The sequence below is a fragment of the Streptococcus sp. A69 genome, assembly GCF_058556195.1.
Window position 1 is genome coordinate 519,044 of record NZ_JBZUJU010000002.1, and the last position, 197,976, is coordinate 717,019.

Sequence of the window (197,976 nt, forward strand, 5' to 3'; positions counted from 1 at the left end):
AGAAGCCTTCCAAGCTAAGAAACAAGTAGCTCTCAAGAAAATCGAACGTGATTTTGCAGATGAAACCATTCGTGGCAACTTTGAGAAATTTGCTAAGGATGCTCGTAAGTTAGCAGCAGAATTTAGTCCAGAAGAATTGGCTATGTATATCTTGAGTCTGACAGTCCAAGATCCAGACAGTCTTCCTGAAGTGGAGATTGCGCGTGAAAAACCACTGCCGTTCAAACCGTCAGGAAATGGACGTTCTGGAGGTAATCGTGGACGCGACAATCGTCGAGGAGATAACCGTCGTGGTGGTCGCCGTGATGACTTCAAGAAAGGCAACCGCGGGAACGATCGTTTTGATAAAGACAGACGTTACCGTAATAAAGACAATAAGAAACCTCACAACACTTCAAGTGAAAAGAAAACAGGCTTTGTTATTCGTAACAAAGGAGACAAATAGGAAAAAGCGATTCATATTGTGAATCGCTTTTATATATAAGGAGACCAAGGGTAAAAGAAGATGGTGATAGTAAAGGATAGGTGAAACGGAAAGGGATTTACCATATCATCTTCTTATAATGTTATAGTAACAAAAAATAATTCAGCTGTCAACACAAAAGATCTTATTTTTCTAAAATATTTTTGCTGTTCAAAATTGCAATTAAATAAGCAATTTTCAGATAATAATTGAAAATTCACGCTCTTTATGTTATAATGGTAGCGATTAAATGCGAGGTAAAAAATGGCACACTTATTAGAAAAAACAAGAAAAATTACTTCTATTTTGAAACGCTCAGAGGAGCAACTTCAAGATGAACTTCCTTATAATGCGATTACACGCCAGTTGGCAGATATTATTGATTGTAACGCTTGTATTGTGAATAGCAAGGGGCGCCTTTTAGGCTACTTCATGCGTTATAAAACGAATACAGATCGTGTAGAGCAGTTTTTTCAAACTAAGATTTTTCCAGATGATTATATTCAAGGTGCAAACATGATCTATGATACGGAAGCCAACCTTCCTGTTGAACATGATTTGACAATTTTCCCTGTAGAGAGCCGTGCGGATTTTCCAGATGGTTTGACGACCATTGCTCCGATTCATGTATCAGGGATTCGCCTAGGTTCGTTGATCATTTGGCGCAATGATAAGAAATTTGAAGATGAAGATTTGATTCTTGTTGAGATTGCGAGCACGGTGGTAGGGATTCAACTCTTGAACTTCCAACGTGAAGAGGATGAGAAAAATATTCGCCGTCGTACTGCTGTTACCATGGCGGTTAATACCCTTTCCTATTCAGAACTTCGTGCCGTATCAGCTATTTTAGCTGAATTGGATGGAAATGAAGGACAGTTGACTGCATCTGTTATTGCAGACCGTATTGGCATTACGCGTTCTGTGATTGTCAATGCGCTTCGTAAACTGGAGTCAGCAGGAATTATTGAGAGCCGTTCACTCGGAATGAAGGGGACTTATCTCAAAGTTCTAATTGGTGATATTTTTGAGGAAGTGAAAAAGAGGGACTACTAATGGCAAAGGCTTTAATCTCAATTGACTATACAGAGGATTTCGTAGCAGACCATGGAAAGCTGACTGCAGGGGCACCTGCTCAAGCCATATCAGAGGCAATTGATCGAGTAACCAGATTGGCTTTTGATCGTGGAGATTATGTCTTTTTCACCATTGATGCTCATGAAGAGAAGGATACATTCCACCCAGAAAGCAAGCTCTTTCCGCCACACAACATCATCGGGACTAGTGGCCGTAACCTCTATGGCCCCCTAGCTGGCTTTTATGCTGAGCATGAGGCGGATAGTCGCGTCTTTTGGATAGACAAGCGTCACTATTCAGCATTTTCAGGTACGGACCTAGATATCCGCTTGCGGGAACGTCGTGTAGATACAGTCATCCTAACTGGAGTCCTGACTGATATTTGTGTTCTTCATACGGCTATTGATGCCTATAATTTAGGTTATCAAATCGAGATTGTCAAGCCTGCGGTTGCCTCTATTTGGTCAGAAAATCATCAGTTTGCTCTTGGTCATTTTAAGAACACTTTGGGAGCCAAGTTGCTGGATGAAAATCTGGCTGAAATCCAAGAATAATTCCCTTGGAAAAATGAAAAAAATCTGAAAAAAGTGTTGACAAAGATTTTGAAAGTTGATATACTAGTAAAGTAATCGACGCGGGGATGGCGGAATTGGCAGACGCGCAGGACTAAGGATCCTGTGACCGCTTTAGGTCGTGAGGGTTCAAGTCCCTCTCTCCGCATAGGATAAGAGTTAGCTTTGGCTGGCTCTTTTTGTTTTTACAAAGAAGACTAGAGGCTACGTTTCCTATATCGAAAAATATTGGCATCAAGAACAGTCATTGTATCAGAACATTTAAACTGAATTTTCCATTTCATCCTATCAAGAATTTCTTCAAACACAAGTCAGAAAATGAAGAACTTAGGAGATCGAAAAATACTAATCAGAAAGATGTGACTATCATTTTTAAAATGAAGTAGATTTTTGATTGGTACTATTTATCCTTACATAAGAAGGAAAGTTAGCGTTTGCTAGCTTTTTGGTTTTTTCAAAAAATAAATCAAAAAAATTTTCGATTTCATAAACATTTCATATTTGGATTTTATAATAGTCTTACAAATATGGAGGTGACAAATGAATCCAATCCAAAGAGCTTGGGCTTATGTCAGCAGAAAACGACTGAGAAGTTTTATTTTATTTCTGATTTTATTTGTCCTTTTAGCAGGAATTTCAGCCTGTTTGACTCTGATGAAGTCCAACAAAACAGTAGAAAGCAATCTTTACAAATCACTCAATACATCTTTTTCTATCAAAAAGATAGAAAATGGACAGACCTTCAAATTGTCTGACCTAGCATCCGTGAGCAAGATTAAGGGACTGGAAAATGTCTCTCCTGAACTCGAGACGGTCGCAAAACTGAAAGACAAGGAAGCGGTGAGTGGTGAGCAGAGCGTAGAACGTGATGATTTGTCAGCCGCGGACAAGAACTTGGTTAGCTTAACGGCTCTTGAAGATTCATCCAAGGATGTCACCTTTACCAGTTCGGCTTTCAATCTAAAAGAAGGGCGACACCTTCAAAAAGGGGACTCCAAGAAAATCCTTATCCACGAAGAGTTGGCCAAGAAGAACGGTCTTTCGCTTCATGACAAGATTCGCTTGGATGCTGGTCAGTCAGAATCTGGAAAAGGACAGACAGTTGAGTTTGAAATTGTCGGTATCTTTTCTGGTAAGAAACAAGAAAAATTCACAGGCTTGTCTTCTGACTTCAGTGAAAACCAAGTCTTTACAGACTACGAAAGTAGCCAAACCCTTTTGGGAAATGGTGAACCACAAGTCAGTGCAGCCCGCTTCTATGTAGAAAATCCTAAGGAAATGGACGGACTCATGAAGCAGGTGGAAACCTTGGCTTTGGAAAGTCAAGGTTTCCAAGTTGAGAAGGAAAACAAGGCCTTTGAACAAATCAAAGACTCAGTGGCAACCTTCCAAACCTTCCTCACCATCTTCCTTTATGGGATGTTGATAGCTGGAGCAGGAGCTTTGATTTTGGTCTTGTCTCTCTGGTTGAGAGAAAGGGTCTACGAAGTGGGGATTCTTCTGGCACTTGGAAAAGGCAAGAGCTCGATCTTCCTCCAGTTCTGTTTAGAGGTAGTTTTGGTATCACTTGGAGCTTTGCTTCCAGCATTTGTTGCAGGAAATGCCGTTACATCCTATCTGCTCCAAACTGTCCTAGCCAGTGGAGATCAGGCAAGCTTACAGGACACGCTGGCCAAAGCAAGCGGTCTATTAACTAGTCTCCTATCCTTTGCAGAATCCTATGTCTTTCTGCTCTTGATTGGTTGCTTGTCTGTAGCCCTTTGTTTCCTATTCTTATTTAGAAAATCGCCTAAGGAAATTTTATCATCTATTAGTTAATACTCTTCGAAAATCAAATTTAATCCGTGTTAGCTTTATCTGCAACCTCAAAGCTGTGCTTTGAGCAACCTGCGGCTAGCTTCCTAGTTTAATCTTTGATTTTCATTGAGTATAAGAAGGAGAAATCATGACTTTATTACAATTGCAAGATGTTACCTACCGTTATAAGAACACTGCTGAAGCAGTTTTATATCAGATCAAGTATAATTTTGAACCCGGAAAATTTTATAGTATCATTGGTGAGTCAGGAGCAGGAAAATCCACTCTCTTGTCCCTACTGGCTGGTCTAGATAGCCCTGTTGAAGGTTCTATCCTTTTCCAAGGAGAGGACATTCGGAACAAGGGGTATTCATACCATCGCATGCACCATATTTCCCTGGTCTTTCAAAATTATAACTTGATAGATTATCTTTCTCCGCTGGAAAATATCCGCTTGGTCAACAAAAAAGCAAGCAAGGATACGCTTCTTGAGCTTGGTTTGGATGAGAGTCAGATCAAGCGGAATGTTCTCCAGTTATCAGGTGGTCAACAGCAACGTGTAGCCATCGCTCGCAGTTTAGTCTCAGAAGCTCCGGTTATTCTAGCTGATGAGCCAACAGGAAATCTGGACCCTAAAACTGCCGGAGATATTATCGAACTGCTCAAATCACTTGCCGAGAAAACAGGTAAATGTGTGATCGTCGTCACCCACAGTAAAGAAGTGGCACAAGCGTCAGATATTACACTTGAATTGAAGAATAAGAAACTAACTGAAACTCGCAATACTACAAAATAAGATGAGCTTGTTTTGATAGAATTATTAAATCAAATCTAGAAAGGGAACCTATGTTACACAACGCATTTGCCTATGTTACAAGGAAGTTTTTCAAATCGATTGTTATCTTCCTGATTATTCTCCTCATGGCGAGCTTGAGTTTGGTCGGATTGTCGATCAAGGGAGCTACAGCCAAGGCTTCTCAGGAGACCTTTAAAAATATCACCAATAGCTTCTCCATGCAAATCAATCGTCGCGTCAACCAAGGAACGCCACGTGGTGCTGGGAATATCAAGGGTGAGGATATCAAAAAAATCACCGAAAATAAGGCCATCGAGTCTTATGTTAAACGCATCAACGCTATCGGAGATTTGACTGGATACGACCTCATCGAAACGCCAGAAACCAAGAAAAATCTCACTGCAGACCGTGCCAAACGGTTTGGCAGCAGTTTGATGATTACAGGTGTCAATGACTCCTCTAAAGAAGACAAGTTTGTCTCTGGCTCATATAAGCTGGTTGAAGGTGAGCACCTAACCAACGACGACAAAGACAAGATCCTCATGCACAAGGACTTGGCAGCCAAACACGGATGGAAAGTCGGAGATAAGGTCAAACTAGACTCCAATGTTTACGATGCAGACAATGAAAAAGGTGCCAAGGAAACAGTTGAAGTGACAATCAAGGGACTCTTTGGTGGTCACAATAAGTCAGCAGTAACCTACTCACAAGAACTCTATGAAAATACAGCTATCACAGACATTCACACTGCTGCAAAACTTTATGGATACACAGAAGATACAGCTATTTATGGGGACGCAACCTTCTTTGTAACAGCAGACAAGAACTTGGATGACGTCATGAAAGAGTTGAATGGTATCAGTGGTATCAACTGGAAGAGCTACACACTTGTGAAGAGCTCCTCTAACTACCCAGCTCTTGAGCAATCCATCTCTGGTATGTACAAGATGGCCAACCTCCTCTTCTGGGGTAGCTTGAGCTTCTCAGTCCTTCTCCTTGCACTCTTGCTCAGCCTTTGGATCAACGCCCGTCGCAAGGAAGTGGGAATCCTCCTCTCTATCGGTCTCAAGCAGGCAAGTATCTTGGGGCAATTCATCACCGAATCGATCCTGATCGCTATCCCTGCTCTCGTTTCGGCTTACTTCCTAGCCAACTACACAGCTCGAGCAATCGGAAATACTGTTCTTGCCAATGTCACTTCAGGTGTTGCCAAGCAAGCCAGCAAGGCTGCTCAAACCTCTAACCTTGGTGGTGGTGCAGAAGTAGACGGCTTTAGCAAGACCTTGTCGAGCCTAGACATTTCCATTCAGACATCAGACTTTATCATCGTCTTTGTCCTTGCTTTGGTTCTAGTGGTTCTCGTTATGGCGCTTGCTTCAAGCAATCTCCTTAGAAAACAACCAAAAGAGCTCTTGCTCGATAGTGAATAAAAAACTTGCTACCTATTCTCTCCTAAATGGGGTATAATATAGGTAGCATTTTTATCTATTTCATCTTGATAATACTCTTCGAAAATCAAATTCAAACCACGTCAGCTTCACCTTGCCGTACTCAAGTACAGCCTGCGGCTAGCTTCCTAGTTTGCTCTTTGATTTTCATTGAGTATAAGGCCTCTTCCTATCAGGATGAAACAGAGAAGATTTACAAAAAATTTAAAGGAATGTGAAACGTTTTTTCTATGAAAATTTTAATTGTAGAAGATGAGGAGATGATTCGTGAGGGAATCAGTGACTATTTGACAGATTGTGGTTATGAAACCATTGAAGCAGCAGATGGACAAGAAGCTCTGGAAAAATTTTCCAGCTATGAAGTTGCTCTAGTACTGCTGGATATCCAGATGCCCAAGCTTAATGGCCTCGAAGTCCTAGCTGAGATTCGTAAAAGCAGTCAAGTTCCTGTCCTGATGCTGACCGCCTTTCAGGATGAAGAATACAAGATGAGCGCCTTTGCCTCTCTGGCAGACGGCTATCTGGAAAAGCCCTTTTCTCTCTCTCTTTTAAAAGTGAGGGTAGATGCAATTTTCAAGCGCTACTACGATACGGGACGAGTCTTCTCTTATAAGGATACCAAGGTAGACTTTGAGAGTTATAGTGCAAGCCTCGCAGGTCAAGAAGTGGCTATCAATGCCAAAGAGTTGGAAATTCTGGACTATCTGGTAAAAAATGAAGGCCGGGCCTTGACTCGTTCTCAGATAATTGATGCGGTTTGGAAGGTGACAGATGAGGTTCCCTTTGACCGTGTCATTGATGTCTATATCAAGGAACTGCGGAAAAAGCTAGACTTGGATTGTATCCTCACTGTGCGCAATGTTGGTTATAAATTGGAGCAAAAATGAAACGAACAGGTCTATTTACAAAGATATTTATCTATACCTTCTCAATTTTTAGTGTTCTGGTTATTTGTCTTCATTTAGCCATTTATTTTCTCTTTCCGTCAACTTATCTGAGTCATCGTCAAGAAACCATTGGCCAGAAAGCGACAGCCATTGCCCAGTCCCTTGACGGAAAAGATAGGAAAAGTATCGAGCAAGTGTTAGATTTGTATTCCCAGACCAGTGATATCAAAGGGTCCGTTAAGGGTGAGATGACTGAGGACAAGTTAGAGGTTAAGGACAATTTTCCACTAGATACAGCTCGCCAGACAACTTCACTCTTCATTGAGGAACGCGAGGTAAAAACGCAAGATGGTAGCACTATGACTCTTCAGTTTCTAGCTTCCATGGATTTGCAAAAGGAAGCAGAGCAGATCAGTCTCCAGTTTCTTCCCTATACTTTGTTGGCATCCTTTCTAATTTCCCTCTTGGTGGCCTACATCTATGCTCGGACCATTGTTGCCCCGATTTTGGAAATCAAGCGGGTGACCCGTCGGATGATGGACCTGGATGCTGAAGTACGGTTGCGTGTGGATTCTAAGGATGAGATTGGTGATCTCAAGGAACAAATCAATAGCCTTTACCAGCATCTTTTGACTGTCATTGCGGACTTGCATGACAAGAATGAAGCTATTCTCCAGCTGGAGAAGATGAAGGTTGAGTTCCTACGAGGGGCTTCTCATGAATTGAAAACACCTCTGGCTAGCTTGAAAATTCTGATTGAAAATATGAAAGAAAATGTCGGTCGTTATAAGGATAGAGACCACTATCTGGGAGTTGCCTTGGGAATTGTAGACGACCTCAGTCACCACGTTCTCCAGATACTTTCTCTCTCTTCTGTGCAGGAAATTCGAGAGGAGAAAGAAGAGGTTGACCTCCTTCAGATGACGCAAAGTCTGGTTAAGGATTATGCTTTGCTCGCCAAGGAGAGAGAACTTCAGGTAGACATTAGTCTAACCCATCAGCAGGCTTACATAAACCCATCTGTCATGAAACTAATCCTATCGAATCTCATCAGCAATGCTATCAAGCACTCCACTACAGGCGGCTTGGTCCGCATTGGCGAGAGGGAAGGGGAGCTCTTTATCGAGAATAGCTGTAGTCCTGAAGAACAAGAACAATTGGCCCAGTCTTTTTCTGGAAATGCTAGTCGCAAGGCCAAAGGTTCGGGGATGGGACTCTTTGTGGTCAAAAGTTTATTAGAACATGAGAAATTGCCTTATCGTTTTGTAAGGCAGGATGATCGCTTGACTTTCTTTATACGCTTTCCTAGAGTTAGCCAAGATTAAAAAGAAAAGGCTTACATCAATCGAATTAGAAGAAATTCAATCTAAAGTATGGGAAAAACTAGCTTTTTTTATCAAAAAGTGATAAAATGAACAATGTAAATGGGTTGACCCATAAAAATATACAGGAGGCCTGATAAAATGGCAATCGTTTCAGCAGAAAAATTTGTCCAAGCAGCTCGTGACAACGGTTATGCAGTTGGTGGATTTAACACAAACAACCTTGAGTGGACTCAAGCTATCTTGCGTGCAGCAGAAGCTAAAAAAGCTCCAGTTTTGATCCAAACTTCTATGGGTGCTGCGAAATACATGGGTGGTTACAAAGTATGTAAACTTCTCATCGAAAACCTTGTAGAATCAATGGGAATTACTGTACCAGTTGCTATTCACCTTGACCATGGTCATTATGAAGATGCACTTGAATGTATCCGAGTTGGTTATACTTCAGTTATGTTTGACGGTTCACACCTTCCAGTTGAAGAAAACCTTGAAAAAGCTCGTAAAGTTGTAGAATTTGCTCATGCAAACGGCGTATCAGTAGAAGCTGAAGTTGGTACTATCGGTGGTGAAGAAGACGGAATCATTGGTGATGGCGAATTGGCTCCAATTGAAGATGCTAAAGCAATGGTTGCAACTGGTATTGACTTCTTGGCAGCTGGTATTGGTAACATCCACGGTCCTTACCCAGCAAACTGGAAAGGTCTTCACCTTGATCACTTGCAAAAATTGACAGAAGCAGTTCCAGGCTTCCCAATCGTATTGCATGGTGGTTCAGGTATTCCTGATGACCAAATCCAAGCAGCTATCAAACTTGGTGTTGCGAAAGTTAACGTTAACACTGAATGCCAAATCGCATTTGCTAACGCAACTCGTAAATTTGTTGCTGAATACGAAGCAAACGAAGCAGAATACGATAAGAAGAAACTCTTTGACCCACGTAAATTCTTGAAACCAGGTTTCGAAGCAATTACAGAAGCTGTTGAAGAACGTATCGACGTATTCGGTTCAGAAGGTAAAGCTTAATTTAGCTGAACAATACAGATAGAACCTGCCATTGGGCAGGTTTTTTGTGTTTTAAAGAAATTATCAAACAAGAATTTTTGATTCAAAAGTATTACATTAAGAGAGAAGTCTCTAATTTCATAATCTACAAGCAAACGCTTGCATTCCGTTTTTTATTGAACTATAATAGGTTGGTATAAAGTCTTTTGTAATAATAAAATGTAGAAGATTTAGAAGGTAAGGATTTAGAATATTTGTAGTCAAAAATACGATGTTTCTATTCCTTACGATAGGGAGAGAAATATGGCAATGATAGAAGTGGAACATCTCCAGAAAAATTTTGTGAAGACTGTTAAAGAACCGGGATTGAAGGGGGCTTTGCGCTCCTTTATTCATCCTGAAAAGCAGACCTTTGAAGCGGTCAAGGATTTGACTTTCGAAGTACCAAAGGGCCAAATTTTAGGCTTTATTGGAGCTAATGGTGCTGGGAAGTCGACAACTATTAAGATGCTGACAGGGATTTTAAAACCGACATCTGGTTTTTGTCGGATTAACGGCAAGATTCCGCAAGATAATCGCCAAGATTATGTTAAGGATATCGGGGTTGTCTTTGGACAACGTACCCAGCTATGGTGGGATTTGGCTCTGCAAGAGACCTATACGGTCTTGAAAGAGATTTACGATGTGCCAGATTCGCTTTTTCAGAAGCGCATGGATTTTTTGAATGAAGTCTTGGACTTGAAGGAATTTATCAAGGACCCCGTGCGAACTCTTTCACTGGGACAACGGATGCGGGCGGACATTGCGGCTTCCTTGCTTCACAATCCCAAGGTTCTCTTTTTAGATGAGCCGACTATTGGTCTGGATGTTTCTGTCAAGGATAACATTCGTCGAGCCATTACCCAGATTAATCAGGAGGAAGAAACAACCATCCTCTTGACCACTCATGACTTGAGTGATATTGAGCAACTTTGTGATCGGATTTTCATGATTGACAAGGGGCAGGAGATTTTTGATGGAACGGTGAGTCAACTCAAGGAAACCTTTGGCAAGATGAAGACTCTTTCCTTTGAATTGGTGCCAGGGCAAAGTCATCTCCTTTCTCACTATGAAGGCTTTCCTGATATGACTATTGATAGACAAGGGAATAGCCTTAATATTGAATTTGATAGTTCCTGCTACCAGTCAGCTGATATTATCAAGCAAACCCTGTCTGATTTTGAAATCCGCGATTTGAAGATGGTGGATACGGATATCGAGGATATTATCCGTCGCTTCTATCGAAAGGAGCTCTAAGATGGTCAAATTGTGGAGACGTTATAAACCCTTTATCAATGCAGGGGTTCAGGAGTTGATTACCTATCGAGTCAACTTTCTCCTTTATCGGATTGGCGATGTCATGGGTGCTTTTGTGGCCTTTTATCTCTGGAAGGCGGTCTTTGATTCCTCGCAAGATTCTTTGATTCAAGGCTTCAGCATGGCGGATATCACCCTCTACATCATCATGAGTTTTGTGACCCATATTTTGACTAGGTCGGATTCTTCCTTTATGATTGGTGATGAGGTCAAGGATGGTTCCATTATCATGCGTTTGTTGAGACCAGTGCATTTTGCAGCTTCGTACCTCTTTACGGAACTTGGATCCAAGTGGTTGATTTTTATCTCTGTTGGACTGCCATTTTTAAGTGTTATTGTATTGATGAAAATCTTATCTGGGCAAGGGGTTGTAGAAGTGCTAGGATTAACCATCCTTTATCTCTTTAGCTTAACCCTAGCCTACCTGATCAACTTTTTCTTTAATATCTGCTTTGGGTTTTCAGCTTTTGTTTTTAAAAATTTATGGGGCTCTAATCTGCTTAAGAATTCTCTGATTGACTTTATGTCTGGGAGTTTGATTCCTTTAGCTTTCTTTCCAAAGATTGTTTCAGATATTCTGTCCTTCTTGCCTTTTTCATCCTTGATTTATACTCCAGTTATGATTATTGTTGGCAAATACGATGCCAGTCAAATTCTTCAGGCGCTCTTGCTACAGTTCTTCTGGCTTATAGTGATGGTAGGCTTGTCTCAGTTGATCTGGAAACGAGTCCAGTCATTCATCACTATTCAGGGAGGTTAGTATGAAAAAATATCAACGCATGCATCTGATTTTTATCAGACAATACATCAAGCAAATCATGGAGTACAAGGTCGATTTTGTGGTTGGTGTTTTAGGTGTCTTCTTGACCCAAGGCTTGAACCTCTTGTTTCTTAATGTACTCTTTCAACATATCCCCTCGTTAGAGGGTTGGAGCTTTCAAGAGATAGCCTTTATCTACGGTTTTTCCTTGATTCCCAAGGGATTGGATCATCTCTTTTTTGACAATCTCTGGGCGCTAGGCCAACGACTAGTCCGAAAAGGGGAGTTTGACAAGTATCTGACCCGTCCTATTAATCCGCTCTTCCACATCCTCGTTGAGACCTTTCAAATTGATGCCTTGGGCGAGCTCTTGGTCGGTGGCATTTTACTGGGAACAACAGTGACTAGCATTGCTTGGACTCTTCCCAAATTCTTGCTTTTCCTAGTCTGTATTCCTTTTGCGACCTTGATTTATACTTCCTTGAAAATCGCGACAGCCAGTATCGCTTTTTGGACCAAGCAGTCAGGTGCTATGATTTACATTTTTTATATGTTTAATGACTTTGCTAAGTATCCGATTACCATTTACAATTCGCTTCTTCGTTGGTTGATTAGCTTTATCATCCCTTTCGCCTTTACAGCTTACTATCCTGCTAGCTATTTCTTACAGGACAAGGATGGACTCTTTAATATCGGTGGTTTGATGCTGATTTCCCTTGTTTTCTTTGCTATTTCTTTGAAACTCTGGGACAAGGGCTTAGATGCCTACGAAAGTGCGGGTTCGTAAAAGGAAGAATCTCAAAGCCTTGTCTCAGGATATGCTTTTTCTAATGGAGATGAAAATTTCTTGACATCTATTCTCAAAGTGCTATACTAAAAGGGTAATCGCCGATTTAGCTCAGTTGGTAGAGCAACGCACTCGTAACGCGTAGGTCACAGGTTCGATCCCTGCAATCGGCAGAATGAAGAAGTCCATTAGGGCTTCTTTTTTTGTAAATATAGGAAAGGTGGAACGTTTGAGATAGGTTCTATTTAACGTCTGAAACTCCTGCTTATAAATAAAAACTAAAATTTATATTTTGTGGTATAATATATTTTAATAAGCACTTGTTTTCGTTCCGTTTTAGAGGACTATAGGCTGTTAATCATTCTAGAATTTTTTGCATAGGTTTTCTAAAAATTATAAAAATCCGTGGATAATAACGAATGAAGTCTCGCAAGCTTGGCTGAATATAAATCAAAAAGGAGAAAATTATGAATAAGAAAGAACGAGAAAAACAATTTGAAGAGGTCAATGGACGTAAGCGGTCTGAATCAAAGTCGGCTCCGAATAAAAATATAAAAATCTATATTGGCCTAGCACTCGCTGCTTCAGTCACTCTCATCTTGGTAAGTATTTTCTCGCATTCTTTGATTGGAAAGAAAGAGTCAAATCAAGCATCGTCTGCCGTTTCAACTACAGAGTCAACAAGTCAATCGTCTACAAACCAAGGAAAAATAGATGAGACTGATAAGGATAAACAAGAGGAAATTCAAAAACTCAAGAATCAACTGACTGCTTTAGATACCAAAATTACGGAAGCAGAAGCACTTGTTAGCAAGTTGAAGAAAGAAACTACCGTTCCAAAACTAGATATTGAAGCAATCAAGAACAATGATCTATCTAGTTTAGAAGGTACTTGGCGTAGTCAATCTGGTAATGAATACATTATTAATGATTCTGGAGAAGTACGTGCGACTTGGTTTACAAATGATCAAAAGTACGAATCTGTAGTTGGATTAAAGGTATCAAAAGGTCAAGATAGTCGTAACCCTGAGACAGCTTCTCTCAGTGCGTGGGTGAAAGATTCTGTTGCTGGAGGATTTGTAGTAGTAGCTGTGCCAAGCGGAGTTGTTATGCAACCTGGGGATGATGGAAAGATTACGGATAAAAGTAATCATGCTGAGGAAAGACTTTTTTCTGGACAACAATATGAAGCGATGTTAATGAAACCAGAAGATGTTTATTATCGTGTGAAACCAGATGCTAGTAAACTTAATGAAGAGGAGAAGAATTTAGCTCAACTACAGGCTGAGCGTGAAGCAATCAAATCTTCTCTAGAATCTAAGGAAAAGAAAAACTAGATTGTATTCGTTCAAAAATACTGTTACAATCGGCAGAATCAAGAAGCCTTAATTAGGCTTCTTTTTTTGTTGTCGGTAATATTCAACCACTTAGACTGAGATAGAGACCAGATAGGCAAAAGAGCTTGTTCTGGGGGAAACCCTCTGCTATAATGATTTTTGTAAGGGGCGTGAAGGGTTGGTGCCAGACAACTCAAATTCCTAAAAAAAGAAAATGGAGACAAAAAATGAAAAAATTATTGGGACTTGTATTTTTAGTAGCAGCAGCGCTAGTATTGTATTTCGGCTCTGTTGGATGGGCAAGTTTGGATGTCAACCTCTGGTCACTCATTCCGGTAGGATTGTTCCTCTATTTTACGCTAGAAAACTTTTTGAAAAAAGACTACAAGTCTAGTCTGATGTGCTTGATCATTGCCTTTGTCATTGTAAATGCTATTTTTGATCTCTTACCAATTTCAAGTGGTTTGGTAATTGCTGCCGGTGTGCTAGCATGTGTAGGACTTGGCTACCTCTTTCCTGATAAGGATAAACAAGAAGACAAATAAAAAGTCTCGAGATTTCTCGAGACTTTTTATTATTTACCAGCGTAATATTTTTGGATCCCTTTCACAATACCTGCGACCAGTTTATCTTGGTAGTGGCTATCTCTGATTTGTTGGTTTTCGGTGAAATTATCCATATAACCAAGCTCTAGGAGGACAGCTGGTTTGGCTGTTTCGCGTAGGACAGCAAAGCTGCTCTCCAACAGACCAGCATCCTTAGCTCCTGTTTCTGCTAGAAGAGAGGAGTGGATGGCAGCGGCGAGGCGTTTGCTTTCACTCATACGATCAGGGTGATTGTGCCAGTATTGATTAATCTTACTTGGATAATCAGGTTCATCTCTATAGGAGTAGGTTTGAATACCGCTCGCTTTTGAGTAGGTATTACCAGTAGCGTTGAAGTGAATACTGATAAAAATATCAGAGTTGGTCTTATTAACCATACGAGAACGTTCGGTAACAAAATCAACGTCAATATCACTATCACGAGAGGTGAGGACCTTGTAGCCCAGTTCTTCTAACTTAGCACGAAGTTTACGGTAAATCTGCATATTGAGATCTTTTTCAGCGACATTGTAGTAAAAAGCACCGGAATCTCGACCACCATGCCCAGGATCTAGGAAGATGGTATTGCTATATTGGCCTTTTGTAAATCCGCCTTCAGTTGAAACTTCAGAAATCCATTGGCCGTATTTTTGGAACAAGTGCTCCTTGCCGTCTATCTTGTAAGTTCCTGAAACATAATGTCCACTATCGTCCAGATAGTAACGAGCCTTGTAATAGTCGTCGTAAATCCACTCATTCTTGGCCATATAACCGCCAGACTTGAGGTAGTATGCCCCAATCCACTCTTGATTTGCATAACGGCCATCCGCTTTTAGATAGAACCAGCTATTGTAGGATTTATCAAAAATCCACTCTTTTTCCGCCATGGCCCCGCTGGCCTTGAGGTAGTAGCTTTCTTTCCATTTATTGGAAAGCATGACTCCATTTTGTTCAAAAGCATACCAAGAACCATTGATTTTCTCCCATTTGTCTTGGCTATATTTCCCATATTCATTAGCGTAATACCAATTTTCATTGATTTTCACCCAAGAGTTTTCTGCCATGGCCCCGCTACTGTCAAGCAGGTAGGCACCAATGGTTGTCTGGCTGAGCATCACGCCGTTTTTATCAAAGTAGTACCAAGAACCGTTGATTTTCTCCCACTTGTCTTGCGAGATTCTGCTAGATGGTGTGACATAGTACCAATTTTGGTCAACCTTCACCCAGCCATTGTTAGCCATAGCCCCACTTTTAGTAAGGAGATAACCATCAACGATTGTCTGACTGAGCATGACTCCATCTTTGTCGAAGTAGTACCAAACTCCTCCGATTTTTTCCCATTTTTGCTGGATGATTTTTCCAGACTCACTGGTGTAGTACCATTTCCCTTCAAGAACCACCCAACTATTTTCTACCATGACCCCGTCTTTATTGAGAACATAGCCGTCAAAGATAGTATCGCTGAGTCGATTTCCCTCTTGGTCAAAATAGAACCACTTATCTTGAATTTTTTTCCATCTTAGGACAGGCTGATTATTTTCATAGAAACGCCACTGCTTGTTTTCTTCCTGCCATCCTTCTTTTTTAGGGGCTTCTTCTTTTGTCTTGTCTTTTGGAAGTGATGCAACCTCCTTTTCAGTTTTAGTTGAAAGATCTTTCTTATCTTCCTTAGAGTTGCTTTGTTCGGTGGTAGCAGGAGGATTAGCGTTGCTTTCCTCTGCGTAGATAGGTGCTTGGGTCAATCCTGCCATTGAAAGGACAACAGCACTTGCCAATATAAACTTTTTCAACGATATTCTCCAATCATTATTTTCTAAGAAATATTATAAAATATGTCTGATGGTTTATCAACTATCAAACTGAACTTCTTCTACTAAGTATTCGATAAAGCGTTCACCCATCTTAGACAGGCTGGTTTTTTCATGCTGGATATAGACTAGTTCAATCGGGTCGTCAATGTCCAGTGGAATGGAAACGATATTGTCTCCGTTGAGGTTGCTGTTCAAAATCCCTGTTGCAATGGTGTAACCATCCAAACCAATCAAAAGGTTAAAGAGGGTGGCACGGTCACTGACTACGATGGATTTCTTGTGGTGCTCTTGTGAAAGAATCTCCTCTGAAAAGTAGAAGGAGTTGTGCGTCCCCTGGTCATAACTCAGATAAGGGAAGTCTTCCAAATCAACCAGTTTGACCTTGTCTTTTTTAGCTAGAGGGTTGGTCTTGCTAACAAAGATATGGGGTTGAGCGGTAAAGAGGTGGTGCGCTAGCAGGTGATTGTCATCTAGCATTTTCGTTAAAACATCACGGTTGTAGCTGTTTAAAAAGAGGACACCGACCTCACTACGGAAGTTCTTGACGTCGTCGATAATCTCCCAGGTCCGAGTTTCACGTAGGAAGAGCTCGTATTTTTCCATATCACTTTTCTTGAGCAGAGAGACAAAGGCATTAACTACAAAGGCATAGTGCTGAGAGGAAACGCTGAAAAGTTCGCGGTGGGCGACAGGATTTTTATAACGTTCCTCCAGAAGTTGGGTTTGCTCAACGACCTGACGAGCATAGGAGAGAAACTCCATCCCGTCACGGGTTAAGGTAATGCCCTTGGGATTGCGGATAAAGATTTCAATGCCCATTTCATTTTCCAAGTCTCGAACGGCATTTGAAAGACTGGGTTGGGTGATAAAGAGTTGCTTGGCTGCTTCATTCATAGAGCCAGTTTCGACAATTTTGATAATATAGTGTAGTTGTTGAATTCTCATGTTTTTATTGTACCACACTTGCGGAAGAATGGGCAATGAAGACGAAGAAAATAGGGGGGAAAGAGCCGGTCCAGTATTGAAAAAAAGTCTAGAATCTGCTAAAATGGAAGCTATGAAAACATTCTATGATGTGCAGCAATTTCTCAAACAGTTTGGCATTATTGTTTACATGGGGAAGCGCTTGTATGATATTGAACTGATGAAGCTCGAACTCTCTCGGATCTATGATGCAGGTCTCATGGACAAGCTAGATTACTTAGAAGCGGAAGCTGTTCTCCGCAGGGAGCACAAGATAGAATTAGACTATATTGAGAAAAATGGAGAAATGAACTAATGGTTACTTGGATTTTGTGGGCACTTATACTGGCAATGGTGGCATGGATGGGCTATAACTACCTTCGTATTCGTCGTGCGGCTAAGATTGTGGACAATGCAGAATTTGAAGCCTTGATTCGGAAAGGGCAATTGATTGATGTCCGTGAACCAGCAGAATTTCACAGAAAACATATCCTCGGAGCTCGCAATATTCCTTCAAATCAGTTGAAGTCAAGCCTTGCAGCCCTTCGCAAGGATAAACCTGTCCTTCTCTACGAAAACCAACGTGGACAACGAGTGACCAATGCAGCACTTTATCTGAAAAAACAAGGTTTTTCTGAGATTTATATCCTTTCTTATGGATTGGATTCTTGGAAAGGGAAAGTGAAAACGAGCTAACATTCTATTAAAAACTGTCGAATGATAGATAAAGCTAGCATTTTAAGGTATCATCATTTATATTAAATTTAAGGAGATTTTATAATATGAATTCACAACAAAAGAAAAAACCTTCACTTATTTTAGGTATCTTATCTATCGTCCTTGGTTTGCTATCTCCGATAGTGGGTCTGATTTTGGGGATCATAGGATTGGTCTTGGCTTTTTCGTACCAAAAAGAATCTGGACTAGACTATAAAACAGAAAAGATTCTCAATATCGTAGGACTTGTAGTTTCTGTCCTTAACTGGATTGCAGCCATCGCATTAGTTTTTAGATAAGTAAAAACAAAAAAAGCTTTAAATTTAAAGCTTTTTTCTTTTATCCACTTTTCTCTAAGTAGTTTTTAATGATTTCCAATTCCTCTGGATTCAAGGGACGGAATTGCCCTTCTACTAGTTCTAGGTCTAATGTAAAATCACCGAATTGGACGCGTTTTAGGGCAGTCACCTTGACACCAACTGATAGAAACATCTTCTTGACTTGATGAAATTTGCCCTCAGAGATGGTGATGGAGGCACGGCTCTCTGTTGGGCTTGCGGACAGAATGTCTAGTTTTGCAGGTTTACAAGTAGTCCCATCTAAAAAGACAATCCCATCTTTGAATTTTTGGATATGTTCTGGTGTGAGCAGTCCGTTGACCACCACTTGATAGGATTTATCGACATGGTACTGGGGATGAAGGAGCTGAAAACCAAGAGGTCCATTGTCTGTCAGAAGGAGCAGTCCCGTCGTGTCACGGTCTAATCTGCCGACAGCATAGAGCTGGTCAGACTGGATGTCAGGTGGAAGGAGGTCCATGACGGTTGGTAGGTCCTTATCCTGACTGGCTGTCACCACTCTACCTGGTTTATGAAGCATGAGGTAGGTGTGCTTGTATCCTTGAATCTGCCGTCCTTGAAAAACTAGTTTCTGCAATCCAGTATCGACATTTTGAGCGAGGGAGTTGGCTGGACAATCATCTACTAGGATTTCTTTTTTCAGGAGTGCCTGTTTCATAGCCTTGCGACTGATCATTTCTTGGGCTAATAATCTATCTAAACGCATACCAGCTTATCTTATCATAAGTCTCTGACTTTGAAAAGAGTTGCCTTGACTAGAAAAGTAGAGTGAAAACATTTACACTTAGCTGAACTGTGATTTTTGAATGAGACTGTGGTATAATTGTTCAGTTAGAAATAAAAATTTAAAATATTAGAGGAAATCATGACAAAATTAAGAGAAGATATCCGTAACATTGCGATTATCGCCCACGTTGACCACGGTAAAACAACCCTCGTTGACGAATTATTGAAACAATCTGAAACTCTTGATGCACGTACTGAATTGGCAGAGCGTGCTATGGACTCAAACGATATCGAAAAAGAGCGTGGAATTACCATCCTTGCTAAGAATACAGCCGTTGCTTACAATGGAACTCGTATCAATATCATGGACACACCAGGACACGCGGACTTCGGTGGAGAAGTTGAGCGTATCATGAAAATGGTTGACGGTGTTGTCTTGGTCGTAGATGCCTACGAAGGAACCATGCCACAGACTCGTTTCGTATTGAAAAAAGCCTTGGAACAAGACCTTGTTCCAATCGTGGTTGTCAACAAAATCGACAAACCTTCAGCTCGTCCAGCAGAAGTAGTGGACGAAGTCTTGGAACTCTTCATCGAGCTTGGTGCAGATGATGACCAGCTTGATTTCCCAGTTGTTTATGCTTCAGCGATTAACGGAACATCTTCCTTGTCAGATGATCCAGCTGATCAAGAAAAAACAATGGCGCCAATCTTTGACACCATTATCGATCATATCCCAGCTCCAGTAGACAACTCAGATGAGCCTTTGCAGTTCCAAGTGTCACTTTTGGACTACAATGACTTCGTAGGTCGTATCGGTATCGGTCGTGTCTTCCGTGGTAGTGTGAAAGTTGGAGACCAAGTTACCCTTTCTAAACTAGATGGTACAACGAAGAACTTCCGTGTCACAAAACTCTTTGGTTTCTTTGGTTTGGAACGTCGTGAAATCCAAGAAGCCAAAGCGGGTGATTTGATTGCCGTATCCGGTATGGAAGATATCTTTGTTGGTGAAACTATTACTCCGACAGACGCCATTGAACCTCTTCCAATCCTACACATCGATGAGCCAACCCTTCAAATGACCTTCTTGGTCAACAACTCACCATTTGCAGGTCGTGAAGGAAAATGGGTGACTTCTCGTAAGGTGGAAGAACGCTTGCAGGCAGAATTGCAAACAGACGTTTCCCTTCGTGTTGATCCAACGGATTCACCAGATAAATGGACTGTTTCAGGTCGTGGAGAATTGCACTTGTCAATCTTGATCGAAACCATGCGTCGTGAGGGTTATGAGCTTCAAGTATCTCGCCCAGAAGTTATCGTAAAAGAGATTGACGGTGTTAAATGTGAACCATTTGAACGTGTTCAAATCGATACTCCAGAAGAATACCAAGGATCTGTTATTCAAAGCCTTTCTGAACGTAAGGGTGAAATGTTGGATATGATTTCAACTGGTAATGGTCAAACTCGTTTGGTCTTCCTTGTTCCAGCGCGTGGTTTGATTGGATACTCAACTGAGTTCTTGTCAATGACTCGTGGTTACGGTATCATGAACCATACCTTCGACCAATACTTGCCATTGATCCCAGGGGAAATTGGGGGACGTCACCGTGGTGCCCTTGTTTCCATCGATGCTGGTAAGGCTACAACTTACTCAATCATGTCTATCGAAGAACGTGGTACAATCTTTGTCAACCCAGGTACTGAGGTTTACGAAGGAATGATTATCGGTGAAAACTCTCGTGAAAACGACTTGACAGTTAACATCACCAAGGCTAAACAAATGACCAACGTCCGTTCAGCTACTAAGGACCAAACAGCGGTTATCAAGACACCTCGTATCTTAACCCTTGAAGAGTCTCTTGAGTTCTTGAATGACGATGAGTACATGGAAGTAACACCTGAGTCTATCCGTTTGCGTAAGCAAATCCTCAACAAGGCAGAGCGTGAGAAAGCCAACAAAAAGAAAAAATCAGCTGAGTAACAGCTAGGAAAGAGATAAAGATGGTCTATTTAATCATAGGGATACTCTTATTACTACTCTATGTATTTGCGACACCCCAAAGTATCAAAGGAACAGTCAACATCGTTATCTTGGTCTTTGTAGTTGTTGCACTCTTGATTTTGCTGATGTTGTCCATCTTGCAAATCTTCCAATTACCGACAGAATTCTTTGTCACAATCGCCATGCTTGCCCTTGCCTACTTTAGCTTGAGAGATATTACACTCATGCCTGTAAAAAAGGGTAAAAGAAGATAAATAGAAAGAGAGCTGCGGCTCTCTTTTTCGATTTAAAATAAGATTTTTAAGACTTTCCTTAGGTGATTACGGACGGTAGCGACTTTCTTCGAAATTCCATACCTAAACTTTGAGCCTATAGTCTCAAAGTTTCCGAATGCCTGAAATCTATTGTTTTCAGGCATTTTTATCACAACGGAAAGTCTAAGATTCCGTTTCTTGCAAAAAGGAATAAACCTAAAAATATTTTGTTCAAGTGAGTTTTTTTCCACATTTTAAGAGCTCTATATTGTTATAGAAGTTTAAAAAGTTAGTCCAAAAAAATATAATTATATTTTGCTAAAATCTATTGACAATTTATCATAATGGTGATAAATTTGCGATAATAGAAACCGATTTCATACTCTGAAATCTTACCTCCTGAAATCAATTTTCACCACAAGGAGTCTACTATGAAGAAACTATTCATATTATTATCAACTTTTTTTCTCAGCTTCTTCCTTGCTTGGATTATTGTCCTACGTGCGCCACAATATTTATATGCAAGCTATGATTCCGTTTCTTTGCTTCGTGTCAAAAAAGATACTCAGGAACCGACGCGTGAGGTATTTGAACAGGAATTGGAGAAGTTTGTAAACTCAGAACAGAGTTTAATAGCTAGAAGAATCGTAGAGCCGAGTAAGGATGGGACGACTCACTTTACTTATGCAACTTATGGTAAGGGAACATTACCAAAAGAATTCCAAGAAGCTAGCCAAGAAAGTCGTGAACGTAGTGATCCACTAAATAGTTATCTCATTTTATCAGGCTCCTTGACGAAAGAAAAGCTAGCCGATAAATTAGGAGATTTGGGTTATAAAGCAATTCCTGACCGAAAGACACCGCCCTATACTCTTGCTTTTAGAATGTTACTAATTCCCCTTATTTTAATTAGTTTAGCGATATTTGGCTTATCTTTCTTTGCTCTGGTGATTATTACTCGGATTAAGGAAATGAGAGCAGCAGGTATAAAACTCTTTTCTGGTCAGACTCTCTTATCCATCATGGGGCATTCTTTATCTACTGATATCAAATGGCTCCTTCTATCAGCCCTCCTTTCCTTCCTAGGTGGGGGAGTCGTTCTTTTTAGTCAAGGTTTGTTTTATCCTATCTTGTTAGCTACCTATGGTTTTGGGATTAGTTTCTATCTGTTGTTTTTATTGGCGATTTCAATTTTACTAATGCTTCTTTATCTAATGAGTTTGAGTTACAAAGCATTAGTTCCTGTTATTAAGGGAAGATTACCCCTTAAACGCTTGATGACTTTAACCCTATTGTGTCAGTTAGTAGCTGTTTTTACAGTAGGCTACGCTGTTAAGACAGGTTTGACGTCTTACCAACGATTGAAAGAACTTGAAATTTCAAAACAAGCATGGAAGGATAGAGCAGACTATTACCAGATTTCTTTTGGCTTAGGTGATAGAGTAAAAGATACAGAAAATCAGAGCAAGTGGTATGCCTTTGCCAAGGAAGCAATCGAAGAAGAACAGGCTCTATTTGTAAAAGATAATCTCATTCATTTTGCAAATCCTCAAGGAAAAAATGAAAAAGGGGAAACACTGGATACCTATAGTCCAGATGCTAATGTTCTCTATGTCAGTCCAAGTTATTTGGACAAGGAAAATGTGTCTGTCAATAATGAGACTAGACAGAAACTAGCTCATCTTCAAAAAGGGGAATTTGGACTCTTATTACCAGAATCTCTTCGTTCACAGGAAGCAGAACTTAAGAAAGTTTTTGAAGAAAGTTTGAACTACTACGGAAAATCAAGCGAGGACCAAGACGCTCCTTTAGAGTATGAAATGAGAGCGATTGTTAGCTATCTTCCAACAGGAGAAAAGCGGTTTGTTTATAATAACGGTGAAAGTCCAGTATCCGTCCAGTACTTAACCGATCCGATTTTAGTTGTGTTCACTCCTACATCTACAGGTGATAGTTTCATTTCAAAATCTGTTTGGTCTATTAATGCTGGAAATCGACTCTTTATCAAAGGATATGAGAGTGGACTAGCTCTCTTGAAGGAAGCTGGAATTTATGAGCAAGTATCCTATCTTAAAGAAGGAAGAAGTGTTTATCTAACTCGTTATAATGAAGTGCAAACTGAAACAGCAACTTTAATCTTAGGAGCTATTGTGGGGATAGCCAGTTCCTTGTTACTCTTTTATTCTGTCAATCTTCTATATTTCGAGCAATTCCGTCGAGATATCTTGATTAAACGAATTTCAGGTTTACGATTTTTTGAAACGCATGCTCAGTATATGGTTAGTCAATTTGCCAGTTTTGTATTTGGTGCTAGTCTCTTTATTTTACGCAGCAGAGACTGGGTAATTGGCTTGCTCACTTTATTAGTCTTTCTAGTTAGTGCAGTTCTGACGCTTTACCGTCAAGCGCAGAAAGAATCTCGTGTTTCTATGACAATTATGAAAGGAAAATAGGATGATTGAACTAAAGAATATATCTAAAAAATTTGGAAGCCGTCAGCTATTTTCAGATACTAATCTTCATTTTGAAGGTGGGAAAATTTATGCCTTAATCGGTACAAGTGGCTGTGGTAAGACAACACTCTTGAATATGATTGGACGATTAGAGCCATATGACAAAGGGCAAATCATCTATGATGGCACCTCTCTTAAAGACATTAAGCCCTCTGTTTTCTTTAGAGATTACTTGGGATATTTATTTCAAGATTTTGGCTTAATTGAAAGCCAAACGGTTAAAGAGAATCTCAATCTGGGTTTAGTTGGTAAAAAGTTGAAAGAAAAAGAGAAAATCTCTTTGATGAAACAAGCTCTAAACCGTGTAAACCTATCCTATTTGGACTTAAAGCAACCTATATTTGAGTTATCAGGAGGAGAAGCACAACGTGTTGCACTAGCGAAGATAATTTTAAAGGATCCACCTTTGATTCTCGCAGATGAACCAACCGCTTCCTTAGACCCCAAAAACTCTGAGGAATTACTTTCTATCCTAGAATCTTTAAAAAATCCGAATCGAACTATTATTATTGCGACCCACAATCCTCTGATTTGGGAACAAGTGGACCAAGTTATTCGAGTTACCGATTTATCACATAGATGATAAAAGAATATTAAGTTAGAAGAAAGAGCCACAAATACACTTTGTGGCTTTTTTATTTCCATAAAAATGGTAAAATAGTAGAAGTAGAAATGGAGTTTGAGACATGAAAGTAATCGATCAATTTAAAAATAAGAAAGTACTTGTTTTAGGTTTGGCTAAGTCTGGTGAGTCTGCGGCCCGTTTGTTGGACAAGCTAGGAGCTATTGTGACAGTAAATGACGGCAAGCCTTTTGAGGAAAATCCTGCTGCTCAAAGCTTGCTGGAAGAGGGAATCAAGGTTGTCACTGGTGGGCATCCTTTGGAACTCTTGGATGAAGATTTCGCTCTGATGGTGAAAAATCCAGGTATCCCGTATAGCAATCCCATGATTGAAAAGGCATTGGCAAAGGGGATTCCAGTCCTGACTGAGGTGGAATTGGCTTATTTAATCTCAGAAGCGCCAATTATCGGTATCACTGGTTCAAATGGGAAAACAACCACAACGACGATGATTGGGGAAGTTTTAACTGCTGCCGGCCAACATGGTCTTTTGTCAGGAAATATCGGCTATCCTGCTAGTCAAGTGGCTCAAACAGCGACAGACAAGGACACGCTCGTCATGGAACTTTCTTCTTTCCAACTGATGGGTGTCCAAGAATTCCATCCTGAGATTGCGGTTATTACCAACCTCATGCCAACTCATATCGACTATCATGGTTCTTTTGAGGAGTATGTGGCAGCTAAGTGGAATATCCAGAACAAGATGACAGCAGCTGATTTCCTTGTCTTGAACTTTAACCAAGACTTGGCAAAAGAATTGGCTACCAAAACACAAGCTACTGTTGTACCATTTTCAACACAGGAAAAGGTTGATGGAGCTTATTTGGAAGATGGTCAACTCTACTTCCGTGGAGAAGTGGTCATGGCAGCTAGTGAAATCGGTGTTCCAGGTAGCCACAATGTAGAAAATGCACTTGCGACTATTGCTGTAGCCAAGCTCCGTGGTGTGGATAACCAAACCATCAAGGAAACTCTTTCAGCCTTTGGTGGTGTCAAACACCGTCTCCAATTTGTGGATGAAATTCAGGGTGTCAAATTCTATAACGATAGCAAATCAACCAATATCTTAGCGACTCAAAAAGCCTTGTCAGGATTTGACAACAGTAAGGTTATCTTAATTGCAGGTGGTTTGGACCGTGGAAATGAGTTTGACGAATTGGTGCCAGATATCACAGGCCTCAAGCAGATGGTTATCCTCGGTCAATCTGCAGAACGTGTCAAACGGGCAGCGGATAAGGCTGGTGTGGCTTATGTAGATGCGACAGATATTGCTGATGCGACCCACAAGGCCTATGAGCTAGCGACTCAAGGAGATGTGGTTCTTCTCAGCCCTGCCAATGCTAGCTGGGATATGTATGCTAACTTTGAAGTACGTGGCGACCTCTTTATCGACACAGTAGCGGAGTTAAAGGAATAATATGAAAAAAATTGTCTTTACAGGTGGGGGGACGGTTGGACATGTCACCCTCAATCTTTTGTTAATGCCTAAGTTCATCGAAGACGGCTGGGAAGTTCATTATATCGGTGATAAACACGGAATCGAACACCAAGAAATCCTCAAGTCAGGTTTGAATGTGACCTTCCATTCTATTGCAACTGGGAAGTTGCGTCGCTATTTCTCTTGGCAAAATATGCTGGATGTCTTCAAAGTTGGTTGGGGAATTGTCCAATCCCTCTTTATCATGTTACGACTGCGTCCACAGGCTCTTTTTTCTAAGGGAGGATTTGTCTCAGTACCGCCGGTTATCGCTGCGCGTGTGTCAGGAGTACCTGTCTTTATTCACGAATCAGACCTATCTATGGGCTTGGCCAATAAAATTGCCTATAAATTTGCGACCAAGATGTATTCAACATTTGAGCAGGCTGCTGGTCTCGAAAAAGTCGAGCATGTGGGAGCAGTGACCAAGGTTTCGGACCAAAAAACTCCTGAACCAGATGAATTGGTGGATATCCAAACCCACTTTGATCTTAAATTGCCAACCGTATTATTTGTCGGAGGTTCTGCAGGAGCTCGTGTATTTAACCAATTGGTGACAGACCATAAAAAAGAGTTGACAGAGCGCTACAATATTATCAATTTAACTGGAGATTCAAATCTCAATGAGTTGAGTCAAAATCTCTTTCGTGTTGATTATGTGACCGATCTCTATCAACCCTTGATGGAGATGGCAGATGTGGTAGTGACGCGTGGTGGTGCCAATACGATTTTTGAACTCTTGGCCATGGCGAAACTCCATCTCATTGTTCCTCTTGGACGTGAGGCGAGCCGAGGAGATCAGATTGAAAATGCTGCCTATTTTGTTAAAAAGGGCTATGCAGCAGAACTCCAAGAGACAGAATTGACCTTGGAAAGCTTGGAGGAGAAAGTCAGTCACCTGCTTAGTCACAAGGATCAGTACCAAGCCAACATGAAGGCATCAACTGAATTGAAATCTCTTGCGGATTTTTACGATCTACTAAGAAAAGACCTATCATAAGGAATATCAATGTCAAAGGATAAGAAAAAAGAATCAAACCAGAAGCAAGAATTGTCTGAATGGCAGAAACGAAACCAGGAATACCTAAAGAAGAAGGCTGAGGAAGAAGCTGCCCTAGCTGAGGAGAAGGAAAAGGAAAAACAGGCTCGAATGGGGAAAAACTCTAAGTCGTTAGAGGAAAGTAAGAAGTCATCAAGTGATTCCGACCAGAACGAAACTGTTCCAGACGAAGAATCATCCGAAAAAGAAGAAAAATCTCAAAAGGATGATTCTAAAGTCAAAGAAGAAAAAGAGAAGAAAAAAGAAAAAACAGAGAAACCAGCCAAACCTAAAATTGCGCCTGTTCATATTTGGCGAGCTGTGAGTATCTTGGTACCGAGTGTCCTAGTCCTCCTTTTTTCAGTCTATCTGTTGACTCCACTTTCGACCATCAAAAATATCGAGGTTAAGGGAAATAGTAACACGCAGGCGGATGACATCAAACAGGCTTCTGGAATTCAAGATAGTGACTATACTTTAGCTCTATTGTTGGATAAAGAAACATACGCTGAGCGAATCAAGTCTAACCATTGGATAGAATCAGCGAAGATTGACTATCAATTTCCGACTAACTTTACGATTGAGGTTAAGGAGTTTGATATTGTCGGTTATTATGTGTCTGGTGAAGAGTATTATCCAATTCTTTCTAGTGGTGCGGTTGAGTCAACTCCTGTAAATCGCTTAAACTTGCCTGAGACTTATCTGACAGTTACCTTTAATGACGAGCAGCAGGTGAAGGATCTGATTTCGGGTCTTTCTAGCATCAGTGAGGATATCAAGAGTAAAATCCAGAAGATCGAACTAGCTCCAAGTAAGGCAACTGCCGATCTTCTAAAAATCACCATGCTGGATACAGATGAAATATTGGTTCCCCTGTCAGAATTGAGCAAGAAATTGCCTTATTACAGCAAAATCAAGCCACAGTTAGCAGAACCGAGTGTGGTCGATATGGAGGCTGGAGCATACAGCTATACCATAGCGGATAAGCTGATAGAAGAAGCAGAAGAAAAAGCCAAGCAAGAGGCAAAGGAAGCTGAGAAGAAAAAACAGGAAGAAGAAAAGAAAAAACAAGAAGAACAGGGAAATCAAAACCAAACGAGCCAGCAATCACAGAGTCGTTAGACTAACTTTTCCTCTTGATTTTGAATGGTATAGAAGTCCAGTTTCGAGTTTTTGCTTGACAAGTCCTAGTATAAATAATAGAATAGAAAAAAACCTTTAAAGCAGTCCAGAGAGGCAGCTAAGGTTAGACGGTGAAAGGGTGGACTCTACCCATTTTTCGTGGAACCTTGCTGTTGGCAGGTTCCTTTTTTCGTGGTTTATTTTTGACCATACTCTCTTGCTCGTAAAGGTAAAAGGAGAAAGGTATGCGTGAACATCGTCCAGTTATTGCTCTTGATTTTCCTAGTTTTGAGGCGGTCAAGGAATTTTTATCTCTTTTCCCAGCAGAAGAAAGTCTTTATCTAAAAGTGGGGATGGAGCTTTATTATGCGGAAGGTCCTGAAGTTGTCCGTTATTTGAAGTCATTGGGGCATAGTGTCTTTCTGGATCTCAAGCTACATGACATTCCCAATACAGTCAAATCGGCTATGAAGGTCTTATCTCAGCTTGGTGTAGACATGACCAATGTTCATGCTGCTGGTGGTGTGGAGATGATGAAGGCAGCGCGTGAAGGTCTTGGGACACAAGCCAAATTGATCGCTGTGACCCAGCTTACATCAACGTCGGAAAGCCAGATGCAGGATTTTCAAAATATTCAAACCAGTCTGCAAGAGTCTGTGATTCACTATGCCAAGAAGACAGCTGAAGCAGGCTTGGATGGTGTCGTTTGCTCGGCCCAGGAAGTGCAACTCATCAAGCAGGCCACCAATCCAGATTTTATCTGTCTGACACCTGGTATTCGTCCAGCTGGAGCTGCGGTAGGAGACCAAAAACGTGTCATGACACCTGCTGACGCCTATCAAATCGGTAGTGACTATATCGTAGTGGGACGTCCCATTACCCAAGCTGAAGATCCTGTTGCAGCTTATCATGCTATCAAGGATGAATGGAACCAGAACCAAGACAGAAATTAAAGAAATAGATTACAAAAACAAAAGGAGAATACTATGACACTTGCTAAAGATATCGCTAGCCACCTCTTGAAAATCCAAGCCGTTTACCTCAAACCAGAGGAGCCTTTCACTTGGGCATCTGGTATCAAATCGCCGATTTATACTGACAACCGTGTGACGCTTGCCTATCCAGAAACTCGTACCCTAATTGAAAATGGTTTTGTGGAAGCTATTAAAGCAGAATTTCCAGAAGTAGAAGTGATTGCAGGAACTGCGACAGCAGGAATTCCTCACGGAGCTATTATCGCTGACAAGATGAACTTGCCTTTTGCCTACATCCGCAGCAAACCAAAAGATCACGGAGCTGGTAATCAAATCGAAGGCCGTGTAGCTCAAGGGCAAAAGATGGTTGTTGTTGAAGACCTCATTTCAACGGGTGGGTCTGTTCTTGAAGCCGTAGCAGCTGCTAAACGTGAAGGAGCCGATGTTCTTGGTGTCGTAGCGATTTTCAGCTATCAATTGCCAAAAGCAGATAAGAATTTTGCGGATGCTGGTGTCAAACTTGTGACGCTTTCTAACTACAGTGAACTGATCCACCTAGCCCAAGAAGAAGGTTACATCACACCAGAAGGACTCGCTCTCCTAAAACGCTTTAAAGAAGACCAAGAAAATTGGCAAAACGTTTAAAACATAGAAAATCAGGTAGTCACTAGGATTATCTGATTTCTTTTTGTTATGTTTATTAGATGTTAGTCTACTTTTCCACCTTCAACAACTAGATCATCTGCCTTAGCAGCGTCACCGTAGGTTGGGTGAAGTGTTTTTTCATAAGCTTTGTGGAAGAAGTTTTCTTTACCAAGTTTTTCAATTTCTTGGTTGATGTAGTCGAGTAGTTCTTGGTTACCTTTTTGGACTGCTGGCGCAATAGTATCTGGATCTCCGAGGGAAGAAATTCCGACTTCATATCCTTTGTTTTCAAGTACCCAAGCTAGGACTTCCGTATTGTCAGTAGAGAAGGTATCTCCACGTCCGTCAAGAAGGGCTTGGTAGGCATCGCTATATTGGTCGTATTTTTGGAGTTTTACTTCTGGGTGATTTTTCTCAAAATAAGTTTCAGCAGTCGTTCCCTTTGTAACAATCAAGGTTTTGCCTTCTAATTCTTTAACGTCTTTGATGACTTTATCTTTTGGTGACACGACACCGAGGGAAACTTTCATGTAAGGAAGGGCAAAATCAACTTGCTTCTTTCGTTCGTCAGTAACTGTGAAGTTGGCAAGGGTGATATCCACCTTGTTTGAAATCAAGTATTCAGCGCGGTTGGCAGCATCAACAGAGACGTATTTAACCTTTACTCCCAAGTCTTGAGCTAATTGGTTACCCAATTCGATATCGTATCCTTGGTAGGAACCGTCGTTGTCAACATAACCAAATGGTTTTTTGTCACCAAATACCGCGATTCGAAGCTCACCGCTTTTTTTGATTTCGTCGATAGTGCGGGCCTTGGCGGTTTTTTTTCCTGATGAAGCATCAGAGCTTTCACTTGAGCTACAAGCTGTGATAAAGATAAGCGCAAAGGCTAGGGCAAAAACAGTTAGAATTGGTTTGAGTAGTTTCATAAAAATCTCCTTTATAGATATGAGCCGAACTGGCTAAAGTCAAAGACGTTTAAAAATTCCTGTGCTCGTTTGGTTTGTGGATTAGTGAAGAATTCCTGAGCCGTTCCTTCTTCAGCGATTTTCCCTTGGTCGAGGAAGATTATCCGATCTGCAATAGCTTGGGCAAACTGCATTTCGTGGGTTACCAGAATCATGGTGCGCCCTTCTTGAGCTAAGTCATTAATGAGTTCCAGAACTTCACGCACCATTTCTGGATCCAGTGAAGCCGTCACTTCGTCAAAGAGGATAATTTCTGGATGCATGAGCAGGGCACGGACAATCGCAACTCGTTGTTTCTGTCCACCAGATAATTGGCGAGCAAAACTGTCTTTTTTATCGAGCAAACCCACACGTTCCAGTAGTCGCAAAGCTTCCTCCGTTACTTCCTTCTTGTCTCTTCCCTGAGCCTTGATAGGACCAAGGACGAGGTTTTGTAGAACATCCAAATGGGGAAAGAGTTCATAACTTTGAAAGACCATGCCAATCTTTTGGCGAACTAGGTGAAAATCTTTTTTATTTGCAACGATAGACTGACCATCCAGCAGGATATCTCCACCTTGAATACTTTCTAAGCCATTAAGGCAACGAAGGAGGGTACTTTTCCCACAACCAGATGGACCCAGAATAACCACAACTTCCCCTTTTTTGATATCTAGAGAAAGTCCTTGGAGGATGGGATTGTCTCCAAAGGATTTTTTGAGTTCCTTGATTTCTAAGATAGTTTCAGACATTTAATTCCTCCAATGTTTTTCTAGGTGAGTGGATAGTTTGGAAATAGGAAAACAGACTGCGAAATACAGGACCAGAATGGTTCCATAAATCCAAAAGGAAGCGGTTGGGATGGTCAGGCGATTGCTATCGATGATTTGTTGTCCAACCTTGGTCACTTCAACAACCCCAATCAAGACAACCAAGGAAGTGGTTTTGATCATCCGAGTAACAAGATTGATGGCTTGTGGCAGCAATCTTCTCAAAACCTGTGGAATGATGATATGATAGTAAAGTTGAACATTGGTCAAGCCGAGCGCCTGTCCACTTTCAAACTGATGCTTAGGAAGGGAAGTGATAGCTCCACGGACCAAGTCCCCCATTTCAGCTGTTCCCCAGAGGGTGAAAACAATAATAGCTGAAGTCTCACCTGAGATATTGATATTAAAGTTTCGAGCCAAGCCAAAGTAAACGATGAAGAGCAACACCAGCTGGGGCATGATACGGATGAATTCCAGATACAATCGTGTCAAGAAGCGTACGACTCTAGAATGGGAGGTCATGACAATTCCCATGACTGTTCCGAACATCATGGATAAGAGGACAGACAGGATGGATATCCCAATCGTGACACCCAATCCCTGTAAGATTCTCAGGAGATTATTTCCCTGAAAGAGTACTTGAATTCCCGAATCCTGCATGGCGGAGCCTCCTTTCTATCCAGCTAAAGACCAGTGAGATGGGGAGAAGCATCATCAGATAAGCAACTACCAACATAGCTAGCGCAATGTCTGTCTCATAGTAGAGCCCAATCAAGTCCTTGGCGACGTACATGAGGTCGGCCAAAGCCACTGCTGAGAAAACAGAGGTTTCCTTGATGAGGAAAATGACATTGGCACTAAAAGACGGTAGGGCCACCGCTGTTGCTTGCGGCAGAACCACGTAGCGAAAAACTTGAAACGGTGTAAGCCCAATGGCTAAACCAATCTCATGCTGAGTTTGACTGACTGCTTCCAGTCCGCTTCTGAAAGATTCAGCCATATAGGAGCCTCCTAAAAAAACCAGTCCTAAAGTGGCACAGACTTCTGAAGATAGGACAATCCCAATTCGGGGAAGACCGAAGTAGAGAAAGAAGAGTTGAATCAAAAGGGGCGTATTACGCGATAATTCAATGTAGGCTGTCGCTACTTGCGCAAAAACAGGAATTCGATAATGTCGGATGATACTAACGATTAAACCGAGCAGAAAGGATCCCAAAATTCCCCAAACTGCAATATGCAAGGTTAGAAGGAATGCCTTTTGATATAGTGGTAGATATTGTTCAACAATGGACCAATCCAAAAATAAAACCTCCCATCTAGAAATAATACAGTTATTGTAGCACTTAAAATCTCCTTTGGATAATATCTATTTTTTATTGCCGTTATAGGGATTTTTTATCATAGCCATAATCTTTCTGAAATTTCCAAACAAAATATTTGAAAAGTGTTGAAAAAAGCGTTAAGATATTTCTGTAATATACAAAGTAAACGCTTACTTATCAAGGAGGACATTTTATGTCATACAAAACAAGCAATGCAGAAGGACCTGTAGATTTCATCAATACCTATGATTTGGAGCCAATGGCGCAACAAGTTATTCCTAAAGCAGCATTTGGCTATATCGCTAGTGGGGCGGAAGATACTTTCACTTTGCGGGAGAATATCCGCGCCTTTAACCACAAGCTCATCGTTCCTCATACGCTTTGTGATGTTGAAAATCCAAGTACAGAGATTGAATTTGCAGGTGAAAAATTATCTTCACCAATTATTATGGCGCCTGTTGCGGCTCATAAATTAGCAAATGAACAGGGTGAAGTGGCGACTGCGCGTGGTGTGCATGAGTTCGGTTCCCTCTATACAACCAGCTCTTACTCTACTGTAGACCTCCCAGAAATTACGGAAGCCCTTCAAGGGACACCTCACTGGTTCCAATTTTACTTTAGTAAGGATGACGGGATCAACCGCCACATCATGGACCGTGTGAAGGCTGAAGGCTACAAAGCGATTGTCTTGACGGCGGACGCTACTGTAGGGGGCAATCGTGAGGTCGACAAGCGTAATGGATTCGTCTTCCCAGTTGGCATGCCCATTGTTGAAGAATACCTTCCAGAAGGAGCTGGTAAATCAATGGACTTTGTTTACAAATCAGCTAAACAACGACTATCTCCACGAGATGTAGAATTTATCGCTGAATACTCAGGATTACCAGTTTACGTTAAAGGACCACAATGCCGCGAGGACGTTGAACGTTCGCTTGCTGCAGGAGCTTCTGGTATTTGGGTAACCAACCACGGTGGTCGCCAAATCGACGGGGGACCAGCTGCCTTTGACTCACTTCAAGAAGTAGCAGAAGCAGTTGATAAACGTGTACCAATTGTCTTTGACTCTGGTGTTCGTCGCGGTCAGCACGTCTTTAAAGCCTTGGCATCAGGTGCGGATCTAGTAGCTATTGGCCGCCCTGTCATCTATGGTTTGGCTCTCGGTGGTAGTGTTGGTGTACGTCAAGTCTTTGAACACTTGAATACGGAATTGAAGACAGTCATGCAGTTGTCTGGAACTCAGACTATTGAAGATGTTAAACACTTCAAACTCCGTCATAACCCATACAACCCAACCTTCCCAGTTGACCCACGTGACTTAAAATTGTATTGATAAAGTAGAAAGCCTCCACCTTATGTGGAGGTTTTTGATGTTTTGGAATGTGTTTAACATTTCTAGTGCTATAAAAAAATCAATTTTTATAATTGACAAATGTAGATTTTTGAGATATACTGATAATTGTAATTGACAAATGTAGATTTGGGAGGTGTGATTATGCAGATTTCAGATGCAGAATGGCAGGTCATGAAGATTATTTGGATGCAAGGAGAGCAGACCAGTAGGGATTTGATCATGGTTCTGGCGGAGCGGTTCGACTGGTCCAAGTCAACCATTCAAACTCTTTTGGCTCGCTTAGTAGAGAAAGAGTGCCTGACTAGGAAAAAAGAGGGCAAGTCCTTTGTCTATTCGGCGCTTTTAACTCTAGACCAAAGCCGAGACTTGCTTGTCCAAGATATCAAGGACAAGGTTTGTTCTCGTAGGATTAAGAACTTGTTGGCTGATTTGATTGCTGAATGTGATTTTACTCAGGCTGACTTGGAAGACTTAGAAGCTGTGATTTCTGAGAAGAAATCAAGCGCTGTAACAGAAGTAAAATGTAATTGTATGTAAAGGAGACGTCATGTTAAATAGTATTGTAACCATTATTTGTATTGCCCTTATCGCGTTTATCTTGATTTGGTTTTTCAAAAAGCCTGAAAAATCTGGACAAAAGGCTCAGCAAAAAAAGGGCTACCAAGAGATTCGAGTGGAAGTCAAAGGGGGATATACGCCTGAGTTGATTATTCTTAAGAAATCAGTGCCAGCCCGTATTGTCTTTGACCGTAAGGACCCTTCACCCTGCCTAGATCAGATTGTTTTCCCAGATTTTGGAGTGCATGCGGACTTGCCTATGGGTGAAGAGTATGTAGTGGAAATCACACCTGAACAGGCTGGAGAGTTTGGCTTTGCATGTGGCATGAATATGATGCACGGCAAGATGATTGTAGAGTAGGAGGAAATGATGACTGAAATTGTGAAAGCAAGCCTGGAAAATGGCATTCAAAAAATCCGTATCACAGCTGAAAAAGGCTATCACCCAGCCCATATCCAGCTCCAAAAAGGGATTCCCGCTGAAATTACCTTTCATCGTGCCACCCCTTCAAACTGTTACAAGGAAATTCTTTTTGAAGAAGAAGGCATCTTGGAACCAATCGGAGTAGACGAGGAAAAGGTCATTCGTTTTACACCTCAAGAGTTGGGGAAACATGAATTCTCATGTGGAATGAAGATGCAAAAGGGAAGTTATACCGTAGTTGAGAAGACTCGAAAATCTTTATCACTTTTACAGCGTTTTTGGATTACCAGTATCTTTACTGTGCCTCTTGTGATTCTCATGATTGGGATGTTGACAGGCAGCATTAGTCACCAAGTCATGCATTGGGGAACCTTTCTAGCCACAACGCCTATTATGTTAGTAGCAGGTGGTCCTTATATCCAAAGCGCTTGGGCCAGCTTTAAAAAACACAATGCCAATATGGATACCTTGGTTGCTTTGGGAACTCTAGTGGCTTATCTCTATAGTCTAGTTGCCCTCTTTGCTGGTCTCCCTGTCTACTTTGAAAGTGCTGGATTTATCCTCTTCTTCGTTCTTTTGGGGGCAGTTTTTGAAGAGAAAATGAGGAAAAATACTTCCCAAGCTGTGGAGAAACTACTGGATTTGCAGGCTAAAACAGCGGAAGTCTTGCGTGATGATAGCTATGTTCAAGTTCCCTTGGACCAAGTCAAGGTAGGCGACCTGGTTCGAGTGCGTCCAGGTGAAAAGATTGCAGTTGATGGTGCCGTAGTGGAAGGTGTGTCCAGCATAGATGAATCCATGGTGACAGGTGAGAGCCTGCCAGTGGACAAGACAGTTGGAGATACTGTCATTGGCTCAACTATCAATAATAGCGGAACGCTTATTTTTAGGGCAGAAAAGGTTGGCTCAGAGACTGTTTTGGCACAGATTGTAGACTTTGTAAAGAAAGCTCAGACTAGCCGCGCACCGATTCAGGACTTGACGGATAAGATTTCAGGGATTTTTGTCCCAGCAGTTGTCATTTTAGGAATCGTGACCTTTTGGGTTTGGTTCGTTTTGCTCAGGGATAGTGTAGTCGTGCTTGGAGCTAGCTTTGTGTCTTCTCTTCTCTATGGAGTTGCGGTTTTGATTATTGCCTGCCCTTGTGCCTTGGGTCTTGCAACACCGACAGCTCTTATGGTAGGGACAGGACGCAGTGCCAAAATGGGGGTTCTTCTCAAAAATGGAACAGTCTTACAGGAAATTCAGAAAGTCCAAACTATTGTGTTTGATAAGACAGGGACTTTGACGGAAGGAAAACCAGTGGTCACTGATATCATTGGCGATGAGACAGAAGTGCTCGGCTTAGCTGCCTCCTTGGAAGAAGCTTCTCAACACCCACTGGCTGAGGCTGTTGTCAAGAGAGCAAGTGAAGCTGGACTTGAGTTTCAAACTGTCGAAAATTTCCAAGCCTTGCACGGAAAAGGTGTTTCAGGGCAAATAGCTGGGAAACAAGTCTTACTTGGAAATGCTAAAATGCTAGATAGTATGGATATTTCCAGCGCTTATCAGGAAAAACTAGAAGAACTAGAAAAAGAAGCTAAGACAGTTGTTTTCTTGGCTGTTGATAATGAAATCAAAGGCTTGCTTGCTTTGCAAGATATTCCCAAGGAAAATGCTAAGCTAGCCATCAGTCAGTTGAAAAAACGTGGTCTTAAAACAGTCATGCTGACAGGAGATAATGCTGGTGTGGCGCGTGCTATTGCAGATCAAATCGGAATCGAAGAGGTCATTGCAGGCGTCCTACCAGAAGAAAAAGCCCATGAAATCCATAAACTACAAGCAGCTGGGAAAGTAGCCTTTGTTGGTGATGGCATCAATGATGCTCCTGCCCTCAGTGTAGCAGATGTGGGGATTGCTATGGGAGCTGGAACGGATATCGCCATCGAGTCAGCAGATTTAGTGTTGACAACTAATAACCTCCTAGGAGTGGTTCGTGCCTTTGACATGAGTAAGAAAACCTTTAACCGTATTCTGCTCAATCTTTTCTGGGCCTTTATCTACAATGTCGTCGGAATTCCGATTGCAGCAGGAATCTTTTCTGGTGTTGGATTGGCCCTCAATCCAGAACTGGCAGGTCTAGCCATGGCCTTTAGTTCTGTATCTGTTCTGACCAGTTCACTCTTACTAAACTTTAGTAAAATAGACTAAAAGCGAGCTTGCTCGCTTTTTATTATAAAACAGTCACATAAAACGTTTTCAAACTGTACTGTAATAGAGAATAAAAATTTCTGAGCACATTCTTAGGAGACCCAAAACAAATGTGGTAAAGTAGTAGAGTAAAAATTTGCTGAAACGTTTCCAAATAATATATGAAAACGGATGAATCAAGTTTTAAAAATATTTGAAGGAGAGTTATCATTATGACTCAAGGGAAAATTACTGCATCTGCAGCAATGCTTAATGTATTGAAAACATGGGGCGTAGATACAATCTACGGTATCCCATCAGGAACACTCAGCTCATTGATGGATGCTTTGGCTGAAGACAAAGATATCCGCTTCTTGCAAGTTCGCCACGAAGAAACAGGTGCTCTTGCAGCGGTAATGCAAGCTAAATTCGGCGGCTCAATCGGGGTTGCTGTTGGTTCAGGTGGTCCAGGTGCGACTCACTTGATTAACGGTGTTTACGATGCAGCTATGGATAACACTCCATTCCTTGCTATCCTTGGATCACGTCCAGTTAACGAACTCAACATGGATGCCTTCCAAGAATTGAACCAAAACCCAATGTACAACGGTATCGCTGTCTACAACAAACGTGTAGCTTACGCTGAGCAATTGCCAAAAGTAATTGACGAAGCTTGCCGTGCTGCAGTTTCTAAAAAAGGTCCAGCTGTTGTTGAAATCCCAGTAAACTTCGGTTTCCAAGAAATCGACGAAAACTCATACTACGGATCAGGTTCTTACGAACGTCGCTTCATCGCTCCTGCTTTGAACGAAGTTGAAATTGACAAAGCAGTTGAGATCTTGAACAATGCGGAACGTCCAGTTATCTACGCTGGTTTCGGTGGAGTTGGTGCTGGTGATGTCATCACTGAATTGTCACGTAAGATCAAAGCACCAATCATCACAACTGGTAAAAACTTCGAAGCCTTTGAATGGGACTACGAAGGTTTGACAGGTTCTGCTTACCGTGTTGGTTGGAAACCAGCCAACGAAGTGGTCTTTGAAGCAGACACCGTTCTTTTCCTTGGTTCAAACTTCCCATTTGCTGAAGTTTACGAAGCCTTCAAGAACACTGAAAAATTCATCCAAGTTGATATTGACCCTTACAAACTTGGTAAACGTCATGCCCTTGATGCTTCTATCCTTGGTGATGCAGGTCAAGCAGCGAAAGCAATCCTTGACAAAGTAAACCCAGTAGAATCTACTCCATGGTGGCGTGCAAACGTTAAGAACAACCAAAACTGGCGTGATTACATGAACAAACTCGAAGGTAAAACTGAGGGTGAATTGCAATTGTACCAAGTTTACAATGCTATCAATAAACATGCTGATCAAGACGCTATCTACTCAATCGACGTAGGTGACACTACTCAAACATCTACTCGTCACCTTCACATGACACCTAAGAACATGTGGCGTACATCTCCACTCTTTGCGACAATGGGTATTGCCCTTCCTGGTGGTATCGCTGCTAAAAAAGACAATCCAGATCGCCAAGTATGGAACATCATGGGTGACGGTGCATTCAACATGTGCTACCCAGACGTGATCACAAACGTTCAATACGACCTTCCAGTTATCAACGTTATCTTCTCAAATGGTAAATATGCCTTCATCAAGGACAAATACGAAGACACAAATAAACACTTGTTTGGTTGTGACTTCACAAACGCTGACTACGCAAAAATTGCTGAAGCACAAGGTGCTGTTGGATTTACAGTTGATCGTATCGAAGACATCGACGCAGTTGTTGCAGAAGCTGTGAAACTCAACAAAGAAGGTAAAACTGTTGTTATCGATGCTCGCATCACGCAACACCGTCCACTTCCAGTAGAAGTACTTGAATTGGATCCAAAACTTCACTCAGAAGAAGCAATCAAAGCCTTCAAGGAAAAATACGAAGCAGAAGAACTCGTACCATTCCGCCTCTTCTTGGAAGAAGAAGGATTGCAATCACGCGCAATCAAATAATTTCTCTCATCGAAAATCAAAGGTAAACTTTGTAGATTTTATTCTTTGATTTTCTTAGAGCAGAACTTGAAAAGATCGGAGCAATCCGGTCTTTTTCTGGAGGATAGTAAATGAATTTAAATCAATTAGATATCATCGTTTCAAATGTTCCTCAAGTCTGTGCCGACTTGGAGCGTATTTTGGATAAAAAAGCCGATTATGTTGACGACAGTTTTGCACAGTTCACGATTGGCAGTCACTGCCTCATGTTGTCTCAAAATCATTTGATTCCTTTGGAAAACTTTCAGTCAGGAATCATTCTTCATATCGAGGTTGAGGATGTAGATCAGAACTACCAACGGTTGAAAGAGCTTGGTATCCAGGTTTTAAACGGTCCAGTTGTAACCGATTGGGGAACCGAAAGCCTGTTAGTTGGAGGCCCTTCCGGACTAGTGCTTGATTTTTATCGTATGAAATAAGGGCATAGTAGAGTTTGAACGCCAACAAAAGTTATAGCATATGAGGGGATTTCTTCACTATTTTTATAAAATCTTCTCCCTAATTTATAAGATATGAAAAAGAGTTCTAATGGAACTCTTTTTTTGCTATAATGAAAGGAGAAAACAGACAGGAGATCGACATGTCAGAACCATTATTTTTAAAATCAGTTATGCAAGAAAAAATCTGGGGTGGAACCAAGCTACGTGATGAGTTTGGTTACGACATTCCAAGTGAAAAAATCGGAGAATACTGGGCTATCTCAGCTCATCCAAATGGAGTTTCTAAGGTAGCCAATGGTCGCTACGAGGGAACAGACCTAGCAACTTTGTATGCGGAACACCGTGAGTTGTTTGGCAACCGTCCAGAACCTGTGTTTCCACTCTTGACCAAAATCCTCGATGCCAATGACTGGCTTAGTGTTCAAGTTCACCCAGACGATGCCTATGGACTAGAGCATGAAGGTGAACTTGGAAAAACAGAATGCTGGTATATCATCGCTGCAGATGAAGGATCAGAGATTATCTATGGTCATAATGCTAAGTCAAAGGAAGAACTTCGCCAGCAAATCGAAGCTAAAAACTGGGATGGTCTATTAACAAAAGTCCCTGTCAAGGCTGGAGATTTCTTCTATGTACCAAGCGGAACCATGCACGCTATCGGAGCAGGTATCTTGATTCTTGAAACCCAGCAGTCTAGCGATACCACCTATCGTGTCTATGACTTTGACCGTAAGGATGACAAGGGTAACTTGCGTGAACTTCACCTTGAAAAATCTATCGATGTTTTAAACATTGGAGAGCCTGCCAATAGCCGTCCTGTAACTATCAAAGCTGATGATTTGCGTTCAACTCTTCTGGTGTCTAATGACTTCTTCGCAGTTTACAAGTGGGAAATCACTGGAAAAGTTGACTTTGAAAAGACAGCTGACTACAGCTTGTTGAGTGTCTTAGCCGGTCAAGGTCACCTCACTGTTGATGGAAAAAACTATCCGATTCAAAAAGGGAGCCACTTTATCCTACCAAGTGATGTTGAAACTTGGACCTTGGAAGGGCAAGGTTTGGAATTGATTGTTAGCCATCCATAAAAAGAAAGGGCCTGAGTTTACTACTCAAGTCCTTTTTGATTACATAAATTGGGCGATAAAAACCACAATGATGATAATAGGAATGATGAAACGAAGGAGGAAAAGCCAGACTTGGAAAAGTCCTTGTTTCCATGCTCTTTCATCAAGATGCAGTTCCTCCATGGCAAGGGCCTTTTTAAAGATATAGCCAGTAAAAAGAGACAGACAGAGAGCCCCAAAGGGCATGAGGAGGTTGGAAACCAAGAAGTCCATAGCATCAAAGAAGGTCTTTCCAAAAATGTGAACATCTGCCATAACACCGTAAGATAGGGCTGAAGGAATGCCAAAAACAAAGGTCAAGATTCCTAAAATGGCACTCCACTTAGCACGTTTGCTGTTGTCCTGGTTGGTGATATTGCCCACATTGATTTCCAGCATCACGACAGAAGAAGTAACCGTCGCAAAGAGGAAGAGCAAGAGGAAAAGAATGTAGAAAATAGTTCCAAAAGGCATCTTGTCAAAGAGTTGGGGCAAGACGATAAAGAGCAAGCTTGGTCCCCCTTCAGACTGAATATTGAAGGCTGACATGGCTGGGAAAATGGCTAGTCCCGCCATGATGGATACCGATATGTTCATGGCTACGATGGAAATCCCTGACTGGACCAGATTGGTTTTCTTGTCCAAGTAGGACGCATAGGTCAGCATGGCTGTCACCCCTAGTGAGAGGGCAAAGAAAGATTGACCCAGAGCATAGAGGAGACCAGCGCTGGTTAGTTTTGAAAAGTCTGGTTTGAGGAAGTAAAGAACGCCTTCCATGGCATTTGGTAAGCTGAGCGAGCGCCCAATGATCACGACAAAGATGATAAAGAGCAGGGGCATCATGACTTTCGAGGCTCTTTCAATCCCTTTTTGAACCCCACGTGATACAATAAAGATATTCAACAAGATAAAGGCAGCTTGTGCGCCAAGGGCAATGGCTGGATTTGAAATGATTGAAGTAAATAACTGAGCATAATCACCCGTTCCACCAAGTTGGAACAATTTCCTAAACTCAATACCCAGATAAACCAGAATCCAACCTCCAATGACACTGTAAAAGGAGAGAAGGATAAAGAGGGCAAAGGCACCAATCCAACCGATAAAGTTATACTTGTTATTGTTGCCAAGTTTTCCAAAGGTTTTGATAGCGGAAACGCCAGCACTACGACCTAGGGCAAACTCAGCCAGCAGGAGCGGGAAACCGATTAAAATAGTGGAAATGAGAAAGACCAGTAAAAAGCCTCCCCCGCCATTAGCAGCAGTCATGTAGGGAAACTTCCAAACGGATCCAAGTCCGATAGCTGAGCCAGCAGATGCTAGGATAAAGCCAAGTTTCGAGCCCCATTGCGATTTTTCTGACATAGTTAAACTCCAATCTCCTTTTTTAAATAAGAAAAGGCTACTTGAGTTGTCAAATAGCCTTCTCTCAATGGCTCTTTATGAGCCTTTTGTTTGATTGATAGACTTGACTATCCTATCATGTTTTCTGATGTCTGTCAAGAAAACCATTTTCAAGTTTTCACACCTTTCTCAAAAAGTTAAAAATTTTTCGCAAAAACACTTGACTCTGACCTAAGGGGAGGGGTTATACTATGCTTGTAAGGAGGAAATCATGTACCATATAAAAGAAGCTGCGCAGCTTTCAGGTGTCTCTGTTAAGACTCTGCATCACTACGATAAGATAGGGCTCTTGGTTCCCTTAAAGTTGGAAAACGGCTATCGAACCTATAGTAAAGAGGATTTGGAACGCCTTCAGGTTATTCTGTATTATAAATATCTAGGTTTTTCTTTAGAAAAAATAGCAGAGCTGTTAAAGGAAGAAAGGGCAGATTTATTGCCCCATTTGACTAAGCAGTTGGAGTATTTGACTCGAGAAAGGCAACACCTGGATACCTTGATTTCCACCTTGAAAAAAACCATTCAAGATCAAAAAGGAGAAAGAAAAATGACTATTGAAGAAAAATTCACTGGATTTAGCTATCAAGACAATCAAAAATACCACCAAGAAGCGGTAGAAAAATATGGTCAAGAAGTCATGGATCAAGCCTTCGAACGCCAAAAAGGTCGTGAAGATGAGTCTACGGCCGCCTTTAACCAAGTTTTTCAATCCTTGGCACAAAACCTTCAAGCTGGTTTACCTGCAACAGCAATTGAAAACCAAGAGCAAGCTGTCAAGCTCTTGCAAGCCATTCGTACTTATGGATTTGACTGCTCTATTGAAGTCTTCGGACATATCGGTAAAGGCTACGTCTGCAACCCAGAGTTCAAGGAAAATATTGACAAGTTTGGATCTGGTACAGCCCAGTACACATCAGATGTCATTGCAGCTTACGTTCGAACAAATGCAGAATAAATAGGCTAGGAATTTCCGAGCCTATTTTTTACTTCAAATCATAAAGCCAGTCTTCGCCGTCTTTGTAGTAGAAGAATTCACTCAGATCCTCTTCTACAAATACACGAAGCATATCAGACATATCATTAGTAGCAAGTTTTAGATGAGATAGATTGTCAAAATCCTCCCACCAAACCTTCCCTTCGTCTGAAGACTGGAGTTCACCAGTAAAGAGTTCTGTCTTGTAAAAAAGGACAACATAACGGTAATCCTCATCATCATACCAATCTTTGATACCACAGAGTTGGGGTTTGGAAATGGTCAGACCCGTTTCTTCTCTCACTTCACGAATGACAGCATCAACAAAGGATTCGCCGCGTTCAACATGCCCGCCAGGAAAAGTAATGCCAGGCCAGTCAGGACTAACTCGGTCTTGGACCAGAACCTTGTTTCCGTATTTAATCATGCACATGTTGACAAATTCGACTGACTCTCTTCTGTTCATTTTCTTTCACTTATTTTGTTAGTAATTTTTCTACTACATTCAGTTTTCGCATGGTCAGATCAACGCCAAATAGCTTTTCAAGATAGTTGGTATTGAGCTTTTTTCGTTTTGCAGTTCTAGGGAGATAGAGGTAAAGACAATGGTTACCGATACAAATTTCTTCTTCACCGTGATCAATTTTTAATTTTTCTAAAGGGAGACTTTGAATAGATTCTTGATAAAAAATCACGTGTATACGGTCATAAAGATAGTGTTCTCCAAACGGGTTTTCTTGGACAATTTTTGTAAAATCACTTTTATTCTTGATTATCATTTTTAAGTCAGCACCAATTTTATTCTTTATTAGAGCATGAACCTGTTCTCGTATTTCTTCTAGGGTTAAGTCACTTTCAAGAATGATATTTCCACTTTGAATATAGGTTCGGACGTGTTGAAACCCAGTTTCTGTCAAAATATCTACCAAATAAGACATTTTCGGGATAGCATTTTTTCCATTAGGAGTAACGCCTCTTAGTAAAATAATATGTTCCAAAGGGCTTCCTTTCTTATTTGGTACTTATTGGATTTGAGCCTGCCACCCAGCCGGTGCAGAGGGCAGAAGTGATGTTAAAGCCACCCGTGTGGGCATTGATATCCAGTACCTCGCCTGCAAAGTGGAGACCAGGTACCAGCTTACTTTCCAGAGTTTTGGGATTGATTTCCTTGAGACTGACACCGCCTTTGGTGACAAAGGACTTGGCAAGAGACATTTTTCCAGTCACAGGGATTTTGAGAGCCTTGATGGACTGGAGAAGTTGTTCGCGTTCCTTTTCAGTCAGTTGTTTGACTTTTTCAGGATAGCCTTGCACCAAAAATTCTGCCAAGCGTTCCGGAAGCAAGGTTTTTAAAGCATTTTTCAAGGATTTTTCCCGATTCTCTTCTAGAAATGCAGCCAAGTCCTTCTCAGAAAGTTGAGGCAAAACATCGAGTGAGAGAACCTCTCCGCCCTTGACAAAGCTAGACATACGTAGGGCAGCAGGGCCGGACAAACCAAAGTGGGTAAAGAGTAGATCATGAGTGATGACATGCTTGCCATAGCTTAAGGTCACATCATCCAGCGAAATTCCCTGCAAGGCCTTATGTGGAAGATCTGTCAATAAAGGACTTTCAGCTGCCTCAAGCTCTGTAATGGTGTGCTTAAAATGACGGGCAATCTCGTGACCAAAACCAGTCGAACCAGTCGAAGGATAAGATTTGCCACCTGTTGTAACAATCAGCTTATCACAAGTGAAGCTTTGGTCTGCGGACTTAAGGACAAAATGGTCGTCTATCTTTTTAACCGAAACAATCTCTGTTTGAGTAGCAATTTGCCCACCAAGTTCAATGATTTTCTTCTCCAAGGCTTCGATAATGGTCCGAGATTTGTCAGTAGCAGGAAAGACACGGCCGTGGTCCTCAACCTTTAGTTTAACACCGTTTTCCGTGAAAAAGTTGATGATATCCTGGTTATCAAACTGGGAAAAGACACTGTATAGAAAGCGTCCATTTCCAGGGATGCCAGCTAGTAGGTCATCTAGACTTCCATTGTTAGTTACATTGCAACGACCACCACCTGTACCAGCTAATTTTTTTCCGAGTTTCCGATTTTTTTCGATGAGAAGGGTTTTCTGACCATAAAAGCTACTGGAAATCGTAGCCATCATACCAGCAGGCCCTCCACCGATGACAATAGTATCAAAATGTTTCATAGATTTATTGTACCACAAAAAACAAGAGATGCTTGGCATCTCTTGTTGCTAATAATCTTAGTTGATTTCATATCCCATCAACAAACCGCCATCTTCTGCATAAAAACTGCAAAGACCAGAGGTTGGGAGAATTTTGATATTGGCTTGTGGGAAGGTTTGGATCAAGCGTTCTGACAATTGTTGACAGAATTTTTCATTGCTGCGATGCGCCATGACGATACGGCCACCAGCGTAGCCAGCTTTGATGAGTTCTTCATAGGCTGCTTGAAGGGATTTTTTGGATCCACGAGCTTTTTGGAGCAGTTCTAAGGTTCCAGTTTCACTTGCTTCCCCGACCATACGGATGTTGAGAAGACCAACAACTGTACCGATAAGTTTGCTCAAACGGCCATTTTTAACCAAGTTATCGACCTTAGCAAGGACAAAGAGCAACTTTGTTTTTTCTTGGTAGGCTGTGATAGCTTCAACAATCTCCTCATAAGAAAGTCCTTGATCAATCAATTCATTGATTTTTTCGACAATCAAGTCAACTTCCCCACCCGCAGATAAACTATCAATAACATGAATCTGAGTGTCAGGATGTTCTTCAAGGTAGATATTTTTAGCGAGCTGTGCACTATTATGGCTACCAGAAAGAGTACCAGTAATGGTAACGACAAAGATATGCTTGGCATCTTCAAATGCACGCAAGTAATCATCCGGACTAGGACAGGCAGATTTTGAAGCCTCAGAAGTTGCATACATGGTTCGCATCATGTGGTCAATGTTGAGATTGGCATCATCTATAAAGACCTGATCAGATACTTGAATGGTCAAAGGAACACTAACAAATTCAGTATCAATAGCAGGAGTTGCCAGTTGACGATAATCACAACCAGAGTCAGCTACAATCTTCCACGTCATAGAAATTCTCCATCTTTGTCACTTATACATTGACAAAGGTTCTGTCTTTTTTTACAATTATATCATGAAAGCCCTTGAAACAAAAGTACCACCTCTCTGTTGTCACAAGTAGAAAGAAATTGTTATGTCTGAACGTAAAATATCCGAAAAATCTCTTGAAAATCTCAGAAAATCAAATCAAGAATCCAATTTCTTGACCAGAGAAGCGATTGAGACTGCTCTTTTGCAACTTCTAGAGAAAAAGGACTTGGCAAAGATTAGTATTTCAGAGTTGGTCAAGAGGGCAGGTGTCTCTCGCGCCGCCTTCTATCGTAACTATGACTCTAAAGAAGAGATTTTGGAAAGTGTCTTTAAACGCAGTGTCCATAATATCATGGAACAGCTCAGCCACTACGATGTTAAAACGGACCTTTATTTGGTTTGGGTTCACCTTTTCCGCGCAGCCAAGAAAGAAGCCAAGGTTATCCAACTTGCTCTGGACTATCATTTGGAAAAGATTTTTGTCCAAGCCATGCAGGAATTTCTAGAAAAATACCACGGAAAGTCAAAAGGCGTTAGCAGCTACCTTCATTCCTTTTGGAGCTCTGCCATCGTATCGGTTCTGCTTAAATGGATTAAGGATGGCATGAAGGTTCCAGCTGAAAAGATTGCGGATTTACGCTTGCCATTTTTCAAAAAATAGAGAACAAGGAGAAGACTTATGACAGAAAAAAGACTGGCTTGGGACGAGTACTTTGCAGCCCAGGCTTTACTGATTGCCAATCGTTCGACCTGTAAACGTGCCAAAGTGGGAGCTGTCCTAGTTAAGGACAATAAAGTCATTTCAACAGGCTACAATGGTTCCGTATCAGGAACGGAGCACTGTATTGACCACGAATGTCTGGTCATAGAAGGTCACTGTGTCCGAACCCTTCACGCCGAGGTCAATGCCATCTTGCAAGGGGCCGAACGAGGGGTTCCAAAGGGATTTACAGCTTATGTGACCCACTTCCCTTGTCTCAACTGTACAAAACAACTCTTACAAGTCGGTTGCAAACGCGTGGTTTATATCAACCAGTACCGAATGGATGACTATGCCCAGTACCTTTATCATGAAAAAGGCACTGAATTAACCCATTTACCATTAGAGACTGTTCAGACAGCTCTTCAAGAGGCAGATTTGATTTAAAAATTAATAAAAATAAATGGTTTAGACAGCTTTTTAAACCGTTTTTTGATATAATAAGAAGAATAAATTGAAAGAAGGAATTCAGAAAATGGGAAAAATTGAAGTCATTAATCATCCACTCATTCAACACAAATTGTCAATCTTGCGTCGTACAGACACTTCTACAAAAGCTTTTCGTGAGCTAGTAGATGAGATTGCAATGTTGATGGGATATGAAGTACTTCGTGATCTTCCACTTGAAGACGTGGAAATCGAAACACCTATCACAAAGACCGTTCAAAAACAATTGGCTGGTAAAAAATTGGCGATTGTCCCAATCTTGCGTGCAGGTATCGGGATGGTAGATGGTCTCTTGAATCTGGTTCCAGCAGCAAAAGTTGGACACATCGGTATGTACCGTGATGAAGAAACCCTTCAACCAGTTGAATACTTGGTGAAATTGCCTGAAGATATTGACCAACGTCAAATCTTTGTCGTTGACCCAATGCTTGCAACAGGTGGCTCAGCAATCTTGGCTGTAGATTCGCTTAAAAAACGTGGCGCATCCAATATCAAGTTTGTCTGCCTAGTATCTGCTCCAGAAGGAGTGAAAGCCCTTCAAGAAGCACACCCAGATGTAGAAATTTTTACTGCGGCCTTGGATGAACGCTTGAACGAACACGGTTATATCGTTCCAGGTCTTGGAGATGCTGGAGACCGCTTGTTCGGTACCAAATAAAATCCCAAAGTAAATATTGAAACTAGAAGTTCGTTTTTGACTTGAAAGGAGGTTGAGTTTTTGTTTCTGTTTAGAGAATAGAGCAAAAATTTGACCTTTTTTGACCAAAAAGATATAATAGTTCTGTATTGAGTCGTATGACTAAGAAAATTTAACATTAAAAGGAGAAATGAATGATTCCTGTAGTTATTGAACAAACAAGCCGTGGAGAACGTTCCTATGATATTTACTCACGTTTACTAAAAGATCGTATCATCATGTTGACTGGACCAGTTGAAGACAACATGGCCAACTCCGTTATCGCCCAATTGCTCTTCTTGGATGCCCAAGACAGTACAAAAGATATTTACCTTTATGTAAATACTCCGGGTGGTTCTGTTTCAGCTGGTTTGGCAATCGTTGATACCATGAACTTTATCAGGGCAGATGTCCAAACCATCGTGATGGGGATGGCGGCCTCAATGGGGACTATCATTGCATCAAGTGGAGCAAAAGGCAAACGTTTCATGCTTCCAAATGCAGAGTACATGATTCACCAACCAATGGGTGGTACAGGTGGTGGTACCCAACAAACCGATATGGCAATCGCTGCAGAGCACTTGCTTAAAACTCGTAAGACTTTGGAGCAAATTCTTGCAGATAACTCTGGTAAAACAGTTGAGCAAATTCATGTAGACGCAGAACGTGATTACTGGATGAGCGCCCAAGAAACACTTGAGTATGGTTTTATTGATGAAATCATGGTCAACAATTCTTTGAGCTAACCAAGCTAAAAAGCAAACTCGACGGGGTTTGCTTTTTTTGATATAATAGGAGAAGATTTCTTAGAAAGAGGATTTATCATGTTTGAAAAGGTCAATCGATCAGGATTAATCATCTATCTTTACTATAATCGGGATGCAAAGAAACTTCAGGAATACGGTGACATCTGTTACCATTCTAAGAAGCATCGTTACTTGCAGCTCTATGTTCCAACTGAGGAGTTAGATGACTTAGTAGAGAGATTAGGTAAGGAAAGATTTATCAAGAAAATTAGGCGGTGTCACATTCAAGAGTTAGAAACTCCCTTTGTTGGGAATCTCTATCGAAATGAAGAAAACGTTATCATTTAAAAAAAGTGAATAAAAAGGTTGACAATTTTCTGATAATTCGGTATATTCTTAACATACTATTTTTGAAACAACTATAAGGAGATTAAAAATGAAGAAAAAATTTGCCCTATCTTTTGTGGCTCTTGCTAGCATAGCTCTTCTCGCTGCCTGTGGAGAGGTCAAGTCAGGAGCATCAAATACAACTGGTAACCCAGTAGACGAAAAGACTATCAAAATCGGATTTAACTTTGAAGAAACAGGTGCCGTAGCAGCCTACGGAACATCTGAACAAAAAGGGGCCCAACTTGCCGTTGATGAAATCAATGCAGCAGGTGGTATCGATGGAAAACAAATCGAAGTTGTAGACAAAGACAACAAGTCAGAAACTGCCGAAGCAGCTTCTGTTACAACGAACCTTGTAACCCAATCAAAAGTGGCAGCCATTGTGGGACCTGCGACATCTGGTGCAACTGCTGCAGCTGTAGCTAACGCTACCAAAGCAGGAGTGCCATTGATCTCACCAAGTGCTACTCAAGATGGATTGACTAAAGGTCAAGATTACCTATTTATCGGAACATTCCAAGATAGCTTCCAAGGGAAGATTATTTCAAACTATGTGACAAACAAATTGAATGCTAAGAAGGTTGTTCTTTATACTGACAATGCTAGTGACTATGCTAAAGGTATTGCTAAGTCTTTCCGTGAAACCTACAAGGGTGAGATTGTAGCAGATGAAACGTTTGTAGCAGGTGATACAGACTTCCAAGCAGCCCTTACTAAAATGAAAGGGAAAGAGTTTGACGCTATCGTTGTCCCAGGCTACTACACAGAAGCAGGTAAAATCGTAAATCAAGCCCGTGGTATGGGAATTGATAAACCAATCGTTGGTGGTGATGGATTTAACGGTGAAGAATTTGTTCAACAAGCGACAGCTGAAAAAGCATCAAACATTTACTTCATCTCAGGATTCTCAACTACAGTTGATGTTTCTGAAAAAGCTAAAGCTTTCCTTGAAGCATACCGTGCTAAATATAATGAAGAACCTTCAACCTTCTCAGCCTTGGCTTATGACTCAGTTTACCTAGTAGCCAATGCTGCAAAAGGTGCTAAAAACTCAGGTGAAATCAAGGATAACCTTGCTAAAACAAAAGATTTTGATGGTGTAACTGGTCAAACGAGCTTTGATGCTGACCACAATACAGTGAAAACTGCTTACATGATGACCATGAACAATGGTAAAGTAGAAGCAGCAGAAGTTGTAAAACCATAACATTAGAATAGTAGTTGAAATAGGGAATGAGCCTTTGACTCACTCCCTGTTTCGGTGTTTATGAACTTGTGAAAATGATGAAATTTTCTAAAAAATAACGATAGAAAAGAGTGAATGCTATGCTCCAACAACTTGTGAATGGTTTAATCCTGGGTAGTGTTTATGCACTTTTGGCCTTGGGTTATACCATGGTTTATGGAATTATCAAACTCATCAACTTCGCCCACGGTGATATTTATATGATAGGTGCCTTTATTGGTTACTTTTTGATTAATTCCTTCCAAATGGATTTCTTTTTAGCTTTGATTATTTCAATGGCAGGAACCGCACTACTTGGTGTTGTGATTGAATTTCTTGCTTACCGTCCTTTGCGACACTCTACACGTATTGCCGTATTGATTACTGCCATCGGGGTGTCTTTCCTACTGGAATACGGAATGGTTTATCTAGTAGGTGCCAATACTCGTGCCTTCCCTCAAGCAATTGAAACAGTCCGCTTTGACTTGGGACCAATTAGCTTGACAAATGTTCAATTGATGATTTTAGCAGTTTCTGTACTGTTGATGGTTTTATTGCAATTAATCGTCCAAAAAACAAAAATGGGGAAAGCCATGCGTGCGGTATCAGTTGATAGTGATGCAGCTCAATTGATGGGAATTAATGTAAATCGTACAATCAGCTTTACTTTTGCTTTGGGTTCAGCCCTTGCTGGTGCGGCAGGTGTCCTCATTGCCCTTTACTACAACTCTCTTGAACCTTTGATGGGCGTGACTCCAGGTCTAAAATCATTCGTTGCAGCCGTACTTGGTGGTATCGGGATTATTCCTGGTGCAGCTCTAGGGGGATTTGTGATTGGCTTGTTGGAAACTTTTGCTACTGCCTTTGGTATGTCTGATTTCCGTGATGCTATAGTTTATGGGATCTTGCTTTTGATTCTGATTATTCGTCCTGCAGGTATCCTTGGTAAGAATGTGAAAGAGAAGGTGTAAACAATGAAGACAAATCTTAAAGTAAATATTCTCTGGTTATTCCTTCTGTTAGCGGGTTATGGATTGATTAGCGTACTGGTTTCTGTTGGTGTTCTCAATCTATTCCATGTTCAAATTTTAGAACAAATTGGGATTAATATTATCCTTGCAGTAGGTTTGAACTTAATCGTTGGTTTTTCAGGACAATTTTCACTCGGTCATGCAGGTTTTATGGCGATTGGGGCTTATGCAGCAGCGATTATTGGTTCAAAATCACCAACCTATGGTGCCTTCTTTGGAGCAATGGTCTTGGGTGCCTTGATTTCTGGTGCAGTTGCTTTGCTTGTTGGGATTCCAACTCTACGCTTGAAGGGGGACTATCTGGCTGTTGCAACACTAGGTGTTTCAGAAATCATCCGTATCTTTATCATTAATGGTGGCAGTTTGACCAATGGTGCCGCTGGTATCTTGGGTATTCCAAACTTTACCAACTGGCAAATGGTTTATCTATTTGTGGTGATCACAACTATTGCAACTCTCAACTTCTTACGTAGTCCAATCGGACGCTCTACTCTATCTGTTCGTGAGGATGAGATTGCTGCAGAGTCTGTTGGGGTAAACACTACAAAGATCAAGATTATCGCTTTTGTCTTTGGTGCCATTACAGCAAGTATTGCTGGTTCACTTCAGGCTGGTTTTATCGGATCTGTTGTTCCAAAAGATTACACCTTTATTAATTCCATCAATGTGTTGATTATCGTTGTATTTGGTGGACTTGGATCGATTACTGGTACTATCGTTTCAGCGATTGTTTTAGGAATTTTAAATATGCTCCTTCAAGATGTAGCTAGCGTACGTATGATTATCTACGCTTTGGCTCTTGTATTGGTCATGATTTTCAGACCAGGTGGACTTCTTGGGACATGGGAATTGAGTCTATCACGTTTCTTTAAAAAATCGAAGAAGGAGGGACAAAACTAATGGCACTACTTGAAGTTAAACAATTAACCAAACATTTTGGCGGTCTAACAGCTGTTGGAGATGTCACTCTTGAATTGAACGAGGGAGAATTGGTTGGTCTGATTGGACCAAACGGGGCAGGTAAAACAACCCTTTTCAATCTCTTGACCGGTGTTTATGAACCAAGCGAAGGTACTGTGACACTAGATGGTCACCTCCTAAATGGGAAAACTCCCTACAAGATTGCTTCACTTGGTCTCAGTCGTACCTTCCAAAATATTCGTTTGTTCAAGGACTTGACAGTTTTGGAAAATGTTTTAATTGCATTTAGCAATCATCATAAACAACATGTCCTTGCGAGCTTTCTACGCCTACCAGCTTTTTATAAGAACGAGGAAGAATTAAAAGGCAAAGCTTTGGACTTGCTGAGGATCTTTGATTTGGATAGTGATGCAGATACTCTTGCTAAGAATCTAGCCTATGGTCAACAACGTCGATTAGAAATTGTTCGTGCTCTGGCAACCGAACCTAAAATCCTCTTTTTGGATGAACCGGCAGCTGGGATGAATCCTCAAGAAACAGCTGAATTGACAGAATTGATCCGTCGTATCAAAGATGAATTTAAAATTACCATCATGCTTATCGAACATGACATGAATTTGGTTATGGAAGTCACTGAGCGTGTCTATGTTCTTGAATATGGTCGCTTGATTGCTCAGGGAACTCCTGACGAAATTAAGACGAATAAACGTGTTATCGAAGCTTATCTAGGAGGTGAAGCCTAATGCCTATGTTAAAAGTTGAAAACCTCTCTGTACATTACGGTATGATCCAAGCAGTTCGTGATGTGAGTTTCGAGGTTAATGAAGGAGAAGTTGTTTCCCTTATCGGCGCCAATGGTGCTGGTAAAACAACCATTCTTCGTACCCTTTCAGGTTTGGTTCGCCCAAGTGCTGGTAAAATTCAGTTTTTAGGAAAAGAAATTCAAAAGTTACCAGCGCAAAAAATTGTGGCAGGTGGCCTTTCACAAGTCCCTGAAGGACGCCATGTTTTTCCAGGTTTGACTGTTATGGAAAACTTAGAAATGGGAGCCTTTTTAAAGAAAGATCGTGAAGAAAATCAAGCCAACTTGAAAAAAGTCTTTTCACGTTTCCCTCGTCTGGAAGAACGTAAAAATCAAGATGCGGCAACTCTTTCAGGCGGTGAACAGCAGATGTTGGCTATGGGACGCGCGCTCATGTCTACACCTAAGCTCCTTCTCTTGGATGAACCGTCAATGGGACTTGCCCCAATCTTTATCCAAGAAATTTTTGATATCATTCAAGATATTCAGAAGCAAGGAACAACCGTCCTTTTGATTGAACAGAACGCTAACAAGGCCCTCGCTATCTCTGATCGTGGTTATGTACTTGAAACAGGAAAGATTGTCCTATCAGGAACAGGAAAAGAACTCGCCTCATCAGAAGAAGTCAGAAAAGCATACCTAGGTGGCTAAAACAATCCAGTGGATTGTTTTAGTCGGCAGATAAGGACTGCGCAAGCAATTCTCCTCTAGTCTGGGAGACTAGTTTAGGTTGCAGATGGAGATTACGAAGTAATCATCAATATAGTCCGGGGGACCTTTTTAGTCGGCATATAAGGATTGTAAAGAGATCTTCTAAGTGATGAAATAAAACCGAATGAGGATTGCTAATCCCTCATTCAGAGAGCTCGAAACCAGAGCTCTTTTTTGTAAAGAGATTAGATTTTTTAGTGTTTTGAAAAAAGCTGAAAGCGTTTGATTGATTGTGTAAGAAAGTGTATAATGAAAGTAGAAATAGAGAAGGAGAAGTCTCATGGCAGTTAAAGATTTCATGACCCGTAAGGTAGTTTATATCAGTCCAGATACGACTGTAGCACACGCAGCAGATTTGATGCGCGAGCAAGGTTTGCACCGTTTACCTGTTATCGAAAACGATCAATTAGTCGGATTGGTAACAGAAGGAACCATTGCGGAAGCCAGCCCATCTAAAGCAACCAGTCTCTCTATCTATGAGATGAATTATCTTCTGAATAAAACCAAAGTAAAAGATGTAATGATTCGAGATGTCGTGACTGTTTCTGGCTATGCTAGTCTAGAAGATGCAACCTATCTGATGCTGAAAAATAAAATTGGGATATTACCAGTCGTAGACAATCATCAGGTCTACGGCGTAATTACAGACCGCGATGTTTTTCAGGCTTTCTTGGAAATCGCCGGATACGGAGAAGAGGGTATTCGTGTTCGTTTCATTACAGAAAATGAAGTCGGAGTACTGGGAAAAATTGTAGCTCTAATCGTAGAAGAAAATCTAAATATCTCGCACACAGTTAATATTCCGCGTAAGGATGGCAAGGTCGTCATTGAAGTTCAAATTGATGGAAAAATCGATTTGACTTCATTAAAGGATAAGTTTGAAAAAGAAGGAATTCAAGTGGAGGAGATCACTCATACCTCTGCCAAAGTCCTTTAAATCAGAGGCTTTAGGGCCTCTTTTTTTCTGCCACAAAAAGCGGTGAAAAGCAAAATATGGAAAGAAATGAGAGATTATGGTATAATAAAACGATATGAAAAGGAGTATCTATGGACATTTCAGAAATTCGTCAAAAAATTGACGCAAATCGTGAAAAATTAGCTTCTTTCAGGGGGTCTCTTTGACCTCGAAGGCTTAGAGGAAGAGATTGCCATCTTGGAAAACAAGATGACAGAACCTGATTTTTGGAACGATAATATCGCGGCCCAAAAAACGTCGCAAGAATTAAATGAATTAAAAAATACCTACAATACCTTCCGTAAAATGGAAGAGTTGCAGGATGAAGTTGAGATTTTATTGGACTTCTTAGCAGAAGACGAGTCAGTCCATGATGAACTGGTCGAGCAGCTAACCGAGTTGGATAAGATGATGGCCAACTACGAGATGACCCTTCTCTTGTCAGAACCTTATGACCATAATAATGCCATCTTGGAAATTCATCCAGGATCTGGTGGTACTGAGGCTCAGGACTGGGGTGATATGTTGCTTCGCATGTACACTCGTTATGGAAATGCCAAAGGCTTTAAAGTAGAAGTTTTGGATTACCAGGCAGGTGATGAAGCAGGTATCAAGTCTGTGACCTTGTTTTTTGAAGGACCGAATGCTTATGGCCTACTTAAATCAGAAATGGGTGTTCACCGTTTGGTTCGTATTTCACCATTTGACTCTGCCAAACGTCGCCATACTTCATTTACATCCGTAGAGGTTATGCCTGAACTGGATGATACTATCGAAGTGGAGATTCGTGAAGATGATATCAAAATGGATACCTTCCGTTCAGGTGGTGCTGGTGGACAAAACGTCAATAAAGTTTCAACAGGTGTGCGTTTGACACACATTCCTACAGGAACTGTCGTCCAATCAACGGTCGATCGTACCCAGTATGGAAATAGAGATCGTGCCATGAAGATGTTGCAGGCTAAACTCTATCAGATGGAGCAAGAAAAGAAAGCTGCGGAAGTTGATTCCCTCAAAGGTGAGAAAAAAGAAATTACATGGGGAAGTCAGATTCGTTCTTATGTCTTCACACCTTATACTATGGTAAAAGATCACCGTACAAGCTTTGAAGTTTCCCAAGTAGATAAGGTTATGGATGGAGACCTTGATGGTTTCATCGATGCCTATCTCAAGTGGCGAATTAGCTAAGAAAGAAAGGAACTCATATGTCAATCATTGAAATGAGAGATGTTGTCAAAAAGTATGACAATGGAACGACTGCCCTGCGTGGTGTCTCTGTTACCATTGAACCAGGAGAGTTTGCCTATATCGTAGGACCTTCTGGGGCAGGTAAGTCAACCTTTATTCGAGCTTTATACCGAGAAGTAAAGATCGAAAAAGGAAGCCTATCAGTTGCAGGCTTTAATCTAGTTAAAATCAAGAAGAAAGATATCCCGCTTCTACGTCGTAGTGTCGGGGTTGTCTTTCAAGATTACAAACTCTTGCCTAAGAAAACGGTTTATGAGAATATTGCCTACGCAATGGAAGTTATCGGAGAGAATCGCCGTAACATCAAAAAACGTGTTATGGAAGTATTGGACCTAGTAGGTTTAAAACACAAGGTTCGTTCTTTCCCGAATGAACTCTCAGGTGGAGAACAGCAACGGATTGCGATTGCCCGTGCGATTGTAAACAATCCTAAAGTATTGATTGCTGATGAACCAACAGGAAACTTGGACCCAGATAATTCGTGGGAAATTATGAATCTGTTGGAACGCATCAATCTTCAAGGTACAACTGTTTTGATGGCGACCCACAACAGCCAAATCGTAAATACCTTGCGCCACCGTGTCATTGCCATTGAAAACGGCCGTGTCGTTCGTGACGAAGCTAAAGGAGAATATGGATACGATGATTAGTAGATTTTTTCGCCATTTATTTGAATCATTAAAAAGTTTAAAACGAAATGGCTGGATGACAGTAGCAGCAGTGAGTTCGGTTATGATTACCTTAACACTCGTTGCCCTGTTTGCATCTGTAATTTTTAATACAGCAAAACTGGCTACCGATATTGAAAACAACGTTCGTGTTATGGTCTACATTCGTAAGGATGTAGCAGATAACAGTGAAACGATTGAAAAAGAAGGTCAGACAGTTACCAATAATGACTACCACAAGGTCTATGATGCTTTGAAGGCGATGCCTGCTGTAAAAAGTGTTACCTTCTCAAGTAAAGAAGAACAATACGAGAAACTGACGGAAACAATGGGTGACGATTGGAAGGTCTTTGAAGGGGATGCAAATCCTCTCTATGATGCCTATATCGTCGATACAAATTCTCCAAGTGATGTTAAAACAGTAGCTGAAGAAGCGAAGAAAATTGAGGGAGTATCAGAGGTTCAAGATGGTGGAGCCAACACTCAACGGCTTTTTGAACTAGCTTCCTTTATCCGTGTTTGGGGATTGGTTATTGCAGGGCTCTTGATTTTTATTGCAGTCTTCCTCATTTCCAATACCATCCGTATCACCATTATTTCACGTAGTCGTGAGATTCAGATCATGCGTCTTGTTGGAGCAAGAAATGGTTATATCCGTGGCCCATTCTTGCTAGAAGGTGCTTTTATTGGCTTGCTTGGCGCAGCGATTCCTTCAGTTCTTGTATTCTTTGTTTACAATATCGTTTATCAATCGGTCAATAAATCCTTGGTAGGTCAAAACTTATCAATGATTACGCCAGATGTGTTTGTCCCTTTAATGACAGTTCTACTATTTGTAATCGGAATTTTCATTGGTTCAATTGGTTCAGGAATTTCGATGCGTCGATTCTTGAAAATTTAATTGGATATAAATGCAAATTGCAGAACAAATCAGAAAAATGATACATTTTTAAAAGAGAAGTTTTTGTAAACTTCTCTTTTTTCTTCTAAAAATTAAAAAAAGTAGACAATTTTTTTATAAAAGCCTTTACAAAAAAAAATAAAGTGGTATAATTGAATTATAAATAAGTGCAAACGTTTTCGTAAAACGTTTGCCTAAAAAATATAAAGGAGATTTGAATGATGAAAGATACATTCAAAAATGTCTTGTCTTTCGAATTTTGGCAAAAATTCGGTAAGGCATTGATGGTGGTTATCGCTGTTATGCCAGCGGCTGGATTGATGATTTCAATCGGTAAGTCGCTTGCATTGATTGACCCAAATCTTGCCCCACTTGTTATTACAGGTGGAATTCTTGAGCAAATCGGTTGGGGAGTTATCGGTAACCTTCATATTTTGTTTGCTCTTGCTATCGGTGGTAGCTGGGCTAAAGAACGTGCAGGCGGTGCTTTTGCAGCAGGACTTGCCTTTATCTTAATCAACCGTATCACTGGTACTATCTTTGGAGTTACAAGTGATATGCTGAAAAACCCTGAGGCTATGGTCACTACTCTCTTTGGAGGCTCAATCAAAGTTTCTGATTACTTCATCAGTGTTCTTGAAGCACCAGCATTGAACATGGGTGTTTTTGTAGGGATTATCTCTGGTTTTGTAGGGGCAACTGCCTTTAACAAATACTACAACTACCGTAAACTTCCTGATGCGCTTTCATTCTTCAATGGGAAACGCTTCGTACCATTCGTTGTCATCCTTCGTTCAGCTATTGCAGCAATTATACTTGCAGCTTTCTGGCCAGTTGTTCAAACAGGTATCAACAACTTTGGTATCTGGATTGCCAATTCACAAGAAACAGCACCTGTTCTTGCACCATTCTTGTATGGTACTTTGGAACGTTTGCTCTTGCCATTTGGTCTTCACCACATGTTGACTATCCCAATGAACTATACAGCTCTTGGTGGTACTTATGACATTTTAACTGGTGCAGCTAAAGGTACTCAAGTATTCGGTCAAGACCCACTATGGCTTGCATGGGTAACAGACCTTGTAAACCTTAAAGGTACTGATGCTAGTCAATACCAACACTTGTTAGATACTGTTCACCCAGCTCGTTTCAAAGTTGGACAAATGATTGGTTCATTTGGTATCTTGATGGGTGTCATCGTTGCTATCTACCGCAATGTTGATGCTGACAAGAAACACCAATACAAGGGTATGATGATTGCGACAGCCCTTGCAACATTCTTGACAGGGGTTACTGAACCTATCGAGTATATGTTTATGTTTATCGCAACACCTCTTTACCTAGTGTATGCTCTTGTTCAAGGTGCTGCCTTTGCTATGGCGGATATTGTTCACCTTCGTATGCACTCATTCGGTTCAATTGAATTCTTGACTCGTACTCCGCTAGCTATCAACGCTGGTCTTGGTATGGATATCATTAACTTTATCTGGGTAACTGTCCTCTTTGCAGTCATCATGTACTTCATTGCAAACTTCATGATTAAGAAATTCAACTATGCAACTCCAGGACGTAACGGAAACTATGAAACTGCTGAAGGAGCATCAGAAGATGCAGCTCCAGGAGAAACAAAAGTTGCAGCAGCTTCTCAAGCTGTAAATATCATTAACCTTCTTGGTGGTCGTGCAAACATCGTAGATGTAGATGCATGTATGACTCGTCTTCGTGTAACTGTTAAGGATGCAGATCGTGTTGGTACTGAGGAACAATGGAAAGCTGAAGGAGCTATGGGTCTTGTCATGAAAGGGCAAGGTGTCCAAGCTATCTACGGACCAAAAGCTGACGTATTGAAATCTGATATCCAAGATATCCTTGACTCAGGTGAAGTAATTCCTGAAACTCTTCCAAGCCAAATGACAGAAGCTCAAAAGAATACTGTACACTTTAAAGGTGTAACTGAGGAAGTTTACTCAGTAGCTGATGGTCAAGTTATTGCCTTGGAACAAGTGAAAGATCCAGTCTTTGCTCAAAAAATGATGGGTGATGGTTTTGCAGTAGAACCAGCAAATGGAAACATTGTATCTCCAGTTACAGGTACTGTATCAAGTATCTTCCCAACAAAACATGCACTTGGACTTGTGACTGAATCAGGTCTTGAAGTACTTGTTCATATTGGTTTGGATACTGTAAGTCTTGAAGGAAAACCATTTACTGTTCACGTTTCTGAAGGACAAAAAGTGGCTGCTGGTGACCTTCTTGTGACAGCTGACTTGGATGCTATCCGTGCAGCAGGTCGTGAAACATCAACAGTGGTTGTCTTTACAAATGGTGATGCTATCAAATCAGTTAAATTAGAACAAACAGGTTCTCTTGCGGCTAAAACAGCAGTTGCTAAAGTAGAATTGTAATATACTCGAGGTTGGAAGCTGTTTTCCAACCTCTTGTTTTAGGAGAAAAGCATGAAATTTTTAACACTCAATACTCATAGTTGGATGGAAAAAGAAGCAGAGGAAAAATTCCAGCTCTTGCTCCAAGATATTCTTGACAAAGATTATGATTTGATTTGTTTTCAAGAAATCAATCAAGAAATGACTTCGCCGGAGGTAGAGGTTAACAATCACTATCAAGCTTTGCCATCAGCAGAACCCATTCATCAGGATCACTATGTCCGACTCCTAGTCGAAAAATTGGCTGAGAAAGGGAAAAACTACTACTGGACTTGGGCTTATAATCATATTGGCTATGACCGCTACCATGAAGGTGTAGCTATCTTATCCAAAACACCTATTAAGGCGCGTGAGATTTTAGTATCAGATGTAGATGATCCAACAGATTACCACACTCGTCGAGTTGCTTTAGCAGAAACAGTAGTTGAAGGCAAGGAACTTGCTCTTGCAAGTGTCCATCTCTCTTGGTGGGATAAAGGTTTCCAAGAAGAATGGGCACGATTTGAGGCTGTACTAAAAGAGTTGAACAAACCTTTGATTTTAGCAGGTGATTTTAATAATCCAGCTGGTCAGGAAGGCTATCAAGCGATTTTAGCTAGCCCATTAGGATTACAAGACGCGTTTGAAGTTGCGAAAGAAAGAAGTGGTAGCTATACCGTTCCACCAGAAATTGATGGCTGGAAAGGCAATACCGAATCACTACGAATCGACTATGTCTTTACGACAAAAGACTTAGAAGTGGAAAGTTTGCATGTAGTTTTTGATGGCCAAAATGGTCCACAAGTCAGTGACCACTATGGTTTGAATGCTATTTTAAACTGGAAATAAAAATGAAAGGAAGTAATTCCTTTCATTTTTTGATTCTCGAACTGTACTACTGAAAATGTTTAAAATATGGTATAATGGTTAGATGAATAGAATCGAGGATAATATGTCATTTACGAAATTTCAGTTTAAAAACTATATAGAAAAGGCATTGGAGGAGTTGAAGTTTACGACTCCTACCGAAGTTCAGGAAAAGTTGATTCCTATTGTCTTGGCAGGTCGTGACTTGGTAGGGGAATCAAAAACAGGTTCAGGAAAGACTCACACTTTCCTCCTACCGATTTTCCAGCAACTGGATGAAACAAGTGATAATGTGCAAGCAGTGATTACTGCTCCAAGTCGTGAGTTAGCTACTCAGATCTACCAAGCGGCTCGTCAGATTGCAGCCCACTCAGATGTCGAAGTCCGTGTGGTTAATTATGTGGGTGGTACGGATAAGGCGCGTCAGATTGATAAGCTCGCGAGCAATCAGCCCCACATTGTCATCGGGACTCCAGGTCGTATCTATGACTTGGTCAAATCTGGTGATTTGGCTATTCACAAGGCCAAGACCTTTGTAGTTGATGAAGCCGATATGACCTTGGATATGGGATTCTTAGAGACAGTTGATAAGATCGCAGGAAGCCTTCCTAAGGACTTGCAATTCATGGTCTTCTCAGCAACTATTCCACAGAAGTTACAACCATTCTTGAAAAAATATTTGTCAAATCCTGTCATGGAGAAAATCAAGACAAAAACAGTCATCTCTGATACCATTGATAATTGGTTGATTTCGACCAAGGGCCGCGACAAGAATGCTCAAATTTACCAGCTGACTCAGTTGATGCAGCCTTATTTGGCAATGATTTTTGTTAACACAAAAACGCGTGCTGATGAATTGCATGCCTATTTGACTGCTCAAGGATTGAAGGTAGCTAAGATTCATGGAGATATTGCTCCTCGTGAACGCAAGCGAATCATGAACCAGGTGAAAAATCTGGATTTTGAGTATATTGTTGCAACGGACTTGGCAGCGCGTGGAATTGACATTGAAGGGGTCAGCCATGTTATCAATGATGCCATTCCGCAAGACTTGTCTTTCTTTGTTCACCGTGTTGGACGAACTGGGCGCAACGGACTGCCTGGTACAGCGATTACCCTTTACCAGCCTAGTGATGACTCGGATATCCGTGAGTTGGAGAAATTAGGGATTAAGTTTACTCCTAAGATGGTCAAAGACGGAGAGTTTCAAGATACCTATGACCGTGATCGTCGTGCTAATCGTGAAAAGAAGCAGGATAAGCTTGATATTGAAATGATTGGCTTGGTTAAAAAGAAAAAGAAAAAAGTCAAACCTGGCTATAAGAAGAAGATTCAATGGGCGGTGGATGAAAAACGTCGCAAAACAAAGCGTGCTGAAAATCGTGCACGTGGCCGTGCCGAGCGTAAAGCTAAACGCCAGACATTTTAAGGACAAAATTGGAGCTGCATGGCTCCTTTTTCTAACTTCGTTTTATGAATTTTCAAAAATACTGCAAAAAAAAGTAAAAAGTGGTATAATGATAAGGTTATATAGTCCCGATAAGGTGGTAGAAAGATCTATTTTCTTTCGAGTCGCAACCCGTAGAGGATAGGATTTTCTATCAGTACTTTGTAACTCTATAACAATATTTTTTAAGGGGGGACATTTTTATGTCAGAACGTAAATTATTCACGTCTGAATCTGTATCTGAGGGGCATCCGGATAAGATTGCAGACCAAATTTCAGATGCGATTTTGGATGCTATTTTAGCTAAAGATCCAGATGCGCACGTTGCTGCTGAGACAGCTGTCTACACTGGTTCCGTCCATGTTTTTGGTGAAATTTCTACAAATGCTTATGTGGATATCAACCGTGTGGTTCGTGATACCATTGCAGAGATTGGTTATACGAATGCAGAATATGGTTTTTCTGCGGAGACGGTGGGAGTTCATCCGTCACTTGTTGAGCAGTCACCAGATATCGCCCAAGGTGTTAATGAAGCCTTGGAGGTTCGTGGGAATGCAGATCAAGATCCGCTTGACTTGATTGGTGCTGGGGACCAAGGTCTTATGTTTGGATTTGCGGTGGATGAGACAGAAGAACTCATGCCATTACCAATCTCACTTAGCCACAAGTTGGTTCGTCGTTTGGCAGAACTTCGTAAGTCTGGTGAAATCAGCTATCTCCGTCCAGATGCTAAATCACAAGTTACAGTTGAGTATGATGAAAATGACCGTCCGGTACGTGTGGACACAGTCGTTATTTCAACTCAGCACGACCCAGAAGCTACTAATGAACAAATCCACAAAGATGTGATTGACAAGGTCATCAAAGAAGTTATTCCATCCTCTTACTTGGATGAGCAAACAAAATTCTTTATCAATCCGACTGGCCGCTTTGTAATTGGTGGACCTCAAGGAGACTCAGGTTTGACTGGTCGTAAGATTATCGTGGATACCTATGGTGGCTATTCTCGTCATGGTGGCGGTGCCTTCTCTGGTAAGGATGCGACGAAGGTGGACCGTTCAGCCTCTTATGCGGCTCGCTACATTGCCAAGAATATCGTTGCAGCAGGCCTTGCTAAGAAGGCAGAAGTGCAATTGGCCTATGCTATCGGGGTGGCGCAACCTGTTTCTGTTCGTATCGATACTTTTGGTACAGGAACAGTAGCTGAAAGCAAACTTGAAAAAGCAACGCGTCAAATCTTTGATCTTCGCCCTGCAGGAATTATCCGAATGTTGGATCTTAAACGTCCAATTTATCGTCAAACAGCGGCCTATGGACACATGGGACGTACAGATATCGATCTTCCATGGGAACGTTTGGATAAGGTAGATGCTTTGAAAGAGGCTGTGAAATCATAACCACCCGTTAGGTGCGAGACGGACTAATAGTCACATAATAAAAAAGATTGGTAGTTGTGTATTACCAATCTTTTTTATAAGTGAAAACCAGCTTTTAAGCTGGTTTTCTTATTTTATAGGGATTGAAATCTCAATCAATTTATCCGAATAGAGGGTTTTGATATTGGCTTCATCGATACTTCCTTTGTCAATTTTACGTTTCAAGAAGAAGTCTTGGATGGTTTCAATTTCGGGTTCACGAATAGCACGGTGTTTGTTGGAAATGAGGATTTCATAGTGAAGCGGGGCTTGTGTGAAAACCACATCTGTATTTCCGGCCGAATAGACCTCGACAAGAGTTGCATCAGTACTTTCTAATTGGCTTTTAACAAGTTGCGAGTGTGAATTAGTCGTGTTGATAAGCTTCATAACAGTTCCTCCGATTTTCTAACTCTATTATAGCACTTTTTGGATAAAATCGTGTATTTTAGCCAATTCCATGCTGGATTTTCCAAGCTTCTATTCCCCATTTATGGCTACCACGTTTGAGTTTTTCAATTGCTTCATCAATAGGAAACCAAGCAATATGATTAAAATCTTCCAATGGCTTCTGTACTTCTTGGAAAGAAATAGCTTCATAGAGATAAGCTGGGTTATAGTAGTAGGTATCACGGTGTCGAGAGTAGAAATACTCATCAGCTTGCCCATAATAGGTCCCGATCTCAGCTGTAAAGCCAAGTTCTTCGATTAGTTCTCTCTTCAGTGCTTCTTGATGAGCTTCGCCTGCTTCAATCTCTCCACCTGGCAAGAACCAAGCACCATTGGGAGCTTGGACTAAGACAATTTGTTTTTTTTCTTCATCCGGAATAACTGCGTACACACCATAGCGGGGCTGGTAAGTCACATTCTCCTTTTTTTCACCAAAAGTTGGGTTTGCCATTGAATTTTCCTCATTCTTTAGTATCTTTATTATTATCATAATGGACGAGGGACTAGCTGTCAAGGTTTTGCATTTATTTTAGTAAAAAAGGTGCAGAAAATGATAGACTTTCTGCACTTGTTAGGTCGTTTTATTCTTCTTTTTCAGAAGTAACCTCTTCTGTTTTTTCAGTTTTTTTGGCAGATTTGATTTGAATCTTACCATTGCTTGTCATGACTGCCTTGAGGTCTTTTTCGCTTGGATTTTCAAGGTAGTAGTCTGTAATAGCATCCTCGATATGGTCTTGAATGGTACGACGGAGTGGGCGTGCTCCCATTTTGGGATCATAACCTAGGTCAACCAACTTTTCCTTGACCTTGTCTGTCACATCGAGGTGGATGTTGTTGCTAGAGAGGCGTTTGTTGACATCCGCTAGCATGAGTTCGACGATTTGGAGAAGGTTGTCCTTGCTGAGAGGTTTAAATTCGATGATGCCGTCAAAACGGTTCATAAACTCAGGACTAAAGAAGTTGCCGAGTTCACCGAGAACAGAGTTGGTTCGACCTTCACGAGCAGCTCCAAAACCAACACTGGCTTCGGCCTTACCGGTACCGGCATTTGAGGTCATGATAATGATAGCATCCTTAAAGCTAACTGTTCGTCCTTGTCCGTCTGTCAAACGGCCATCGTCTAAGACTTGAAGGAACATGTGCATCACATCTGGATGGGCTTTTTCGACTTCATCGAGAAGGATGAGTGAGTAAGGATTACGACGAACTTTTTCCGTTAACTGACCCGCTTCATCGTAGCCAACATAACCTGGAGGGGCTCCGACCAATTTAGCCACACTGTGTTTTTCCATGTATTCACTCATATCAAAGCGAATCATGCTGTCAGCAGAACCAAAGAGTTCAATGGCTAGTTGTTTGGACAGTTCTGTCTTACCGACACCAGTTGGTCCGACAAAGAGGAAACTTCCGATTGGGCGGTTAGGAGTTCCAAGACCAACACGATTACGACGGATGGCTTTGGCAATCTTATCGACAGCTTCATCTTGACCAATGACATGAGCTTTGAGGTCGTCTGCTAGATGGATAAGCTGAGACTGTTCTTTTTCTTTGAGTTCTCCGACAGGAATATTGGTTTTCTGCTCAATGATATGCTCAATGGTTTTCTCGCTAATGATAGGAGTATCCTGGTCAGTCACCTTGTTTTTCTGCATTTCCTTGTACTTGGCAATCTGATCGCGGAAATAGGCAGCCTTTTCAAAGTCTTCCTCTCGAGTAGCTTGAGCCTTGAGATTCTCAGCTTCAATTAAACGCTGATCAATCACTTTAGGATCAACAAAGTTCAGCGTCAGATTCATCTTAGAACCAGCTTCATCTAGCAGGTCAATAGCCTTGTCTGGCAAGAAGCGGTCTTGGATATAGCGATTGGAAAGATTTGCAGCAGCTTCGATAGCAGCGTCTGTGTACTTGACGTGATGGTAGTCTTCGTATTTCTTTTGAACCCCTTTGAGGATGATAATGGTTTCTTCGACAGTTGGTTCATCAACTTTGACAGGCTGCATACGGCGTTCCAAAGCAGCATCTTTTTCAATGATACGGTATTCATTGAGAGTAGTAGCGCCGACCAGTTGCAATTCACCACGGGCAAGGGCTGGTTTGAGGATATTTCCTGCATCCATATTGCCATCGCCAGCAGATCCTGCACCAACAATTTCATGGATTTCGTCGATAAAGAGAATGATGTCCTCGCGTTTGCGTATCTCTTCCATGAGCTTTTGCATACGCTCTTCAAATTGACCTCGAATCCCTGTTCCTTGAACTAGACTAACCACATCCAGACGGATGACCTGCTTGCCTTGGAGTTTATGGGGAACATCACCATCGACAATCTTCTGAGCTAAACCTTCGACAACGGCAGTTTTACCAACACCTGGTTCTCCGATAAGGACAGGATTGTTCTTGGTTCGACGGTTGAGGATTTCGATAACGCGGATAATCTCCTCATCTCGACCTATAACAGGGTCAATATCTCCCCGACGAGCTATTTCAGTCACGTTGATACCATATTCCTCTAGGAGCCCTCTTTCTTGGCTAGGAGGAGGTGTTTGAACAGGTCCGCGGTTTTGAGGTCCGTATCCCCCATTACCTCCGTATCCCCCACCGGATTGAGTTGGAGGGACGTTATTTGAAGAAGCCCTGAAATTGTTCAAATCATTGAAAAAGTCTCCAAAAGGATCAAAGTCACGATTGTTTAAGTCAGTCATTCCTTTAAAGAGGGTATTATTTGGATCTGTTTTGATAATTTTATAGCAATTTTGACAGAGATCAATTTGTTTTTGCTGTCCATTGATATTGGTATACAGATGAATTGTTGAGTCGTTAATTTTACAGTTTTGACAGAGCATACATCTACCTCATTTCATTCGTATTCTTGACCTAAGAAAAAGGTCAAGAATAGTCAAAGTTTTATACTCTCATTATAGCATGATTAAGGTGTAAAGCAAGTAAAAAGATTGGGAAGTGGTCATTTTTAAAAGAAGGATTTATGGAGGATTAAGCGACTTGAAGGTAAGAAAAAAAATCCCATTTGTGGTGACAAAAAGGATTCTCATTCATCAAGCAGGGGTCTCTCTGCTGTTTGTATATTAGTAAAGGAGTTCGTAGATCTCCATTGCAATCAAATCAATGCTATCAAAGGTATAGGTTTCACGAGCTTCTACATCGCGAAGAGTGAAGAGTGATCCGTTTTCTTCGTCGTGGCTGTATGCAACTTCTGCGACAACAACACCTTCACGTTCAAAATTACGTTTTAGATTTCCACCATCTTTTGTCATTGCTTCTAGGCGGTTAATGATTCTAACCAAATGTGATTCCATTTTGATTCTCCTCCATTTCTTATCGTTTCTATTTTACCATAAACAAGAGGTAGTTGACTAGAAAAAAACTGTGATTTCTCTCTATTTCTCCATTCTATCAAGTTAATTGTTAAAATTGGTGAAAAAGGATTGCATTTTAATTCAATTCATGTTATAATCATACAATCTAATACATAGAAAGTTGACTGAATATGAATTTTTCTTTTTTACCAAAGTATTTACCGTATTTTAACTATGGTGCTCTGATTACCGTATTGATTTCCATCCTTGTTGTCTGCTTAGGTACCATTATAGGTGTGTTGCTGGCCTTTGCTCAGCGATCACGCTTTAAACCGCTCGTTTGGTTTGCAAATGTGTATGTTTGGATTTTCCGTGGTACTCCGATGATGGTTCAGATTATGATTGCCTTTGCTCTTATGCATATCAATGCTCCGACTATTCAGGTTGGGATTTTGGGTGTTGATTTGTCTCGTTTGATTCCAGGGATTTTGATTATCTCTATGAACAGTGGAGCTTACGTTTCAGAAACTGTTCGTGCGGGAATCAATGCGGTTCCGAAAGGACAGTTAGAGGCCGCATATTCTCTAGGTATTCGTCCCAAAAATGCCATGCGCTATGTCATTTTGCCACAGGCTATCAAAAATATTCTTCCAGCTCTGGGAAATGAATTTATCACCATTATCAAGGATAGTTCCCTCTTGTCAGCGATTGGGGTAATGGAGTTGTGGAATGGTGCAACGACAGTAGCAACAACAACTTATTTACCATTGACTCCCCTTTTATTTGCAGCCTTTTACTATTTGATTATGACCTCTGTTTTGACAGTGGCGTTGAAAGCATTCGAAAAACATATTGGACAAGGAGACAAGAAATAATGACAGAAACCTTGATTAAAATTGAAGAACTACATAAATCTTTTGGGAAAAATGAAGTTTTAAAAGGCATCAATCTTGAGATTAAACGTGGAGAAGTTGTGGTCATTATTGGTCCGTCAGGGAGCGGGAAATCAACCCTCCTTCGTTCGATGAATCTACTTGAAGAAGCAAGTAAAGGTAAGGTTATCTTTGAAGGAGTTGATATCACTGATAAGAAAAATGACCTTTTTGCCATGCGTGAAAAGATGGGCATGGTATTCCAACAATTCAACCTCTTTCCCAATATGACAGTGATGGAAAATATCACTTTGTCACCAATTAAAACCAAAGGTGAAAGCAAGGAAGTTGCGGAGAAAAGAGCACAGGAACTGTTAGAAAAAGTTGGCTTGCCAGATAAGGCAACGGCTTATCCTCAGAGTTTATCAGGTGGTCAGCAACAACGGATTGCCATTGCACGTGGACTTGCTATGGAACCAGATGTTTTGCTCTTTGATGAGCCGACTTCAGCCCTAGACCCTGAGATGGTTGGAGAGGTTCTAGCTGTTATGCAAGACCTTGCCAAGTCAGGGATGACTATGGTGATTGTGACTCATGAAATGGGTTTTGCGCGTGAGGTAGCAGACCGTGTTATCTTTATGGCGAATGGAGTTGTTGTCGAAGATGGAACGCCTGAGGAGATTTTCAATCAAACAAAAGAACAACGGACCAAGGAATTTTTGAGTAAGGTTTTGTAAAACCTCATTTTTAGAAGAAAGGGGGTAGGCATCATGGCTTCCAGTAAAGAATATTTAGATTTTATTCTCGAACAGCTATCAGAGCTAGAGGAGATGAGTTATCGTCCAATGATGGGAGAGTATATCCTTTATTATCGTGGGAAGATTATTGGGGGAATCTATGATAATCGTTTGTTACTGAAGCCTGTGAAGGTGATTTTTGATCAACTAGGACAGACTAGGCTTGAACGTCCTTATGAAGGAGCTAAGGAGATGATTTTACTAGAAGAACTTGAAGATAAGTCATTTCTAGCGAGACTAATCAAGGAGATGTATGAAGTCTTACCGGCTCCAAAAGTTAAAAAGAAAGCATGACAGATTTACCCAGTATAAATAGGCATAAAAGCTCGACAAGGGCTTTTTCTTATAGTTTCAGACTATAAGGTCCATTAGGCAAGAAGTGTTAGAATGGCGAGTTATTTTTTGATATAATAGAGGATATTTGATAGAAAAGAGAAGAGATATGGCTCAGATTATCGATGGGAAGGCTCTTGCAGCTAAGTTACAAGGACAGTTAGCTGAAAAGACGGCCAAACTAAAAGAAGAAACAGGTCTAGTTCCAGGATTGGTAGTGATTTTGGTGGGGGACAATCCAGCCAGCCAAGTCTACGTTCGCAATAAGGAACGGTCAGCTCTAGCTGCTGGCTTCCGTAGTGAAGTAGTGCGAGTTCCGGAGACCATTACCCAAGCGGAATTGTTAGACTTGATTGCCAAATACAATCAAGATCCAGCTTGGCATGGGATTTTGGTTCAATTACCTTTGCCAAAACATATCGATGAAGAGGCAGTTTTATTAGCCATTGACCCCGAAAAAGACGTGGATGGTTTTCATCCGCTAAACATGGGTCGCCTCTGGTCTGGTCATCCAGTTATGATTCCTTCGACACCTGCAGGAATTATGGAGATGTTTCATGAATATGGGATTGAGCTAGAAGGTAAAAATGCGGTTGTCATCGGTCGTTCAAATATCGTTGGGAAACCAATGGCTCAGCTTCTTTTAGCCAAGAATGCGACTGTGACTTTGACTCACTCACGCACCCATCATCTTGCCAAGGTGGCTGCTAAGGCAGATATTCTTGTCGTTGCAATCGGTCGCGCTAAGTTTGTGACTGCTGACTTTGTCAAACCGGGAGCGGTTGTCATTGACGTTGGGATGAACCGAGATGAAAATGGCAAGCTTTGTGGAGATGTTGATTATGATGCGGTTGCACCACTTGCTAGTCACATCACACCTGTACCTGGTGGAGTTGGACCTATGACTATTACCATGCTAATGGAGCAAACCTATCAGGCAGCGCTTCGAACACTAAACAAGGACTAGGAAAATGAAATTCGTATTTGACCTGGATGGAACGCTATCTTTTGACTACATGACCATTGATGAGGAGATTCAGCAGGTTCTTTTAAAGGCTGAAGATTATGGGCATGAGCTTGTGTTTGCCTCAGCTCGCTCTTATCGGGATTGCTTGGGTTTATTAGGCCCTGAACTCAGTCAGCGCTTGGTCATAGGATTGAATGGTGGCGTAGCCTATCATCTGGGGCAGGCTATCTTCGAAAGGAATCTCGATGCTAGAGTTTATCATGCGCTAGTGGATTATTGCCAGACCTACAATCTCCCTTTCTTTGTAGATGATTGTTTTGACTATAGTGGTCAGATTGTAGAGAAGATTCCATTTATTTCCAGTGTGGATCCCCTAAAGGTGGCTCGTCATCAGAAACTCGAGGACTTGGGTACTCCGATTAAGGTAGTCGTTTATATGGGTGACCATGAGGATTTGCTTGATGACCTGCTTGGTCAGTTAGAAAGACTGGGGCAGGCTCATCTGTCCTATCATACCCATGAAAAGTGCCTTTATGTTAATCCCTTGGACACTCATAAGGCGACAACTGTTGAAAAGTTATGTGGGGAGAACTTCATTGCTTTTGGAAATGACCAAAACGATATTGAACTGTTTAAAACGTCTCTCTATTCAGTTCAGATAGGCGATTTTGCTGGCCTTAGTCCATATACAGATGAAACGTTAGAGCTAAAAGGAGAACCTTCTCCAGCAGTGGCAGCTAAAATCTTACAGACTTTTGCGGAATTTAAGGGAAAATAGTGTAGAAGGAGGTTCGAGCCTCCTTTTGTAGTATAATGAAGTGAGAGGGAAAAAACGATGAAAGTGATTGATCAAGCTTTATTAGAAAAAGTCATTATTGAACGTTCTCGTCACAGTCATAAGGGAGATTACGGTCGTCTGCTCTTGCTGGGAGGAACTTATCCTTATGGGGGTGCTATTATCATGTCAGCCATTGCAGCTGTTAAAAGTGGGGCAGGTTTGGTGACTGTTGGCACGGATAAGGAGAACATTCCGGCTCTGCACAGTCATTTACCTGAGGCCATGGCATTTTCTCTTCAAGACCAGCAATTGTTAAAAGAGCAGTTGGAAAAGGCAGAAGTTGTTTTGTTAGGTCCGGGTTTGCGAGAGGATGCATTTGGAGAAGAACTCGTAAAACGGGTCTTTGACAGCCTTAGAAAAGACCAGATTTTGATTGCAGATGGCGGTGCTTTGGGCATCTTAGCAAAAGGCCAGTTACCATTCCCTTCCAGTCAGCTCATCCTAACTCCCCACCAAAGGGAATGGGAAAGACTGTCTGGTATAGTTCTTGACCATCAAAATATAGAGACGACTGCTAGGGCTCTTTCTGCTTTTCCTAAAGGAACGATTTTAGTTGAGAAAGGTTCGGCAACTCGTATCTGGCAAGTCGGTCAGCCTGAATATTATCAATTAGAAGTCGGAGGCCCTTATCAAGCAACTGGTGGGATGGGAGATACTCTGGCTGGGATGATTGCAGGATTTACAGGTCAGTTTCACCAAGCCAGTCTCTATGAGAGAGTGGTGGTAGCGGCTCACCTTCATTCAGCTATCGCTCAAGAACTAGCTCAAGAAAATTACCTTGCCTTGCCTACCGAAATTAGTAAAGCTCTTCCGAAAACAATGAAAAAAATATCTCAAAAAGGTAGCTAATACCTTGGTTATCTTTTTATGTTGATGTAGGTTTGTTGATAAGGTTTTCAAATACCTCAGAACCAGCGACCAACTGCTGAACTTGCGTGAAATTCTCACTTTTAAGGTCTTGATTTTTTATTAAACTCACAAATGAAGCGAGATTGTTATCAAAGTTGAGGGGTGTCAAATCATGCTTTTTTTGATATAATTTTTAATGATGAATGCAAGAAATGATCGGTATGTGGTCGTTGATTTAGAGGCGACCAGCACCGGAAGCAAGGCAAAAATTATTCAAGTAGGCATTGTGGTGATTGAGAATGGCGAAATTGCCGATCAGTATGCAACTGATGTCAATCCCCATGAACCCTTGGATTCTCATATCAAAGAATTAACAGGTCTGACCGATCAGCGTTTGGCTGCGGCACCAGAATTTTCTCAGGTGGCTGGAAAAATTTTTGAATTGGTTAAGGACGGTGTTTTTGTTGCGCACAATGTACAATTTGATGCCAACCTCCTTGCAGAATTCCTCTTTTTTGAAGGATATGAATTGCGCACCCCGCGGGTGGATACTGTTGAGTTAGCCCAAGTTCTATATCCTCAATTTGAAAAGTATAACTTAGGTATTCTTTGTCAAGAGTTGGGCATTGAACTGGAACAAGCCCACACTGCTCTGTCTGATGCTCAGGCAACAGCAGAACTCTTGCTTTACATGCGTCAGAAACTCTTCGAGTTACCTAAAGGGCTCTTAGAAAGCTTGTTAGACCTTTCAGATAACCTTCTCTATGAAAGTTATCTGGTGATTGAGGAGGTTTACCAGCAGCAATCTCTCTTGTCCTCTCCGGAATTGATAGAACTACATGGGCTTTTCCTGAGAAAGGAAAGCAAAGCCTTAGTCCCACGAAAGTTATCCAAAGATTTTGCTAAAAATATTTCTTTATTGGGGCTGGAGGAGCGTCCGCAACAGTTGGAATTTGCGGAGAAGATTGAGGACTTATTGGAAGAACACCAGACTTCTTTTATCCAAGCTCAAACGGGATTGGGTAAGACATACGGCTATCTCCTCCCAGCTTTGAACTCGGAGAGTGAAGCTGGAATCCTAGTGAGCGTTCCGACCAAAATTCTTCAAAATCAGATCATGCAAGAAGAAGGTCAGCGCTTAAAAGAGGTCTTCCATCTGGAGATTCATAGTCTCAAGGGTCCTCAGAATTATTTAAAACTGGATGCCTTTCATCAAATTCTCCATCGACCGGAGTCCAATCGCCTTTTTACACGCTTTAAAATGCAACTGCTCATCTGGCTTACGGAGACATCGACTGGTGACTTGGACGAAATCGGGCAACTTTATCGCTATCAGCATTTTCTGCCTGAACTAGTCCACGATGGCAAGCTTTCAAAGAAAAGCCTATTTGCTACAGAGGATTTTTGGAAACGAGGGCAGGGAAAGGCCAAGACCAGTCGTGTTCTTCTGACTAATCATGCTTATCTGGTCACTCGTTTGGAAGACAATCCCGAGTTTGTCAACAACCGTTTGCTGATCTTGGATGAAGCTCAAAAAATGCTGTTAGCTCTTGAAAATCTAGCTCAGCAGGCTTATCGCCTTGAGGATCTTGTAACTCAAATTGAAAAGTCCTTGGAGACAGAGGGAAATTTGATTCAGAAGCGCTTGCTTGAGAGTATTAGCTTTGAATGTCGTTACTTGATAGAGCACTACCAGTCAGGTCTTAAGAATGGGAAGTGGTTGGATTCTCTCGAACATTTGCGCCAACATTTTTCAGAGTTAGCTCTTCCAGAGTACAGAGAGATTGCAAACTTTTTCACGTCGGACCGTGAATTTTGGCTTGCTACAGCAGAGAAATCGAGCAAGGATGTCTTGATTTGTTCAAGCAAAAAAGGCCGCTTTATACTAGCAGATTTATTGCCAGAGGATTGCAGGCTCCTAGGAGTATCGGCCACTCTTGAAATCAGCAATCGGGTTTCCTTAGCAGATTTACTGGGATTTCCGGATGCTCCACTTGTTAGGCTTGATGTAGTAAAGCAGGAGCAACAAGAAGTCTTTCTAGTCGATGACTTTCCTCTTGTGACAGAAGTTTCGCCTGCTGACTATGCTAGTGAAGTGGCTTCTGTTATTCGAAGGTTACAAGCCTTTCAAGAACCCATATTGGTCTTGTTTACCTCAAAAGAAATGTTGCTGGCAGTTTCAGACCTGCTCGACCAACCACATCTAGCTCAGTATAAAAATGGGGAACCAAGCCAACTGAAAAAACGTTTTGAAAAAGGTGAACGCCAGATCTTGCTTGGAACAGGTAGTTTCTGGGAAGGAGTCGATTTTTCAACCCATCCATATGTGATTCAAGTGATTCCGAGATTACCTTTCCAAAATCCCCAAGAGCCTTTAACCAAAAAATTAAACCAAGAACTGCGTCAAGAAGGGAAGAATCCTTTCTATGATTATCAGTTACCGATGGCTATCATTCGGTTAAAGCAAGCCCTTGGGCGTACTGTTAGACGGCCCGACCAAGGTTCGGTTGCTGTGCTTTTAGACAGCCGTGTCGTCAGCAAGCGCTATGGCAAACAAATCGCCCAAACCTTGTCAAAAGAAAGGGCTGTTCAGGTTCTTTCTAGAGAACGGCTAGAGCCTGCTGTAGCTGATTTTCTCCAATCTCGTCGCAATAGAATGAAAGAAAAATCCAAGAAAGAGAAAAGGTAAAAAATATGAAACGTTCCTTCGACTCACGAGTCGACTATAGCCTCCTCCTACCAGTGTTTTGTTTACTGGTGATTGGAGTAGTGGCTATCTATATAGCAGTTAGTCATGACTATCCAAATAATGTACTTCCAATACTAGGCCAGCAAATTGCCTGGATTTCCTTGGGCCTTGTCATTGGTTTTGTGGTCATGTTCTTCAATACCGAGTTTTTATGGAAGGTGACTCCCTATCTTTATGGTCTAGGGCTAGCTTTGATGGTCCTACCTCTTGTTTTCTACAATCCGAGTTTGGTAGCTTCTACAGGTGCCAAAAACTGGGTATCAATTGGTGGAACGACACTCTTTCAGCCATCGGAGTTCATGAAGATTTCCTATATCTTGATGTTGGCTCGAGTCATCGTACAATTCACTCAAAAACACAAGGAATGGCGACGAACTATTCCCTTGGATTTCCTATTGATTGGTTGGATGATTGCCTTTACCATCCCAGTCTTGATCCTCTTAGCCCTACAAAGTGACTTAGGGACTGCCTTGGTCTTTGTAGCTATTTTTGCAGGCATGGTTCTCCTTTCAGGTGTTTCGTGGAAGATTATCATTCCTGTTTTTGCGACAGGAGTGACTGCAGTTGCAGGCTTCATGGCCATCTTTATAAGCAAGGATGGACGTGCCTTCTTGCATCAGATTGGGATGCCAACCTACCAGATCAACCGTATTTTGGCTTGGCTCAATCCCTTTGACTTTGCGCAAACAACGACTTACCAACAGGCGCAGGGACAAATTGCGATTGGAAGTGGTGGCTTGTTTGGACAAGGTTTCAATGTGTCCAATCTCCTCATTCCAGTACGTGAAAGTGATATGATTTTTACCGTAATTGCTGAAGACTTTGGCTTCATTGGTTCGGTCTTTGTCGTTGCCCTGTACTTGCTTCTTATTTACCGGATGTTGAAGATTACGCTCAGGTCAAATAACCAGTTCTACACCTACATTTCGACTGGATTTATCATGATGTTGCTCTTCCATATCTTTGAAAATATCGGTGCCGTGACAGGTTTACTTCCTTTGACAGGGATTCCTCTGCCTTTCATTTCTCAAGGGGGCTCCGCAATTATTAGTAACCTCATCGGTGTAGGTCTCCTCTTATCTATGAGTTACCAGACCAACCTAGCGGAGGAGAAAAGTGGAAAAGTTCCATTCAAACGAAAGAAAGTCGTCCTAAAACAAATCAAATAAGGAGGCCACTATGGCAACAGTAGCAGTTATCTTAGCCCAGGGTTTTGAAGAAATTGAAGCCTTGACAGTAGTTGATGTCTTGCGTCGAGCAAACATTTCATGCGATATGGTAGGATTTGAAGAGCAGGTGACAGGATCACATGGCATTCAGGTAAAAGCCGACCGTATCTTTGATGGCGATTTGTCCGACTATGACTTGGTAGTTCTTCCAGGTGGTATGCCAGGCTCAGCTCACCTACGGGATAATCAAGCTCTCATTTCACAGATTAAAGCCTTTGACCAAGCAGGAAAGAAAGTTGCAGCTATCTGTGCAGCTCCAATCGCCCTCCATCAAGCAGGTGTGCTGAAAGACAAGCACTTTACCTGTTATGACGGTGTTCAGGAAAACATCAGTGACGGAATTTACCGAAAGGAAACAGTAGTTGTGGATGGCAATCTAACAACTAGCCGAGGACCGTCAACTGCCCTTTCCTTTGCCTATGAGTTGGTAGAGCAGTTGGGAGGAGATGCAGAAAGTTTACGAGTCGGTATGCTCTATCAAGATGTCTTTGGAAATTAACAGTAAGACGAGAGTTCGGCTCTCGTTTTTGCTTGGAAAAATCTAGGAAATCATCGCTTTTTTCGTAAAAAAATGGTATAATGAACGGTATGAAATATCGTGACTATATATGGGATTTAGGTGGTACCCTATTGGATAATTATGAGACTTCTACAGCGGCCTTTGTAGAGACCTTAGCCCAATACGGAATAGAGCAAGAACACGACCGTGTTTACGAAGCATTGAAGGTTTCGACGGCTTTTGCCATTGAGAAGTTTGCCCCAGCCATCGAGAATTTTTTAGAAAACTACAAAGAGAATGAAGCGCGTGAGCTAGAGTACCCAGTTTTGTTTGAGGGAATTCCAGAGTTACTAAAAGACATCTCTGACAAGGGTGGCCGTCATTTCTTAGTCTCTCATCGAAATGACCAAGTGCTAGAACTTCTTGCAAAGACTCAGATAGCTGACTATTTCACAGAAGTCGTGACTGCCAGTTCCGGTTTCAAACGGAAACCAGATCCAGAGTCTATGATTTATTTACGTGATAAATATCATATCTCATCCGGTTTGGTCATTGGAGACAGAAATATTGATGTAGAAGCAGGTAAAGCTGCCGGCTTAGATGCCTATCTTTTTAAAAACGTTGCGACACTGAGACAAGCAATAGACATGTAAGAAAAGGGAAAAAATGACAGAAGAAATCAAAAATCAACAGGCACAGGATTATGATGCCAGTCAAATTCAAGTTTTGGAGGGGCTGGAAGCTGTTCGTATGCGTCCAGGTATGTATATTGGATCGACCTCAAAAGAAGGCCTTCACCATCTAGTATGGGAAATCGTTGATAATTCAATTGATGAAGCCTTAGCAGGATTTGCCAGTCATATCCAAGTCCTTATTGAGCCAGATAATTCCATCACCGTTGTGGATGATGGACGTGGAATTCCTGTTGATATTCAAGAAAAGACAGGACGTCCTGCTGTTGAGACCGTCTTTACTGTTCTTCACGCTGGAGGAAAATTCGGCGGTGGCGGGTACAAGGTATCAGGTGGATTGCACGGTGTGGGTTCATCAGTAGTAAATGCCCTTTCAACTCAACTAGATGTTCGGGTTCATAAAAACGGAAAAATTTATTATCAAGAATACCACCGTGGGAATGTCGTTGCTGATCTTGAAGTGGTTGGAGATACGGATAGAACCGGAACAACAGTTCACTTCACGCCGGACCCAGAGATTTTTACAGAAACAACGACCTTTGACTTTGACAAATTAAATAAACGTATTCAAGAACTAGCCTTTTTGAACCGAGGTCTTCGAATCTCCATCACAGATAAGCGTGAAGGTCTCGAACAGACTAAACATTACCACTATGAGGGCGGGATTGCTAGCTATGTTGAATATATCAACGAGAACAAGGATGTGATCTTTGATACACCAATCTACACAGACGGTGAGATGGATGATATCACAGTTGAGGTAGCCATGCAGTACACAACCGGTTACCACGAAAACGTCATGAGTTTCGCCAATAACATTCATACCCATGAAGGCGGAACGCATGAGCAAGGTTTCCGTACAGCGCTGACACGTGTTATCAATGATTATGCCCGCAAAAATAAATTGCTAAAAGACAATGAAGACAACCTAACAGGGGAAGATGTCCGTGAAGGCTTGACTGCAGTTATTTCTGTTAAGCATCCAAATCCGCAGTTTGAAGGACAAACCAAGACCAAACTGGGCAATAGTGAAGTGGTCAAGATCACTAATCGCCTCTTCAGCGATGCCTTCTCTGATTTTCTCATGGAAAATCCACAGATTGCTAAGCGCATCGTGGAAAAAGGGATTTTGGCTGCCAAGGCTCGTGTAGCTGCCAAGCGTGCGCGTGAAGTCACTCGTAAAAAATCTGGTTTGGAAATTTCCAATCTTCCTGGAAAACTAGCAGACTGTTCTTCAAACAACCCTGCTGAAACCGAACTCTTCATCGTCGAAGGAGACTCAGCTGGTGGATCAGCTAAATCTGGTCGTAACCGTGAATTCCAAGCTATCTTGCCAATTCGTGGTAAGATCTTGAACGTTGAAAAAGCCAGCATGGATAAAATTCTTGCTAACGAAGAAATTCGGAGTCTCTTCACAGCCATGGGGACAGGCTTTGGGGCAGAATTTGATGTCACTAAGGCTCGTTACCAAAAACTCGTTTTGATGACCGATGCCGATGTTGATGGTGCCCACATTCGAACCCTCTTACTGACTCTGATTTACCGCTACATGAAGCCAATCCTAGAAGCTGGTTATGTTTATATTGCCCAACCACCGATTTATGGGGTTAAAGTCGGAAGTGAGATTAAAGAATACATTCAGCCGGGTACAGATCAAGAAATTAAACTCCAAGAAGCCTTAGCACGTCACAGTGAAGGGCGTTCAAAACCAACCATCCAACGTTATAAGGGGTTGGGAGAAATGGATGACCACCAATTGTGGGAAACAACCATGGATCCAGAACATCGCTTGATGGCACGTGTTTCAGTAGATGATGCTGCTGAAGCAGATAGAATCTTTGATATGTTAATGGGCGATCGGGTAGAGCCTCGTCGCGAATTTATCGAAGAAAACGCTGTTTACAGTACACTTGACGTCTAAAAAATGTGGGAAATAGTTCCCTTGGTTTAAAAAATATGATATAATCATTACGATTGTTTCTAGTATAAAAGGAGTTTGATATGTCTAATGGACAACTAATTTATCTAATGGTTGCGATTGCGGTCATTTTGATTTTAGCTTATGTAACAGCCATTTTTCTACGTAAGCGTAATGTAAGCAGATTAACGGCGCTTGAAGAAAGAAAAGAAGAACTCTACAACCTTCCTGTAAATGATGAGGTTGAAGCCGTTAAAAATATGCACTTGATTGGTCAAAGTCAGGTGACCTTTCGTGAATGGAATCAAAAATGGGTTGATTTATCTCTGAACTCATTTGCAGACATCGAAAATCACCTCTTTGAAGCTGAAAACTATAATAATTCTTTCCGTTTCTTTAAAGCAGCTCACAAGATTGATCAAATTGAAAGCCAGATTAGTTTGATTGAAGAGGATATTGCAGCTATTCGCAATGCCCTTTCTGAACTTGAAAAGCAAGAATCTAAGAATAGTGGTCGTGTCCTACATGCTTTGGACTTGTTTGAAACCCTTCAACATACCGTTGCAGAAGACTCAGAGAAATATGGAAAAGCTCTTCCTGAGATTGAGAAACAATTGGAAAACATCCAATCGGAATTCTCTCAATTCGTTACCCTTAACTCATCAGGTGACCCAGTTGAAGCTGCAGCAATCTTAGATGATACTGAAAATCATATTCTTGCTCTAACGCATATTGTTGATCGGATTCCAGCTCTTGTTGAAACCTTGACAAAGGAATTACCAGATCAATTAGCAGATTTGGAAGAAGGCTATCGCAAGTTGTTGGATGCCAACTACCACTTTACTGAAACAGATATTGAGTCACGTTTCCAACTTTTGCATGAATCTTTGAAGAATAATCAAGAAAACATTCGTCAGTTGGAGTTGGACAATGCAGAGTATGAAAATAATCGCATTCAAGAAGAAATCAACGCACTTTATGATATTTTCACTCGTGAAATTGAGGCTCAAAAAGTCGTTGAGAATCTCCTCTCAACACTTCCAACCTATCTCAACCACTTGAAAGAAAATAACCAGGTGCTTGTTCAGGATCTTGAACGCCTGAATAAAACTTACCTTCTTCCAGAAAGTGATGGAAATCATGTTCGCCGACTTCAAGAAGAATTAGCTGCACTTGATACCGCTATTTTAGAAGTAACAGAGGACCAAAGAGAATCTGCTCAAGCCTATTCTGTTCTTGAAGAACAGTTGGAAATGCTTCAAAGCAATCTCAAAGATATTGAAGATGAGCAAATTTCTGTGAGCGAACGACTTGCGCAAATTGAAAAAGATGACCTCAATGCTCGCCAAAAAGCAAATGTCTATGTGAATCGTTTGCACACTATCAAACGTTACATGGAGAAGCGAAACTTACCAGGAATCCCTCAAAGTTTCTTGAAACTCTTCTTTACTGCAAGTCATAACACTGAAGATTTGATGGCGGAGCTAGAACAACCGCAGGTTAATATTGAATCTGTTAAGCGAATTCTTGAAATTGCAACGAATGATATGGTAGTACTTGAGACAGAAACATATGACATTGTTCAGTATGCAACTTTGACAGAGCAACTTCTTCAATACTCAAATCGCTACCGTTCATTTGATGAACGCATCCAAGAGGCTTTCAACGAAGCACTTGAAATTTTTGAGAAAGAGTTTGACTATCGGGCATCATTTGAGAAGATTTCTCAAGCCTTGGAAGTTGCAGAACCAGGAGTTACAAATCGTTTTGTGACTTCATATGAAAAAACACGTGAAGCAATTCGCTTCTAAACGAGAAGCTTAGATATTGAATTATATCCCGAAAGTTAGATAGGAAATACTAACTTTCGGTTTTTTTGAGCATTGTAATGACTGGATTGAGGAAATTCACTCTAAGTGAGTAAGGCTGGCAATACCAACACGATTCTTATCATCGGTTCCTAGAGAATAAGGACATTCAAGCATCCATGTTACGAATGGGAAACAGTCCAGGTAATGGAATGATGGAGTCCTTCTTTGGCATCTTGAAATCGGAGATGTTTTATGGTTATGAGGAGTCGTTTCAGTCGCTTAAGCAATTGGAACAAGCCATTGTAGACTATATTGATTATTACAACAACAAACGAATTAAGGTAAAACTAAAAGGACTCAGTCCTGTGCAATACAGAACTAAATCCTTTCAATAATTATTTGTCTAACTTTTTGGGGTCAGTACACCTCTGGTCTTTTTAGGTAAAGGAGTAAAAGAAAAACCCGGTAATTAAATACAGGGTTAGTGATCATTTTATCATCATCAATTCGACAATCATAGCTATGTAGATAATTAGGGTAAGGAGAAAACTTGCTCTCCAGAAGAATTTGATAAATCTAGGGTAGTAAAAACTTCTTTTTTTGAGGAGGAAAAAGACAACTAGGAGGATTGCTAGGAGTGAAAGTGCTAGGCCAAGTCGCGGTAGAAAGTTGTGGGTAAAGGCTTTAGCAGTGATAAGGTAGTACTCGAATACCAAAAGTGGAAAAGCTAAATCCGCGAAATTAATTCTTAGTTTTTTCAGTCCGAAAAGCTTGGTGACAATAAAGCAAACTACCAAGGTTAAAATCAATAATAAAATAGACGCTATTTTCATTAAAATCATACCCATATTGTATCATAAAAAATCACTAAAGGAAACGAGAAACAGAGGATTTTATGGCAAAGTCAGGCTTTTGAGATTGTGGGTATTTTTTGTTATAATGAAAGTTATGAAATCTTATAATACCTTGAATGATTATTATCGAAAACTCTTTGGAGAAAAGACTTTTAAAGTTCCTATTGATGCGGGGTTTGACTGTCCCAATCGGGATGGAACTGTGGCTCATGGGGGCTGTACCTTTTGTACAGTTTCGGGTTCTGGAGATGCCATTGTAGCACCAGATGCTCCTATCCGTGAGCAATTTTATAAGGAAATCGACTTTATGCACCGCAAGTGGCCGGATGTTAAAAAGTATCTGGTTTATTTTCAAAACTTTACCAATACCCATGAAAAGGTGGAAGTGATTCGGGAGCGTTATGAACAAGCAATCAACGAACCAGGTGTAGTGGGAATCAATATCGGAACACGCCCAGATTGTTTGCCAGACGAAACCATCCTTTACCTAGCTGAGCTAGCAAAACGCATGCATGTGACGGTGGAATTGGGCTTACAGACTACATATGAAAGAACCTCTAACTTGATTAACCGTGCCCATTCCTATGAATTGTATGTAGAAACGGTCAAACGATTGAGGAAATATCCTAAGATTGAGATTGTTTCCCATTTGATCAATGGTTTGCCCGATGAGACTCATGAGATGATGGTCGAAAATGTCCGCCGCTGTGTCACAGATAATGATATTCAAGGAATTAAACTGCACTTGCTCCATCTCATGACCAATACGCGTATGCAGCGAGATTACCACGAAGGACGCTTGCAACTGATGAGTCAGGACGAATATGTCAAGGTCATTTGTGACCAATTGGAAATCATTCCCAAGCATATCGTCATCCACCGAATCACGGGAGATGCGCCTAGAGATATGTTGATTGGTCCCATGTGGAGCCTCAATAAATGGGAAGTGCTAAATGCTATTGAAACTGAAATGAGACGACGGGGCAGTGTTCAAGGATGCAAGGCTGTAAAACAGGAGTTTAAAAATGAAAAGACCACTTGAGATGGCACATGAATTTTTGGCTGAAGTCGTGACAAAAGAAGATATTGTTGTGGATGCGACCATGGGTAATGGTCACGACACGCTTTTTTTAGCCAAACTAGCAAAGCAAGTCTATGCCTTTGATATACAGAAACAAGCTTTGGATAAAACCCAAGACCGTTTAAATGAGGCAGGTTTAGAGAATGTCCAGTTGATTTTGCAAGGGCATGAGACGCTCGATCAGTTTGTGACAGAAGCTAAGGCAGGAATTTTTAATCTGGGTTACCTGCCATCTGCTGATAAGTCTGTTATTACCCGACCTCAGACTACCATTGAGGCACTTGAAAAGCTTTGTCATTTGCTTGTCAAGGGTGGACGGATTGCCATTATGATTTATTATGGTCATGAGGGAGGAGATATTGAAAAGGATGCTGTTTTGGACTTTGTGAGTCAGTTGAACCAACAAGAGTACACAGTTGTGATTTATCGAACCCTCAACCAAGTTAACAACCCCCCGTTTGTAGTTATGATTGAAAAATTAGAAAGATACAGGCATGGATAAACAATACCTACGTGAGAAATTAGAGGCTATGCGCCAAAATTTTGTTGAGTCAACGCAACATGAGCGAGCAGTTGGAGTGCTCGACAAAGAGCATATGAGTAAGAAAATGCTCAAAATCAAGAAAAAGTTAGTGGCTCTTGAAATGGAACGGTGCCAGAAAAAAATTGAGCACAAAGACTGTTCCAAGATTGATCAAAAAATCCAAGAACAGAAGGAGATATTTGAATCTTGCTGTAAAAAAGACTAAGGAGGAATTGCGTGGAATTACTCATTTACCTGATTCTATTTTTATTTGTCTTAATTGTTTCCAGTACGACTAATAAACTCTTGCCTTTTTTGCCTCTTCCCCTAGTACAAATCCTTTTGGGAATTGTGATTGGTCTCTTTTTGCCAAATACCGACTTTCATCTCAATACCGAGTTATTTTTAGCACTGGTTATCGGGCCCTTGCTTTTCAGAGAATCTGAAGAAGCAGATGTTACGGCTATTTTAAAACACTGGCGCATCATTGTTTACTTAATCTTTCCAGTGATTTTCATCTCGACCCTGAGTTTGGGTGGCTTGGCCCATCTTCTTTGGCTCAGCCTTCCCTTGGCGGCTTGCTTGGCTGTTGGGGCAGCCCTTGGTCCGACTGATTTGGTAGCCTTTGCTTCTCTTTCTGAGCGTTTTAGTTTCCCTAAACGGGTTTCCAATATCCTAAAAGGGGAAGGACTTTTAAATGATGCTTCTGGTTTGGTAGCCTTTCGAGTAGCTCTGGCTGCCTGGACAACAGGTGCTTTTTCTCTTAGCCAGGCTGGGACTTCTTTAGCCCTGTCTATCATAGGTGGTTTTGCGGTCGGCTTTGTGACGGCAATGATCAATCGTTTCCTGCATACATTTTTACTGAGTATGCGAGCGACAGATATAGCGAGTGAACTTTTGCTTGAACTGAGTTTGCCTCTTATGACCTTCTTTATCGCCGAAGAAATCCATGTTTCAGGGATTATCGCAGTTGTAGTTGCAGGGATTTTGAAGGCCAGTCGTTTCAAGAAAATCACACTCCTCGAAGCCCAAGTTGATACCGTTACTGATACTGTTTGGCATACCGTGACCTTTATGCTCAATGGATCTGTCTTTGTCATCTTGGGGATGGAATTGGAAATGATAGCAGAACCTATCCTGACTAATCCCCTTTATAACCCCCTACTCTTACTAGTATCTGTTGTTTTACTGACATTCTTACTTTTTGCCATCCGCTTTGTCATGATTGTTGTTTTTTACTTTGTGAGGACGCGTCGACTTAAGAAAAAGATAAATAAGTATATGAAGGATATGCTGCTTTTGACCTTCTCTGGTGTCAAAGGGACAGTATCTATCGCGACCATTCTCCTCATACCAAGTCATTTGGAGCAGGAATATCCTTTGTTACTCTTCCTTGTAGCAGGCGTTACACTGCTGAGCTTTTTAACGGGTTTACTAGTCCTCCCTCATTTATCTGAGGAACAAGAGGAAAGCAAGGATCATTTGATGCATATTGCGATTTTGAATGATGTAGCTGCAGAATTAGAAAAAGAGCTAGACCATCACAAGAACAAACTTCCTCTTTATGCAGCTATTGATAATTATCATGGTCGGATTGAAAACCTCATCCTTAGTCTGGAAAATAAGAGAGTCCAAGAGGACTGGGAATCTCTCAAACTCCTTATCTTGAGTATTGAGAGTGACGGTTTGGAGCAAGCCGACGAAGAAAATAGAATCAGTGAGCGTGGCTATCGAGTTTACCAACGTTACCTAAAAAACATGGAGCAGAGTATCAATCGGAATTTCGCTTCTAGAGTGACTTATTACTTCCTAGTTTCCTTACGGATAATGCGCTTTCTACTTCATGAAATATTTACCTTTGGCAAAACTTTCCGTAGTTGGATGAATGAAGAATCTCGTAAACTATTAGCAGTTGACTATGATCAGATTTCAGAGTTGTATTTGGAAAATACAGAGCTGATTATCGAGAGTTTGGAAAACCTCAAAGGGGTTTACAAGAGTTCACTGATTAGTTTTATGCAAGAGTCTCGTCTACGCGAGACGGCCATTATCGGAAGTGGTGCCTTTGTTGAGCGGGTTATCAATCGCATCAAGCCAAACAATATCGATGAAATGCTACGAGGCTACTATCTCGAACGTAAGGCAATCTTTGAATACGAAGAAGCTAAACTGATAACAGCCAAGTATGCCAAAAAACTACGTCAAAATGTGAATAATTTGGAAAATTATTCTCTGAAAGAGGCTGCAAATACCTTGCCTTATGATATGCTAGATTTAATCAGAAGAAATTAGATGATGAAGAAAATGACGGAGGATGGGATATGAAAAAGTGGTGGAAGGAGCTATTGGATAAGCCATTATTGAAAGCTTTTTTGCATTATTATCAAGCATCGGATAGTGAGTTGACCAGTGTTGCGGTTGCCTACTATTGGTTGATTTCAATCTTTCCTTTGCTAATGATAATGGTCAATATTTTGCCTTATTTTCAGATTCCGGTCTCAAATTTCTTACTTACGATCAAGGAATTCTTGCCTGATACAGTGTATGATGTGGTCGCCAAGATTGTCCGAGAAGTTCTGACACAACCATCAACTGGTTTGCTGAGTTTTGCCGTTTTATCTGCACTCTGGACCTTTTCAAAATCAATGGATTTCCTTCAAAAAGCCTTTAACAAAGCCTATGGAGTGACCAAGAGTCGAGGGATTATCTCCCATCAGTTGATGAGTTTGCTTGTTAGCCTTGGCTTGCAGATTCTTTTTGCCCTAGCCTTGTTTTTGAGTATGTTTGGTCGCATGTTGCTCAACCTCCTCAAAACTTACTGGCAATCAGACAGCCCGCTATTTTCCTACTTGCAAGATTTTACAGGCCCTCTAGTCTATGCTTTGATCTTTGCCATTCTGGTTATGATTTATTACTTCCTTCCAAAAGTAAAAACACCACGAATCCGCTACGTTTTACCAGGAAGTGTCTTTGTCTTGCTAACTCTTATCGGTTTATTGAATATCTTTTCTGTTTATTTTAATAACTATGTCAATCACCTAGTCGATGTCCGATTTTTCAGTTCCATCATCGTGGTAGTCATGATGTTCTGGTTTATTCTTATTGCAAAGATTTTGATTATCGGAGCGGTTATCAATGCCAGTGTTCAGAGTTTGAAAGATCCAAAGTTTAGTATGGAATGATTAGAAAAATCCCTATTAGGTTTCCTAATAGGGATTTTTCTAATAGATAAACATGGCATCGCCGAAACTGAAGAAACGATAGCGTTCTTGAATAGCGTGCTGGTAGGCATCTAAGACTAATTCACGGCCGGCAAAGGCAGAAACCAACATGACGAGAGTTGATTTGGGTAGGTGGAAGTTGGTTGAGAAAGCATCCACGACCTTCCATTGGTATCCAGGTTTGATAAAGATATTGGTCCAGCCAGAATCAGCCTGAATTTGCCCATCAAACTTGGAACCGATGGTTTCCAACGTACGGATAGAAGTGGTACCGACAGCAATGACGCGACCTCCCTTTTCCTTGACAGAGCTAAGAGTGGCTGCTGCTTCCTCAGAGAGCTGGTAGAATTCTGAGTGCATTTCGTGTTCGTCTAGATTATCCACAGAAACAGGTCTAAAGGTTCCGAGTCCGACATGGAGGGTCAGATAAACCAGATGGACCCCCTTAGCTTGGATTTCTGCTAGCAGTTCTTTGGTGAAGTGCAGTCCAGCAGTTGGTGCTGCAGCAGAGCCACTTTCCTTGGCGTAGACGGTTTGATAACGTTCACGGTCATCCAGTTTTTCATGGATGTAGGGTGGTAGTGGCATTTCACCTAGACTTTCCAAGACTTCTAGGAAAATTCCTTGGTATTCGAAGCGGACAATGCGGCCTCCGTGGGTCAATTCTTCTGTAACGACAGCGCTGAGGCGACCATCGCCAAAGTTGACACGAGTGCCAACCTTGAGGCGTTTGGCAGGTTTAGCCAGAACTTCCCACTCATCACCACTAGTATTTTTGAGCAGGAGAAGTTCCACATGGCCTCCTGTCTCTTCCTTTTGGCCATAGAGGCGGGCAGGGAGAACGCGAGTGTCGTTCATGACAAGGGCATCACCAGGTTCCAACATATCAATAATAGAGTGGAAGTGTTTATCCTGCATTTCTCCCGTTTCCCGGTTTACGATGAGAAGCTTGGAGGCATCTCGTTTTTCAAGTGGCGTTTGGGCAATCAATTCCTCAGGCAAGTGGAAATCAAAATCAGCTGTATTCATTTTTTTCATCATTCTTTCTAAGTTCTAATCTTATCCATTATAACACGTTTCAAGTTTGGGCGCTCTTTTTTTAGAAATTAAATCGTTTTCACTTGACAAAAATTGGTCTATACCATATAATAAATATAGATTAAAACGGAGGATGAAAAGATGAAAGTTATTAAAGTTGAAAATCAAGTCGAAGGTGGAAAAGTAGCTTTTGAGATTTTGAAGGAAAAATTGGCCAATGGCGCTCAAACATTAGGACTTGCGACAGGGAGCAGTCCACTTGAGTTTTACAAGGAAATCGTTGAGAGTGACCTTGATTTTTCAAATCTAACTAGTGTAAACCTTGATGAGTATGTAGGACTTGACGGAGACAATCCTCAGTCTTATCGTCATTTTATGCAAGAACACTTATTCAACCAAAAACCATTTAAAGAAAGTTTCTTGCCTCGTGGGGTTAAGAACAATGCTGAAGCAGAAGTAGAACGCTACAACCAAATTTTGGCTGACCATCCAGTTGACCTCCAAATCTTGGGAATCGGTCGCAATGGACATATCGGCTTTAACGAGCCAGGAACTCCATTTGATAGCCAAACGCATCTAGTCGAACTTGATCAGTCTACCATCGAAGCCAATGCTCGCTTCTTTGACAAGATTGAAGACGTTCCGACTCAAGCCATCTCAATGGGGATTAAAAACATCTTGGATGCCAAGTCAATTATTCTCTTTGCTTACAGTGAGTCGAAAGCAGAAGCCATTGCTGGCACAGTATCAGGCCCAGTGACTGAGAACCTCCCAGCAAGTAGCCTACAAAACCACCCTGATGTGACTATTATTGCGGATGCTGAAGCGCTCAGCTTGCTTGAAAAGTAAAATGACAAGAACCACTTGCTCTTTGGAGTGAGTGGCTTTTTACTTCAAATGTTCACTATCCTGCTAAAGTGGTATAATATAGCTATACGGGGAGGCTCGAACTTTGATTTATATAATCGGTTTTATTTGTTTTTTACTTTTAATGTTTCTGTTTAGTCGCTTAATTCAGCAATCAAAGAATCCTTCGGGCTTTCTAGGAAAACGAATGATGAAATTGTGGAATCGAACCTATCTCCCTATGTTTGTATGGGCAATTCGTCATCTGGATAGGACATTTTACCCTGTAATCTTAGATGTAGGAGTTGGGAATGGTCGTTCAACCATCCTGCTGAAAGAAACTTTTCCGCAAAGTACCATCACTGGAATCGATATTTCAGATACTGCAATAGCTCAAGCCAAACAGATAGAGATGACTAATCTAAATTTTGAACGAAGAGATGTTAGGGAGACAGGTTTTTCTGATGAAAGTGTTGATTTAATCACAGCTTTTCAAACTCATTTTCATTGGCAGGATTTAGAGGCTTCTTTTATGGAACTTCGAAGAATACTCAAATCAGACGGGATGCTCTTACTGGCTTGTGAATATAACAAGTTGTCTTACTTTTTACCAGAGGTTCAAAGCGAAGAAGCATTTAGACGATTCTTGTTATCGGTAGGGTTTGAGCTCGTAACTAGTCAAAGAAAGGGATCATGGATTCTTTATAAAATTGTTAAAAATTAATGGAGGTACATCATGAAACAATTATTTTTATGTTCATACTTTGCTGGAGTCAAAAAGCTTTTTAGCGATTATGCAAAGGAAAAGAATCTAGAAAACAAGGTTTTATTTATTCCTACCGCTGGGAACAAAGAGGATTATACTGCCTATATCGATGAGGCTCAGCAAACATTCAGGGATTTAGGATTTGAGATAGAGGTTCTAGATATTGCTTCTTGTGATCGAGAAACTGCACAGGCAAAGATTTTCCAAAGCAAGATTCTTTATATCTCAGGTGGAAATACCTTTTATTTGTTGCAAGAATTAAAGAAAAAACAACTCCAATCTCTTATCAAAGAGCAAATAAGAGATGGGCTGGTCTATGTGGGAGAATCAGCAGGGGCTATCATTACAGCCAAGGATATTGACTACAATAAACTTATGGACGATAAGACGGTAGCGACAGAGTTATCTGATACAACGGGATTGGATGAAGTGGATTTTTACATCCTTCCACATTATGGTGAGGAACCTTTTACTGATAGTAGCAAAAATACCTTTGAAATGTATAAAAAGCAGCTTGAATTGCTACCGCTTCATAACCACCAAGCAATTATCGTTAACGATGAGCAAATAGATATCTTGACAATAGAATAAAAGTGTGGTTGGAAGAACATTGATATTTTACCACTAAAACGATTAGCGGTTGATAATTCACTTAGTGGGAATCTGCCATGGATAGATTAATTTTATGAATTCAAGAAGGGAAAAGTTATGAAAATAAAAACGTTAGATAAAATAGGTGGGATTGTTTTCTTGTTTCTAACGATTGCTACCATTGTCGTTTTTTTATCAGATACGAGCTTCTTTGAGTGGGCGTTTACTAGACACCAGAATACTCTGAGTTGGTATATTCGCCCTCTCTTTATTATTCCAATTGTAATGGGAGCTTATAAAAAATCCTATAGCCTGATTTTCTTTTCTATATTTTGCCTATTTACTAGCATGTTTTGGTTCCCAAAGCCGGAAATAGTTGATGTAAAAGTAATTGAGTTTTTGAATTTTGAGAAGACTTATTTTACGAGCGGATGGAGTATTGAAAAAGTTATCATTCTGGCGACGATTCTAGCATTTTTTACGGCGATTATATCCTTAACATGGAGTAGACGTTGGTATGGATTATTAGCAACAGTAGTGATCGGAGCGTTTCTGAAGGTTGCCCATAGTCTTTTATTTAGTGGAGGAAGTGGTATATCGATTGTAAAACCAGCTGTTTTGGGCTTGATTCTCTGCATCTTAGTGATTTATTTCATCTTCAAAAGAAGAAAGTAAAAATAATAGAAGTTTATGGTTGCTTTTCTCTTGACAATTATTCACTTTGTGTGTAAAATGGAATAGATCTTGAACTTGAAGGGAGTGAAAAAAATGTCTAAAACAGTAGTACGTAAGAATGAATCTCTTGACGATGCACTTCGTCGTTTCAAACGTGCGGTTACTAAAGCTGGTACTCTTCAAGAAACACGCAAACGTGAATTCTATGAAAAACCTTCTGTAAAACGTAAACGTAAATCAGAAGCAGCTCGTAAACGTAAAAAATTCTAATTTGAAATGAAAGGCTAGACTTGTCTAGCCTTTTTTTTTCCAAATAAATACTGTAAATCCTGCAAAAAAAGGAAACTTCCTACCACAATTTGATATAATAGTAGGGAGAACTCGATTGAAGGAGGAAATTATGTCGGTTTTAGTAAAAGAAGTCATTGAAAAGCTCAGATTAGACATTGTTTATGGTGAAGGCGATTTACTTGAAAAAGAAATCAATACTGCGGACATTTCTCGACCAGGTCTTGAAATGACAGGCTATTTTGATTACTATACTCCGGAGCGACTTCAGCTGTTGGGAATGAAGGAATGGTCTTATTTAGTCTCCATGTCTTCTCACAACCGTTATAAGGTGTTGACCAAGATGTTTCAACCAGAAACACCAGTGGTTATTGTTGCGCGTGGTTTAGTAGTTCCAGAAGAAATGTTGAAAGCTGCCAGGGAATGTAAGATTGCGATTTTAACCAGTCGAACAGCTACTAGTCGCCTGTCAGGAGAATTATCTAGCTATTTGGATTCTCGTTTGGCAGAACGGACCAGTGTTCATGGTGTCTTGATGGATATTTATGGCATGGGTGTCTTGATCCAAGGGGATAGCGGTATCGGTAAGAGTGAAACTGGTCTGGAACTTGTGAAACGTGGACACCGTTTGGTGGCAGATGATCGTGTAGATATTTTTGCAAAAGACGAAATGACCCTTTGGGGAGAGCCAGCTGAAATTTTGAGGCATTTACTTGAGATTCGTGGAGTGGGGATTATTGATGTGATGAGTCTCTACGGAGCAAGTGCAGTTAAGGATTCTTCACAAGTTCAACTAGCAGTTTATTTGGAAAATTATGATACGCATAAGACCTTCGATCGCTTAGGAAATAATGCTGAAGAAATCGAGATTTCTGGTGTAGCCATTCCACGTATCCGCATCCCAGTAAAAACAGGACGCAATATTTCTGTTGTCATTGAGGCGGCTGCCATGAACTACCGTGCTAAGGAAATGGGCTTTGATGCGACACGTTTATTTGAAGAACGCTTGACAAGTCTGATCGCTCAAAATGAGGTGAAAAATGATTAATCCAGTCGCATTTGAAATCGGTCCTTTTTCTATTCGTTGGTATGCTTTGTGTATTGTGGCTGGTTTGGTTTTGGCAGTCTACCTTGCCATGAAGGAAGCTCCTAAAAAGAAAATCCTGTCAGATGATATTTTGGATTTCATTCTGATTGCTTTTCCAGTTGCGATTTTAGGTGCTAGACTATACTACGTACTCTTTCGCTTAGATTATTACCTGCAAAATCCAGGTGAAATCATTGCCATCTGGAATGGTGGTTTGGCCATTTATGGAGGTTTGATAGCGGGCGCTATTGTCCTTTATATCTTTGCAGATAGAAAGCTGATTAATACTTGGGATTTCTTAGATATTGCAGCACCGAGCGTCATGGTTGCCCAGAGTTTAGGACGCTGGGGGAACTTCTTTAACCAAGAAGCCTACGGTGCAGCAGTAGATAGTCTGGATTATTTGCCAGGCTTTATCCGTGACCAGATGTACATTGATGGCAGCTACCGTCAGCCGACCTTCTTATATGAGTCGGTTTGGAATCTGATCGGATTTGCTTTGATTCTGATTTTTAGACGAAAATTAAAGGGAATCAGACGTGGTCATATTACGGCATTCTACTTGATTTGGTATGGCTTTGGTCGTATGATTATCGAAGGCATGCGGACGGATAGTCTCATGTTCTTTGGTCTGCGAGTTTCCCAGTGGTTATCAGTTGTTCTTATCGGACTCGGTATTTTTATCATACTTTATCAAAATCGAAAGAAAGCCCCTTTCTATCATACTGAGGAGGAAAAATAAATGTTAGAAGTTGCATATATACTTGTTGCGATTGCTTTGATTGTCTGTTTAGTCTATTTGACAATCACGATTCAAAAAGCAGGTCGTATGATTGATGAGACAGAGAAGACCATCAAAACATTGAGCTCAGATGTGGACGTTACCTTGCATCAGACTAATGAATTGTTGGCTAAGGTTAATGTGTTAGCAGACGATATTAACGACAAAGTTGCGACTATTGATCCACTCTTTACGGCGGTGGCGGACTTGTCTGAGTCAGTATCTGACCTCAACCAACATGCACGTGTCTTAGGCAAAAAAGCTTCATCTGCTGGTTCAAAGACCATTAAAACAGGTGCAGGCTTGTCCGCTCTTCGTGTCGCAAGTAAATTTTTCAAAAAATAAAAAAGGAGAAATCTTATGGGAAAACTATCCTCTATCCTTTTAGGTACGGTTTCAGGCGCGGCTCTTGCTTTGTTTTTGACAAGTGACAAGGGTAAGCAAGTTTGTAGTCAAGCTCAGGATTTTCTAGATGATTTGAGAGAAGATCCAGAATATGCTAGAGAGCAGGTTTGTGAAAAACTAACAGAAGTGAAGGAACAGGCAACTGACTTTGTGCTGAAAACAAAGGAACAAGTAGAATTTGGTGAAATTACTTTTGATAGTGTCCTTGACCAAGCTAAAAACTGTGCTCGACAAGCGACAGAAGCGTCAAAGGAAACCTTTAACAATCTCAAGGAGCAATGGCAAGAACAGTCAGCAACTCCAGACGTCGCTGAAAGCCAAGAAGAAATTATCATTGATATTACTGAAATATAATGCATCACCATCTCTGGTTTTTGGAGATGGTGATTTTTATCTGCAAGCCTGTCTTTGTGGTATAATAAGTACTATGCAGAAAAAACCAACGTCCGCCTATGTGCATATTCCCTTTTGCACACAGATTTGTTATTATTGTGACTTTTCAAAGGTCTTTATCAAGAATCAACCAGTAGATAGTTACCTGGAGCATTTGCTAGAGGAGTTTCGTTTTTATGATATCCAAAAGTTACGAACTCTCTACATTGGAGGTGGGACGCCAACGGCTTTGTCCGCTTCGCAATTAGAGGTGCTTCTGGATGGTTTGACTAAAAATCTAGACTTGTCTGTCTTGGAAGAGTTGACCATTGAAGCCAATCCAGGCGACTTGGACGCGGATAAGATTGCGGTTTTGAAACAGTCGCCAGTCAATCGTGTTTCCTTGGGTGTGCAGACTTTTGATGACAAAATGCTGAAAAAGATTGGGCGTAGTCATTTGGAGAAGGATATTTATGAAAATATCGACCGCCTGAAACTGGCTGGTTTTGACAATATCTCCATCGATCTAATCTATGCTCTTCCAGGTCAAACTATGGTTCAGGTCAAGGACAATGTAGCTAAGGCTATCTCGCTTGATATTCCTCATATGAGTCTTTATAGCTTGATTTTGGAGAATCATACGGTCTTTATGAACCGCATGCGACGTGGGAAATTGCCCCTGCCTAAGGAAGAGTTAGAAGCTGAGATGTTTGAGTACATCATCGCAGAGCTGGAGCGAGCTGGTTTTGAGCATTATGAGATTTCCAATTTCTCAAAGCCTGGTTTTGAAAGTCGCCACAATCTCATGTACTGGGACAATGCTGAATATTATGGTATCGGTGCGGGTGCGTCAGGTTATGTGGATGGAGTTCGTTATAAAAACCACGGTCCTATCCGCCACTATCTCAATGCGGTAGAGGCAGGAAATGCTCGCATTACAGAAGAACACCTGAATCAAAGGGAGCAGATGGAAGAAGAAATGTTCCTGGGACTCCGCAAGAAATCCGGGGTTTCCATGACACGATTTGAGGAAAAATTCGGACGGTCCTTTGATGGACTTTATGGCGAAATCATCAGAGACTTGGTTCAACAAGGTCTTATGCAGATCGACGGTGATCGTGTCCGAATGACAAAGAGGGGTCTCTTCTTGGGAGACACTGTAGCAGAACGATTTATTTTGGAGTAGAACAATGGGCTTAACTTATCAAATGAAAATGAAAATTCCTTTTGATATGGCGGACATGAACGGTCATATCAAACTTCCAGATGTGATTTTGCTGTCCTTGCAAGTATCAGGTATGCAGTCAATTGAGCTGGGAGTTAGCGACAGAGATATGTTAGAACGTTACAATCTGGTCTGGATTATTACAGACTATGCGATTGACGTGGTGCGCTTGCCTTGCTTTGCTGAAGAGATTACGATTGAAACAGAAGCATTGACTTACAATCGTCTTTTTTGCTACCGCCGTTTCACTATCTATGATGAAGCAGGTCAAGAAATCATTCGCATGGTAGCAACCTTTGTTCTTATGGACAGAGATAGTCGTAAAGTTCATGCTGTTGAACCGGAGATTGTTGCTCCTTATCAGTCTGAGTTTGATAAAAAACTCATCCGTGGGCCAAAGTATGCAAATCTAGAAGATCCGATCAGCAAAGACTACCATGTTCGTTTTTACGACTTGGATATGAATGGTCATGTCAATAATAGCAAATACCTGGATTGGATTTTTGAGGTCATGGGAGCAGACTTTTTGACCAAGTATATTCCAAAGAAAATCAATCTCAAATATGTAAAAGAAGTGCGACCAGGTGGCATGATTGCTTCAACTTATGAACTCAAGGGACTAGAAAGCAAGCATGAGATTATCAGTGATAGCGAGATTAATGCCCAAGCTATGATTACTTGGCAAGAAATTGAAGCGAATTAGAAAGGACGATATGACTTATAAAGGTTATTTAATTGATTTAGACGGGACTATCTACAAGGGGAAAGACCGGATTCCGGAAGGTGAGGCTTTTGTGCATGAGTTGCAAAAGCGAGAAATTCCCTATCTCTTTGTAACCAATAATACAACTCGTACTCCTGAGAGCGTTCAAGAGATGTTGGCTCAGAATTTTAATATCGACACGCCTCTATCAACTGTCTACACGGCAACTCTGGCAACCATCGACTATATGAACGACTTGGGACTGGAAAAGACAGTCTATGTCATCGGAGAAGCGGGGCTCAAGGATGCCATCAAGGCAGCCGGTTATGTCGAAGACAAGGAAAATCCAGCCTATGTGGTAGTTGGACTGGACTGGCAAGTCGACTATGAAAAATTTGCGACGGCGACTCTAGCCATTCAAAAGGGGGCTCACTTTATCGGAACCAACCCTGACCTCAATATCCCGACGGAACGTGGTCTTTTGCCTGGTGCTGGTTCACTAATTACCCTTCTTGAAGTAGCAACACGAGTGAAACCGGTTTATATCGGGAAACCAAATGCTATCATCATGGACAAGGCAGTTCAGCACTTGGGCTTGAATCGAGAAGACTTGCTCATGGTCGGGGACAACTATCTGACGGACATTCGAGCAGGGATTGACAATGGCATTCCAACGCTCTTGGTGACGACAGGTTTCACCAAAGCAGAAGAAGTGGCGGACTTGCCAATCGCCCCGACTCATGTGCTTTCTAGCCTAGCGGAGTGGGATTTTGATGAAAACTAAACTAACCTTTTGGGGAAGTATGCTCTTTCTCCTCTCCCTTTCTATCCTACTGACTATTTATCTGGCATGGGTTTTCTATCCTTGGGAAATTGAGTGGCTGAACTTAGCGAATCGAGTTTATCTAAAGCCCGAAACCATTCAGTACAATTTTCATATCTTGATGAATTACCTGACCAATCCCTTTAGTCAGGTCTTAGAGATGCCGGATTTTCGTTCATCAGCGGCTGGTTTACATCACTTTGCGGTGGTGAAGAATCTCTTCCACTTAGTTCAGCTAGTTGCCCTAGTGTCACTTCCAAGTTTCTATTTCTTTGTTAAAAAGATTGTGAAAAAAGGCTTTTTGCCCCTATATCGTAAAAGTATCTTGATTCTAGTGCTATTGCCTCTGGTCATTGGGCTTGTAGGAGTGTTGATTGGCTTTGAGCAATTCTTTACGCTTTTTCATCAGATTCTCTTTGTAGGAGATGATACTTGGCTTTTTGATCCAGCAAAGGACCCAGTTATTTGGATTTTGCCAGAGATTTTCTTCCTCCATGCCTTTTTGCTTTTTTTTGCTTTGTATGAAGGAATATACGGTTTCCTTTTTGTCAAAGCTTCAAGGAAATAGTAGAGAACATTTCGTATTTTTAATAAAAAATGGGAGAATATGCCTTGCTCCCCATTTATTGATAGGTTATCCTAGAGATAAGCTTGTAAAGCCTTCAAATTCTATCAAAAGCCGCCTATTTTCTGTGAAAAAATAGGCTTTTTTTCCCAAAATAGCTAGCCAATCGCTTTATTTTTTTGTATAATAGAAACAGCAAAGTTTAGATAAAGAAGAGAAAAGCATGATTACACTATTTTTATCACCGAGCTGTACATCATGTCGTAAGGCAAAGGCCTGGTTAGAGACGCATAAGGTGCCCTTTCAAGAGCATAATATTATGACCAGTCCTTTAACAAGAAAAGAATTGCAACACATTCTTTCCTTGACCGAAAATGGTACTGATGACATCATTTCAACTCGTTCAAAAATTTTTCAAAAATTGGATATTGATGTAGAGAGTATTTCGGTATCGGAGTTGCTTCAGTTGATTGAGCAATATCCTAGTCTTTTGCGTCGCCCAATTATTATAGATACCAAACGCATGCAGATCGGTTTTAATGAAGATGAGATTCGTGCTTTTCTCCCTCGTAGTTATCGTAAACAAGAATTGAAAGAAGCAACATTGAGAGCTGGTATTGGATAGATGAACAAACAGTATAGTTACCCACTAGATTTGTCGTGGAGCACTGAAGAACTTGCTTCAGTGCTTTCTTTTTTTAATGATGTTGAAGCTGCTTATGAAGATAAGGTAGAAGCAAAAAAACTGCTAGATTCCTACAAGGAATTTAAGACCGTTGTTCCTAGCAAAAGCGAAGAAAAGCGCTTAGGTCGCGAATTTGAGACGGTTAGCGGTTATTCCTTCTATCATGCGGTTCAATTAGCAAAAGAAAAAAGAGAAGGGAAGATTTCTCTTGGAAACTAAATTTGAATTTGCCAAACAGATTGTGCAAGAAGCTGCTAACTATATTTTGGCTCACATGAAAGAAGATTTGCAGGTCGAGCGAAAGTCTTCACCTACTGACTTGGTGACGCGTTTGGATAAGGAAGTTCAGGATCTTTTGGTTGGTAGAATTTTAGCATCTTATCCAGAAGACTTGATTTGTGCGGAAGAGGGCTGTTTGCGTGCTGGAGTCGGTCAAGGTTCCGTTTGGGTGATTGATCCCATTGACGGTACCAATAACTTTGTCGCTCAGAAGGAAGATTTTGCCGTGATGTTGGCCTACTTTGAGAATGGGGTTGGGAAATTCGGTATCATTTATGATGTCATGAAAGGGGATTGTTACCATGGTGGTGGTGCCTTTCCTGTCTATCGGAATAAGGAACTCTTGACTAGTTTTAAAAAGAAACCTCTTCAAGAATTTTTAGTGGCTGGTAACTCAGGCATGTTTGAAAGCAATGAGTGGGGCTTAGCTGATTTAGGACGGGCAGCGTTAGGAGTCCGTGTCTATGGTAGTGCGGCCATTAGTTTAGCCAAGGTTTTATCAGGTCGCCTTCTGACCTATATCTCCTACTTGCAACCTTGGGATTACGCTGCTGCAAGTATCCTAGGGGAAAGTCTGGGCTATCGTCTTCTTACAGTTTCTGGTGACCCTGCTGATTTTAAAACGTATCAGCCTGTCATGATGGTGCCAATCGAGATGCAAGAAGAGATTCAGTCCTACATTTATGAAAGGAAAGAAAATTAAATGCAATTTCCAGAAGGATTTGTTGAAAAATATGAAGCGATACTAGAAGATGAGGCAAGAGATTTTCTTGCCTCTTTTAAACAGGAAGCAGTATCGGCTTTTCGGGTTAATCCCTTAAAAGAAAGTCAGCTATCATTTGCAGATGCCATTCCCCATACACCTTGGGGGTATTATGGTAAGGTCTCTGGAAAGTCTCCAGAGCACGTGACCGGTTTCGTTTATTCGCAAGAACCTGCAGCCCAAATGGTGGCCCAGGTAGCTCAACCAAGTCCTGGCATGAAGGTCTTGGACTTGGCGGCAGCGCCAGGTGGGAAATCTACTCAATTGGCAGCTTATCTGGCTAATCAGGGTGTCCTTGTTTCCAATGAAATTTCAAGCAAGCGGGCTAAGATTTTAGTGGAAAATATGGAGCGATTTGGAGCTACAAATGTAGTCGTGACCAATGAGTCTGCGGACCGCCTAGCCAAGGTCTTTAAAGGCTACTTTGATGTGATTGTCCTTGATGCCCCTTGCTCGGGTGAAGGGATGTTCCGTAAACAACCAGATGCCATGGACTATTGGAACCTCGATTATCCGAGCCAATGTGCCAATCTCCAAAGAGAGATTTTAGAAGATGCAGTCACCATGCTTGCTGAAGGTGGTCGTTTGATCTATTCGACCTGTACTTGGTCACCTGAGGAAAATGAAGAGATCGTTCACTGGTTACTAGATACTTATGATTTTGAACTGCTTCCAGTCGAGCATGTGAACGGTATGGTAGCAGGAATTGGACTTCCTGAAACGGCGCGAATGTACCCTCACCATTTTAAGGGAGAAGGTCAGTTTGTTGCCAATTTGCAGTTTAAGGGAGAAAATCCAGCACCTAAATTCAAAGCCAGCAAGAGCAATCTCAGTCGTGAACAACTGGATTTGTGGCATGATTTTGCCCAAAAACACTTGCAGGTCAATCTAACTGGTATCTTACAGACTTTTGGAGATCAGCTCTATCTCTTGCCAGAGATGCTACCTGATCTAGGGAAGCTCAAAATTGCCCGAAATGGCCTCCATCTGGGGACGTTTAAGAAGAAACGCTTCGAACCAAGCTTTGCTCTGGGATTAGCCTTGAAACCAAGTCAAGTAAAACAAAGGGTCGAAATCAATGATGAGGATTTTGTAAAATATGTGGCTGGTGAGACTGTTCAATTGTCTGAATCTCGACCAAATGGCTGGTACCAAGTTGTGGTTCAAGGAAACGGACTAGGCTTTGCCAAGGTAACGGGAAATGTTTTGAAAAATTATTATCCAAAAGGGCTCAGATTCAGGTGAAAAAGCTAGTCAAAGAGCCTACTCTATGTTATAGTGGAATTATGAGTTTTTTCTGATAGTCTTTTATTATTACTTATATTATACGATGGAATTGTCCGCCCCTAAGAATGTCTAAAAAATAAAGCGGGACAATCATTGATGATAATTGGCTGATCAGGACAAACGGAAGAAATCAGAGCATTCATCATTATGTTCAAGGAGAAAAATAGTGAAAAAAAGAAAAAAGCTCGTTCTATCTCTCGCGATATTTTTACTTGTAGGTTCTCTAGCGGGATGTGCAAGCTGGATTGATCGTGGAGAAACCATGACAGCCGTCGGTTCAACTGCTCTTCAGCCTCTTGTCGAAGCGGCAGCAGATGAATTCGGTTCTAGAAACATCGGAAAAACAGTTAATGTTCAAGGTGGAGGATCGGGTACAGGACTTTCCCAAGTCCAGTCTGGAGCAGTTGACATCGGGAACTCTGACGTCTTTGCAGAGGAAAAAGAAGGAATCGATGCTTCAGCACTAGTAGACCACAAGGTTGCAGTGGCTGGTCTTGCAGTGATTGTAAACAAGGAAGTGGATGTTGAAAATCTCACAACCGAGCAACTTCGCAAAATCTTTACAGGTGAAGTGACCAACTGGAAAGAAGTTGGGGGCAAAGACCTGGCCATTTCAATCATCAACCGAGCAGCAAGTTCTGGTTCACGAGCGACGTTTGATACGGTGGTTATGAATGGCCAAGCAGCAATGCAGAGCCAAGAGCAGGATTCTAACGGGATGGTCAAGTCCATTGTATCCCAAACACCTGGAGCCATTTCTTACCTGGCTTTTGCCTATGTAGATGACTCCGTGAAAAGCATGAAACTGAATGGGTATGAGCCTACGTCTGAAAATGTAACGACCAACAACTGGCCTTTGTGGTCTTATGAACATATGTACACACTTGGTCAGCCAAATGAGTTAGCTGCTGAATTCCTGAATTTCGTTCTCTCAGATGAAGCCCAAAATGGGATTGTTAAGGGCATGGGCTATATCTCCATCAATGAAATGAAAGTCCAAAAGGATGCTTCAGGTATCGTTACAGCAGTAGAAGGAGGTCAATAATGAATCAAGAAGAATTATCTAAAAAATTACTCTCTCCTTCAAAGAACTCTCGGCTTGAGAAGTTTGGTAAAGGATTGACCTTCACTTGCCTTTCTTTGATTGTTATCATTGTGGCAATGATTTTGATTTTTGTAGCCCAAAAAGGCTTATCGACCTTCTTTGTCAATGGGGTCAACATCTTTGATTTCCTTTTTGGACAAACTTGGAATCCTTCTGGGAAACAATTTGGTGCCCTTCCGATGATTTTGGGTTCCTTTATTGTGACGATTTTATCAGCCCTCATCGCAACACCCTTTGCTATTGGTGCGGCAGTCTTTATGACCGAAGTCTCACCAAAGGGTGCAAAAATCTTGCAACCAGCCATTGAACTCCTCGTTGGTATTCCTTCAGTCGTCTATGGATTTATCGGTTTACAAGTTGTGGTGCCTTTTGTTCGTAGCGTCTTTGGTGGAACTGGTTTTGGGATCTTGTCAGGGATTTTCGTTCTCTTTGTCATGATCCTACCAACTGTAACCTTTATGACAACAGACAGCTTGCGTGCTGTTCCTCGTCATTACCGTGAAGCCAGTTTGGCTATGGGAGCCACTCGTTGGCAAACCATCTGGCGTGTGACCTTGAAAGCAGCACGTTCAGGTATTTTTACTGCAGTGGTCTTTGGGATGGCGCGTGCCTTCGGTGAAGCCCTTGCTATTCAGATGGTGGTCGGAAACTCAGCAGTTATCCCAACCTCGCTAACAACGCCAGCTGCGACTTTGACATCTGTATTGACTATGGGTATCGGAAATACCGTCATGGGAACGGTTGATAATAACGTTCTCTGGTCACTGGCCTTAGTCTTGCTCTTGATGAGTTTGGCCTTTAACAGTGTGATTAAATTGATTACGAAAGAAAGAGGAAAGAAAAACTATGCACGCTAAGAAATTAGATAAACTTGCAACAGCTGTCCTCTATACCATCGCAGGTATCATCGTGGCCATCTTGGCATCCTTGATTCTCTATATCTTGGTGAGAGGGTTACCGCATATCTCTTGGTCCTTCTTGACAGGGAAATCTTCCTCTTATCAAGCAGGTGGGGGTATCGGGATTCAGCTCTACAATTCCTTCTTCCTTTTGGTCATTACCTTGATCATTTCTGTTCCGCTATCTATGGGTGCTGGTGTTTTCCTCGCTGAGTATGCCAAAAAAGGACCTGTGACTAATTTTATTCGTACCTGTATTGAGATTTTGTCTTCTCTACCATCAGTCGTTGTGGGTCTCTTTGGTTACTTGATCTTTGTAGTCCAGTTTGAGTATGGATTTTCAATCATTTCAGGTGCCTTGGCCTTGACAGTCTTTAACCTTCCTCAGATGACTCGAAATGTTGAGGACAGTTTAAAACACGTTCACCATACACAACGTGAGGCTGGTCTGGCCCTTGGAATTTCTCGTTGGGAGACTGTGGTCCATGTCGTCATTCCAGAAGCCCTTCCAGGTATCGTAACGGGTGTTGTCTTGGCATCTGGCCGTATCTTTGGTGAGGCCGCCGCTCTTATCTATACAGCAGGACAATCCGCTCCAGCCCTTGACTGGTCTAACTGGAATATCCTCAGTGTTACTAGCCCTATCTCAATCTTCCGACAAGCAGAAACCTTGGCGGTCCACATTTGGAAAGTCAACAGTGAAGGAACCATTCCTGATGCTACCATTGTATCTGCTGGTTCTGCCGCCGTGCTCCTCATCTTTATCTTGATTTTTAACTTTGGAGCACGCAAACTCGGAAGCTACCTACACAAGAAATTAACCGCTGCCTAAAGGAGAAGCCATGTCAAAATATAACTGGGATGAAAAGCATATCATCACTTTCCCTGAAGAAAAAGTGGCCCTCTCTACTAAGGATTTACATGTTTACTACGGTAAAAATGAATCCATCAAGGGCATCGATATGCAATTTGAAAAAAATAAAATCACGGCCTTGATTGGTCCTTCTGGATCAGGAAAATCTACCTATCTTCGCAGTCTCAATCGGATGAATGATACCATTGATATTGCCAAGGTCACAGGTCAAATCCTCTACCGAGGGATTGACGTCAACCGTCCAGAAATCAATGTCTATGAGATGCGCAAGCATATCGGAATGGTCTTCCAACGTCCAAATCCATTTGCTAAGTCTATTTACCGCAACATCACTTTTGCTCATGAACGTGCAGGAGTTAAGGATAAGAAAGTCCTTGATGAAATTGTAGAAACTTCTCTACGACAGGCTGCCCTATGGGATCAGGTCAAAGACGACCTCCACAAATCAGCCTTGATGCTCTCTGGTGGTCAGCAACAACGTCTCTGTATCGCTCGCGCCATCTCTGTCAAGCCAGATATCCTCTTGATGGATGAACCGGCGTCAGCCTTGGATCCGATTGCGACAGCCCAACTGGAAGAAACCATGTTGGAATTGAAGAAGGACTTTACCATCATCATCGTTACCCACAGTATGCAACAGGCTGCGCGTGCAAGTGACTACACTGGATTTTTCTACTTGGGTGATTTGATTGAGTATGATAAGACATCCAATATTTTCCAAAATGCTAAGTTACAGTCAACCAATGACTATGTAACGGGACACTTTGGTTAGAAAGGAAACGGTATGTCAGAAGCGATTTTACAGGTGTCAGACCTGTCCGTTTATTACAATAAAAAGAAGGCCTTGAATAGTGTTTCCCTTTCTTTCCAACCTAAGGAAATAACAGCCTTGATTGGTCCTTCTGGATCAGGAAAGTCCACCCTGCTCAAAGCCATCAACCGCATGGGCGATCTAAATCCTGAGGTGACAACAACTGGATCAGTAGTCTATAATGGTCACAATATCTACAGTCCCCGCACCGATACGGTTGAATTGCGTAAGGAAATCGGTATGGTCTTTCAACAGCCCAATCCCTTCCCTATGTCTATCTACGAAAATGTTGTCTATGGCCTACGTATCAATGGGGTTAAGGATAAACATGTTTTGGATGAAGCATTAGAAAAGGCCTTGCAACGTGCTTCTATCTGGGATGAAGTAAAGGATCGTTTGCATGATTCGGCCATTGGTCTCTCAGGTGGACAACAACAACGTGTTTGTGTTGCTCGTGTCTTAGCAACCAGTCCGAAAATCATCCTCTTAGATGAACCAACTTCAGCTTTGGATCCTATTTCTGCAGGTAAGATTGAGGAAACCTTGTATGGTCTGAAAGATAAATACACCATGCTCTTGGTAACGCGTTCGATGCAACAAGCCTCACGTATCTCTGATAAAACAGGATTTTTCCTAGATGGGGATTTGATCGAGTTTAACGATACGAAGAAGATGTTCCTAGACCCACAAAACAAGGAAACAGAAGATTATATTACAGGAAAATTTGGATAAGGAGTTGAATGATGTTACGATCTCAATTTGAAGAAGATTTGGAGAAATTGCACAACCAGTTCTATGCTATGGGACAAGAAGTGCTCTCACAAATCAATCGTACAGTGCGTGCCTTTGTTACACATGACCGTGATTTGGCAAAAGAAGTTATTGAGGAAGATGCAGAAGTAAATGGATATGAAGTGAAACTAGAAAAGAAATCATTTGAAATGATTGCCCTTCAACAACCTGTTTCTCAAGACCTCCGTACTGTATTGACCGTTCTCAAGGCAGTATCGGACCTGGAACGTATGGGAGACCATGCGGTGTCAATCGCAAAAGCAACTATTCGTATGAAGGGGGAACAACGCATCCCTGCCGTTGAAGAGGAAATCAAAAAAATGGGGCGCGATGTGAAAAACTTCGTTGAATCTGCTCTCGAACTTTACCTGAATGGTTCTGTGGATCAAGCCTATGAAGTAGCGGCTTTGGACGAAAAAATCAACCATTACTTTGATAGTATTCGTGATCTTACTACAGAGGAGATTAGGAAACATCCTGAAGCCATCGTTACAGGCCGTGATTACTTCCAGGTAATTTCCTTCTTGGAACGTATCGGAGACTACGCTAAAAATATCTGTGAATGGGTTGTTTACTTTGAAACAGGGAAGATTGTCGAACTATAAGAAACGGTTTAAATATACAGAATAAAAGGCTGATTGTGATAAATCAGTCTTCTTTTTATGAAAAGAATTGTTTTGCAGTCAAAATCTCTAAAAGGGTTGACAACTATTTTTAAAAGAGTTATAATTATTCAGAAATAATAGAAAGGCCGTTTATTTATGAAATTTAAGAAATGGATATTAGTTGTGTGTAGCATGCTGACCAGCATGGTTTTGGTAGCTTGCCAGTCAGGAACGGATAATTCCCAGTCAGCTGTGGACGCTATTAAACAAAAAGGAAAGCTAGTCGTTGCGACCAGCCCAGACTATGCACCTTTTGAATTCCAATCCTTGGTAGATGGTAAAAACCAAGTGGTTGGGGCAGATATTGATATGGCTCAAGCGATTGCGGATGAGCTTGGGGTTAAACTTGAAATCTCTAGCATGAGTTTTGACAATGTTTTGACCAGCCTTCAAACTGGAAAGGCTGACTTAGCCATTGCAGGAATTAGTGCCACAGATGAGAGAAAGGAAGTCTTTGACTTTTCAATCCCTTACTATGAAAACAAGATGAGTTTCTTGGTTAGAAAAGCCGATTTAGACAAGTACAAGGATCTTTCAAGCCTTGCAAGTGCGAATATCGCAGCTCAAAAGGGAACTGTGCCAGAAACCATGGTCAAGGAACAATTGCCAAATGCCCAGTTGACATCCTTGACCAATATGGGGGAAGCAGTTAATGAATTGCAGGCTGGAAAAGTAGATGCTGTTCATATGGATGAACCAGTTGCTCTTAGCTACGCAGGTAAAAACTCAGATCTTGCCGTTGCAACTGTTAATTTGACGATGAAAGATGGCGAAGCCAATGCCGTAGCTATCAAGAAGAATCAATCAGACTTGAAAGCAGTAGTAGATAAGGTTATCCAAAAACTGAAAGATGACGGAACCTATCAAAACTATCTAGAAAAAGCAGCGAAACTAACAGAAGTTGAACAATAAGAAAAAGCAGAGTTGGACTTTAATCCAATTCTGCTTTTAGGTATTCTAACAGCTCTTCTAGATTCTCGAGAGAGACTTTGGCAAACTGATAAGGACAGGCATCCAAATAAGCCTTCTCAAAAAAGTCTAGTTTGAGTGAGCTGTGTTTTAAACTGGTGATTTTAGGATAGTCTCTCAAATCAAGCAAAAGACCATCATGTAGAGGATAGTGGGGCAAGGGACAGGTGTTTTCTTCAAGCACTTTCTTTATCTGAGTCTGATAGTTCTCTTGAAGGGTCAGTCTGGCCAGTCGATTTTTTTCAAATAGCTGGCTATCGATGTAAAGAGAGAGAGCCTTTTGCATGATGAGATTGCTGTCATAGTCTAGGATATTTTTGTAGGAAACAAAGGCCTTTTTTAGGGCATTTGGGAGAATGAGAGCGGTGATACGAAGGGCTGGAAAGAGGCTGGTTGAGAAGGACTTGATATAAATGACCCGATCCTCAGTGTCCAGATAGTGGAAGGTCTGCCCTTTTTTAGGGTCTAAATCTCCTAGATAGTCATCCTCTACGATGTAAACACCATACTGGTTTGCTAGATCTAGAATAGCCCTTTTTTCCTGATCAGAATAGGAATGGCCAAGAGGATAGTGGAAGCGAGGAATAGTGTAGAAAAACTTGATTTTCCCAGATTTGAACTGTTCTTCCAGTTCTTCAAGGTCAATGCCATCAATACGGCGTTCAATGGTCTGGTAGGCTAATCCCTGAGCGACCAAGAGGCGGTTCATTCGGTGGTAAGTCGGCTGTTCGACCAAAATCTCAGCTCCCTCGCTCGGAAAGTTAATCTGAGAAAGGATAAAGAGAGCTTGCTGGGTACCAGATGTTAGAACCAGTTGGTCGGGTTTGCAGTAGAGAGACTGGTCAAAGAGGAGTTGATGGACAGATTGTCTGAGTTCCTCAAGTCCTTCTTGGTTATCATAGTAGTTGAAGAGGTAGTTTTCTCGACCTATCAGGGTTTCATTGACACAGAGTCGGAAGTCGTCATAGGCACTGGCGTGTTCGTCAGTGACTTCGATTTCCAAGTCTTGGTGCTGTCCTTGTTCCAGAACATAGTAGCCACTTTGGGGTTTGGCATAGAGGTATTGTTCATGGCGTAATTCCAATAGGGCTCGTTGGATAGTATCCTTGCTACAGTGGAAGTCTTGGCTCAGTTGACGGATAGAGGGAAGTCGGCTACCTGTTGGGAATTTTCCTGATTCGATTCCTTTTTTTAGAAAGGAAACAACTGCTTGGTATTTACTTTCTTTCTTCATTCCAGACCTCCTTTGATTTTGTTACATTGTACCTTTTTTTTGCCTCCTTTGCAATGGGAAAAGCATTTCTCCCTTTCACATCTAAGAGCAAATGTGGTATACTTAGAAAGTATAATGATTCATTGAAAAGAAGATAAGAAAGAGAATGGATAGAAAAGTGCAGGAACCAGTAAAATTATTTCAATACAATACTCTAGGTGCCCTAATGGCAGGTCTCTATGGCGGAACCATGACAGTGGGAGAATTGCTGGAACATGGTGACCTCGGCTTGGGAACTTTGGATTCGATTGATGGGGAGTTGATTGTCCTTGATGGCAAGGCATATCAAGCCAAGGGATCTGGTCAAACGCCTGAAATCGTTGAAGTTGCAGCAGATGCTCTTATTCCCTATGCAGCAGTGGTCCCCCATCAGGCAGAAGTGATTTTTCGTCAGCGTTTTGAGATGACAGATAAGGAATTGGAAAAGCGAATTGAGTCCTACTATGATGGGGAAAATCTTTTTCGTTCCATCAAGATTCATGGCGAATTTTCACAAATGCACGTACGGATGATTCCCAAATCCACACCTGATACCAAGTTTGCTGATGTCGCGACTCACCAACCTGAATATAGCCGTGAAAATGTATCGGGAACCATTGTTGGATTTTGGACACCGGAGATTTTCCATGGGGTGAGTGTTGCAGGCTACCATTTGCATTTTATCTCAGATGACTTGACCTTTGGTGGGCATGTGATGGACTTTGTTATCAAAGAAGGAATGATCGAGGTTGGGGCAGTCGACCAGTTGGACCAACGTTTTCCAGTCCAAGATCGCCAGTATTTATTTGCGAAATTTAACGTTGACGAGATGAAGAAAGATATTGATAAGTCAGAATAGGAGAAAAAGATGACAGTACATATTATCCTTACCATGGTTGCTTTGGTTCTCATTCTAGTAAGTGGAACTTGGTATGCCAAAAAACGGTTTAAAATCTCTCTTGCAGTGATGGGCTTAGGGGCAATCGCATTTTTTGTTTCTTCTCAAGTGTTAGAGAAGATGGTTCACCTTCTGGTACTTCATCCGCAAAAAGACGGAACCATTTTACTCGCGCAGGAGCATCCTTTCTTATACGTCCTTTATGGGATCGCTATGGCAGCCCTCTTTGAAGAGACGGCCCGTTTTATCTTTTTTAAATGGTTGGAGAAAAAGAGAAAGTTGGAAGATAGAGATGCTTTGGCTTATGGTTTAGGACATGGAGGTTTGGAGATGCTCTACCTCGGAATGGGAAGTTTGATTAGCCTTTTGATCCTCTTTTCACTCCTACAATCTTCAAACTCTGATGCGGCGAATCTTCTTACAAAGAGTACATTAGAAACAGTTCAGTCTCTATCAGCATGGCAGGTCTATCTACTAGGAGTTGAGCGTGTCCTTGCTCTGGTTCTCCAAATTAGCCTTACTGTCTGGGTCTATCAAAGTGTCCGTCAAAAGAAATGGATCTATCTCGTTGCTGCCTATGGTTTGCATGCTTTGTTTGACTTAGCTCCAGCTCTATCTCAAGTGGGATGGATTACAAATCCACTTCTAGTTGAGTTCATTCTTCTCGCAGAACTTATAGCTCTTGTCTGGCTAACAAAATCTACATTTTGGAAAAAATCATAAAAAGAGGGATGACCTCTTTTTTTATGTGAAGATTGGATACAGAAATTTCCAGTCGTCAAAAATCTTTAAAAATGGTATAATGAAATGACTTTACAAAAGGATGAGAGATATGACATTAGTAACTAAAATACAAGAACAATTAGAAGGAATTGATATTCGTTTTAAGGAACCATTGAAGCTCTATACCTACACTAAGGTAGGGGGACGAGCGGATTATCTGGTTTTGCCACGGAATCGCTATGAGATGGCGCGTGTCGTTCAATTTGCCAATCAAGAGAATATTCCTTGGATGGTGCTAGGGAATGCCAGCAATATCATCGTTCGTGAAGGTGGAATCCGTGGTTTTGTCATCTTATGCGATAAGCTAAATAACGTTTCAGTTGATGGTTACACTATTGAAGCAGAAGCGGGTGCTAATTTGATTGAGACAACACGCATTGCTCTCCGTCATAGTTTGACTGGTTTTGAGTTTGCTTGTGGCATTCCCGGAAGCGTCGGCGGTGCGGTCTTTATGAATGCGGGTGCCTATGGAGGAGAGATTGCCCATATCTTGCAGTCTTGTCAAATTTTGACCAAGGAAGGGGAAATCGAGACCTTATCTGCCAAGGAATTGGCTTTTGGTTACCGCCATTCAGCTGTTCAAGATTCTGGAGCTGTTGTTTTGTCAGCTAAATTTGCCCTATCTCCAGGAAATCACCAGGTTATCAAGCAGGAAATGGATCGCTTGACTCACCTTCGTGAACTCAAACAACCTCTAGAGTACCCATCTTGCGGTTCAGTCTTTAAGCGTCCAGTGGGGCATTTTGCAGGTCAATTAATTTCAGAGGCTGGTTTGAAAGGCTATCGTATCGGTGGTGTTGAAGTATCTGAAAAGCACGCTGGTTTCATGGTCAATGTTGCTGACGGTACAGCTAAAGACTACGAGGACTTGATCCAATCTGTTATTGAAAAAGTCAAGGAACACTCAGGTGTCACCCTTGAGAGGGAAGTCCGAATCTTGGGTGAGAAAGAGTAAAATTTAGGCAGAAAAGCTGCTACTATGTCAATGGAAAGGGGGTGAAAGCCTATCGTTAGCGAAGATGCATGCAGGTGGTTTTACTCCCTGCAAGAGGTAGTATCGGCTTGACAGAGCCCTGATCTGTTAATTTATGAAAAAGAAGGAATTTATGACAATTGAAAAAACCAATTATTGAATTCAAAAACGTCTCTAAAGTTTTTGAAGACAGCAACACCAAGGTTCTCAAAGACATTAACTTTGAGTTGGAAGAGGGAAAGTTCTATACCCTACTAGGCGCATCTGGTTCAGGAAAATCAACCATCTTGAACATCATTGCAGGTTTACTGGATGCGACGACAGGAGATATTTTGCTGGATGGGGTACGGATCAATGATATCCCGACCAACAAGCGAGACGTCCATACGGTTTTCCAATCCTATGCCTTGTTTCCACATATGAATGTGTTTGAAAATGTTGCCTTTCCCCTCCGCTTGCGTAAGATCGACAAGAAAGAAATCGAACAACGCGTAGCGGAAGTTCTCAAGATGGTTCAGTTGGAAGGTTATGAGAAACGTTCTATCCGTAAACTTTCTGGAGGACAACGTCAGCGTGTGGCCATTGCCCGTGCCATTATCAACCAACCCCGTGTGGTCTTGCTGGATGAGCCCTTGTCAGCGCTGGACTTGAAATTGCGAACAGACATGCAGTACGAACTGCGTGAACTGCAACAACGATTGGGAATTACCTTTGTCTTTGTCACTCACGATCAGGAAGAAGCCCTTGCTATGAGTGACTGGATTTTCGTTATGAACGATGGCGAGATTGTTCAGTCTGGAACACCAGTGGACATCTACGATGAGCCAATCAACCACTTTGTTGCCACCTTTATCGGTGAGTCAAATATCTTGCCTGGTACTATGATTGAGGACTACTTGGTTGAGTTTAACGGCAAACGCTTTGAAGCGGTCGATGGGGGGATGAAGCCAAATGAGCCAGTTGAGGTTGTCATTCGTCCAGAGGACTTGCGCATTACCCTTCCTGAAGAAGGCAAGCTCCAAGTCAAGGTTGATACCCAGCTCTTCCGTGGGGTTCACTATGAGATCATCGCCTATGACGAACTCGGAAATGAATGGATGATCCACTCGACTCGTAAGGCCATTGTGGGTGAGGAAATCGGTCTGGACTTTGAACCAGAAGATATCCACATCATGCGTCTCAACGAAACCGAAGAAGAATTCGATGCTCGTATCGAGGAGTACGTAGAAATCGAAGAGCAAGAAGCAGGTCTGATTAACGCGATCGAGGAGGAAAGAGATGAAGAAAACAACCTCTAAACTCTTTGTAGTGCCCTACATGCTTTGGATTGCCCTCTTTGTTCTCGCACCCTTGGTCTTGATTTTTGGACAATCCTTTTTCAACATTGAAGGGCAGTTTAGTTTAGAAAACTACAAATCCTACTTTGCGTCACAAAACTTGACCTATCTTAAAATGAGCTTCAACTCAGTGCTCTATGCAGGGATTGTGACCATGGTAACGCTACTCATCAGTTATCCAACAGCCCTCTTTTTGACCCGTCTCAAGCACCGTCAACTCTGGCTCATGCTGATTATCTTGCCAACCTGGATCAATCTGCTCCTTAAGGCCTATGCCTTTATCGGGATTTTTGGTCAAAATGGCTCTATTAACCAATTTTTGGAATTTATCGGAATCGGTTCGCAGCAATTGCTCTTTACTGATTTCTCCTTTATCTTTGTCGCAAGCTACATCGAGCTTCCCTTTATGATTTTGCCGATTTTCAATGTCTTGGATGATATGGATAACAATCTCATCAATGCCAGCTACGACCTCGGTGCGACCAAGTGGGAAACCTTCCGCCATGTCATCTTCCCTCTATCGATGAATGGAGTGAGAAGTGGGGTCCAATCAGTCTTTATCCCAAGTTTGAGTCTCTTCATGCTGACACGTTTGATTGGTGGGAACCGTGTTATCACGCTGGGAACGGCTATTGAGCAGAACTTCCTGACCAATGACAACTACGGTATGGGTTCTACCATTGGTGTGATCCTCATCCTGACCATGTTCATCACCATGTGGGTGACCAAGGAAAGGAGAGAACGATGAAAAAATTTGCCAATCTCTACCTAGCCTTTGTCTTTATCATCCTTTATTTGCCAATTTTTTACTTGATTGGCTATGCCTTTAATGCTGGCGATGATATGAACAGCTTTACTGGTTTTAGCTTGAGCCATTTTAAAACCATGTTTGGTGATGGCCGTCTCATGTTGATCCTCATCCAAACCTTTTTCTTGGCCTTTCTATCTGCCTTGATTGCGACCATTATCGGGACTTTCGGTGCTATTTACATCTACCAGTCACGAAAGAAATACCAAGAAGCCTTTTTATCACTCAATAATATCCTCATGGTTGCGCCTGACGTTATGATTGGTGCCAGCTTCTTGATTCTCTTTACCCAGCTTAAGTTTTCACTTGGCTTTTTGACGGTTCTATCTAGTCACGTGGCTTTTTCCATCCCTATCGTAGTCTTGATGGTCTTGCCTTGTCTCAAGGAGATGAATGATGACATGATCCATGCGGCTTATGACCTTGGTGCCAGTCAGTTTCAGATGTTTAAGGAAATCATGCTTCCTTACCTGACTCCGTCTATCATTGCAGGTTATTTCATGGCCTTCACCTATTCGCTAGATGACTTTGCCGTAACCTTCTTTGTGACAGGGAATGGCTTTTCAACCCTCTCAGTCGAGATTTATTCTCGTGCTCGTAAGGGAATTTCGCTAGAAATCAATGCCCTGTCTGCCCTTGTCTTTCTCTTTAGTATTATCCTAGTTGTAGGTTATTACTTTATCTCACGTGAGAAGGAGGAGCAAGCATGAAAAAACTCTATTCATTTTTAGCAGGAATTGCAGCAATTATCCTTGTCTTGTGGGGGATTGCGACGCATCTAGATAGTAAAATCAACAGTCGAGATAGTCAAAAATTGGTTATCTACAACTGGGGGGACTACATCGATCCCGAACTCTTGGAGCAATTTACAGAAGAAACTGGAATCCAAGTCCAGTACGAGACCTTTGACTCCAACGAAGCCATGTATACCAAGATTAAGCAGGGTGGAACGACCTACGACATTGCCATCCCAAGTGAGTACATGATCAACAAGATGAAGGACGAAGACCTTTTGGTTCCGCTTGATTATTCAAAAATTGAAGGAATCGAAAATATCGGACCTGAGTTCCTCAACCAGTCTTTTGACCCGGGCAACAAATTCTCCATCCCGTACTTCTGGGGAACCTTGGGAATTGTTTACAATGAAACCATGATAGATGAGGCGCCCGAGCATTGGGATGACCTCTGGAAACCAGAATACAAGGATTCCATCATGCTCTTTGATGGGGCGCGTGAGGTGCTGGGACTCGGGCTTAACTCACTTGGTTACAGCCTCAACTCCAAGGATCCTCAGCAGTTGGAAGAGACAGTAGATAAACTCTACAAACTGACTCCAAATATCAAGGCCATCGTGGCTGACGAGATGAAGGGCTATATGATCCAGAACAATGCGGCCATTGGTGTGACCTTCTCTGGGGAAGCTAGCCAGATGTTGGAGAAAAATCCTAACCTTAAGTATGTCGTTCCGACTGAGGCCAGCAATCTCTGGTTTGATAACATGGTCATTCCAAAAACCGTGAAAAACCAAGATGCCGCCTATGCCTTTATCAACTTTATGCTAAAACCCGAAAATGCTCTTAAAAATGCAGAATATGTCGGCTATGCAACACCAAATAACACAGCCAAGGAATTGCTCCCAGAGGAGACCAAAGAAGACAAGTCCTTCTATCCAGACGCTGATACCATGAAAAACCTAGAAGTTTATGAGAAGTTTGACCATAAATGGACAGGCAAATATAGCGACCTCTTCCTACAGTTTAAAATGTACCGGAAGTAGAAGATATGCTTTCTTGTCAGCTTTCCCAGTTGACGCAGAACCCAAAAAACGATATAATAAGAAAGTTGAGAATTGGTTTTCTCTCCATCTTAGTCCAGAGAATTGGCGGTGCTGCGAGCCATCTAAGCTAGGAAATCATGCTACTCAATCAGACAATTGCATAAGAATAAGAGAATGACAAGTTCATTGAATGAAGGTGGTACCGCGGTTTTTCGCCCTTCGTGATGTGAGCTTGTCTTTTGATTTTTGGAGGTGTTTATGAAGACATTTCTCGTGAAACAAAAGTTTCGTCTTGGAGGCGAACGCTTTGATATTAAGGATGATAGAGGGGTAGTGAACTATCAGGTGGAGGGATCTTTCTTCCAAATTCCTAAGACCTTTACCATCTATGACGCCTATGGTGAGCAAGTCAGTGAGATTAGTAAAGAATTTTTCACCTTACTTCCTCGCTTTAATATCCAGTTACGAAACGGTTCCAATTTCGTTATTCGTAAGAAGTTGACCTTCTTTCGAGATAAGTATGAGTTTGATCATCTAGGACTTCGCATCGAGGGCAATATCTGGGATTTGAATTTCAAATTGCTGGATGATCGTGACCAAGTGATTGCCGAGATTCGGAAAGAGATTTTCCATTTAACCTCGACTTACACCGTAACCGTCTATGAAAACTCTTATGCAGACCTGGTCATTTCCCTCTGTGTCGCGATTGACTATGTGGAGATGCTGGAAAGCCAATCAAATTAAACAAGTAAATAAGGAGATATTATGAAACAACTATCTAGTGCTCAAGTTCGCCAAATGTGGCTAGATTTCTGGGCAAGCAAAGGCCACTCTGTAGAACCATCAGTCAGCTTGGTTCCTGTAAACGACCCAACTCTTTTGTGGATCAACTCTGGGGTAGCAACCCTTAAGAAATATTTTGACGGGACTATCAAACCTGAAAATCCACGTATCACCAATGCGCAAAAAGCTATCCGTACCAACGACATCGAAAATGTCGGAAAAACGGCTCGCCACCATACAATGTTTGAAATGTTGGGGAACTTCTCTATTGGGGATTACTTCCGTGATGAAGCTATCACCTGGGCTTATGAACTCTTGACAAGCTCAGAATGGTTTGATTTTCCAGCTGAAAAACTCTACATGACCTATTACCCTGATGACAAAGATTCATACAATCGTTGGATTGCTGTTGGTGTAGATCCAAGTCACTTGATCCCAATCGAGGACAACTTCTGGGAAATTGGTGCTGGACCTTCTGGACCAGATACAGAGATCTTCTTTGACCGTGGAGAAGAATTTGACCCAGAAAACATCGGTCTTCGTCTCCTTGCAGAAGATATCGAAAACGACCGTTACATCGAAATCTGGAACATCGTTTTGTCACAATTTAACGCTGATCCAGCTGTACCTCGTAGTGAGTACAAGGAATTGCCACACAAGAATATTGATACGGGCGCTGGTTTGGAGCGTTTGGTGGCAGTTATCCAAGGGGCTAAGACCAACTTTGAAACTGACCTCTTCATGCCGATTATCCGTGAAGTTGAGAAATTATCTGGTAAGGTTTATGACCAAGACGGCGACAACATGAGCTTCAAGGTCATCGCTGACCACATTCGTTCTCTTTCATTTGCCATTGGTGATGGTGCCCTTCCAGGAAATGAAGGTCGTGGTTATGTTCTTCGTCGTTTGCTCCGTCGTGCTTCTATGCACGGTCAAAAATTGGGTATCAACGAGCCTTTCCTATACAAACTCGTTCCAACTGTTGGAAAAATCATGGAAAGCTACTACCCAGAAGTGCTTGAAAAACGTGACTTTATCGAAAAAATCATCAAGAGCGAAGAAGAGTCATTTGCTCGTACCCTTCACTCAGGTCAACACTTTGCAGAAACCATTGTAGCTGACTTGAAAGCGAAAGGACAAAGCGTTATCGCTGGTTCAGATGTCTTCAAACTCTACGACACATATGGATTCCCAGTTGAATTGACAGAAGAAATCGCTGAAGAAGCTGGTATGACTGTAGACCGTGAAGGTTTTGAAGCAGCCATGAAAGAGCAGCAAGAACGTGCGCGTGCGTCAGCTGTCAAAGGCGGCTCAATGGGAATGCAAAATGAAACCCTCCAAAACATTACAGTGGAAAGTGTCTTCAACTACAATGCTAGTCAATTGCCTTCTAAGTTGGTGGCTATCGTAGCGTACAATGCAGAAGTTGAAGCTGTTTCAGAAGGAACTGCCTCTCTCATCTTTGCAGAGACTCCATTCTACGCTGAAATGGGTGGACAAGTAGCTGACCACGGTCAAATCTTGGATGCTGTAGGGAACCTTGTGGCTACAGTGATAGATGTTCAAAAAGCGCCAAACGGACAAGCTCTTCACACGGTTGAAGTTCTTGCACCGCTTGCTTTGAACCAAGAATACACCTTGGCCATCGATACCAATCGTCGTCACCGTGTCATGAAAAACCATACAGCAACTCACTTGCTCCATGCAGCCCTTCACAATATCCTTGGAAACCATGCGACACAAGCAGGATCCCTTAACGAAGTCGAATTTCTTCGCTTTGACTTCACACACTTCCAAGCAGTAACTCCTGAAGAATTGCGTGCCATTGAACAACAGGTCAATGAGAAAATCTGGGAAGCAATTGCAGTAGAAACTGTTGAGACAGATATTGACACTGCTAAAGAAATGGGTGCTATGGCCCTCTTTGGTGAGAAATACGGTAAAGAAGTTCGTGTTGTGACTATCGGTGATTACTCTGTTGAGCTTTGTGGTGGTACCCACGTTGGCAATACTTCTGAAATTGGCCTCTTCAAGATTGTCAAAGAAGAAGGTATCGGATCAGGAACTCGCCGTATCTTGGCAGTGACTGGTAAGGAAGCCTTTGAAGCCTACCGCGAACAAGAAGATGCTCTGAAAGCCGTCGCAGCAACTTTGAAAGCACCTCAACTCAAGGAGGTTCCTCACAAGGTTGAAGGTCTTCAAGAACAACTCCGTCAATTGCAAAAAGAAAATGCAGAGTTGAAAGAAAAAGCAGCAGCTGCGGCTGCAGGTGATGTCTTCAAGAATGTTCAAGAAGCAAACGGCCACCGTTACATTGCAAGCCAAGTTTCTGTATCAGATGCAGGTGCCCTTCGTACCTTTGCGGACAAATGGAAACAAAAAGACTACTCTGATGTGCTTGTCCTAGTTGCCGCTATCGGTGACAAAGTCAATGTTCTTGTAGCTAGCAAGACAAAAGATGTGCATGCAGGAAACCTTGTCAAAGAATTGGCTCCAATCGTTGATGGACGTGGTGGTGGTAAACCAGACATGGCCATGGCAGGAGGAAGCGACCAAGCCAAGATCCAAGAACTCTTGGATGCAGTAGCTGGTAAATTATAAGACAATAAAGATCTATCCATTTGGGTAGGTCTTTTTGTGCATACAAAAAAGCCAAATCCGACTGGATTTGACTTGTAACTGATAGGTTTATTTTGCTGTCCAGACACTGACTGACCCCGCTGCTACTGGAAATTCTCCATAACCGTCAGCATTGATTGTAACTTGTGCTGAATGATTTTCAAGGAGATCAATAAAGGTTTGGTCAGCCCATTCTTGCCCGACAAACATTGACTTGCTGTTTTCTTGGTCATTTGAAATCAAGACCGCGATTGGGGATTGATCTTCAGCACCTGAACGAACCCAACCGATACAGTTGGCATCATCAAAGTAGTCTGTTTGCTCTCCATAGGCTAAATCTTTTCGGATGGCTAGGAGACGATCAAGAACTTCTCTGAAATCTTCTTGGGCATATTGCCCTGAAATGCCGTAATAATCTCCGTAAAAGACACATGGAAGACCATCTTGGCGTAATAGAATAAGGGCATAGGCTGCTGGCTTGAACCATTCTTCAACAGTAGACTCAAGGGCTTGACCTCGTTGGGTATCATGGTTGTCGACAAAGGTCACAGCCTTATCGGGCTTTAGTTCAACCAAGCTATCTGTGAAAATGCCACGAAGGTCGTAGCTTGCTCCAGCCTGACTAGCTTCAAAGAGATTCTGGTGGAGACGAACATCGACAAGGTCAAAGAGTTCTTCTGTTTTTTCAAGGTAGTCTAGATTAGCCTCCTTGTCTGGGTTCCAAAATTCCCCAAAAACATAGAAATCTTGACCGTATTTTTCCTTCATATCACGGATGAAATTGCGCATAAAGAAAGAGTCAATGTGTTTGACGGCATCCAAGCGGAAACCAGCAATACCAGTCGTTTCCATGAACCAGTCAGCCCAGTCATAGATATTTTTGATCACTTCAGGATGCTTAAAGTCTAGGTCGGCATACATGAGGTAGTCGTAGTTGCCGTTTTCATTATCGACCAATTCCTCGTTTGCCCAGCCCTTGTTGTCCCCTTGGATCAGGTAAATGCCAGATTTACGGCGTTTGGCATCGTAGTCTGTACCTGTGAAGTGGTACCAGTGCCAGTGGAAGTCATTATAGGTATTTTGACGACCATCGAAAGTAAAGTGAGTCCAACCATTGATGGTGAAGGGCTCGCTTAGTTGAACGGTACGGTCCTCAGGGTCCACTTCAATAACCTGAAAGGATTCCATGTGATCGGCTGCAGCCTTGTGATTGAGCACCACATCGGCCATAGGTCGAATTCCCTGAGCCTTTAGGGCTTGAATGGCTTGAAGATAGTCTTCTTTAACCCCATACTTGGTACGGACAGTCCCTTTTTGGTGAAATTCACCTAGGTCAAATAGGTCATATACCCCGTAACCCACATCTTTTTCATTTGTAGCCTTGAAGGCTGGTGGCATCCATACGTGGCTAATTCCCAAATGGGCTAGGTGCTCTGCATCATTTGTCAGTCGCGTCCAGTGTTGGCCGTCGTGAGGCAGATACCACTCAAAGTATTGCATAAGTGTTTGATTTTGCATGATTTTTCCTCTTACTTGTCAATCTTGTGTTTTATTCTACCATAAAGTCCAGAACTAGGCAAACGTTTGCGCAAAGTTTCTATACTCATTTCTAGAAATGTCTATTTTTAAAGACACTATTTCCTTCCCATTGCTAGAGAAATAATGTTTAGGAGAAAAAATAAATTGAGTAAACTTATTTTTACAAAAATGGCACTTAGTAAACTAAAGTAAAAATGGATAAGCGGTTTCTTTTTTGAGAATTGTCATAAAATTTGCTATAATAGTAGCTATGAATAGAATTAGGGTCAGCAGACGTGTTGAAAAAAAGCTAGCTAAGGGTCTAGTTCTTTTGGAAGCAAGTGATTTAACAGATATTGATCTGACGGATCAGGCAGTAGAAGTTCTTAGTCAAGACGGGAAGTTTTTAGGGAGTGCCTATCTTTCTCAGCAGAACAAGGGCATTGGCTGGTTGGTCAGCAAGGAAAAGGTTGGTTTCAACCAATCCTTCTTTGAAACTCTGTTTCGTAAGGCCAAGGAAGCTAGAAAGCCTTATTATCAAGATGACTTGACCACTGCCTTTCGCCTTTTTAACCAAGAGGGGGATGGTTTTGGTGGTCTGACTGTTGATCTCTACGGAGCTTATGCTGTCTTTTCGTGGTACAACTCCTTTGTTTACCAGATTCGGAAGTTGATAGTAAAGGCTTTTAAGGAAGTTTTTCCTGAGGTCTTGGGAGCGTACGAAAAGATTCGTTTTAAAGGTCTAGATTACGAGTCTGCCCATGTTTATGGTGAGGAAGCGCCAGACTATTTTACTGTTCTTGAGAATGGCGTGCTCTATCAAGTCTTTATGAATGATGGCTTGATGACAGGTATTTTCCTGGACCAACATGAGGTTCGTGGGAGTTTGGTGGATGGTCTAGCCATGGGTAAATCCTTGCTCAATATGTTTTCCTATACGGCTGCCTTTTCAGTTGCTGCAGCTATGGGAGGCGCGAGTGAGACAACTTCTGTCGACTTGGCCAAACGGTCTAGAGAGCTATCAGAGGCTCATTTTCAGGCAAATGGATTCAGTACGGACAATCATCGTTTTATCGTCATGGATGTCTTTGAGTACTTCAAGTATGCCAAGCGAAAAGGCTTGACCTATGATGTGATTGTTCTTGATCCGCCGAGCTTTGCCCGCAATAAAAAACAAACATTCTCTGTAGCTAAGGACTATCACAAGTTGATTTCCCAGAGTCTAGAGATTTTAAATCCTGGAGGCATTATCATTGCCAGTACCAATGCTGCCAATGTTTCCCGCCAGAAATTTACAGAACAAATTGATAAAGGTTTTGCAGGAAGAAGGTATCAGGTCTTGAACCAATATGGCCTTCCAGCAGACTTTGCCTATAATAAAAAAGATGAAAGCAGTAATTACCTCAAGGTGATTAGTATGAAGGTTAGTAAATGAAATTAGTCGTCTCAGTAATGCCAAGAAGTTTAGAAGAAGCGCAAGAACTGGATGCCACTAGGTATGAAGATGCTGATATCATTGAGTGGCGTGCGGACTTTCTTACAAAGGACACTATTTTACAGGTAGCACCCGCTATCTTTGAGAAATTTGCAGGACGCGAACTTATCTTTACCCTTCGGACTCGCGCTGAGGGAGGAGAAATCGAACTTTCCTCAGAAGAGTATGTTCAAATCATCAAGGAAGTGGCGCAACTCTATCAACCAGACTATATTGATTTTGAGTACTACAGCTACAAGGATGTTTTTGAGGAAATGTTAGATTTTCCAAATCTCGTATTGAGCTATCATAATTTCCAGGAGACACCTGAAAACATGATGGAAATCCTGTCTGAGTTGACCAGTCTCTCTCCAAAAGTGGTCAAGGTATCTGTCATGGCCCACACGGAGCAAGATGTTTTAGACTTGATGAACTACACACGAGGATTTAAAACACTCAATCCTGAGCAAGAGTACGTAACCATTTCCATGGGGAAAATGGGCAAGGTATCACGCATTACTTCAGATGTGACGGGTTCGAGTTGGTCATTTGCTAGTCTGGATGAAGCGAGTGCACCAGGTCAGATTTCTCTATCAAACATGAAGAAAATTAGGGAGATTTTGGATGAAGGTTGATGGCTATACACGTTTAGCTGCAGTTGTTGCAAATCCCATTAAACACTCTATTTCACCCTTTATCCACAATAGGGCCTTTGAGGCGACAGCTACCAATGGTGTCTATGTAGCTTGGGAGATTGAAGCGGGTGACTTGGCAGAAACAGTAGCCAATATTCGCCGTTACCAGATGTTTGGGATCAACCTGTCTATGCCTTACAAGGAACAAGTGATTCCTTATCTGGATGAGTTGAGTGATGAAGCTCGTTTGATTGGGGCGGTCAATACAGTTGTCAATCATGACGGAACGTTAATTGGATATAATACAGATGGCAAGGGATTCTTTAAGAGCTTGCCTTCTTTTACAATCTCGGATAAGAAAATGACCATTCTGGGAGCAGGTGGTGCAGCTAAGTCCATTTTGGCACAGGCTATTTTGGATGGCGTTAGTCAGATTTCAGTCTTTGTTCGTTCAGTTTCCATGGAAAAAACAAGACCTTACCTAGATAAGTTACAGGAGCAGACTGGCTTTAAAGTGAGCTTGTATGCTTTAGAAGATCTTTCTGACCTGCAAGAAAAGATTGCCAAGTCGGACCTGCTCGTCAATGCGACCAGTGTAGGGATGGATGGCCAGTCGTCGCCAGTTCCAGAAAGTATCAATTTGCCAGAGGCTCTCTTGGTCGCAGACATCATTTACCAACCTTTTGAGACACCATTTTTGAAATGGGCTAGAAGTCAGGGCAATCCAGCCGTCAATGGCCTGGGGATGTTACTCTATCAAGCTGCAGAAGCTTTTCAACTGTGGACAGGCAAGGAAATGCCGACAGAAGAAATTTGGCAGTCCTTAACAGAAAAATACCAATAATGAAAAGGAGACCCTACTATGAAAATCAGAATCGATATTCCGCATCATCCCTATGATATTCAGATTGAAAAAGGTTGTCTATCGCAAGCAGGTCAATGGTTGCGAGAACTCTGGCAACCTCAAAAAGTGGTTATCGTAACAGATAACCATGTAGCTTCTCTCTATGCAGAGAAGGTTAAACTCAGCCTAGAAGATGCTGGTTTTCAGGTAGCTGTTTTTGACTTTTTAGAAGGCGAAGAACGAAAGAATTTAACAACTGTTCAGAAGGTTTATGAATTTCTAGTTAAGCAGGGTTTGACTCGTAGCGATGGGATTGTGGCTCTTGGTGGTGGTGTCGTTGGGGACCTAGCTGGTTTTGTGGCCTCTACCTATATGCGGGGCATTCACTTTGTTCAGATTCCGACTAGTTTGACTGCCCAGGTTGATTCTTCTATCGGTGGTAAGACAGGTGTCAATACTCCTTTTGCTAAAAATATGGTGGGAACTTTTGCCCAACCAGATGGGGTTCTGATTGACCCTCTTGTCCTTGAAACTCTTGGGAAAAGAGAGCTGATTGAAGGGATGGGTGAGGTTATCAAGTACGGCTTGATTGAGGATCCAGAACTGTGGGCTCTCTTGACGGAGCTGGATGGTTCTGTAGAGAGCATTCTGGAGCATGCAGAGACCTTGATTGAACATTCTTGTCAGGTGAAGCGCAAGATGGTGGTCGAAGATGAGTTGGATAACGGTGTTCGGCTTTACCTCAACTTTGGGCACACTATTGGTCATGCCATTGAAGCGACGGCTGGTTATGGAAAAGTCATGCATGGCGAGGCTGTGGCCATGGGAATGGTGCAGATTTCAAAGGTTGCTGAGGAAAAAGGCCTTATGCCAGCTGGCATAACTCAGTCCATTACAGATATGTGTCAGAAATTTGGCTTGCCTGTTGACTATGAAAACTGGGATGTTGACAAGCTTTATCAGGCTTTGACTCATGATAAAAAAGCGCGTGGCAATACTTTGAAATTGGTCTTGGTGCCAGAGCTTGGTTCGGCAACCATTCATCCAGTTTCTCTGGAAGAGATGAAAGACTACTTGGTAAAATAAGGAGAGCCTATGAGATATTTAACTGCGGGAGAATCACACGGACCCCGTCTGACGGCTATTATTGAAGGAATTCCAGCGGGACTTCCTTTGACAGCTGAGGATATTAATGGGGACCTTAAACGCCGTCAGGGTGGCTACGGTCGTGGTGGACGTATGAAAATTGAGAGTGACCAGGTTGTCTTTACTTCAGGTGTTCGCCACGGGAAGACGACAGGGGCTCCTATTACCATGGATGTCATCAATAAGGACCACCAAAAATGGCTGGATATCATGTCTGCAGAGGACATTGAAGACCGCCTTAAAAGCAAGCGGAAAATCACTCATCCTCGTCCAGGTCATGCCGATTTGGTTGGGGGTATCAAGTACCGTTTTGACGATTTGCGAAATTCTTTAGAACGTTCATCAGCTCGTGAAACAACCATGCGAGTAGCAGTTGGAGCAGTAGCCAAACGACTTTTGGCTGAGCTAGATATGGAGATTGCCAACCATGTCGTGGTCTTTGGTGGCAAGGAAATCGATGTACCTGAAAATCTGACAGTTGCGGAGATTAAAGAACGAGCTGCCCGGTCTGAAGTTTCTATTGTCAACCAAGAGCGGGAACAAGAAATCAAGGACTATATTGACCAAATCAAACGTGACGGTGATACCATTGGTGGAGTTGTGGAGACAGTCGTCGGAGGCGTACCAGTCGGTCTCGGTTCCTATGTCCAATGGGACAGAAAATTGGATGCGCGATTGGCTCAGGCAGTTGTCTCTATCAATGCATTTAAAGGGGTGGAGTTTGGTCTTGGCTTTGAAGCTGGTTACCGCAAAGGAAGCCAAGTTATGGACGAAATTCTCTGGTCTAAAGAAGATGGCTATACTCGTCGTACCAATAATCTGGGTGGTTTTGAAGGTGGTATGACCAACGGGCAACCAATTGTTGTTCGTGGAGTTATGAAACCCATTCCTACTCTTTATAAACCTCTTATGAGTGTGGATATCGAGACGCATGAACCCTATAAGGCAACCGTGGAGAGAAGTGATCCGACCGCCCTTCCAGCAGCAGGTGTGGTCATGGAAGCTGTTGTGGCAACGGTTCTGGCACAAGAAATCCTTGAAAAATTCTCCTCAGATAATCTTGAAGAATTAAAAGAGGCAGTTTCCAAGCACCGAGACTATACAAAGAACTATTAAGGAGTCCTTATGGCAAAAACCATCTATATCGCAGGTCTCGGTTTGATTGGTGCTTCGATGGCACTCGGTATCAAGCGCGATCATCCTGATTATGAAATTTTAGGTTATAATCGCAGTCAGGCTTCGAGAGACATTGCCTTGGAGCGGGGGATGATAGACCGTGCGACGGATGATTTTGCTAGTTTCGCTCCTCTAGCAGATGTTATCATTCTGACCTTGCCAATCAAACAGACCATTGCTTTTATTAAGGAACTGGCAAACTTAGACTTGAAGGAAGGCGTCATTATCTCGGATGCAGGCTCAACCAAGTCAGCCATTGTGGAAGCAGCGGAGCAGTATTTAGCTGGCAAGCCTGTTCGCTTTGTCGGGGCCCATCCCATGGCTGGTAGCCACAAGACAGGGGCTGCCTCTGCGGATGTTAATCTCTTTGAAAATGCCTACTATATTTTCACACCTTCGAGCCTGACAAGTCCTGACACACTTGAGGAAATGAAGAATCTGCTTTCAGGCCTTCATGCTCGTTTTATCGAGATTGATGCCAAGGAGCATGATCGGGTGACTTCTCAGATTAGCCATTTTCCTCATATTCTGGCTTCCAGCCTTATGGAGCAGACGGCAGTTTATGCTCAAGAACATGAGATGGCAAGGCGCTTTGCGGCGGGTGGTTTTCGAGATATGACCCGCATTGCGGAAAGCGAGCCAGGTATGTGGACTTCTATTCTATTGTCCAATCGTGAAACTATTCTGGATCGAATTGCGGATTTCAAGGAGCGCCTAGATGAGGTTGGACAAGCCATCAGCAAGGGAGATGAAGAGCAAATCTGGAACTTTTTCAACCAAGCGCGTGCGCAACGTCAGGCCATGGAAATCCATAAGCGTGGTGGTGTGGACAGTTCTTATGACCTCTATGTCGATGTTCCCGATGAAGAAGATGTTATCTTGCGGATTTTGGAATTACTTCGTGGGACTTCTTTGGTTAATATCCACATCAACGAAGAAAACCGTGAAGATGTTCACGGGATTCTACAAATTTCCTTTAAAAATGCTCAGGATCTGGAACGAGCTGAACGCTTAATTACAGAAAATACAGACTATACAGTCGTCATCAAATAAGGAGAAAATCATGTCAAATATTTACGATAGTGCAAATGAACTTAGTCGCGGGTTACGCGAATTGCCAGAATACAAGACTGTTAAAGCAGCCAAAGATGCCATCCAAGCTGATGAACAAGCTAGCAAGATTTTTGCAGACTACCTCGCTTTCCAACAAGAAATCCAAGTCATGGCGCAAACGGGACAAATGCCAGACGCCTCTTTCCAAGAAAAGATGCAGTCTTTCAGCAAACAAATCCAAGAGAACGCTCTTTTGTCAGATTTCTTTGCCAAACAGCAACAATTGTCCATTTACCTTTCGGACATTGAAAAAATTGTCTTTGAACCTGTTTCAGAATTATTGAAATAGTATTTTATCTGTATAAAAGCCAGAAATTTCAGGAATTTCTGGCTTTTTTGTGATAAAATAAGAAAAAGTATTGCAAGTATGAGGTCAACTATGAAACTAAAAACAAACATTCGCCACTTACATGGCAGTATCCGGGTTCCAGGTGACAAGTCTATCAGCCATCGTTCGATTATTTTTGGAAGTTTGGCTGAGGGCGAGACTAAGGTTTATGATATTCTGCGTGGAGAGGATGTGCTTTCAACCATGCAGGTTTTTCGTGATCTTGGTGTTGAAATTGAGGATAAAGATGGGGTTATCACCATTCAAGGTGTTGGCATGGATGGCTTAAAAGCGCCGCAAAACGCCTTGGATATGGGGAATTCTGGCACCTCGATTCGCCTGATTTCAGGTGTCCTTGCTGGTGCAGATTTTGAAGTTGAAATGTTCGGAGATGATAGTCTTTCCAAACGTCCTATGGATCGCGTGACGATTCCACTGAAAAAAATGGGCGTTAGCATTTCAGGGCAAACAGAGCGAGACCTCCCCCCTCTTCGCCTAAAAGGGACGAAAAATTTAAAACCGATTCACTATGAGTTGCCAATCGCCTCTGCGCAAGTCAAGTCTGCCTTGATATTTGCAGCCTTACAGGCTCAGGGGGAGTCCGTTATTATCGAGAAAGAATGTACTCGTAACCACACCGAAGATATGCTACGGCAATTTGGTGGCCATTTAAGTGTGGATGGCAAGGAAATCACAGTTCAAGGACCACAAAAACTGACCGGACAAAAGGTAGTTGTTCCAGGAGATATTTCCAGTGCAGCCTTTTGGTTGGTCGCAGGTTTGATTGTTCCAAACTCTCGTGTGGTGCTGCAGAATGTAGGCATCAATGAGACGCGTACTGGTATTATTGATGTCATTCGTGCCATGGGAGGAAAACTAGAAATAACTGAAATTGATCCAGTTGCTAAATCAGCAACCTTGACTGTCGAGTCTTCAGACCTAAAAAGAACAGAGATTGGTGGAGCCTTGATTCCACGTTTGATTGATGAATTGCCGATTATTGCCCTTCTCGCGACGCAAGCGCAAGGTGTAACGGTCATTAAGGATGCTGAAGAACTCAAGGTAAAGGAAACAGACCGCATTCAGGTGGTGGCAGATGCCTTAAATAGCATGGGAGCGGCTATCACTCCTACAGCAGACGGGATGATTATCAAAGGGAAATCAAGACTTCATGGCGCTAGAGTCAATACGTTTGGTGACCACCGAATTGGAATGATGACAGCCATCGCAGCCCTCTTGGTTGCTGATGGAGAAGTGGAACTTGACCGTGCTGAAGCCATCAATACCAGCTATCCTAGTTTCTTTGATGATTTGGAGAGCTTGATTCATGGCTAAGGTATTACTCGGATTTATGGGGGCAGGCAAGTCGACAATCGCTAGAGGATTGGACCCAGACTACATCGATATGGATGCCTTAATCGAGGAACGCTTGGGCATGTCCATTGCGAATTTCTTCGCTGAAAAAGGAGAAGTGGCCTTTCGTCAAGTAGAGTCAGAAGTCCTAGCTGACTTACTAAAAACGGACCGAGTTGTGTCAACTGGCGGAGGGGTTGTCATTTCTCGAAGAAATCGTGACTTGCTCAAAACCAATCCTGATAACATCTACCTAAAAGCAGATTTTGAAACCCTCTACCAACGTATCGCAGCTGATAAGGACAATCAGCGCCCACTGTTTCTAAATAATAGTAAGGAAGAACTGGCAGTTATTTTCCAAGAAAGACAAGCTTGGTATGAGGAAATAGCCAGTCAAGTTCTGGATGTGACCAAGCTAAGCCCAGAGGAAATTATAGAGGAACTGAGATGAAAATTGCCTATCTAGGTCCCAAGGGATCTTTTTCGCATCATGTTGTGCAGACAGCCTTTCCCAAAGAGGAATTGCAGGCTTTTGCCAATATCACAGATGTTATCAAGGCCTATGAACAGGGCTTGGTGGACTATTCTGTAGTGCCAGTTGAAAATTCTATTGAGGGTAGTGTCCATGAAAGTTTGGACTATCTTTTTCATCAGGCTCGCATCCAAGCAGTTGCAGAAATTGTTCAACCCATTCACCAGCAGTTGATGGTGGTTCCAGGTCAGTCAAAAATTGAGAAAATCTTTTCCCATCCTCAGGCTCTGGCTCAAGGAAAGAAATTCATCGATGTGCACTATCCAGAGGCCAAAATTGAGGTAACAGCCAGTACCGCCTATGCAGCTCGCTTTATTTCAGAGCATCCAGACCAGCCATACGCAGCCATTGCTCCTAGAAGTTCAGCTGAAGAATATGGCTTGGAATTGATTGCAGAGGATATTCAGGAAATGGAAGCCAATTTCACACGTTTTTGGGTGTTAGGGGTAGAGATACCGAAGATTCCTTTGAACTCACAAGCTGAAAAAATGAGTTTGGCCTTGACCTTACCGGACAACCTTCCCGGTGCTCTTTACAAGGCACTTTCGACCTTTGCTTGGAGAGGGATTGACTTAACAAAGATTGAAAGTCGTCCCCTTAAAACAGCCTTGGGAGAATACTTTTTCATTATCGATGTAGACTATAGTGATAAAGAACTGGTTCATTTTGCCAGACAAGAACTAGAGGCCATTGGGATCCAGCACAAGATACTGGGAACCTACCCGATTTTTACCATAACTGATATAGAAAAGGAGAGTCAATGAGCAAAGAAAATCCTTTAAGTCATCACGAGCAGTTACGTTATGACTATCTCTTCAAAAATATTCATTACCTCAACGACCGTGAACGGAGGGAGTTTGACTATCTCCAGCAAAAAATGACAGGTCCCAAATCTGAAGTTCACCATTTCTACCAAGAAGAAAAAGAAGAAACTTGGGGTAGAGATATTGATCTTCCGACTTATGGCAGTAGAAGCCGATCTAAGAGACGTGAAAAGGTAGCTCCTCTGCCTAAAGTCAAAAAGAAAAAAAGAAGAATTCGCTTCAAACGAATACTGACTTGGTTCTTGCTATTGATAACTTGCCTTGCTGCAGGGATGATTTTCATGTTTCTTCGAGGTTTTCATTCGGCAGCCAATCCAAGCAATAAACCAGCTGATGCCAAGGCAGCCCAAGTAGAAGTCTTTAACGGTCAGGATACCAAAGATGGCGTGAATATCCTAATCATGGGGACAGATGGCCGAATTGGTCAAAATAGTGCGGAGACCCGTACAGACACAATCATGGTTCTCAATGTCAGTGGTTCGGATAAGAAGATTAAGCTAGTCAGCTTTATGCGTGATAACTTAGTTTATATCGATGGGTATAGTAAGATTGTAAATGGCCAGAAACAGACGGATAACAAACTAAATGTTGCCTATGAACTTGGGGAACAAGAAGGTCAAAAAGGGGCAGAAATGGTCCGCAAGGTTCTAAAAGACAACTTTGATTTGGACATCAAGTACTATGCCCTAGTTGACTTCCAGGCCTTTGCAACAGCTATTGACACTCTTTTCCCTGATGGAGTAACAATTGATGCTCAATTTTCAACATTGAATGGTCAACCTCTGACAGAAGCTACAGTCGGAGACGACCTTCATGCAACAGAGACAGAGTCACCAACCCAAACCATTAAAGTTGGAAAACAGCAGATGAATGGATCCACCTTGCTGAACTACGCTCGCTTCCGTGATGATGATGAAGGGGACTATGGTCGTACCAAGAGACAACAACAAGTCATGTCAGCCGTTCTTGAGCAGATCAAAGATCCAACCAAGCTCTTTACAGGATCAGAGGCACTTGGAAAAGTCTTTGGAATGACTTCAACCAATCTACCGTATAGCTTTTTGTTGACCAATGGATTATCTGTCCTAGAAGGTGCTCAAAATGGAATTGAAAGACTCACAGTACCAGAACTTGGTGACTGGGTAGATGCTTATGATGTTTATGGAGGGCAAGGACTTCTTGTCGATCAAAATAAATACCAAACCAAACTCGCTCAAATGGGAATGAGATAAAAGGCGATAAATGAAAATCAAAGTTTGATTCACTAGTGAAATGGTGGTCTGAGCTTTGGTTTTTCTTACTATCTGATAGATTTTTAAGACTTTTTTATGGTATAATAAAATGATATAACTCGTTATTGGATAGAAGAGGAGAGATATGAGTGATTTGAAAGCGATTCAGGCTCGTAGTCTGGAAATGGCTGAATACTTCGTCGCATTTTGTAAAGAACATGATTTGTTATGCTATCTCTGTGGTGGAGGAGCCATTGGCGCCCTTCGTCATAAGGGCTTCATTCCTTGGGATGATGACTTAGATTTTTTCATGCCCCGCAAGGACTATGAAAAATTGGCAGAACTGTGGCCCCGTTATGCAGATGAGCGCTATTTCTTGTCAAAGAGCAAGAAGGATTTTGTAGACCGTAACCTTTTTATCACCATTCGTGACAAGGAAACCACTTGTATCAAGCCTTATCAGAAGGATTTGGATTTGCCACACGGTTTGGCTTTGGATGTTTTACCTTTGGATTATTATCCTAAAAATTCGGCTGAGCGTAAGAAACAGGTTCGTTGGGCTTTGATTTATTCACTCTTTTGCGCCCAAACTATCCCAGAAAAGCATGGTGCTATCATGAAATGGGGAAGTCGCATCTTACTCGGCCTAACTCCAAAATCTCTACGTTATCGCATTTGGAAAAAAGCTGAAAAAGAAATGACCAAGTATGGTCTGGCTGAGAGCGATGGAATCACGGAATTATGCTCAGGTCCCGGCTACATGAGAAACAAATACCCGATCGCATCTTTTGAAGATAATCTTTTCTTGCCATTTGAAGGAACAGAGATGCCCATTCCAGTCGGTTATGATGCCTATCTCAGAACTGCTTTTGGGGACTATATGACACCACCACCAGCGGACAAGCAAGTACCGCATCATGATGCTGTCATAGCTGATATGGATAAGCCTTATACAGAATACAAGGGAGAATATGGAGCATGATGGGAGAAAAAATAAGCGTTATCGTTCCGGTCTACAATGTAGAAGCCTATCTGGAGCGATGTGTGGAGTCGATTCTTCAACAGACTTATGCCCATTTTGAGTTAATCTTAATCAACGATGGTTCTACTGATTCCAGTGGACAGATCTGTGATCGCTTAGCATCTCAGTATGAGAATATCAAGGTTTATCATATCGAAAATGCTGGTGTTTCAAATGCTAGAAATATGGGAATTCAGCTAGCGACGGGTTCTTGGGTTACCTTTATTGATAGCGATGATTTCGTTACCCAGGATTACCTAGCTACTTTAGCAAGTGCAGTTGAAGGGTTGAATGTAGGCTTTGTAATTGCTCCTCTGCACCATATCAAAAACGGCATTGTAACTGATATACCTCCACATTCTGGAAAAACAGAACTCTGGTCAACAGAAGAAACCATGAAGGAACTATTGATGACTACCAGAACGTCATTTTTTCCAGTCGCAAAACTGTTTAAGAGAAACCTGCTTGCGGATGAAAAGTTTAATACAAATTATCATCTAGCTGAAGATGCCCTATTTTTAACTGAATTGCTACTAAAGACAAGATGCAGTAGCGTATTTATTGACAAACCTGTTTATTATTATGATCATCGTGAGGGAAGTGCAACAACATCTGTTAATCAGCATGTGTTTGATACGATAGAAGTTTATCAGCAAATAATCGCTCAAGTTTCGCAAGCCTTTCCTAATTTAAAATACGAATTAATAAACAGAGAATGTTGGTCGTACATCACAGTTTACGATAAAATTATCTTTACTTCACGTGAAGAGTATCAAAAGGAGAAAGCCGAGCTGAGGACTTGGATTGTTCAGCATCGACGCGAAATATGGAAGGATGCTTATTTCACTACTTTTCGCAAGGTAGCGATCCTTTCACTTGTCATTTCTCCATGGCTATATAAGAAAATTGTTGGATTAAAAAACTAATATCATGAGAAGGAGTTGAAAATGAATTTTTCAAAAATGGATGAATACTTTGAAAAATCAAAACTATGGATTGCGTATCTATTTGTTTTCATTTCGATTTTAAGTATGAGTTCACTGGTTTATAAGATAGCAAATCCCCTCTATAAGGGATTGTCAGCGATTGTAGTGCTTTATATTTGCTATACTTTATTGTTTAAGTGGAAAGAAATCACAGTAGATCGTAAATTTCTATCCTTATTTGGACTATTAGCTGGAAGCCATCTGCTATCTGCTATTTTCAATCGCTCGGGACATTTGATTGGAAATGTGATTGAAATTCTCTTCATGGTGACCTATGTTTTACTATTTACCATGTTGCAATCAGGGCAACTTAAAAAATTATTTGACTGGATTGCCTATACGGTTCAAATTGTATCTTTTTCTTCAGCAATTTTTGCGTTTGGTTTATTGGTAAGTAGAGTCCTTATCCTATTTAAGATTGGCGAACAATCTTATTACTATGGTGTCATGAATGGACGTCTGTGGGGAATTGTTAATCCTAATGCTAGTGCGATATTTTCATACATTAGCATTATTTTGGCTATGTATTTGATCCATAAAGGAAGTAAGTATTCTGTTTATCTTAAACTGAACAATGTGATTCAATTAGTTTACTTCGCTACGATGCAAAGTCGAGGAGCCTTACTTTCTTTACTTCTCATGATTGGACTCTATAGTTTCTTTGCTACTAGAGGAAGTATCGTTAAACGATTCCTCACTTTTATAGTTGTTGGTTTGCTGATTACTGCAACTAATATTGGATTAAGCTATGTAACTTCAATCTATATTTCATCTGAAACTACGACTGTCTTAGATTTAAACAAAGGACAATCCTATGCTGAAACAGATTCGTCTGTCGCTAAGAAGAATGGTGAGCTCCATCTGATTGAAACAACACCAAGTGGTAGAACCTATATCTGGAAAAATGCCATCAAGATGGGAAGTACGAAACCAATTTTTGGTTATGGTGTACGAAATGTTCCAGATTACTATACAGAATATTTCAGTAAATTTGAGATTCAAAACTCCCTTATCGGTGGGAATTTCCATAACATTTTTGTGACCATATTTGTCAGTTCGGGAGTTCTAGGCTTAGCATTCTTCTTTCTTATATTGGGATATGTAATCAAGCGCTTTTTAACTTATTTGATTGTTTCCAAGAAAAATACTGATAAATTGATCATGATCCTTTTCTTCGGTATCTTGCTTGGTCAATTATTTGAAAGTCAGATTATGTATTCAACCAACTTTATTAATATCATCTTCTGGCTAGCGATTGGCTATGGACTTGTAGTCTGCAAACAGGATGAAGGAATTCGGTATCAAGAAGTAACAGATGTCAGTGAAATTCAACAGATGGAACTTGGAATCATGGAGTATATTCATGAAGTTTGTCAGAAAATTGGGGTTAAGTATTTCTTAGCATATGGAAGTCTAATTGGTGCTGTTCGCCATCAAGGATTTATCCCTTGGGATGATGACATGGATATCTGCATGTTACGAGAAGATTATGAAAAGTTACAAGACTACCTTATCGCTAACCCTGATGAACGTTACGAGGTCATGTCTTATAAAAATAATCTCAACTATGTCTATCCCTTCATGAAAGTGCAGGATAACCATACCTACTTGTTGGAAGAAGATGTTCGCATCGATTCAAATATGGGGATATATGTAGATATTTTCCCTGTAGATGGCTACGAGGATGACGTAGAATTTAAAAACAAGATGACGAAACTGATAAAGAAACGTCAATTGAGTTGCTACACCTTTAAAGGCATTACTAATACGAAAAGTGTACTGAATTCACTGCTACGCTATGTGTCAGTTATTATTTTCTATTTCACCAATACGAACAAATACGTTGCCCAGATTGAAGAGCTTGCAAAATCCCGTAAAGTCTCAGATTATGAGCAAGTGGATTATCTTATCTACAAAGATATGAACAAACCAGTGTGGAGACGTGAATGGCTGGAACAAGCTACTACTGGAACATTTGAAGGTAAGGAATTTACCATTCCGAAAAATTATCATGAAATTTTGACCTCAGACTACGGAGACTATATGCAATTGCCACCGGTTGAACAAAGAGTATCTCATCATGATTTTAAATTGTGGAAGATTATTAAAAGGTCTAAATGACGAGATTGAAATTAAGAAACGTTTAAAAATATAGTCAAATTTAGGAGAATAAAACCTATGTCTGAAAGAACTTTAACTCTTGAAGAAATCAAACAAGTAGAATTGGATATTTTAAAGTATCTACATGAGCTTTGTGAACAACATCAAATCAAATACTTTATTGATTTTGGAACCTTACTAGGAGCTGTACGCCATAAAGGATTCATCCCTTGGGATGATGATACAGATATTTCCTTAGCGCGTGATGAATTTGAAAAACTGTATAAGGTTTTACAAAATGAAAATCATCCCTACTATAAATTGATTTCATTCAGAGAAACAAAGGGATATCCATACAGTTATATGAGAGTCTATGATGTAAGGACACGTCGAGATGCTAACCTCGTAGACCCAACGGTCGTATTGGGAACTTGCGTTGACATTTTTCCATATGATGGTGTCGTAACACAGGAAAGTGACCGTAAGAAAATGAAACTCTACAAATATTTCGTTCGCCTTTCTTCTTTGAATTTTAAAGGGATCAAGTCTGAGAATGGTGGACTTAAAAACCTCCCTCGTTATATGGGATCAGCTATTTTCCGCTTAACTTCTCCACAGCTATGGAATCAAAAATTAGAGAGTCTTGCTTTGAAGTATAGTGTAGATCAAGCAACAGATCTTACTTGTACTATCTATGACCCTTATTATCCAAATGGTATAAAAAAAGAATGGCTCTATGATTTGATTGATATGCCTTATGAAAACATTGTGGTCAAGGTTCCTAAAAAATACCATGAAATACTTGTCTACGAATTTGGAGAAAACTATATGACTCCACCCCCTATTGAGCAGCAAGTCCCAGGAGGGGATAAAAACTACTGGATTGATTAGATTAGTAAAAGTTGCTTATTGTTAAGATAAAGGAGTTTTCAAGATGAAAAATAAATGGTTATTAAAATCAGTTAGATATAGTGTTCTCGCATTCTTTCTATTACTGATTCAGTTATCGCAAGGAGTAGATGCAGATACTATCTCTGCAGGTTCGGGCAATCGTATCCATTTCATAAATACTAAAGCAAAATCTGGAAGTGATGCCATCCTTCTGGAAAGTAATGGTCATTATGCTTTGATTGATATGGGAGAAGACTATGATTTCCCTGATGGGAGTGACCCACGCTATCCAAGCCGCTGGGGAATTTCCATGAGAAATAATCAAGTATTGGAAGATCGCTTGATTCGCCACCTGGATCAAATAGGTGTAAAAAAATTAGATTTTATTCTAGGAACTCATGTCCATAGTGACCATATTGGTGGAGCGGATGAAATACTCAATCGATATCAAGTCGGTAAGTTTTATTTGAAAAAATATTCAGATGATCGGATCACCTCACACTGGGGACTTTGGGATAATCTTTTTAATTATGATAATGCTTTGAGAGCAGCTCAAAGACGCGGAGTTACTCTTATTCAGAATATTTCAGATGAGGATAGCCATCTAAAATTAGGTGATATGGATATCCAACTCTATAACTATAAGAATGAATATGATGCTGATGGGAATCTGAAAAGAGTTCGAGATGATAACTCCAACTCCATTGTTTCAGTGGTGACTGTGGCAGGAAAGAGAATCTATCTTGGTGGAGATTTGGATAATGCTGAGGGAGCAGAAGATAAGTTAGGTCCAGTTATCGGCAAGGTTGATATGATGAAATGGAACCACCATTATGATGCGACAATTTCAAATACGATTAATTTCCTTGAAAACTTATCACCAAAAATGGTTATTCAGACAACTGGTGGAGATATTAATGTTGCTTCAACCAGAGAATACCTTCAGAAGAAAAATATTCAGGTTCTGCATGCCGCTAGCCAAACTCAAGACGCTACCGTTTTTGATATTAGCGATAAAGGATTTGCTAATGTTTCAAATACCTTCCCTGATATCCCTGTAGTTGACGAAAAATGGTATCAAGAAGATGGTTATTGGAAATATCGTTTGACTGACGGAGAAATGGCTATCGGCTGGAGAGAGATTGGCGGAGCCACTTACTTCTTTAACGGAAAAGGACAAATGCAAGCAGGTCGCTGGCTTCATCTTAACGACGACTGGGGAGAAAATGCCAAAGGGAATGATTACTATCTGAACCAAAATGGTAAAATGCAAACTGGTGGTTGGTTCAAACTAGATGACTCTTGGTATTATATCCAATCAAATGGTGCTAGACGATTTAGCGAGCTCTCTGAAATTGGAGGGAAAAAGTATCTCTTTGCGGCAGATGGGAAGATGCTAACAGGACATCAAGTCTATAATGGCAAGAAGATGTTCTTTAGCGAAAGTGGTGCACTCCAAGCAGCAGGTAAGCCTTCAACTTGGCAAAAGATTGATTCAGATTGGTATTTCTATGATGAGGATGGGCTAAAGACTGTCGGTAAAAAGAATATTAATGGAAGCACGTACTACTTTAATCAAGAAGGTGTCATGCAAACAGGCTGGGCCTTTGTTGATGGTCACTGGAACTATTTTGCAAGTTCTGGAGCTATGAAAACCGGCTGGGTCAAGGATCAGGAAACATGGTATTATTTGGATAAAGATGGCATCATGTTAACTGGAAGCCAAGATATTAATGGTGTCCGTTACTATTTGAATGCCAGTGGTGCCATGCAAACAGGCTGGGCTTTTGTTGATGGTCACTGGAACTATTTTGCAAGTTCTGGAGCTATGAAAACTGGTTGGGTCAAGGATCAGGAAACATGGTATTATTTGGATAAAGATGGCATCATGTTAACTGGAAGCCAAGATATCAATGGTGTCCGTTACTATTTGAATGCCAGTGGTGCCATGCAAACAGGCTGGGCCTTTGTTGATGGTCACTGGAACTATTTTGCAAGTTCTGGAGTTATGAAAACTGGTTGGTTGAAAGATGGTGAAGCTTGGTACTATCTTGAAGGAAAAGAAGGCATTATGCTGGTCGGCCTTCATCAAGTAGATGGTAAGCAATATTACTTTAGCAAATCTGGTGCCATGCAAACTGGCTGGAAATGGTCTGATAATCATTACCGTTACTTTGAATCAAATGGAGCCATGAAAATTGGTTGGATAAAAGACAAAGGCGTTTGGTATTATCTAAATCCTGAAGATGGTATCATGTTGGTTGGTCTTCATAAAGTAAATGGTGATCATTATTACTTTGATGAATCAGGAGCTATGCAAACGGGTTGGAAACAGCTTGATGGTAATTGGTACTATTTCCAAGCTGATGGTTCTTTATTGAAGAACGCAACAACACCTGATGGTTATAAAGTAAACGAAGAAGGTATCTGGAAACAGGCTGTTGCTGCTGTAAATAGCGAGGCAGTTAAGCCAGAACAGAAACAAGAATCTAATTCCTCTATTGTTGAACAACCTAAACAAGATTCAAACCTAGAAGCCAACGCTTCTGAAAAGAAGGAAAAAGAATAAAGAAGAAATCCCCTACTGCCAACTAATTTATCAGTAGGGGATTTTTAATTTCGTTTTAATTTAGCAAGTACAAGGTTCAGTGCATAGTGGAGTGTTTTGTCTTTGGCGATAAAGAGGGTCAAGAGATAATAGATACCACAAGTTGCTACGGTGGAAAGAACCATGAGAATCATATTGAAGTTTACTGTGTAGGAATTGATTTGGAAAATCATTTTGAAAATATAGAAGATTGGGATAAAACCAAGGGATATGAGGCTATAACGTGTTAAGGTTATAAAAATTTCTTTTAAACTAATCAGTTGATGTTTCTTGATAAAATGAATTTCAAGTAAAACTACGATAGTTTCTGCGATAATGGTCGTAGCGATGTAATACTCAGGTGCAAAAATATTATTGAAATACAAGATGCTATTTAATAGTATATTGGCGCCACCACCGAGGAAGTAAAAGGCAGTTAAGCGATTTTCATGGTCGTTGATAAAGATAATCTGTTTACCAAGAATCAATTCAATAGCCCAGATGATGGTACGAAAAGCGAAGACGCTAGTTACGATACCCGCTTCAAGATATTTTTCAGAAGAATAAATAACAGTTGCGTACCGTCCCAATATCATAATCCCGATACTAGTTGGAACCATAAGGAAATAGAATAAGGATGCCGCTTGATTCACGAGATAATTATAGGACTTGTAATCCTTTTTACCGAGATAGTAGCCAAGGCGCGGAATACTGACGTTGATAGCTCCACTCAAGACACTGGCAATCAACATGACGATACTATAGGCAATTGTATAATAAGAAATGTAGTTTTCATCTGGTCCCTTGGTGATAAACATTCTATCTAGCAAGGTATAAAGCATATTAGCGTTTGCTAAGAGAAGCATAGTAAAGAGTGGTTTAGAAGCTTTAGCTAATTCGACGAAACCAATCTTAACAAAAGAAACTTCTCTCTTAATCCAAAGAAAACTGAGCAGGTAGTTGAGGATAGTGGTCGCTGTCATAACGATAGCATAAGGAACGATATCATCTGCCGTTTTAACAAAGGCGAAGATAGCGACCAGCATGGTAATTCGAATAATTAATGTTTTATAGAGGATGAAGGCATAATTTTCATAAGCCTCGTTCATCCATTCGATATTGAGAAATTGGAAGAGTGCTTGGGCCCCTAGGATATAGTAGAGGACTTTCAGATTCTCAATGCTGGTGTCAAAGAAGATAATGAGGAAGTAGATACCAGTGGTCAGGAGAGAGGTAAAAACAGAGATATAAAACAACTTAGAAAAGACGTAGTTGATTTTATTCTTGTCATCCTTGACCTTACTGATAGCTCGAATCCCGTAGTTGTATATTCCAAAGGCAGCTAGTGGAATAACAAAGCTAGCCCAGGTATTGGCCGTATTGAAATAACCGTAGTTGGATTTGCTGAGAATCCGCGTCAGATAAGGATTGGTTATCAGTGGAAAAACGATATTGAGAATATTGACCAGCAAGCTGGCCAAGGCATTTACTTTTATATTTTTCATTGAACTTTCTTTCTTAAATCTAAAATCATATCTAGTATTATATCACATTCTCGCTTCATTCTTTTGATAAAATCGTAAAAATCTAGTATAATAGATAGACTGAAAGTATGAGGTTACTAGATATGAAGATGAAACAAATTAGTGATACAACACTGAAAATCACGATGACTTTAGATGATTTGATGGATAGAGGAATGGAGATTGCAGACTTTCTCGTTCCTCAGGAAAAAACCGAAGAGTTTTTCTATGCTATTTTAGATGAGTTAGAGATGCCAGACAATTTCTTGGATAGTGGTATGCTGAGTTTCCGCGTGACGCCAAAACCTGATAAGGTGGACGTCTTTGTGACCAAATCCAAGATTGACCAAACTCTGGATTTTGAAGATTTGGCGGACCTACCTGACATGGAAGAATTGGCCCAAATGTCGCCAGATGAATTTCTCAAGACTCTAGAAAAGAGTATCGCAGAGAAAACCAAGGACGATATTGAGGCCATCCAATCTCTAGAGCAGGTTGAAGCAAAGGAAGAAGAGCAAGAGCAGGCAGACAAGGAGACGGAGAATAGGAAAGAACCTTATATCTACTATATCCTGCGCTTTGCAAGCCTTGCTGACTTAGTTGCTTTTGCAAAGACGGTTAACTACCAGATGGAAACCTCTGAACTCTATAAGATGAATGGGCACTACTATTTGACAATCTTAGTCGATGTAGAAAATCATCCTAGTCCATATCCGGCCTGGCTCTTGGCTCGTATGCGTGAATTTGCAGACGACAGTGACATCAGTCGTTCAGTCTTGCAAGAGTATGGGCAAATATTGATTAACCATGACGCAGTTCTCGGTCTGCAAAAGATTCGTTCATAATTTTTAAAATCAATTTTCATTTATCAAGAAAGACGAATCATGGGATTCGTTTTTTCTTTTCTAGATCGAAATAGTGATTTACTATAATAGGAATTTTCACAAAATTCTGTTATAATGGCTATATCAGAAAATTTCTAGGAGACAAACATGACAGTTAAAATTGCTTTACTTGGATTTGGTACCGTTGCAAGTGGTGTGCCATTCCTACTAAAGGAAAATGGAGAAAAAATCGTTCAGTCAGCTCATTCAGAGATTGAAGTAGCCAAGGTATTGGTCAAGGATGAAGATGAAAAGAACCGCTTGCTTGCAGCAGGAAATGACTTTAACTTTGTAACCAATGTAGATGATATTTTGTCAGATCAAGACATTACAATCGTAGTGGAATTGATGGGACGTATCGAACCAGCTAAAACCTTTATCACTCGTGCCTTAGAAGCTGGGAAACACGTTGTTACTGCTAACAAGGACCTTTTGGCTGTTCATGGTGCAGAATTGTTAGAAATCGCTAAAGAGCATAATGTAGCACTTTACTATGAAGCAGCAGTAGCTGGTGGGATTCCAATTCTTCGTACTTTGGCAAATTCGTTGGCTTCTGACAAAATTACGCGCGTTCTTGGTGTCGTTAACGGAACTTCTAACTTTATGATGACCAAAATGGTCGAAGAAGGCTGGTCTTATGATGATGCTTTGGCTGAAGCTCAAAGACTTGGATTTGCAGAAAGTGACCCAACAAATGACGTGGATGGGATTGACGCAGCTTATAAGATGGTGATTTTGAGCCAATTTGCCTTTGGCATGAAGGTTGCCTTTGACGATGTAGCCCACAAGGGAATCCGCAACATCACACCAGAAGACGTAGCTGTTGCCCAAAACCTCGGCTATGTAGTGAAATTGGTAGGTTCTATCGAGGAAACTCCTTCAGGTATTGCTGCGGAAGTAACTCCAACCTTCCTTCCTAAAGCCCATCCACTTGCCAGTGTGAATGGGGTAATGAACGCTGTTTTTGTAGAATCTATTGGTATCGGTGAGTCTATGTACTACGGACCAGGTGCTGGTCAAAAACCAACTGCAACAAGTGTTGTAGCGGACATTGTCCGTATCGTTCGTCGCTTGAATGATGGCACCATTGGCAAAGACTTCAACGAATATAGCCGTGAACTTGTCTTGGCAAATCCAGAAGATGTCAAAGCCAATTATTACTTCTCAATCTTGGCGCCAGACTCAAAAGGTCAGGTCTTGAAATTGGCTGAAATCTTTAATGCTCAAGATATTTCCTTCAAGCAAATCCTCCAAGATGGCAAAGAGGGTGACAAGGCACGTGTAGTGATTATCACTCATAAGATCAATAAAGCACAACTTGAGAATGTTTCAGCTGAGTTGGCCACAGCTTCAGAATTTGACCTCTTGAATACCTTCAAGGTGTTAGGAGAATAGGATGAAGATTATTGTACCTGCAACCAGTGCCAATATCGGGCCAGGTTTTGATTCGGTCGGTGTAGCTGTTACCAAGTATCTTCAAATTGAGGTCTGTGAAGAACGAGATGAGTGGCTGATTGAACACCAGATTGGCAAATGGATTCCCCATGACGAGCGTAATCTTTTGCTTAAGATTGCCTTGCAAATTGCGCCTGATTTGCAACCGAGACGCTTGAAAATGATCAGTGATGTTCCCCTGGCGCGTGGTTTAGGTTCTTCTAGCTCGGTTATCGTTGCTGGGATTGAACTGGCCAACCAACTGGCCAAGCTCAACTTATCTGACCATGACAAATTGCAGCTGGCGACCAAGATTGAAGGACATCCTGACAATGTGGCTCCAGCTATTTATGGTAAACTCGTTATTGCAAGTTCCGTTGAAGGGCAAGTCTCTGCTATCGTAGCAGACTTCCCAGAATGTGATTTCCTAGCCTACATTCCAAACTATGAATTGCGTACTCGAGACAGTCGTGGTGTCTTGCCTAAAAAATTGCCCTACAAGGAAGCAGTTGCAGCTAGTTCTATCGCAAATGTTGCTGTTGCAGCCTTGTTAGCAGGAGATATGGTGACAGCTGGACAAGCAATCGAGGGGGACCTCTTCCACGAGCGTTATCGTCAAAGTCTGGTCCGTGAATTTGCGACGATTAAGCAAGTAGCTAAAGAGAATGGGGCCTATGCGACCTATCTCTCTGGAGCAGGGCCGACAGTTATGGTCTTGGCTTCTCATGACAAGATGCCGGCGATTAAGGCAGAATTGCAAAAGCAGTCTTTCAAAGGCAAACTGCATGATTTGAATGTTGATACCCAAGGTGTCCGTGTCGAAACAAAGTAAAGAATAGAAGATAGGATGGGGAAACTCTTGACCAGAGGGCTTCCTATCCTTTTTTTGAAAAGAAGTTTATACTCAATGAAAATCAAAGAGCAAACTAGGAAGCTAGCCGCAGGTTGCTCAAAACATGGTTTTGAGGTTGTAGATGAAACTGACGAAGTTAGCTCAAAATACTGTTTTGAGGTTGCAGATGTAAGCTGACGTGGTTTGAAGAGATTTTCGAAGAGTATTAGTTAAAAACTTGATAAAGGAGAAATAAAGATGGCAGAAATTTATCTAGCAGGTGGTTGTTTTTGGGGTTTAGAGGAATATTTTTCCCGAATTTCGGGAGTGCTAGCTACCAGTGTAGGCTACGCTAATGGGCAAGTCGAAACAACCAATTACCAGCTGCTCAAGGAAACAGACCATGCAGAGACTGTTCAAGTAATTTATGATGAGAAGGCAGTGTCACTTAGAGAAATTTTACTTTATTATTTCCGTGTTATTGATCCCTTGTCTATTAACCAACAAGGGAATGACCGTGGTCGCCAATATCGAACGGGGATCTATTATCAGGATGAAGCAGACTTGCCAGCTATCTACACAGTGGTGCAGGAGCAGGAGCGTATGCTGGGTCGAAAGATTGCAGTAGAAGTGGAGAAACTTCGCCACTACATTTTGGCTGAAGACTACCACCAAGACTATCTCAAGAAAAATCCTTCAGGTTATTGTCATATCGATGTGACCGATGCTGAGAAGCCATTGATTGACGCATCTAACTATGAAAAGCCTAGTCAAGAGGTGTTAAAGGAAAGTTTAACTGAAGAGTCTTACCGTGTTACGCAAGAAGCTGCTACAGAGGCTCCATTTAGTAATGCTTATGACCAGACCTTTGAAGAAGGGATTTATGTAGACATCACGACGGGTGAACCGCTTTTTTTCGCTAAGGATAAGTTTGCCTCAGGTTGTGGTTGGCCAAGTTTTAGTCGTCCGATTTCTAAGGAATTGATTCACTATTACAAAGATCTGAGTCATGGAATGGAGCGAATCGAGGTTCGTTCTCGGTCAGGAAATGCTCACTTGGGTCATGTTTTCACAGATGGACCTCAGGAATTAGGTGGCCTGCGTTACTGTATTAATTCTGCATCTTTGCGTTTTGTAGCTAAGGATGAGATGGAAAAAGCAGGATATGGCTATCTATTACCTTACTTAAACAAATAAAACTGAGAGGGTGGGGCTTCCCACTTTCTTCATTTCCAGAATAAGAATAGAAGGGATTTATGAAACACTTACTATCTTACTTCAAACCCTACATCAAAGAGTCGATTCTAGCACCCCTGTTCAAGCTGCTAGAAGCTGTTTTTGAACTCTTGGTTCCCATGGTGATTGCTGGGATTGTTGACCAGTCCTTGCCCCAGAGAGATCAGGGACACCTCTGGATGCAGATTGGCCTGCTCCTTATCTTTGCAGTGATTGGCGTTTTAGTGGCCTTGATAGCCCAGTTTTACTCAGCCAAGGCAGCGGTTGGATTCGCCAAGGAACTGACAGATGACCTTTATCGTCATATTCTTTCCTTACCCAAGGATAGCAGAGATCGTCTGACAACTTCTAGCTTGGTGACTCGCTTGACTTCGGATACCTACCAGATACAGACTGGTATCAATCAATTCCTGCGCCTCTTTTTGCGAGCGCCTATTATCGTCTTTGGGGCTATCTTTATGGCCTATCGCATCTCGGCTGAGCTAACTTTCTGGTTTTTAGTTATGGTTGTCATTTTGACGATTGTCATTGTCGGTCTCTCTCGACTGGTCAATCCTCTCTACAGTAGTCTCAGAAAGAAGACGGATCAGCTGGTTCAGGAAACACGCCAGCAATTGCAAGGGATGCGAGTTATTCGTGCTTTTGGTCAAGAAAAACGAGAGTTACAGATTTTTCAAACCCTTAACCAAGTTTATGCTAGATTACAAGAAAAGACAGGTTTCTGGTCTAGTTTGTTAACACCTCTGACCTATCTGATTGTCAATGGAACTCTTCTCGTCATCATCTGGCAGGGCTATATTTTTATACAAGGAGGTTTACTCAGTCAAGGTGCTCTCATTGCCCTTATCAACTATCTCTTGCAGATTTTGGTGGAATTGGTCAAACTAGCTATGCTGATCAATTCTCTCAACCAGTCTTATATCTCAGCTAAACGAATCGAGGAAGTTTTTACCGAAGCTCCAGAAGATATTTTTTCAGAATTAGAACAAAAACAAGCTACCGGTGATCGGGTTTTGCAAGTCAAAGAATTGACTTTTACCTATCCTGATGCGGCCCAGCCTTCTCTAAGAAACATTTCCTTTGATATGAATCAAGGGCAGATCCTTGGTATCATCGGGGGAACTGGTTCTGGTAAATCAAGCTTGGTGCAAGTCTTACTAGGTCTTTATCCGGCAGACAAGGGAAGTATTGACCTTTATCGAAATGGACGTAGTCCTCGTAATCTTGAGCAATGGCGGTCTTGGATTGCCTATGTGCCCCAAAAGGTCGAACTCTTTAAGGGAACTATTCGTTCCAACTTGACTTTGGGTTTCAATCGAGAAGTGTCTGACCAGCAACTCTGGCAGGCCTTGGAGATTGCGCAAGCTAAGGATTTTGTCAGTGAAAAGGAAGGACTCTTGGATGCCCTGGTTGAGGCAGGAGGTCGAAATTTCTCAGGTGGACAAAAACAAAGGCTGTCTATCGCACGTGCAGTCTTGCGCCAAGCTCCATTTCTCATCTTAGATGATGCGACCTCGGCCCTCGACACCATTACCGAGTCCAAGCTCTTGAAAGCTATTAGAGAAAATCTGCCAAATACGAGCTTAATCTTGATTTCTCAACGGACTTCGACACTTCAGATGGCTGACCAGATTCTCCTCTTGGAAAAAGGTGAGCTCCTAGCTGTTGGTAAGCACGAGGAATTGATGAAGACTAGCCAAGTCTATCGCGAAATCAATGCATCCCAACATGGAAAGGAGGACTAGCATGAAACGACAAACCGCAAACCAGACGCTCAAACGTTTGGCCATAGATTTAGCAAGCCATCCCTTCCTCCTTTTCCTAGCCTTTCTAGGAACTATTGCCCAAGTTGCTTTATCGATCTACCTACCTATCTTGATTGGGCAGGTCATTGACCAGGTCCTAGTAGCTGATTCTTCACCAGTTTTTTGGCAGATTTTCATTCAGATGATCTTGGTAGTCATAGGAAATACTCTGGTACAATGGGCCAATCCTCTTCTTTATAATCGTCTAATCTTCTCTTATACCAGAGACTTGCGAGAGCGAATTATCCATAAGCTCCATCGTTTACCGATTGCTTTTGTGGATCGGCAGGGCAGTGGAGAGATGGTCAGTCGTGTGACCACAGACATAGAACAGTTGGCAGCTGGTTTGACCATGATTTTCAATCAATTTTTCATTGGTGTTTTGATGATTTTGGTTAGTATTCTAGCCATGATCCAAATTCACCTTCTCATGACCCTCTTGGTCTTGCTGTTGACGCCCCTGTCCATGGTGATTTCACGCTTTATTGCCAAACGCTCCTATCATCTCTTCCAGAAGCAAACAGGGACCAGGGGGATTCAGACTCAGTTGATTGAAGAATCGCTTAGCCAGCAGACTATTATCCAGTCCTTCAATGCTCAGACAGAGTTTATTCAAAGACTGCACGAGGCGAATGCCAACTACTCAGGCTATTCTCAGTCAGCCATCTTTTATTCCTCAACGGTTAATCCTTCAACTCGCTTTGTCAATGCGCTCATTTATGCTCTTCTAGCTGGAGTAGGAGCTTATCGTATCATGATGGGTTCAACCTTGACCATTGGGCGTTTAGTAACTTTTTTGAACTATGTTCAGCAGTATACCAAGCCCTTTAACGATATTTCTTCAGTGCTAGCTGAGTTGCAAAGTGCTCTCGCTTGCGCAGAACGCATCTATGCTGTCTTAGAAAGTCCAGAGGTGGCTGAAACAGGTAAGGAAGTCTTGACCAGTGACCAAGTTAAGGGAGCCATTTCCTTTAAGCATGTTTCTTTTGGATACAATCCTGAAAGGATCTTGATTAAGGATTTGTCTATCGATATCCCAGCTGGTAGCAAGGTAGCCATCGTTGGTCCGACAGGTGCTGGTAAGTCAACTCTTATCAATCTCCTCATGCGTTTTTATCCTATTAACTCGGGAGATATCTTGTTAGATGGGCAATCCATTTATGATTATACCCGAGCGTCATTGAGACAGCAGTTTGGGATGGTGCTCCAAGAAACCTGGCTCAAGCAAGGAACCATTCATGACAATATTGCCTTTGGAAATCCTGACGCCAGTCGGGAGCAGGTGATTGCTGCCGCAAAAGCAGCCAATGCAGACTTTTTCATCCAACAGTTGCCACAGGGATACGATACTAAGTTGGAAAATGCAGGAGAATCCCTCTCTGTTGGGCAAGCCCAGCTCTTAACTATCGCCCGAGTCTTTCTAGCTATCCCAAAGATTCTTATCTTAGACGAGGCAACTTCCTCCATCGATACACGGACAGAAGTGCTGGTCCAGGATGCCTTTGCCAAACTCATGAAGGGGCGCACAAGCTTTATCATTGCTCACCGTTTGTCAACCATTCAGGATGCGGATTTGATTCTTGTCTTGGTAGATGGTGACATTGTTGAGCATGGTAACCATCAGGATCTCATGGCTAGAAAGGGCAAGTATTACCAAATGCAAAAAGCTTCAGCTTTTAGCTCTGAATAATCCTTTCTATTTTGCAATATTATGGAAAAAAAGTTGCCTTCGGGTGACTTTTTTGTTACAATAGCTAGAAAAATTATTCACTGTAAATTGTCTTATAGAAAAGGAGCCTAGAATGAAAGTCTATCAGCATGTAAATATCGTGACTTGTGACAAAGATTTCCATGTTTATTTGGATGGTGTCTTAGCCGTTAAGGACTCCCAAATTGTCTATGTCGGTCAAGAGGAGCTAGAGATTTTAGAGCAAGCTGAGCAGATTATAGACTATCAGGGAGCCTGGATCATGCCTGGTTTGGTCAATTGCCATACCCATTCAGCTATGACAGGCTTGAGAGGGATCAGAGATGATAGCAATCTCCATGAATGGCTCAATGACTATATCTGGCCAGCAGAAGCAGGCTTTACTCCTGACATGACTACCAAGGCGGTCAAAGAGGCTCTGACAGAGATGCTCCAGTCAGGAACAACAACCTTCAATGATATGTATAATCCCAATGGTGTGGATATTGAAAGAATTTATCAGGCAGTCAAGGCATCTAAGATGCGTTGTTATTTCTCACCGACCCTCTTTTCTTCAGAGACAGAAACGACTGCTGAGACTATAAGCAGAACACGATCCATTATAGAAGAAATCTTAGAATATAAAAATCCAAATTTCAAGGTTATGGTAGCACCCCATTCTCCATACAGTTGTAATCAAGACTTGCTGCAAGCGAGTTTAGACATGGCAAAAGAGCTGAATATTCCTATCCATATCCATGTAGCGGAGACCAAGGAGGAATCAGGAATTATCCTCAAACGATACGGTAAACGCCCCCTCGCCTTTCTAGAAGAACTAGGTTACTTAGATCATCCGTCTGTCTTTGCTCACGGGGTTGAACTAAACGAGAGAGAAATTGAACGCTTGGCAACTTCTCATGTGGCTATCGCCCACAATCCTATCAGTAATCTAAAACTGGCCTCAGGAATCGCTCCAATCATCCAACTCCAAAAAGCAGGAGTAGCAGTGGGAATTGCGACTGACTCGGTTGCTTCCAATAATAATCTAGATATGTTTGAGGAAGGACGGACCGCAGCTCGCTTACAGAAAATGAAGAGTGGAGATGCCAGCCAGTTTCCAATCGAGACAGCCCTTAAGGCACTGACAATCGAAGGGGCTAAGGTTCTAGGAATGGAAAAGCAGATAGGAAGTCTAGAAGTCGGCAAGCAGGCAGATTTTCTGGTTATTCAACCTAAGGGAAAAATCCATCTTCAACCTCAGGAAAATATGCTTTCTCACCTCGTATACGCAGTTAAATCCAGTGATGTTGATGATGTCTATATTGCAGGAGAGCAGGTTGTCAAGCAAGGCAAAGTTTTGACAGTAGAAATTTAAAAAAATTTTAAAAAAGTTTGCAAAAATCTTGCATTCTTTTTTTGTCTATGCTATACTTATATACGGTTTGAAAAAACTGCCTAAGACAGTAGGGGAGCTCGACTCGTAAAGATCCTACCGAGGACAAAACGTATCATGTAAAAAGAAGCGTATTGTACTTTCGTGTCTAGGTTTGGGCGCGTTTTTCTTTTGAAAAAATTCCCCAAGCAAAATAATTACGGAGGTGAACACACTAATGAGTGAAGCAATTATTGCTAAAAAAGCGGAACTAGTTGACGTGGTAGCTGAAAAAATGAAAGCTGCTGCATCTATCGTCGTTGTAGACGCTCGTGGTTTGACAGTTGATCAAGATACAGTTCTTCGTCGTGAGCTTCGTGGAAGCGAAGTTGAGTATAAAGTTATTAAAAACTCAATCTTGCGTCGTGCAGCTGAAAAAGCTGGTCTTGAAGAACTTGCATCAGTATTTGTTGGACCATCTGCAGTAGCATTTTCTAACGAAGATGTTATCGCACCAGCGAAAATCTTGAACGATTTTGCTAAAAACGCTGAAGCACTTGAAATCAAAGGTGGTGCAATCGAAGGCGCTGTCGCATCTAAAGAAGAAATCGTTGCTCTTGCAACTCTTCCAAACCGCGAAGGACTTCTTTCTATGCTCCTTTCTGTACTTCAAGCACCAGTGCGCAACGTTGCTTTTGCAGTCAAAGCGGTTGCAGAAAGCAAAGAAGACGCAGCTTAATCTTAAGCTACGCAGTGTAGCCTAGCTACGAAAAAAACTATTATAAAATTTAAAACTTATTTGGAGGAAATAACAATGGCATTGAACATTGAGAACATTATTACTGAAATTAAAGAAGCTTCAATCCTTGAATTGAACGACCTTGTAAAAGCTATCGAAGAAGAATTTGGTGTAACTGCAGCTGCTCCTGTAGCTGTAGCTGCAGCTGGTGCTGCTGACGCTGGTGCTGCTAAAGACTCATTTGACGTTGAATTGACAGCTGCTGGTGACAAAAAAGTTGGCGTTATCAAAGCTGTACGTGAAATCACTGGTCTTGGACTTAAAGAAGCTAAAGAACTTGTTGATGGTGCACCAGGTGTTATCAAAGAAGGCGTTCCAACTGCAGAGGCTGAAGAAATCAAAGCTAAATTGGAAGAAGCTGGAGCTTCAGTTACTCTTAAATAATAGAGCAACTACATTAGTAGCTTAAAAACATGATTAAACCGCTATTCTTGGGAGTAGCGGTTTTTCTTTTTGTTCGCGAGGGGGCAAAAAAGGGGCAAACTATTATATAGTTTATCTAGGAGACAAACAACTTTTGAATAATAGGCTTTCCATAAAAAATGATCCAAGTTTTTACTCTTCAGGATTTATTTTCTTTCTAGTATCATCATTCCTATTAACAGTAGAAAAGTAAGTTTTTAATTTGTTTATACTCCGGATATTATAATCTCAGTATTAAAGCACTTTATTGAAGGTAATTCTCGAACGGTTTGAGGTAATTTCAATAAAATTTTAAAAGATATTTAAATTTAGTCTTGACCCTGACCTTGGGTAAGGGATTATACTAATAGTAGATAAGAAAGGAGATTACTATGAAAATCAATATGATTCGTTCAGATAAAGTTTATCAAGAGATGTTAGAGCTACCCTTAGAAAAGAGAGAAGGTTGTTTTCGAGCCAAAATATTAGCACCTTTTGCAACAAAATATCAAACGCAACACATTCCTCTGAAAGCGAAGTATCCTGGAGGATTTGATGCCTTGTTCCTGCTTGGCTTTATGAATCAGTTGCCCGCAACTCTCTCAGAAAAGGATAGACCAGCTATCGACGCTCTGAGCTCTGATCAACTCTGGCAGGACTGCCAGGAAACAATCAAGAGGAGTATCGGTCTTTTTAAGCAAGCTGGCTATGATTTAGAGGTTGAGGATTACCATTTTACTATTTTATTGGGCAACCCTGAAAAGGCCATGTTACAGCTCAATAAGGGTTATAGCGGAGATGGTGGAATTCCAGGTTACCTCATGCTTAGTCTGCTACCAAATGACTATACTTTGCCACGTGTGCAAGCGGCACTGGCCCACGAGTGCAATCATAATGTCCGCTTCCAATTTATCAAATGGAACCAGCAGACGACATTAGCAGACTGGGTAGTCAGTGAAGGCTTGGCAGAGTCTTTTGCAGCTGAGCTCTATGGCAAAGATCTCATTGGGCCTTGGGTTACTTCAATCAGTCCAGAGCAGTTAGAAGAGATTAAGCCCATCATCTCAAGTCGTCTTCAGCTAACAGGGATGGCGGAAATGGCTCCTTATCTTTACGGTGATGAAATAGCTGAGATACAGGGTCAGATACCAGTCGGTATGCCCTATGCTGCAGGCTATGCCTATGGCTATCATCTGATACAAGCTTATCTGAAAAAGACTGGTAAGAGCATTATTGAGGCTACAGTAACACCGACAGAAGAGATTTTAGCAGCGACAAAAGACTTTTGGAAATGACACTTTTGCTTGCAAATCTGCCAAAACTTGATATAATGAAAGTAGTTTTTGGAGGTGGCTATATGCACTATAAAAGAGTTGAATTAAAAGTCACAAATCAAGGTATCCATGAGTGCAAGATTTTTCAAGGTGTTAAGATTTTTAGTCGCAGTAAATTGTCCAAAGATCAGAAAAGCATTCTGACGCAGAAGATTTACCTGACACCGAAGCAAAATATTGTTTACTATCAACGAACAGATATCAATTATGACCAGAATTGGCAACATCATAAGGACTATTACGAATTAGTTTATGGTCAGTTGGACAGAGAGATTGTCTTTAAGGTTTGTCAAGATTTTGACGAACTAAGTCCTTTTCTGGAAAATGAGCTGCTTGAGAAGCTAAAAGAAAAGCAGTCAACAGGCAAATTTTTTGAAAAGTTAGATATATAAAAATCCGGCTGCTTTTATAGGCAGTCGGATTTCTTTGAGTTCTAGTTTGATAATCTTTCATAAGGGAAAATAGCTCTATTTTTATCATGAACAGCTCACTTAGTTAGAAGTTTTGGAAACAGTATAGTTGAAATCTATGAAGAATAAGTGTATAATCAAGAAAAATGATTGAGTGCTCACTCAATTTTGTAGATGTGTAAAGGAGTTCATACAATGGTTGTTCAAGCAATACAATATAGTCGTTTCGGTGATGAAGAAGTGTTAGATTTAGTGAACATTAAATCTGACGCTTTGAAAGTGAATCAAGTTAGGATAGAAGTTCATGCTGTTGGTTTAAATCCTATTGATTATAAGACTTTTGAAGGTGCAAAGCCACTGCGATTTCTATCTTTTATGACAAAACTAAGGAAGCCAAGTCGTTGGTTTGAGTCAAAATCATCTCTTTTTCCAAGAGGTGTTGGTCGGGATTTTGCTGGAGTTATCATAGAAATTGGTGAAAGAGTAAATAGATTTGCAGTAGGGGATAAGGTTTTTGGAACAATGATCAGTGACCCTGGATTGGGAACCAAGAGGGGAGCTTTGGCAACAGAAATTTGTGTCAATGAATCGGAAATCGTATCGAAACCAGATATGATTGATATGAACCATGCAGCTACTATGGGTGTAGCCTCTCTAACAGTGGGAGGTGCTTTTAGAAAGATTGAGCTAAACTCTAAAGATATTGTAGTGATTTCAGCAGCGGCAGGTGGTATTGGAAGTATTGCAGTACAGTATGCAGTTGCTAAGGGTGCAACAGTTATCGGAATTGCAAGTAAGAAGAATTCAGATTATCTGAAGTCTTTAGGTGCTATACCGGTAGCCTACGAAGAGAACATCCAGAATGCTCTTCTATCAGCAAGTGCAAAGCCAATTACAAAATTCTTGGATTGCTATGGAAGTGATTATGTTAAATTGGCTTTCAGTTTGGGATTGAAGGGCACGGCTATTGGAACGCTAGTACCTTCACCATATGTTATGATAAGAGGAGCTCAGTTCACGGGTCCGAGACATTCCACATATGATGATTTTAGAGTTCTAGCGGAAATGGTCTCAGATGGGAAGGTTCGGCTGAATATTGACCAGGTTTATGATTTTTCTCTAAAGTCTGTTAGAGAGGCATATCGTAGTCTGAAGTCGGGACACACTCGAGGTAAGAAAGTTGTAAAAGTAAGAGAGTAGCAGAGAGGGGCTAGCAATGGATAGTTTAGAACAAAAGTATGCTCAGACATTAGAAAATAGCAACTTGAGTTTAAAACAACGTCAAGTATTATTATCAAGTCTAAAGCTATTTTCAGAAATTAGCTTTGAAAATACAACAGCCAGCCTTATTGCTAAGGAGGCTGGAGTTTCAGAAGGGACCGTTTTTAGTTACTTTAAGACCAAGGAAGGCATCTTAGAGGCTATTCTGTCAACTTTTCTCGAACAGGTTATTCCAGATGTAATTGCTGATTTTTCTGAGAAGAAATTTACAGCAAACCAAGAGTCTTTTCCACTATTTTTAAGAAGTATTGTTCGAGATAGACTAGTTTTCATTCAGGAGAATCAAATGCAAGTTAAAATTCTCTTGAGTCGTTCTTTTATTGATAAAACTATTTCTGACCAGTTAGGGAATGTTATTGTTCGCTCTATCATTAAGCCAATTAGTCCAGTTCTGAATAAGTTTAAAGAAAATGGTGTTATCCGAGATTGGTCAAATGAAAGAATTGTTCGTTATATTCTAGCTTTGAGTCTTTCTTATGCTCTTCCAATGATGTTGAATGATAATGAGGACCTAGACATAGATGAAGCAGTAAATGAAATAGTTGAATGCCTGTCTTTTGCCTTAGTAGAGGTAAAATAAATCTTGATTTTAAGTTTACTATTTTAAATGGTGAGCTTTTTTGAAGCCAACATAAAAATCCCCAATCATAACGATTGAGGATTGAGCAAATGAATTTTAAACAATACCTTGTGCAATCATAGCGTTTGCTACGTTTTCGAAGGCAGCGATATTTGCTCCTGCAAGGTAGTCAGTACCAAGACCGTAAGTTTCAGCGGTTGTTTTAGCTGTGCTGAAGATATTGGTCATGATGTCTTTGAGACGTCCATCAACTTCTTCACGGGTCCATGAGAGGCGAAGGCTGTTTTGGCTCATTTCAAGTGCTGATACAGCTACACCACCAGCGTTGGCAGCTTTGGCAGGCCCGTAAAGGATTCCGTTTTCTTTGTAGACTTTAATCGCATCAAGGTCACTAGGCATGTTAGCACCTTCAGATACACAGATAACGCCTTGAGCAACCAAACGTTTAGCTGCGTCACCATTGATTTCGTTTTGAGTCGCACATGGAAGAGCGATGTCGTAGTTCCCAGCGTAAGTCCATACAGAACCTTCATGGTAAGTAGCAGTGGCTTTTTCAGCAGCGTACTCAGTCAAACGTGCACGACGGCTATTCTTCACATCTGCTAGAAGGTCGAAGTCGATACCATTTTCATCAATGACATAACCATTTGAGTCAGATACAGAGATAACAGTTGCACCAAGTTCAGTTGCTTTTTGAAGAGCATATTGAGCTACGTTACCAGAACCTGAAATCACCACTTTTTTACCAGCAAAACTGTTACCATTAGCTTTGAGCATTTCTTCAGTATAGTAAACCAAACCATAACCAGTTGCTTCTGGACGAATCAAGCTACCACCGAATCCAAGAGGTTTACCAGTCAAGACACCAGCATCAAATTGGTTAAGACGTTTATATTGTCCGTAAAGGTAACCAATTTCACGTCCACCAACACCGATATCGCCAGCTGGGACGTCAAGTGATGGTCCAATGTATTTTTGCAATTCTGTCATAAAGCTTTGGCAGAAGCGCATCACTTCAGCATCAGTCTTTCCTTTAGGATCGAAGTCTGATCCACCTTTACCTCCACCGATTGGAAGTCCAGTCAAAACGTTTTTAAAAATTTGTTCGAAGCCGAGGAATTTCAAAATCCCTTGGTTTACAGTTGGGTGGAAACGAAGTCCGCCTTTATATGGTCCAACAGCTGAGTTGAATTGAACACGGTAACCACGGTTCACTTGGACTTTTCCATCACGGTCAACCCAAGGAACTCGGAAAGAAATCACGCGCTCAGGCTCAGTGATACGTGCCAAGATGTTTTCTTCGATATACTCGGGATGTTTTTCAAATACAGGTTCCAAAGTGCTGAAGAATTCTTCAACCGCCTGGAGAAATTCAGCCTCATGCCCGTTACGAGCTTTCACAGTTGCAAACACGCTTTGGATATAATCTTTAGCAGATGTCATATCGTTCTCCTTTTTGTTGTTATATTTTATTACATGAGCCATTATAGCAGAATTTTTTTTGAGTGTAAAGAAAAAAACAGAAATTTTCTAAAAATTCTTTCAATTTACAAAACCGAACGTTTTAGATAGAAATTAGTTTCTCAAAGAGAAAATTTGAAAGTATGGTATAATATTAGAAATAAAAGGAATCTGGAGGATCAGAATCATGGTATCAACGAAAACACAAATAGCTGGCTTTGAGTTTGACAATTGCTTGATGAACGCAGCAGGTGTAGCTTGTATGACAATAGAGGAACTTGAAGGAGTCAAAAACTCAGCAGCGGGAACCTTTGTCACGAAGACAGCGACCTTGGAATTTCGTCAGGGAAATCCTGAACCACGTTACCAGGATGTTCCACTTGGTTCTATCAACTCCATGGGATTACCAAATAATGGTTTAGACTATTATCTGGACTATCTTTTGGACTTGCAGGAAAAGGAGCCAAACCGTACTTTCTTCCTATCTCTAGTCGGCATGTCTCCAGAGGAAACACATACCATCTTGAAAAAAGTCCAAGAGAGTGAGTTTAAAGGACTGACAGAGCTTAATCTCTCTTGTCCAAATGTTCCAGGAAAACCTCAGATTGCCTATGATTTTGAGACAACAGACCGTATCTTGGCAGAAGTCTTTGCCTACTTTACCAAACCTCTTGGGATTAAATTGCCACCTTATTTTGATATTGTTCACTTTGACCAAGCAGCAGCTATTTTCAACAAATATCCGCTCAAGTTTGTTAACTGTGTGAACTCTATCGGAAACGGCCTTTATATAGAAGACGAGTCGGTCGTGATTCGTCCTAAAAATGGTTTTGGTGGCATTGGTGGAGAGTATATCAAACCGACTGCTCTTGCTAATGTGCACGCCTTTTATCAACGCTTAAATCCTCAAATCCAAATCATCGGAACGGGTGGCGTCTTGACAGGTCGTGATGCCTTTGAACATATCCTTTGTGGTGCTAGTATGGTACAGGTGGGAACCACCCTTCATAAGGAAGGCGTCTGTGCTTTTGATCGCATTACCAATGAACTAAAAGCAATCATGACGGAAAAAGGGTACGAAAACCTAGAAGATTTCCGTGGGAAATTGCGCTATATTGATTAAAGTTAGTAAAAAATCAGAAGAAAGGAGAGAAGATGCTAGCCATAGAAGAGAGTCAAAAGGTATCTTTATCAAACTTATCTAGCCTGACCTTATTTACAGGTTCGGACCAAGGTCAGTTTGAAGTTATGAAGGATCAGGTGCTGAAACAGATCGGCTATGATCCAGCCGACCTTAATTTTGCCTACTTTGACATGAAAGAAGTAGCTTATAAAGACTTAGAGTTGGAGTTGGTCAGTCTCCCTTTCTTTGCGGATGAGAAAATCGTGATATTAGACCATTTTGTCGATATCACAACAGCCAAAAAACGCTTTTTAACAGATGATGAGCTCAAGTCATTTGAGGAATACCTTGACAATCCTTCACCGACGACTAAACTTTTGATTTTTGCAGAAGGAAAACTGGATAGCAAAAGACGGTTGGTCAAACTGCTCAAACGAGATGCGACTGTCTTTGACGCTATTGAACCCAAGGAACAAGAGATTCGTCAGTATTTCCGAAAATGGAGTCAGACACAAGGTTTGCAGTTTGAGGGGCAGTCCTTTGAAAATCTACTCATCAAGTCCGGTTTTCAATTTAGTGAAATCCAGAAAAACCTCCTTTTTTTACAGTCTTATAAATCAGACGGCATGATTGAGGAGAAGGATATTGTCGAGGCTATTCCAAAGACTTTGCAGGACAATATTTTTGATTTGACTCAGTTTATTTTAGCTAAGAAGATTGACCAGGCGCGTGACTTGGTTAGAGATTTGACCTTACAAGGGGAGGACGAAATCAAGCTCATAGCGGTCATGTTAGGGCAGTTTCGTACCTTTGCCCAAGTGAAGATTTTATCAGAAGCTGGTCAGACGGAATCACAGATTGCAAGTAGTCTGGGAACTTACTTGGGGCGCAATCCTAATCCTTATCAAATCAAGTTTGCACTGAGAGATTCGAGAGGGATTTCTTTGAGTTTTCTCAAGCGAGCGATTTCTTATTTGATTGAAACAGACTACCAGATTAAGACAGGTGTCTATGAAAAAGGCTACCTTTTTGAGAGAGCGCTGTTACAGATATCTAGCCAAGCGTAATGAGCATAAAACTTGAAAAAAGAGGATGATTGCGTTATCATCTTCATATAGAAAGAAAAAGAGGTATTACAGATGGCTATTATCTTACCAGACCTTCCATACGCATATGACGCTTTGGAACCATACATCGATGCAGAAACAATGCACTTGCACCATGACAAGCACCATCAAACTTATGTCAACAATGCTAATGCAGCTCTTGAAAAACACCCTGAAATCGGTGAAGACCTTGAAGCTTTGCTTGCTGATGTAGACTCTATCCCAGCTGATATCCGCCAAGCGCTTATCAATAACGGTGGGGGACACTTGAACCACGCTCTTTTCTGGGAATTGATGACTCCTGAAAAAACAGCTCCTTCAGCAGAACTTGCAGCAGCAATCGACGCAACATTTGGCTCATTTGAAGAGTTCCAAGTAGCCTTTACAGCAGCAGCTACAACTCGCTTCGGTTCTGGATGGGCATGGTTGGTTGTCAACAAAGAAGGGAAGCTTGAAGTAACTTCAACAGCAAACCAAGACACACCAATCTCAGAAGGTAAAAAACCAATCTTGGGCTTGGACGTTTGGGAACATGCTTACTACGTGAAATACCGCAATGTGCGTCCTGACTACATCAAAGCTTTCTTCTCAGTCATCAACTGGAACAAAGTAAATGAGCTTTATTCAGCAGCTAAATAAAAAATAGGAAGGGAAGAGCCAATCTTCTCTTTTTGGTTTATATGGCAGAAGTCTGACAAAATCGTCAGACTTTTTTCATTTTTATGAGAAATGTGCTAATTGCTAGAAATTATGGTAAAATAGAGTGTTAAGTAATCGTGGAAAAGGAAGACTATGCGTAAAGAAATTGCACCTGAATTATACAACTATAACAAGTTTCCTGGCCCAGAATTTCATGTAAATGGGGATAAGGTTGAGACTGAAGGGATTGCTTTTACCTTGGTTGAAAATATCAAGGATGCCTTCGATGTGACAGTCTTTAATCAACGCTTCTCAGAAGTGTTGACCAAATTTGATTATGTCGTGGGGGACTGGAGCAATGAACAGCTCCGTTTACGTGGCTTTTACAAAGACGATCGAACAGAGGAAAAAATTGAAAAGATTAGTCGGTTACAGGACTATCTTTTGGAGTATTGTAGTTATGGTTGTGCCTATTTTGTCCTAGAAAATCAAGCACCTAAGCGGGCTTCATTTGACAAGAAAATGCGTAAAAAAGAGGAGGAGAACCTTTCTAGAAGAGGCAAGAAACCTTCGCAAAACAAGAGAAAACCAAATGCGGATAAGCGAAATAGACGTCGTCATAAGGACCAAAAGTCTCAGAAAGAGGACAAGGGACAGCGCCATTTTGTCATTCGTCAGAAATAGCTAGAGAATAAGGAGAAGAGATGAAACCGTCTATTTATAGTTTAACACGTCAAACAATGCAAGAATGGGTATTAGAACAGGGAGAAAAGAAATTCCGAGCAGATCAAATCTGGGAATGGCTCTACCGTAAACGTGTCCAGTCATTTGAAGAAATGACCAACCTTTCCAAGGATTTGATTGCTAAACTCAATGACCAGTTTGTCGTAAATCCTTTGAAACAACGGATTGTACAAGAGTCAGCTGACGGTACTGTTAAGTATCTTTTCGAGTTGCCAGATGGCATGTTGATTGAGACAGTACTCATGCGTCAACACTACGGTTTGTCAGTCTGTGTGACCACTCAGGTTGGCTGTAATATTGGTTGTACCTTCTGTGCATCAGGCTTGATCAAGAAGCAACGTGACCTCAATAATGGGGAAATCGTAGCGCAGATCATGCTAGTTCAGAAATACTTTGATGAACGTGGTCAGGATGAACGTGTCAGCCATATCGTTGTCATGGGAATTGGTGAACCATTTGATAACTACAACAATGTTTTGAATTTTGTCCGTACCATCAATGATGACAAGGGGATGGCTATCGGTGCTCGTCACATCACAGTTTCAACTTCAGGTTTGGCCCATAAAATTCGTGACTTTGCTAATGAAGGCGTACAGGTTAATCTGGCTGTTTCCCTTCACGCACCCAATAATGAATTGCGCTCAAGCATCATGAAGATTAACCGTGCCTTTCCGATAGAAAAGCTTTTTGCAGCTATTGAGTACTATATCGAAATAACTAATCGCCGTGTGACCTTTGAATACATCATGCTCAATGAAGTCAACGACGGTGTTGAACAAGCCTTGGAGCTGGCGGAATTGCTCAAAAATATCAAGAAATTGTCTTATGTAAACTTGATTCCCTATAACCCAGTTAGTGAACACGACCAATATAGCCGTAGTCCTAAAGAGCGCGTGATGGCCTTCTACGATACCCTCAAGAAAAAAGGGGTCAACTGTGTTGTTCGTCAAGAACATGGTACAGATATTGATGCAGCTTGTGGACAATTACGCTCCAATACAATGAAACGTGATCGCCAGAAGGCAGTCGCAGCGGTAAATCCATAAAATGACTAAAAAAAGAGAATTAATCTTAAGATTGGGAGTGGCTGTTTACAGCCTTTGCATTGTCTGTTTTTGCTTCACTCCCCAACCTCAGCTTCCTACAGGAGTGGAAACTCCAGGTATTCAAACTTTTGGACGCCTGGTTTTTCTTTTAACTCCCTTAAACTCCCTTTGGAATCTGGGTGAAGTGACCAGTTTGGGACAAGTCCTTTGGATCTTTTTGCAGAACATTTTAAATGTCTTCTTGCTTTTCCCACTAGTCTTTCAACTGATCTATCTCTGTCCAAATTTACGACAAACGAAAAAAATCCTATTTCTCAGTTTTCTTCTGAGCTTAGGAATTGAATGTACGCAGCTGGTCTTAGACTTTTTCTTTGATTTTAATCGGGTCTTTGAGATTGATGATTTGTGGACCAATACCTTGGGTGGCTATCTGGCTTGGGTCCTCTATAAAGGACTGCATAAAAACAAGATAAGGAATTAGAATGAGTATTTTAGAAGTTAAAAATTTAAGTCACGGTTTTGGTGACCGTGCAATTTTTGAAGATGTGTCTTTCCGTCTCCTCAAGGGAGAGCATATCGGTCTAGTTGGTGCTAACGGTGAAGGGAAATCAACCTTTATGAGCATTGTGACTGGTAAGATGTTGCCAGATGAAGGGAAGGTGGAGTGGTCAAAATATGTGACTGCTGGCTATCTGGATCAGCACGCTGTGCTAAAGGAAGGTCAAACCGTGCGTGATGTCTTGCGGACAGCCTTTGATGAGCTATTTAAAGCAGAAGCTCGTATCAATGACCTCTATATGGAAATGGCAGAGGACGGAGCAGATATTGACGCGCTAATGGAAGAAGTTGGCGAACTCCAAGACCGTTTGGAGAGTCGAGATTTCTATACTTTGGATGCTAAGATTGATGAAGTAGCGCGTGCCCTCGGTGTCATGGACTATGGCATGGATACAGATGTAACAGCCTTATCAGGTGGACAAAGAACCAAGGTGCTTTTGGCTAAACTCCTCCTTGAAAAACCAGATATTTTGCTGCTTGACGAGCCAACCAACTACTTGGATGCTGAACACATTGACTGGCTCAAGCGTTATCTCCAAAACTATGAGAATGCCTTTGTCCTTATTTCGCATGATATTCCTTTCCTCAACGACGTAATCAATATCGTCTACCATGTGGAAAATCAACAGTTGACTCGTTACTCTGGTGACTACTACCAGTTCCAAGAAGTCTATGCCATGAAGAAATCTCAGTTGGAAGCAGCCTACGAACGTCAACAGAAAGAAATTGCCGACCTCAAGGACTTTGTCGCTCGAAACAAAGCGCGTGTCGCAACGCGTAATATGGCCATGTCCCGTCAAAAGAAACTCGACAAGATGGATATCATTGAACTCCAAAGCGAGAAACCAAAGCCATCCTTTGATTTTAAACCGGCTCGTACTCCTGGTCGCTTTATTTTCCAAGCTAAGGACTTGCAGATTGGTTATGACCGTCCACTTACCAAACCATTAAACCTCACCTTTGAACGCAATCAAAAGGTTGCCATTATTGGAGCCAATGGTATCGGGAAAACAACTCTCTTGAAGTCTCTCTTGGGAATTATTCCGCCAATCGCTGGGGAGGTTGAACGCGGTGATTACCTAGAACTTGGTTACTTTGAACAGGAAGTAGAAGGTGGCAATCGTCAAACACCACTAGAGGCTGTCTGGAATGCCTTTCCTTCCCTTAACCAAGCAGAAGTCCGTGCGGCCCTTGCCCGCTGTGGGTTGACGACTAAGCACATTGAAAGCCAAATTCAGGTCTTGTCAGGTGGAGAACAGGCCAAGGTGCGTTTCTGTCTCTTGATGAACCGTGAAAACAACGTCTTAGTGTTGGACGAGCCGACTAACCACTTGGATGTAGATGCCAAGGAAGAACTCAAACGGGCGCTTAAAGAATACAAAGGAAGCATTCTTATGGTTTGCCACGAACCAGACTTCTATGAAGGCTGGATGGACCAAATCTGGGACTTTAACAAGCTAACTTAAAAGCAGTAAAAAAGCCAAGTCGAAATGACTTGGCTTTTTTGACTAGTAATTTAAATAGTTTTCAACTTCAGATTTCTCAATTTCTTTACCGTAGTGGCAAATCGGACAAGAAACGAAGTAACTTTTACCATAAGGGAAAAGTGGAATCCAGTAGAGGGTGAACTTGCGCCCAGTTTCTACGATCTCCCAAGTGTCGACATTGTTACAGTGACCACATTCGATCGCAGTTTGCGTATGTCCCAAATCTTTCTGATAACCTTTAGAACCCCAAAATAAAATCATGTCATCGTCTCCTTATCTGTTGATGGCTTATTTTTTGCTGAAGTCGTAGTCTTTCACCACTTCTATACTATCAATGGTGATAGCAGACGTTGGTTTATCTTTCTCATCTTTTTCAGCCTTGGCAATCTTGTCAACAACGTCCATACCATCGATGACTTGACCAAAGACGGGGTGTTTGCCGTCTAGACTAGGATTTCCGCCCTCTTTATAGGCTTCGATGATTTTCTTTGGATACTTGCTAGTAGGAAGTTTAGCAGAAATATCTGTTGAGTTTTGGTTGATGAAGAACTGGCTACCGTTGGTGTTTGATTGACCAGTATTAGCCATAGCAAGGGCTCCTCGGATATTGTATAGGTAAGGAGAGATTTCATTTTTGAAACCAGTTCCCTTGTCCTTTGTTTTATCCTTATCATGCCAGATAGATTGGCCGCCTGTACCATCTCCCTTAGGATCTCCAGTTTGGACCATAAAGCCATCAATGACACGGTGGAAGGTGATGCCGTTATAATAGCCTTCCTTAGCGTGAGTGAGGAAGTTTTCAACTGCTAGTGGTGCTAGTTTTGGAAAGAGTTTGATGCGGATATCGCCTTGATTTGTGTGTAAAATGACCTCAGCTTCGTCTTCAGCAACTTCCTTAGAAAGTTGAGGGAAGTTGGCATTTTCATTGGTCAAAGCGTCATTCAAATCTTTGGCAGCCTGAGCAGCCGCTTTTGAGCTTTCTTCAGCTGAGATACTGGAGTCGACATATTCATCACCACGGAGACCACGTTGGATACTAGTACATCCAGCAAGGGCTACAGTTGATAGTAAAAGAAGGGTTGCTAGTTTTTTCATTGTTAACCTCTCAAAAATTCATTTCTACCATTGTACCTTAAAAGGAGTTTGATTTCAAATTTTAAAATGAGGTTATTTTGCTAATACATGTAATTTTATAGCTTGACTTACTCCATTTTGTTCATTAGAGTATGTTACTGCATTTGCACAGTCTTTGACATCTGTAGGAGCATTTCCCATTGCAATACCGAGACCTGCGGTTTCAATCATGGGAATATCATTATAATTGTCACCCAAGGTCATAATCTCCTTGAGAGGAATTTGATAATAGTTAGCCAATTCTAACAGAGCCTGTTTTTTAGATACTTGATTATGTGTGACTTCAAGATAGTTATCCTTGGAGAGATAAAAGTCGGTTTGAGGGAAATCCATAATGGATAAGATGTTTTGTAGTTTCTGTATAGTGTCTGCCTTATCAATTAATAATAGTTTATGAACAAGAGTATGTTCCTCTCTTATAAAATCTGTTATAGATGTAACTTTTGGACTTTCTCCAGTAATGTTAGCTTCGATTTGTACCCATTTATCTAAAGTATTAACAAACCAATCTTGTCCAGAATAAACATTGATAGAAACTGTCGGAAATTCTCTTTTTAAAAAATCATGAAGAAATGCCAATTCTTTTTTATCAATAGAATGCTGACTTAGAACCTCATCCCCCTTACTGATTAGGGCACCATTATAGCATGCAATTGGAAAGTCGGAAATTCCTAGTTTTCTAGAAATTGGAGCAATACCGAGAGGAGAGCGAGCAGAAGCTAAGACAAAAGGGATTTCTTTTTGTTTTAAAATTGGCATCAGTTCAGGCAAATAAGAGTCTATCTGGTGATTTTTGTCTAAAATTGTTCCGTCAATATCGCTTATAATCAATTTAATATTTCTCATAGCTTCCTCCCTTTTAAAATAGAATAGTTGTTTTGCCATCTAAAGATCGCTGAATTTCTATATCGGGTTCTTTGTCTGTAATCCAATAATCAAAATCAGCTAGTTCAGACAGAATAAAGTGAGAGTGTTTGCTTATTTTACTGGTTTCAGCCAGTAAGACACGAGTTTTGCTTGTTTTAAATGCTCTCTTTTTCATTAGAACATCTTCTTGGTCTTCAAAACTAACTTGACCATCTGAAAGACTTGCAGCTCCAAAAAAAGCTAAATCAAACTTAATAGAGTTTAAAATGTCCGATTCTTCTAGAGAGTAATAGAAACGATTCTTTTTATGAAACTTTCCGCCTAGAATGTGAAAATCGACATTTTCTTTTCCTCCTAGAATAAGCGCATTATCTAATGAATGACTGAAAATACTAACTTCTTTCTCAAGTATTTTAGCTAATTCTAGTACAGTTGTTGAAACATCAAAGAATAGTAGGTCTCCATTAGAAATGAGTTCCTTTGCTAGAGAGGCGATTTTCTCTTTTTCTTTGGAAGATTGTTCTCTCCTGTCTTTAAAGCCTAGTATAGGCTGTTTCTTTATTGATAGCAATCCTCCGTGAGTTCTTTGTGCTCTATTTTCCTTTGCAAGAATAGAAAAATCTCTGCGGACGGTATCTTTGGATACTTGGAAATAGTCAACCATTTCTTTTGCTGAAAGGCTTCCTCTCTCTTCTAAAAGTGTTATGATTTCTTCTAATCGTTGTGCTTGGTACATAAATTCACCTGCTTTCTGACTCTATTTTACTCTTTTTTGCAAGTCGAATCAAGCGTTTATAAGTTTTTTTAATTTAAAATCAATTTATTTAAGTTTTTTGTGGCAAATCTGAAAAAATAAAAACTCTGTCAAGTTTTTTTCTTGACACCTGTCAGAAATCTGCTATAATAGAACATGTGCTAAATAGCTCAGCTATTTCACCGAAATAAAAAAATAAGAAAAGAGACATTAAAAAATGGCAGTTAAAATCCGTTTGACTCGTATGGGTTCTAAGAAAAAACCTTTCTACCGTATCAACGTAGCAGACTCACGTTCACCACGTGACGGACGTTTCATCGAAACAGTTGGTACTTACAACCCACTTGTTGCTGAAAACCAAGTAACTTTGAAAGAAGACCGCGTTCTTGCATGGTTGGCTGATGGAGCTCAACCTTCAGATACAGTTCGCAACATCCTTTCAAAAGAAGGCGTATTGAAAAAATTCCACGATTCTAAATTCTCAAAATAAGTTTAAAGTAGGTTGACAGATGGATACGATTGAAAATCTCATTATTGCGATTGTGAAACCTTTGATTTCACAACCTGATGCCTTAACTATCAAGATTGAAGACACACCAGAGTTTTTGGAGTATCACTTGGATCTTGACCAAAGCGATGTCGGTCGTGTTATCGGTCGTAAGGGTCGCACTATCTCAGCGATAAGAACGATTGTCTACTCTGTCCCAACTGAAGACAAGAAAGTAAGAATCGTTATCGATGAAAAATAAAAAAGCGGGACAGAAGTGTACTGACCCCAAAAAGTTAGACAAATAATTTATCCAAAGGATTTAGTTCTGTACTGCACGGGACTAAGTCCTTTTAGTTTTACCTTAATTCGTTTGTTGTTGTAATAATCAATATAGTCTACAATGACTTGTTCCAATTGCTTAAGTGACTGAAACGACTTCTCATAACCGTAAAACATCTCCGACTTCAAAATATCAAAGAAGGACTCCATCATACCGTTGTCTGGGCTGTTACCTTTACGTGACATAGATGGCTGAATTCCCTTACTCTCTAAAAACCTGTGATAAAAATCGTGTTGGTGTTGCCAGCCCTGGTCGCTGTGTAAAATGGTATTTTCATAGTGTTTCTCTGTGAATGCCTGTTCTAACATACTCTTCACTTGTTCTAAGTTTGGTGGAAAGAAATCACAGTAGATCGTAAATTTCTATCCTTATTTGGACTATTAGCTGGAAGCCATCTGCTATCTGCTATTTTCAATCGCTCGGGACATTTGATTGGAAATGTGATTGAAATTCTCTTCATGGTGACCTATGTTTTACTATTTACCATGTTGCAATCAGGGCAACTTAAAAAATTATTTGACTGGATTGCCTATACGGTTCAAATTGTATCTTTTTCTTCAGCAATTTTTGCGTTTGGTTTATTGGTAAGTAGAGTCCTTATCCTATTTAAGATTGGCGAACAATCTTATTACTATGGTGTCATGAATGGACGTCTGTGGGGAATTGTTAATCCTAATGCTAGTGCGATATTTTCATACATTAGCATTATTTTGGCTATGTATTTGATCCATAAAGGAAGTAAGTATTCTGTTTATCTTAAACTGAACAATGTGATTCAATTAGTTTACTTCGCTACGATGCAAAGTCGAGGAGCCTTACTTTCTTTACTTCTCATGATTGGACTCTATAGTTTCTTTGCTACTAGAGGAAGTATCGTTAAACGATTCCTCACTTTTATAGTTGTTGGTTTGCTGATTACTGCAACTAATATTGGATTAAGCTATGTAACTTCAATCTATATTTCATCTGAAACTACGACTGTCTTAGATTTAAACAAAGGACAATCCTATGCTGAAACAGATTCGTCTGTCGCTAAGAAGAATGGTGAGCTCCATCTGATTGAAACAACACCAAGTGGTAGAACCTATATCTGGAAAAATGCCATCAAGATGGGAAGTACGAAACCAATTTTTGGTTATGGTGTACGAAATGTTCCAGATTACTATACAGAATATTTCAGTAAATTTGAGATTCAAAACTCCCTTATCGGTGGGAATTTCCATAACATTTTTGTGACCATATTTGTCAGTTCGGGAGTTCTAGGCTTAGCATTCTTCTTTCTTATATTGGGATATGTAATCAAGCGCTTTTTAACTTATTTGATTGTTTCCAAGAAAAATACTGATAAATTGATCATGATCCTTTTCTTCGGTATCTTGCTTGGTCAATTATTTGAAAGTCAGATTATGTATTCAACCAACTTTATTAATATCATCTTCTGGCTAGCGATTGGCTATGGACTTGTAGTCTGCAAACAGGATGAAGGAATTCGGTATCAAGAAGTAACAGATGTCAGTGAAATTCAACAGATGGAACTTGGAATCATGGAGTATATTCATGAAGTTTGTCAGAAAATTGGGGTTAAGTATTTCTTAGCATATGGAAGTCTAATTGGTGCTGTTCGCCATCAAGGATTTATCCCTTGGGATGATGACATGGATATCTGCATGTTACGAGAAGATTATGAAAAGTTACAAGACTACCTTATCGCTAACCCTGATGAACGTTACGAGGTCATGTCTTATAAAAATAATCTCAACTATGTCTATCCCTTCATGAAAGTGCAGGATAACCATACCTACTTGTTGGAAGAAGATGTTCGCATCGATTCAAATATGGGGATATATGTAGATATTTTCCCTGTAGATGGCTACGAGGATGACGTAGAATTTAAAAACAAGATGACGAAACTGATAAAGAAACGTCAATTGAGTTGCTACACCTTTAAAGGCATTACTAATACGAAAAGTGTACTGAATTCACTGCTACGCTATGTGTCAGTTATTATTTTCTATTTCACCAATACGAACAAATACGTTGCCCAGATTGAAGAGCTTGCAAAATCCCGTAAAGTCTCAGATTATGAGCAAGTGGATTATCTTATCTACAAAGATATGAACAAACCAGTGTGGAGACGTGAATGGCTGGAACAAGCTACTACTGGAACATTTGAAGGTAAGGAATTTACCATTCCGAAAAATTATCATGAAATTTTGACCTCAGACTACGGAGACTATATGCAATTGCCACCGGTTGAACAAAGAGTATCTCATCATGATTTTAAATTGTGGAAGATTATTAAAAGGTCTAAATGACGAGATTGAAATTAAGAAACGTTTAAAAATATAGTCAAATTTAGGAGAATAAAACCTATGTCTGAAAGAACTTTAACTCTTGAAGAAATCAAACAAGTAGAATTGGATATTTTAAAGTATCTACATGAGCTTTGTGAACAACATCAAATCAAATACTTTATTGATTTTGGAACCTTACTAGGAGCTGTACGCCATAAAGGATTCATCCCTTGGGATGATGATACAGATATTTCCTTAGCGCGTGATGAATTTGAAAAACTGTATAAGGTTTTACAAAATGAAAATCATCCCTACTATAAATTGATTTCATTCAGAGAAACAAAGGGATATCCATACAGTTATATGAGAGTCTATGATGTAAGGACACGTCGAGATGCTAACCTCGTAGACCCAACGGTCGTATTGGGAACTTGCGTTGACATTTTTCCATATGATGGTGTCGTAACACAGGAAAGTGACCGTAAGAAAATGAAACTCTACAAATATTTCGTTCGCCTTTCTTCTTTGAATTTTAAAGGGATCAAGTCTGAGAATGGTGGACTTAAAAACCTCCCTCGTTATATGGGATCAGCTATTTTCCGCTTAACTTCTCCACAGCTATGGAATCAAAAATTAGAGAGTCTTGCTTTGAAGTATAGTGTAGATCAAGCAACAGATCTTACTTGTACTATCTATGACCCTTATTATCCAAATGGTATAAAAAAAGAATGGCTCTATGATTTGATTGATATGCCTTATGAAAACATTGTGGTCAAGGTTCCTAAAAAATACCATGAAATACTTGTCTACGAATTTGGAGAAAACTATATGACTCCACCCCCTATTGAGCAGCAAGTCCCAGGAGGGGATAAAAACTACTGGATTGATTAGATTAGTAAAAGTTGCTTATTGTTAAGATAAAGGAGTTTTCAAGATGAAAAATAAATGGTTATTAAAATCAGTTAGATATAGTGTTCTCGCATTCTTTCTATTACTGATTCAGTTATCGCAAGGAGTAGATGCAGATACTATCTCTGCAGGTTCGGGCAATCGTATCCATTTCATAAATACTAAAGCAAAATCTGGAAGTGATGCCATCCTTCTGGAAAGTAATGGTCATTATGCTTTGATTGATATGGGAGAAGACTATGATTTCCCTGATGGGAGTGACCCACGCTATCCAAGCCGCTGGGGAATTTCCATGAGAAATAATCAAGTATTGGAAGATCGCTTGATTCGCCACCTGGATCAAATAGGTGTAAAAAAATTAGATTTTATTCTAGGAACTCATGTCCATAGTGACCATATTGGTGGAGCGGATGAAATACTCAATCGATATCAAGTCGGTAAGTTTTATTTGAAAAAATATTCAGATGATCGGATCACCTCACACTGGGGACTTTGGGATAATCTTTTTAATTATGATAATGCTTTGAGAGCAGCTCAAAGACGCGGAGTTACTCTTATTCAGAATATTTCAGATGAGGATAGCCATCTAAAATTAGGTGATATGGATATCCAACTCTATAACTATAAGAATGAATATGATGCTGATGGGAATCTGAAAAGAGTTCGAGATGATAACTCCAACTCCATTGTTTCAGTGGTGACTGTGGCAGGAAAGAGAATCTATCTTGGTGGAGATTTGGATAATGCTGAGGGAGCAGAAGATAAGTTAGGTCCAGTTATCGGCAAGGTTGATATGATGAAATGGAACCACCATTATGATGCGACAATTTCAAATACGATTAATTTCCTTGAAAACTTATCACCAAAAATGGTTATTCAGACAACTGGTGGAGATATTAATGTTGCTTCAACCAGAGAATACCTTCAGAAGAAAAATATTCAGGTTCTGCATGCCGCTAGCCAAACTCAAGACGCTACCGTTTTTGATATTAGCGATAAAGGATTTGCTAATGTTTCAAATACCTTCCCTGATATCCCTGTAGTTGACGAAAAATGGTATCAAGAAGATGGTTATTGGAAATATCGTTTGACTGACGGAGAAATGGCTATCGGCTGGAGAGAGATTGGCGGAGCCACTTACTTCTTTAACGGAAAAGGACAAATGCAAGCAGGTCGCTGGCTTCATCTTAACGACGACTGGGGAGAAAATGCCAAAGGGAATGATTACTATCTGAACCAAAATGGTAAAATGCAAACTGGTGGTTGGTTCAAACTAGATGACTCTTGGTATTATATCCAATCAAATGGTGCTAGACGATTTAGCGAGCTCTCTGAAATTGGAGGGAAAAAGTATCTCTTTGCGGCAGATGGGAAGATGCTAACAGGACATCAAGTCTATAATGGCAAGAAGATGTTCTTTAGCGAAAGTGGTGCACTCCAAGCAGCAGGTAAGCCTTCAACTTGGCAAAAGATTGATTCAGATTGGTATTTCTATGATGAGGATGGGCTAAAGACTGTCGGTAAAAAGAATATTAATGGAAGCACGTACTACTTTAATCAAGAAGGTGTCATGCAAACAGGCTGGGCCTTTGTTGATGGTCACTGGAACTATTTTGCAAGTTCTGGAGCTATGAAAACCGGCTGGGTCAAGGATCAGGAAACATGGTATTATTTGGATAAAGATGGCATCATGTTAACTGGAAGCCAAGATATTAATGGTGTCCGTTACTATTTGAATGCCAGTGGTGCCATGCAAACAGGCTGGGCTTTTGTTGATGGTCACTGGAACTATTTTGCAAGTTCTGGAGCTATGAAAACTGGTTGGGTCAAGGATCAGGAAACATGGTATTATTTGGATAAAGATGGCATCATGTTAACTGGAAGCCAAGATATCAATGGTGTCCGTTACTATTTGAATGCCAGTGGTGCCATGCAAACAGGCTGGGCCTTTGTTGATGGTCACTGGAACTATTTTGCAAGTTCTGGAGTTATGAAAACTGGTTGGTTGAAAGATGGTGAAGCTTGGTACTATCTTGAAGGAAAAGAAGGCATTATGCTGGTCGGCCTTCATCAAGTAGATGGTAAGCAATATTACTTTAGCAAATCTGGTGCCATGCAAACTGGCTGGAAATGGTCTGATAATCATTACCGTTACTTTGAATCAAATGGAGCCATGAAAATTGGTTGGATAAAAGACAAAGGCGTTTGGTATTATCTAAATCCTGAAGATGGTATCATGTTGGTTGGTCTTCATAAAGTAAATGGTGATCATTATTACTTTGATGAATCAGGAGCTATGCAAACGGGTTGGAAACAGCTTGATGGTAATTGGTACTATTTCCAAGCTGATGGTTCTTTATTGAAGAACGCAACAACACCTGATGGTTATAAAGTAAACGAAGAAGGTATCTGGAAACAGGCTGTTGCTGCTGTAAATAGCGAGGCAGTTAAGCCAGAACAGAAACAAGAATCTAATTCCTCTATTGTTGAACAACCTAAACAAGATTCAAACCTAGAAGCCAACGCTTCTGAAAAGAAGGAAAAAGAATAAAGAAGAAATCCCCTACTGCCAACTAATTTATCAGTAGGGGATTTTTAATTTCGTTTTAATTTAGCAAGTACAAGGTTCAGTGCATAGTGGAGTGTTTTGTCTTTGGCGATAAAGAGGGTCAAGAGATAATAGATACCACAAGTTGCTACGGTGGAAAGAACCATGAGAATCATATTGAAGTTTACTGTGTAGGAATTGATTTGGAAAATCATTTTGAAAATATAGAAGATTGGGATAAAACCAAGGGATATGAGGCTATAACGTGTTAAGGTTATAAAAATTTCTTTTAAACTAATCAGTTGATGTTTCTTGATAAAATGAATTTCAAGTAAAACTACGATAGTTTCTGCGATAATGGTCGTAGCGATGTAATACTCAGGTGCAAAAATATTATTGAAATACAAGATGCTATTTAATAGTATATTGGCGCCACCACCGAGGAAGTAAAAGGCAGTTAAGCGATTTTCATGGTCGTTGATAAAGATAATCTGTTTACCAAGAATCAATTCAATAGCCCAGATGATGGTACGAAAAGCGAAGACGCTAGTTACGATACCCGCTTCAAGATATTTTTCAGAAGAATAAATAACAGTTGCGTACCGTCCCAATATCATAATCCCGATACTAGTTGGAACCATAAGGAAATAGAATAAGGATGCCGCTTGATTCACGAGATAATTATAGGACTTGTAATCCTTTTTACCGAGATAGTAGCCAAGGCGCGGAATACTGACGTTGATAGCTCCACTCAAGACACTGGCAATCAACATGACGATACTATAGGCAATTGTATAATAAGAAATGTAGTTTTCATCTGGTCCCTTGGTGATAAACATTCTATCTAGCAAGGTATAAAGCATATTAGCGTTTGCTAAGAGAAGCATAGTAAAGAGTGGTTTAGAAGCTTTAGCTAATTCGACGAAACCAATCTTAACAAAAGAAACTTCTCTCTTAATCCAAAGAAAACTGAGCAGGTAGTTGAGGATAGTGGTCGCTGTCATAACGATAGCATAAGGAACGATATCATCTGCCGTTTTAACAAAGGCGAAGATAGCGACCAGCATGGTAATTCGAATAATTAATGTTTTATAGAGGATGAAGGCATAATTTTCATAAGCCTCGTTCATCCATTCGATATTGAGAAATTGGAAGAGTGCTTGGGCCCCTAGGATATAGTAGAGGACTTTCAGATTCTCAATGCTGGTGTCAAAGAAGATAATGAGGAAGTAGATACCAGTGGTCAGGAGAGAGGTAAAAACAGAGATATAAAACAACTTAGAAAAGACGTAGTTGATTTTATTCTTGTCATCCTTGACCTTACTGATAGCTCGAATCCCGTAGTTGTATATTCCAAAGGCAGCTAGTGGAATAACAAAGCTAGCCCAGGTATTGGCCGTATTGAAATAACCGTAGTTGGATTTGCTGAGAATCCGCGTCAGATAAGGATTGGTTATCAGTGGAAAAACGATATTGAGAATATTGACCAGCAAGCTGGCCAAGGCATTTACTTTTATATTTTTCATTGAACTTTCTTTCTTAAATCTAAAATCATATCTAGTATTATATCACATTCTCGCTTCATTCTTTTGATAAAATCGTAAAAATCTAGTATAATAGATAGACTGAAAGTATGAGGTTACTAGATATGAAGATGAAACAAATTAGTGATACAACACTGAAAATCACGATGACTTTAGATGATTTGATGGATAGAGGAATGGAGATTGCAGACTTTCTCGTTCCTCAGGAAAAAACCGAAGAGTTTTTCTATGCTATTTTAGATGAGTTAGAGATGCCAGACAATTTCTTGGATAGTGGTATGCTGAGTTTCCGCGTGACGCCAAAACCTGATAAGGTGGACGTCTTTGTGACCAAATCCAAGATTGACCAAACTCTGGATTTTGAAGATTTGGCGGACCTACCTGACATGGAAGAATTGGCCCAAATGTCGCCAGATGAATTTCTCAAGACTCTAGAAAAGAGTATCGCAGAGAAAACCAAGGACGATATTGAGGCCATCCAATCTCTAGAGCAGGTTGAAGCAAAGGAAGAAGAGCAAGAGCAGGCAGACAAGGAGACGGAGAATAGGAAAGAACCTTATATCTACTATATCCTGCGCTTTGCAAGCCTTGCTGACTTAGTTGCTTTTGCAAAGACGGTTAACTACCAGATGGAAACCTCTGAACTCTATAAGATGAATGGGCACTACTATTTGACAATCTTAGTCGATGTAGAAAATCATCCTAGTCCATATCCGGCCTGGCTCTTGGCTCGTATGCGTGAATTTGCAGACGACAGTGACATCAGTCGTTCAGTCTTGCAAGAGTATGGGCAAATATTGATTAACCATGACGCAGTTCTCGGTCTGCAAAAGATTCGTTCATAATTTTTAAAATCAATTTTCATTTATCAAGAAAGACGAATCATGGGATTCGTTTTTTCTTTTCTAGATCGAAATAGTGATTTACTATAATAGGAATTTTCACAAAATTCTGTTATAATGGCTATATCAGAAAATTTCTAGGAGACAAACATGACAGTTAAAATTGCTTTACTTGGATTTGGTACCGTTGCAAGTGGTGTGCCATTCCTACTAAAGGAAAATGGAGAAAAAATCGTTCAGTCAGCTCATTCAGAGATTGAAGTAGCCAAGGTATTGGTCAAGGATGAAGATGAAAAGAACCGCTTGCTTGCAGCAGGAAATGACTTTAACTTTGTAACCAATGTAGATGATATTTTGTCAGATCAAGACATTACAATCGTAGTGGAATTGATGGGACGTATCGAACCAGCTAAAACCTTTATCACTCGTGCCTTAGAAGCTGGGAAACACGTTGTTACTGCTAACAAGGACCTTTTGGCTGTTCATGGTGCAGAATTGTTAGAAATCGCTAAAGAGCATAATGTAGCACTTTACTATGAAGCAGCAGTAGCTGGTGGGATTCCAATTCTTCGTACTTTGGCAAATTCGTTGGCTTCTGACAAAATTACGCGCGTTCTTGGTGTCGTTAACGGAACTTCTAACTTTATGATGACCAAAATGGTCGAAGAAGGCTGGTCTTATGATGATGCTTTGGCTGAAGCTCAAAGACTTGGATTTGCAGAAAGTGACCCAACAAATGACGTGGATGGGATTGACGCAGCTTATAAGATGGTGATTTTGAGCCAATTTGCCTTTGGCATGAAGGTTGCCTTTGACGATGTAGCCCACAAGGGAATCCGCAACATCACACCAGAAGACGTAGCTGTTGCCCAAAACCTCGGCTATGTAGTGAAATTGGTAGGTTCTATCGAGGAAACTCCTTCAGGTATTGCTGCGGAAGTAACTCCAACCTTCCTTCCTAAAGCCCATCCACTTGCCAGTGTGAATGGGGTAATGAACGCTGTTTTTGTAGAATCTATTGGTATCGGTGAGTCTATGTACTACGGACCAGGTGCTGGTCAAAAACCAACTGCAACAAGTGTTGTAGCGGACATTGTCCGTATCGTTCGTCGCTTGAATGATGGCACCATTGGCAAAGACTTCAACGAATATAGCCGTGAACTTGTCTTGGCAAATCCAGAAGATGTCAAAGCCAATTATTACTTCTCAATCTTGGCGCCAGACTCAAAAGGTCAGGTCTTGAAATTGGCTGAAATCTTTAATGCTCAAGATATTTCCTTCAAGCAAATCCTCCAAGATGGCAAAGAGGGTGACAAGGCACGTGTAGTGATTATCACTCATAAGATCAATAAAGCACAACTTGAGAATGTTTCAGCTGAGTTGGCCACAGCTTCAGAATTTGACCTCTTGAATACCTTCAAGGTGTTAGGAGAATAGGATGAAGATTATTGTACCTGCAACCAGTGCCAATATCGGGCCAGGTTTTGATTCGGTCGGTGTAGCTGTTACCAAGTATCTTCAAATTGAGGTCTGTGAAGAACGAGATGAGTGGCTGATTGAACACCAGATTGGCAAATGGATTCCCCATGACGAGCGTAATCTTTTGCTTAAGATTGCCTTGCAAATTGCGCCTGATTTGCAACCGAGACGCTTGAAAATGATCAGTGATGTTCCCCTGGCGCGTGGTTTAGGTTCTTCTAGCTCGGTTATCGTTGCTGGGATTGAACTGGCCAACCAACTGGCCAAGCTCAACTTATCTGACCATGACAAATTGCAGCTGGCGACCAAGATTGAAGGACATCCTGACAATGTGGCTCCAGCTATTTATGGTAAACTCGTTATTGCAAGTTCCGTTGAAGGGCAAGTCTCTGCTATCGTAGCAGACTTCCCAGAATGTGATTTCCTAGCCTACATTCCAAACTATGAATTGCGTACTCGAGACAGTCGTGGTGTCTTGCCTAAAAAATTGCCCTACAAGGAAGCAGTTGCAGCTAGTTCTATCGCAAATGTTGCTGTTGCAGCCTTGTTAGCAGGAGATATGGTGACAGCTGGACAAGCAATCGAGGGGGACCTCTTCCACGAGCGTTATCGTCAAAGTCTGGTCCGTGAATTTGCGACGATTAAGCAAGTAGCTAAAGAGAATGGGGCCTATGCGACCTATCTCTCTGGAGCAGGGCCGACAGTTATGGTCTTGGCTTCTCATGACAAGATGCCGGCGATTAAGGCAGAATTGCAAAAGCAGTCTTTCAAAGGCAAACTGCATGATTTGAATGTTGATACCCAAGGTGTCCGTGTCGAAACAAAGTAAAGAATAGAAGATAGGATGGGGAAACTCTTGACCAGAGGGCTTCCTATCCTTTTTTTGAAAAGAAGTTTATACTCAATGAAAATCAAAGAGCAAACTAGGAAGCTAGCCGCAGGTTGCTCAAAACATGGTTTTGAGGTTGTAGATGAAACTGACGAAGTTAGCTCAAAATACTGTTTTGAGGTTGCAGATGTAAGCTGACGTGGTTTGAAGAGATTTTCGAAGAGTATTAGTTAAAAACTTGATAAAGGAGAAATAAAGATGGCAGAAATTTATCTAGCAGGTGGTTGTTTTTGGGGTTTAGAGGAATATTTTTCCCGAATTTCGGGAGTGCTAGCTACCAGTGTAGGCTACGCTAATGGGCAAGTCGAAACAACCAATTACCAGCTGCTCAAGGAAACAGACCATGCAGAGACTGTTCAAGTAATTTATGATGAGAAGGCAGTGTCACTTAGAGAAATTTTACTTTATTATTTCCGTGTTATTGATCCCTTGTCTATTAACCAACAAGGGAATGACCGTGGTCGCCAATATCGAACGGGGATCTATTATCAGGATGAAGCAGACTTGCCAGCTATCTACACAGTGGTGCAGGAGCAGGAGCGTATGCTGGGTCGAAAGATTGCAGTAGAAGTGGAGAAACTTCGCCACTACATTTTGGCTGAAGACTACCACCAAGACTATCTCAAGAAAAATCCTTCAGGTTATTGTCATATCGATGTGACCGATGCTGAGAAGCCATTGATTGACGCATCTAACTATGAAAAGCCTAGTCAAGAGGTGTTAAAGGAAAGTTTAACTGAAGAGTCTTACCGTGTTACGCAAGAAGCTGCTACAGAGGCTCCATTTAGTAATGCTTATGACCAGACCTTTGAAGAAGGGATTTATGTAGACATCACGACGGGTGAACCGCTTTTTTTCGCTAAGGATAAGTTTGCCTCAGGTTGTGGTTGGCCAAGTTTTAGTCGTCCGATTTCTAAGGAATTGATTCACTATTACAAAGATCTGAGTCATGGAATGGAGCGAATCGAGGTTCGTTCTCGGTCAGGAAATGCTCACTTGGGTCATGTTTTCACAGATGGACCTCAGGAATTAGGTGGCCTGCGTTACTGTATTAATTCTGCATCTTTGCGTTTTGTAGCTAAGGATGAGATGGAAAAAGCAGGATATGGCTATCTATTACCTTACTTAAACAAATAAAACTGAGAGGGTGGGGCTTCCCACTTTCTTCATTTCCAGAATAAGAATAGAAGGGATTTATGAAACACTTACTATCTTACTTCAAACCCTACATCAAAGAGTCGATTCTAGCACCCCTGTTCAAGCTGCTAGAAGCTGTTTTTGAACTCTTGGTTCCCATGGTGATTGCTGGGATTGTTGACCAGTCCTTGCCCCAGAGAGATCAGGGACACCTCTGGATGCAGATTGGCCTGCTCCTTATCTTTGCAGTGATTGGCGTTTTAGTGGCCTTGATAGCCCAGTTTTACTCAGCCAAGGCAGCGGTTGGATTCGCCAAGGAACTGACAGATGACCTTTATCGTCATATTCTTTCCTTACCCAAGGATAGCAGAGATCGTCTGACAACTTCTAGCTTGGTGACTCGCTTGACTTCGGATACCTACCAGATACAGACTGGTATCAATCAATTCCTGCGCCTCTTTTTGCGAGCGCCTATTATCGTCTTTGGGGCTATCTTTATGGCCTATCGCATCTCGGCTGAGCTAACTTTCTGGTTTTTAGTTATGGTTGTCATTTTGACGATTGTCATTGTCGGTCTCTCTCGACTGGTCAATCCTCTCTACAGTAGTCTCAGAAAGAAGACGGATCAGCTGGTTCAGGAAACACGCCAGCAATTGCAAGGGATGCGAGTTATTCGTGCTTTTGGTCAAGAAAAACGAGAGTTACAGATTTTTCAAACCCTTAACCAAGTTTATGCTAGATTACAAGAAAAGACAGGTTTCTGGTCTAGTTTGTTAACACCTCTGACCTATCTGATTGTCAATGGAACTCTTCTCGTCATCATCTGGCAGGGCTATATTTTTATACAAGGAGGTTTACTCAGTCAAGGTGCTCTCATTGCCCTTATCAACTATCTCTTGCAGATTTTGGTGGAATTGGTCAAACTAGCTATGCTGATCAATTCTCTCAACCAGTCTTATATCTCAGCTAAACGAATCGAGGAAGTTTTTACCGAAGCTCCAGAAGATATTTTTTCAGAATTAGAACAAAAACAAGCTACCGGTGATCGGGTTTTGCAAGTCAAAGAATTGACTTTTACCTATCCTGATGCGGCCCAGCCTTCTCTAAGAAACATTTCCTTTGATATGAATCAAGGGCAGATCCTTGGTATCATCGGGGGAACTGGTTCTGGTAAATCAAGCTTGGTGCAAGTCTTACTAGGTCTTTATCCGGCAGACAAGGGAAGTATTGACCTTTATCGAAATGGACGTAGTCCTCGTAATCTTGAGCAATGGCGGTCTTGGATTGCCTATGTGCCCCAAAAGGTCGAACTCTTTAAGGGAACTATTCGTTCCAACTTGACTTTGGGTTTCAATCGAGAAGTGTCTGACCAGCAACTCTGGCAGGCCTTGGAGATTGCGCAAGCTAAGGATTTTGTCAGTGAAAAGGAAGGACTCTTGGATGCCCTGGTTGAGGCAGGAGGTCGAAATTTCTCAGGTGGACAAAAACAAAGGCTGTCTATCGCACGTGCAGTCTTGCGCCAAGCTCCATTTCTCATCTTAGATGATGCGACCTCGGCCCTCGACACCATTACCGAGTCCAAGCTCTTGAAAGCTATTAGAGAAAATCTGCCAAATACGAGCTTAATCTTGATTTCTCAACGGACTTCGACACTTCAGATGGCTGACCAGATTCTCCTCTTGGAAAAAGGTGAGCTCCTAGCTGTTGGTAAGCACGAGGAATTGATGAAGACTAGCCAAGTCTATCGCGAAATCAATGCATCCCAACATGGAAAGGAGGACTAGCATGAAACGACAAACCGCAAACCAGACGCTCAAACGTTTGGCCATAGATTTAGCAAGCCATCCCTTCCTCCTTTTCCTAGCCTTTCTAGGAACTATTGCCCAAGTTGCTTTATCGATCTACCTACCTATCTTGATTGGGCAGGTCATTGACCAGGTCCTAGTAGCTGATTCTTCACCAGTTTTTTGGCAGATTTTCATTCAGATGATCTTGGTAGTCATAGGAAATACTCTGGTACAATGGGCCAATCCTCTTCTTTATAATCGTCTAATCTTCTCTTATACCAGAGACTTGCGAGAGCGAATTATCCATAAGCTCCATCGTTTACCGATTGCTTTTGTGGATCGGCAGGGCAGTGGAGAGATGGTCAGTCGTGTGACCACAGACATAGAACAGTTGGCAGCTGGTTTGACCATGATTTTCAATCAATTTTTCATTGGTGTTTTGATGATTTTGGTTAGTATTCTAGCCATGATCCAAATTCACCTTCTCATGACCCTCTTGGTCTTGCTGTTGACGCCCCTGTCCATGGTGATTTCACGCTTTATTGCCAAACGCTCCTATCATCTCTTCCAGAAGCAAACAGGGACCAGGGGGATTCAGACTCAGTTGATTGAAGAATCGCTTAGCCAGCAGACTATTATCCAGTCCTTCAATGCTCAGACAGAGTTTATTCAAAGACTGCACGAGGCGAATGCCAACTACTCAGGCTATTCTCAGTCAGCCATCTTTTATTCCTCAACGGTTAATCCTTCAACTCGCTTTGTCAATGCGCTCATTTATGCTCTTCTAGCTGGAGTAGGAGCTTATCGTATCATGATGGGTTCAACCTTGACCATTGGGCGTTTAGTAACTTTTTTGAACTATGTTCAGCAGTATACCAAGCCCTTTAACGATATTTCTTCAGTGCTAGCTGAGTTGCAAAGTGCTCTCGCTTGCGCAGAACGCATCTATGCTGTCTTAGAAAGTCCAGAGGTGGCTGAAACAGGTAAGGAAGTCTTGACCAGTGACCAAGTTAAGGGAGCCATTTCCTTTAAGCATGTTTCTTTTGGATACAATCCTGAAAGGATCTTGATTAAGGATTTGTCTATCGATATCCCAGCTGGTAGCAAGGTAGCCATCGTTGGTCCGACAGGTGCTGGTAAGTCAACTCTTATCAATCTCCTCATGCGTTTTTATCCTATTAACTCGGGAGATATCTTGTTAGATGGGCAATCCATTTATGATTATACCCGAGCGTCATTGAGACAGCAGTTTGGGATGGTGCTCCAAGAAACCTGGCTCAAGCAAGGAACCATTCATGACAATATTGCCTTTGGAAATCCTGACGCCAGTCGGGAGCAGGTGATTGCTGCCGCAAAAGCAGCCAATGCAGACTTTTTCATCCAACAGTTGCCACAGGGATACGATACTAAGTTGGAAAATGCAGGAGAATCCCTCTCTGTTGGGCAAGCCCAGCTCTTAACTATCGCCCGAGTCTTTCTAGCTATCCCAAAGATTCTTATCTTAGACGAGGCAACTTCCTCCATCGATACACGGACAGAAGTGCTGGTCCAGGATGCCTTTGCCAAACTCATGAAGGGGCGCACAAGCTTTATCATTGCTCACCGTTTGTCAACCATTCAGGATGCGGATTTGATTCTTGTCTTGGTAGATGGTGACATTGTTGAGCATGGTAACCATCAGGATCTCATGGCTAGAAAGGGCAAGTATTACCAAATGCAAAAAGCTTCAGCTTTTAGCTCTGAATAATCCTTTCTATTTTGCAATATTATGGAAAAAAAGTTGCCTTCGGGTGACTTTTTTGTTACAATAGCTAGAAAAATTATTCACTGTAAATTGTCTTATAGAAAAGGAGCCTAGAATGAAAGTCTATCAGCATGTAAATATCGTGACTTGTGACAAAGATTTCCATGTTTATTTGGATGGTGTCTTAGCCGTTAAGGACTCCCAAATTGTCTATGTCGGTCAAGAGGAGCTAGAGATTTTAGAGCAAGCTGAGCAGATTATAGACTATCAGGGAGCCTGGATCATGCCTGGTTTGGTCAATTGCCATACCCATTCAGCTATGACAGGCTTGAGAGGGATCAGAGATGATAGCAATCTCCATGAATGGCTCAATGACTATATCTGGCCAGCAGAAGCAGGCTTTACTCCTGACATGACTACCAAGGCGGTCAAAGAGGCTCTGACAGAGATGCTCCAGTCAGGAACAACAACCTTCAATGATATGTATAATCCCAATGGTGTGGATATTGAAAGAATTTATCAGGCAGTCAAGGCATCTAAGATGCGTTGTTATTTCTCACCGACCCTCTTTTCTTCAGAGACAGAAACGACTGCTGAGACTATAAGCAGAACACGATCCATTATAGAAGAAATCTTAGAATATAAAAATCCAAATTTCAAGGTTATGGTAGCACCCCATTCTCCATACAGTTGTAATCAAGACTTGCTGCAAGCGAGTTTAGACATGGCAAAAGAGCTGAATATTCCTATCCATATCCATGTAGCGGAGACCAAGGAGGAATCAGGAATTATCCTCAAACGATACGGTAAACGCCCCCTCGCCTTTCTAGAAGAACTAGGTTACTTAGATCATCCGTCTGTCTTTGCTCACGGGGTTGAACTAAACGAGAGAGAAATTGAACGCTTGGCAACTTCTCATGTGGCTATCGCCCACAATCCTATCAGTAATCTAAAACTGGCCTCAGGAATCGCTCCAATCATCCAACTCCAAAAAGCAGGAGTAGCAGTGGGAATTGCGACTGACTCGGTTGCTTCCAATAATAATCTAGATATGTTTGAGGAAGGACGGACCGCAGCTCGCTTACAGAAAATGAAGAGTGGAGATGCCAGCCAGTTTCCAATCGAGACAGCCCTTAAGGCACTGACAATCGAAGGGGCTAAGGTTCTAGGAATGGAAAAGCAGATAGGAAGTCTAGAAGTCGGCAAGCAGGCAGATTTTCTGGTTATTCAACCTAAGGGAAAAATCCATCTTCAACCTCAGGAAAATATGCTTTCTCACCTCGTATACGCAGTTAAATCCAGTGATGTTGATGATGTCTATATTGCAGGAGAGCAGGTTGTCAAGCAAGGCAAAGTTTTGACAGTAGAAATTTAAAAAAATTTTAAAAAAGTTTGCAAAAATCTTGCATTCTTTTTTTGTCTATGCTATACTTATATACGGTTTGAAAAAACTGCCTAAGACAGTAGGGGAGCTCGACTCGTAAAGATCCTACCGAGGACAAAACGTATCATGTAAAAAGAAGCGTATTGTACTTTCGTGTCTAGGTTTGGGCGCGTTTTTCTTTTGAAAAAATTCCCCAAGCAAAATAATTACGGAGGTGAACACACTAATGAGTGAAGCAATTATTGCTAAAAAAGCGGAACTAGTTGACGTGGTAGCTGAAAAAATGAAAGCTGCTGCATCTATCGTCGTTGTAGACGCTCGTGGTTTGACAGTTGATCAAGATACAGTTCTTCGTCGTGAGCTTCGTGGAAGCGAAGTTGAGTATAAAGTTATTAAAAACTCAATCTTGCGTCGTGCAGCTGAAAAAGCTGGTCTTGAAGAACTTGCATCAGTATTTGTTGGACCATCTGCAGTAGCATTTTCTAACGAAGATGTTATCGCACCAGCGAAAATCTTGAACGATTTTGCTAAAAACGCTGAAGCACTTGAAATCAAAGGTGGTGCAATCGAAGGCGCTGTCGCATCTAAAGAAGAAATCGTTGCTCTTGCAACTCTTCCAAACCGCGAAGGACTTCTTTCTATGCTCCTTTCTGTACTTCAAGCACCAGTGCGCAACGTTGCTTTTGCAGTCAAAGCGGTTGCAGAAAGCAAAGAAGACGCAGCTTAATCTTAAGCTACGCAGTGTAGCCTAGCTACGAAAAAAACTATTATAAAATTTAAAACTTATTTGGAGGAAATAACAATGGCATTGAACATTGAGAACATTATTACTGAAATTAAAGAAGCTTCAATCCTTGAATTGAACGACCTTGTAAAAGCTATCGAAGAAGAATTTGGTGTAACTGCAGCTGCTCCTGTAGCTGTAGCTGCAGCTGGTGCTGCTGACGCTGGTGCTGCTAAAGACTCATTTGACGTTGAATTGACAGCTGCTGGTGACAAAAAAGTTGGCGTTATCAAAGCTGTACGTGAAATCACTGGTCTTGGACTTAAAGAAGCTAAAGAACTTGTTGATGGTGCACCAGGTGTTATCAAAGAAGGCGTTCCAACTGCAGAGGCTGAAGAAATCAAAGCTAAATTGGAAGAAGCTGGAGCTTCAGTTACTCTTAAATAATAGAGCAACTACATTAGTAGCTTAAAAACATGATTAAACCGCTATTCTTGGGAGTAGCGGTTTTTCTTTTTGTTCGCGAGGGGGCAAAAAAGGGGCAAACTATTATATAGTTTATCTAGGAGACAAACAACTTTTGAATAATAGGCTTTCCATAAAAAATGATCCAAGTTTTTACTCTTCAGGATTTATTTTCTTTCTAGTATCATCATTCCTATTAACAGTAGAAAAGTAAGTTTTTAATTTGTTTATACTCCGGATATTATAATCTCAGTATTAAAGCACTTTATTGAAGGTAATTCTCGAACGGTTTGAGGTAATTTCAATAAAATTTTAAAAGATATTTAAATTTAGTCTTGACCCTGACCTTGGGTAAGGGATTATACTAATAGTAGATAAGAAAGGAGATTACTATGAAAATCAATATGATTCGTTCAGATAAAGTTTATCAAGAGATGTTAGAGCTACCCTTAGAAAAGAGAGAAGGTTGTTTTCGAGCCAAAATATTAGCACCTTTTGCAACAAAATATCAAACGCAACACATTCCTCTGAAAGCGAAGTATCCTGGAGGATTTGATGCCTTGTTCCTGCTTGGCTTTATGAATCAGTTGCCCGCAACTCTCTCAGAAAAGGATAGACCAGCTATCGACGCTCTGAGCTCTGATCAACTCTGGCAGGACTGCCAGGAAACAATCAAGAGGAGTATCGGTCTTTTTAAGCAAGCTGGCTATGATTTAGAGGTTGAGGATTACCATTTTACTATTTTATTGGGCAACCCTGAAAAGGCCATGTTACAGCTCAATAAGGGTTATAGCGGAGATGGTGGAATTCCAGGTTACCTCATGCTTAGTCTGCTACCAAATGACTATACTTTGCCACGTGTGCAAGCGGCACTGGCCCACGAGTGCAATCATAATGTCCGCTTCCAATTTATCAAATGGAACCAGCAGACGACATTAGCAGACTGGGTAGTCAGTGAAGGCTTGGCAGAGTCTTTTGCAGCTGAGCTCTATGGCAAAGATCTCATTGGGCCTTGGGTTACTTCAATCAGTCCAGAGCAGTTAGAAGAGATTAAGCCCATCATCTCAAGTCGTCTTCAGCTAACAGGGATGGCGGAAATGGCTCCTTATCTTTACGGTGATGAAATAGCTGAGATACAGGGTCAGATACCAGTCGGTATGCCCTATGCTGCAGGCTATGCCTATGGCTATCATCTGATACAAGCTTATCTGAAAAAGACTGGTAAGAGCATTATTGAGGCTACAGTAACACCGACAGAAGAGATTTTAGCAGCGACAAAAGACTTTTGGAAATGACACTTTTGCTTGCAAATCTGCCAAAACTTGATATAATGAAAGTAGTTTTTGGAGGTGGCTATATGCACTATAAAAGAGTTGAATTAAAAGTCACAAATCAAGGTATCCATGAGTGCAAGATTTTTCAAGGTGTTAAGATTTTTAGTCGCAGTAAATTGTCCAAAGATCAGAAAAGCATTCTGACGCAGAAGATTTACCTGACACCGAAGCAAAATATTGTTTACTATCAACGAACAGATATCAATTATGACCAGAATTGGCAACATCATAAGGACTATTACGAATTAGTTTATGGTCAGTTGGACAGAGAGATTGTCTTTAAGGTTTGTCAAGATTTTGACGAACTAAGTCCTTTTCTGGAAAATGAGCTGCTTGAGAAGCTAAAAGAAAAGCAGTCAACAGGCAAATTTTTTGAAAAGTTAGATATATAAAAATCCGGCTGCTTTTATAGGCAGTCGGATTTCTTTGAGTTCTAGTTTGATAATCTTTCATAAGGGAAAATAGCTCTATTTTTATCATGAACAGCTCACTTAGTTAGAAGTTTTGGAAACAGTATAGTTGAAATCTATGAAGAATAAGTGTATAATCAAGAAAAATGATTGAGTGCTCACTCAATTTTGTAGATGTGTAAAGGAGTTCATACAATGGTTGTTCAAGCAATACAATATAGTCGTTTCGGTGATGAAGAAGTGTTAGATTTAGTGAACATTAAATCTGACGCTTTGAAAGTGAATCAAGTTAGGATAGAAGTTCATGCTGTTGGTTTAAATCCTATTGATTATAAGACTTTTGAAGGTGCAAAGCCACTGCGATTTCTATCTTTTATGACAAAACTAAGGAAGCCAAGTCGTTGGTTTGAGTCAAAATCATCTCTTTTTCCAAGAGGTGTTGGTCGGGATTTTGCTGGAGTTATCATAGAAATTGGTGAAAGAGTAAATAGATTTGCAGTAGGGGATAAGGTTTTTGGAACAATGATCAGTGACCCTGGATTGGGAACCAAGAGGGGAGCTTTGGCAACAGAAATTTGTGTCAATGAATCGGAAATCGTATCGAAACCAGATATGATTGATATGAACCATGCAGCTACTATGGGTGTAGCCTCTCTAACAGTGGGAGGTGCTTTTAGAAAGATTGAGCTAAACTCTAAAGATATTGTAGTGATTTCAGCAGCGGCAGGTGGTATTGGAAGTATTGCAGTACAGTATGCAGTTGCTAAGGGTGCAACAGTTATCGGAATTGCAAGTAAGAAGAATTCAGATTATCTGAAGTCTTTAGGTGCTATACCGGTAGCCTACGAAGAGAACATCCAGAATGCTCTTCTATCAGCAAGTGCAAAGCCAATTACAAAATTCTTGGATTGCTATGGAAGTGATTATGTTAAATTGGCTTTCAGTTTGGGATTGAAGGGCACGGCTATTGGAACGCTAGTACCTTCACCATATGTTATGATAAGAGGAGCTCAGTTCACGGGTCCGAGACATTCCACATATGATGATTTTAGAGTTCTAGCGGAAATGGTCTCAGATGGGAAGGTTCGGCTGAATATTGACCAGGTTTATGATTTTTCTCTAAAGTCTGTTAGAGAGGCATATCGTAGTCTGAAGTCGGGACACACTCGAGGTAAGAAAGTTGTAAAAGTAAGAGAGTAGCAGAGAGGGGCTAGCAATGGATAGTTTAGAACAAAAGTATGCTCAGACATTAGAAAATAGCAACTTGAGTTTAAAACAACGTCAAGTATTATTATCAAGTCTAAAGCTATTTTCAGAAATTAGCTTTGAAAATACAACAGCCAGCCTTATTGCTAAGGAGGCTGGAGTTTCAGAAGGGACCGTTTTTAGTTACTTTAAGACCAAGGAAGGCATCTTAGAGGCTATTCTGTCAACTTTTCTCGAACAGGTTATTCCAGATGTAATTGCTGATTTTTCTGAGAAGAAATTTACAGCAAACCAAGAGTCTTTTCCACTATTTTTAAGAAGTATTGTTCGAGATAGACTAGTTTTCATTCAGGAGAATCAAATGCAAGTTAAAATTCTCTTGAGTCGTTCTTTTATTGATAAAACTATTTCTGACCAGTTAGGGAATGTTATTGTTCGCTCTATCATTAAGCCAATTAGTCCAGTTCTGAATAAGTTTAAAGAAAATGGTGTTATCCGAGATTGGTCAAATGAAAGAATTGTTCGTTATATTCTAGCTTTGAGTCTTTCTTATGCTCTTCCAATGATGTTGAATGATAATGAGGACCTAGACATAGATGAAGCAGTAAATGAAATAGTTGAATGCCTGTCTTTTGCCTTAGTAGAGGTAAAATAAATCTTGATTTTAAGTTTACTATTTTAAATGGTGAGCTTTTTTGAAGCCAACATAAAAATCCCCAATCATAACGATTGAGGATTGAGCAAATGAATTTTAAACAATACCTTGTGCAATCATAGCGTTTGCTACGTTTTCGAAGGCAGCGATATTTGCTCCTGCAAGGTAGTCAGTACCAAGACCGTAAGTTTCAGCGGTTGTTTTAGCTGTGCTGAAGATATTGGTCATGATGTCTTTGAGACGTCCATCAACTTCTTCACGGGTCCATGAGAGGCGAAGGCTGTTTTGGCTCATTTCAAGTGCTGATACAGCTACACCACCAGCGTTGGCAGCTTTGGCAGGCCCGTAAAGGATTCCGTTTTCTTTGTAGACTTTAATCGCATCAAGGTCACTAGGCATGTTAGCACCTTCAGATACACAGATAACGCCTTGAGCAACCAAACGTTTAGCTGCGTCACCATTGATTTCGTTTTGAGTCGCACATGGAAGAGCGATGTCGTAGTTCCCAGCGTAAGTCCATACAGAACCTTCATGGTAAGTAGCAGTGGCTTTTTCAGCAGCGTACTCAGTCAAACGTGCACGACGGCTATTCTTCACATCTGCTAGAAGGTCGAAGTCGATACCATTTTCATCAATGACATAACCATTTGAGTCAGATACAGAGATAACAGTTGCACCAAGTTCAGTTGCTTTTTGAAGAGCATATTGAGCTACGTTACCAGAACCTGAAATCACCACTTTTTTACCAGCAAAACTGTTACCATTAGCTTTGAGCATTTCTTCAGTATAGTAAACCAAACCATAACCAGTTGCTTCTGGACGAATCAAGCTACCACCGAATCCAAGAGGTTTACCAGTCAAGACACCAGCATCAAATTGGTTAAGACGTTTATATTGTCCGTAAAGGTAACCAATTTCACGTCCACCAACACCGATATCGCCAGCTGGGACGTCAAGTGATGGTCCAATGTATTTTTGCAATTCTGTCATAAAGCTTTGGCAGAAGCGCATCACTTCAGCATCAGTCTTTCCTTTAGGATCGAAGTCTGATCCACCTTTACCTCCACCGATTGGAAGTCCAGTCAAAACGTTTTTAAAAATTTGTTCGAAGCCGAGGAATTTCAAAATCCCTTGGTTTACAGTTGGGTGGAAACGAAGTCCGCCTTTATATGGTCCAACAGCTGAGTTGAATTGAACACGGTAACCACGGTTCACTTGGACTTTTCCATCACGGTCAACCCAAGGAACTCGGAAAGAAATCACGCGCTCAGGCTCAGTGATACGTGCCAAGATGTTTTCTTCGATATACTCGGGATGTTTTTCAAATACAGGTTCCAAAGTGCTGAAGAATTCTTCAACCGCCTGGAGAAATTCAGCCTCATGCCCGTTACGAGCTTTCACAGTTGCAAACACGCTTTGGATATAATCTTTAGCAGATGTCATATCGTTCTCCTTTTTGTTGTTATATTTTATTACATGAGCCATTATAGCAGAATTTTTTTTGAGTGTAAAGAAAAAAACAGAAATTTTCTAAAAATTCTTTCAATTTACAAAACCGAACGTTTTAGATAGAAATTAGTTTCTCAAAGAGAAAATTTGAAAGTATGGTATAATATTAGAAATAAAAGGAATCTGGAGGATCAGAATCATGGTATCAACGAAAACACAAATAGCTGGCTTTGAGTTTGACAATTGCTTGATGAACGCAGCAGGTGTAGCTTGTATGACAATAGAGGAACTTGAAGGAGTCAAAAACTCAGCAGCGGGAACCTTTGTCACGAAGACAGCGACCTTGGAATTTCGTCAGGGAAATCCTGAACCACGTTACCAGGATGTTCCACTTGGTTCTATCAACTCCATGGGATTACCAAATAATGGTTTAGACTATTATCTGGACTATCTTTTGGACTTGCAGGAAAAGGAGCCAAACCGTACTTTCTTCCTATCTCTAGTCGGCATGTCTCCAGAGGAAACACATACCATCTTGAAAAAAGTCCAAGAGAGTGAGTTTAAAGGACTGACAGAGCTTAATCTCTCTTGTCCAAATGTTCCAGGAAAACCTCAGATTGCCTATGATTTTGAGACAACAGACCGTATCTTGGCAGAAGTCTTTGCCTACTTTACCAAACCTCTTGGGATTAAATTGCCACCTTATTTTGATATTGTTCACTTTGACCAAGCAGCAGCTATTTTCAACAAATATCCGCTCAAGTTTGTTAACTGTGTGAACTCTATCGGAAACGGCCTTTATATAGAAGACGAGTCGGTCGTGATTCGTCCTAAAAATGGTTTTGGTGGCATTGGTGGAGAGTATATCAAACCGACTGCTCTTGCTAATGTGCACGCCTTTTATCAACGCTTAAATCCTCAAATCCAAATCATCGGAACGGGTGGCGTCTTGACAGGTCGTGATGCCTTTGAACATATCCTTTGTGGTGCTAGTATGGTACAGGTGGGAACCACCCTTCATAAGGAAGGCGTCTGTGCTTTTGATCGCATTACCAATGAACTAAAAGCAATCATGACGGAAAAAGGGTACGAAAACCTAGAAGATTTCCGTGGGAAATTGCGCTATATTGATTAAAGTTAGTAAAAAATCAGAAGAAAGGAGAGAAGATGCTAGCCATAGAAGAGAGTCAAAAGGTATCTTTATCAAACTTATCTAGCCTGACCTTATTTACAGGTTCGGACCAAGGTCAGTTTGAAGTTATGAAGGATCAGGTGCTGAAACAGATCGGCTATGATCCAGCCGACCTTAATTTTGCCTACTTTGACATGAAAGAAGTAGCTTATAAAGACTTAGAGTTGGAGTTGGTCAGTCTCCCTTTCTTTGCGGATGAGAAAATCGTGATATTAGACCATTTTGTCGATATCACAACAGCCAAAAAACGCTTTTTAACAGATGATGAGCTCAAGTCATTTGAGGAATACCTTGACAATCCTTCACCGACGACTAAACTTTTGATTTTTGCAGAAGGAAAACTGGATAGCAAAAGACGGTTGGTCAAACTGCTCAAACGAGATGCGACTGTCTTTGACGCTATTGAACCCAAGGAACAAGAGATTCGTCAGTATTTCCGAAAATGGAGTCAGACACAAGGTTTGCAGTTTGAGGGGCAGTCCTTTGAAAATCTACTCATCAAGTCCGGTTTTCAATTTAGTGAAATCCAGAAAAACCTCCTTTTTTTACAGTCTTATAAATCAGACGGCATGATTGAGGAGAAGGATATTGTCGAGGCTATTCCAAAGACTTTGCAGGACAATATTTTTGATTTGACTCAGTTTATTTTAGCTAAGAAGATTGACCAGGCGCGTGACTTGGTTAGAGATTTGACCTTACAAGGGGAGGACGAAATCAAGCTCATAGCGGTCATGTTAGGGCAGTTTCGTACCTTTGCCCAAGTGAAGATTTTATCAGAAGCTGGTCAGACGGAATCACAGATTGCAAGTAGTCTGGGAACTTACTTGGGGCGCAATCCTAATCCTTATCAAATCAAGTTTGCACTGAGAGATTCGAGAGGGATTTCTTTGAGTTTTCTCAAGCGAGCGATTTCTTATTTGATTGAAACAGACTACCAGATTAAGACAGGTGTCTATGAAAAAGGCTACCTTTTTGAGAGAGCGCTGTTACAGATATCTAGCCAAGCGTAATGAGCATAAAACTTGAAAAAAGAGGATGATTGCGTTATCATCTTCATATAGAAAGAAAAAGAGGTATTACAGATGGCTATTATCTTACCAGACCTTCCATACGCATATGACGCTTTGGAACCATACATCGATGCAGAAACAATGCACTTGCACCATGACAAGCACCATCAAACTTATGTCAACAATGCTAATGCAGCTCTTGAAAAACACCCTGAAATCGGTGAAGACCTTGAAGCTTTGCTTGCTGATGTAGACTCTATCCCAGCTGATATCCGCCAAGCGCTTATCAATAACGGTGGGGGACACTTGAACCACGCTCTTTTCTGGGAATTGATGACTCCTGAAAAAACAGCTCCTTCAGCAGAACTTGCAGCAGCAATCGACGCAACATTTGGCTCATTTGAAGAGTTCCAAGTAGCCTTTACAGCAGCAGCTACAACTCGCTTCGGTTCTGGATGGGCATGGTTGGTTGTCAACAAAGAAGGGAAGCTTGAAGTAACTTCAACAGCAAACCAAGACACACCAATCTCAGAAGGTAAAAAACCAATCTTGGGCTTGGACGTTTGGGAACATGCTTACTACGTGAAATACCGCAATGTGCGTCCTGACTACATCAAAGCTTTCTTCTCAGTCATCAACTGGAACAAAGTAAATGAGCTTTATTCAGCAGCTAAATAAAAAATAGGAAGGGAAGAGCCAATCTTCTCTTTTTGGTTTATATGGCAGAAGTCTGACAAAATCGTCAGACTTTTTTCATTTTTATGAGAAATGTGCTAATTGCTAGAAATTATGGTAAAATAGAGTGTTAAGTAATCGTGGAAAAGGAAGACTATGCGTAAAGAAATTGCACCTGAATTATACAACTATAACAAGTTTCCTGGCCCAGAATTTCATGTAAATGGGGATAAGGTTGAGACTGAAGGGATTGCTTTTACCTTGGTTGAAAATATCAAGGATGCCTTCGATGTGACAGTCTTTAATCAACGCTTCTCAGAAGTGTTGACCAAATTTGATTATGTCGTGGGGGACTGGAGCAATGAACAGCTCCGTTTACGTGGCTTTTACAAAGACGATCGAACAGAGGAAAAAATTGAAAAGATTAGTCGGTTACAGGACTATCTTTTGGAGTATTGTAGTTATGGTTGTGCCTATTTTGTCCTAGAAAATCAAGCACCTAAGCGGGCTTCATTTGACAAGAAAATGCGTAAAAAAGAGGAGGAGAACCTTTCTAGAAGAGGCAAGAAACCTTCGCAAAACAAGAGAAAACCAAATGCGGATAAGCGAAATAGACGTCGTCATAAGGACCAAAAGTCTCAGAAAGAGGACAAGGGACAGCGCCATTTTGTCATTCGTCAGAAATAGCTAGAGAATAAGGAGAAGAGATGAAACCGTCTATTTATAGTTTAACACGTCAAACAATGCAAGAATGGGTATTAGAACAGGGAGAAAAGAAATTCCGAGCAGATCAAATCTGGGAATGGCTCTACCGTAAACGTGTCCAGTCATTTGAAGAAATGACCAACCTTTCCAAGGATTTGATTGCTAAACTCAATGACCAGTTTGTCGTAAATCCTTTGAAACAACGGATTGTACAAGAGTCAGCTGACGGTACTGTTAAGTATCTTTTCGAGTTGCCAGATGGCATGTTGATTGAGACAGTACTCATGCGTCAACACTACGGTTTGTCAGTCTGTGTGACCACTCAGGTTGGCTGTAATATTGGTTGTACCTTCTGTGCATCAGGCTTGATCAAGAAGCAACGTGACCTCAATAATGGGGAAATCGTAGCGCAGATCATGCTAGTTCAGAAATACTTTGATGAACGTGGTCAGGATGAACGTGTCAGCCATATCGTTGTCATGGGAATTGGTGAACCATTTGATAACTACAACAATGTTTTGAATTTTGTCCGTACCATCAATGATGACAAGGGGATGGCTATCGGTGCTCGTCACATCACAGTTTCAACTTCAGGTTTGGCCCATAAAATTCGTGACTTTGCTAATGAAGGCGTACAGGTTAATCTGGCTGTTTCCCTTCACGCACCCAATAATGAATTGCGCTCAAGCATCATGAAGATTAACCGTGCCTTTCCGATAGAAAAGCTTTTTGCAGCTATTGAGTACTATATCGAAATAACTAATCGCCGTGTGACCTTTGAATACATCATGCTCAATGAAGTCAACGACGGTGTTGAACAAGCCTTGGAGCTGGCGGAATTGCTCAAAAATATCAAGAAATTGTCTTATGTAAACTTGATTCCCTATAACCCAGTTAGTGAACACGACCAATATAGCCGTAGTCCTAAAGAGCGCGTGATGGCCTTCTACGATACCCTCAAGAAAAAAGGGGTCAACTGTGTTGTTCGTCAAGAACATGGTACAGATATTGATGCAGCTTGTGGACAATTACGCTCCAATACAATGAAACGTGATCGCCAGAAGGCAGTCGCAGCGGTAAATCCATAAAATGACTAAAAAAAGAGAATTAATCTTAAGATTGGGAGTGGCTGTTTACAGCCTTTGCATTGTCTGTTTTTGCTTCACTCCCCAACCTCAGCTTCCTACAGGAGTGGAAACTCCAGGTATTCAAACTTTTGGACGCCTGGTTTTTCTTTTAACTCCCTTAAACTCCCTTTGGAATCTGGGTGAAGTGACCAGTTTGGGACAAGTCCTTTGGATCTTTTTGCAGAACATTTTAAATGTCTTCTTGCTTTTCCCACTAGTCTTTCAACTGATCTATCTCTGTCCAAATTTACGACAAACGAAAAAAATCCTATTTCTCAGTTTTCTTCTGAGCTTAGGAATTGAATGTACGCAGCTGGTCTTAGACTTTTTCTTTGATTTTAATCGGGTCTTTGAGATTGATGATTTGTGGACCAATACCTTGGGTGGCTATCTGGCTTGGGTCCTCTATAAAGGACTGCATAAAAACAAGATAAGGAATTAGAATGAGTATTTTAGAAGTTAAAAATTTAAGTCACGGTTTTGGTGACCGTGCAATTTTTGAAGATGTGTCTTTCCGTCTCCTCAAGGGAGAGCATATCGGTCTAGTTGGTGCTAACGGTGAAGGGAAATCAACCTTTATGAGCATTGTGACTGGTAAGATGTTGCCAGATGAAGGGAAGGTGGAGTGGTCAAAATATGTGACTGCTGGCTATCTGGATCAGCACGCTGTGCTAAAGGAAGGTCAAACCGTGCGTGATGTCTTGCGGACAGCCTTTGATGAGCTATTTAAAGCAGAAGCTCGTATCAATGACCTCTATATGGAAATGGCAGAGGACGGAGCAGATATTGACGCGCTAATGGAAGAAGTTGGCGAACTCCAAGACCGTTTGGAGAGTCGAGATTTCTATACTTTGGATGCTAAGATTGATGAAGTAGCGCGTGCCCTCGGTGTCATGGACTATGGCATGGATACAGATGTAACAGCCTTATCAGGTGGACAAAGAACCAAGGTGCTTTTGGCTAAACTCCTCCTTGAAAAACCAGATATTTTGCTGCTTGACGAGCCAACCAACTACTTGGATGCTGAACACATTGACTGGCTCAAGCGTTATCTCCAAAACTATGAGAATGCCTTTGTCCTTATTTCGCATGATATTCCTTTCCTCAACGACGTAATCAATATCGTCTACCATGTGGAAAATCAACAGTTGACTCGTTACTCTGGTGACTACTACCAGTTCCAAGAAGTCTATGCCATGAAGAAATCTCAGTTGGAAGCAGCCTACGAACGTCAACAGAAAGAAATTGCCGACCTCAAGGACTTTGTCGCTCGAAACAAAGCGCGTGTCGCAACGCGTAATATGGCCATGTCCCGTCAAAAGAAACTCGACAAGATGGATATCATTGAACTCCAAAGCGAGAAACCAAAGCCATCCTTTGATTTTAAACCGGCTCGTACTCCTGGTCGCTTTATTTTCCAAGCTAAGGACTTGCAGATTGGTTATGACCGTCCACTTACCAAACCATTAAACCTCACCTTTGAACGCAATCAAAAGGTTGCCATTATTGGAGCCAATGGTATCGGGAAAACAACTCTCTTGAAGTCTCTCTTGGGAATTATTCCGCCAATCGCTGGGGAGGTTGAACGCGGTGATTACCTAGAACTTGGTTACTTTGAACAGGAAGTAGAAGGTGGCAATCGTCAAACACCACTAGAGGCTGTCTGGAATGCCTTTCCTTCCCTTAACCAAGCAGAAGTCCGTGCGGCCCTTGCCCGCTGTGGGTTGACGACTAAGCACATTGAAAGCCAAATTCAGGTCTTGTCAGGTGGAGAACAGGCCAAGGTGCGTTTCTGTCTCTTGATGAACCGTGAAAACAACGTCTTAGTGTTGGACGAGCCGACTAACCACTTGGATGTAGATGCCAAGGAAGAACTCAAACGGGCGCTTAAAGAATACAAAGGAAGCATTCTTATGGTTTGCCACGAACCAGACTTCTATGAAGGCTGGATGGACCAAATCTGGGACTTTAACAAGCTAACTTAAAAGCAGTAAAAAAGCCAAGTCGAAATGACTTGGCTTTTTTGACTAGTAATTTAAATAGTTTTCAACTTCAGATTTCTCAATTTCTTTACCGTAGTGGCAAATCGGACAAGAAACGAAGTAACTTTTACCATAAGGGAAAAGTGGAATCCAGTAGAGGGTGAACTTGCGCCCAGTTTCTACGATCTCCCAAGTGTCGACATTGTTACAGTGACCACATTCGATCGCAGTTTGCGTATGTCCCAAATCTTTCTGATAACCTTTAGAACCCCAAAATAAAATCATGTCATCGTCTCCTTATCTGTTGATGGCTTATTTTTTGCTGAAGTCGTAGTCTTTCACCACTTCTATACTATCAATGGTGATAGCAGACGTTGGTTTATCTTTCTCATCTTTTTCAGCCTTGGCAATCTTGTCAACAACGTCCATACCATCGATGACTTGACCAAAGACGGGGTGTTTGCCGTCTAGACTAGGATTTCCGCCCTCTTTATAGGCTTCGATGATTTTCTTTGGATACTTGCTAGTAGGAAGTTTAGCAGAAATATCTGTTGAGTTTTGGTTGATGAAGAACTGGCTACCGTTGGTGTTTGATTGACCAGTATTAGCCATAGCAAGGGCTCCTCGGATATTGTATAGGTAAGGAGAGATTTCATTTTTGAAACCAGTTCCCTTGTCCTTTGTTTTATCCTTATCATGCCAGATAGATTGGCCGCCTGTACCATCTCCCTTAGGATCTCCAGTTTGGACCATAAAGCCATCAATGACACGGTGGAAGGTGATGCCGTTATAATAGCCTTCCTTAGCGTGAGTGAGGAAGTTTTCAACTGCTAGTGGTGCTAGTTTTGGAAAGAGTTTGATGCGGATATCGCCTTGATTTGTGTGTAAAATGACCTCAGCTTCGTCTTCAGCAACTTCCTTAGAAAGTTGAGGGAAGTTGGCATTTTCATTGGTCAAAGCGTCATTCAAATCTTTGGCAGCCTGAGCAGCCGCTTTTGAGCTTTCTTCAGCTGAGATACTGGAGTCGACATATTCATCACCACGGAGACCACGTTGGATACTAGTACATCCAGCAAGGGCTACAGTTGATAGTAAAAGAAGGGTTGCTAGTTTTTTCATTGTTAACCTCTCAAAAATTCATTTCTACCATTGTACCTTAAAAGGAGTTTGATTTCAAATTTTAAAATGAGGTTATTTTGCTAATACATGTAATTTTATAGCTTGACTTACTCCATTTTGTTCATTAGAGTATGTTACTGCATTTGCACAGTCTTTGACATCTGTAGGAGCATTTCCCATTGCAATACCGAGACCTGCGGTTTCAATCATGGGAATATCATTATAATTGTCACCCAAGGTCATAATCTCCTTGAGAGGAATTTGATAATAGTTAGCCAATTCTAACAGAGCCTGTTTTTTAGATACTTGATTATGTGTGACTTCAAGATAGTTATCCTTGGAGAGATAAAAGTCGGTTTGAGGGAAATCCATAATGGATAAGATGTTTTGTAGTTTCTGTATAGTGTCTGCCTTATCAATTAATAATAGTTTATGAACAAGAGTATGTTCCTCTCTTATAAAATCTGTTATAGATGTAACTTTTGGACTTTCTCCAGTAATGTTAGCTTCGATTTGTACCCATTTATCTAAAGTATTAACAAACCAATCTTGTCCAGAATAAACATTGATAGAAACTGTCGGAAATTCTCTTTTTAAAAAATCATGAAGAAATGCCAATTCTTTTTTATCAATAGAATGCTGACTTAGAACCTCATCCCCCTTACTGATTAGGGCACCATTATAGCATGCAATTGGAAAGTCGGAAATTCCTAGTTTTCTAGAAATTGGAGCAATACCGAGAGGAGAGCGAGCAGAAGCTAAGACAAAAGGGATTTCTTTTTGTTTTAAAATTGGCATCAGTTCAGGCAAATAAGAGTCTATCTGGTGATTTTTGTCTAAAATTGTTCCGTCAATATCGCTTATAATCAATTTAATATTTCTCATAGCTTCCTCCCTTTTAAAATAGAATAGTTGTTTTGCCATCTAAAGATCGCTGAATTTCTATATCGGGTTCTTTGTCTGTAATCCAATAATCAAAATCAGCTAGTTCAGACAGAATAAAGTGAGAGTGTTTGCTTATTTTACTGGTTTCAGCCAGTAAGACACGAGTTTTGCTTGTTTTAAATGCTCTCTTTTTCATTAGAACATCTTCTTGGTCTTCAAAACTAACTTGACCATCTGAAAGACTTGCAGCTCCAAAAAAAGCTAAATCAAACTTAATAGAGTTTAAAATGTCCGATTCTTCTAGAGAGTAATAGAAACGATTCTTTTTATGAAACTTTCCGCCTAGAATGTGAAAATCGACATTTTCTTTTCCTCCTAGAATAAGCGCATTATCTAATGAATGACTGAAAATACTAACTTCTTTCTCAAGTATTTTAGCTAATTCTAGTACAGTTGTTGAAACATCAAAGAATAGTAGGTCTCCATTAGAAATGAGTTCCTTTGCTAGAGAGGCGATTTTCTCTTTTTCTTTGGAAGATTGTTCTCTCCTGTCTTTAAAGCCTAGTATAGGCTGTTTCTTTATTGATAGCAATCCTCCGTGAGTTCTTTGTGCTCTATTTTCCTTTGCAAGAATAGAAAAATCTCTGCGGACGGTATCTTTGGATACTTGGAAATAGTCAACCATTTCTTTTGCTGAAAGGCTTCCTCTCTCTTCTAAAAGTGTTATGATTTCTTCTAATCGTTGTGCTTGGTACATAAATTCACCTGCTTTCTGACTCTATTTTACTCTTTTTTGCAAGTCGAATCAAGCGTTTATAAGTTTTTTTAATTTAAAATCAATTTATTTAAGTTTTTTGTGGCAAATCTGAAAAAATAAAAACTCTGTCAAGTTTTTTTCTTGACACCTGTCAGAAATCTGCTATAATAGAACATGTGCTAAATAGCTCAGCTATTTCACCGAAATAAAAAAATAAGAAAAGAGACATTAAAAAATGGCAGTTAAAATCCGTTTGACTCGTATGGGTTCTAAGAAAAAACCTTTCTACCGTATCAACGTAGCAGACTCACGTTCACCACGTGACGGACGTTTCATCGAAACAGTTGGTACTTACAACCCACTTGTTGCTGAAAACCAAGTAACTTTGAAAGAAGACCGCGTTCTTGCATGGTTGGCTGATGGAGCTCAACCTTCAGATACAGTTCGCAACATCCTTTCAAAAGAAGGCGTATTGAAAAAATTCCACGATTCTAAATTCTCAAAATAAGTTTAAAGTAGGTTGACAGATGGATACGATTGAAAATCTCATTATTGCGATTGTGAAACCTTTGATTTCACAACCTGATGCCTTAACTATCAAGATTGAAGACACACCAGAGTTTTTGGAGTATCACTTGGATCTTGACCAAAGCGATGTCGGTCGTGTTATCGGTCGTAAGGGTCGCACTATCTCAGCGATAAGAACGATTGTCTACTCTGTCCCAACTGAAGACAAGAAAGTAAGAATCGTTATCGATGAAAAATAAAAAAGCGGGACAGAAGTGTACTGACCCCAAAAAGTTAGACAAATAATTTATCCAAAGGATTTAGTTCTGTACTGCACGGGACTAAGTCCTTTTAGTTTTACCTTAATTCGTTTGTTGTTGTAATAATCAATATAGTCTACAATGACTTGTTCCAATTGCTTAAGTGACTGAAACGACTTCTCATAACCGTAAAACATCTCCGACTTCAAAATATCAAAGAAGGACTCCATCATACCGTTGTCTGGGCTGTTACCTTTACGTGACATAGATGGCTGAATTCCCTTACTCTCTAAAAACCTGTGATAAAAATCGTGTTGGTGTTGCCAGCCCTGGTCGCTGTGTAAAATGGTATTTTCATAGTGTTTCTCTGTGAATGCCTGTTCTAACATACTCTTCACTTGTTCTAAGTTTGGTGAAGTTGAAAGATTATAGGCGATAATTTCGCTATTAAAGCCATCTAAAACTGGTGATAAGTAAAGCTTTTGAGTACTTGCTGGAATGGCAAACTCCGTTACATCTGTATAGCACTTTTCCATTGGTTTGGTTGCTTCAAACTGGAGTTGAATGAGATTATCTGCTTTCTTGCCAATCTCTCCTCGGTAGGAAGAATACTTCCGTTTACGACGAATTCGAGCCGTTAGACCAAGGACCGTCATCAGACGTTGAACTTTCTTATGATTCACTAC

General features: G+C 41.1%; 196 protein-coding genes, 2 tRNA genes, 4 pseudogenes and 2 other annotated features (1 of these 204 running past the window's edge). Of the genes and pseudogenes, 168 read left to right on the forward strand and 34 right to left on the reverse strand.

The genetic code is table 11. The annotated features are described in order from the left end of the window. The 16 genes from cshA to AC4ME5_RS06605 all read left to right on the forward strand — a co-directional run. A protein-coding gene (gene cshA, locus AC4ME5_RS06530; protein WP_000671071.1) for a degradosome RNA helicase CshA crosses the window boundary here: on the forward strand, nt 1-445 show its 3' portion. The gene continues 1,112 nt to the left of window position 1, outside the view; the window shows 445 of its 1,557 coding nt (coding positions 1,113-1,557); its start codon lies off the left edge, out of view; it ends in the stop codon at nt 443-445. A gap of 282 nt (nt 446-727) precedes the next feature. Beyond that, complete coding sequence (gene codY, locus AC4ME5_RS06535; RefSeq protein WP_000940727.1) at nt 728-1,516, forward strand: GTP-sensing pleiotropic transcriptional regulator CodY; 789 nt, start codon at nt 728-730, stop codon at nt 1,514-1,516. Continuing rightward, the gene (locus AC4ME5_RS06540) at nt 1,516-2,091 is read left to right on the forward strand and encodes a cysteine hydrolase family protein (RefSeq protein ID WP_084940099.1); all 576 of its coding nucleotides are present in this window, start codon (nt 1,516-1,518) and stop codon (nt 2,089-2,091) included. Before codY ends, AC4ME5_RS06540 begins: the two co-directional genes overlap by 1 nt. A gap of 80 nt (nt 2,092-2,171) precedes the next feature. After that, nucleotides 2,172-2,257, forward strand: a tRNA-Leu gene (locus AC4ME5_RS06545). Between the two features lie 392 nt (nt 2,258-2,649). Then, entirely contained in the window at nt 2,650-3,927 is a 1,278-nt protein-coding gene (locus AC4ME5_RS06550; protein ID WP_491800377.1) for an ABC transporter permease, read from the forward strand. 127 nt (nt 3,928-4,054) lie between these two features. After that, nucleotides 4,055-4,702: an ABC transporter ATP-binding subunit Vex2 gene (gene vex2, locus AC4ME5_RS06555; RefSeq protein ID WP_000173736.1), complete on the forward strand. Its 648-nt coding sequence runs from the start codon at nt 4,055-4,057 to the stop codon at nt 4,700-4,702. A gap of 50 nt (nt 4,703-4,752) precedes the next feature. Then, nucleotides 4,753-6,132: an ABC transporter permease subunit Vex3 gene (vex3, locus tag AC4ME5_RS06560; RefSeq protein WP_491800378.1), complete on the forward strand. Its 1,380-nt coding sequence runs from the start codon at nt 4,753-4,755 to the stop codon at nt 6,130-6,132. 248 nt (nt 6,133-6,380) lie between these two features. After that, complete coding sequence (gene vncR / locus AC4ME5_RS06565; protein ID WP_491800379.1) at nt 6,381-7,037, forward strand: response regulator transcription factor VncR; 657 nt, start codon at nt 6,381-6,383, stop codon at nt 7,035-7,037. Further along, nucleotides 7,034-8,362 (forward strand): sensor histidine kinase VncS, encoded by a 1,329-nt coding sequence (vncS, locus tag AC4ME5_RS06570; RefSeq protein ID WP_491800380.1) that lies wholly within the window; start codon nt 7,034-7,036, stop codon nt 8,360-8,362. Before vncR ends, vncS begins: the two co-directional genes overlap by 4 nt. Before the next feature lie 138 nt (nt 8,363-8,500). Beyond that, nucleotides 8,501-9,382 carry a class II fructose-bisphosphate aldolase gene (locus tag AC4ME5_RS06575; protein ID WP_001019007.1) on the forward strand — a complete coding sequence of 294 codons (882 nt, stop codon included), beginning with the start codon at nt 8,501-8,503 and terminating at the stop codon, nt 9,380-9,382. A gap of 282 nt (nt 9,383-9,664) precedes the next feature. Next, nucleotides 9,665-10,657, forward strand: coding sequence for an ABC transporter ATP-binding protein (locus AC4ME5_RS06580; protein ID WP_007520420.1), 993 nt, complete (start codon nt 9,665-9,667; stop codon nt 10,655-10,657). A gap of 1 nt (nt 10,658) precedes the next feature. After that, on the forward strand, nt 10,659-11,477 hold the full coding sequence (locus AC4ME5_RS06585; RefSeq protein WP_491800381.1) for an ABC transporter permease: 819 nt from the start codon (nt 10,659-10,661) through the stop codon (nt 11,475-11,477). Nucleotide 11,478: 1 nt separating this feature from the next. Then, nucleotides 11,479-12,264 carry an ABC transporter permease gene (locus AC4ME5_RS06590; RefSeq protein WP_491800382.1) on the forward strand — a complete coding sequence of 262 codons (786 nt, stop codon included), beginning with the start codon at nt 11,479-11,481 and terminating at the stop codon, nt 12,262-12,264. Nucleotides 12,265-12,364: 100 nt separating this feature from the next. Next, nucleotides 12,365-12,437, forward strand: a tRNA-Thr gene (locus AC4ME5_RS06595). A gap of 294 nt (nt 12,438-12,731) precedes the next feature. Then, on the forward strand, nt 12,732-13,601 hold the full coding sequence (locus AC4ME5_RS06600) for a DUF6287 domain-containing protein (protein WP_007520417.1): 870 nt from the start codon (nt 12,732-12,734) through the stop codon (nt 13,599-13,601). A 227-nt stretch (nt 13,602-13,828) separates the two neighbouring features. After that, on the forward strand, nt 13,829-14,146 hold the full coding sequence (locus AC4ME5_RS06605) for a hypothetical protein (protein WP_049536914.1): 318 nt from the start codon (nt 13,829-13,831) through the stop codon (nt 14,144-14,146). A gap of 29 nt (nt 14,147-14,175) precedes the next feature. Here AC4ME5_RS06605 and AC4ME5_RS06610 read toward each other — a convergent pair whose 3' ends face one another. Beyond that, complete coding sequence (locus AC4ME5_RS06610; protein ID WP_491800383.1) at nt 14,176-15,975, reverse strand: N-acetylmuramoyl-L-alanine amidase; 1,800 nt, start codon at nt 15,973-15,975, stop codon at nt 14,176-14,178. Nucleotides 15,976-16,032: 57 nt separating this feature from the next. After that, complete coding sequence (locus AC4ME5_RS06615; protein ID WP_007520411.1) at nt 16,033-16,941, reverse strand: LysR family transcriptional regulator; 909 nt, start codon at nt 16,939-16,941, stop codon at nt 16,033-16,035. Nucleotides 16,942-17,044: 103 nt separating this feature from the next. On the opposite strand from AC4ME5_RS06615, the gene AC4ME5_RS06620 reads away from it, so the two are divergent. From AC4ME5_RS06620 to AC4ME5_RS06630, 3 genes are all read left to right on the forward strand, one after another. Then, the gene (locus tag AC4ME5_RS06620) at nt 17,045-17,275 is read left to right on the forward strand and encodes a YqgQ family protein (RefSeq protein WP_050540635.1); all 231 of its coding nucleotides are present in this window, start codon (nt 17,045-17,047) and stop codon (nt 17,273-17,275) included. Continuing rightward, nucleotides 17,275-17,655 (forward strand): rhodanese-like domain-containing protein, encoded by a 381-nt coding sequence (locus AC4ME5_RS06625; protein WP_007520409.1) that lies wholly within the window; start codon nt 17,275-17,277, stop codon nt 17,653-17,655. The genes AC4ME5_RS06620 and AC4ME5_RS06625 overlap by 1 nt, the downstream gene beginning before the upstream one ends. Before the next feature lie 86 nt (nt 17,656-17,741). Next, nucleotides 17,742-17,975: a hypothetical protein gene (locus AC4ME5_RS06630; RefSeq protein WP_007520408.1), complete on the forward strand. Its 234-nt coding sequence runs from the start codon at nt 17,742-17,744 to the stop codon at nt 17,973-17,975. A 40-nt stretch (nt 17,976-18,015) separates the two neighbouring features. Here the strand turns inward: AC4ME5_RS06630 and AC4ME5_RS06635 are convergent, their stop codons facing one another. Beyond that, nucleotides 18,016-18,741 carry a 16S rRNA pseudouridine(516) synthase gene (locus tag AC4ME5_RS06635; RefSeq protein ID WP_057488609.1) on the reverse strand — a complete coding sequence of 242 codons (726 nt, stop codon included), beginning with the start codon at nt 18,739-18,741 and terminating at the stop codon, nt 18,016-18,018. Between the two features lie 159 nt (nt 18,742-18,900). Here AC4ME5_RS06635 and typA point away from each other — a divergent pair, with 159 nt between their 5' ends. The 9 genes from typA to pyrE all read left to right on the forward strand — a co-directional run bounded on the left by typA (nt 18,901) and on the right by pyrE (nt 29,409). After that, entirely contained in the window at nt 18,901-20,742 is a 1,842-nt protein-coding gene (gene typA / locus AC4ME5_RS06640; RefSeq protein ID WP_000164116.1) for a translational GTPase TypA, read from the forward strand. 20 nt (nt 20,743-20,762) lie between these two features. Beyond that, nucleotides 20,763-21,017: a DUF3165 family protein gene (locus AC4ME5_RS06645; RefSeq protein WP_000262659.1), complete on the forward strand. Its 255-nt coding sequence runs from the start codon at nt 20,763-20,765 to the stop codon at nt 21,015-21,017. Between the two features lie 431 nt (nt 21,018-21,448). Further along, nucleotides 21,449-23,470 carry a bacteriocin-associated integral membrane family protein gene (locus AC4ME5_RS06650; protein ID WP_007520406.1) on the forward strand — a complete coding sequence of 674 codons (2,022 nt, stop codon included), beginning with the start codon at nt 21,449-21,451 and terminating at the stop codon, nt 23,468-23,470. Between the two features lies 1 nt (nt 23,471). Further along, nucleotides 23,472-24,113: an ABC transporter ATP-binding protein gene (locus AC4ME5_RS06655; RefSeq protein ID WP_000571283.1), complete on the forward strand. Its 642-nt coding sequence runs from the start codon at nt 23,472-23,474 to the stop codon at nt 24,111-24,113. Between the two features lie 103 nt (nt 24,114-24,216). Beyond that, entirely contained in the window at nt 24,217-25,569 is a 1,353-nt protein-coding gene (gene murD, locus AC4ME5_RS06660; protein WP_491800384.1) for a UDP-N-acetylmuramoyl-L-alanine--D-glutamate ligase, read from the forward strand. A gap of 1 nt (nt 25,570) precedes the next feature. Next, complete coding sequence (locus AC4ME5_RS06665; protein WP_096421887.1) at nt 25,571-26,629, forward strand: UDP-N-acetylglucosamine--N-acetylmuramyl-(pentapeptide) pyrophosphoryl-undecaprenol N-acetylglucosamine transferase; 1,059 nt, start codon at nt 25,571-25,573, stop codon at nt 26,627-26,629. A gap of 9 nt (nt 26,630-26,638) precedes the next feature. Further along, complete coding sequence (locus AC4ME5_RS06670; RefSeq protein WP_491800385.1) at nt 26,639-27,790, forward strand: cell division protein FtsQ/DivIB; 1,152 nt, start codon at nt 26,639-26,641, stop codon at nt 27,788-27,790. Between the two features lie 245 nt (nt 27,791-28,035). Next, a complete protein-coding gene (pyrF, locus tag AC4ME5_RS06675; protein WP_491800386.1) occupies nt 28,036-28,743 on the forward strand; it encodes an orotidine-5'-phosphate decarboxylase in 708 nt (235 codons plus the stop codon). 33 nt (nt 28,744-28,776) lie between these two features. Continuing rightward, entirely contained in the window at nt 28,777-29,409 is a 633-nt protein-coding gene (pyrE, locus tag AC4ME5_RS06680; RefSeq protein WP_371498980.1) for an orotate phosphoribosyltransferase, read from the forward strand. Between the two features lie 62 nt (nt 29,410-29,471). On the opposite strand, the gene AC4ME5_RS06685 is transcribed toward pyrE, so the two are convergent. From AC4ME5_RS06685 to AC4ME5_RS06700, 4 genes are read right to left on the reverse strand one after another with little or no spacing between them, the layout of a single operon-like run. Continuing rightward, entirely contained in the window at nt 29,472-30,338 is an 867-nt protein-coding gene (locus AC4ME5_RS06685) for a cysteine ABC transporter substrate-binding protein (protein WP_491800387.1), read from the reverse strand. An 11-nt stretch (nt 30,339-30,349) separates the two neighbouring features. Then, entirely contained in the window at nt 30,350-31,108 is a 759-nt protein-coding gene (locus AC4ME5_RS06690; RefSeq protein WP_491800388.1) for an amino acid ABC transporter ATP-binding protein, read from the reverse strand. Further along, nucleotides 31,109-31,786, reverse strand: coding sequence for an amino acid ABC transporter permease (locus AC4ME5_RS06695; protein ID WP_007520393.1), 678 nt, complete (start codon nt 31,784-31,786; stop codon nt 31,109-31,111). Continuing rightward, complete coding sequence (locus AC4ME5_RS06700) at nt 31,746-32,426, reverse strand: amino acid ABC transporter permease (RefSeq protein WP_096421893.1); 681 nt, start codon at nt 32,424-32,426, stop codon at nt 31,746-31,748. Before AC4ME5_RS06700 ends, AC4ME5_RS06695 begins: the two co-directional genes overlap by 41 nt. A gap of 215 nt (nt 32,427-32,641) precedes the next feature. Here AC4ME5_RS06700 and lctO point away from each other — a divergent pair, with 215 nt between their 5' ends. The 7 genes from lctO (at nt 32,642) to manA (ending at nt 40,523) form a co-directional block, all read left to right on the forward strand. After that, entirely contained in the window at nt 32,642-33,778 is a 1,137-nt protein-coding gene (gene lctO, locus AC4ME5_RS06705) for an L-lactate oxidase (protein ID WP_007520391.1), read from the forward strand. Between the two features lie 162 nt (nt 33,779-33,940). Further along, complete coding sequence (locus tag AC4ME5_RS06710; RefSeq protein WP_491800389.1) at nt 33,941-34,336, forward strand: CopY/TcrY family copper transport repressor; 396 nt, start codon at nt 33,941-33,943, stop codon at nt 34,334-34,336. Nucleotides 34,337-34,346: 10 nt separating this feature from the next. Beyond that, on the forward strand, nt 34,347-34,718 hold the full coding sequence (locus AC4ME5_RS06715; RefSeq protein ID WP_045590779.1) for a cupredoxin domain-containing protein: 372 nt from the start codon (nt 34,347-34,349) through the stop codon (nt 34,716-34,718). Nucleotides 34,719-34,727: 9 nt separating this feature from the next. Beyond that, nucleotides 34,728-36,971, forward strand: coding sequence for a heavy metal translocating P-type ATPase (locus AC4ME5_RS06720; protein WP_491800390.1), 2,244 nt, complete (start codon nt 34,728-34,730; stop codon nt 36,969-36,971). Nucleotides 36,972-37,183: 212 nt separating this feature from the next. Then, a complete protein-coding gene (gene spxB, locus AC4ME5_RS06725; protein WP_000191796.1) occupies nt 37,184-38,959 on the forward strand; it encodes a pyruvate oxidase in 1,776 nt (591 codons plus the stop codon). 110 nt (nt 38,960-39,069) lie between these two features. After that, nucleotides 39,070-39,417 (forward strand): VOC family protein, encoded by a 348-nt coding sequence (locus AC4ME5_RS06730; protein ID WP_084921436.1) that lies wholly within the window; start codon nt 39,070-39,072, stop codon nt 39,415-39,417. 161 nt (nt 39,418-39,578) lie between these two features. Then, entirely contained in the window at nt 39,579-40,523 is a 945-nt protein-coding gene (gene manA, locus AC4ME5_RS06735; RefSeq protein ID WP_084939497.1) for a mannose-6-phosphate isomerase, class I, read from the forward strand. A 20-nt stretch (nt 40,524-40,543) separates the two neighbouring features. Here the strand turns inward: manA and AC4ME5_RS06740 are convergent. Next, nucleotides 40,544-41,903: pseudogene (locus tag AC4ME5_RS06740) on the reverse strand (sodium-dependent transporter). A gap of 250 nt (nt 41,904-42,153) precedes the next feature. Between AC4ME5_RS06740 and AC4ME5_RS06745 the strand changes: the two are divergent. After that, the gene (locus tag AC4ME5_RS06745) at nt 42,154-42,894 is read left to right on the forward strand and encodes a MerR family transcriptional regulator (RefSeq protein WP_084939181.1); all 741 of its coding nucleotides are present in this window, start codon (nt 42,154-42,156) and stop codon (nt 42,892-42,894) included. 28 nt (nt 42,895-42,922) lie between these two features. Here the strand turns inward: AC4ME5_RS06745 and AC4ME5_RS06750 are convergent, their stop codons facing one another. The 4 genes from AC4ME5_RS06750 to AC4ME5_RS06765 are packed head-to-tail and all read right to left on the reverse strand — an operon-like array spanning nt 42,923 to nt 46,008. Further along, entirely contained in the window at nt 42,923-43,378 is a 456-nt protein-coding gene (locus AC4ME5_RS06750; protein ID WP_084939180.1) for an 8-oxo-dGTP diphosphatase, read from the reverse strand. A 10-nt stretch (nt 43,379-43,388) separates the two neighbouring features. Next, nucleotides 43,389-43,910: a DUF1697 domain-containing protein gene (locus AC4ME5_RS06755; protein ID WP_084939179.1), complete on the reverse strand. Its 522-nt coding sequence runs from the start codon at nt 43,908-43,910 to the stop codon at nt 43,389-43,391. Between the two features lie 13 nt (nt 43,911-43,923). Next, entirely contained in the window at nt 43,924-45,105 is a 1,182-nt protein-coding gene (aao, locus tag AC4ME5_RS06760; RefSeq protein WP_491800391.1) for an aminoacetone oxidase, read from the reverse strand. 57 nt (nt 45,106-45,162) lie between these two features. Continuing rightward, nucleotides 45,163-46,008: a DegV family protein gene (locus AC4ME5_RS06765; protein ID WP_045617453.1), complete on the reverse strand. Its 846-nt coding sequence runs from the start codon at nt 46,006-46,008 to the stop codon at nt 45,163-45,165. A gap of 124 nt (nt 46,009-46,132) precedes the next feature. Between AC4ME5_RS06765 and AC4ME5_RS06770 the strand changes: the two genes are divergently transcribed. The 18 genes from AC4ME5_RS06770 to metK all read left to right on the forward strand — a co-directional run bounded on the left by AC4ME5_RS06770 (nt 46,133) and on the right by metK (nt 63,644). Continuing rightward, a complete protein-coding gene (locus AC4ME5_RS06770) occupies nt 46,133-46,690 on the forward strand; it encodes a TetR/AcrR family transcriptional regulator (RefSeq protein ID WP_000003897.1) in 558 nt (185 codons plus the stop codon). Between the two features lie 18 nt (nt 46,691-46,708). Next, entirely contained in the window at nt 46,709-47,176 is a 468-nt protein-coding gene (locus tag AC4ME5_RS06775; RefSeq protein ID WP_000136986.1) for a deoxycytidylate deaminase, read from the forward strand. Between the two features lie 88 nt (nt 47,177-47,264). Next, complete coding sequence (gene upp, locus AC4ME5_RS06780; RefSeq protein ID WP_000515972.1) at nt 47,265-47,894, forward strand: uracil phosphoribosyltransferase; 630 nt, start codon at nt 47,265-47,267, stop codon at nt 47,892-47,894. A 173-nt stretch (nt 47,895-48,067) separates the two neighbouring features. Continuing rightward, nucleotides 48,068-48,658 (forward strand): ATP-dependent Clp protease proteolytic subunit, encoded by a 591-nt coding sequence (locus AC4ME5_RS06785; RefSeq protein ID WP_061588314.1) that lies wholly within the window; start codon nt 48,068-48,070, stop codon nt 48,656-48,658. A gap of 78 nt (nt 48,659-48,736) precedes the next feature. After that, complete coding sequence (locus AC4ME5_RS06790; RefSeq protein ID WP_000462130.1) at nt 48,737-49,006, forward strand: YlbG family protein; 270 nt, start codon at nt 48,737-48,739, stop codon at nt 49,004-49,006. 88 nt (nt 49,007-49,094) lie between these two features. Then, on the forward strand, nt 49,095-50,255 hold the full coding sequence (locus AC4ME5_RS06795) for an ABC transporter substrate-binding protein (protein ID WP_491800392.1): 1,161 nt from the start codon (nt 49,095-49,097) through the stop codon (nt 50,253-50,255). A 119-nt stretch (nt 50,256-50,374) separates the two neighbouring features. Beyond that, nucleotides 50,375-51,244 (forward strand): branched-chain amino acid ABC transporter permease, encoded by an 870-nt coding sequence (locus AC4ME5_RS06800; RefSeq protein ID WP_007517552.1) that lies wholly within the window; start codon nt 50,375-50,377, stop codon nt 51,242-51,244. Nucleotides 51,245-51,247: 3 nt separating this feature from the next. Continuing rightward, nucleotides 51,248-52,204, forward strand: coding sequence for a branched-chain amino acid ABC transporter permease (locus tag AC4ME5_RS06805; RefSeq protein ID WP_000856264.1), 957 nt, complete (start codon nt 51,248-51,250; stop codon nt 52,202-52,204). Next, nucleotides 52,204-52,968 (forward strand): ABC transporter ATP-binding protein, encoded by a 765-nt coding sequence (locus AC4ME5_RS06810; RefSeq protein ID WP_491800393.1) that lies wholly within the window; start codon nt 52,204-52,206, stop codon nt 52,966-52,968. The genes AC4ME5_RS06805 and AC4ME5_RS06810 overlap by 1 nt, the downstream gene beginning before the upstream one ends. Beyond that, nucleotides 52,968-53,678: an ABC transporter ATP-binding protein gene (locus AC4ME5_RS06815; RefSeq protein WP_021164650.1), complete on the forward strand. Its 711-nt coding sequence runs from the start codon at nt 52,968-52,970 to the stop codon at nt 53,676-53,678. The genes AC4ME5_RS06810 and AC4ME5_RS06815 overlap by 1 nt, the downstream gene beginning before the upstream one ends. Before the next feature lie 340 nt (nt 53,679-54,018). Next, nucleotides 54,019-54,675 carry a CBS domain-containing protein gene (locus tag AC4ME5_RS06820; RefSeq protein WP_000268646.1) on the forward strand — a complete coding sequence of 219 codons (657 nt, stop codon included), beginning with the start codon at nt 54,019-54,021 and terminating at the stop codon, nt 54,673-54,675. Nucleotides 54,676-54,785: 110 nt separating this feature from the next. Then, nucleotides 54,786-55,881 (forward strand): peptide chain release factor 2 gene (gene prfB, locus AC4ME5_RS06825; protein WP_141553778.1). Its coding sequence is split into 2 segments (ribosomal slippage): nt 54,786-54,857 and nt 54,859-55,881, totalling 1,095 coding nucleotides; the frame shifts between segments, so codons are not numbered across the junction. Nucleotides 55,882-55,898: 17 nt separating this feature from the next. Next, entirely contained in the window at nt 55,899-56,591 is a 693-nt protein-coding gene (gene ftsE / locus AC4ME5_RS06830) for a cell division ATP-binding protein FtsE (protein ID WP_000022271.1), read from the forward strand. Then, nucleotides 56,584-57,510 carry a permease-like cell division protein FtsX gene (gene ftsX, locus AC4ME5_RS06835; RefSeq protein WP_000625557.1) on the forward strand — a complete coding sequence of 309 codons (927 nt, stop codon included), beginning with the start codon at nt 56,584-56,586 and terminating at the stop codon, nt 57,508-57,510. Before ftsE ends, ftsX begins: the two co-directional genes overlap by 8 nt. Nucleotides 57,511-57,728: 218 nt before the next feature. Then, the gene (locus AC4ME5_RS06840) at nt 57,729-59,915 is read left to right on the forward strand and encodes a PTS transporter subunit IIBC (protein WP_491800394.1); all 2,187 of its coding nucleotides are present in this window, start codon (nt 57,729-57,731) and stop codon (nt 59,913-59,915) included. Nucleotides 59,916-59,966: 51 nt separating this feature from the next. Continuing rightward, nucleotides 59,967-60,782, forward strand: coding sequence for an endonuclease/exonuclease/phosphatase family protein (locus AC4ME5_RS06845; protein WP_491800395.1), 816 nt, complete (start codon nt 59,967-59,969; stop codon nt 60,780-60,782). 103 nt (nt 60,783-60,885) lie between these two features. Next, a complete protein-coding gene (locus AC4ME5_RS06850) occupies nt 60,886-62,229 on the forward strand; it encodes a DEAD/DEAH box helicase (RefSeq protein ID WP_491800434.1) in 1,344 nt (447 codons plus the stop codon). Between the two features lie 221 nt (nt 62,230-62,450). Then, nucleotides 62,451-63,644: a methionine adenosyltransferase gene (gene metK, locus AC4ME5_RS06855; protein WP_491800396.1), complete on the forward strand. Its 1,194-nt coding sequence runs from the start codon at nt 62,451-62,453 to the stop codon at nt 63,642-63,644. A 108-nt stretch (nt 63,645-63,752) separates the two neighbouring features. On the opposite strand, the gene AC4ME5_RS06860 is transcribed toward metK, so the two are convergent. From AC4ME5_RS06860 to AC4ME5_RS06875, 4 genes are all read right to left on the reverse strand, one after another. Next, the gene (locus AC4ME5_RS06860) at nt 63,753-64,052 is read right to left on the reverse strand and encodes a DUF1827 family protein (RefSeq protein WP_000767205.1); all 300 of its coding nucleotides are present in this window, start codon (nt 64,050-64,052) and stop codon (nt 63,753-63,755) included. A gap of 58 nt (nt 64,053-64,110) precedes the next feature. Further along, the gene (locus tag AC4ME5_RS06865) at nt 64,111-64,563 is read right to left on the reverse strand and encodes an NUDIX hydrolase (protein ID WP_007520352.1); all 453 of its coding nucleotides are present in this window, start codon (nt 64,561-64,563) and stop codon (nt 64,111-64,113) included. Nucleotides 64,564-64,693: 130 nt separating this feature from the next. Continuing rightward, nucleotides 64,694-66,955 (reverse strand): ATP-dependent Clp protease ATP-binding subunit, encoded by a 2,262-nt coding sequence (locus tag AC4ME5_RS06870; protein ID WP_007520350.1) that lies wholly within the window; start codon nt 66,953-66,955, stop codon nt 64,694-64,696. A gap of 240 nt (nt 66,956-67,195) precedes the next feature. Next, entirely contained in the window at nt 67,196-67,426 is a 231-nt protein-coding gene (locus AC4ME5_RS06875) for a DUF1797 family protein (protein WP_000443577.1), read from the reverse strand. Between the two features lie 191 nt (nt 67,427-67,617). Here AC4ME5_RS06875 and AC4ME5_RS06880 point away from each other — a divergent pair, with 191 nt between their 5' ends. The 13 genes and pseudogenes from AC4ME5_RS06880 to AC4ME5_RS06940 all read left to right on the forward strand — a co-directional run. Beyond that, on the forward strand, nt 67,618-68,301 hold the full coding sequence (locus AC4ME5_RS06880) for an amino acid ABC transporter permease (RefSeq protein ID WP_001011622.1): 684 nt from the start codon (nt 67,618-67,620) through the stop codon (nt 68,299-68,301). Next, on the forward strand, nt 68,301-69,035 hold the full coding sequence (locus AC4ME5_RS06885) for an amino acid ABC transporter ATP-binding protein (RefSeq protein ID WP_021164651.1): 735 nt from the start codon (nt 68,301-68,303) through the stop codon (nt 69,033-69,035). Before AC4ME5_RS06880 ends, AC4ME5_RS06885 begins: the two co-directional genes overlap by 1 nt. 33 nt (nt 69,036-69,068) lie before the next feature. After that, nucleotides 69,069-69,389: a TfoX/Sxy family protein gene (locus AC4ME5_RS06890; RefSeq protein ID WP_007520345.1), complete on the forward strand. Its 321-nt coding sequence runs from the start codon at nt 69,069-69,071 to the stop codon at nt 69,387-69,389. A 148-nt stretch (nt 69,390-69,537) separates the two neighbouring features. Further along, nucleotides 69,538-70,395 carry a bifunctional methylenetetrahydrofolate dehydrogenase/methenyltetrahydrofolate cyclohydrolase gene (locus AC4ME5_RS06895; RefSeq protein WP_044021072.1) on the forward strand — a complete coding sequence of 286 codons (858 nt, stop codon included), beginning with the start codon at nt 69,538-69,540 and terminating at the stop codon, nt 70,393-70,395. A gap of 4 nt (nt 70,396-70,399) precedes the next feature. Further along, nucleotides 70,400-71,173, forward strand: coding sequence for an HAD hydrolase family protein (locus tag AC4ME5_RS06900; RefSeq protein WP_007520342.1), 774 nt, complete (start codon nt 70,400-70,402; stop codon nt 71,171-71,173). 57 nt (nt 71,174-71,230) lie between these two features. Further along, complete coding sequence (locus tag AC4ME5_RS06905; RefSeq protein WP_007520341.1) at nt 71,231-72,082, forward strand: NAD(P)H-hydrate dehydratase; 852 nt, start codon at nt 71,231-71,233, stop codon at nt 72,080-72,082. 199 nt (nt 72,083-72,281) lie between these two features. After that, complete coding sequence (locus tag AC4ME5_RS06910) at nt 72,282-74,771, forward strand: bifunctional DnaQ family exonuclease/ATP-dependent helicase (protein WP_491800435.1); 2,490 nt, start codon at nt 72,282-72,284, stop codon at nt 74,769-74,771. A 5-nt stretch (nt 74,772-74,776) separates the two neighbouring features. Then, on the forward strand, nt 74,777-76,000 hold the full coding sequence (locus AC4ME5_RS06915; protein ID WP_007517506.1) for an FtsW/RodA/SpoVE family cell cycle protein: 1,224 nt from the start codon (nt 74,777-74,779) through the stop codon (nt 75,998-76,000). Nucleotides 76,001-76,010: 10 nt separating this feature from the next. Beyond that, a complete protein-coding gene (locus AC4ME5_RS06920; protein ID WP_007520339.1) occupies nt 76,011-76,559 on the forward strand; it encodes a DJ-1 family glyoxalase III in 549 nt (182 codons plus the stop codon). An 89-nt stretch (nt 76,560-76,648) separates the two neighbouring features. After that, nucleotides 76,649-77,212, forward strand: a complete 564-nt coding sequence (locus AC4ME5_RS06925; protein ID WP_007520338.1) for an HAD-IA family hydrolase — start codon at nt 76,649-76,651, stop codon at nt 77,210-77,212. Between the two features lie 13 nt (nt 77,213-77,225). Next, entirely contained in the window at nt 77,226-79,172 is a 1,947-nt protein-coding gene (gene gyrB, locus AC4ME5_RS06930; protein ID WP_007520336.1) for a DNA topoisomerase (ATP-hydrolyzing) subunit B, read from the forward strand. Nucleotides 79,173-79,252: 80 nt separating this feature from the next. After that, on the forward strand, nt 79,253-80,980 hold the full coding sequence (gene ezrA / locus AC4ME5_RS06935; RefSeq protein WP_084872768.1) for a septation ring formation regulator EzrA: 1,728 nt from the start codon (nt 79,253-79,255) through the stop codon (nt 80,978-80,980). Between the two features lie 113 nt (nt 80,981-81,093). After that, nucleotides 81,094-81,375, forward strand: a pseudogene (locus tag AC4ME5_RS06940) (transposase); the annotation flags it as partial. Nucleotides 81,376-81,468: 93 nt separating this feature from the next. On the opposite strand, the gene AC4ME5_RS06945 reads toward AC4ME5_RS06940, so the two are convergent. Then, complete coding sequence (locus AC4ME5_RS06945; protein WP_491800397.1) at nt 81,469-81,828, reverse strand: DUF3397 family protein; 360 nt, start codon at nt 81,826-81,828, stop codon at nt 81,469-81,471. 91 nt (nt 81,829-81,919) lie between these two features. On the opposite strand from AC4ME5_RS06945, the gene mnmL reads away from it, so the two are divergent. From mnmL to AC4ME5_RS06970, 5 genes are read left to right on the forward strand one after another with little or no spacing between them, the layout of a single operon-like run. Continuing rightward, complete coding sequence (gene mnmL, locus AC4ME5_RS06950; RefSeq protein ID WP_491800398.1) at nt 81,920-82,876, forward strand: tRNA modification radical SAM protein MnmL/YtqA; 957 nt, start codon at nt 81,920-81,922, stop codon at nt 82,874-82,876. Continuing rightward, nucleotides 82,860-83,417, forward strand: coding sequence for a tRNA 5-(aminomethyl)-2-thiouridylate-methyltransferase MnmM (gene mnmM, locus AC4ME5_RS06955; protein ID WP_007520327.1), 558 nt, complete (start codon nt 82,860-82,862; stop codon nt 83,415-83,417). The genes mnmL and mnmM overlap by 17 nt, the downstream gene beginning before the upstream one ends. Beyond that, nucleotides 83,410-83,664, forward strand: coding sequence for a hypothetical protein (locus AC4ME5_RS06960; protein ID WP_007520326.1), 255 nt, complete (start codon nt 83,410-83,412; stop codon nt 83,662-83,664). The genes mnmM and AC4ME5_RS06960 overlap by 8 nt, the downstream gene beginning before the upstream one ends. A gap of 11 nt (nt 83,665-83,675) precedes the next feature. Next, entirely contained in the window at nt 83,676-85,730 is a 2,055-nt protein-coding gene (locus AC4ME5_RS06965) for a cation:proton antiporter (RefSeq protein WP_007520325.1), read from the forward strand. A gap of 29 nt (nt 85,731-85,759) precedes the next feature. Further along, on the forward strand, nt 85,760-86,620 hold the full coding sequence (locus AC4ME5_RS06970) for a YihY/virulence factor BrkB family protein (protein WP_007520324.1): 861 nt from the start codon (nt 85,760-85,762) through the stop codon (nt 86,618-86,620). A gap of 39 nt (nt 86,621-86,659) precedes the next feature. Here AC4ME5_RS06970 and queA read toward each other — a convergent pair whose 3' ends face one another. Next, nucleotides 86,660-87,688 (reverse strand): tRNA preQ1(34) S-adenosylmethionine ribosyltransferase-isomerase QueA, encoded by a 1,029-nt coding sequence (queA, locus tag AC4ME5_RS06975; protein ID WP_007520323.1) that lies wholly within the window; start codon nt 87,686-87,688, stop codon nt 86,660-86,662. Nucleotides 87,689-87,838: 150 nt separating this feature from the next. Here queA and AC4ME5_RS06980 point away from each other — a divergent pair, with 150 nt between their 5' ends. The 24 genes from AC4ME5_RS06980 (at nt 87,839) to AC4ME5_RS07095 (ending at nt 105,896) form a co-directional block, all read left to right on the forward strand. Then, nucleotides 87,839-88,546, forward strand: coding sequence for a glucosamine-6-phosphate deaminase (locus AC4ME5_RS06980; protein ID WP_061588303.1), 708 nt, complete (start codon nt 87,839-87,841; stop codon nt 88,544-88,546). A 103-nt stretch (nt 88,547-88,649) separates the two neighbouring features. Beyond that, nucleotides 88,650-89,267, forward strand: coding sequence for a class I SAM-dependent methyltransferase (locus AC4ME5_RS06985; protein ID WP_061588302.1), 618 nt, complete (start codon nt 88,650-88,652; stop codon nt 89,265-89,267). Nucleotides 89,268-89,279: 12 nt separating this feature from the next. Beyond that, a complete protein-coding gene (locus AC4ME5_RS06990) occupies nt 89,280-89,900 on the forward strand; it encodes a Type 1 glutamine amidotransferase-like domain-containing protein (protein ID WP_491800399.1) in 621 nt (206 codons plus the stop codon). Between the two features lie 117 nt (nt 89,901-90,017). Beyond that, the gene (locus AC4ME5_RS06995) at nt 90,018-90,575 is read left to right on the forward strand and encodes a hypothetical protein (RefSeq protein WP_000695593.1); all 558 of its coding nucleotides are present in this window, start codon (nt 90,018-90,020) and stop codon (nt 90,573-90,575) included. Nucleotides 90,576-90,668: 93 nt separating this feature from the next. Beyond that, the gene (rpsU, locus tag AC4ME5_RS07000) at nt 90,669-90,845 is read left to right on the forward strand and encodes a 30S ribosomal protein S21 (RefSeq protein ID WP_000048054.1); all 177 of its coding nucleotides are present in this window, start codon (nt 90,669-90,671) and stop codon (nt 90,843-90,845) included. 130 nt (nt 90,846-90,975) lie between these two features. After that, on the forward strand, nt 90,976-91,911 hold the full coding sequence (gene hprK / locus AC4ME5_RS07005) for an HPr(Ser) kinase/phosphatase (protein ID WP_000115137.1): 936 nt from the start codon (nt 90,976-90,978) through the stop codon (nt 91,909-91,911). Then, entirely contained in the window at nt 91,904-92,692 is a 789-nt protein-coding gene (lgt, locus tag AC4ME5_RS07010) for a prolipoprotein diacylglyceryl transferase (RefSeq protein ID WP_045617417.1), read from the forward strand. Before hprK ends, lgt begins: the two co-directional genes overlap by 8 nt. Beyond that, nucleotides 92,693-93,076: a DUF948 domain-containing protein gene (locus AC4ME5_RS07015; protein ID WP_000895025.1), complete on the forward strand. Its 384-nt coding sequence runs from the start codon at nt 92,693-92,695 to the stop codon at nt 93,074-93,076. It begins immediately after the preceding gene. Nucleotides 93,077-93,091: 15 nt separating this feature from the next. After that, complete coding sequence (locus tag AC4ME5_RS07020; protein ID WP_061588299.1) at nt 93,092-93,490, forward strand: YtxH domain-containing protein; 399 nt, start codon at nt 93,092-93,094, stop codon at nt 93,488-93,490. 73 nt (nt 93,491-93,563) lie between these two features. Beyond that, the gene (gene hemW / locus AC4ME5_RS07025) at nt 93,564-94,694 is read left to right on the forward strand and encodes a radical SAM family heme chaperone HemW (protein ID WP_061588298.1); all 1,131 of its coding nucleotides are present in this window, start codon (nt 93,564-93,566) and stop codon (nt 94,692-94,694) included. 4 nt (nt 94,695-94,698) lie between these two features. Further along, the gene (locus AC4ME5_RS07030) at nt 94,699-95,436 is read left to right on the forward strand and encodes an acyl-[acyl-carrier-protein] thioesterase (protein ID WP_096421949.1); all 738 of its coding nucleotides are present in this window, start codon (nt 94,699-94,701) and stop codon (nt 95,434-95,436) included. Nucleotides 95,437-95,446: 10 nt separating this feature from the next. Continuing rightward, the gene (locus AC4ME5_RS07035; protein WP_096421951.1) at nt 95,447-96,220 is read left to right on the forward strand and encodes a TIGR01457 family HAD-type hydrolase; all 774 of its coding nucleotides are present in this window, start codon (nt 95,447-95,449) and stop codon (nt 96,218-96,220) included. Next, a complete protein-coding gene (locus AC4ME5_RS07040) occupies nt 96,210-96,827 on the forward strand; it encodes a TIGR01906 family membrane protein (RefSeq protein ID WP_084939143.1) in 618 nt (205 codons plus the stop codon). Before AC4ME5_RS07035 ends, AC4ME5_RS07040 begins: the two co-directional genes overlap by 11 nt. Before the next feature lie 220 nt (nt 96,828-97,047). Beyond that, complete coding sequence (locus AC4ME5_RS07045; RefSeq protein ID WP_000631261.1) at nt 97,048-97,449, forward strand: Spx/MgsR family RNA polymerase-binding regulatory protein; 402 nt, start codon at nt 97,048-97,050, stop codon at nt 97,447-97,449. Further along, nucleotides 97,450-97,728, forward strand: a complete 279-nt coding sequence (locus AC4ME5_RS07050; protein ID WP_061588293.1) for a UPF0223 family protein — start codon at nt 97,450-97,452, stop codon at nt 97,726-97,728. After that, nucleotides 97,718-98,491: an inositol monophosphatase family protein gene (locus AC4ME5_RS07055; protein WP_491800400.1), complete on the forward strand. Its 774-nt coding sequence runs from the start codon at nt 97,718-97,720 to the stop codon at nt 98,489-98,491. The genes AC4ME5_RS07050 and AC4ME5_RS07055 overlap by 11 nt, the downstream gene beginning before the upstream one ends. Continuing rightward, nucleotides 98,492-99,796: an RsmF rRNA methyltransferase first C-terminal domain-containing protein gene (locus AC4ME5_RS07060; RefSeq protein WP_491800401.1), complete on the forward strand. Its 1,305-nt coding sequence runs from the start codon at nt 98,492-98,494 to the stop codon at nt 99,794-99,796. 208 nt (nt 99,797-100,004) lie between these two features. Then, complete coding sequence (locus AC4ME5_RS07065) at nt 100,005-100,883, forward strand: phosphate ABC transporter substrate-binding protein PstS (RefSeq protein ID WP_491800402.1); 879 nt, start codon at nt 100,005-100,007, stop codon at nt 100,881-100,883. Continuing rightward, on the forward strand, nt 100,883-101,800 hold the full coding sequence (gene pstC, locus AC4ME5_RS07070) for a phosphate ABC transporter permease subunit PstC (protein ID WP_001070951.1): 918 nt from the start codon (nt 100,883-100,885) through the stop codon (nt 101,798-101,800). The genes AC4ME5_RS07065 and pstC overlap by 1 nt, the downstream gene beginning before the upstream one ends. Next, on the forward strand, nt 101,790-102,674 hold the full coding sequence (pstA, locus tag AC4ME5_RS07075) for a phosphate ABC transporter permease PstA (RefSeq protein WP_000543050.1): 885 nt from the start codon (nt 101,790-101,792) through the stop codon (nt 102,672-102,674). The genes pstC and pstA overlap by 11 nt, the downstream gene beginning before the upstream one ends. A 10-nt stretch (nt 102,675-102,684) precedes the next feature. After that, complete coding sequence (gene pstB, locus AC4ME5_RS07080; RefSeq protein WP_000049851.1) at nt 102,685-103,488, forward strand: phosphate ABC transporter ATP-binding protein PstB; 804 nt, start codon at nt 102,685-102,687, stop codon at nt 103,486-103,488. Between the two features lie 12 nt (nt 103,489-103,500). Continuing rightward, nucleotides 103,501-104,259, forward strand: a complete 759-nt coding sequence (gene pstB / locus AC4ME5_RS07085) for a phosphate ABC transporter ATP-binding protein PstB (protein WP_491800403.1) — start codon at nt 103,501-103,503, stop codon at nt 104,257-104,259. An 11-nt stretch (nt 104,260-104,270) separates the two neighbouring features. After that, nucleotides 104,271-104,924, forward strand: a complete 654-nt coding sequence (gene phoU / locus AC4ME5_RS07090) for a phosphate signaling complex protein PhoU (protein ID WP_491800404.1) — start codon at nt 104,271-104,273, stop codon at nt 104,922-104,924. 156 nt (nt 104,925-105,080) lie between these two features. Then, complete coding sequence (locus AC4ME5_RS07095) at nt 105,081-105,896, forward strand: ABC transporter substrate-binding protein (RefSeq protein WP_491800405.1); 816 nt, start codon at nt 105,081-105,083, stop codon at nt 105,894-105,896. Nucleotides 105,897-105,915: 19 nt separating this feature from the next. Here the strand turns inward: AC4ME5_RS07095 and AC4ME5_RS07100 are convergent, their stop codons facing one another. Then, complete coding sequence (locus AC4ME5_RS07100; RefSeq protein WP_491800406.1) at nt 105,916-107,187, reverse strand: aminotransferase-like domain-containing protein; 1,272 nt, start codon at nt 107,185-107,187, stop codon at nt 105,916-105,918. Nucleotides 107,188-107,332: 145 nt separating this feature from the next. On the opposite strand from AC4ME5_RS07100, the gene budA reads away from it, so the two are divergent. The 9 genes from budA (at nt 107,333) to alaS (ending at nt 117,165) form a co-directional block, all read left to right on the forward strand. Continuing rightward, nucleotides 107,333-108,064: an acetolactate decarboxylase gene (gene budA / locus AC4ME5_RS07105; RefSeq protein WP_000375405.1), complete on the forward strand. Its 732-nt coding sequence runs from the start codon at nt 107,333-107,335 to the stop codon at nt 108,062-108,064. A 9-nt stretch (nt 108,065-108,073) separates the two neighbouring features. Continuing rightward, nucleotides 108,074-108,826: a YhfC family intramembrane metalloprotease gene (locus AC4ME5_RS07110; protein WP_007520290.1), complete on the forward strand. Its 753-nt coding sequence runs from the start codon at nt 108,074-108,076 to the stop codon at nt 108,824-108,826. A 109-nt stretch (nt 108,827-108,935) separates the two neighbouring features. After that, nucleotides 108,936-109,841, forward strand: a complete 906-nt coding sequence (gene murB, locus AC4ME5_RS07115) for a UDP-N-acetylmuramate dehydrogenase (protein ID WP_007520288.1) — start codon at nt 108,936-108,938, stop codon at nt 109,839-109,841. 158 nt (nt 109,842-109,999) lie between these two features. Next, on the forward strand, nt 110,000-111,157 hold the full coding sequence (locus AC4ME5_RS07120; protein WP_000742901.1) for an ABC transporter ATP-binding protein: 1,158 nt from the start codon (nt 110,000-110,002) through the stop codon (nt 111,155-111,157). After that, nucleotides 111,138-111,944, forward strand: a complete 807-nt coding sequence (locus tag AC4ME5_RS07125; protein WP_000754120.1) for an ABC transporter permease — start codon at nt 111,138-111,140, stop codon at nt 111,942-111,944. Before AC4ME5_RS07120 ends, AC4ME5_RS07125 begins: the two co-directional genes overlap by 20 nt. Further along, nucleotides 111,941-112,714, forward strand: coding sequence for an ABC transporter permease (locus AC4ME5_RS07130; RefSeq protein ID WP_491800407.1), 774 nt, complete (start codon nt 111,941-111,943; stop codon nt 112,712-112,714). The genes AC4ME5_RS07125 and AC4ME5_RS07130 overlap by 4 nt, the downstream gene beginning before the upstream one ends. Continuing rightward, nucleotides 112,711-113,781 (forward strand): ABC transporter substrate-binding protein, encoded by a 1,071-nt coding sequence (locus tag AC4ME5_RS07135; protein ID WP_491800408.1) that lies wholly within the window; start codon nt 112,711-112,713, stop codon nt 113,779-113,781. Before AC4ME5_RS07130 ends, AC4ME5_RS07135 begins: the two co-directional genes overlap by 4 nt. A 258-nt stretch (nt 113,782-114,039) precedes the next feature. Continuing rightward, complete coding sequence (locus AC4ME5_RS07140; RefSeq protein ID WP_491800409.1) at nt 114,040-114,525, forward strand: LURP-one-related/scramblase family protein; 486 nt, start codon at nt 114,040-114,042, stop codon at nt 114,523-114,525. A gap of 21 nt (nt 114,526-114,546) precedes the next feature. Next, a complete protein-coding gene (gene alaS, locus AC4ME5_RS07145; RefSeq protein WP_491800410.1) occupies nt 114,547-117,165 on the forward strand; it encodes an alanine--tRNA ligase in 2,619 nt (872 codons plus the stop codon). A gap of 87 nt (nt 117,166-117,252) precedes the next feature. Here alaS and AC4ME5_RS07150 read toward each other — a convergent pair whose 3' ends face one another. Then, entirely contained in the window at nt 117,253-118,701 is a 1,449-nt protein-coding gene (locus AC4ME5_RS07150; RefSeq protein ID WP_491800411.1) for an alpha-amylase, read from the reverse strand. Nucleotides 118,702-118,972: 271 nt separating this feature from the next. On the opposite strand from AC4ME5_RS07150, the gene AC4ME5_RS07155 reads away from it, so the two are divergent. From AC4ME5_RS07155 to AC4ME5_RS07230, 16 genes are all read left to right on the forward strand, one after another. Then, nucleotides 118,973-120,136 (forward strand): class I SAM-dependent rRNA methyltransferase, encoded by a 1,164-nt coding sequence (locus tag AC4ME5_RS07155; protein WP_172843640.1) that lies wholly within the window; start codon nt 118,973-118,975, stop codon nt 120,134-120,136. Then, nucleotides 120,133-120,810 (forward strand): type I 3-dehydroquinate dehydratase, encoded by a 678-nt coding sequence (gene aroD / locus AC4ME5_RS07160; RefSeq protein ID WP_084918169.1) that lies wholly within the window; start codon nt 120,133-120,135, stop codon nt 120,808-120,810. Before AC4ME5_RS07155 ends, aroD begins: the two co-directional genes overlap by 4 nt. Next, on the forward strand, nt 120,800-121,654 hold the full coding sequence (locus tag AC4ME5_RS07165) for a shikimate dehydrogenase (protein WP_491800412.1): 855 nt from the start codon (nt 120,800-120,802) through the stop codon (nt 121,652-121,654). Before aroD ends, AC4ME5_RS07165 begins: the two co-directional genes overlap by 11 nt. Before the next feature lie 18 nt (nt 121,655-121,672). Continuing rightward, the gene (gene aroB / locus AC4ME5_RS07170; RefSeq protein WP_491800413.1) at nt 121,673-122,740 is read left to right on the forward strand and encodes a 3-dehydroquinate synthase; all 1,068 of its coding nucleotides are present in this window, start codon (nt 121,673-121,675) and stop codon (nt 122,738-122,740) included. A 9-nt stretch (nt 122,741-122,749) separates the two neighbouring features. After that, nucleotides 122,750-123,916: a chorismate synthase gene (gene aroC, locus AC4ME5_RS07175; protein WP_490210168.1), complete on the forward strand. Its 1,167-nt coding sequence runs from the start codon at nt 122,750-122,752 to the stop codon at nt 123,914-123,916. A gap of 9 nt (nt 123,917-123,925) precedes the next feature. Continuing rightward, nucleotides 123,926-125,029, forward strand: coding sequence for a prephenate dehydrogenase (locus AC4ME5_RS07180; RefSeq protein ID WP_490210166.1), 1,104 nt, complete (start codon nt 123,926-123,928; stop codon nt 125,027-125,029). A gap of 10 nt (nt 125,030-125,039) precedes the next feature. Continuing rightward, a complete protein-coding gene (locus AC4ME5_RS07185) occupies nt 125,040-125,378 on the forward strand; it encodes a YlbF/YmcA family competence regulator (RefSeq protein WP_125414135.1) in 339 nt (112 codons plus the stop codon). A 90-nt stretch (nt 125,379-125,468) separates the two neighbouring features. After that, nucleotides 125,469-126,752: a 3-phosphoshikimate 1-carboxyvinyltransferase gene (gene aroA / locus AC4ME5_RS07190; protein WP_491800414.1), complete on the forward strand. Its 1,284-nt coding sequence runs from the start codon at nt 125,469-125,471 to the stop codon at nt 126,750-126,752. Continuing rightward, a complete protein-coding gene (locus AC4ME5_RS07195) occupies nt 126,745-127,221 on the forward strand; it encodes a shikimate kinase (RefSeq protein WP_491800415.1) in 477 nt (158 codons plus the stop codon). The genes aroA and AC4ME5_RS07195 overlap by 8 nt, the downstream gene beginning before the upstream one ends. Continuing rightward, entirely contained in the window at nt 127,218-128,066 is an 849-nt protein-coding gene (pheA, locus tag AC4ME5_RS07200; protein WP_061588277.1) for a prephenate dehydratase, read from the forward strand. The genes AC4ME5_RS07195 and pheA overlap by 4 nt, the downstream gene beginning before the upstream one ends. Then, nucleotides 128,063-129,358 (forward strand): LCP family protein, encoded by a 1,296-nt coding sequence (locus AC4ME5_RS07205; RefSeq protein WP_045617372.1) that lies wholly within the window; start codon nt 128,063-128,065, stop codon nt 129,356-129,358. Before pheA ends, AC4ME5_RS07205 begins: the two co-directional genes overlap by 4 nt. A 145-nt stretch (nt 129,359-129,503) precedes the next feature. Continuing rightward, a complete protein-coding gene (locus tag AC4ME5_RS07210) occupies nt 129,504-130,340 on the forward strand; it encodes a LicD family protein (RefSeq protein ID WP_007520258.1) in 837 nt (278 codons plus the stop codon). After that, nucleotides 130,337-131,305, forward strand: coding sequence for a glycosyltransferase family 2 protein (locus AC4ME5_RS07215; protein WP_096421979.1), 969 nt, complete (start codon nt 130,337-130,339; stop codon nt 131,303-131,305). Before AC4ME5_RS07210 ends, AC4ME5_RS07215 begins: the two co-directional genes overlap by 4 nt. Before the next feature lie 21 nt (nt 131,306-131,326). Beyond that, nucleotides 131,327-133,486 carry an O-antigen ligase family protein gene (locus AC4ME5_RS07220; protein WP_491800416.1) on the forward strand — a complete coding sequence of 720 codons (2,160 nt, stop codon included), beginning with the start codon at nt 131,327-131,329 and terminating at the stop codon, nt 133,484-133,486. 57 nt (nt 133,487-133,543) lie between these two features. Continuing rightward, entirely contained in the window at nt 133,544-134,356 is an 813-nt protein-coding gene (locus AC4ME5_RS07225) for a LicD family protein (RefSeq protein WP_084920604.1), read from the forward strand. Nucleotides 134,357-134,399: 43 nt separating this feature from the next. Then, on the forward strand, nt 134,400-136,925 hold the full coding sequence (locus AC4ME5_RS07230; protein WP_491800417.1) for an MBL fold metallo-hydrolase: 2,526 nt from the start codon (nt 134,400-134,402) through the stop codon (nt 136,923-136,925). A gap of 44 nt (nt 136,926-136,969) precedes the next feature. Here the strand turns inward: AC4ME5_RS07230 and AC4ME5_RS07235 are convergent, their stop codons facing one another. Then, on the reverse strand, nt 136,970-138,448 hold the full coding sequence (locus tag AC4ME5_RS07235; protein WP_491800418.1) for an oligosaccharide flippase family protein: 1,479 nt from the start codon (nt 138,446-138,448) through the stop codon (nt 136,970-136,972). Between the two features lie 122 nt (nt 138,449-138,570). On the opposite strand from AC4ME5_RS07235, the gene mecA (AC4ME5_RS07240) reads away from it, so the two are divergent. The 13 genes from mecA (AC4ME5_RS07240) to AC4ME5_RS07300 all read left to right on the forward strand — a co-directional run bounded on the left by mecA (AC4ME5_RS07240) (nt 138,571) and on the right by AC4ME5_RS07300 (nt 152,522). Then, entirely contained in the window at nt 138,571-139,311 is a 741-nt protein-coding gene (gene mecA / locus AC4ME5_RS07240) for an adaptor protein MecA (RefSeq protein ID WP_491800436.1), read from the forward strand. A gap of 147 nt (nt 139,312-139,458) precedes the next feature. Beyond that, nucleotides 139,459-140,745 (forward strand): homoserine dehydrogenase, encoded by a 1,287-nt coding sequence (locus AC4ME5_RS07245; RefSeq protein WP_491800419.1) that lies wholly within the window; start codon nt 139,459-139,461, stop codon nt 140,743-140,745. Between the two features lies 1 nt (nt 140,746). Continuing rightward, on the forward strand, nt 140,747-141,616 hold the full coding sequence (gene thrB / locus AC4ME5_RS07250) for a homoserine kinase (RefSeq protein WP_167265416.1): 870 nt from the start codon (nt 140,747-140,749) through the stop codon (nt 141,614-141,616). 258 nt (nt 141,617-141,874) lie between these two features. Further along, nucleotides 141,875-142,813: a peptide-methionine (R)-S-oxide reductase MsrB gene (msrB, locus tag AC4ME5_RS07255; protein ID WP_084939121.1), complete on the forward strand. Its 939-nt coding sequence runs from the start codon at nt 141,875-141,877 to the stop codon at nt 142,811-142,813. A gap of 59 nt (nt 142,814-142,872) precedes the next feature. Beyond that, on the forward strand, nt 142,873-144,597 hold the full coding sequence (locus tag AC4ME5_RS07260) for an ABC transporter ATP-binding protein (protein ID WP_491800420.1): 1,725 nt from the start codon (nt 142,873-142,875) through the stop codon (nt 144,595-144,597). A 1-nt stretch (nt 144,598) separates the two neighbouring features. Next, entirely contained in the window at nt 144,599-146,347 is a 1,749-nt protein-coding gene (locus tag AC4ME5_RS07265) for an ABC transporter ATP-binding protein (protein WP_491800421.1), read from the forward strand. Nucleotides 146,348-146,459: 112 nt separating this feature from the next. Then, nucleotides 146,460-147,719 (forward strand): TRZ/ATZ family protein, encoded by a 1,260-nt coding sequence (locus AC4ME5_RS07270; RefSeq protein ID WP_491800422.1) that lies wholly within the window; start codon nt 146,460-146,462, stop codon nt 147,717-147,719. A 61-nt stretch (nt 147,720-147,780) separates the two neighbouring features. Next, nucleotides 147,781-147,916 (forward strand) — a sequence feature (ribosomal protein L10 leader region). Nucleotides 147,917-147,954: 38 nt separating this feature from the next. After that, entirely contained in the window at nt 147,955-148,455 is a 501-nt protein-coding gene (rplJ, locus tag AC4ME5_RS07275) for a 50S ribosomal protein L10 (protein WP_045617357.1), read from the forward strand. Between the two features lie 75 nt (nt 148,456-148,530). Beyond that, on the forward strand, nt 148,531-148,899 hold the full coding sequence (rplL, locus tag AC4ME5_RS07280) for a 50S ribosomal protein L7/L12 (protein ID WP_096421995.1): 369 nt from the start codon (nt 148,531-148,533) through the stop codon (nt 148,897-148,899). 410 nt (nt 148,900-149,309) lie between these two features. After that, nucleotides 149,310-150,212 (forward strand): DUF2268 domain-containing putative Zn-dependent protease, encoded by a 903-nt coding sequence (locus tag AC4ME5_RS07285; protein ID WP_007522243.1) that lies wholly within the window; start codon nt 149,310-149,312, stop codon nt 150,210-150,212. A 62-nt stretch (nt 150,213-150,274) separates the two neighbouring features. Then, a complete protein-coding gene (locus AC4ME5_RS07290; protein ID WP_045617978.1) occupies nt 150,275-150,643 on the forward strand; it encodes an EXLDI protein in 369 nt (122 codons plus the stop codon). 213 nt (nt 150,644-150,856) lie between these two features. Continuing rightward, complete coding sequence (locus AC4ME5_RS07295; protein WP_491800423.1) at nt 150,857-151,861, forward strand: NADP-dependent oxidoreductase; 1,005 nt, start codon at nt 150,857-150,859, stop codon at nt 151,859-151,861. Nucleotides 151,862-151,877: 16 nt separating this feature from the next. Beyond that, complete coding sequence (locus tag AC4ME5_RS07300; protein WP_491800424.1) at nt 151,878-152,522, forward strand: TetR/AcrR family transcriptional regulator; 645 nt, start codon at nt 151,878-151,880, stop codon at nt 152,520-152,522. 96 nt (nt 152,523-152,618) lie between these two features. Here AC4ME5_RS07300 and gdhA (AC4ME5_RS07305) read toward each other — a convergent pair whose 3' ends face one another. Further along, on the reverse strand, nt 152,619-153,965 hold the full coding sequence (gdhA, locus tag AC4ME5_RS07305; protein WP_491800425.1) for an NADP-specific glutamate dehydrogenase: 1,347 nt from the start codon (nt 153,963-153,965) through the stop codon (nt 152,619-152,621). A gap of 205 nt (nt 153,966-154,170) precedes the next feature. On the opposite strand from gdhA (AC4ME5_RS07305), the gene AC4ME5_RS07310 reads away from it, so the two are divergent. From AC4ME5_RS07310 to AC4ME5_RS07340, 7 genes are all read left to right on the forward strand, one after another. After that, the gene (locus tag AC4ME5_RS07310; protein WP_491800426.1) at nt 154,171-155,106 is read left to right on the forward strand and encodes a dihydroorotate oxidase; all 936 of its coding nucleotides are present in this window, start codon (nt 154,171-154,173) and stop codon (nt 155,104-155,106) included. A gap of 32 nt (nt 155,107-155,138) precedes the next feature. Beyond that, nucleotides 155,139-156,173, forward strand: a complete 1,035-nt coding sequence (gene holA / locus AC4ME5_RS07315) for a DNA polymerase III subunit delta (protein ID WP_491800427.1) — start codon at nt 155,139-155,141, stop codon at nt 156,171-156,173. Nucleotides 156,174-156,245: 72 nt separating this feature from the next. After that, complete coding sequence (gene sodA / locus AC4ME5_RS07320; RefSeq protein WP_247945194.1) at nt 156,246-156,851, forward strand: superoxide dismutase; 606 nt, start codon at nt 156,246-156,248, stop codon at nt 156,849-156,851. Between the two features lie 153 nt (nt 156,852-157,004). Then, complete coding sequence (locus AC4ME5_RS07325) at nt 157,005-157,535, forward strand: YutD family protein (RefSeq protein WP_247945193.1); 531 nt, start codon at nt 157,005-157,007, stop codon at nt 157,533-157,535. 20 nt (nt 157,536-157,555) lie between these two features. After that, nucleotides 157,556-158,641: a dual-specificity RNA methyltransferase RlmN gene (gene rlmN, locus AC4ME5_RS07330; RefSeq protein WP_491800428.1), complete on the forward strand. Its 1,086-nt coding sequence runs from the start codon at nt 157,556-157,558 to the stop codon at nt 158,639-158,641. 1 nt (nt 158,642) lies between these two features. After that, nucleotides 158,643-159,122: a VanZ family protein gene (locus AC4ME5_RS07335; RefSeq protein ID WP_096422027.1), complete on the forward strand. Its 480-nt coding sequence runs from the start codon at nt 158,643-158,645 to the stop codon at nt 159,120-159,122. Between the two features lies 1 nt (nt 159,123). After that, nucleotides 159,124-160,665, forward strand: coding sequence for an ABC-F family ATP-binding cassette domain-containing protein (locus tag AC4ME5_RS07340; RefSeq protein ID WP_096422029.1), 1,542 nt, complete (start codon nt 159,124-159,126; stop codon nt 160,663-160,665). A gap of 42 nt (nt 160,666-160,707) precedes the next feature. Here the strand turns inward: AC4ME5_RS07340 and AC4ME5_RS07345 are convergent, their stop codons facing one another. The 4 genes from AC4ME5_RS07345 to AC4ME5_RS07360 form a co-directional block, all read right to left on the reverse strand. Next, on the reverse strand, nt 160,708-160,947 hold the full coding sequence (locus AC4ME5_RS07345; protein WP_000600214.1) for a zinc-ribbon domain-containing protein: 240 nt from the start codon (nt 160,945-160,947) through the stop codon (nt 160,708-160,710). 27 nt (nt 160,948-160,974) lie between these two features. Next, on the reverse strand, nt 160,975-161,781 hold the full coding sequence (locus AC4ME5_RS07350; protein WP_084939105.1) for a peptidylprolyl isomerase: 807 nt from the start codon (nt 161,779-161,781) through the stop codon (nt 160,975-160,977). Nucleotides 161,782-161,853: 72 nt separating this feature from the next. Then, the gene (locus AC4ME5_RS07355; RefSeq protein WP_033606116.1) at nt 161,854-162,666 is read right to left on the reverse strand and encodes a Cof-type HAD-IIB family hydrolase; all 813 of its coding nucleotides are present in this window, start codon (nt 162,664-162,666) and stop codon (nt 161,854-161,856) included. A 13-nt stretch (nt 162,667-162,679) separates the two neighbouring features. After that, on the reverse strand, nt 162,680-163,423 hold the full coding sequence (locus AC4ME5_RS07360; RefSeq protein WP_045617342.1) for a DeoR/GlpR family DNA-binding transcription regulator: 744 nt from the start codon (nt 163,421-163,423) through the stop codon (nt 162,680-162,682). Nucleotides 163,424-163,658: 235 nt separating this feature from the next. Between AC4ME5_RS07360 and rpsP (AC4ME5_RS07365) the strand changes: the two genes are divergently transcribed. After that, nucleotides 163,659-163,931: a 30S ribosomal protein S16 gene (rpsP, locus tag AC4ME5_RS07365; protein WP_000268760.1), complete on the forward strand. Its 273-nt coding sequence runs from the start codon at nt 163,659-163,661 to the stop codon at nt 163,929-163,931. Nucleotides 163,932-163,950: 19 nt separating this feature from the next. After that, a complete protein-coding gene (kphA, locus tag AC4ME5_RS07370; RefSeq protein ID WP_000379617.1) occupies nt 163,951-164,190 on the forward strand; it encodes an RNA-binding protein KphA in 240 nt (79 codons plus the stop codon). Nucleotides 164,191-164,237: 47 nt separating this feature from the next. Here the strand turns inward: kphA (AC4ME5_RS07370) and AC4ME5_RS07375 are convergent. Continuing rightward, a pseudogene (locus AC4ME5_RS07375) lies at nt 164,238-164,603 on the reverse strand (IS3 family transposase); the annotation flags it as partial. On the opposite strand from AC4ME5_RS07375, the pseudogene AC4ME5_RS07380 reads away from it, so the two are divergent. The 3 genes and pseudogenes from AC4ME5_RS07380 to AC4ME5_RS07390 form a co-directional block, all read left to right on the forward strand. Continuing rightward, a pseudogene (locus AC4ME5_RS07380) lies at nt 164,604-166,586 on the forward strand (O-antigen ligase family protein); the annotation flags it as partial. A 57-nt stretch (nt 166,587-166,643) separates the two neighbouring features. Next, nucleotides 166,644-167,456: a LicD family protein gene (locus AC4ME5_RS07385; RefSeq protein WP_084920604.1), complete on the forward strand. Its 813-nt coding sequence runs from the start codon at nt 166,644-166,646 to the stop codon at nt 167,454-167,456. Between the two features lie 43 nt (nt 167,457-167,499). Next, nucleotides 167,500-170,025, forward strand: coding sequence for an MBL fold metallo-hydrolase (locus tag AC4ME5_RS07390; protein WP_491800417.1), 2,526 nt, complete (start codon nt 167,500-167,502; stop codon nt 170,023-170,025). A 44-nt stretch (nt 170,026-170,069) separates the two neighbouring features. Here the strand turns inward: AC4ME5_RS07390 and AC4ME5_RS07395 are convergent, their stop codons facing one another. Next, nucleotides 170,070-171,548, reverse strand: coding sequence for an oligosaccharide flippase family protein (locus tag AC4ME5_RS07395; RefSeq protein WP_491800418.1), 1,479 nt, complete (start codon nt 171,546-171,548; stop codon nt 170,070-170,072). Between the two features lie 122 nt (nt 171,549-171,670). On the opposite strand from AC4ME5_RS07395, the gene mecA (AC4ME5_RS07400) reads away from it, so the two are divergent. The 13 genes from mecA (AC4ME5_RS07400) to AC4ME5_RS07460 all read left to right on the forward strand — a co-directional run bounded on the left by mecA (AC4ME5_RS07400) (nt 171,671) and on the right by AC4ME5_RS07460 (nt 185,622). Continuing rightward, nucleotides 171,671-172,411 (forward strand): adaptor protein MecA, encoded by a 741-nt coding sequence (gene mecA / locus AC4ME5_RS07400; protein WP_491800436.1) that lies wholly within the window; start codon nt 171,671-171,673, stop codon nt 172,409-172,411. Nucleotides 172,412-172,558: 147 nt separating this feature from the next. Next, nucleotides 172,559-173,845 (forward strand): homoserine dehydrogenase, encoded by a 1,287-nt coding sequence (locus AC4ME5_RS07405; protein WP_491800419.1) that lies wholly within the window; start codon nt 172,559-172,561, stop codon nt 173,843-173,845. A 1-nt stretch (nt 173,846) separates the two neighbouring features. Further along, a complete protein-coding gene (thrB, locus tag AC4ME5_RS07410) occupies nt 173,847-174,716 on the forward strand; it encodes a homoserine kinase (protein WP_167265416.1) in 870 nt (289 codons plus the stop codon). Nucleotides 174,717-174,974: 258 nt separating this feature from the next. Further along, nucleotides 174,975-175,913 (forward strand): peptide-methionine (R)-S-oxide reductase MsrB, encoded by a 939-nt coding sequence (msrB, locus tag AC4ME5_RS07415; RefSeq protein ID WP_084939121.1) that lies wholly within the window; start codon nt 174,975-174,977, stop codon nt 175,911-175,913. A 59-nt stretch (nt 175,914-175,972) separates the two neighbouring features. Then, a complete protein-coding gene (locus tag AC4ME5_RS07420; RefSeq protein WP_491800420.1) occupies nt 175,973-177,697 on the forward strand; it encodes an ABC transporter ATP-binding protein in 1,725 nt (574 codons plus the stop codon). Between the two features lies 1 nt (nt 177,698). Continuing rightward, a complete protein-coding gene (locus AC4ME5_RS07425) occupies nt 177,699-179,447 on the forward strand; it encodes an ABC transporter ATP-binding protein (RefSeq protein ID WP_491800421.1) in 1,749 nt (582 codons plus the stop codon). Between the two features lie 112 nt (nt 179,448-179,559). Continuing rightward, nucleotides 179,560-180,819 (forward strand): TRZ/ATZ family protein, encoded by a 1,260-nt coding sequence (locus AC4ME5_RS07430; RefSeq protein WP_491800422.1) that lies wholly within the window; start codon nt 179,560-179,562, stop codon nt 180,817-180,819. 61 nt (nt 180,820-180,880) lie between these two features. Continuing rightward, nucleotides 180,881-181,016, forward strand: a sequence feature (ribosomal protein L10 leader region). A gap of 38 nt (nt 181,017-181,054) precedes the next feature. Further along, nucleotides 181,055-181,555: a 50S ribosomal protein L10 gene (gene rplJ / locus AC4ME5_RS07435; protein WP_045617357.1), complete on the forward strand. Its 501-nt coding sequence runs from the start codon at nt 181,055-181,057 to the stop codon at nt 181,553-181,555. 75 nt (nt 181,556-181,630) lie between these two features. Next, the gene (gene rplL / locus AC4ME5_RS07440) at nt 181,631-181,999 is read left to right on the forward strand and encodes a 50S ribosomal protein L7/L12 (RefSeq protein ID WP_096421995.1); all 369 of its coding nucleotides are present in this window, start codon (nt 181,631-181,633) and stop codon (nt 181,997-181,999) included. Nucleotides 182,000-182,409: 410 nt separating this feature from the next. Continuing rightward, a complete protein-coding gene (locus AC4ME5_RS07445) occupies nt 182,410-183,312 on the forward strand; it encodes a DUF2268 domain-containing putative Zn-dependent protease (protein WP_007522243.1) in 903 nt (300 codons plus the stop codon). A gap of 62 nt (nt 183,313-183,374) precedes the next feature. Then, nucleotides 183,375-183,743 (forward strand): EXLDI protein, encoded by a 369-nt coding sequence (locus AC4ME5_RS07450; protein ID WP_045617978.1) that lies wholly within the window; start codon nt 183,375-183,377, stop codon nt 183,741-183,743. A gap of 213 nt (nt 183,744-183,956) precedes the next feature. After that, on the forward strand, nt 183,957-184,961 hold the full coding sequence (locus tag AC4ME5_RS07455) for an NADP-dependent oxidoreductase (protein WP_491800423.1): 1,005 nt from the start codon (nt 183,957-183,959) through the stop codon (nt 184,959-184,961). Nucleotides 184,962-184,977: 16 nt separating this feature from the next. Further along, entirely contained in the window at nt 184,978-185,622 is a 645-nt protein-coding gene (locus tag AC4ME5_RS07460; RefSeq protein WP_491800424.1) for a TetR/AcrR family transcriptional regulator, read from the forward strand. 96 nt (nt 185,623-185,718) lie between these two features. Here AC4ME5_RS07460 and gdhA (AC4ME5_RS07465) read toward each other — a convergent pair whose 3' ends face one another. Continuing rightward, a complete protein-coding gene (gene gdhA, locus AC4ME5_RS07465; protein ID WP_491800425.1) occupies nt 185,719-187,065 on the reverse strand; it encodes an NADP-specific glutamate dehydrogenase in 1,347 nt (448 codons plus the stop codon). A 205-nt stretch (nt 187,066-187,270) separates the two neighbouring features. Here gdhA (AC4ME5_RS07465) and AC4ME5_RS07470 point away from each other — a divergent pair, with 205 nt between their 5' ends. The 7 genes from AC4ME5_RS07470 to AC4ME5_RS07500 all read left to right on the forward strand — a co-directional run bounded on the left by AC4ME5_RS07470 (nt 187,271) and on the right by AC4ME5_RS07500 (nt 193,765). Next, nucleotides 187,271-188,206, forward strand: a complete 936-nt coding sequence (locus AC4ME5_RS07470) for a dihydroorotate oxidase (RefSeq protein ID WP_491800426.1) — start codon at nt 187,271-187,273, stop codon at nt 188,204-188,206. A gap of 32 nt (nt 188,207-188,238) precedes the next feature. Further along, nucleotides 188,239-189,273 (forward strand): DNA polymerase III subunit delta, encoded by a 1,035-nt coding sequence (holA, locus tag AC4ME5_RS07475; RefSeq protein WP_491800427.1) that lies wholly within the window; start codon nt 188,239-188,241, stop codon nt 189,271-189,273. 72 nt (nt 189,274-189,345) lie between these two features. Beyond that, nucleotides 189,346-189,951: a superoxide dismutase gene (gene sodA, locus AC4ME5_RS07480; RefSeq protein WP_247945194.1), complete on the forward strand. Its 606-nt coding sequence runs from the start codon at nt 189,346-189,348 to the stop codon at nt 189,949-189,951. 153 nt (nt 189,952-190,104) lie between these two features. Then, a complete protein-coding gene (locus AC4ME5_RS07485) occupies nt 190,105-190,635 on the forward strand; it encodes a YutD family protein (protein ID WP_247945193.1) in 531 nt (176 codons plus the stop codon). A 20-nt stretch (nt 190,636-190,655) separates the two neighbouring features. Next, nucleotides 190,656-191,741, forward strand: coding sequence for a dual-specificity RNA methyltransferase RlmN (gene rlmN / locus AC4ME5_RS07490; RefSeq protein ID WP_491800428.1), 1,086 nt, complete (start codon nt 190,656-190,658; stop codon nt 191,739-191,741). A gap of 1 nt (nt 191,742) precedes the next feature. After that, the gene (locus tag AC4ME5_RS07495; protein WP_096422027.1) at nt 191,743-192,222 is read left to right on the forward strand and encodes a VanZ family protein; all 480 of its coding nucleotides are present in this window, start codon (nt 191,743-191,745) and stop codon (nt 192,220-192,222) included. A 1-nt stretch (nt 192,223) separates the two neighbouring features. Continuing rightward, nucleotides 192,224-193,765, forward strand: a complete 1,542-nt coding sequence (locus AC4ME5_RS07500; protein WP_096422029.1) for an ABC-F family ATP-binding cassette domain-containing protein — start codon at nt 192,224-192,226, stop codon at nt 193,763-193,765. Between the two features lie 42 nt (nt 193,766-193,807). Here the strand turns inward: AC4ME5_RS07500 and AC4ME5_RS07505 are convergent, their stop codons facing one another. The 4 genes from AC4ME5_RS07505 to AC4ME5_RS07520 form a co-directional block, all read right to left on the reverse strand. Further along, complete coding sequence (locus tag AC4ME5_RS07505; protein WP_000600214.1) at nt 193,808-194,047, reverse strand: zinc-ribbon domain-containing protein; 240 nt, start codon at nt 194,045-194,047, stop codon at nt 193,808-193,810. A gap of 27 nt (nt 194,048-194,074) precedes the next feature. Then, a complete protein-coding gene (locus AC4ME5_RS07510; RefSeq protein WP_084939105.1) occupies nt 194,075-194,881 on the reverse strand; it encodes a peptidylprolyl isomerase in 807 nt (268 codons plus the stop codon). 72 nt (nt 194,882-194,953) lie between these two features. After that, nucleotides 194,954-195,766, reverse strand: a complete 813-nt coding sequence (locus tag AC4ME5_RS07515; protein ID WP_033606116.1) for a Cof-type HAD-IIB family hydrolase — start codon at nt 195,764-195,766, stop codon at nt 194,954-194,956. A gap of 13 nt (nt 195,767-195,779) precedes the next feature. Then, entirely contained in the window at nt 195,780-196,523 is a 744-nt protein-coding gene (locus AC4ME5_RS07520) for a DeoR/GlpR family DNA-binding transcription regulator (protein WP_045617342.1), read from the reverse strand. A gap of 235 nt (nt 196,524-196,758) precedes the next feature. On the opposite strand from AC4ME5_RS07520, the gene rpsP (AC4ME5_RS07525) reads away from it, so the two are divergent. Together rpsP (AC4ME5_RS07525) and kphA (AC4ME5_RS07530) are read left to right on the forward strand one after the other, a co-directional pair. Next, nucleotides 196,759-197,031 carry a 30S ribosomal protein S16 gene (rpsP, locus tag AC4ME5_RS07525; RefSeq protein WP_000268760.1) on the forward strand — a complete coding sequence of 91 codons (273 nt, stop codon included), beginning with the start codon at nt 196,759-196,761 and terminating at the stop codon, nt 197,029-197,031. 19 nt (nt 197,032-197,050) lie between these two features. Then, entirely contained in the window at nt 197,051-197,290 is a 240-nt protein-coding gene (gene kphA, locus AC4ME5_RS07530; RefSeq protein ID WP_000379617.1) for an RNA-binding protein KphA, read from the forward strand. Between the two features lie 47 nt (nt 197,291-197,337). Here kphA (AC4ME5_RS07530) and AC4ME5_RS07535 read toward each other — a convergent pair. Then, nucleotides 197,338-197,976: IS3 family transposase (locus tag AC4ME5_RS07535; RefSeq protein ID WP_491800429.1), on the reverse strand; the 639-nt coding region annotated here is incomplete at its 5' end.

Bases quoted from the DNA above. Each gene is read 5' to 3' on its own strand.
- codY (WP_000940727.1), top strand. From the start codon at position 728: ATGGCACACTTATTAGAAAAAACAAGAAAAATTACTTCTATTTTGAAA.
- AC4ME5_RS06540 (WP_084940099.1), top strand. From the start codon at position 1,516: ATGGCAAAGGCTTTAATCTCAATTGACTATACAGAGGATTTCGTAGCA.
- AC4ME5_RS06550 (WP_491800377.1), top strand. From the start codon at position 2,650: ATGAATCCAATCCAAAGAGCTTGGGCTTATGTCAGCAGAAAACGACTG.
- vex2 (WP_000173736.1), top strand. From the start codon at position 4,055: ATGACTTTATTACAATTGCAAGATGTTACCTACCGTTATAAGAACACT.
- vex3 (WP_491800378.1), top strand. From the start codon at position 4,753: ATGTTACACAACGCATTTGCCTATGTTACAAGGAAGTTTTTCAAATCG.
- vncR (WP_491800379.1), top strand. From the start codon at position 6,381: ATGAAAATTTTAATTGTAGAAGATGAGGAGATGATTCGTGAGGGAATC.
- vncS (WP_491800380.1), top strand. From the start codon at position 7,034: ATGAAACGAACAGGTCTATTTACAAAGATATTTATCTATACCTTCTCA.
- AC4ME5_RS06575 (WP_001019007.1), top strand. From the start codon at position 8,501: ATGGCAATCGTTTCAGCAGAAAAATTTGTCCAAGCAGCTCGTGACAAC.
- AC4ME5_RS06580 (WP_007520420.1), top strand. From the start codon at position 9,665: ATGGCAATGATAGAAGTGGAACATCTCCAGAAAAATTTTGTGAAGACT.
- AC4ME5_RS06585 (WP_491800381.1), top strand. From the start codon at position 10,659: ATGGTCAAATTGTGGAGACGTTATAAACCCTTTATCAATGCAGGGGTT.
- AC4ME5_RS06590 (WP_491800382.1), top strand. From the start codon at position 11,479: ATGAAAAAATATCAACGCATGCATCTGATTTTTATCAGACAATACATC.
- AC4ME5_RS06600 (WP_007520417.1), top strand. From the start codon at position 12,732: ATGAATAAGAAAGAACGAGAAAAACAATTTGAAGAGGTCAATGGACGT.
- AC4ME5_RS06605 (WP_049536914.1), top strand. From the start codon at position 13,829: ATGAAAAAATTATTGGGACTTGTATTTTTAGTAGCAGCAGCGCTAGTA.
- AC4ME5_RS06615 (WP_007520411.1), bottom strand. From the start codon at position 16,941: ATGAGAATTCAACAACTACACTATATTATCAAAATTGTCGAAACTGGC.
- AC4ME5_RS06620 (WP_050540635.1), top strand. From the start codon at position 17,045: ATGGAAGCTATGAAAACATTCTATGATGTGCAGCAATTTCTCAAACAG.
- AC4ME5_RS06625 (WP_007520409.1), top strand. From the start codon at position 17,275: ATGGTTACTTGGATTTTGTGGGCACTTATACTGGCAATGGTGGCATGG.
- AC4ME5_RS06630 (WP_007520408.1), top strand. From the start codon at position 17,742: ATGAATTCACAACAAAAGAAAAAACCTTCACTTATTTTAGGTATCTTA.
- AC4ME5_RS06635 (WP_057488609.1), bottom strand. From the start codon at position 18,741: ATGCGTTTAGATAGATTATTAGCCCAAGAAATGATCAGTCGCAAGGCT.
- typA (WP_000164116.1), top strand. From the start codon at position 18,901: ATGACAAAATTAAGAGAAGATATCCGTAACATTGCGATTATCGCCCAC.
- AC4ME5_RS06645 (WP_000262659.1), top strand. From the start codon at position 20,763: ATGGTCTATTTAATCATAGGGATACTCTTATTACTACTCTATGTATTT.
- AC4ME5_RS06650 (WP_007520406.1), top strand. From the start codon at position 21,449: ATGAAGAAACTATTCATATTATTATCAACTTTTTTTCTCAGCTTCTTC.
- AC4ME5_RS06655 (WP_000571283.1), top strand. From the start codon at position 23,472: ATGATTGAACTAAAGAATATATCTAAAAAATTTGGAAGCCGTCAGCTA.
- murD (WP_491800384.1), top strand. From the start codon at position 24,217: ATGAAAGTAATCGATCAATTTAAAAATAAGAAAGTACTTGTTTTAGGT.
- AC4ME5_RS06665 (WP_096421887.1), top strand. From the start codon at position 25,571: ATGAAAAAAATTGTCTTTACAGGTGGGGGGACGGTTGGACATGTCACC.
- AC4ME5_RS06670 (WP_491800385.1), top strand. From the start codon at position 26,639: ATGTCAAAGGATAAGAAAAAAGAATCAAACCAGAAGCAAGAATTGTCT.
- pyrF (WP_491800386.1), top strand. From the start codon at position 28,036: ATGCGTGAACATCGTCCAGTTATTGCTCTTGATTTTCCTAGTTTTGAG.
- pyrE (WP_371498980.1), top strand. From the start codon at position 28,777: ATGACACTTGCTAAAGATATCGCTAGCCACCTCTTGAAAATCCAAGCC.
- AC4ME5_RS06685 (WP_491800387.1), bottom strand. From the start codon at position 30,338: ATGAAACTACTCAAACCAATTCTAACTGTTTTTGCCCTAGCCTTTGCG.
- AC4ME5_RS06690 (WP_491800388.1), bottom strand. From the start codon at position 31,108: ATGTCTGAAACTATCTTAGAAATCAAGGAACTCAAAAAATCCTTTGGA.
- AC4ME5_RS06695 (WP_007520393.1), bottom strand. From the start codon at position 31,786: ATGCAGGATTCGGGAATTCAAGTACTCTTTCAGGGAAATAATCTCCTG.
- lctO (WP_007520391.1), top strand. From the start codon at position 32,642: ATGTCATACAAAACAAGCAATGCAGAAGGACCTGTAGATTTCATCAAT.
- AC4ME5_RS06710 (WP_491800389.1), top strand. From the start codon at position 33,941: ATGCAGATTTCAGATGCAGAATGGCAGGTCATGAAGATTATTTGGATG.
- AC4ME5_RS06715 (WP_045590779.1), top strand. From the start codon at position 34,347: ATGTTAAATAGTATTGTAACCATTATTTGTATTGCCCTTATCGCGTTT.
- AC4ME5_RS06720 (WP_491800390.1), top strand. From the start codon at position 34,728: ATGACTGAAATTGTGAAAGCAAGCCTGGAAAATGGCATTCAAAAAATC.
- spxB (WP_000191796.1), top strand. From the start codon at position 37,184: ATGACTCAAGGGAAAATTACTGCATCTGCAGCAATGCTTAATGTATTG.
- AC4ME5_RS06730 (WP_084921436.1), top strand. From the start codon at position 39,070: ATGAATTTAAATCAATTAGATATCATCGTTTCAAATGTTCCTCAAGTC.
- manA (WP_084939497.1), top strand. From the start codon at position 39,579: ATGTCAGAACCATTATTTTTAAAATCAGTTATGCAAGAAAAAATCTGG.
- AC4ME5_RS06745 (WP_084939181.1), top strand. From the start codon at position 42,154: ATGTACCATATAAAAGAAGCTGCGCAGCTTTCAGGTGTCTCTGTTAAG.
- AC4ME5_RS06750 (WP_084939180.1), bottom strand. From the start codon at position 43,378: ATGAACAGAAGAGAGTCAGTCGAATTTGTCAACATGTGCATGATTAAA.
- aao (WP_491800391.1), bottom strand. From the start codon at position 45,105: ATGAAACATTTTGATACTATTGTCATCGGTGGAGGGCCTGCTGGTATG.
- AC4ME5_RS06765 (WP_045617453.1), bottom strand. From the start codon at position 46,008: ATGACGTGGAAGATTGTAGCTGACTCTGGTTGTGATTATCGTCAACTG.
- AC4ME5_RS06770 (WP_000003897.1), top strand. From the start codon at position 46,133: ATGTCTGAACGTAAAATATCCGAAAAATCTCTTGAAAATCTCAGAAAA.
- AC4ME5_RS06775 (WP_000136986.1), top strand. From the start codon at position 46,709: ATGACAGAAAAAAGACTGGCTTGGGACGAGTACTTTGCAGCCCAGGCT.
- upp (WP_000515972.1), top strand. From the start codon at position 47,265: ATGGGAAAAATTGAAGTCATTAATCATCCACTCATTCAACACAAATTG.
- AC4ME5_RS06785 (WP_061588314.1), top strand. From the start codon at position 48,068: ATGATTCCTGTAGTTATTGAACAAACAAGCCGTGGAGAACGTTCCTAT.
- AC4ME5_RS06790 (WP_000462130.1), top strand. From the start codon at position 48,737: ATGTTTGAAAAGGTCAATCGATCAGGATTAATCATCTATCTTTACTAT.
- AC4ME5_RS06795 (WP_491800392.1), top strand. From the start codon at position 49,095: ATGAAGAAAAAATTTGCCCTATCTTTTGTGGCTCTTGCTAGCATAGCT.
- AC4ME5_RS06800 (WP_007517552.1), top strand. From the start codon at position 50,375: ATGCTCCAACAACTTGTGAATGGTTTAATCCTGGGTAGTGTTTATGCA.
- AC4ME5_RS06805 (WP_000856264.1), top strand. From the start codon at position 51,248: ATGAAGACAAATCTTAAAGTAAATATTCTCTGGTTATTCCTTCTGTTA.
- AC4ME5_RS06810 (WP_491800393.1), top strand. From the start codon at position 52,204: ATGGCACTACTTGAAGTTAAACAATTAACCAAACATTTTGGCGGTCTA.
- AC4ME5_RS06815 (WP_021164650.1), top strand. From the start codon at position 52,968: ATGCCTATGTTAAAAGTTGAAAACCTCTCTGTACATTACGGTATGATC.
- AC4ME5_RS06820 (WP_000268646.1), top strand. From the start codon at position 54,019: ATGGCAGTTAAAGATTTCATGACCCGTAAGGTAGTTTATATCAGTCCA.
- ftsE (WP_000022271.1), top strand. From the start codon at position 55,899: ATGTCAATCATTGAAATGAGAGATGTTGTCAAAAAGTATGACAATGGA.
- ftsX (WP_000625557.1), top strand. From the start codon at position 56,584: ATGATTAGTAGATTTTTTCGCCATTTATTTGAATCATTAAAAAGTTTA.
- AC4ME5_RS06840 (WP_491800394.1), top strand. From the start codon at position 57,729: ATGATGAAAGATACATTCAAAAATGTCTTGTCTTTCGAATTTTGGCAA.
- AC4ME5_RS06845 (WP_491800395.1), top strand. From the start codon at position 59,967: ATGAAATTTTTAACACTCAATACTCATAGTTGGATGGAAAAAGAAGCA.
- AC4ME5_RS06850 (WP_491800434.1), top strand. From the start codon at position 60,886: ATGTCATTTACGAAATTTCAGTTTAAAAACTATATAGAAAAGGCATTG.
- metK (WP_491800396.1), top strand. From the start codon at position 62,451: ATGTCAGAACGTAAATTATTCACGTCTGAATCTGTATCTGAGGGGCAT.
- AC4ME5_RS06860 (WP_000767205.1), bottom strand. From the start codon at position 64,052: ATGAAGCTTATCAACACGACTAATTCACACTCGCAACTTGTTAAAAGC.
- AC4ME5_RS06865 (WP_007520352.1), bottom strand. From the start codon at position 64,563: ATGGCAAACCCAACTTTTGGTGAAAAAAAGGAGAATGTGACTTACCAG.
- AC4ME5_RS06870 (WP_007520350.1), bottom strand. From the start codon at position 66,955: ATGCTCTGTCAAAACTGTAAAATTAACGACTCAACAATTCATCTGTAT.
- AC4ME5_RS06875 (WP_000443577.1), bottom strand. From the start codon at position 67,426: ATGGAATCACATTTGGTTAGAATCATTAACCGCCTAGAAGCAATGACA.
- AC4ME5_RS06880 (WP_001011622.1), top strand. From the start codon at position 67,618: ATGAATTTTTCTTTTTTACCAAAGTATTTACCGTATTTTAACTATGGT.
- AC4ME5_RS06885 (WP_021164651.1), top strand. From the start codon at position 68,301: ATGACAGAAACCTTGATTAAAATTGAAGAACTACATAAATCTTTTGGG.
- AC4ME5_RS06890 (WP_007520345.1), top strand. From the start codon at position 69,069: ATGGCTTCCAGTAAAGAATATTTAGATTTTATTCTCGAACAGCTATCA.
- AC4ME5_RS06895 (WP_044021072.1), top strand. From the start codon at position 69,538: ATGGCTCAGATTATCGATGGGAAGGCTCTTGCAGCTAAGTTACAAGGA.
- AC4ME5_RS06900 (WP_007520342.1), top strand. From the start codon at position 70,400: ATGAAATTCGTATTTGACCTGGATGGAACGCTATCTTTTGACTACATG.
- AC4ME5_RS06905 (WP_007520341.1), top strand. From the start codon at position 71,231: ATGAAAGTGATTGATCAAGCTTTATTAGAAAAAGTCATTATTGAACGT.
- AC4ME5_RS06910 (WP_491800435.1), top strand. From the start codon at position 72,282: ATGAATGCAAGAAATGATCGGTATGTGGTCGTTGATTTAGAGGCGACC.
- AC4ME5_RS06915 (WP_007517506.1), top strand. From the start codon at position 74,777: ATGAAACGTTCCTTCGACTCACGAGTCGACTATAGCCTCCTCCTACCA.
- AC4ME5_RS06920 (WP_007520339.1), top strand. From the start codon at position 76,011: ATGGCAACAGTAGCAGTTATCTTAGCCCAGGGTTTTGAAGAAATTGAA.
- AC4ME5_RS06925 (WP_007520338.1), top strand. From the start codon at position 76,649: ATGAAATATCGTGACTATATATGGGATTTAGGTGGTACCCTATTGGAT.
- gyrB (WP_007520336.1), top strand. From the start codon at position 77,226: ATGACAGAAGAAATCAAAAATCAACAGGCACAGGATTATGATGCCAGT.
- ezrA (WP_084872768.1), top strand. From the start codon at position 79,253: ATGTCTAATGGACAACTAATTTATCTAATGGTTGCGATTGCGGTCATT.
- AC4ME5_RS06945 (WP_491800397.1), bottom strand. From the start codon at position 81,828: ATGGGTATGATTTTAATGAAAATAGCGTCTATTTTATTATTGATTTTA.
- mnmL (WP_491800398.1), top strand. From the start codon at position 81,920: ATGAAAGTTATGAAATCTTATAATACCTTGAATGATTATTATCGAAAA.
- mnmM (WP_007520327.1), top strand. From the start codon at position 82,860: ATGAAAAGACCACTTGAGATGGCACATGAATTTTTGGCTGAAGTCGTG.
- AC4ME5_RS06960 (WP_007520326.1), top strand. From the start codon at position 83,410: ATGGATAAACAATACCTACGTGAGAAATTAGAGGCTATGCGCCAAAAT.
- AC4ME5_RS06970 (WP_007520324.1), top strand. From the start codon at position 85,760: ATGAAAAAGTGGTGGAAGGAGCTATTGGATAAGCCATTATTGAAAGCT.
- queA (WP_007520323.1), bottom strand. From the start codon at position 87,688: ATGAATACAGCTGATTTTGATTTCCACTTGCCTGAGGAATTGATTGCC.
- AC4ME5_RS06980 (WP_061588303.1), top strand. From the start codon at position 87,839: ATGAAAGTTATTAAAGTTGAAAATCAAGTCGAAGGTGGAAAAGTAGCT.
- AC4ME5_RS06990 (WP_491800399.1), top strand. From the start codon at position 89,280: ATGAAACAATTATTTTTATGTTCATACTTTGCTGGAGTCAAAAAGCTT.
- AC4ME5_RS06995 (WP_000695593.1), top strand. From the start codon at position 90,018: ATGAAAATAAAAACGTTAGATAAAATAGGTGGGATTGTTTTCTTGTTT.
- rpsU (WP_000048054.1), top strand. From the start codon at position 90,669: ATGTCTAAAACAGTAGTACGTAAGAATGAATCTCTTGACGATGCACTT.
- hprK (WP_000115137.1), top strand. From the start codon at position 90,976: ATGTCGGTTTTAGTAAAAGAAGTCATTGAAAAGCTCAGATTAGACATT.
- lgt (WP_045617417.1), top strand. From the start codon at position 91,904: ATGATTAATCCAGTCGCATTTGAAATCGGTCCTTTTTCTATTCGTTGG.
- AC4ME5_RS07015 (WP_000895025.1), top strand. From the start codon at position 92,693: ATGTTAGAAGTTGCATATATACTTGTTGCGATTGCTTTGATTGTCTGT.
- AC4ME5_RS07020 (WP_061588299.1), top strand. From the start codon at position 93,092: ATGGGAAAACTATCCTCTATCCTTTTAGGTACGGTTTCAGGCGCGGCT.
- hemW (WP_061588298.1), top strand. From the start codon at position 93,564: ATGCAGAAAAAACCAACGTCCGCCTATGTGCATATTCCCTTTTGCACA.
- AC4ME5_RS07030 (WP_096421949.1), top strand. From the start codon at position 94,699: ATGGGCTTAACTTATCAAATGAAAATGAAAATTCCTTTTGATATGGCG.
- AC4ME5_RS07035 (WP_096421951.1), top strand. From the start codon at position 95,447: ATGACTTATAAAGGTTATTTAATTGATTTAGACGGGACTATCTACAAG.
- AC4ME5_RS07040 (WP_084939143.1), top strand. From the start codon at position 96,210: ATGAAAACTAAACTAACCTTTTGGGGAAGTATGCTCTTTCTCCTCTCC.
- AC4ME5_RS07045 (WP_000631261.1), top strand. From the start codon at position 97,048: ATGATTACACTATTTTTATCACCGAGCTGTACATCATGTCGTAAGGCA.
- AC4ME5_RS07050 (WP_061588293.1), top strand. From the start codon at position 97,450: ATGAACAAACAGTATAGTTACCCACTAGATTTGTCGTGGAGCACTGAA.
- AC4ME5_RS07060 (WP_491800401.1), top strand. From the start codon at position 98,492: ATGCAATTTCCAGAAGGATTTGTTGAAAAATATGAAGCGATACTAGAA.
- pstC (WP_001070951.1), top strand. From the start codon at position 100,883: ATGAATCAAGAAGAATTATCTAAAAAATTACTCTCTCCTTCAAAGAAC.
- pstA (WP_000543050.1), top strand. From the start codon at position 101,790: ATGCACGCTAAGAAATTAGATAAACTTGCAACAGCTGTCCTCTATACC.
- pstB (WP_000049851.1), top strand. From the start codon at position 102,685: ATGTCAAAATATAACTGGGATGAAAAGCATATCATCACTTTCCCTGAA.
- pstB (WP_491800403.1), top strand. From the start codon at position 103,501: ATGTCAGAAGCGATTTTACAGGTGTCAGACCTGTCCGTTTATTACAAT.
- phoU (WP_491800404.1), top strand. From the start codon at position 104,271: ATGTTACGATCTCAATTTGAAGAAGATTTGGAGAAATTGCACAACCAG.
- AC4ME5_RS07095 (WP_491800405.1), top strand. From the start codon at position 105,081: ATGAAATTTAAGAAATGGATATTAGTTGTGTGTAGCATGCTGACCAGC.
- AC4ME5_RS07100 (WP_491800406.1), bottom strand. From the start codon at position 107,187: ATGAAGAAAGAAAGTAAATACCAAGCAGTTGTTTCCTTTCTAAAAAAA.
- budA (WP_000375405.1), top strand. From the start codon at position 107,333: ATGGATAGAAAAGTGCAGGAACCAGTAAAATTATTTCAATACAATACT.
- AC4ME5_RS07110 (WP_007520290.1), top strand. From the start codon at position 108,074: ATGACAGTACATATTATCCTTACCATGGTTGCTTTGGTTCTCATTCTA.
- murB (WP_007520288.1), top strand. From the start codon at position 108,936: ATGACATTAGTAACTAAAATACAAGAACAATTAGAAGGAATTGATATT.
- AC4ME5_RS07125 (WP_000754120.1), top strand. From the start codon at position 111,138: ATGAAGAAAACAACCTCTAAACTCTTTGTAGTGCCCTACATGCTTTGG.
- AC4ME5_RS07130 (WP_491800407.1), top strand. From the start codon at position 111,941: ATGAAAAAATTTGCCAATCTCTACCTAGCCTTTGTCTTTATCATCCTT.
- AC4ME5_RS07135 (WP_491800408.1), top strand. From the start codon at position 112,711: ATGAAAAAACTCTATTCATTTTTAGCAGGAATTGCAGCAATTATCCTT.
- AC4ME5_RS07140 (WP_491800409.1), top strand. From the start codon at position 114,040: ATGAAGACATTTCTCGTGAAACAAAAGTTTCGTCTTGGAGGCGAACGC.
- alaS (WP_491800410.1), top strand. From the start codon at position 114,547: ATGAAACAACTATCTAGTGCTCAAGTTCGCCAAATGTGGCTAGATTTC.
- AC4ME5_RS07150 (WP_491800411.1), bottom strand. From the start codon at position 118,701: ATGCAAAATCAAACACTTATGCAATACTTTGAGTGGTATCTGCCTCAC.
- AC4ME5_RS07155 (WP_172843640.1), top strand. From the start codon at position 118,973: ATGAATAGAATTAGGGTCAGCAGACGTGTTGAAAAAAAGCTAGCTAAG.
- aroD (WP_084918169.1), top strand. From the start codon at position 120,133: ATGAAATTAGTCGTCTCAGTAATGCCAAGAAGTTTAGAAGAAGCGCAA.
- AC4ME5_RS07165 (WP_491800412.1), top strand. From the start codon at position 120,800: ATGAAGGTTGATGGCTATACACGTTTAGCTGCAGTTGTTGCAAATCCC.
- aroB (WP_491800413.1), top strand. From the start codon at position 121,673: ATGAAAATCAGAATCGATATTCCGCATCATCCCTATGATATTCAGATT.
- aroC (WP_490210168.1), top strand. From the start codon at position 122,750: ATGAGATATTTAACTGCGGGAGAATCACACGGACCCCGTCTGACGGCT.
- AC4ME5_RS07180 (WP_490210166.1), top strand. From the start codon at position 123,926: ATGGCAAAAACCATCTATATCGCAGGTCTCGGTTTGATTGGTGCTTCG.
- AC4ME5_RS07185 (WP_125414135.1), top strand. From the start codon at position 125,040: ATGTCAAATATTTACGATAGTGCAAATGAACTTAGTCGCGGGTTACGC.
- aroA (WP_491800414.1), top strand. From the start codon at position 125,469: ATGAAACTAAAAACAAACATTCGCCACTTACATGGCAGTATCCGGGTT.
- AC4ME5_RS07195 (WP_491800415.1), top strand. From the start codon at position 126,745: ATGGCTAAGGTATTACTCGGATTTATGGGGGCAGGCAAGTCGACAATC.
- pheA (WP_061588277.1), top strand. From the start codon at position 127,218: ATGAAAATTGCCTATCTAGGTCCCAAGGGATCTTTTTCGCATCATGTT.
- AC4ME5_RS07205 (WP_045617372.1), top strand. From the start codon at position 128,063: ATGAGCAAAGAAAATCCTTTAAGTCATCACGAGCAGTTACGTTATGAC.
- AC4ME5_RS07210 (WP_007520258.1), top strand. From the start codon at position 129,504: ATGAGTGATTTGAAAGCGATTCAGGCTCGTAGTCTGGAAATGGCTGAA.
- AC4ME5_RS07215 (WP_096421979.1), top strand. From the start codon at position 130,337: ATGATGGGAGAAAAAATAAGCGTTATCGTTCCGGTCTACAATGTAGAA.
- AC4ME5_RS07220 (WP_491800416.1), top strand. From the start codon at position 131,327: ATGAATTTTTCAAAAATGGATGAATACTTTGAAAAATCAAAACTATGG.
- AC4ME5_RS07225 (WP_084920604.1), top strand. From the start codon at position 133,544: ATGTCTGAAAGAACTTTAACTCTTGAAGAAATCAAACAAGTAGAATTG.
- AC4ME5_RS07230 (WP_491800417.1), top strand. From the start codon at position 134,400: ATGAAAAATAAATGGTTATTAAAATCAGTTAGATATAGTGTTCTCGCA.
- AC4ME5_RS07235 (WP_491800418.1), bottom strand. From the start codon at position 138,448: ATGAAAAATATAAAAGTAAATGCCTTGGCCAGCTTGCTGGTCAATATT.
- mecA (WP_491800436.1), top strand. From the start codon at position 138,571: ATGAAGATGAAACAAATTAGTGATACAACACTGAAAATCACGATGACT.
- AC4ME5_RS07245 (WP_491800419.1), top strand. From the start codon at position 139,459: ATGACAGTTAAAATTGCTTTACTTGGATTTGGTACCGTTGCAAGTGGT.
- thrB (WP_167265416.1), top strand. From the start codon at position 140,747: ATGAAGATTATTGTACCTGCAACCAGTGCCAATATCGGGCCAGGTTTT.
- msrB (WP_084939121.1), top strand. From the start codon at position 141,875: ATGGCAGAAATTTATCTAGCAGGTGGTTGTTTTTGGGGTTTAGAGGAA.
- AC4ME5_RS07260 (WP_491800420.1), top strand. From the start codon at position 142,873: ATGAAACACTTACTATCTTACTTCAAACCCTACATCAAAGAGTCGATT.
- AC4ME5_RS07265 (WP_491800421.1), top strand. From the start codon at position 144,599: ATGAAACGACAAACCGCAAACCAGACGCTCAAACGTTTGGCCATAGAT.
- AC4ME5_RS07270 (WP_491800422.1), top strand. From the start codon at position 146,460: ATGAAAGTCTATCAGCATGTAAATATCGTGACTTGTGACAAAGATTTC.
- rplJ (WP_045617357.1), top strand. From the start codon at position 147,955: ATGAGTGAAGCAATTATTGCTAAAAAAGCGGAACTAGTTGACGTGGTA.
- rplL (WP_096421995.1), top strand. From the start codon at position 148,531: ATGGCATTGAACATTGAGAACATTATTACTGAAATTAAAGAAGCTTCA.
- AC4ME5_RS07285 (WP_007522243.1), top strand. From the start codon at position 149,310: ATGAAAATCAATATGATTCGTTCAGATAAAGTTTATCAAGAGATGTTA.
- AC4ME5_RS07290 (WP_045617978.1), top strand. From the start codon at position 150,275: ATGCACTATAAAAGAGTTGAATTAAAAGTCACAAATCAAGGTATCCAT.
- AC4ME5_RS07295 (WP_491800423.1), top strand. From the start codon at position 150,857: ATGGTTGTTCAAGCAATACAATATAGTCGTTTCGGTGATGAAGAAGTG.
- AC4ME5_RS07300 (WP_491800424.1), top strand. From the start codon at position 151,878: ATGGATAGTTTAGAACAAAAGTATGCTCAGACATTAGAAAATAGCAAC.
- gdhA (WP_491800425.1), bottom strand. From the start codon at position 153,965: ATGACATCTGCTAAAGATTATATCCAAAGCGTGTTTGCAACTGTGAAA.
- AC4ME5_RS07310 (WP_491800426.1), top strand. From the start codon at position 154,171: ATGGTATCAACGAAAACACAAATAGCTGGCTTTGAGTTTGACAATTGC.
- holA (WP_491800427.1), top strand. From the start codon at position 155,139: ATGCTAGCCATAGAAGAGAGTCAAAAGGTATCTTTATCAAACTTATCT.
- sodA (WP_247945194.1), top strand. From the start codon at position 156,246: ATGGCTATTATCTTACCAGACCTTCCATACGCATATGACGCTTTGGAA.
- AC4ME5_RS07325 (WP_247945193.1), top strand. From the start codon at position 157,005: ATGCGTAAAGAAATTGCACCTGAATTATACAACTATAACAAGTTTCCT.
- rlmN (WP_491800428.1), top strand. From the start codon at position 157,556: ATGAAACCGTCTATTTATAGTTTAACACGTCAAACAATGCAAGAATGG.
- AC4ME5_RS07335 (WP_096422027.1), top strand. From the start codon at position 158,643: ATGACTAAAAAAAGAGAATTAATCTTAAGATTGGGAGTGGCTGTTTAC.
- AC4ME5_RS07340 (WP_096422029.1), top strand. From the start codon at position 159,124: ATGAGTATTTTAGAAGTTAAAAATTTAAGTCACGGTTTTGGTGACCGT.
- AC4ME5_RS07345 (WP_000600214.1), bottom strand. From the start codon at position 160,947: ATGATTTTATTTTGGGGTTCTAAAGGTTATCAGAAAGATTTGGGACAT.
- AC4ME5_RS07350 (WP_084939105.1), bottom strand. From the start codon at position 161,781: ATGAAAAAACTAGCAACCCTTCTTTTACTATCAACTGTAGCCCTTGCT.
- AC4ME5_RS07355 (WP_033606116.1), bottom strand. From the start codon at position 162,666: ATGAGAAATATTAAATTGATTATAAGCGATATTGACGGAACAATTTTA.
- AC4ME5_RS07360 (WP_045617342.1), bottom strand. From the start codon at position 163,423: ATGTACCAAGCACAACGATTAGAAGAAATCATAACACTTTTAGAAGAG.
- rpsP (WP_000268760.1), top strand. From the start codon at position 163,659: ATGGCAGTTAAAATCCGTTTGACTCGTATGGGTTCTAAGAAAAAACCT.
- kphA (WP_000379617.1), top strand. From the start codon at position 163,951: ATGGATACGATTGAAAATCTCATTATTGCGATTGTGAAACCTTTGATT.
- AC4ME5_RS07385 (WP_084920604.1), top strand. From the start codon at position 166,644: ATGTCTGAAAGAACTTTAACTCTTGAAGAAATCAAACAAGTAGAATTG.
- AC4ME5_RS07390 (WP_491800417.1), top strand. From the start codon at position 167,500: ATGAAAAATAAATGGTTATTAAAATCAGTTAGATATAGTGTTCTCGCA.
- AC4ME5_RS07395 (WP_491800418.1), bottom strand. From the start codon at position 171,548: ATGAAAAATATAAAAGTAAATGCCTTGGCCAGCTTGCTGGTCAATATT.
- mecA (WP_491800436.1), top strand. From the start codon at position 171,671: ATGAAGATGAAACAAATTAGTGATACAACACTGAAAATCACGATGACT.
- AC4ME5_RS07405 (WP_491800419.1), top strand. From the start codon at position 172,559: ATGACAGTTAAAATTGCTTTACTTGGATTTGGTACCGTTGCAAGTGGT.
- thrB (WP_167265416.1), top strand. From the start codon at position 173,847: ATGAAGATTATTGTACCTGCAACCAGTGCCAATATCGGGCCAGGTTTT.
- msrB (WP_084939121.1), top strand. From the start codon at position 174,975: ATGGCAGAAATTTATCTAGCAGGTGGTTGTTTTTGGGGTTTAGAGGAA.
- AC4ME5_RS07420 (WP_491800420.1), top strand. From the start codon at position 175,973: ATGAAACACTTACTATCTTACTTCAAACCCTACATCAAAGAGTCGATT.
- AC4ME5_RS07425 (WP_491800421.1), top strand. From the start codon at position 177,699: ATGAAACGACAAACCGCAAACCAGACGCTCAAACGTTTGGCCATAGAT.
- AC4ME5_RS07430 (WP_491800422.1), top strand. From the start codon at position 179,560: ATGAAAGTCTATCAGCATGTAAATATCGTGACTTGTGACAAAGATTTC.
- rplJ (WP_045617357.1), top strand. From the start codon at position 181,055: ATGAGTGAAGCAATTATTGCTAAAAAAGCGGAACTAGTTGACGTGGTA.
- rplL (WP_096421995.1), top strand. From the start codon at position 181,631: ATGGCATTGAACATTGAGAACATTATTACTGAAATTAAAGAAGCTTCA.
- AC4ME5_RS07445 (WP_007522243.1), top strand. From the start codon at position 182,410: ATGAAAATCAATATGATTCGTTCAGATAAAGTTTATCAAGAGATGTTA.
- AC4ME5_RS07450 (WP_045617978.1), top strand. From the start codon at position 183,375: ATGCACTATAAAAGAGTTGAATTAAAAGTCACAAATCAAGGTATCCAT.
- AC4ME5_RS07455 (WP_491800423.1), top strand. From the start codon at position 183,957: ATGGTTGTTCAAGCAATACAATATAGTCGTTTCGGTGATGAAGAAGTG.
- AC4ME5_RS07460 (WP_491800424.1), top strand. From the start codon at position 184,978: ATGGATAGTTTAGAACAAAAGTATGCTCAGACATTAGAAAATAGCAAC.
- gdhA (WP_491800425.1), bottom strand. From the start codon at position 187,065: ATGACATCTGCTAAAGATTATATCCAAAGCGTGTTTGCAACTGTGAAA.
- AC4ME5_RS07470 (WP_491800426.1), top strand. From the start codon at position 187,271: ATGGTATCAACGAAAACACAAATAGCTGGCTTTGAGTTTGACAATTGC.
- holA (WP_491800427.1), top strand. From the start codon at position 188,239: ATGCTAGCCATAGAAGAGAGTCAAAAGGTATCTTTATCAAACTTATCT.
- sodA (WP_247945194.1), top strand. From the start codon at position 189,346: ATGGCTATTATCTTACCAGACCTTCCATACGCATATGACGCTTTGGAA.
- AC4ME5_RS07485 (WP_247945193.1), top strand. From the start codon at position 190,105: ATGCGTAAAGAAATTGCACCTGAATTATACAACTATAACAAGTTTCCT.
- rlmN (WP_491800428.1), top strand. From the start codon at position 190,656: ATGAAACCGTCTATTTATAGTTTAACACGTCAAACAATGCAAGAATGG.
- AC4ME5_RS07495 (WP_096422027.1), top strand. From the start codon at position 191,743: ATGACTAAAAAAAGAGAATTAATCTTAAGATTGGGAGTGGCTGTTTAC.
- AC4ME5_RS07500 (WP_096422029.1), top strand. From the start codon at position 192,224: ATGAGTATTTTAGAAGTTAAAAATTTAAGTCACGGTTTTGGTGACCGT.
- AC4ME5_RS07505 (WP_000600214.1), bottom strand. From the start codon at position 194,047: ATGATTTTATTTTGGGGTTCTAAAGGTTATCAGAAAGATTTGGGACAT.
- AC4ME5_RS07510 (WP_084939105.1), bottom strand. From the start codon at position 194,881: ATGAAAAAACTAGCAACCCTTCTTTTACTATCAACTGTAGCCCTTGCT.
- AC4ME5_RS07515 (WP_033606116.1), bottom strand. From the start codon at position 195,766: ATGAGAAATATTAAATTGATTATAAGCGATATTGACGGAACAATTTTA.
- AC4ME5_RS07520 (WP_045617342.1), bottom strand. From the start codon at position 196,523: ATGTACCAAGCACAACGATTAGAAGAAATCATAACACTTTTAGAAGAG.
- rpsP (WP_000268760.1), top strand. From the start codon at position 196,759: ATGGCAGTTAAAATCCGTTTGACTCGTATGGGTTCTAAGAAAAAACCT.
- kphA (WP_000379617.1), top strand. From the start codon at position 197,051: ATGGATACGATTGAAAATCTCATTATTGCGATTGTGAAACCTTTGATT.